Raw genomic sequence first — 229,521 nt, 5'->3', positions numbered from 1 at the left:
AAGCCCTGGCAGCTTGCCGCCATTCGCGGCGTGCTGCCGCAGGCAAGCACCATCTCCTTTCCCTTCACCGTGCGCGAGATCGTCCGCATGGGCCTGACCTCGGGCCTCAACCTCCATCCCGACAAATCAGAGCAGACGGCGGCGGCCGCGTTGGCCTCCGTTGACCTGAATGGCTTCGAAGGCCGTTTCTACCAGGAACTGTCAGGCGGCGAGCAGCAGCGTGTGCAGTTGGCCCGCGTACTCTGCCAGATCGCCGAGCCCGTCGTCGATGGCAAACCCTGCTGGCTGTTGCTCGATGAGCCGGTCTCCAGCCTCGACATCAGCCACCAGCTGACCATCATGACGCTCGCCCGCAACTTCTGCGAACGCGGCGGCGGCGTCATCGCCGTCATGCACGACCTCAACCTGACGGCGCTTTTTGCCGACCGCATCGTGCTGATGAAATCCGGCCGCCTTGCCGCCGCCGGCAGCATCAGGGAGGTGCTGACCGACGAGACCATGCTCTCGGTGTTCGGCTGCGCGCTGCGCATCAACCAGGCGCCGGCCGACGGCACGCCTTTCGTGCTCGCCCACAGCGCCGTTTCCCGGCCCCGACCGCCGCTTTAGAGCCTTTCCGGGTTAGATTGCAGCATTCTGCCGGAGCAGGTTTTCGTCAGGGCAAAGGCGATTGGCGACGGGCATACCCCTTGGTACGTCCGAGCCGATCGCCTTTGATCCTGGCGGAAAGATGCCCGGCCCTTCGGGTTGGCTGAAACGGGCCGGCTGATCGACCGGCCGGCTTGGCCGTAGAGCTGGGCTACGACGCGCGCCGGCCGGTCGACCATCCGACTCCGTTTGAGCCAACAGAATGCTGCAATCTAACCCGGAAAGGCTCTAGCGGAACTTTTGATCGCCCGGCACGTTTTCGGCAGTGATCTGGGTCAATGCCGGGCGGTCTCATGCATGCAACGAACGGTCGTGACCCCCGTAGCGATTAGGCGGGCTTGCGCGCGCCCCAGCCAATGGAGACAGCCATGACCTATTCCATCTTCCCGTCCAGCCGCAGCCGCCGCAACGGCACCTTCCACAATCTCGAATCCGGCATCGAGGAACAGATCGGGGCTCTGCGCGAAGAACTCGCCGAGCTGACGCGCCTCGTCGGCAAGAACTCGCGCCATCAGGGCGATAAGATCCGCAGCCAGGCAAACGCCGGCTACGAGGAATTGCTCGGCCGCAGCGAGGATTTGCTGCGCGAATTGCAGCAAGGCTATGAGCGCAGCGCGACCGAAATGCGCGAGACCGTGCGCAAGCATCCCTTGACGACGATCGGCGCTGCAGCCGCAGTCGGCCTTGCCATCGCCTTCCTCGCCCGCCGCTGAGGAAGGGCGATGCTCCTTTCGATCCTCAGTCTGCTGACAGGCGCAAGCGTGCATCGAACCGTTGTGCGCGTCAAACGCAACGGCATCTTCATCGCGATCGCCGCCCTCTTCCTTCTCACCGCCTATGCACTTGCTGTCACCGCCGGCGCCATCTGGCTCGCCGGCATTTACGGCCCGGTCGGCGCGGCCCTGTTCCTGGCCGCCTGCGCGCTGCTGATCGCAATCATCGCGCTTGTCGTGATGGCAGTCATCAACGCTCGAGAGGCACGCCGCGCCCGCGATCGCCGCGCGGCACTGGAATCTCTTGCGACGGTCGGCCTCGGCCTCGTCCGCGCGCAGCCGCTGCTGACGGCCGGCATATTGGCGGCGATCGTCGCGGCCAATCTGGTGGGGTCGAAGCGTGAGGATTGATGGCTGGGACAAGGTCGCCCACTATCGTGTACTTGTCACAAGAACGGAGAGGGGTGAATATTCCCCTTCACATTACCTGCGGAAGATTTGGCAGGTGCGCTCACCCCACCCACCCTCATTCCTGTGCCTGTCACAGGAATCCAGCCACGGCGCGTCTGCGCCGTGAATGAACCACAATACCTCAAGGGAAAAGTCTTTCGCGCCCAAGGACTTGGGCGCACTGGATTCCTGTGACGAGCACAGGAATGAGGGAGGAGGTGTAGTGCCCTCCTCCCAAATATAACCCTTCTCAGAACGCAAACGCCTTCGATGTCAGCGGCGCCGACGTGGCGTCTGGCCCGAAGTCGGCCTCGCCTGATATCTGCAGCAATTCCTGCAGCCGCTGGCGGGCGCGGTTGACGCGGCTTTTGATGGTGCCGACGGCGCAGCCGCAGATTTCGGCGGCTTCCTCGTAAGAAAAGCCCGAGGCGCCGACGAGGATGATCGCCTCGCGCTGATCCGGCGGCAGTTGGTCGAGCGCCTTCTTGAAATCCTGCAGATCGAGCGCGCCATATTGCGACGGATGCATCGCCATCGATTCCGTGAACAGCCCGTCGCTGTCCTGCACCTCGCGGCCGCTCTTGCGCATCTGGCTGTAAAGCTCGTTGCGCAGGATCGTGAAGAGCCAGGCCTTCATGTTGGTGCCCATCTCGAAATGATCCTGCTTGGCCCAGGCCTTCATGATGGTGTCTTGAACGAGATCGTCGGCGCGGTCGTGGCGGCCGATCAGCGAAATAGCAAAGGCGCGAAGGCTAGGGAGGGCCGCCAGCAATTCCCGCTTGAAGCTGGGTTGCACTTTATCTTCCATCCGACGATCCTATTCGGCCATCTTGGCGGAAGCCATCATCTCGGCATGGTCGAGCTTTTCGAGAAGATCGAGAAAACGATCGGGGATCGCCTCTTCCTGCGCGGCGGCATAAAGCGACCGAAGCCTGACGCCGATTTGGTTGTTCGGGTCAAGAATGTCGCTTGCCCGCAGCTCCAGCTTCCGCTGATCGGCTGCTTCTTTATTGCGTGTAGTCATCAACTCGTCTTCTCACCGTTGTCTGTGCCGGGGACGCGCATGGAATAATCATGGTTTCGGCACCCGCCAATGCCATCGATACTGAGGGTTTTACTATCGATGTCGCTGGCATCTACCGCCGCATGGGTCAAAATGCTACGCCCTCTCTGTGTCGGCTGGTATAATGCGGCGCGACAAAAAAAGTTCCTGCCGTTCCGGAACTTTTTTACCAAGGCGGCGTTAACCGCTCATTGAAGCCAAGACCGGCCTGCATACGGGAGCCATTTATGACACTTTCTACTCGAATCGCGCCGCACCTTCCTTATCTGCGTCGCTATTCCCGCGCTCTGACCGGCACTCAGACATCAGGTGACGCTTATGTCGCCGCTGTTCTTGAAGCCATCATCGCCGATCTGTCGATTTTCCCGGATACGACGAATGACCGGGTTGCACTCTACAAACTGTTTACTCAACTGTTTGGTTCCACCGCCATCCAGATTCCAGAACCGACCTCGCCCTATGCCTGGGAGCAGCGCGCCACGCTCAACCTTTCCAAGGTTTCGCCGGGCGCCCGTCAGGCCTTCCTGCTCGCCGCCGTGGAGAATTTCCGGGTTGCCGAAATTGCGGAAATCCTGGAACTCGACGAACAGGACGTCATGCGCCTGCTCGACAAGGCCTCGCAGGAAATTTCCCGCCAGGTCGCTACCGATATCATGATCATCGAGGACGAACCGCTGATCGCCATGGATATCGAGCAGATGGTGGAAAGCCTCGGCCATCGCGTCACCGGCATTGCGCGCACGCATGCCGAGGCCGTCGCGCTCTACAACAAGACCAAGCCGAGCATGGTGCTGGCCGACATTCAGCTGGCCGACGGCAGCTCCGGTATCGATGCCGTCAACGACATCCTCAAGACATCGAGCGTGCCGGTTATCTTCATCACCGCTTTCCCGGAACGGCTTCTGACCGGCGAGCGCCCCGAACCCACGTTCCTTGTTACCAAACCCTTCAATCCCGACATGGTCAAGGCACTGATCAGTCAGGCACTTTTCTTCAATGAATCGACCAAAGTAGCCGCCTGAAACGCAATTTTCCGGCCTTCGGAACCAAATCGCCAATATAGGCGTTCCGGTGCTACCGGAGCGTTGCGGTGGTTTTAACGGTTTTTGCAGCGCTTTGTTCTAGAGTTGGCAGGCGATTTCCTGAAGGGCTCTCCCTTCAGCGACGTTCGAGATGTCACAAGGAAAGGCGGCCGAGTGAATACGACGGAAGCATTGTCCGGCACGCCTTTCACGTTCGAAGGCAAGACCGCAATGATGGAGCGTGCGCTCGGCAGCGCCGGGATTTCAATCCTCTGCCAGGACGCCCGGCTTTCGATCTTCTACGCCGAAAATCTGCCGCCGTATTTTGCAGCGCTCTTCATGCCTGGCGGCAGCGATGCCGCGCTTTTCGGCGATGCCCACGGCCGATATCTGACGGCGCTGAAACACAAGGTGCTTGAAACCGGCATTCCCAACAATGCCGAGGTCGCCATCGACGTCGACGGCGAAATGCGCACCTATGAGCTGAAGATCCAGCGCACCGGCGAACGCGGCGCACATGGACTTCTGTCCGTCATGGCTGAGGTCACCGAAAGCCGGCATCGCGAAAAAGTGCTGAAATCGCTGCTGCGCGAGCTTTCGCACCGCTCGAAGAACCTTCTCGCCATCATCCAGGGCATCGCCACGCAGACGGCGCGCAACACGCTCTCTCTCGACAGTTTCCTCCTCAAATTCCGCGGACGGCTGCAATCGCTTTCCAACTCGCAGGACCTGATCACGGATTCGAGCTGGCGCGGCGCCTACCTCTTCGAACTCGCCGAAAAGCAGTTCGCCCCCTATTGGCCGGAAACATCGGGCTCCATGCCGATCTACGGCATCAACGCCCATCTGACGCCGAATGCCGCCGTGCATCTCGGCCTCGCCCTCCACGAACTCATCGTCAACTCCGCCTCCTATGGCGCGATATCAGGCGGTGCGACGTCCATCACCCTGAATTGCCGCGAAGCCATGATCGGCGACAGGCGGGCAATCGAGGTCGCCTGGGCGGAAGTGCTGCGCAATCAGTCGGAAATTCACGAATTCAGCGACAACAGCTTCGGCCGCACCGTGCTGGAGCGCGTCGTGCCCTCCTCGGTCAACGGCAAGGCGGAACTCAATCTCGTTCCCGGTCGCATCGAATATCGCCTGACCATCCCGGAAACCGAATTCGAGATTCTCAAGCGGGCGTGAGCCTGGGGAAGCCGAAGCCTTAAAACGGAAAAACAGCCGGTGCGAGGGCGGCGCACCGGCTGTCTTCACTCACCGGGAGGGGACCGTGAGTACGTCCGGATGGTGGGTTGGGGGCGCGCATGTTGGGTCGATGCGATCACCATCCGGATATCGCAATAACGACGGCGCTACACTTTGGTTCCCTCGGATCGAAAATAAATTCGACTTTTTTGAATCTTTTTTCGGATCCCCTTTCCCTGCCCCGCGCCTAGCCATACCACGCTTTCGAACCGGATAAATTCCCTCCGTCAAAACAGACACTTACATGTCAGTTCGCGAGCGGCAATCAGCAAAATTTTACCGTTTGATAAATTTTTAAACCTGAGTTACGCTTTCCCTCACAGGCCGTTTACCAATAATGAGGGAACTTCAATGGAACGACTGGAAACTGGGATTCATGCTGGCCGGCTTTCGCCCGCCGAGTATGAGGCTAATTTTTCCGATCTTCATCCGCGCCTCGATAATCATGAGGCGCTGGTCGCCGCCGATCGCTGTTATTTCTGCCATGACGCGCCGTGCATGACGGCCTGTCCCACCTCGATCGACATTCCGCTCTTCATCCGCCAGATTTCGACCGGCAACCCGATCGGTTCGGCAAAGACGATCTTCGATCAGAACATTCTCGGCGGCATGTGCGCCCGCGTCTGTCCCACCGAAGAACTCTGCGAGCAGGCCTGTGTGCGCAACACGGCCGAAGAGCGCCCTGTCGAGATCGGCCGTCTGCAGCGCTATGCCACAGATGCCGCCATGCAGGCCGGCAAGCAGTTCTATGTCAGGGCCGAAGCGACCGGAAAGAAGATCGCCGTCGTCGGCGCAGGCCCGGCAGGCCTTGCCGCCGCCCATCGCCTGGCGGTGAAGGGCCATTCCGTCACCATCTATGATGCCCGGGAAAAATCCGGTGGCCTCAACGAATATGGCATCGCCACGTATAAGACGGTCGACGATTTCGCACAGGCGGAAGTCGATTACGTCCTCTCGATCGGCGGCATCGAGGTCCGGCACGGCGCCCTTCTCGGCCGCGAGTTTTCGCTTGCCGATCTGCAGGCGCAATATGACGCCGTCTTCCTCGGCATCGGTCTTGCCGGCGTCAACGCGCTACGCATCGAGGGCGAGAACCTTGCAGGCGTCGACGACGCCGTCGATTTCATCGCAGCCCTTCGCCAGGCCGAAGACAAGAGCGGCATCGCCATCGGCCGCCGCGTCGTCGTCCTCGGCGGCGGCATGACGGCGATCGACGCTGCCGTGCAGGCAAAGCTCCTTGGCGCCGAGGAGGTGACGATCTGTTACCGCCGCGGCAAGGAACATATGAACGCCTCCGAATATGAGCAGGATCTGGCAAGCTCCAAGGGCGTCATCATCCGCCACTGGCTGGCGCCGAAATCAATCCTCTCGCAGGACGGCAAGGTGGCCGCGATCGAGGTGGAATATACCAAACTCGTTGAAGGCCGCCTCGTCGGCACCGGCGAAACCGGCGTAATCGCCGCCGACCAGATCTTCAAGGCGATCGGCCAGACTTTCGAAGCCTCCAGCCTCGGCTCGCTGCGCATGGAATCCGGCCGCATCGCCGTCGACACCGAAGGCCACACCTCGCTCGACGGCGTCTGGGCCGGCGGCGACTGCGTCTTCGGCGGCGAGGATCTCACGGTTTCGGCCGTCGCCCATGGTCGCGACGCGGCCGAATCCATTCACCGAACCCTGTCCGCAGCAGCCGCTCCGGCTGTCGCGGTTGCTTGAAGGGGAGAATGAACAATGGCTGATCTCCGCAATAATTTCGTCGGCATCAAATCCCCGAACCCGTTCTGGCTGGCCTCGGCGCCGCCGACCGACAAGGCCTATAACGTCGAGCGCGCCTTCAAAGCCGGCTGGGGTGGCGTGGTCTGGAAGACACTGGGCGAGGAAGGCCCGCCCGTCGTCAACGTTAACGGCCCGCGCTATGGCGCGATCTGGGGCGCGGACCGGCGCCTGCTCGGCCTGAACAATATCGAGCTCATCACTGACCGCGACCTGCAGACCAATCTCAGGGAAATGAAACAGGTCAAGATGAACTGGCCGGACCGGGCGCTCATCGCTTCGATCATGGTGCCCTGCGAGGAACAGGCCTGGAAGGCCATCCTGCCGCTGGTGGAAGAGACCGAAGCAGACGGCATCGAGCTCAATTTCGGCTGTCCGCACGGCATGTCCGAACGCGGCATGGGCTCCGCGGTCGGCCAGGTGCCGGAATATATCGAAATGGTCGTGCGCTGGTGCAAGCATTACACCCGCATGCCCGTCATCACCAAGCTGACGCCCAACATCACCGATATCCGCCGCCCCGCCCGCGCAGCCAAGGCCGGCGGCACCGACGCGGTCTCGCTGATCAATACGATCAACTCGATCGTCTCCGTCGATCTCGACAACTTCGCCCCCAACCCGACGGTCGGCGGCAAGGGCAGCCATGGCGGCTATTGCGGCCCGGCGGTCAAGCCGATCGCGCTCAACATGGTGGCCGAGATCGCCCGCGATCCCGAAACCTACGGCCTGCCGATCTCAGGCATCGGCGGCATCACCACCTGGCGAGATGCGGCCGAATTCCTGGTCCTCGGCGCCGGCAACGTGCAGGTCTGCACCGCAGCCATGACCTACGGCTTCAAGATCGTCCAGGAAATGATCACTGGCCTTTCCGACTGGATGGATGAAAAGGGCCACAAGACCCTCGACGACATCACCGGCCGCGCCGTGCCCAACGTCACCGACTGGCAGTATCTCAACCTCAACTATATTGCCAAGGCGAAGATCGACCAGGACGCCTGCATCAAATGCGGCCGCTGCTACATCGCCTGCGAGGACACCTCGCACCAGGCGATCACCAACTTCGTCGATGGCGTTCGCCATTTCGAGGTGATGGACGAGGAATGCGTCGGCTGCAATCTCTGCGTCAGCGTCTGCCCGGTCGAGAACTGCATCACCATGGAGCAGCTCCCCGCCGGCACCCTCGACAAGCGCACCGGCAAGGTGGTCGACCCGCACTACGCCAACTGGACGACCCACCCGAACAACCCGATGGCCCGCCAGGCTGCGGAGTGACGGCTTTGCAACGCCGCGGAAAAGATCAATCCGCGGCGTTGCGCTGAGCCTACGATGGATTTATGGCGACCCTGCTGCACCATCGCAGCGTGTCCACGAAGAGGAGGCAGCCATGGCTCGCAAACACCTCACCGACCTCAGCTTTTGAGGTCACGTCGAAACGACGCAAATCCTTCCCATCCGAAGCCCGGGTCAAGACCGGTTCGCAAATCGTACATGGCGATGTCGAACTGATTGAAAAACTCGGACGCAACGATCCCTGCCCTTGCGGCTCCGGGAGGCGGTTTCAAGAACTGCTGCCTGCAATCCGGCCGCTATGACGGCATCGAGCGGGATTATTATTTTTAGAGACCGTGAGTGAAGATGACGGCGCCCTTTTTCGAAAGGGTGCCGTCTTCCCCGTTAGCCGCCGAATGACTTCCGATAGGCATTGGGGCTCGTGCCCAACCGCCGGCGGAAATGATGCCGCATCGTCGCCAGCGTGCCGAAGCCGCTGGCGACGGCGATGTCGTCGAGCGAGACCGCAAGTTCCCTTTCCAGCAGATCGCGGGCATGGCGCAGCCGCTCCTTCAGCAGCCATTCGCCGACGCTGAGACCGGTCGTCGCTTCGAACCGGCGCTGAAAGGTGCGCATGCTCATGCCCGCCCTTTTGGCAAGCAGGCTGATCGGCTGCTCCTCGGAAAGGCTTTCACGCATCCATTCGATCAGCGGGCCCAAGCGAATGCCCTCGCGTTCTTCAGGAACCGGCGCGCTGATGAACTGCGCCTGTCCGCCTTCGCGATGCGGCGGCACGACGAGGCGGCGGGCGACGCTGTTTGCGGCCTCCGAGCCGAAATCGCCGCGCACGACATGCAGGCAGAGATCGATGCCGGCGGCACTTCCGGCCGCCGTCAGCAGGCTGCCCTCGTCGATGTAGAGAACGCCGGCATCAAGTGTGATGTTGGGATAGCGCGCCGCGATCGAGGCGACATAGCGCCAATGCGTCGTCGCCCTGCGGTTGGCGAGCAGGCCGGCGCCGGCAAGAACCGCAACGCCGGAGCAGAGCGACATGATGCGCGCGCCGCGCTGATGCGCTGCCCTGAGGGCTGCGGCGAGCGGCTCCGGCACCGGCGCATCGATCGCCCGCCAGCCGGGCACGACGATCAGGTCCGCCTCATCGAGCACCTCCAGCCCCTTGTCGACCGCGACCGTCAATCCGCCAGCGGCGCGAAGCGGGCCGGGCTCGATGCCGCAGACCGAGAAGCGATACCAGCCTTCGCCCATCTCGGGACGCGGCAGGCCAAAGACTTCGTAGGCGATACCAAATTCGAAGGTGCAGAGCCCATCATAGGCAAGCGCCGCGACCAGCGGTCCTCTCGTTTGCTGTAGCGATGCGTTTGGCATGATCTTTACGCTGTCAGTCATGATGGCCAATTTCACAAAGCTCTAGCATCGGCGATACCAGACGGCAATTCCAACCGGAAAGGAAAGACCGATGCCAAGCCCCGTCGCCGAAACCCCAGCCGCCGAGCCCGATATCGCCGCCGCCCATTTTGCCGCCAAGCTCGCCTTCGAGACCGATTGCTCGGATGTCAGCTCCGCCTTTGCCGCCGGCAAAGTTGATTTCGTTCTTCTCGATGTGCGTTCGCCGGCACTGTTTGCGCAATCCCACGTTCCGGGCGCGATCAACCTGCCGCACGGCAAAATGACCGCCCATCGCATGTCGGAATGGGCAAGGGACACGCTCTTCGTCGTCTATTGCGCCGGCCCCCATTGCAACGGCGCCGACAAGGCCGCCTTCCGCCTCGCCAAGCTCGGCCTCAAGGCCAAGCTGATGATTGGCGGCATGACTGGCTGGGCCGACGAAGGCCTTGCCTTCGAACAGGGCGTTCCCGCCGCGGCCTGACCAGCTTTCCCTTCTCCCGGCGGCGTTTATCTGCCCTGGGAGAAGGGAAATCGCGATCGTCAGAACTCGACGACCACCTTGCCGAAAGGCCCGCGATAGAGATGATCGAGCGCCTGCGGGAATTCGTCGAAAGCATAGCGTTTGTCGATGACAGGCTTCAGCCCGATCTGGTCGATGGCTCGCACAAGATCTTCGAGCGCGCGGCGATGGCCGACGGAAATGCCCTGCACGACAGGGGCCTTGAGCAAAAGCGGACCTGCCGGGCCGGAGACTTCGAACCCTTCGAGCACGCCGATGACGGAAATGCGGCCGTTGATCGCGACCGCCCTCAGCGCCTCGCCGAGATGCGGACCGCCGACGATTTCGAGCACGTGGTCGGCGCCGTAGCCGTCGGTCAACTGATAGAGCTGCTCCACCCAGTCGCCCTCATGGCGGTTGATCGCGTGATCGGCGCCGAGGGCAAGAGCACGCTCGAGCTTCTCCCCGCTGCCTGACGTGATGAAGACCTCCGCGCCATGCGCCTTGGCGATCTGCAGGCCAAAGAGCGCCACACCGCCGGTACCCTCCATCACAACCTTGTCGCCGGCCTTCAGGCCGCCGCGTTCGATCAAGGCGAACCAGGCCGTCAGACCGGCGCAGGGCAAGGTGCTCGCCTGCGCCGCATCGAGCGTGTCAGGCGCGCGCGAATACCATTCCTCGGACAGCACGCTATATTGGGAAAGGACGCCCGGATAGAAGCCGCCGCGTGTCTTGTAAGGCGGCGTGCGCGCGTCGCCCAACCCGCGTCCGTCGATCCAGTCAGGCGAAAAGGTCGAGATGACCCGGTCGCCCGGCTTGAAGCGGGTAACCTCGGGACCGACCGCCTCCACGATCCCGGCCATATCGGAAGCCGCCACGAAGGGAAATTGCAGCGGCAGCCCCATGCCGCTCTCCATCACCAGCCGGTCGCGAAAATTGAGCGAGACAGCTTCCGTCCGAACCAGGACCTTGTTTCCCGAAACTGGCTCAAGCCTGCGTTCGCCGATCGTCAGCTCGCGGTCCGGTCCGACCGCGTCGATCTGCCATTCCCGTGTCGTCTCCATTGCCTTGTTCCTTGTCCATTGCAGGGAGCAAGACCATATCGTTGAATATTTCGCACCAGTTGCGATATTAATTCGCCAGAATGGTTCCACAAAGGAAACAAAATGGAACAGCTGAAGGGCATCTCAATCTTTGTCGAAACGGTCGAGGCCGGTGGTTTTTCGGCTGCCGCCGACCGGCTCCATCTCACGCGCTCGGCGGTCGGCAAGACCATCGCCCGTCTGGAACAGCGCCTCGGCGTGCGGCTTTTCAACCGGACGACACGCATGCAGAGCCTCACCGAGGAAGGCCGCTTCTTCTATGAGCGCTGCCTGCGGGCGGTCGAGGAAATTCGCCTCGGAGAAGCCATGCTGGAATCCGGCCGGCGCGACGTGCGTGGCCGATTGCGCATCTCCATGCCCGTGCTTTTCGGCCGCCACTGCATCGCGCCGGTCCTCGCAACCCTGCTCGATGAACATCCGGATCTCGAAATAGACCTCTCCTTCAACGACCGTGTCGTCGATCTGCTTGAGGATGGCTTCGACCTTGCCATCCGCAACGGACCGCTGAAAGACAATCCGGATCTGATGGCTCGGGCGATCGCCCGCCAACGCATGACAGTCTGCGCATCGCCCGCCTATCTGGAAAGACACGGGCCCCCGCAGACGGTTTCCGATATTCCGCGGCATGAAGGCATCGTCTACCGACGGGGCGTTGACGACAAGGGCTGGATCTTTCCCACGGCAGCCGATCCCATGCGCCGGATAGCGCCGAAGGCCCGGCTGCGGCTCGACGATCTGGCTGCGATATCAGACGCGGCCGTCGCCGGGCGCGGCCTTGCCTGGCTGCCTTGCTGGCTCGTACGCGACGAGGTGCTTGCAGGCCGGCTCATCCAGGTGCTGAAACACGAGCCGGCCAATGTCTTCGATGCCCATGCCATCTGGCCACGCTCCCCGGTCATGCTGCCGAAGGTGAGACTTGCGATCGATGCGCTTGCCTCCAGATTGCCGACGGTAATGGGCTGAATCGTTCGACCCAAGGCGATGGCGCTCGCTAGCAGGCTTGGATGGCTATCCAGCCAGTCTCTCTAGTTCATGCACTTGCTCGAGCAGCAGCGTCGGCTTCATCAGCCGAAGCGATTCCGGTGCGGCATATCCCCAGGTGACTGCCGCCGATGACGCACCGACTGCCTTGGCTGCCTCGATGTCGCGCGTCTCGTCGCCGACGCAGATGGTGCGCTCCGGCGCGGTCCCGAGCTGCTTCATCGCACCTCTAAACTTGACGGCCTTGCCGAATATTGAAGACCCGCATCCATAGAAATCGATCAGTTCGGCAAGCCCCGGGCCAAGAACCACTCGTACGTTCTGCTCGGTATTGGAACTGACGATCGCGAGCTTGATGCCGCGCTGGCGCAACATCGTCAATACAGGTGCGACCCCTTCGAATAGCCGTATCGACTCGATGTCCTCTGTCGCTCTTCGCCGCATATATGCGGCGATAGCCGGCATCTTCCACATCGGCACTCGTAGCTTCCGAATGATCTCACGGTTCCCCAAATGCCGGAGCGCCTCCCTCTCTTCGACTGATGTTCGGCGGAAACCGAAACGATCAGCCACGTCGTTGAGCGAGCCGGAGAACCACTCCCCACTATCTGCAAGCGTTCCATCGAAGTCGAAAATGGCTAGATCATGTTTCATCGCTCGAACTTTGCCTTACAGCAGCTAGCCAAGCAACACGTCGCGCGCAAAGGCATTCAATCACCAACTGCTGTTCCGAACGATAAAGAAAGTAATCCGCGCGCCACCTAGCGAATGGCGGCCGAAACGAAGTCGCGCCCATCTTACAGAGACCCTATACGACCGAAGGCATAACGGATCTTCTCGCCCGGCTGCAGCTTCCCAAGAGAGGCTAAGCGGTCACGTTCCCGAAGTATCCGGCCGCAGCCCGCCGATGAAGAGCTGTTCGAGAAACCGCGCCGCATCCTCGAAGCGCCCATCGCCGGCATGCTCCTGCCCCAGCACCGCGCGAACCTGGACGTCGAAATCCGCATAATGCTGCGTCGTCGACCAGATCGAGAAGATCAGGTGGTAGGGATCGCATTTGGCGATCTTGCCTGATTTCGCCCAGGCGCGGATGACCTCCGCCTTCTCGTCCACCAGTTCCTTCAGCGGCCCCTTCAGCTCGTCCTCGATATGGGGCGCGCCCTGCAGCACCTCATTGGCGAAAAGCCGGCTCTCGCGCGGAAAGTCACGCGCCATCTCAAGCTTGCGTCTGATGTAGCTGCGGATTTCCTCCTCCGGATTGCCTTCGGCATCGAAGGCGCGCAACGGCTCCAGCCAGGTGTAGAGCACACGGTCGATCAGCGCCCGGTGCATGGCTTCCTTGGTGCGGAAATAATAGAGCAGGTTGGGTTTCGACATGCCGGCCACTTCGGCGATCTGATCGATGGTCGAGCCGCGAAAGCCGCGTGCCGAAAACACGTCGAGCGCCGCCTCCAGAATCTGCTCTTCCTTCTCCTCCTGGATTCGCGTCCGCCTTAGGGTTTTCGCTGCTCTCGGAATAGCCATCGGCTATTGTTTCCCCTTGAAATTCAACTTCTTCGCTCAAGTTTCGGCCGGTAGCCATCCCCGCCGCTTTCTTGTGCAACTGCCCGCATTTTTATCGGCAATTTTCGTGATTTTCGTCTTGAGCCCGGCGGTGGAAGTTGTAATGTTTACCAATCGGTCAAATATCCGCCAGATGAAAAACAAAGGCAACTGGCGATTTTCCGGCGCTCGACAAAACCAATAAGAGGCGCGGGAAGAGACCACGGGAACAGGCGGGCATGCCCCTTGCATGACTGCCGCAAACAGGTGAGGGCATAAGAATGGTGGCAGCACCAGGCGAGAACATGCGCGTCAATGGCGACCGTCTCTGGGACAGTCTCATGGACATGGCGAAAATCGGCCCCGGCATTGCTGGCGGCAACAACCGCCAGACGCTGACGGATTCGGATGCCGAGGGCCGAAGCCTTTTCAAGACATGGTGCGACGAAGCGGGCCTGACCATGGGCATCGATCGCATGGGCACGATGTTTGCCACTCGCCCCGGCACCGATCCCGATGCCCTGCCTGTCTATGTCGGCTCGCACCTCGACACCCAGCCGACCGGCGGCAAATATGACGGAGTGCTCGGCGTGCTTTCGGCGCTCGAAGTCGTGCGCACGATGAACGACCTCGGCATCAAGACGAAGCACCCGATCGTCGTCACCAACTGGACGAACGAGGAAGGCGCGCGTTTTGCCCCCGCCATGCTGGCATCCGGCGTCTTCGCCGGCGTGCACAGCCTGGACTTTGCCTATAATCGCAGGGATCCAGAGGGCAATCTCTTCGGCGACGAGCTGAAGCGCATCGGCTGGGTCGGCGACGAAGAGGTCGGCGCCCGCAAGATGCACGCCTATTTCGAATATCACATCGAGCAGGGTCCGATCCTCGAAGCCGAAGACAAGCAGATCGGCGTCGTCACCCACTGTCAGGGCCTCTGGTGGCTGGAATTCACGCTGACCGGCAAGGAAGCCCATACCGGCTCGACGCCGATGAACATGCGCGTCAATGCCGGCCTTGCCATGTCGCGCATCCTGGAAATGGTCCAGGGTGTCGCCATGGGCGAACAGCCGGGCGCCGTCGGCGGCGTCGGCCAGGTCTTCTTCTCGCCGAATTCGCGCAACGTCCTGCCGGGCAAGGTGGTCTTCACGGTCGACATCCGCTCGCCCGACAAGGCCAAGCTCGACCGCATGCGGGCAAAGATCGAGGCGCAAGCGCCTGACATCTGCAACGCGCTGGGTGTCGGCTGCTCCATCGAGGCAATCGGCCATTTCGCGCCGGTCACCTTCGACGAAAAGCTCGTCACCTCGGTTCGCTCCGCCGCCGAGCGCCTCGGCTACAGCCACATGAACCTCATCTCCGGCGCCGGCCACGACGCCTGCTGGGCCGCCAAGGTTGCGCCCGCGACGATGGTCATGTGCCCCTGCGTCGGCGGCCTGTCGCACAACGAGGCGGAAGAAATCTCCAAGGAATGGGCGACGGCGGGCGCCGATGTGCTGTTCCATGCGGTTGTGGAGACGGCGGAGATTGTGGTGTGATCACGGATCCGGACGCAGATCTGGACAGCATGAGCCATGCTGATCTGTTGTCGGCGGCACGAGCTATGCGCCACGCGATCCGCGTTCACCGCGATACGTCGGGGCATGAACTCTGTTGGCATCATCCCGATCTGTGGACGCTCCTGCCTGATACGCCGGCCGGCGGTCAGATCGTGCCCGATTGGCCTCAATTTATGCGCGGCTGCATCCGCTACCGCCAGTCATTGGATAACCAGCTTGCGCAGGCACCGCGCAGCGACAGGGAGTTCGGAGAATGAGCACAGTCATCAAGAACGGCACCATCGTCACGGCCGACCTCACCTACAAGGCTGACGTGAAAATCGACGGCGGCAAGATCATCGAGATTGGTCCGAACCTCTCGGGCAAAGAGACGCTCGATGCCTCCGGCTGTTATGTCATGCCGGGTGGTATCGACCCGCACACCCATCTCGAAATGCCTTTCATGGGAACCTATTCCTCCGACGATTTCGAGAGCGGCACGCGCGCGGCGCTTTCCGGCGGCACGACCATGGTCGTCGATTTCGCCCTGCCCGCCCCCGGCCAGTCGCTGCTCGAAGCGCTGACCATGTGGGACAACAAATCCACCCGCGCCAATTGCGACTATTCCTTTCACATGGCGGTCACCTGGTGGAGCGAGCAGGTCTTCAAGGAAATGGAGACCATCGTCCGCGACAAGGGCATCAACACCTTCAAGCACTTCATGGCCTATAAGGGCGCGCTGATGGTCGACGATGACGAGATGTTCGCCTCCTTCCAGCGCTGCGCCGAACTCGGCGCGCTGCCGCTGGTGCATGCCGAAAACGGCGACGTCGTCGCCTCGATGTCGGCAAAGCTGCTCGCAGAGGGCAATAACGGCCCCGAGGCGCATGCCTATTCTCGCCCGGCCGAAGTCGAGGGCGAGGCCACCAACCGCGCCATCATGATCGCCGATATGGCCGGCTGCCCGGTTTACATCGTCCACACCTCCTGCGAACAGGCGCACGAGGCGATCCGCCGCGCCCGCTCCAAGGGCATGCGCGTCTACGGCGAGCCGCTGATCCAGCACCTGACGCTTGATGAAAGCGAATATTCCAATCCCGACTGGGATCACGCCGCCCGCCGCGTGATGTCGCCGCCCTTCCGCAGCAAGCAGCATCAGGATAGCCTCTGGGCGGGGCTTGCCTCCGGCTCGCTGCAGGTGGTCGCAACCGACCATTGCGCCTTCACCACAGCGCAGAAGCGCTTCGGCGTCGGCGATTTCACCAAGATCCCGAACGGTACCGGCGGCCTCGAAGACCGCATGCCGATGCTCTGGACGCACGGCGTCAACACCGGCCGGCTGACGATGAACGAATTCGTCGCCGTCACCTCGACCAACATCGCCAAGATCCTCAACATCTATCCGAAAAAGGGCGCGATCCTCATCGGCGCCGATGCCGATATCGTCGTCTGGGACCCGAAACGCTCCAAGACCATCTCGTCCAAGGCCCAGCAGTCGGCGATCGACTATAACGTCTTCGAGGGGAAGGAAGTCACCGGCCTGCCGCGCTATACGCTGACGCGGGGTGTGGTCGCGATCGAGGAAAGCACCATCAAGACCCAGGAGGGCCACGGCGAGTTCGTCAGGCGCGAGCCGGTCACGGCCGTCAGCAAGGCGCTGTCCACCTGGAAGGAGATCACCTCTCCGCGCAAGGTGGAACGCAGCGGCATTCCGGCAACCGGCGTGTGACGATGGAGCGTAGCGAAACCACCATCAATCGGGGATCGACGCTTCCATGCCGATGACCTCACGCCGGCACCAGCGCGTCCAGCTCCGGCAGAAGCACGACGCTTTCCTGCTCGTTCGGATCGGTGCGGGCGATGATCGCCGTGCATGGCGTGCTGCTGAGGTTTGCCGGCATATGCGGCACACCGGCCGGGATATAGAAGAGTTCGCCAGCATGGACGACGACGTGCTGCTCCAGCCGGTCGCCGTACCAGGTATGGGCCACGCCGGAGAGCATGTAGATCGCCGTCTCGTGCGCCTCATGCAGATGCGCCTTGGCGCGCACGCCGGGCGGGATCGTCAGCAGGTGCATGCAGATGCCCTTGGCGCCGACCGTCTCGGCCGCGATTCCTTCGAAATAGCTCAGCCCCTGCTTTCCGTCATAGGCATGGCTGGGACGAACGATGTGGCAGGTGGGTTTTGATGTCGCGTCCATTTTCTTTCTCCGTGAATTGTGCCGCCGGCAGGGCCTGCGGCGATGGTAACATGCAAACCGCCTTCCAGCGGCGAAAACAAGATCGGTCGCATTGATGCAAGCACCCTCCGTCGTATCCGCCAAGGATCTCTGTCTCACCTACCAGGCGAATGACGGCCCGGTGAACGCGCTGACCGATGTCAATCTCGATGTCCGCAAGGGCGACTTCGTCTCTTTCATCGGCCCGTCGGGCTGCGGCAAGACGACTTTCCTGCGCGTCATCGCCGATCTCGAAAAGAGCACTTCGGGCGAGATCTCGATCAACGGCATGACGCCGGAGGAGGCGCGCAAGGCCCGCGCCTACGGCTATGTCTTCCAGGCGCCGGCGCTCTATCCCTGGCGCACCATCGAAAACAACATCGCCCTGCCCTTGGAAATCATGGGTTATACCGCAGCCGACCGCACCAGGCGCATCGCCGAGGCGCTCGACCTCGTCAGCCTTTCCGGCTTCGAGAAGAAATTTCCCTGGCAGCTTTCCGGCGGCATGCAGCAGCGCGCCTCGATCGCCCGCGCACTCGCCTTCGATGCCGACCTGCTCCTGATGGACGAGCCCTTCGGCGCACTTGATGAAATCGTCCGCGACCATCTGAACGAAGAACTGCTGAAACTCTGGGCCCGCACCAACAAGACGATCTGCTTCGTCACCCATTCCATCCCCGAGGCCGTCTACCTCTCGACCAAGATCGTCGTGATGTCGCCGCGCCCCGGCCGCGTGACCGATGTGATCGACTCGCCCCTACCGGCCGAACGCCCGCTCGACATCCGCGACACCCCCGAATTCCTGGAAATCGCCCATCGCGTCCGCGAGGGGCTGAGAACGGGGCATAGCCATGAGGTTTAGGCGCGTGTTGTGTCAAAAGACCCCTCCCCAACCCCTCCCCACAAGGGGGAGGGACTTTAGCGCCGAAGCCCTCGGCAACGGCAGCGCTCTCCTGCAACGTTTCGTGGAGAACTCGGCGAGCGCCGCATGTTGGCCCCTCCCCCTTGTGGGGAGGGGTTGGGGAGGGGTCTAATGCCACATTCCAACATCACTCCCAAAACCCGCGAAACGGCGAAACGCCTACGCCGTGAATTGACAAAGGCGGAGGCGGCAATGTGGGATATGCTTCGCGATCTCAGGCCCCTTGGAGCGAGGTTCAGACGCGAGACGCCGATCGGCCCGTATATCGCCGATTTCGCCTGGCTTTCAGCGCGACTGATCGTCGAAGTCGATGGTGACAGCCACGAGACCGCCCACGGCCGCCGCCACGACCTTGCCCGCGACGCATTCCTACGCAGCGAGGGTTTCAACGTGCTGCGCTTCGACAACGCACAGGTGCTTGATGGACCTGACTACGTGTTCATCACCATCGAAAAACACGCCGCTCCATTTTTGAAGGAGCGAGCAGCATGAAACCCGACACCTTCAAGAACAAGATCGTCCCCGTCACCACCATCCTGCTCGCCCTCGTCGTCATCTGGTACGTCGCCGCCGTTCTCATGAACGCGCCGTTCCAGCGCGACATGGACAGCCGTGCCGGCGTCACGCCGACGACCTTCGAATTCATCGGCAAGACGCTGGCGCAGCCGAAACCGATCTTGCCGGCGCCGCATCAGGTGGCGCAGAACGTCTACGAGAACACTGTCCTGCGCAGCCTTTCGAGCAATCGCAGCCTCGTCTACCACGGCTGGGTGACGCTCTCCTCCACCCTGCTCGGCTTCGGCTTCGGCATGGTGCTCGGCATCCTTCTGGCCGTACTGATCGTCCACAACCGCGCCATGGACCGCTCGCTGATGCCCTGGCTGGTGGCGAGCCAGACCATACCGATCCTTGCCATCGCGCCGATGATCGTCATCATCTCCTACAACGTACTGACCGGCGACAATGCGCTCGCGCATCTCCTGAACCTCGATTCCGACGCCTCCCGTCTCGTCTCCAAGGCGCTGATCTCCACCTACCTCTCCTTCTTTCCCGTCGCCGTCGGCATGGTGAAAGGGCTGCGTTCGCCCGAAATCATGCATCTCGACCTGATGCGCACCTATTATGCGAGCCCCATGCAGACTTTCTGGAAGCTGCGCGTCCCAGCCTCGATCCCCTTTCTCTTTACCTCGATGAAAGTCGCGATTGCCGCAAGCCTCGTCGGCGCCATCGTCGGCGAATTGCCGACGGGTGCTGTCGCCGGCATCGGCTCGAAGCTGCTCGCCGGCTCCTATTACAGCCAGACCATCGATATCTGGGCCGCCCTCGTCGTCGGCTCGCTGCTTGCGGGCGCCCTGGTCGCGATCGTCGGCCTTGCGGCAAAGATCGTCGACCGGGCCATGGGCGGGAGGCCGGCATGAGACATCTGACCTTCTCCTGGCAGGGCATAGTCGCCCTTCTTCTCTGCATCGCCGCGCTGGCGAGCCTGCCGCTTCTGGCTGAGAGCGCGGCGCGACCCTTGAGTGACGGCACAGTGAGCCTCATCTTCATCATCGTCGCTGCGACCGCTCTTCTGTCTTTTGCGCCGCAGCCGCCGGCCTACCGCGCCACTGTGCTGTTCATCGGCGCCCATGGCGCCGCCTGGATGCTGCTTTCGGCCCTTTCCGGCAACGAGGCTACGGCAACACGGGCTTTCTTCCTGCTGCTCCTTTCCTCCTGGCTGCTTGCCTGGAGATGCGTCACGGAGCTCTCGAAATTGCAGCCCGTCACCGCGGTCGGCAAGTCGGCGCTCGAACTCCTGATCCCGGCGATCTTCGGCGCCTGGATCCTCATTCTGTGGGAAGCGGTGACCCGCGGCGCCGGCGTTCCCTTCATCCTGTTGCCGCCGCCGAGCGCCATCGGCGCGCGCATCATGGCCTCGCTACCGATCCTCGGCGACGATGTCAGGCAGACGATCTTCAAGGCGGTGCTGATCGGTTATATCGTCGGCTGCCTCAGCGGCTTCGTCGTCGCGGTGCTCGCTGACCGCGTCGTCTTCCTGCGCCGCGGCCTCCTGCCGATCGGCAACATGGTTTCGGCGCTGCCGATCATCGGCGTCGCCCCCGTCATGGTAATGTGGTTCGGTTTCGACTGGCCGTCGAAAGCCGCCGTCGTCATCATCATGACCTTCTTCCCGATGCTGGTGAACACGGTCGCTGGCCTTGCCGCCTCCGGCAGCATGGAGCGCGACCTGATGCGCACCTATGCGTCGAGCGACTGGCAGACGCTGCTGAAACTCAAGCTTCCGGCAGCGATGCCCTTCATTTTCAACGCACTGAAGATCAACTCGACGCTGGCGCTGATTGGTGCCATCGTTGCGGAATTCTTCGGGACGCCGATCGTCGGCATGGGCTTCCGCATCTCCACCGAGATCGGCCGCATGAATGTCGACATGGTCTGGGCGGAAATCGCCGTTGCGGCGCTGGCCGGCTCGATCTTCTATGGCGTCATCGCCCTGACGGAACGGGCGGTGACTTTCTGGCATCCGTCTATCCGTGGTGGCTAGGCGCGCCCGGGCTTCGCAAACGGCTCGGGCATAACTTCAGAGGGTAAGGAAAAGAAAATGAAAAAGTTGATGGTTGCAATGATGGCAAGCGCGATGTCGCTTGCAGCAGCCCATGCGATGGCCGCAGACAAGGTGGTCCTGCAGCTGAAATGGGTCACGCAGGGCCAGTTCGGCGGTTACTACGTCGCCAAGGAGAAGGGTTTCTACAAGGAAGAAGGCCTCGACGTCGACATCAAGCCGGGCGGTCCCGATATCGCCCCCGAGCAGGTGATCGCCGGCGGCGGCGCCGACGTCATCGTCGACTGGATGGGCGGCGCGCTGGTTGCCCGCGAAAAGGGCGTTCCGCTCGTCAACATCGCCCAGCCCTACCAGAAATCGGGCCTGGAAATGATCTGCCGCAAGGACGGGCCGGTCAAGACCGAGGCCGATTTCAAGGGCCACACGCTCGGCGTCTGGTTCTTCGGCAACGAGTATCCCTTCTTCGCCTGGATGAACAAGCTGGGTCTGTCCACGGAAGGCGGGCCGAATGGCGTTACCGTGCTGAAGCAGAGCTTCGACGTGCAGCCGCTCGTCCAGAAGCAGGCCGACTGCATCTCCGTCATGACCTATAACGAGTATTGGCAGGCGATCGATGCCGGCTTCAAGCCGGAGGAACTGACGGTCTTCAACTATACCGCGATGGGCAACGACCTCCTGGAAGACGGCCTCTATGCGATGGAAGACAAGCTGAAGGATCCAGCCTTCAAGGAGAAGATGGTCAAGTTCGTCCGCGCCTCGCTGAAGGGCTGGAAATATGCGACCGAGAATCCTGATGAAGCCGCCGAGATCGTCATGGACAATGGCGGCCAGGACGAGAACCACCAGAAGCGCATGATGGGCGAAGTCGCCAAGCTCGTCGGCGACGGCTCCGGCAAGCTGGATGAGGCGCTCTATGCCCGCACGGCAAAGGCGCTGCTCGATCAGAAGATCATCAGCAAGGAGCCCTCGGGCGCCTGGACGCACGACATCACCGACGCTGCTTCCAAGTAATTACGCCGGGATGCGAAGCGAAACGCGCGGAGAGATCTCCGCGCGTTTCGTGTTTTTTCCACCGAGATGAAAAAAATGCCTTGCCACTGTCGCATTTATCCCGTGTCAAACGTCATAGGGGCAGAAGCTTGATCAATCATCGTAATGTTCGCATAACCCTGCAGTGATTGATTCAGGCTCCGATGGTAATTATTATCGGCTCATGGGGAATTGTTTTCCGCTGGGCTTGCATATCGAGCAAATCGATACCAACTAGAAGCCGATTTGCCGGCGAGGGATGAAGACGGCAAATGATGTGTGGATACCCCTGAGAGTGCAGGAAAGGCAGTGGCCTGGTCGCGAGCTGAAATGGCAGACGCGCGAATTCGGCTAACCTTATGACAAGATTGGACCAGGACGCATGGCACTTAAGCCGTTTGGAATTCTAGGAACATCCACGCTTTTTGCAGCGGCTCTCGCTGCATCCACCGCATTTTCGCAGGAAGCGCCGGTTGCAAAGCCGCAACAGAACCTGCCGGCGATCGTCGTCACCACAGCTGTTAATCGCACCCTCGTCGACCGCGTCATCGGTACGGGAACGGTCAAACCCGTCGAGGAAGTCTATATCCAGCCACAGGTCGAAGGCCTCTCGATCCGCACGCTGAAAGCCGATATAGGCGACAAGGTCCAGGCCGAAAGCACGCTGGCGACGCTGAACGATGACGCGCTGGTCCTGACGAAGAGCCAGATGATGGCGACGAAGGCCAAGGGCGAGGCAAGCCTTGCCCAGCTGCGCGCCCAGCTCATCGAGGCACAGGCCAATGCCGAGCAGGCAAGGCAACAGCAGGTCCGCGCCCAGGAAATGGGCAAGAAGGGCACGGTTTCCACCGCCCAGGTCGAGCAGGCCGATGCGACCGCCGCCGCCGCCAATGCCCGTGTCGTCTCCGCCGAACAGGCGATCGAGGTCGCCGAAGCCGATCTTAAGGTCTTCGACAGCCAGATCGCCGATGCCGATCTGAAGCTGGCGCGCACCGACGTGAAGACGCCGGTCGCCGGCACGATCGCGGCAAAGAACGCCAAGGTCGGCGCCATTGCCGCCGGCAACGGAAACCCGCTGTTCACCATCATTCGCGACGGTGATGTCGAGCTGGTCGCCGAAGTCGCCGAAAGCGACATCGTCAGGGTCGTGCCGGGCCAGAAGGCGACGGTATCGCTCTCCGGCAGCCGTGAAAAACTTTCCGGCGCCGTGCGCCTGGTTTCGCCGACCGTCGATCCGGTGACGCGCCTCGGCCTCGTCCATATCTCTATCGACGATGACAGCAAGGCGCGTTCCGGCATGTATGGCAGCGCCGAGATCATCGTGCGCGAGACCGAAGGCGTATCGCTTCCCCTGACCGCGGTTCTCACCGGTAACGAAGGCTCCTCCGCCCGCAAGGTCGAGGCCGGCGTGGTGAAATTCGCAAAGATCGAAACCGGCATTCAGGACGGCCCCTATGTCGAAATCATCAGTGGATTGAAGACCGGCGACGAGGTCGTTGCCAAGGCGGGCGCCTATGTCCGCGACGGCGACCACATCACACCGGTGCACGAGCAGCCCTCGGCTTCCAACTAAAGAGACCATCCGATGAATTTTTCAGCCTGGTCCATTCGAAATCCCATCGCGCCGCTTCTGGCCTTCTGCCTGCTGATCTTCGTCGGCATGCAATCATTCAACAAGCTGCCGATCACGCGCTTCCCGAACATCGACGTGCCGCTCGTTTCGATCAGTGTGACGCAGAGCGGCGCCTCGCCTGCCGAACTCGAAATGCAGGTGACGAAGGAGATCGAAGATGCGGTCGCCTCGATCACCGGCATCGATGAGATCCAGTCGACGGTGACCGACGGCAGCTCGCAGACCAACGTCATGTTCCGCATGGAAGTGCCGACCGAACAGGCCGTGCAGGACACCAAGGACGCGATCGACCGTATCCGCAGCAATCTGCCGGCAAATATCGAAGAACCGATCGTCTCCAAGGTCGATGTCGAAGGCCAGGCGATCCAGACCTTCGCCGTTTCCTCGCCTGACCTGTCGCTGGAGGAACTCTCCTGGTTCGTTGACGACACGATCAAGCGTTCGCTGCAAGGCCAGTCCGGCATCGGCCGCGTCGACCGTTACGGCGGCGCCGAGCGCGAAGTGCGCATCGAACTCACCCCCGACAAGCTCAACGCCCATGGCATCACCGCCGCAAGCGTGAACGAGCAGCTGCGCGGCACCAACGTCGACCTCGGCTCCGGCCGCGGCCAGGTGGCAGGCAGCGAGCAGGCGATCCGCGTTCTCGGCGACGCCCGCAACGTCGCCGAGCTTGCAGACACGACGATTGCGCTGCCGAGCGGCCGTTTCGTCAAGCTATCCGATCTCGGCGTCATCAAGGACACCTACGAGGAGCCGAAATCCTTCTCGCGCTTCAACGATACGCCTGTTGTGACCTTCGGCGTCTTCCGCTCGAAGGGCGCAAGCGAAGTCAGCGTCGCCAAGACCGTAGCGCAGAGCCTCGACAAGGTGCGGAGCGAAAACCCGAATGTGAAGATCGAGATGATCGACGATTCGGTCTATTTCACTCACGGCAACTACGAAGCGGCCATCGATACGTTGCTCGAAGGCGCACTGCTTGCCATCATCGTCGTCCTTCTGTTCCTCAGGAACTGGCGCGCGACCCTGATCTCGGCTATCGCGCTGCCGCTCTCCGCGATCCCGACCTTCTGGGTGATGGACATGATGGGCTTCTCGCTGAACCTCGTCAGCTTCCTCGCCCTGACGCTTGCGACGGGTATTCTCGTCGACGACGCGATCGTGGAAATCGAAAACATTGCCCGCCATATCAAGATGGGCAAGACACCCTATCGGGCGGCGATCGAGGCGGCTGATGAAATCGGCCTTGCCGTCATCGCCACCACCTTCACGATCATCGCCGTCTTCGTGCCGGTTTCCTTCATGCCGGGCATTCCGGGCCAGTACTTCATCCAGTTCGGCCTGACGGTCGCCTTTTCCGTTTTCTTCTCGCTGATGGTGGCGCGCCTCATCACCCCGATGATGGCCGCCTATCTGATGCGTGCCGAAGACGGCATGGAAGACCATCACGACAATGACGGCCTGCTGATGAAGGGCTATACGCGCCTGGTGCGCGGCACGACCGGGCACTGGTACACGCGTTACGCGACCCTGCTTGCTGCGATCGGTTTCCTGGTCGGTTCTGTCTTCTTGCTGATGCAGGTTCCCGGCAGCTTCCTGCCGCCGGAAGACGCCTCGCGCATCGTTCTCTCCGTCGAACTGCCGCCCAATGCGCGGCTCGATGACACCGAGAAGACGACCGATGCGATCTATGACAGGGTCAAGGACATCAACGGCGTCGAAAGTGTCTTCGTTCTCGGCGGCGCATCGCCGAAGGGCGAACTCGAACTGCGCCGCGCGACCATCACACTTGCACTTCACAAGCTCGACCAGTCGCTGGTCAAGAAGGTGGTCAACGACGTGCTCGGCCATATTCCAGTCATCGGTCCGATGCTGCCGAAGGTGGAAGTCCACGGCCGCGAACGTCCGCAATGGAATATCGAAAAGGAAGTCTTCGCCAAGCTGCGCGACATTCCCGACGTCCATATCCTCAAGCTCAACGACCGCGGCGAACGCGACCTGTCCTTCAACTTCCTCTCCAAGAACGAGAAGGACCTGAATGATGCGGTCGGCATTCTGGAATCCAAGCTGCGCGCCGACCCGCTGCTGGCCAATGTCAGCGCCGACGGCGCCCTGCCCCGTCCGGAACTGCAGGTCCGCCCGCGCAAGGACGAAGCCGCCCGCCTCGGCATCACGCCGCAGCAAATCTCCGAGACGATCCGCGTCGCCACCATCGGCGATGTCGATGCGGCCCTTGCCAAGATCTCGCTCGACGATCGCCAGATCCCGATCCGGGTTCAGGCCGCGGTCGACATGCGCCGCGACCTTGCGGCCATCCGGGCGCTGAAGATCCAGACCGCCAGCGGCGGCACCGTTCCGCTCGCAAGCGTCGCCAATATCGACTATTCGGAAGGCGTCAGCTCGATCAAGCGCAACAACCGCTACCGCGTCGTCTCGATCGGCTCCGACCTGCCGCAGGGGGTGGCGCTCGATACGGCTTCGGCCCGCTTCCGCCAGATCGTCAACGATGCCAAGATCCCGGCCAGCGTGCACCTTGCCGAAAGCGGCGATACCAAGGTCCAGACCGAGATGCAGCAGAGCTTCGTCAACGCCATGTTGATGGGCCTCTTGCTGGTGTTGACGGTGCTGATCCTGCTCTTCAAGGATGTTATCCAGCCCTTCACCATCCTGTTCTCGCTGCCGCTCGCCATCGGCGGCGTCGCCGCCGCACTGATCATCACCAGCAACCCGCTGTCGATGCCGGTCATGATCGGTATCCTGATGCTGATGGGTGTCGTCACCAAGAACGCCATCCTGCTCGTCGATTTCGCTATCGAGATGCGCCACCGGGGCATGCCTCGCGTCGAGGCGATGGTGGAAGCCGGCCGCAAGCGCGCCCGGCCGATCATCATGACCTCGATTGCCATGTCGGCGGGCATGCTGCCTTCCGCGCTCGGCGTCGGCGAAGGCGGCTCGTTCCGCGCGCCGATGGCGACCGCGGTGATCGGCGGCATCATCGTCTCGACGGTACTCTCGCTCGTCGTCGTGCCCTCTTTCTTCCTGATCATGGACGATCTGTCCCGCCTGCTCGGCTGGATGTTCGGCCGCTTAGTCGGCAGGAAGGACGAGGAGGACCTGCCGCTGTCGCGCGAGGATCTCACCCGTGTCACCCGCGAGAACCAGAGCGATATCGGCGCGCTGGATGAACGCCTGACCGCGATCGAGAAGCCGGAAAGCAAGCGCAAGGGCGCCAACGACACTAATGTCCTCCGCCTGCCGCCCTTCGCGGCGGAGTGAGCAGCGTCAGCGAAATCAAAACGGGCCGGAAGCGATCTTCCGGCTCGTTTCGTTTTATCGGTCATCTCAGCATTTGAGCGAAATCAATTCCGCCGCTTGGTCGGATTTGTCGCCAGCAGGGGAAACCCGCCGCGGTCAGTCTTCCACCACCTCAATCTCGGGACGGCCGGCGAGGATGAGCCGCAGGCGGCCGCGCTCGGCGCGCTCGAGCATGATCGGGCCCGCCTTTTCCTCCAGTCGCCGGCGCAGCAAGATCAGCCGGGTCTCCAGATTGTCCTTGAAGTCCGGCAGTTGCAGGCGCCGGTCGCGGCGTATCTCGCGGTTCAGAAAGTCCTGCTTGCCGATGCGCACATAGTCTTCAAGGAAGTGCAGGAGCAGCCGCCCCGGCACACCGCGGATGAGATAGTCGTCGTCGACGAACAGCGAGCCGTCCCGTGGATAGAAGCGCACGGCGATGCGCCGACCGGCAGGCACGCTCCCCGCCTCGACGGCTGGCGCCTCCGCCTTCTCGCGCTGGCCCGTCTCCGCCCGCTCGCGTTCCTCGGAATGAAAGGAGAGCGCAGTGGCCAGATGCGCGGCGATCACTATCAGCGCCTCCTCGTCGCGATGGCGGAAGGTAAACCGTTCCGTCGATTCCGAGAACAGCACGCCGACGAGCCTTCCCCGCGCGACAAGCGGCAGCGCGATCTGGCTGAGTGGCTTGTCGAGCGCCGGAAGCGGAATCGGCGTCGTATCCTCGACGCCTGCCATGGTCCGCACCGCCTGGATGTAGCGCTGGCCGCGGCTCAAGTCGGTGATTCGCACATTGCGTTGCCGCTCGGCCGCAATTCCGATAATGCCGCGCCCGGGAGAAACCTCGGCGCCAAAACCGAACTGGTCGTAGCCGCGGCTGGCGATCGTCGTCAGCCCGCCGCGTTCGCCGTCCGGCACCAGCACCATGGAATGGTTGTAGCCGAAGAACTTGCCGAGGCCCTCAAGCGTCACGTCGAGCAGCGTTTCCGGATCGCTGCAGTCTGACATCCGTGCCGTCAGCCTCGCCACCTTGCCCATCAAGTCGGGCAGCACGAGCGGCTCCGGCTCGATCAGCGGATGGGGGGCCGGCACGGCCCGGCAGTCCTCCACGTGATAGATGTCGACGGCGCGCAGCTTCATGATCCCGCTCATCCGGCTTTCCAGGATCGCCAGATGGATCGCCATCCGCTCGAATGTCTCGCCCTCCGTCTCGGAACGCTCGAACACCAGGTCGAGCACGTGCTGCTGGCCGCTGTAGCCATCGACGACCATCACGGTCGCAAGCCCGTTGCGGGCCACATTGGCGGCGGTCTTGGAAAAGAACTGGTCGGAGAGCGCGACATGCGTCTCGTCGACGTAATGCACGTGTGAGAGATAGGAAATATTGGGCATGCCGTCCGCATCGGTCGTGGCGATGACGGAAGGAATGACACCCTCGAAACTGTCCCGCAGCCTTTCGAGCGGAATCATGCGACGGCTTCCGGCGTCAGCCGGCGTCCGGAGCCCGGCCCGGGCGTCTGCTCGAAGATCTCCTGCGGCTCGATCGTTATGCAGACGAGTTCCTGGTCCGAGAGTGTGCTCGAGAGCTGCATCCGGGTGACCCCGAGCGCCAGCATCCGCGCGAGCTGTTCTGAGACATAGGACTGGCCCAGTGCCCGGAAGGCGGCATCCGCCGGCCCCGCCGTGAGGACTCGACCCTTGATCTGGCAGGCCTTGTAGTCGGCCGCCCGCACATAGGTCGTGGCAATCGGCCGGCCGTCCAGCGCCTCGCCCACGGCATCAGGCCATTGGCTGCGGGAGGCGAGGAAGTGCAGATGCCCGCTCTGCCGGTCGACGCGCACGCCGGAGCCGCGGCCAATCATCGGCCGGCCGGTCTCGTCGCGCGTCGCGAACAGGATCATCACGGGACTCTCTATGAATTCCACAAGTTCCGGCCCCAGCAATGCTTGTCCCCCCGATGTCAGGCGATGATAATTAGTTAGGATATTCTTAGCAATCGTTTCAATTGCTTAGGATGGTTTTAGGAAGCGCCTCGCAACGGCCTAGGTTATCTCAGGCCATCAGCCCGGCGCACATAAGGAGGCGCCGGCCAACGAGAGGAAAACCATCGTGAGCCACGAATTCTCGCTTACCAGCATCCCCGATCTCAACGGCCGTTACGACATTTACGGCGCGATACACAAGGGCCTGCGCAAGGCCGGCTGTGACCTGCTCGGACGCCTCGGCACGGCCGATTTCCAGAATGTCGAGGAGACGGTCTTCCTGATCGGCGACCTGCGCCACTACCTGATGCTTGCCGCCTCCCACGTCAGTCACGAGGACGACAACATCCACACGGCGCTTGCCGCCAAAGGCGTCTCGACCGTCACGTTGGACGAGCAGCACGACGACCACCGCACCGCCTTCCGCGAACTGGAGGAACTGATCGTCGCCTGGGAGAACGCCTGGCCGCTGCACAAGTCCGCCTGCGGCCGCAAACTCTATCTCGCCTTTGCCGCCTATATCGCCGACGACTTCGCACATATGCATGAGGAGGAGGCGGTGACCGGCCCTCTGCTGTGGCGCAACTTCACCGACCAGGAAATATTCGGCATCGAAATGCGCATTATCGGCTCCCTGCCGCCGGAGAAGAGCATGGCCTTCATGCGCCTCATGATCCCGGCGATCAATCCGGCCGAGCGTGCGGCACTGCTCGGCGCCATGAAGAAGGATGCGCCGCCGGAAATCTTCCAGGCAGTCATCGACTTTGCCGTCCGTCCGGGGCTTTCGGTCGGCGACTTCGCTATGCTTGCCGACGCGCTGAAGCTGGCCGCCTGAAAAGATTGCTGCGGGCGGAGGATCGAGGCTCCGCCCGTGGCATCGTCGACCATTTCCGGAGAAGAACCATGTGCACACCGAACGGCAAGGCCGGCATTCCGGCCGCGTGTCCACGCGGCGGCGATTGTCGCGGCTGCCCCATGCTGCTTTCCGTCGTTAGGGAAGAACGCCCGTCGCCGGTCGCTCTTCCTGGAGGCGTGCCTCAGACTTGGGAATCCTATGCCGACTCCGAGAAAAATGAGATCGCTCTAGGTCGATTCGGGCTGAAATCGTACGAATCTAGAGCCCGCCCTGCTCCCTGAGGAAGCTGACGATCGAGCTGACCCCGTCGCCGCGTTTCATGTCGGAGAACACGAAGGGGCGGCTCGCGCGCATGCGCGCCGCATCCCGGTCCATCACCTCGAGATCGGCGCCTACATGGGGTGCGAGATCCTTCTTGTTGATGACCAGCAGGTCCGAGCGGGTGATCCCCGGCCCGCCCTTGCGCGGGATTTCCTCGCCCTGGCAGACGGAGATGACGTAGATGGTGATATCGGCAAGATCGGGCGAGAAGGTCGCCGCCAGATTGTCGCCGCCGGATTCGATGAAGACGACATCGAGATCGGGAATCCGCTCGTTGAGGCCGGCGATCGCCTGAAGATTGATCGTCGCATCCTCGCGAATGGCCGTATGCGGGCAACCGCCCGTCTCGACACCGACGATACGGTCCGAAGGCAGCGCCTGCATGCGCACCAGCGCCTCGGCATCTTCGGTCGTATAAATGTCGTTGGTGACGACGGCGACGGAATAGTCGTCGCGCATCGCCTTGCAGAGCTTTTCCGTCAGCGCCGTCTTGCCCGAGCCGACCGGTCCGCCGATGCCGACGCGCAGAGGTCCGTTTCTTGATTTCATGTGTCTTACTCCAATCGAACCCTGATGATAGCGACGCCGCTGGTGCGCGCCACCGTCAAATGACGCAGCTCCCGAAATTTTGGATCGCTGCTATGACCGGAACAGCCGCGTCGCCTGGGTTTCGTGGCGAAGGCTTGCTATATCAGCCTGCACCGTCGCCGAACCCAGATCGTCAAGCGTCGAGGTGGTCGCCTGCCGGGCGATCTCTGCGATGATCGCTTCGAGACCGGCAAGCACGGCAACCCCATCCTTCTGCCCGGCGACGCCAAGACGGATGCCTGCCGAAACCGCTTGTGAGGCATAGGCATGCAGGAAGGCGGCGAGCGCCTTCTCTGGCGCGATAGCATGCGCGCCCGTCACCGCCCCAACCGCAACGGGATAAGCAGCCTTCTGAGGCAACCTTTCGAACACGCTGTCCGGCCAGGCCCGCGCAGCCGCGACGAAAGCCTCGCCGAGCAGCATCGTTTCCTGATGACGCTCGCGCGATCCGGCGAGCGCCTCGGCGAGTGCGGCGATTTCGGCAAGATGCGCGGAGTCGGCATGGCGCTTGTGGCTTTCGGCCAGCAAGACGGCATCGTTCCAGGCTGAACCATGACCGATCAGCGTACCGATCCAGGCCGCCAGCGAGCTCGCATCGGTGACGAGCTCATCGGCCACCGCCCGCTCCAGCCCGCCCGAATAGGCAAAACCGCCGATTGGGAAGGCTGGCGAGAGCCATGCCGTCAGGCGCAGCAATGCCTGCAGCTCGAGATCCCCGGTCATCGAGCCTCAATCGAGCTTGTGGCCGTGATGCCCGTGGTCGTGATCATGGTCATGGTCATGATCGTGATTGCAGTTGTGATCGTGTTTGTGGCCATGGTCGTGCGCGTGGTCGTCGTGATCGTGCCCGTGACTATGTCCATGATCGTGGGCAGCGTGCCCGTGATCATGTGATTGCCCGCCATGGGAATGATAGGCTCCTCGCGCCGGCTGGAAGGGCTCGTCGATCTCCAGGACCGTGGCCCCCAGCCCCTGCAGCATGGCACGAATGACATGATCGCGCAGGATAACGATGCGGTCTTCTTCGATCTGGGCGGCAAGATGGCGGTTGCCGAGATGCCAGGCAAGCTCGACCAGATGCGTGCGGTCGCGTCCGCGAATTTCGAAGAGCTTCTCGTCGGCCGCAAGGATCTCGATCAGTTCGCCGTCATCGCGTACCAGCAGGTCGCCATTGGCGAAAAGCACCGGATCCTTGAGATCGAGCATGACCATCTCGCCATTTTCCAGATGCAGGAGCTTGCGGCGAAGATGGCGCAGGTCATGCGGCAGCTTGACCTGGGCGATCGGATGGGAAGAAGGGGTGCCGGCGGGAAGATAGGAGGTGACGCGCTGCATGATATGTCCGTTTTGATGAGACGACGACCATGCAAAATAGCCTTTCCCGATGCAAGCACCAATAGGCTTTCGCTTGCAGCATTGGGGCAAAAGACTGCAGCGGCCTTGCGATCAGGACATACGAAAAATCAAAGACTTAAAGCATGGGAAGTGAATCTGAAGGATCGCGGCACGCTTTGGGCGCCCGGCTTTTATATTCCGTAAGCCTGCATCACGTTGTCGCTGCCCGTCCCCCTGCCCTCGGCGCCCGGGCCGTTTTCGGCAAGCCCGTGCCAGGCATGCTGCAGGCCTTCCCGCTCGTGCACGACGCGATTGCGCCCGAGCGCCTTGGCGAGATAGAGCGCCCGGTCGGCCGAGGCATAGACCTGCTGCTTGTTGCGCCCGGCGATAAGATCGGCGACGCCCCCCGAAATGGTGATGGCGATATTATGCCCTTCCGCCGCGATCGGCCTGCCGGCGATGCTCGCCCGTACGGCCTGGATCCGCTCCATTCGCGCCTCCAGCGGTTCGCCGGAGACGATGACGCCGAACTCTTCGCCGCCGAGCCGCGCGACGACGGACAAATCGTCGAAGGTGGAAGTCAGCACGGCCGAAACCGCCGTGATGACGGCATCGCCGCAGGCGTGGCCGAAACGATCGTTGATCGCCTTGAAGCGGTCGACGTCGAAAATAACAAGCGAGGCGTCGCCCTCGGTGTTATCAAGCGCCTCCGTGAAAGCACGCCGGTTCAACAGGCCGGAGAGCGTATCCGTGCGGCTGAGCTTTTCGAATTCCGCCCGCGACAGCGTCAGTTCATGCATGGTGAACCCCGCGGCGAGCGACAGCATGCCGGAAACCGTTCCGCCGACGAGCCAGGAAAAAACCGCGCCGAAGCCGATCGCATGCGGCAGCGTCATCGGCAACAGCCCGAGAAAACCGAGCGGCGGTATCGTCAGCGCGATGATGACGCCAGAGAGAATGACGGCGAGAAAGCTCATCTTCAGCGCGAAGACATAGACGTTCCTGCGATATTGAAAATTGCCCAAATCGGCCTGCAGCGACATCCAGTTTTTCATGAGAATCAACCTTCCTGCCCGGCGTTGCAAGGCAATTGATAAGAGCCCAATTGCTGCGGGTGTCTTAATCGACTCGTTAAAATTCGAATGGTTTTGGACGATTCGGTGGACGGATTTTTTCTAGCAGGGGATGTAAACGTTCAATCCCTGAATCGGACACTCCTGAGAGACAGCTAGACAATTGATATAAAAAAGCTTTTTCCCGCTGTTCGGCAGGGCTGTTCCAGAATGGTTTAACCCAGGGGAATACCGATTTTTCCACTGATTTTTACAACCGAATGGAGAGTACCGTTCACAATTTGGTATAACACCGGCCTGGTCGGCAATTGCTTCAATTGTAGACAGCCACAGACAATCGCAAAGATTGTGGAAGCGGGTTCCAGAAGCCGGTCCGAAGCCCGGCCGAGCGCAGGGCAGCAGCAGTCCAGGTATTGCAGCCGAACAGGGCATTGAAATATCCCTTGGCCTCGAAAAACCGGTCGATTTCGCCGTAACCCGCATCGGGGATCGGTACGATCTCGCCGGCGTCGCGGACGAAGCTGTCCACCATGAAATCGCGTAGCCGCGCCAGCTGATCGTCGCTGACATCGAATGCCGTAACAGCCGGCTGCGGCTCGGTGATATGACCGGCGAGGTCTACGTGCAGTACCGAACGATCGATCGTCAGCGCCCGCAGCACCGGCATCGGCTTCAGCTCCGCCCAGGTCGGGGTTTCCAGATAGAAGGCGCGGCCGCCCCAGCCCAGAATAAGCCATTCCGCATTCGGATGGCCGAGCGGAAAATCGGTCCCATCGAGGAAGGAAAAGGCCGCCCGGGTTTCATCATCAAGCCGGATTGCAATATCGGTATGGATCGGCCCCGACAGCAACAGAATCCGGTGCGTCGCCTCGGCAGACGACGCCTTGACGGGCGCGATCAGCGGCCGGGGAATAAAGGTTCCGCCCGCGGCCAGAGCCACGAGCAGGACCATGATCCGCAGAAACCAGCCTATGCCCCTCCGCACAGAATGACCGGTCTAGAACAGGAAATAGCGCTGCGCCATCGGCAGCACCGTCGCCGGTTCGCAGGTTAACAATTCGCCGTTCGCCCTGACTTCGTAGGTCTCCGGATCGACCTCGATCTCCGGCGTCAGGTCGTTATGGATCATCGACGCCTTGGAGATGCCGCCGCGCGTATTCTTCACCGCCAGGAGCTCCTTGGCGACGCCGAGCCTGCCCTTCAGGCCGGCATCGAGCGAAGCTTGGCTGACGAAGGTGACGGAGGAGTTGGTGAGGCTTTTGCCGTAAGAGGCAAACATCGGCCGGTAGTGCACCGGCTGCGGCGTCGGGATCGAGGCGTTCGGATCGCCCATGGGTGCTGCGGCGATCGAGCCGCCGAGCAGCACCATGTCGGGCTTCACGCCGAAGAAGGCTGGATTCCACAGCACGAGGTCGGCGCGCTTGCCGACTTCGACCGAGCCGATCTCGTGGCTGAGGCCGTGGGCGATCGCCGGATTGATCGTGTACTTAGCGATATAGCGGCGGACACGGAAATTGTCGTTGTCGCCCTTTTCCTCCTTCAGCCGGCCGCGCTGACGCTTCATCTTGTCGGCCGTCTGCCAGGTGCGGATCGCAACCTCGCCGACACGGCCCATGGCCTGGCTGTCGGACGAGATGATCGAGAAGGCGCCGATATCGTGGAGGATGTCTTCGGCGGCGATCGTCTCCTTGCGGATCCGGCTTTCGGCAAAGGCGATATCCTCGGGGATCGACGGCGACAGATGATGGCAGACCATCAGCATGTCGAGATGCTCGGCGATGGTATTGACCGTATAGGGCCGGGTTGGATTGGTCGACGAAGGGATGACATTCGGCTGGCCGCAGATCTTGATGATGTCGGGGGCGTGCCCGCCGCCGGCGCCTTCCGTATGGAAGGCATGAATGGTGCGGCCCTTGATGGCGCCGATCGTATCCTCGACGAAGCCGCTTTCGTTCAGCGTATCCGTGTGGATCATCACCTGCACGTCGTATTCGTCGGCGACCGACAGGCAGCAGTCGATGGCGCCCGGCGTCGTGCCCCAATCCTCGTGCAGCTTCAGCGAGGTGGCGCCGGCAAGCACCATTTCAGTAAGCGCGCCCGGTAGCGAGGCATTGCCCTTGCCGGCAAAGGCGAGGTTCATCGGAAAGGCGTCGGCCGCTTCGATCATGCGCGCGATATGCCAGGGCCCCGGCGTGCAGGTGGTGGCAAGCGTGCCGTGCGCCGGCCCGGTGCCGCCGCCGAGCATGCAGGTCATGCCTGACATCAGCGCTTCCTCGATCTGCTGGGGCGCGATGAAGTGGATATGGCTGTCCATGCCGCCGGCCGTCACGATCTTGCCTTCGGCAGCGATCGCCTCCGTGCCCGGACCGACGATGATATTGACACCGGGCTGCATATCAGGATTGCCCGCCTTGCCGATCGCAACGATGCGCCCGCTCTTGAGCCCGATATCGGCCTTGTAGATGCCGGAATGATCGACGATCACGGCATTGGTGATGACGGTATCCACGGCGCCGTCCGCCCGCGTCACCTGGCTCTGGCCCATGCCGTCGCGGATCACCTTGCCGCCGCCGAACTTCACCTCCTCGCCATAGGTGGTGAAATCCTTTTCGATCTCGATGAAGAGCTCCGTATCGGCAAGGCGCACCTTGTCACCGGTGGTCGGTCCGAACATGCCGGCATAAGCGGCGCGGGAGATCTTGTAGGGCATCTGTCAGGTTCCTTCAGAAAGCGGCACGCCGCGGCGTTTAGGCAACGTCAACCATTTCCTCGGCAGGAGACGGCGACGTTAAATCGATGACTTTTACCGGCTCGTCGAATCTTCGAGCTCTTTCAGCTCTTTCGTGCGTTTATCGGTGACATCGGCGAGACATCCGGCGACCAGCATCGGCTCCATCGTGCCGCCCCGGGCCTGAAAACCGAAGGCGTCGCATTCGGCATCGCGATAATCGATCCAGGCGCGCTGCGCCTTGACCAGCGCCTGTTCCGCACCCTTCATGTCGCCATCGAGGTCCTTGTCGATCGCCGCCATGGCGGCGCGGGTCTTTTTGTATTGCGCATTCAGCGCCTTGTCGGCGGTCTCATGGCGCGCCGCTTCGCAGGAGGTCATGTCCGATTGCGTCTGGGGATTCTTGCAGACGATATCCTGGGCAGACGCCGCACCCGAAGCCAGCAAGATCGCCGCCGCGACGAGGCAGATATTCAAACGCATGCATCTCTCCCGCTTATCCTAGAGCTTGCCCATCACCAGCTGACGGAAGCCATAGACCTCCCGCTTGCCGGAAAGCGGGATCAGCGTCACCGAGCGCGTCTGCCCGGGCTCGAAACGCACGGCCGTCCCCGCCGGAATATCCAGCCGCTTGCCATGCGCCGCCGCGCGGTCGAAGGAAAGCCCGGCATTGGTCTCGGCGAAATGATAGTGGCTGCCCACCTGGACCGGCCGATCGCCCGTATTGGAAACTTCGAGCGTCACCGTCGGCGCGCCGGCATTGAGTTCGATGTCGCCGCTTGCGGCTATGATTTCGCCTGGAATCATCTCGTTCTCCTCAAGCCGCCTTGGGCGCGCAGCCCTCGGCCTTCAACACGCGTTTCGTCGATGCCGGATTTTTGGCGAGCATGGCGGCGGGCCGGATGGGTCTGACGACCAGATTACCGCCGCAGTTCGGGCAGAGACCTTTCAGCACGCCGTCTGCGCAATCGGCGCAGAACGTGCACTCATAGGTGCAGATCCGCGCCTCTGCGCTCTCCGGCGGCAAATCCTTGTCGCAGCATTCGCAATTGGGCCTGAGTTCCAGCATGCTACCTCCTCACCTGATCGGTTCGTGCACGGTGACAAGCTTGGTGCCATCGGGGAAGGTCGCCTCCACCTGCACGTCGTGGATCATTTCGGCGATGCCCTCCATGACCTGGTCGCGGCCGATCACATGGGCGCCGGCCTCCATCAGCTCGGCGACCGGGCGCCCGTCACGGGCGCCTTCGACGACGAAATCGCTGATCAGCGCGATTGCTTCGGGATAGTTCAGCTTGACGCCGCGCTCCAGCCGCCGCCGCGCCACCATCGCCGCCATTGAAATCAGCAGCTTGTCTTTTTCTCTCGGAGTGAGGTTCATTGCTTGCCCATCTGCTTCATAGTCAAATTTATAGATTCCAGACTTTCGGCACCGGCGCACCGTTGCGCAAGATGGAAATGACCGGGATCAGGATTTTTCGGAGCGCAAAGCCGTCAGCTGCCGCAAGGCGCACGACGAGCTTGTCGTTCCACGCGCTGGCGCCGCCCATCTGCCCCTCGACGAGCGGCCTGACTTTGCCGAGATAAGCTTCCGCGAGCGGCCCGGCATAGAGCAGCGTTGCAAAGGCCACCTGCCCGCCGAGCACGGCCTGACGGGCCGCTAGAGCCGAGATGCCTTCGGAAAGCTTCAGTTCTTCGGCATGGATCAGCCGACCCGAACGGCGGATGCGCCAGCGATCACGGAAAAGCCCCGTCTCCACCGCCTCGCCCATCGCCTTGCGGCCGAGCAGCACGGCTTCGACGGCCAGAAATTCGCCGCTCTCGTCAAGATCGACATCCAGGCGGCGGAAAAGTGCCGCCCGGTCGAAGAGAATCGTTTCCTGCGGCAGCCAGTCGACGCGGGCGCCGGCTCCGACATTGATGGCGGTCGTCACTTCGGCGGTTCCGGCCGAAGCCTTGTAAATCTTCTCGCAGGCCTGCGTGGTGACGTCGATGCGGGTGCCGGCGCCGGCAACGACGCTCCAGTTCATCCGGTCACCGCCGGTCAACCCGCCTGCCGTGTTGATGATGACGGCTTCCATCGAGGCATCGAACGTATCGGGCAGACGGATCTTCGCCGCGCCACCCTGATAAAGCTCACGGATGCGCGTGCGGCCATCGAACAGCTTTGCCGCCAGATGCCCGCGTCCCTCCGCTCTTTGCGGTCTCGTGCTCACCGCCGCAATCGTCATATCGTCCCTTTCGGTCGCGCCATCGTTTTCCATTCAATCGCGCAGGTGACGGAAAGCAAGCAATTCCCATGCCGCCCGGAGCAGGCCTTTGGCGGCGGCGGAAGGTGTGTCGGGCGCCGCACCTTCTGCCGCAAAATGCAGCATCTGCCCGTCAGACGGTCAAGTGCCGGCGAGCCTCCGGTGTATCCAGTGTTTCGGCAAGCCCTTCATGCACGATCTCGCCGCGATCCATGATGTAGACGTAGTCGGCAAGCTCCCGGCAGAAATCGAGATATTGCTCGACGAGCAGGATCGCCATGCCGGTGGAATCACGAAGGTAGCGGATCGCCCGGCCGATATCCTTGATGATCGACGGCTGGATGCCTTCGGTCGGTTCGTCGAGCACAAGGATCTTCGGCCGCGTCACCATGGCGCGTCCGATCGCCAGCTGCTGCTGCTGCCCGCCGGAAAGATCGCCGCCGCGACGCGACAACATCGACTTCAGCACCGGGAAGAGACTGAAGATATCGTCCGGAATGTTCCGGTCACGGCGGCCAAGGGGCGCGAAGCCGGTCTCGAGATTTTCCTTGACGGTCAGCAGCGGAAAGATCTCCCGCCCCTGCGGCACATAGCCGATGCCCTGCTTGGCGCGGGCAAAAGGCGGCAGGCCATTCAACCTAGTATCGTTGAAGGTGACGGCGCCGGCCGAGAGCGGATGCTGGCCGGTCACGGCGCGCAGAAGCGAACTCTTCCCCACGCCGTTACGCCCCAGCACGCAGGTGATCTTGCCCATCTCCGCTTTGATGGAGATGCCGCGCAGCGCCTGGGCGGCGCCATAATGCAGGTTCGCGTTTTCAACTGTCAGCATGATGTCGTCTCCTGGCGCGTTGCGGATGCAAAAACCCCTCCCCAACCCCTCCCCACAAGGGGGAGGGGCTGACCCGGAGCTGCCGCTTTGCTTCCCATCAAACCGCGGGAAAACCGATAATTGTGGGGGTCAGCGAGCCGCTCAGTTAAGCCCCTCCCCCTTGTGGGGAGGGGTTGGGGAGGGGTCAAACCCGCAGCGATAATAGAGAGTTCAATCATCCCCTCACCGCCCTAGATAGTTCTCGATTACCTTCGGATCGGAACTGACGAAATCGATCGATCCTTCCGCCAGCACCGAGCCTTCGGCAAGGCAGGTCACTTTGACGCCGAGGTCTCGGATGAAGCCCATGTCGTGCTCGACGACGACGACCGAGCGCGTCCTGGCGATATCCCGAAGCAGGATCGCCGTTTCCGCCGTCTCGGCGTCCGTCATGCCGGCCACCGGCTCGTCGACGAGAAGGAGCTTCGGCTCCTGCGCCAGCAGCATGCCGATCTCCAGCCACTGCTTCTGCCCATGCGAAAGGTTGGCGGCCAGTTCGTCGCGCCGATGCGTCAGCCGCACCGTTTCGAGGATCTCCTCGATGCGCGCCTTGTCCTCGCCGGAAAGTCGGTAGAACAGCGTCGAGAACACGCCGCGGCGGCGGTTCAGCGCCAGCTCCAGATTGTCCCAGACCGTATGGCTTTCGAAGACCGTCGGCTTCTGGAATTTGCGCCCAATGCCGAGCTGGGCGATGTCGGCCTCATCCTTCTTGGTGAGATCGATCGTGCCGTTGAAGAACACTTCGCCTTCGTCGGGCCTGGTCTTGCCAGTGATGATATCCATCATCGTCGTCTTGCCGGCGCCGTTCGGGCCGATGATGGCGCGAAGCTCGCCCGGCTCGATGACGATCGAGAGCGAATTCAGCGCCTTGAAGCCGTCGAAGGAAACCGACACGCCGCTGAGATAAAGCACGCTGGTGGGTTTGACATCAGGGATCATGGCGCTCACTCCGCTGCCTGGATTTTCGGCTCGATGCCGTCTTCCTGCGCCGCCGGCGGTGCGGTCTCGGAGGCGACCTTCCGCTTGCCGAGATAGTGCGAAATCGTGCCGACGACGCCTTTCGGCAGGAACAGCGTGACGGCGACGAAGAGGCCGCCGAGCGCAAACAGCCAGAACTCCGGAAAGAGGCCGGTGAAGATCGTCTTGCCGCCGTTGACGAGGATCGCGCCGATGATCGGCCCGATCAGCGTCGCCCGCCCGCCGACCGCCGTCCAGATGACGACTTCGATCGAATTGGCCGGCGCGAATTCGCCGGGATTGATGATGCCAACCTGCGGCACGTAGAGCGCGCCTGCTATGCCCGCCATCATCGCCGAGACGACGAAGGTGAAGAGCTTGAAGTGCTCGACGCGGTAGCCGAGGAAACGGGTGCGGCTTTCGGCATCGCGCACGCCGACCAGCACCTTGCCGAATTTCGAGCGCACGATCGCCGACGCGATCATCAGCGACAGTGCCAGGAAGATCGCCGTCGCGGCAAAGAGGCTGGCGCGCGTGCCGTCGGCTTGGATGTTGAAGCCGAGAATATCCTTGAAGTCGGTCATGCCGTTATTGCCGCCGAAGCCCATGTCGTTGCGGAAGAAGGCAAGCAGCAGCGCGTAGGTCATCGCCTGGGTGATGATCGAGAGATAGACGCCGTTGACGCGCGAGCGGAAGGCGAACCAGCCGAAGACGAAGGCGAGCAGGCCGGGAACGAGAAGCACCATCAGCGCCGCGAACCAGAAGTGGTCGAAGCCGTACCAGAACCACGGCAGTTCCTTCCAATTCAGGAACACCATGAAATCGGGCAGGATCGGATCGCCGTAGACGCCGCGCGAGCCGATCTGACGCATCAGGTACATGCCCATCGCATAGCCGCCGAGCGCGAAGAAAGCGCCGTGGCCGAGCGACAGGATACCGCAGAAGCCCCAGACGAGATCGAGCGCCAGCGCCAGCAGCGCATAGGTCAGGTACTTGCCGAACAGCGCCATGATATAGGTCGGGATGTGCAGCGGATTGGTCGGTCCGGTCGCAAGGTTCAGCACCGGCACGAGAATGGCGACCACCAGCAATAATGCGATGGCGATTGAGATCTTGCGATCGAGAGACCGGAGAAGGAAGGCCGTAATCATGCTTCCACCGCCCTTCCTTTGAGTGCGAACAGTCCGCGCGGACGCTTCTGGATGAAGAGAATGATGAGGACGAGCACCAGGATTTTGCCGAGCACGGCGCCGGCGAAGGGCTCGAGGAACTTGTTGACGACACCGAGCGAGAGCGCGCCGACCAGCGTGCCCCAGAGATTGCCGACGCCGCCGAAGACGACGACCATGAAGCTGTCGATGATGTAGGATTGACCGAGGTTCGGCGAGACGTTGTCGATCTGGCTGAGCGCCACGCCGGCGATGCCCGCAATGCCCGAGCCGAGCGCGAAGGTGAAGGCATCGACCCAGCCAGTGCGGATGCCCATCGATGACGCCATGCGGCGGTTCTGCGTCACGGCCCGCATCTGCAGGCCGAAGGCGGACCGCTTGAGCAGCAAGAGCAGCGCCACAAAGACCACCATCGAAAAGACGATGATCCACAGTCGGTTCCAGGTGATGGAGAGCCCGCCGAGATCGAAGACGCCGGACATCCAGCTCGGATTGCGGACCTCGCGGTTGGTCGGGCCGAAGATGCTGCGCACCGCCTGCTGCAGGATCAGCGATACGCCCCAGGTGGCGAGCAGCGTTTCGAGCGGCCGGCCATAGAGATAGCGGATAACGGCGCGCTCGATTATCAGACCGACGAAGCCGGTAAAGACGAAGGCCGCGGGCACGGCAAAGGCCAGCGAATAATCGGCAAGTTCAGGAAAGGCCGAGCTTATGTATTCCTGCACGACATAGGTCGTGTAGGCGCCGATCATCACCATTTCGCCATGCGCCATGTTGATCACGCCCATGACACCGAAGGTGATGGCAAGGCCGATCGCCGCAAGCAGGAGTACCGAGCCGAGAGACAATCCGTACCAGATGTTCTGAACGATATCCCACAGCGCCAGGCTGCGATTGATGGAGCTGATATCTGCCTGAATCGCCGACTTCAGGTCTTCAGGCGCGGTTTCGAGTGTGGTCGTGAGGATGGTCAGCGCATCGCGATTGCCGCGCGCCGCGATCGTATCGATCGCAGCCTTCTTGTCTTCGACGCTCGCATCCGTCTTGAGCAGCAGCACTGCGCGCGCCGCTTCCATCGTATTCTTGATCTCAGCATCCTTCTCGGCCGCCAGCGCCGAGTTCAGCAGGTCGAGATTGGCGGGATCGGCATCTTTCAGGAGGCCCTGCGCCGCGGCAAGCCGCGCGGAACGGTCCGGGCTCATCAGCGTCAGCTGGCTGGTGGCGGCGCTGATGACGCCGCGAAGCGCGTTGTTGATCTTGACCTTCGTCATCAGATCCGGATCGACATCGGCAGCGGCTTCGCCGGTGATCGGATCTGAATAGGTCGGCTCGTCATCGGTACCGCCCTGGAGGAGAACCGGGCCGCCATCGGAATTGACGTAGAGAAGGCCGTCGCTCAACTGCTGCAGGATCTGGCTGACATGCTGGTCCTTGGAAGCAACCAGCGCTTTGATGGCTGCTTCACGTTCCGGAAAGTCGCCGACGCCGAGCGCGTCGATGAGCACGTGGATATCGTCCTGGGCGTGGACTTCGCTCGAGATTATCACGCCCGAAAATGTCAGGCTCGAACACGTCAGGAAAACCGTGATGAGGAAAATCTTTATGGCGCGATACATCGGCTTTCTCGCCCTTGATAGTGTTGGCCTCGCGGCGCAATCGCTGGGACGGACTTCCGCCCGGGATCAACCCGGACGGAAGCCTTCAGGCAATCATCGGATCCGGATCGTACTCAGGAGCCCTTGCCGCCGCACTTGCCCGTAGCAACGTTGAAGTTGCCGCAGGACATCGGCTTGCGCCAATCGGAGATCAGGTCCTTGGAGTCAGGCAGGTAGTCGGACCATTCGTCGCCGACGACGGCAGGCGTCTGCTGGACGATTTCGAACTGGCCGTTGGCCTGGATTTCACCGATCAGCACCGGCTTGGTGATGTGGTGGTTCGGCATGACTGTGGCATAGCCGCCGGAAAGGTTCGGAACGCTGACGCCGATGATGGTGTCGAGAACCTTGTCGGTATCGGTCGTGCCGGCGGCCTGGACAGCCTTAACCCATGCGTTGAAGCCGATATAGGCAGCTTCCATCGGGTCGTTCGTCACGCGCTTGTCGTTCTTGGTGAAAGCGTGCCAGTCCTTGATGAACTTCTTGTTGGCAGGGCTTTCCACAGACTCGAAGTAGTTCCAGGCAGCGAGATGGCCGACGAGCGGCTTGGTGTCGAGACCGGCAAGCTCTTCTTCGCCAACCGAGAAGGCGACGACGGGAATGTCGGTTGCCTTGATGCCCTTGTTACCCAGTTCCTTGTAGAAGGGAACGTTGGCATCGCCGTTGATCGTCGAGACGACGGCGGTCTTCTTGCCGGCCGAACCGAATTCCTTGATCTTCGCAACTTCGGTCTGCCAGTCGGAGAAGCCGAACGGCGTGTAGTTGGTCAGGATGTCTTCCTTCGGAATACCCTTCGAAATCAGGTATGCCTCAAGAATCTTGTTGGTCGTGCGCGGATAAACGTAGTCCGTACCTTCGAGAACGAAGCGCTTGACGCCTTCTTTTTCCATCAGGTAGTCGACAGCAGGAATGGCCTGCTGGTTCGGAGCAGCACCAGTGTAGAAGATGTTGCGCGAGGACTCTTCGCCTTCATACTGCACCGGGTAGAAGAGCAGCGAATTCAGCTCTTCGAAAACTGGCAGGACGGACTTGCGCGACGAGGACGTCCAGCAACCGAAGACGGCGGCAACCTTGTCCTTCTGGATCAGCTCACGTGCCTTTTCGGCAAACAGCGGCCAGTCGGAAGCCGGGTCGACGACGACGGCCTCGAGCTTCTTGCCGAGAAGGCCGCCCTTCTTGTTCTGCTCATCGATGAGCATCAGCATGGCGTCCTTGAGCGTCGTCTCGGAAATCGCCATGGTACCGGAAAGCGAGTGCAGAATGCCGACCTTGATCGTGTCGTCGGCTGCAACCGCTCCCTGGAAGGCAGCAGATGCCGCCACGACGGCGCCAAGTGCTGCGCCCGTAAAGATGGATTTGAGATTCATTTGGTTGATCCCCTCTCTTGTTCCGCAACAGGCCGGAAACGGAAATTAACTGTTGCCGAGGGGACTATCGGGTGCTGCAGCGCAAAAACACATACGCAAAATGACGTAGGCGCAGGGGGAAAACAAACAAGCCGCAAAAGGCAGGGCATCCCTAGGAAAAGGATGCCCTGCCGGTTCGGTATTATCTGGCGATCGTCAAGATGACCGATGTCGGACCGTAGGAGAGGGTCGCCTGATGGCCGGAGATGGTGAACCTGTCGAAGATGCCGGTCACGGCTCCGGCCTTCAGGATCTCGATCTTGGTTCCTGGCGCCGGGGCAAAGCCATTGGCAAGCGTCACGTCGAGGTCACCGGCAAGCGCCGCCGTGCCTGCGACGACAAGCGTGCCTGTGCCGTCAGGACCGAGCGTCGGCTTCGCCGTCGCTTGCACGAACTGTTGGTAATCGCCGGCTACGCTGAGGGGCTTATCGGCCGCCAGAACGAGGGAGCCGCCGTTCACCGTCAGTCCGCCGGTTCCAAAGGCAGAAGGCGAACCTGCCACCAGCACGCCTTCTTCCAGCACCGTGCCACCGGCATAGCTGTTGGCGCCGGAAAGGCCGAGAATGCCGCCGCCGCGCTTCACCAGCTTGCCCTTGCCGCCGATATCGTTGCGCCAGGTGTCGATGGCGTTGAAGCCGCCCTTTGCAGCATCCATCGTCACCGTCACATCCTGCTCGAAAGCGCCGTAGCCGTCGGCAGCGGCAAACAGGTTGAGGCGGCCGTAGCCTTCCGCATCGTCGATGAGCGGATAGCCCGAGGCGACCTCCGTGGTCTTCAGGACGTCGCGGCGCTGCTCGCCGTCGAGATAGGGCAGACGCGTTTCGAGAAGCGCTTCTGCGCCCTGCGGCACACGGGCCGGCAGGTCGGTCGCATGGATGGTGGGCAGGCCGTAGCTCAGGCGCTGCAGCACGTAAGCGCGGTTGGCGTCATGATCGGCGAAACGGTCCGCGGCGAGCGGGGCTGCATGGGCGGCGACTGCGAGCGCGCCGGCATCCGCAATTCCTGATTTGGCAACGAGCCAGGACTGCGCCTGGGCGTAAGCGTCGCTCTTCAGCGCCGAGTTGTCGGCCTTGTTCAGATTATAGACGACGGTGGCAGTGCCGAGCATCCGGCCTCCCATCACGTCGAGTGGGGAATGCATGCCGGCGAGGATGCGGTCTTCGCCCATTTCGCTGGCGCGGGTGATCATTTCCTGAAAACGCTGCGGCACGAGATAGGCCATGGCGAGTGCATCCCGCCAGGCTTCCGCCGTATGCCCGCTCGGGAAGCCGCCGTCCTCGACCGGCTTGCCGCTCTTGGCCGGCTCCAGCGTCGGGACGACCGAGATGTCCTGGCTCCAGCGATAGGGACGGGCATATTTGAAATAGCGCTTGGCGGGTTCCGTCGAGCCATCACCGCTCGTGGCATTGATGAAGTCGATCGCAAGACCCATGTCCGGGTTGGCATCGGTCTTGTTTTCCGTGTCCGGCTTGCTGCCGGCGCCGCGATTGTTGCCCTTGTCGTCGTATTTGACGGTCGTCGCATCGGCCGCCACTTCGGTAATCGTGGTGGTCTGCTTGGAGCCTGCCTTCCAGGCAGCCGTCAGCGGGCCGAGGCCGTCGACGATGCTGGCATTCTTGCCGCGCCGGTCGTCGAGATAGGCGGCGACCGCCTGCTCGGCCGTCCGCGCCTTCGTCGCCTTGACGACATAGGCGATGTTGGCATCATGGACGAGCTTGTTGACGACCTGACCGTCGGTCTTGCTGGAGGGAATGCCGTCCCAGTCCGTCTTGACCACCGCTGGGCAATTGTCCTTGGCTGGAGCCTCTACGCCGGCATCAACGAAGGGCGTACGCGGCGTCCAGACTTCGAGGAAGCCGGAGAGAAGATGGACCGCAGCATTGGTGTCCACCGTCGAGAAGCAGGCATCGCCACGCTTGTTGGTGTTTCCGGCCTCCGCATAAGGCGCTTTCGCCGCTATTACCTGGTCGGCGGCGGCAAGCGACGGCACGATCGAAAGAAGGCAGACGAGAGCGGTGCTCAGGCGGCAAGGGCTTAAAACAGACATGGGTGCACCCGAAATGATTGAACGAACGGCGGGAGAGTTAGAGCGCTTATGTGACAGACCGGTTTCAAAAATATTGCCGTTCTGTGAATCTCCCGGCGCGCAGCCTCTTGCCTTTCCCGCCCATCCCGCCAAAAGTGCCCAGGAAACGACAAGCTAACCAGAACGCCGGAAAGAGGGCATGACAGCGCGTCAACGCATCATTCCGGTGAGACGCGAATATAATCGCTGGGTCGCCAACCAGACACTGGAAGATTACGCACTGCGCTTCACCGCAAAGAGCGCCCGGCATTTCTCGTCCCAGCGCATCTCGCAGACGGCGATCGGCGCGATCTCCTTCCTGGCGCTGGAGGCGATCGGCGGCGCGATCACGCTATCCTACGGCACCACCAACGCCTTCTATGCCATCATCGTCGCTTCGGTCGCCATGCTGGCGATCGGCCTGCCGATCAGCCGCTACGCCATTCGCCACGGCGTCGACATCGATCTTCTGACGCGCGGCGCGGGCTTCGGCTACATCGGCTCAACCATCACCTCTCTGATCTATGCAAGCTTCACCTTCATGCTGTTTGCGATCGAGGCCTCGATCATGTCCGGCGCGCTGGAGCTCACCCTCGGCATCCCGCTCTGGATCGGCTACATCATCAGCGCCGTGATGGTGATCCCGCTGGTGACGCACGGCGTGCGGCTGATCAGCAAGTTCCAGCTGATGACCCAGCCCTTCTGGATCGTGCTGAATATCCTGCCCTTCATCTTCATCGCCTTCATGGACTGGGGAAAGTTCGATCTCTGGCGCGCCTTTGCCGGCATCCATCATGCTTCGGGTCCGCCCGGCACTGTCGCCGATTTCGATCTGGTCGAGTTCGGCGCGGCCTCTGCCGTCATCCTGGCGCTGATGTCGCAGATCGGCGAACAGGCCGACTTCCTGCGCTTCCTCCCGCCCGACCCGCAGCGCAAGTGGCGTCATCGCCTTGCCATCTTCCTCGCCGGCCCCGGCTGGGTCATCATCGGTGCGCCGAAACTGCTTGCCGGTTCGTTTCTCGTCGTGCTGACCTTCACCTCGGGCGTGCCCCTCGACCGCGCCGCTGATCCGGCGCAGATGTACCTGACGGCCTTCGGCTACATGGTCCCCTGGCACAATGCTGCGCTGCTGTTGATGGCCGCCTTCGTCGTGGTCTCGCAGCTGAAGATCAACGTGATGAACGCCTATGCCGGCTCGCTCGCCTGGTCGAATTTCTTCTCGCGCCTGACCCACAGCCATCCGGGCCGCGTCATCTGGCTGGTCTTCAACGTCGCGATCGCCCTACTGCTGATGGAGCTCGGCATCTACCGGCTGCTGGAGGAAACGCTCGGCATCTTCTCAATCATCGCCATGGCCTGGCTCTGCACGATCTCGGCCGACCTCTTCATCAACAAGCCGCTGGGCCTTGCCCCTCCCGGCATCGAGTTCAAACGCGCCCATCTCTACGACATCAACCCGGTCGGCCTCGGCGCCATGACGCTGTCTGCGACGGTATCGCTGATCGCCCATTTCGGCGCCTTCGGCGAGACCGCCGCCTCGCTTGCCCCTTACATCACCCTCGCGATCGCCCTGGTCGCGACGCCGACGCTCGCCTGGGCGACCAAAGGCAAGTTCTATCTCGCCCGCAAACCGCGCCAGAGCTGGAAGAATCTGACGAGCATCACCTGCTCCGTCTGCGAGCACCCCTTCGAGCCGGAGGACATGGCCTGGTGCCCCGCCTATGCCGCGCCGATCTGCTCGCTCTGCTGCTCGCTCGACAGCCGCTGCCACGACATGTGCAAGCCGGCAGCCCGTTTCAACGCCCAGGTTGGCATCGTCGCCAAGACGCTGCTGCCTGAAACCATTGTCGAGAAACTGACGACGCGCCTCGGCCGCTACGGCATCGCCGTAGCCCTGGCGCTGACCGCGATCGGCGCGATCCTGGCGATGATCGCTCATCAGGTCGCCGCCGCCTCGCCGGAGACGGCCGAGGTCGTCAACCGCACCATCCTGATCGTCTTCTTCGTCTTCTCGGTGATCTCAGGCGTCGTCTGCTGGTTCTATGTGCTCGCCCATGACAGCCGCGTCGTCGCAGAGGAGGAATCCTCGCGCCAGAACACGCTGCTGCTCAAGGAAATCGCCGCCCACAAGAAGACCGACGCTGCCCTGCAGAACGCCAAGGAAACGGCCGAGGCCGCCAACCGCGCCAAGAGCCGCTACGTCGTCGGCCTCAGCCATGAGCTGCGCACGCCTTTGAATGCCGTGCTCGGCTATGCCCAGATCCTTGAACGCGACGAGACGATCCCGCCGCCGCGCCAATCCTCGATCAAGGTCATCCGCCGCAGCGCCGAACATCTCTCCGGGCTGATCGACGGTCTGCTGGATATTTCCAAGATCGAGGCCGGCCGCCTGCAGGTCTATTCAAACGAGATCAACATCCAGGATTTCCTCGATCAGATCGTCGAGATGTTCCGCCCGCAGGCGCAGGCAAAGGGCCTGAGCTTCATCCATGAGCGCTCGCGGACTTTACCGCAATTCGTCCGCACCGACGAAAAGCGCCTGCGCCAGATCCTCGTCAACCTGCTTTCCAACGCCATCAAATTCACCGACGAGGGCAGCGTCACCTTCGATGTCGGCTATCGCAGCCAGGTCGCGACCTTTACCGTCTCCGATACCGGCCGCGGCATCACCGAGAAAGACCTGCCCCGCATCTACGAACCCTTCCAGCGTGGCGAGGCCGAAAGCGTGCGGCCGATGCCGGGCCTCGGGCTCGGCCTCACCATCACCCGGCTTCTCACCAATACGCTCGGCGGCGAGATCGCGGTTTCGAGCGTCAAGGACGAAGGCTCCACCTTCCGCGTGCGGCTGATGCTGTCGGCCGTGATGCGCGCCGCCGCGCCGCCACAGGAAAAGCGCATCGTCGGTTACGACGGCCCGCGCCGCACGCTCGTGGTCGTCGACGACAACGAGGATCACCGCGAGATGATGCGCGAAATCCTGGCGCCGCTCGATTTCATCGTGCTGACGGCAGCGGGCGGCGCCGAATGCCTGACGCTGATCGAGGGCATTCTGCCTGACCTTTTCCTCGTCGATATCCTCATGCCCGGCATGAACGGTTGGCAGCTCGTCTCGCGCCTGCGCGAAGCCGGCCAGACCGCCCCGGTGCTGATGCTGTCGGCCAATATCGGCGATGCGGCGGTTCTCAGCGACAGCGACGACAGCCATAACGACGCGATCGGCAAGCCCGTCGATATCCGCCAGCTGCGCGACAAGCTCGCCCTGCATCTCGGCCTGACATGGGTCTATGCTGACGCAGCGCCCGCCATAACGGAAAAGATCGAAGCGCCGATGCTGAGCCCGGGTGCCGCCCATGTGCAGGAATTGCTGCGGCTCGGCGAGATCGGCTATATCAGGGGCATCGAAGCCAAGCTCTCGGATCTTGCCAAGGTAGAGGAAAATCGGCCATTCACGGAGGCGCTTCGCGCCTATGTCGCCGCCTTCGACCTTGCCGGCTTCATGACCTTCCTGCACGACTTCGACGAAAAGGTAGAACCCATTGGCTGAGCCGGCCCTCCCCCGCGACATCGTTCTGCTCGTCGACGACTCGGCCGAAGCACTCGGCTTCCTCACAGACGCACTCGAACAATCCGGTTTCTCCGTGCTGATCGCCACCTCGGGCACGGCAGCACTTGGCATCGTCGAGCGCATCACGCCCGATCTCATCCTGCTCGACGCCGTCATGCCCGCCATGGACGGTTTCGAGACCTGCCGCAGGCTGAAGGCGAATGCAGCGGTGGCGCAGGTGCCTGTTATCTTCATGACCGGGCTGACGGAGACCGAACATGTCGTGCACGCGTTGGAATCCGGCGGCGTCGATTATCTCACCAAGCCGATCAATATTGATGAATTGCGCGCCCGGATCCGCGTCCATCTGCGCAATGCCCGCTCGACCCAGAGCGCCCGCGTTGCCCTCGACGCCGCCGGCCGCCATTTGCTGGCAGTCAAAGGCGATGGCGCCATCCACTGGTCGACACCGCAGGCGACACGGCTGGTCAATGCCGCCATGGGCAGCGACGACGGCATGGAGATCGTCGTGCGCCATATTTCCGGCTGGATGCGCGACCGCATGGCCGCGGTACGCGACGGCATCATCTCGGTCGCCCATGCCGGCCGGCCGGCCCTGCAGCTTGCCTTCCTCGGCGCGATCGGCCCCGACGAATATCTTTTCCGCCTCACCGCCGCCAGCCAGCGCAGCGACGACGAGGTGCTGCGCCAGCGTTTCTCGCTCACCCAGCGCGAATCCGAAGTGCTGCTCTGGATCGCCAAGGGCAAAGCCAACCGCGATATCGGCGAGATATTGGGCCTGTCGGCGCGCACGGTGAACAAACACCTCGAGCAGATCTATGTGAAACTCGGCGTCGAAAACCGGGCATCCGCCGCGGTGAAGGCGACGCATGTTCTGCATGAAATGTAAGGGACCTTGAGACGGGGTGCCACCCGACACGATGTCGGTGACAAGCTTTCAAACAACCGTCCCACGTCCGTCCCGCAGCAATTGAATGATCTAGAAAAGAAAGAAGCCCGGTCGGAACCGGGCTTCGATGATCATGTTGCCGAGAGGCAAGCCAAGCTTACATGCCCTGCGGGACGTAGGTGTACTTGCCGTCCGCGCCCTTCTTCCATTCGTACATGATGTAACCAGGAATCTTCGGGTCGCCCTTTTCGTCGAACGAGATGTCGCCGAGAACGGTCGGGAACGGGCCCTTTTCCTTCATGGCCGTGGCAACGGCTTCTGCGTCTGTCGAACCGGCAGCCTTGGCGGCACCGACGATCGCCTGCATCGCAGCGTAGGAATAGAGCGTGTAGGCTTCCGGGTTGAAACCGGCGGCCTTGAACTTCGCAACGAGGTCCTTGTTGGCCGGGTTCAGTGTCGGATCGGGACCGAAGGTGTTCAGCGTACCGGCGACGGCGTCACCAGCGATCGAGGCCAGTTCGTTGGAAACGATACCGTCACCCGAAACGAGCGTTGCCTTCAGGCCCTGGTCGGCAGCCTGGCGGATGATGAGACCGGCTTCGGTGTGCAGACCACCCCAATAGATGATCGAGACGCCGGCTTCCTTCATCTTGGCGATGAGGGCCGAGAAGTCCTTGTCGCCGACGTTGATGCCTTCGTACATGACTTCGGTGACGCCAGCGGCATTCATGGCCTTCTTGGTTTCATCGGCAAGGCCCTGACCGTACGGGGTCTTGTCGTGAACGACAGCGATCTTGGCATCCTTGAAGTGATCGGCAAGATACTTGCCGGCGATGGCGCCCTGCTGGTCGTCACGGCCGCAGGTGCGGAACGTGTTCCAGAGACCGCGCTCGGTGAACTTCGGGTTGGTAGCGGCCGGGGTGATTTCGAGAATGCCGTTTTCAGCATAGACTTCAGAAGCCGGGATCGAAACGCCGGAGTTGAAGTGGCCGATGACGAACTTGACGCCGTCGGCAACGAACTTGTTGGCGACCGAAATGCCCTGCTTCGGGTCGGAGACGTCGTCGCCGAGCTCGATCTTGATCTGCTCGCCGTTGATGCCGCCAGCAGCATTGATGTCGGCAGCAGCCTGCTCGGCACCCTTCTGGAGCTGAGCGCCGAATGCGGCGTTCGGGCCGGTCAGCGGACCAGCGACAGCGATGAGAACGTCGGCCCAAGCGTTGCCGCTGAAGGCGACCATCGCCGTCAGAGCCACTGCCGACAGAAGAGACTTCTTCATATTGTTACTCCCAATTTTTGGGCGGGTTCCGGTCCAAAGACCCGGCGCATTACCCACCATTGACTGCGCCAGGAAAGCTGTTCCACTCTGAAGGCAATTCATGCCTAGTTTCAACGGACTGTCAATGTTTGTCCTTCCACGAAAACGCGGAAGTTTTTTCGTACAGCCAGTAATAGTTGTTGACCATCTGATTGGTGCGGCGATAGCGGAAGCCGGCCGTCGAAAAGACCAGCAGCGTCACGAAATCGATACCGTAATAGAGGCTGCTGAGCATCGGGCCGTTGAACAGGGCGTGGTGCAGGAACTGCATCGCCCAGGCAAGCAGGAAGGTATAGACGACGGCCCGCGGATAGTTGTTCCAGCCGTCCGCAACCGCCTTGCCGGCCCGCCAGGCCGTCCAGAAGCCAATCAGCGCCACGAGCGCGCGGATGACCACACGGGCACCATCATCGCTTTCGAAGAAAAGTCCCTGCATCTCAAACTCTCCCTTCGATTAATGTCTTCCGCCTTCGAGATAGGCGGCGCGAACTTCGGGATTGGCGAGCAGTTCCTTGCCGGAGCCGCTCATCGTCACCTTGCCGTTCACCATCACGTAAGCGCGATGCGAAAGCCTCAGCGCAGCGAATGCATTCTGCTCGACGAGGAAAACCGTGAGCCCTTCCTGTTCGTTGAGCTTCCGGATCGCTTCGAAGATGCCCTTGACGATCAGCGGCGCAAGGCCGAGCGAGGGTTCGTCGAGAAGCAGCAGCTTCGGGCGCGCCATCAGCGCGCGGCCGATCGACAGCATCTGCTGCTCGCCGCCGGAAAGCGTTCCACCGCGCTGGGCATGCCGCTCCTTGAGGCGCGGGAAGAGCGTGAAGATCTTCTCGACGTCTTCGGCGAAATATTTGAGATTGTCGAGGCCCGCCCCCATCTGGAGGTTTTCCAGAACCGTCATGCGCGGGAAGATACGGCGGCCCTCCGGCGACTGCGCGATGCGCAGGCGGGCGATTTCATGGGTCGGAAGCTTGGTGATGTCGCGGCCCTCGAAGACGACCGAACCGACACGGGCTTGCGGACTACCGCAGATCGTCATCATCAGCGTCGACTTGCCGGCGCCATTGGCGCCGATCAGGCTGACGATCTCGCCCTTGTTGACGTGGACATCGATGCCGGCGAGCGCACGGATATTGCCATAATAGGTTTCGACGCCTTTCACCTGAAGGAGCGTTTGACCGGTCATTACTTCAGCGCTCATCAGTTTGCGCCTCCTTCGAGCTGCTCGACGGTTGCGATCACCTCTTCCACTTCCTCATCCTCAACGCCGAGATAGGCCGCGATAACCTTAGGATCGTTCTTCACATGATCCGGCGTGCCATCGGAAATCTTCTGGCCGTATTCGAGGACGACGACATGGTCGGAGATTTCCATGACCACCGACATGTCGTGCTCGATGAGAAGGATAGACGTTCCGGTTTCGGCACGGATGCTCTGCAACAGCTCATTGAGCGTCGCCGATTCCCGCGGGTTAAGACCTGCTGCCGGTTCGTCCAGGCAGAGCAGCTCCGGACCGGTGCACATGGCGCGCGCAATCTCGAGACGGCGCTGGGCGCCATAGGGTAGATCGCCCGCCGGATCGTCGGCGCGATCGATCAGGTCGGCCTTCTCGAGCCAATGACGCGCGAGCTCAATCGCTGCGGCGGCTTCACGCTTGTAGGGACCGATGCCGATGAGGCCGAGGATCGTATAACCCGAGGCCTGCATCAGTTTGTTATGCTGGGCGACGAGCAGATTTTCGAGAACGGTCAGGCCGGAAAACAGCCGGATGTTCTGGAAGGTACGCGCGACCTTGGCTTCCTTGGTAATGCGGAAGTCCGGCAGGCGCTCCAGCAGGTATTGCTTGCCGCCCCTCTGGTTGAGCGTGATCATGCCCATCGTCGGCTTGTAGAAGCCGGTAATGCAGTTGAAGACGGTGGTCTTGCCGGCGCCGTTCGGGCCGATCAGCGCGGTGATGTCGCCGCGCTTGGCTTCGAAGGAGAAGTCGTTGATGGCCATCAGGCCGCCGAACTTCATCGACAGGTGCTCGACCTTGAGAAGAATGTCGCTCGACATCGTATTGGTGACCGGGCTCATCAACCGTGTCCCTCCTTGATGAAGCTTCCGGAGATTGCCTTACGCGCCTTGAGGAAGGCTGTCGGCGATCGCGAGCCGACGAAACCACGCGGCTTGAATAGCATCACCACAACCATGGCGAGGCCGAAGATAAGCATGCGGTAAAGTTCCGGCGTGAAGGTCGGACCGAAGATCTCTTTCAAGAAGTCCATACTGCGTAGCGCCTCGGTACCTCCGACCATGACGATCGCAGCAATCGCGATCCCGGTCAGCGAGCCCATGCCGCCGAGCACGACGATGGCGAGGATGACAGCCGACTCCAGGAAGACGAAGGATTCTGGCGAAACGAAGCCCTGGCGTGCTGCAAAGAACGAGCCGGCGAAGCCCGCGAACATCGCACCGGTAGCGAATGCCGTAAGTTTGGTCGTCACCGTGTTGATGCCAAGCGAGCGGCAGGCGATCTCGTCTTCACGCAACGCTTCCCAAGCTCGGCCGATCGGCATGCGGCGTAGCCGGATCGTCACATAGGCGGTCAGCATGCAGAGCGCCAGGATGACGTAGAACAGGAAGATTTTGTAATAGGCCGATGACGAAGGCAGCCCGAAAACCTTGGCGAAATTATTCACCTTGCCGACATCGAAGGTCCAGATACCGAAGACCGAAGCCTTGGCAATGCCCGAGATGCCGAAGGTGCCCTTCGTCAAGTCAGTCCAATTGATGATCACGAGGCGTATGATTTCGCCGAAGGCGAGCGTCACGATGGCAAGGTAGTCGCCGCGTAAGCGCAATACCGGGAAACCGAGGATGACACCCCAGAGTGCGGCGAAGATACCGGAAAGTGGCAGCAGCACCCAGAAAGACAGGCCGAAATAGCTCGACAGCAATGCATAGGAATAGGCGCCGACGGCGTAGAAGGCGACATAACCAAGGTCGAGAAGACCGGCAAGGCCGACAACGATGTTAAGACCCCAGGCGAGCATCACGTAAATCAGGATCTGAATGCCGAAATTGTCGACAAACGTCAACGAACCCTGAGGACCTCTGAGCGCTACAGCCATCACAGGATAGAGCAGCAATGCAACCAGTACGGCCTTCAGAAAATGGGTCTCATACGGGCTTGCTTCCAGGGGCAATCCGAGTCTTTCGGCCTCTACATTGCGTTCCCGACGCCTCTCCTCCGCCGGGAGAAGAACGTATTTGATCAGCACACCCAACAATGCGGCCAGCACAACCAAGACGCCCAGGGTGAGCAGATCGCCCCACAACTGTTCGCGAATGAATACGTACGCAAGGTAGCCTACGATCAGCAAAACCGCGATCGGAACCACCACTCGCATCGTCGTGGCGAACAGGCCGGGTGTTGCCGCAAACATGACCACGGCGAAGCGGCCAACTGCGGCGATTATGACGAAAATCGCAAGCAGTCCCCAGCGCTGAACGATGACCAGCTCGTTGCTGATATTCTGGTCGGTCTTGAGACCGACATAGAGAACGAACATGCCGAACGCCAGCAAGGCGGCGAAAAAGGCTTGGATAAGACCCTTGCGGACAAGTCCGGCGTCGGGCTTGCCTGCGGAATTCTCAATGTTTGCCATGACGTTATACCTTCTCGACTTCCGGCCGCCCGAGTATACCCGTCGGCTTGAAGATCAGCACGAAAGCGAGGATGGCGAAGGTCGCGACATCCTTGTACGCGATGGTGAAATAGGCCGACCACAGCGATTCGATGAGGCCGATCATCAACCCGCCGAGAACGGCGCCCGGCAGCGAGCCGATGCCGCCGAGGACGGCTGCGGTAAATGCCTTCACACCTGGCGTGAAGCCGTCGGCGAACGAAGCGACGCCATAGTACATCAGATACATCGTGCCGGCGACGGCAGCGAGCGCTGCACCCATGACGAAGGTGATCGAGATCGTCTGGTCGACATTGACGCCGAGCAGCGCCGCCATCTTGCGGTCCTGCTCCGTGGCGCGCTGGGCGCGGCCGAGCGCGGTATGGTTGACGATGTACCAGAAGACCGTGAGCAGCACCGCCGTGATGATGATGATGACGATCTGCTTCAACGACACCGAGATGTTGCCGAACTGATAGACCGAGCTCACCAGCGGCGGGATCGGCTTGTTGCGCGGACCCTGCGTCACCTGGATGAAGTTGGACAGCACGATCGACATGCCGATCGCGGTGATCAGCGGCGCCAGGCGGAAGGAACCGCGCAGCGGACGGTATGCGATACGCTCGATCGTCCAATTCCACAAACTCGTCATCAGCATCGCGACGACAAGCATCGCCAGCAGCAGAACTGCCACTGGGAGGCCCGCGAAGATGGATGTGAGGACGAGGAAGACGATAAGAGCGGCGAAACCACCGAGCATGAAGATGTCGCCATGGGCGAAGTTGATCATGCCGATAATGCCATAAACCATCGTATAGCCGATAGCCACGAGGCCATAGATGGATCCGAGCGTCAGCCCGTTGAAGAGCTGCTGGACGAAATACTCCATATGTCGTTTTCCCCTGGATGCGAGCCGAATAAGCTGCATCTCTTTTTGGTTCTTTGGTTCTCCGTTTCAGAGAACCTCATAAGCCGCATGCATAGCGGTTTCGTTGAAAATGTGAAGACAAAAAGGCTTTACTCCGACAGAATCTTGGTGGAACAGGCCTAAATGGCTCGTTTTGAACCAAAATCCACAGAAAAACGGCACGGAAAGACGGATTTTTAGCCAGAAATCGCCATCGGATTAACCATCCGGTGAAATCGCCGCCGATTTCTTGCTCCGTTTGCCGCGTAAGCTATTCCACAGAATTGGAAGATGCCGCAAATTCAGACCCTGGGACGGGCGCTTTTTCGAATGCTATTTCACGAGCAACTGTTCACCAACTCGTCTGACAGGACAGGAAACTTATGGTAGCATCACCGGATTAAGTATGAGGGTGCGAAGCGCGACGGGAAACACCATATAAATTCCGGACGGGTATATGGTGTGACAGGGATGGTTTGCGGACGAGCGACAGCGGGGTGCTCGGCCCGCATGGCAAACGGCAAAAGGACAATGCTGAGGACATTTGAAAAGGCGGCGCTGGAAGCCGGTAAGGCCATCATCACGGTCTTGCGCGAGGGCTTTCCCGTTACCATGAAAGCGGATGCAAGTCCGGTCACGGTCGCCGACGAGGAGGCCGAACGCATCATCCTCGCCCATCTCGCCAGAGATTTTCCCGAAATACCCGTGGTGGCGGAAGAGTCGGTCGCCGCCGGCAAGGTGCCCGACATCAGCGGCCGAGGCTTCTTCCTGGTCGACCCTCTCGACGGCACGCGTGAATTCGTCGAGGGACGGCAGGAATTCACCGTCAACATCGCCTATATCGAAAACGGCGCCCCGATGGCCGGCATCGTCTACGCGCCGGCGCTCGGCCTCGCCTTCTCAGGGGAGCACCGCCACGCCGAAAGGCTCGTTGTCACCGACGATTTCACGGTCGGCGCGCGCAGCACGATCACCGTGCGCGAACAGCCGGATGACAGGCTGGCGCTCGCAAGCCTTCGTCATAACAGTCCGGAGACCGGCAACTTCCTTGCCCACCACGCCATCTCCAAATGCACCAATATCGGCTCCTCGCTGAAATTCTGCCTGCTGGCCGAAGGTAAGGCCGACGTCTATCCACGTTTCACCCGCACGATGGAATGGGATACCGCAGCCGGCGATGCGGTGCTGCGCGCCGCCGGCGGCTCGACGGTGACGCTCGATGGCGCACCGCTGACCTATGGCAAGACGGGAGCGGCGGCCGATTTCGACTTCGCCAACCCGAACTTCATCTCGTGGGGCGGCAGAAAACGCGTCCTCGAACCGGCGTGACCATCCGCAGCAAGCGCTGAATACCGGCGTAGCGCAATCTCCGCGCTATGCAATGCTCCGTTGCCGCCACCGGCCTCGGCATAACGCCGCGCGCGATCTCCTCATATGATTTTGTCGTGATTCAAGCGGCCACCCTCACAATGGCCGTAGGAGCGATTCGCAGAGCCCGGCGCTGGACCAAGTGATTCTCCGGGCGACTCGATTCTATGAATTTTCCGCGCCCGAGGCCGCCGCTCCTGCCTTGATTTTGTCATATTGTGACACAGGTTGACGGCAACGGAGCACCCTCTCTGGTAAAATTTCGAGCCCGATCCGGTTAAAAATATCGGTTAACGTGCATCGGTCGCGTGTCGTAACAGCACGCCGCAGCACCCCTGGAAGCCCTCGCCAAAGGTCTAGAAACCTTGACGAAATTCCAATTCTTAACGGAATATCATGAGGTTGCCTCAACTTAACGCAAGTGCGAAAGATTTGTTGCGATGCGATATTTCTCTGGACAGCATTACACAATTGTCGCATTTTTCCGTTTTAGTAGGGTTACCAAGACCTGAGTGCAGCCCTGGTGACAGGGTTAACCATTGATCGCCTATTGCCGCCGCGCCCCTCGAAGACAACAGAGTACGATCCTTGAGCATCACGGAACTAAACAACAGCATTTCGACTGAGTCCTTCCGGCCGAGCAGCCGCCAGTTGCCGAGCCTGAAGATCCAGACCCCTGTTATCCATAGCGATGCGCCGCAGGCGCCGTGGATGGATCTTGCCCTGAAGCGGGCGTTCGACATCGTTTCGTCGTTGAGCGCCCTCCTCGTCCTCGCGCCTTTCCTCCTGCTCGTCGCCTTGCTGATCAAGCTCGACAGCCCGGGACCGGTGCTTTTCAAGCAGACCCGCTGGGGTAAGAACTGCAAGGCCATCAAGGTCTACAAGTTCCGCTCCATGCGCACCGACCTCTGCGACGCCTCCGGTGTTGCCCAAACGGTGATGAACGATCCGCGCATCACCCGCATCGGCGCCATCCTGCGCCGCACGAATATCGATGAGCTGCCGCAGCTCTTGAATGTGCTGCTGGGTGACATGTCGGTCGTCGGTCCGCGCTGCCATGCAATCGGCATGCGCGCCAGCGACATGCTTTATGAAGAGCTCGTGCCGGAATACCACCAGCGCCACGCCATGCGTCCCGGCATGACGGGTCTTGCTCAGATGCGCGGCCTGCGCGGCCCGACCGATCGTCCGGCCAAGGCGCGCGCGCGTATCGTCAGCGATCTCTATTACGTCCAGAATTTTTCGATCTGGATGGACATGCGCATCATCGCCGGCACCGTCGTGTCCGAACTGACCCGCGGAAAGGGCTTCTAAGTTTTCCGAGAAGGACCGGCTCTCTCAACGCACATCGCCCAAAACCGCGCTGCGGTTTTGGGCGATGTGCGTTGATGCGTGACAAGCGAATCTGAAAAATCGCGACACGCTTTAGAGCAGCCGGTAGCGAAATGCCCTGGCGACCGCCTGCATCCGGTTGACCGAATCAAGCTTGCGCATCGCGCTCTTCAGATACCCCACCACCGTATGCGACGAGAGATCGAGAATGATTGCGATCTCCTCACTGCTCTTGCCGGCGGCCGACCAGCGCAGACATTCGATTTCGCGCCGGGTGAGCGTCTCCGACGGTCCGTCCTCCGGTCTGACGCTGCGCGAGATCTTGTCCAGAAGCTCCATGCAGCCATACAGCAGCGCCATCGCCTGCTCTCGCTCGGGCATGGGAGAGCCGCCTGAGAAGGCGAAAATGTATTGTTTCAGGTCAGCGTCGTGCAGCGTGAAGGCAAAGGTGCTGTTCAGCCCGTGCATCTGGAAGAGCGTGTTCAGACGGCGATTTTCCTGGTTGGCGGCGCTGCCTGCAAACGAGCCCTCCTCGCAGAAGATCGGCGTGATCGTCCGCTTCATCGCGCTCACCAGCCTGCTGCAATAGAAGAGATCGGCGGCCTCGTAGAAGCCGACGAGGCTTTGCGGCCAGTTGCTGATCAATCGGTTTTCGACGAAGGCGGCACGGTCGCCCCGTGGGAAGACCGAGAGCAGATAGAAATCGAAACCCGCAAGCTTCGCCATCTCGCCGAGCCGCTCTTCGCCGTCCTCGAATGCAATACTGGCGGCATCGGCCCGAGCCGGCGAAAATGCAGCATCCTCAGCGCAGTCGTCGACCGCGCGCTCACGTTTTTTCATTTTCGTATCCTCATACGGCGCGTTTCGGCTCGGCCTCGCTGACGGCGACGAGAAATTCGCGCCAAAGCATCAGCAAGGACGGCTTTCGCCCGCATCCCGAGAACACGAAGCGTCGAAGGTACGACCTGGGCCGGTGCAGCGGGAAGAGCGGAGACGAAGTTTTGCGCCCGTTGTATGTTGAAGTGCTTATAAAATTTTCCCGGCAAACCGGCTAATATTTATTCCGCATGGCTCCCATGCAGCCGCCACAAATTGACGTAGCGGCAGGCGTCCTCCCAAATCGGCGGGGGCCGGAGGGCATCTAAAGTTGTTATCAAAGTCTTACGATGGGCTTAGGCAATTTTTAAATGTGGCAGGCTAGAGTGGGGCTCGTGGTCTTGCGTTGTGTAGAGAGTCCAATGACCGAAATGATACGTCCCCGAGTGAAATATGTCATCGGCCCCGATGGCAGCCCCTTGACGATCGCGGATCTTCCGCCGCCCAATACGCGGCGCTGGGTGATCCGCCGGAAGGCAGAGGTTGTCGCGGCTGTTCGCGGTGGCCTGTTGAGCTTGGAAGAGGCCTGTGAGCGTTATACGCTCACAGTCGAAGAGTTCCTGTCCTGGCAGTCGTCGATCAATAGCCACGGCCTCGCCGGCTTGCGCACCACGCGCATCCAGCAGTACCGCCACTGATCACGCGCCATTACCGCCATTTATTTCGGGCCGGACGCATTTCCCACAAGGGAATGAAGAAGGCCCGAAATCATTGACGACGCCGCGTAGCACCAGAGGCCTGGCTGCGTGAAAGCATCCGCCAGCCCGGTCGTCTTCGCCGCCGCAATCACGATCGCCACCAGCAGCACGTCCATCATAGACCACTTGGACAGATGCGGTACGACGTGACGATAGAAGAAACTGCCGGTCCCGCCGCCGGCAGCCATCCCCTCCGCTGCGATCCCGATCATCTTCAGAAATGGAAGCACGATCGACACCAGCGCGACGATCACCGCCAGCAGCCCATCCCCGCCCTGCCAGAGCGAAATCACGATTTCGATGAGCGACGGCGTCTTGTTGAAGAAATACAACGTCTCGAAACGGACCAGCGGCAAGATGAGGCCGAGCGCCAGGAGAAAGGGCGCCGCGACGAGAAGAACGGGGCGGACCAGCGAAAGCGCTCTCATAGCGACGAACCTCGCGTCGATCCCGCATTTTTCATGAACACTCCGTCTCCTCCAGCGGTTGTCTCACCGACTTGGCACGACTGCTCCGCCGTGTCACGCTCCGTGACAACGACATTCGTTCATGAGGAAATACAATGGACATTCGAAACGAGGAAGGCGCCTCCGGCGGCCGCTATGCGGCCGAACTCGAAGGACACGAGGCGGAGATGACTTATTCCAGAACATCACCGAAGCTTATCATCATCGATCACACCGCCGTTCCCGATGCGCTGCGCGGCAAGGGCGTCGGCCAGGCATTGGCGCTCCACGCGGTGGAAGCAGCCCGCACCGGCGGCTGGAAGATCATCCCGCTCTGCCCTTTCTTCAAGGCGCAGGCGCAGCGCCATCCTGAATGGAAGGATGTCGTGAACTGATTGCTGTCGCCTGAACCGGGCCGCAGGTTTTGAGCGGCTGCGGACGTCAAAAAGCGGAAACACCAAAAGCCATGTATGACGGACAGCGCGCCCATCATACATGGCTTCTCTGTGGCGATCCCCGGGGCGCCGAAGCCGGCGCCCGCCGTCTCTCTTACGCCCTTGCGCGGGCGCCGCTGTCACGCTCTTCCAGCGCCGTCGCCCTTGCATATTCCGCCTGCATTTCCTCGAGCGCCAGTTCCAGCGTCTCTTCCTGCATCTTCAGTTCCTTGATCGAAACCTGCAGGTTGTCGGCCCGCTGACGCGCAGCCTTGGCGAAGGTCGGATAAGCAAAGTGATTCGGGTCGGAAATACCGGACTTCTTTTCCTCGACGACGATCTGGCTCTCCAGATCCTTCGTCATCCGTTCGAATTCAGACATCATCATCTGCAATTGCTGCAGTTGACGTCGTTTTTCGTTCACCTGAAACTCTTTCAGGCGAACGAGACTTTCTCGCGACTTCATACGCATTACTCCCGTGATGCGAGACCCCGGCTCAACTTGAAACCGCCCTGCGCGCCGCTTTGACACGGTTTGCTAAAAAATTTCCTGCGATATTAACAAAAACCTACCGCTGGTAACCTTTCGTTTACGGGCATCGTTAATGATAGAGCGGATGATTTAAGGGTCGGTAAATGCCAAGGCATGAAATTCGAACCTTTTCATTGGCGAGTCGGATGAATCACTTAGCGCTGTTTCCTAATGTAAAAGTTGAGGAAAGCCTTTTTGAGATTCCTATTGGAAAACAGAGAAATGGAAAAATTATTTAATAAATTCGATACTCCTTGCCAGAGTGAATTAGAATTTGTTAACCATTTCGTGGCAGCTTCCAAATCACGTAGCTTGTTCGGTATCGTGAGTGGGGGCCAGACCACCTTTCGGCGGCGGTAAAGGGGATAATTATGCGGGTACTTCTCATCGAGGATGACAGCGCTACGGCGCAGAGCATCGAGTTGATGCTTAAATCGGAAAGTTTTAATGTTTATACCACGGATCTCGGTGAAGAAGGCGTCGATCTGGGCAAGCTGTATGATTATGATATCATCCTTCTCGATCTGAACCTCCCCGACATGTCCGGATATGAAGTGCTCCGCACGCTCCGGCTGTCCAAGGTCAAGACACCGATCCTCATTCTGTCGGGCATGGCCGGCATCGAGGACAAGGTTCGCGGTCTCGGCTTCGGCGCCGACGACTACATGACCAAGCCCTTCCACAAGGACGAGCTCGTCGCCCGCATCCACGCCATCGTGCGCCGCTCCAAGGGTCACGCCCAGTCGGTCATCATGACCGGCGAACTGATCGTCAACCTCGATGCCAAGACGGTCGAAGTCGGCGGCCAGCGCGTCCACCTGACGGGCAAGGAATACCAGATGCTGGAGCTGCTTTCGCTCCGCAAGGGCACCACCCTCACCAAGGAAATGTTCCTGAACCACCTTTACGGCGGCATGGACGAGCCGGAACTGAAGATCATCGACGTCTTCATCTGCAAGCTGCGCAAGAAGCTCGCCAACGCCGCAGGCGGCGCCAACTACATCGAGACGGTCTGGGGCCGTGGTTACGTTCTTCGCGAGCCGGATGGCACCGAATACGCCGAAACCGCCTGATTTTCCGATCCCCCTTATCGGATGACGAAGATCCCGCCCTTCCGGCGGGATTTTTCGTTTCTGGCTGCACAGCAAGACGCCGCCGTGACAACCAGGGACTTAAGGCTGGACCGGCCTGAAATCTCTGCATCTCAACCAGGAAATGGGTGGCCGCGCGCGGCCACGCCTGCGCTTTCGGCATCATGCTTCAGAAGATGAGAGCTGCGTTCAGGCAGCGATCGCGCGGTTGCCGAAGACGGCGGTCAGGATCTTGCGGTCGAAGGGCTTCAGCAGGAAGTCGGTGGCGCCGGCCCGTTTGCCTGCCATCAGTTTCTTCAGATCCGCCTCGACGACGCAGTAATAGATATTGACCTCTTTGCCGCCCTCCATGGCGCGGATGGCGGCGATGAGATCGAGCGCGCCTTCCATGCCGGAATCGACGATCAGATATTCCGGCAGCTCCGCCTGGCAGCGCTGCAGCGCCTCGCCGGCATTGGAAGCCTCGCTGACGAGAAAGTCGAGTTCGGAGAGAATGCGCTTGCCGACCTTGCGGACGATGTCCGAATTATCGGTGATCATGAACCTTTGCATGGCCGCTCCTTTGCCCCCGCATTCGTCGCAGCGAGGGGCCTCTTACAACCGGGATGATAGGTCCATCAGGCTAAGGAATCGTTACCGGACGGGCGCAGACACCCGTCCGAGTTCCAAATTCAGGCAGCGGCGACCACGGCCGTGAATACCAATTCCTCGGCGCTGGCGCTATGATCAAGCGTCATTCCGCACTCCTCGGCCAGAAGCACTGTGTAATAGGGCTGGATCGAATGGGCATCGATTGCCTCCTCGATCGTGCCGGTCGATATCTCGACGAATTTCGGCGGCAGGCGCATCAGCTTGCCTTTGGCGGTGAGCCTGAACTTCGCATCGAATTCGGGATTTTCGAGCGTCACCTCGAGCACGCCACCGCGCGGAATGGAGGAATAGGCGACGAGGAAGAGATTGAGCAGCAGCTTGACCCGGTTCTTGGCGACGATGGCTCGTGGTCCGTTCCAGATCACCTCGGTCTTCTTCTCGGCGATGGCAAATTCCTTGGCCGCCCGTTCGGCCTCGCCGGTATCGATCGAGGCGCCGACCGAGCCGGACGCGCCGAAAGCCAGCCGCGCGAATTTCAAGCGGACGGAAGCGTTGAGTGCGCTGGTGCGGATCAGATCCATCGCGTCGGAATCGGCGCCACCTTCATCCAGGAGTTCCAGGCCGTTGTTGATCGCGCCGACCGGCGAGATGACATCGTGGCAAACGCGGCTGCAAAGAAGCGCGGCCAGATCCGGGCCGGACAGGGTAAGATTAGGGTTGTTGGACATCATCGTCTCCTGAGGGGCGGCAATCTCATCGCGCCCGATAGTATGCTTCATCAAAATTGCGCGAAGTTTGCGAACGTATTCGGTGCCATAATGACACCATATTTGGTAAACCGATTGTTAAGATCATCGGCGCAAAATGCACCAATCGCCGCGAGCGGTTGCCCGCTCCCAGCCAAACGACGAACGGATGACACCATGCGCCCTCGATTTCAGCACCGATTCATCGGTTTCTGCAGGCTGCTCTCGGCCATTGTTTTCTCCTCGCTGATGGTTGCCGGGCCTGCCGCCGCCCAGGATAACGGCCAGTATACGATGCAGGAAATCGTCGATGCCGGCCACTCCTTCTTCGGCTCCGCCAGCGGCGGACTTGCCAAGGTGGTCGAAAGTGCCTTTCAGAAATACGGCCTGCCGAACGGCTATATCCTTGGACAGGAAGGCGGTGGCGCTTTCATCGCCGGCCTCACCTATGGCGAAGGCCAGCTGAACACCAAGAACGCCGGCGAACATCCGCTCTACTGGCAAGGGCCCTCCCTCGGCATAGACTACGGCGGTCAGGGTTCGCGCGTGATGATGCTGGTCTACGACCTGCCTTCCATCAACGGCATTTATGCCCGTTTCGGCGGCGTCAGCGGCTCAGCCTATGTCATCGCCGGCTTCGGCATGACGCTGCTGAAGAACAACGACGTGCTCGTTGTGCCGATCCGCACCGGCGTCGGCGCCCGTCTCGGCATCAATGTCGGCTATCTCAAGATCACCAGCGCACCGACCTGGAACCCCTTCTGAGCGACAAAACCGCAGGAATCGGCCGCCGTTCACACCGGCGGCCTTGCCATGCACGCCATGCCTGCTTAATCATCGCGGCTGACCCCTATCAACCTTTCGAATCGATGGCCGCGCCGTGATCGAATATGCTCTCTTGTTCGGATTGGGCTTCCTGACCGCGGCCTTCCTCGTCTTCCTGGTCTCACCCGCCGTTCATCGCCGCATTGTCTGGTATACCGAGAACCGGCTGAAGGCGACGATGCCTCTGAGCCCGCAGGAGGTCCGCGCCCAGAAGGATATGGTGCGCGCGCTCTATGCTGCCGAGAATGCCCGCACCACCCAGGATCTTCTGCGCGAGCGTGAGAAATCCCTGTCGCTCCAACTGCGCCACGATGCAATCGCCGTCGATGCCGGCAGGCTTGCCGCCGAGATCGGCGACTTGCAGGCTCATATCGGCGAAATGCAAGTCGAGGCGGCCGAGCAGCGATCGCGTCTGCGCAAGGACGAGAACTATATCAGCCAGCTGAAGACCAATCTGCATATCGCCGAGCAGTCCGCCGCCGGCAAGGAAAGCGAACTGGCGACGATGCGCACGCGCCTGAGCAAGCTCGGCGAACAGGCCGACGGGTTGAGGATAGACCTGGCCGCCCGCGAGACCGAGGCCGAAAGCCTGAAATTCCGCGCCAACGCGCTTCGCGACGAACGCGACACGCTGCGCCAGGACGTCACCCTGCTACAAAAGCGCGCTAAGGATGCCGAACAGAAACTGACGCAGCAGCAGCATATGGTTATCCGCCTTGAGGACAAGGCCGCGCGAGAGAGCGCTTCCGCCGCCGAGAAGGAAACCGTGCTTGCCCGCCGCCAGCAGGAGATCGCCAAATTGAAGGATCAGTTGAAGGCTGCCAATGCCGAGATCCGCAAGGTCAACCGGGTGCTGCGCGACGCCGGCCTTGCCAAAATGGCAGCGGAAGTGCCGGCGGAAACGACCGCTGACGAGACGGCCGAATCCACGCTCGATACTGCCGTCGTCACCGCTGAGTTGGGCGATAATGTCCGCATGCGCAGCGCCGCCCTTGCCGAGCGTCTGCAGAAGGCAAAGACGGTCACTGGACGCGACGGCGCGATCCGTGAAGAGATCGCCTCGATCGCCGCCAATATGGTGGCGCTGACCGCACTCAACGAAGGCCCGTCCTCGCCGATCCGCACCCTTCTGCCGGAAGCCGCGGAAAAGAACCCGAACGATCGCGTCAGTCTCGCCGACAGGGCGGCCGCGATCATCGCCAATCCGCCGCGTTGACAGGCTCTGCAGATCGAACCTGATTGAAGCGATACGCTTCAGATCCGCTCCATCGCGGAGGCCATGGAAAACAGCGCGATCCCCGTCGCCGTCGCAGCGTTGAGGCTGTCGAGCTCTTCAGACTGCGGGATGCGCGCGCTCTGGAAGCGCGCCAGCAGCGTCTCCGGCAACCCCTCCCCCTCGGTGCCGACGACGAGCGCCATGCGCCCCGAAGGTGGAATGCTGCGGATATCGGTCTTGCCGTGCGGCGAAAGCGTCCAGATGACAAAGCCCCGCTCGGCAAGCGCCAGCAGCGTATCCAGCGCCTTGCCGCCGCGACGATGCGGAACGCTCAGCACCGAACCAACGGAGACGCGCAGCGCCTTGCGATAAAGCGGATCGCAGGAAGTTTCGTCGAGCAGCACCGCATCGGCCCGGAAAGCGGCCGCATTGCGGAACATCGAGCCGGCATTGTCGTGGTTGGAAATGCCGCAGCCGACAAGCACCAGCGCCCGTTCCGGCAGCGCGTCGAGAAGTGCCGCCTCGCCGCGGTCTTCCCGCCGGCCGATGGCGAGAACGCCGCGATGCAGATGAAAACCGACGATGCCGTCGAGAACATTGGCCTCGGCGACATAGACCGGGACATCGGCCGGAAACCGCTCCAGGATAGTCCGCACGCCCTCGACGCGGTTGCGCAGCAGCAGGATCTTCTCGGCTGAGAAGCCGCGGCCTTCCGCATGCGCCTCGGCAAGCATGCGCAGCACGACAGTGCCTTCGGCAATGAAGCGGTTCTCTCGGCCAGTCAGGTCGCGCTCTCTTATGTCGCGGAATTCCGCGATGCGCGGATCGTCGGCGCTGTCGATTGTGATCGGGGCGGCGGCCATGCCGGCCTCAATTGCCGGCGACGGTGACGTCGGCGACGGTACGGCCGGTCCTGAGGTCGAAGACCAGCGCCTTGTTCTTACCCTCGGCGGTTTCCCCGTAGAACAGGATCTGCCCTGCCGAAAACGAGGTCGACTGCACCTTGAAGCCGAGGGGCAGGGAAACGGTCGCCGAAAGCGGCGCATCTGAGGGCACGCCGGAGGCGCTGACGGTGGCGGCCGCCTCCTTGGCGTCGGCGTGCATCGTCTTGTAGACAACCGCGCCGAAGACCGCCATAAGGCTCACGAACATGATGGCCCCGGAAACGATCTGCAGGCGGACCATCTTGCGCCGGACACTTTCCATCGCCGGATCAAGGGGCTTCTCTTCCTGGTCGTCTGGCTCGATCGTCGTCATCTGTGCGTTCCGTTCTAAAAATACTTCGGAGAAGAAGCGTCTTGAGCGACCCCTTTAAACAAGCAGCCGGCATTAGAAAAGTCCTGACCGCCGATGAAACCGCTGAAGGCCGGCTCGATGCCTGGCTGACGGCGCAGCTCGGCGAGGAATTTTCCCGCAGCCGCGTCAAGGTGCTGATCAAGGACGGCCTGGTTTTCATGCGCGGCGAGCCCGTCACCGACCCGCAGCGCAAGGTGCGCGTCGGCGACAGTTTCGAGATCACCCTGCCCGAGCCGGAGGACCCGACGCCGCGGGGCGAAGACATCCCGCTCGATATTCTCCACGAAGACGAAGACCTCATCGTCATATCGAAACCGGCCGGCCTCGTGGTTCATCCCGGCGCCGGTAACTGGACGGGCACGCTGGTCAATGCGCTGATCCACCATTGCGGCGATACGCTCTCCGGCATCGGCGGCGTGCGCCGCCCCGGCATCGTCCATCGTCTCGACAAGGATACGACGGGCGTGATGGTCGTCGCCAAGAACGACATCTCCCATCGCCACCTCTCGCTTCAATTTGCCGATCACGGCCGCACCATGCCGCTGGAGCGTGCCTATCAGGCCGTCGTCTGGGGCCGGCCGCGCTCTTTGTCGGGCACGGTCGACGCGCCGCTCGGCCGCGCCACCGGGGACCGCACACGTCGCGCTGTCAAGCGCCCGGACAGCCATGACGCCGACGAGGCGATCACCCATTACGAGGTGATCGAGCGCTTCCAGGAGAAACCTGACGCCACCGCGCTTGCCTCGCTGGTCGAGTGCCATCTCGAAACCGGCCGCACGCACCAGATCCGTGTCCACATGGCCCATATCGGCCACCCCTTGCTTGGCGACACGGTCTATGGCGCCGGCTTCAAGACCAAGGCCAATATTCTGCCTGACGAGATCCGCAAGGTCGTCAACGGTTTCCGCCGCCAGGCGCTGCACGCCTTCATGCTGCAGTTCGAGCACCCCCGCACCGGCGAAGTCATGCATTTCGAGGTCCCGCTGCCGGATGACATGGTAGAACTGGTCGACGCATTGCGGCGATAAACGCGGCTTCGGACGCCGCCCTGCCGCTCACACCTGCGTGAGCGGCACCTTGAATCGCCGTTTTGCCATACTTATCTGTACATGGACTTAGTGCGGGCTTGGGTAGAGAGCCGCACGTCCCGGTTTGCCTTTTCAACGCGGGGGCGCGTTTCCATCGGGAACCGGAATCCACTTTAGGAGGGTGCACTATGGCCCGAAATACCTTGCCGTCCATTACCGCCGGCGAAGCCGGTCTCAATCGTTATCTCGACGAAATCCGCAAATTTCCGATGCTCGAGCCGCAGCAGGAATACATGCTCGCCAAGCGTTATGCCGAGCATGGCGATCGTGATGCCGCCCACAAGCTCGTCACCAGCCATCTTCGCCTCGTCGCGAAGATCGCCATGGGTTATCGCGGCTACGGCCTGCCGATCGGCGAAGTCGTGTCCGAGGGCAATGTCGGCCTGATGCAGGCCGTCAAGAAGTTCGATGCCGAACGCGGCTTCCGCCTCGCCACCTACGCCATGTGGTGGATCAAGGCCTCGATCCAGGAATATATCCTGCGCTCGTGGTCGCTGGTGAAGATGGGCACGACCGCCAACCAGAAGCGCCTGTTCTTCAACCTGCGCCGGCTGAAAGGCCGCATCCAGGCGATCGACGACGGCGATCTGAAGCCGGAGCATGTCTCGGAAATCGCCACCAAGCTGAACGTCTCGGAGGAGGAGGTCATTTCGATGAACCGCCGCCTCTCCGGCGACGCATCGCTGAACGCGCCGATCAAGGCGGCCGAAGGCGACAGCGGCCAGTGGCAGGATTGGCTGGTGGACGACCATGACAGCCAGGAAGACGTGCTGATCGAACAGGATGAGCTCGACACTCGCCGGCGCATGCTGGCGAAAGCGATGAGCGTGCTGAACGAGCGCGAACGCCGCATCTTCGAGGCTCGCCGCCTCGCCGAGGATCCGGTGACGCTGGAAGACCTTTCGTCTGAATTCGACATCAGCCGCGAACGCGTCCGCCAGATCGAGGTCCGTGCTTTCGAAAAAGTTCAGGATGCCGTTCGCAAGGAAGCCCTGGAACGCGCCAAAGCCGTCCGCGTCGTAGAAGCCACGGCCTGATTGGTCCGAGGTCAAGATTGGGAACGCCACCTCTCCGACGTGGGAGGTGGCGTTTTTATTTGATCAATTGGAGGGCGTGCCGTGCGGCCCCCTCATCCGCCTGCCGGCACCTTCTCCCCGCTGGGGAGAAGAGGAGATGACGCGCCGCCGCGATCCTTCTTCACAGCAAGGCGCAGCCGGCATTCCAACACAAACGGTTTCAGAGGGAGCGAGGCGCTGCGGCAAACCTCTTCTCCCCAGCGGGGAGAAGTGCCGGAGCGATAAGCGAGGCGATGAGGGGGTGAGCGACGCGAGGAGCGAATGCCTTGAACGCATGCGAAAGGCAATGAAGCCCACTCACCCGCCCACAAACACTATCACTGGTTCGTCGAGACATCCCCGAGCGCAGTCCATTCCTTGATCGCGGTGTTGAACGCGTCCGTTCCCGAGCCGCCCTTTTCCATCGTCAGCAGCGCGCGACGGCCATTGCGGTAGGTGATCGGGATATCGATCCAGTTGCGGGTCGACATCAGATCGAGATTGGCCTTGCGCGCATCAGGATAGTCATTGAGCGCGATCATATGGAAATCGTCGGTGATCTTGGCCGGCACCGCAATCAGCGCGTCGCCGCGATCCTGCTCGGTGCGCTTCATCGAGATGCGCTGGACGCTATCGATGCTGCCGCCTTCGAAATTCGGCGGAACCGAAAAGACGATCTCGACGAGATGGCTTGCCGGCAGTGACGGATCGGAATTGCGCTTGAAGGTGACGAGAGCCGAGAGATTGCGCTCGGGAACGGTGACGTTACCTTGCACCGTTGCCTCCTGTCGGCCGCCCTGGCCTGTCTCGTGCTGCACGCTCCAAACGACCGATCCTTCGATCGCCGTCGGCGAGCTCTGGCCGATACGCTCCTCGTAGAGGAACATCTTTTCCGACGAGCCGACCGGTGCGGTCTGCTGCGGCGATGCCGCCGGGCCGTTGGGCGTCAGGGTTTCGGCGGGCGCTACATCGCTCTGCGCGCTGGCGGGCGGCGTATCGGCTGAGGCGACATTCTGTTCGGCGACCGATTTGCCTTCGGCGGTTGGCGTTCCCGGCACGGTCGCCGCCCCACTGTCGACCTCGGTTCCATCGGCGAGCAGCCGCTGCGTAAACTTGGAATTGGCAGCTGTGCCATCATTGTTCAGTGACGCCACTTGCTGGTTCGGCTGCGCTGGCGGCGCCGGAGTATTCTGCGCTCCCGGCTCGGTCGCTGGCTTGGCAGGCGTCGTAGCACTCGGGGTCGGGGCACTTGGCGTAGCAGGCGTCGCGGATCCCGCCGGCGCCGGCGCCGTCGTCGCCTCGTTCCTCGTCGCTTGCGACGGGGCCGAGCTGACGAGCCCGTCGACCATCGCCACCAGCGCCTCCCTGTTCGTCCAGCCGGCATAGGCGCCGCCGCCGATCAGGATGAGTGCAAAGAGAAGCGTGATCACCGTGCCGATGCCGAAGCGGCGGCGCTTCGGCTCCATGCGGAAACTCTTGCCCTGGAGCTTGGAGGCGACCATCTGGTCGATATCCATTCCCGGATTGGTGTCATCGTCGTCGGCGGCAACAGAACCGCGCCGGTCGTAACCGCGCAGCGCCTTTGCCTCGCGCCAGTCCTGGCTCGGTGCGCCGGCCGCAGCCGCCGGCTTGCCGTCATGCACTTCCGCGAAGATATCGACATCGTCGAAATGCGAGGCCACCGGCGTCTTCTTGTTGCTGCCCGCGTCAATCGGCGGCAGATCGTCGAAGGCGGCCGTCTCCCAGGAGAAACTTTCCTTGGCTGTCGGCATGACGGCCGCAGGCGCGGCTTTTTCGAGGCTCGATATCACCTCTTCGAAGGCGCGCGCCGAGACGTCGGCGGTGACCGGCGCCGTTTCCGAATATTGCCGGAGTTCCTCTTCCGCCCATTCGGTCTCGGCATCTTTCGGCGCCGGAGCGGGCGTCTCGGCGACGGGCTCGCTCCAGATGGGATCGAAATGCGCTGCGGCATCGGCCTGCAGCGGCTCCTCGCGGCTGTGCTCGACGAATTCCTGCGGACGATCGAATTCAGCGACCGGCTCCACCAGGCGATGGACAGCATGGTCTAGCCCGCGCGCGACGCGTTGGGACGAGTCGATAGGCTCGTACGCCTTCTCTCCAGCCGGCTCCTCGCTTTCCACCGTCGCCGGTTCGGCCGCGAGTTCTTCGGCCTCTGCGGCATGCTGCTCGTCGGGGTGATATTCGCCGGCTTCTTCGTCGCGATGCTCGGCAGGCGGCTCCCAGCGCTCATCTTCTTCAGGCGCAGCCTCGGCAGCGAGCTCGTGCCTCTCGCCGGCATGCCATTCCTCGGCCGGCGCTTCCTCTTCATGCGAGGGATGCCAGTATGTTTCGGCAGGAACGGCTGTCTCTGCCTCCGCGGGACCGGTGGCCTCGGCCGCAACAGACGTCTCCGGGAGGCTGGCCGCTTCCTCGGCGAGCAGTTCCTCGTCCGCGAGCTCTTCCTGAGGCTCCTGCGGCGCGGCAGCTTCCACGTGATCCGGCTCGTCGACGGGCTCGACCGCCTGCGGTTCCGCAGAGGCTTCGTAAGCAGGCTCTTCGACAACAGGCGCAGGCGTCGGTTCGCTTTCGTCGCGAACCGTCTGTTCCTCCGAGGATTCCAGCGCAGTGACGGCGGCAACCGGCTCGTCGAGCAGCAGCGCCTCGGAATGTTCGCCTTCCACTTCGCGGATGGCGGCCTCGAGCTTTTCAAGCTGGCGTTGCAGCATGGCTTCCGGCGGACGCGGCTTCATGTTCTCGAGCTGCCGCTGCACTGCGCCGCGAGCACGGTCGTAGACTTTCACCCGCATCTCTGGGGTGTTTTCAGCCAGGCCGTCGACGGCCCGCCGAATAACTGCAATAAAATCCGCCATCAGTACTTTCTCAAGAAGTCCGGCATTCTCCCGAACTATCCCCTATAGTGACCCGCGAGCTTAGTCCTCAAACGGATCGGTCACAAGTATCGTGTCATCCCGCTCAGGGCTGGTGGAAAGGAGCGCGACAGGCGCCCCGATCAGTTCTTCGACCTGGCGAACATACTTGATCGCCTGTGCCGGAAGATCCGCCCAGCTGCGGGCGCCCACGGTCGATTCCTTCCATCCCTCCAGCGTGACATAGATCGGTTCGACCCTAGCTTGCGCTCCCTGGCTTGCGGGAAGATGATCAATCTGTTCGCCGTCGAGCATGTAACCGACGCAGATCTTCAGTTCTTCGAGGCCATCGAGCACATCGAGCTTGGTGAGCGCGATGCCGGTGATGCCGTTGGTGGCAACCGACTGGCGCACCAGCGCGGCATCGAACCAGCCGCAGCGACGCTTGCGTCCGGTCACGGTCCCGAATTCATGCCCCTTTTCGCCGAGGAACTGGCCGATCTCATCCGTGAGCTCGGTCGGGAACGGGCCTTCGCCAACACGTGTCGTGTAGGCCTTGGTGATGCCGAGGATATAGCCGAGCGAACCAGGCCCCATGCCCGAACCGGCGGCAGCCTGACCGGCCACTGTGTTCGACGAGGTCACAAAAGGATAGGTGCCATGGTCGATGTCGAGCAAGCTGCCCTGCGCGCCTTCGAACAGGATGCGGGCGCCCTTGCGGCGCTCCTTGTCAAGGAAGAGCCAAACGGTATCACGGAACGGCAGCACCCGATCGGCGATCGAGGTCAGCTCCTCCATGATCGCCTGGTGGCTGACTTCGGCGACACCGAGGCCGCGGCGAAGCGCGTTGTGATGGGTCAGAATACGGTCGACCTTGCCGGAAAGGCTGTCGAGATCGGCGAGATCCATGACGCGGATGGCGCGACGGCCGACCTTGTCTTCATAGGCCGGGCCGATGCCGCGGCGCGTGGTGCCGATCTTGGTGCCACTGTTCGATGCCGCATCCTCGCGCATCGCGTCGAGCTCGCGATGCAGCGACAGGATGAGCGTCGCATTGTCTGCAATGCGCAGATTGTCAGGCGTAACCGTCACGCCCTGCGCCTCCAGTCGGCCGATCTCGGCGATCAGGGCATGCGGATCGACGACGACGCCGTTGCCGATCACCGCCATCTTGCCCGGGCGCACGACGCCGGACGGCAGCAGCGAGAGCTTGTAGCTCGTACCGTCGATGACGAGCGTATGGCCGGCATTGTGTCCGCCCTGATAGCGCACGACGATATCCGCACGTTCGGAAAGCCAGTCGACAATCTTGCCCTTGCCTTCGTCACCCCATTGCGAACCGACCACGACTACGTTCGTCATCCAACTCTTCCTGTTACCGGCGCAAAAATGCGCATCTGCCCAAACCCGCGCATCTATAAAGCTTTGTTTTTGGGAAAGCGACCCTGTTGTCGCAGCCGATTGGGCTTTTTACGTGACAAATCAGCAGCCGGCGGGCTATTGCCGCTTGGAAAGCGCCGCCCGGCGATCGCGGAAAGACGGGAAAGAAACGCTCTTGCAAGCCACGGCCTATATCTGCCTCGTCATTGCCACCCTTTGCTGGGGCGGCAACTCAGTCGCCGGCAAGCTCGCGGTCGGCCATATCAGCCCGATGATGCTGACCTTCCTGCGCTGGTTCCTCGCCGTCTCGCTGATCGCCCTGATCTCAGTGCCGCAGCTGAAGAAAGATTGGCCGCTGGCGCGGAAAAACTTGCCGCTGCTCCTCTGCTACGGCGCCATCGGCTACACCCTCTTCAACGCCATGCTTTACTCGGCGGTGCAATATACGACGGCCATCAACGTCGCCATCGAGCAGGCCGGCATTCCGATGCTGATCTTCCTGCTGAATTTCTTCTTTTTCCGCACCGGCATCTCGCTGGCGCAATGTCTCGGCTTCGGCATGACGCTGGTGGGTGTCGCGCTCACGGCCGCCCATGGCGACCTCGCCACGCTGCTGCAGCTGCAGCTCAACCGCGGCGACGGGCTGATGCTGATCGCCATCGCTGCCTATTCCTTCTACACGATCTTTCTGCGCTGGAAACCGCCGGTCGACTGGCGCACGCTCATGGCTTTCCCGGCCTTCGCCGCCATGCTGACCTCGGTGCCGCTGCTCCTCTGGGAGATTGCCCGGGGTGCGGCGCAGTGGCCGGACCAGGCCGGCTGGAGCATTACCCTCTATACGGCGATCTTCCCCTCGCTGCTGGCGCAGATCCTCTATATCAAGGGCGTCGAGGCACTCGGCGCCAACCGCGCCGGCCTTTTCATCAATCTGGTGCCGGTATTCGGGACGCTGCTTTCCGTCGCCCTGATCGGCGAGCGGCTCCAGTCTTTCCACATGATCGCATTGGTGCTGACCTTGGGCGGTATCGCGATCGCCGAAAGGGGCCGACCGAAGGCTTCCGCGCCAACGGTACCCGCCTCGCCGATCGACTAGCCGAGCTCCAGCGTCGTCACGCCGAAGACGTGTTTCAGCGGAATGGCCGGCGCCGGTCCGCGATACATGCGCGCAGTCTCGAAAACCGGCTGAAGGCCGATGCTTTCGGCAAGCGCTATCGCCTCGCGGTTTTCCGCGGGGATATCGATGAAGATCGCCGCCCCCTTCGCTTCCGGGATTAGTTCGGCAAGAAGTGCGGCGGCGCTGTCGGCGTCATTGGCAAAGAGCGGACCGATCTTGTAGCCTTCATAACAGCGGCGGATCGTGCCGTAACCGCGGATCTTGTGGCTCTTACGCGCCACTGCCGAGCGGCGTCCCTTGCGGGCGGTGCACCAGGCGGCGAGGAAGGCATCCCGCGGCCCGGGAAAGATCGCCGAATCATAACGCTGCAAACCTTCGAGGCGCGTATCCAGCACCGGCTGCGCGGCGAGCGTCGAGACTGGCAGCGAGGTGGCGACGCCGCCGTAGCGGATGGTGGTATAGGCGGGCTCGAAGCCGGCCTTGCGGTAGCTTTCCTGCTGCGCGGCAACGCCGTCGAGGCCGATCGTCCGGCCCTCTGCCGTGGCGACGCCCGCTTCCCAGATCGCCTTGCCGTAACCCTTGCCGCGAAAATCGGGATGAACGATGTAGAGGCCGAGAAAGGCGAAACTGTCGCCATATTTGACGACCGAGATCGAGCCGACGGGAACTTCACCGATGGAGCCGACGAAAAATCCGGATGGATCGGCCTCGAGGAACGCGAGCGAATCATCAAGCCCCGGGTTCCAACCCTCCTGACGCGCCCATTCGAGCACGAGCTCCAGTTCGCCGGGCCGCATTGAACGAACGGCAAATTCCGAATTCATGCGACTTTCCCAGATTGAATGTCCCGCAAGTCCATCCCGGCAACAGCAAAGCAGTTGTCAGGCCCCGCTCTCCGATTGCACCAGCCAATGATGGAGAAACCCGCGCTCATGGTCATGATGACGCGTATAATCATTTTTCGATGCAATACAGAAAACTTCGTTTCCGCATTACCATGAAACAATGCCGTTGCAAGCTCAAGAAAATTACTTGCGCGCCAATTGTCTTCCTGCCGATGCGAAACAAAACGTCGCACCGAAAAGATGCCGCCTTTCCGGTTTGAACGGCGGGAAAGCATTTCAGCCGCCCATCGCGGCCTTCTGCTTTTCGATCCCGCTCGTCAGCGATGAAAAGAGCCGGTCCAGCTCGGCCGCCGGTGCGGGATAACCGAACGCATAACCCTGCAGGCCGTCACAGCCGAGCTGCGCCAGCACGACGGCATGCGCCTCGGTCTCGATACCCTCCGCGATCACCTCGACATCGAGCGCCTTGGCGATTTCCACGATCGAGCCCACCACGCGCCGCTGCTCGGCGGAACTGACGACCTCGGTGACAAGCTGCCGGTCGATCTTCAGCCGTTTCGGCCGCAGCTTGACGAGGCCGATGAGCGAGGCGTGGCCCGATCCGAAATCGTCGATCTCGATGTCGATGCCCATCTGCTTGATGTCGCCGATATGCTCGAGCAGCTTCTCGTCACTGTCGTCGAGGAAAATCGTCTCGATCAGCTCGAAGGCAATTACGCCGGGCGGAATGTCGAGTTTCCTGAGCTTGCCGAGCAGCGCCGGGTCGGCAAGACGCGACGCCGAGATATTGACGGCGATGCGGGGGACCGTAACGCCGCGCAACAGCCACAACAGCCGGTCTTGGAGAACGCTTTTCAGGATCGCCGCGTCGATATCAGCCGAAAGCCCATGCTCGTCGGCGATCTTCAGGAATATGCCGGGAGCGAGCACACCCTTCTCCGGGTGTTTCCAGCGCGCCAGCGCCTCGAAGCCGATGACCTCCCGCGTGCGGGCATCGAGCTGCACCTGATAATAGGGAACGATCTCGCCGCGCTCCAGCCCGAGCTTCAGCTCCTCGGCGAGGCGGCGCTTGGAGCGCAGGTCCTCCTGCAATTGCCGTGTGAAGAATTCGACGCGGTTTCGTCCGAGCTTCTTGGCCTGGTAGAGGGCGAGATCGGATTCGGCAAGCAGGTTGCGCACCCGCCGATCGCCGCTCCAGGAAACGCCGATCGAGGCGCCGGATTGCAGCATCTCGTCGCCAAAGCGGATCTTCTTCCGCAGCCGGCGCTGCAGGTCCTCGGTGATCAGCTTCAATTCGGCGAGATCAGTGAAATTGACCAGCACGATGACGAATTCGTCACCGCCGACGCGGGCGACCATGCCATTGGCAGGAATGGCGGCGGTGATGCGAAGGGCTGCCGCCCTCAGCACCGCGTCGCCGGCCGCATGGCCGTGGCTGTCATTGATCTGCTTGAACTGGTCGAGATCGAGATGCAGCACGCCAAGCGTGGTGATGCTCTTGTCTGACGGCAGCTCCGCCAGTCGCTTGTCGAGAAGGCGCCGGTTCGGCAGGCCGGTGAGATAGTCGTGATCGGCGACATGCTCGATGCGGGCATTGCTTTCTTCGAGCGCCAGCGCTCGCGCTTCGGCCACCACCTTCTGCCGCGCCAGTTCCGCATTCAGCTGGACGTCTGAAGTCACATCCCATTCGGCGCCGATGAAGGAGGGCAGACCCTCCGCATCCACGTAGAAATGCGCGCGCGAGCGCAGATGACGGATTTCGCCGCTCGGCAGCACGATACGGAATTGCGAATTGTAAGCACCCCGCGCCGCGATCGCCTGATCGAAGTCGCGCTCGGCCCGCTCGCGATCGTCGGGATGGATCGCATTCGACCAGAGCCATGACGGCACATTCCGGCATGTCTCGCCAGTCTCGTAGAGCCGATGCATCTGCGCATCCCACAAGATCCCGTCCTTGGCGATGCTGTGCTCCCAGACACCGATCCGGGATGCATCGAGGGCGAGTTCGAGACGGCGCAGAAGATCCTGAAACTCATGTTCGGATCGTGTGGCTTTGTTTTCTGGCAACGCGGTCTCAGCCTTGGCAACTTGCATATTTGCAATATGGTCTCAAGCCGGCATTAATGAAGGCTTGTCCCAATGGCCGAACTAGTTACTAGGTGAACTGTTCGTTACGGCATTCCCCTTTTGGATCAAGGGGGTTGCAGTCTGACCTGTTAAAGCCGCCAATCTCCAAATCAGTGGTTGTGCCGCGGCGGCGTTTTGGCGATCTGTCGGAAATCGGCCGCCCCTTCCAGCACCGCGCCGTCAGACAACTGCGTGACCGAGCGCCGGTATATCCGCTGCCACGGCGTCGCATCCGCCGGCACCGCCGGAATGCCGTCGCCCTTGCGCCGTTCGATCTCAGCGTCCTCGACCAGCATGTCGCAGCGCCCCTCATTGAAGTCGATGCGGATAACGTCGCCGCTACGAAGCCATGCGAGGCCACCGCCGGCGGCACTCTCCGGTGAGGCGTTGAGGATCGAGGGGCTGTCTGCGGTGCCGGACTGGCGGCCGTCACCGATCGTCGGCAGGCTGAGGATGCCCTTCCTGAGAAGATGGTCCGGCGGCTGCATGTTGACGACCTCGGCCGAACCCGGCCAACCGATCGGCCCCGCGCCGCGGATGGCGAGGATGGTGTTCTCGTCGATACCGAGTTCGGGATCGTTGATGCGCTTGTGATAATCCTCCGAACCGTCGAAAACCACCGCCTTGCCTTCGAAGATGCCTTCCCGCCCGGGCTCCTGAAGGTAGCGCCGGCGGAAATCCTCCGAGACGACGCTCATCTTCATGATGGCGAAATCGAAGAGATTGCCCTTGAGGACGAGGAAACCCGCCCGCTCCTTCAGCGGCTCGCCGAACGGCCGGATGACCTCGCGGTCGCTGGCATCGCGCCCTTCTAGATTCTCGGCCATCGTCCTGCCCGTCACCGTGCGACAGTTGCCGTCGAGCTTTCCGGCCTGCAGCAGCTCCCACATGATCGCCGGCGTGCCGCCGGCGCGATGATAGCGCTCGCCGAGATAGGCGCCCGCCGGCTGGACATTGGCAAGCAATGGGATATCGAAGCCGTGCACCTGCCAGTCGTCGGGATGGAGTTCGACGCCGGCGTGTTTCGCCATGGCGGCCAGATGCGGCTGCGCATTGGTCGAGCCACCGATCGCCGAATTGGTGCGGATCGCATTGAGGAAAGCCTCGCGCGTCAGGATGTCCGACGGTTTCAGGTCCTCGAACACGATCTCGACGGCACGCCGTCCGGTGCGATAGGCCATCTGACCGCGCTCGCGATAAGCCGCCGGAATGGCGCCGCACCCGGTCAGCGAAAGGCCGAGCGCTTCGGCCAGCGCATTCATCGTCGAAGCGGTTCCCATCGTGTTGCAGTGGCCGACCGAAGGTGCGGAATCGAGCGCTGCCTGCAGGAATTCCTCCCGATCGATCTCGCCGGCCGCATATTTCCGCCGCATCCGCCAGATCACCGTGCCGGAGCCGGCCAGTTCCCCTTCATGCCAGCCGTCGAGCATCGGCCCACCGGAGAGGACGATGGCAGGAATATCGACCGTCGACGCCGCCATGATCGCAGATGGCGTGGTCTTGTCGCAGCCGGTGGTCAGCACGACGCCGTCGAGCGGATAGCCATAGAGGATTTCGACGAGGCCGAGATAGGCGAGATTGCGGTCGAGAGCGGCCGTCGGACGCTTGCAGTTCTCGAACATCGGATGCGTGGGAAACTCGATCGGAATGCCGCCCGCATCGCGAATGCCATCGCGCACCCGTTTGGCAAGCTCGACATGTACCCTGTTGCAGGGTGTCAGATCGCTGCCGCTCTGGGCGATCCCGATGATCGGCTTGCCGGAGCGCAGCTCTTCCGGCGTAATGCCGTAATTCATGAAACGCTCGAGATAAAGCGCCGCCATGTCGATATGATCTGGATTGTCGAACCAGTCCTGCGATCGCAGGCGCCGTTTCATCGATTGGCTGTCCGTCACTGCTTTCCTCCCGACCGGCCGTTCTTCTCTTCAAGATGGAGAAGCAGGCCGCTGTGATCCTTCTCGCCATTGCCATTGGCAACGAATGCGCCGAATTCGCCATGCACTGCCGCCGTCAGCGGCAGTGTCAGCGATAGGGCTTTTGCCGTTTCCATGGCGGCGTTCAGATCCTTCAACTGGTTGCTGGACGAACCGCCGGGCGCAAAGTGCCGGTCGACCATGCGCTTGCCGTGGAGTTCGAGGATCCGGCTTTCGGCGAAGCCGCCGCGAATAGCGTCCCGAAAGGCCGCCGGCGAGCCGCCACCCGCTTCGATCAGCACCATCGCTTCGGCGACGGCGCCGATCGTCACCGCGACGATCTGCTGGTTGGCGAGCTTGGCAAGCTGTCCCGCCCCGCTCGGGCCGACGCGGGTCACGCGTCCCATCGGCGCAAAGATGTCCTGAAGCCCGTCGATCACGTCCTTATCGCCGCCCGCCATGATCGCGAGCGTACCGGCTTGCGCCCCGACGACGCCGCCTGATACCGGCGCATCGACATGATGGATGCCGCGTTTGGCAAGCCCTGCGGCATGGTCGCGGGCAAAATGCGGGGCGATCGAACTCATGTCGATGACGGTGGCGCCAGGCGCCATCGCATCGGCCGCCCCACGGGCGAACAGCACATTCCCCACCGCCTCGGCATTGGTCAGCATGGTAATGACGACATCGGCGCCCGAGACCGCATCCGCCGGCGTTTCCGCGCAGACCGCGCCGTCCGCCGCCAGCGCCTCGGCCTTGGCTGGGTCGCGGTTCCAGACGGTGGCGGCGAAGCCTGCGCCGATCAGCCGGCGAGCCATCGGCGCGCCCATCAGGCCGGTGCCGAGAAAGGCGATCCGCCTGCCGTCCTGACCTTTACCCGAAGCTGTCATTCAGTCCTCCAACTGTTGCCCGTCTTTGATAGTCCCCTCATCAGGCGTTGCAAACCGTTTTGACGGGCGTGGATGATTTTTGTCCAATGGTTTGAAAACGATACGGGCGAGAACCGAAGTTCCCGCCCGATTTACGCGACAAAGGAAGGTTGAATTCCGTTTATTCCGCCGCGAGCCGGATGACCTCGGCTTCCTCCTCCTTGTGTTCGTCCGGCTTGTGCTGGACGAGCGGACGGTTGCCCGTCAGCCGCCGCAGCAGCACGTAGAACACCGGCGTCATGAAGATGCCGAAGAAGGTCACGCCGATCATGCCCGAAAAGACCGCGACGCCCATGGCCGCGCGCATTTCCGCGCCCGCACCGGTGGAGACGACGAGCGGCACGACGCCCATGATGAAGGCCATGGAGGTCATCAGGATCGGGCGAAGACGCAGGCGGCTGGCCTCGACCGCAGCCTGGCGCGGTGTCCTGCCCTCGAACTCCAGTTCGCGGGCGAACTCGACGATGAGGATCGCGTTCTTCGCCGATAGACCGACAAGGACCACGAGACCGATCTGGGTGAAGATGTTGTTGTCTCCACCGGTGAGCCAGACGCCCGTTAGCGCAGCCAGAACACCCATCGGCACGATCATGATGATTGCAAGCGGCAGGGTCAGGCTTTCATACTGGGCGGCAAGCACCAGGAAGACCAGCAGCAGCGCGAGCGGGAAGACGACGATGCTCGAATTGCCGGCAAGGATCTGCTGATAGGTCAGATCCGTCCATTCGAAGTCGATGCCCGCAGGCAGCGTCTCGTGCAGGATCTTCTCGATGGCCGCCTGTGCCTGGCCGGACGAGAAGCCCGGCGCCGGACCGCCGTTGATGTCGGCGGCCAGGAAGCCATTGTAGCGGTTCGCGCGCTCCGGACCGGTGCTCGGCTCCACCTTCAGCAGGGCCGAAAGCGGGATCATCTGGCCCGATGCCGAACGGACCTTCAACTGGCCGATATCTTCCGGCTGGGCGCGGAATTTCGCATCGGCCTGCACGCGGACGCTGTAGGTGCGGCCGAAGGCGTTGAAGTCGTTCACATAGAGCGAACCCAGATAGATCTGCAGCGTCTGGAAGACGTCGGTGACGGAAACCCCGAGCTGCTCGGCCTTGGCGCGGTCGAGATCGGCATAGAGCTGCGGCACGTTGATCTGGAAGCTGGAGAACAGCCCGGCGAGTTCAGGCGTCTGATAGGCCTTGCCGAGAACGGCTTTGGTCGCCTCGTCGAGCGCCTGATTGCCCAAGCCGGCACGATCCTCGATCTGCAGCTTGAAACCGCCCGTCGTGCCGAGACCGTTGACCGGCGGCGGCGGGAACATGGCGATGAAGGCATCCTGGATAGAACCGAACTTCTGGTTCAGCGCCATGGCGATGGCGCCGCCCGAGAGATCAGGCGTCTTGCGCTCCTCGAAGTCCTTCAGCGTCACGAAGACGATGCCGGCATTGGACGAGTTGGTGAAGCCGTTGATCGACAGGCCCGGGAAGGCGATCGCATTGGCAACGCCGGGCTGGGCGAGCGCAATATCGGTCATGCGCTTGATGACGTCTTCCGTGCGGTCGAGGCTTGCGGCATCCGGCAACTGGGCAAAGCCGATCAGATACTGCTTGTCCTGCGACGGCACGAAGCCGCCGGGGACCGTGCTGAATAGGCTGTAAGTCGCACCGACCAGCGCCAGATAGATCACCATGACGATGCTCTTGCGCGACAGCAAGCCGCCGACACCCTTGCCGTAGGCATTCGAGCCGGCGCCGAAGACGCGGTTGAAGCCGCGGAAGAACCAGCCGAAGATGGCATCCATGAACCGCGTCAGCCAATCCTTCGGCTGATGATGGCCTTTCAGAAGAAGAGCTGCGAGCGCCGGAGACAGCGTCAGCGAGTTGAAGGCCGAGATGACGGTCGAGATTGCGATCGTCAGCGCGAACTGGCGATAGAACTGGCCCGACAGGCCGGAGATGAAGGCGAGCGGCACGAAGACCGCGACGAGAACCAGCGCGATCGCGACGATCGGACCGGAGACTTCCCTCATGGCCTTGTAGGTGGCAGCCCGCGGCGACAGGCCTTGCTCGATATTGCGCTCGACGTTTTCGACCACCACGATCGCGTCGTCGACGACGATACCGATCGCAAGCACCAGGCCGAACAGGCTGAGCGCGTTGATCGAGAAACCGAAGACATACATGACCGCGAAGGTGCCGATGATCGACACCGGAACGGCGATCAGCGGAATGATCGAGGCGCGCCACGTCTGCAGGAACACGATGACGACGAGGACGACGAGCGCGATCGCTTCGAGCAGCGTGTCGATGACCTTCTCGATCGAGGCGCGCACGAACTTCGTCGTATCGTAGACGATCTCGTATTTGACACCCTGCGGCATGGCGAGCTGCAGCTGATCCATGGTGGCGCGCACATTGTCAGCGATCTCGATCGCGTTCGAACCCGGCGCCTGGAGGACAGCCACCGCGACGGCCGGTTTGCCGTCGAGCAGCGAACGCAGCGTATAGTCGGCGGCGCCAAGCTCGATACGGGCGACATCGCGAAGGCGGGTGATCTCGCCATTAGCGCCCGTCTTGACGATGATGCTGCCGAATTCCTCCGGCGTGTGCAGGCGGCCCTGGGCATTCACGTTGAGCTGCAGATCCACACCCGGCTGGCTCGGCGATGCGCCGATAATGCCGGCCGCGGCCTGGACGTTCTGGGAGCTGATCGCGTTGCTGATGTCGCTGGCGGCAAGATTGTGCTCGGCAGCCTTCTGCGGGTCGATCCAGACACGCATGGAATAATCGCCGGCGCCGAAGACCTGCACCTGGCCGACGCCTGCGATGCGGGCGAGCCGGTCCTTGACGTTGAGCGTCGCGTAGTTGCGAAGATAGGTAATGTCGTGATTGTCCCCGTCGGAGACAAGATTGACGACCATGATGAAGTTGGGCGAGCTCTTGACCGTCGTGATGCCGAGGGCACGGACTTCGGCCGGCAGGCGCGGTTCGGCCTGCGAAACGCGGTTCTGGACGAGCTGCTGCGCCTTGTCGGGGTCGGTGCCGAGCGTGAAGGTGACGGTCACGTTGAGTACGCCGTCCGATGTCGCCTGGCTGGACATGTAAAGCATGCCCTCGACGCCATTGATCTGCTCTTCGAGCGGCGTCGCCACCGTTTCGGCGATGACCGACGGGTTGGCGCCGGGATAGGTGGCGCGCACGACGATCGACGGCGGCACGACCTCCGGATATTCGGAGATCGGCAGAGAGCGCAGGCCGATCAGACCGGCGACCACGATGAGGACCGAAAGGACACCGGCAAAGACCGGGCGGTCGACAAAGAATCTGGAGATGTTCATATCAAAGCCCTCTCCGGGGTGAACATGGATGCAACGTCCCTTTCCGGCGGTTTGGCAGCCGCCGGCGGGTCATATCATTTCGGATATCGGTCCTCCCCTGGGGAAGGCGAAGTCTTTACTGCGCGGTCGCGACTTTCTCTTCCATCTGAGGTGCGACGACAGCACCAGGACGGATGCGTTGCAGACCGTTGACGACGATCGTCTCGCCGGCATTCAGGCCGCTTTCGACCACTCGCTGACCTTCAGCCAGCGCGCCGAGTTGGACCTGCCGGTAGGCGACCTTGTTCTCGGCATCGACGACGAAGACGAACCTTTTGTCCTGGTCCGTACCGACGGCGCGGTCGCTGATGACGATCTTGTTCTCAGCCTTAGGCTGGCCCATGCGCACCCGCACGAACTGGCCGGGAATGAGACGCCCGCCGGGATTGTCGAAGACGGCGCGCACGCCGATCGTGCCGCTGGAGGCATCGACCTCGTTGCCGATCAGTTGCAGCTTGCCCTTGATCGGCGTGCCGGTGTCGGCCAGCGTGCCGACCTCGACCGGGATCTGCTCGACCGGAGGCAAGGCGCCGTCCGTCTGCGGCAGCTGGGCAAGAGCGCGCGTCACCATCTCTTCGCTGGCGTTGAAGCTCGCATAGATCGGATCGACCGAAACGAGCGTCGTCAGTTCGGGCGAGGCCGTGCCGTCCGCAACCAGGTTGCCGGCGGTAACCTCGATCTTGCCGATGCGGCCGGAAACCGGAGCCCGCACCTGCGTATAATCAAGGTTGAGCTGGGCCGACTGCAAGGCGGCCTGCGCCGTACGCAGCCCCGCCTGCGCCTCGGCCAGCGTGCTCTGGCGCTGATCGAGATCGCTCTGGGAGATGGTGCGGTTATCGGAAAGCCTGCGGCCGCGGTCGAGTTCGGTCTGCGCCAGGCTGACCTTGGCTTCGGCCGAAGCGACCTGGCCCTGCGCCTGCGCCACGCTCGCCTGGTAGGGAGCGGGGTCGATGGTGAAAAGCAGGTCGCCCTGCTTGACCAGCGCGCCTTCACGGAAAGCCACCGACTGGATGGCGCCGGCGACGCGGGAACGCACCTGCACGCGGTCGACGGCTTCGAGACGGCCGGAGAAACTCTCCCAGGCCGTCACGTCGCGCGCCGCGACGACGGCAACCGTCACCGGCACAGCGCGAGCCTGTGCGGGGGCGGAAGCGGCCGTGGCGGTCGTGCTCATCGGCAATTCGAAAAACAATGCCGCGCCGGAAACGGACGCAACAAGGCCCATGCCGGCGCCCACGAGGGCCCAGCGCTTACTTCTGGACGTCATCAGTACTCTCCTTGCGGCTCCAGGCCGCCGAAATATCAGGTCTTCTTCAATGCAATTGCGGTTGGACGCTTACGTCCTGAAGGAAGCTTCCGAAATGACGGCTGACGTGTTCCTGCCAGTCGGGCGCTTCCCCGGATTTCCCACCATAAATCGAGGGCCAACCTGTCCCGGCGGGAAGGACATGCTGGCGCACGCCGACGCCAGCCTTTTTCAGGCGGGCACCGTAACCAAGTGTCTCGTCGTGCAGAGGATCGTCCTCGGCAGTGAAAATCAGCGCGGGCGCGACGCCCGCAAGACGCGAACAGAGGCAGGGCGCCGCATAAGGATGGCAGCCGCCACCGCTCAAATAATGGCTCCAGCCCTCCGTCCAGCGCTGACGCATGCCGATCGCTTCAGCCTTGCGGATCGAGGACGTGCCCATGAACGGATCGAGCAGCGGCGAAATCAGGACCTGGCCATCGAGCGCATCCGGCATCTGATCGCGCGCCTTCAACGCCACGCCGGCGGCGACATTGCCACCCGCCTCTTCGCCGGCGACGAAGAGCAGCGACTTACGGTCACCGAGACCAGCGGCGCGCTTGTTGGCGAGATAGGTGAAAACGGAGAAGGAGACTTCCAGCGCCTTCGGAAACAGATTGCCGGACAGGCTGCTGTAATCGACGGCAGCGACGATGGCGCCTGATTTGGCGAGACTCATTGCCACCGGCCGATCGACGTTCTTCTCGCTGTCGAGAAATGCGCCGCCATGCAGGTAAAGCACGATCGGCGGACCCTTGCCGTAATCGGCGCCCTGGTAGATGCGTGCGGAAACGGGGCCGATGGCCACCTTGTCCAGCATCATATCTTTCCATTCCACCGTCATGGTTCCGGTCTCTTTTGCGCACCAGCCATAAGCGGATAACGCGCGGCGCTTGCATTTTGTACAAAAAAGATATTGTTATTCAGATCAGGGAATAAGAAGCGATATCGCGATAACACTGTTCCAATTCTCGAATAATAGTGCAATGCAAACTGCGGATTTGAAAACCGATGGATCAGCTTTCGGCAATGCGCGTCTTCATCCGCGTCGTGGAGACAGGCAATTTCACCCGCGCCGCCGACATGCTCGCCATGCCGAAGGCGACGGTAACCAATCTCATCCAGGGCCTGGAGGCGCATCTGCGCACCAAGCTTCTGAACCGTACCACGCGCCGCGTCATGGTGACCACGGACGGCGCGCTCTATTATGAACGCGCCGCCCAGATCATCTCGGAACTGGAAGAACTCGACGGCAGCCTCTCCAATTCGCAGAGCCTGCCGAGCGGGCGGCTGCGCATCGAAATGAGCGGCGCCTTCGCCGATTCGATCATCGTTCCCGCACTTTGCGATTTCTATCTGCGCTATCCCGATATCCGCCTGGATCTCGGTGTCAGCGATCGCACGGTCGATTACCTTGCCGAAAACGTCGATTGCGCGTTGCGCGCCGGCACGCCGACCGACCAGTCGCTGATTGCCCGGCGCGTTTCGGAAATGGAACTGATCACCTGCGCTTCGCCGAGCTATATCCAGAAATTCGGCATGCCCGAGCGGCCGGAGGATCTGGAGGCGACGCATTACTCCGTCAATTATTTCCGCGCCCAGAACAACCGGACGGTGTCCTTCGAATTCCGCCGGAACAATGAAATCATCGACATCAACCCGCGTTGTATCGCCTCCGTCAACGACAGCCGCACCTATCTGACCGCGGTGCTGACAGGTCTCGGCGTGGCGCAGGTGCCGGTCTTCATGGCGCGCGAGCCTATGGCGAGAGGCGAGCTCATTCGCGTGCTGCCGGATTGGCAGCGCGATCCGGTACCGCTTTACGTGGTCTATCCGCCGAACCGCCACCTGAGCAACAAGGTCCGCGTCTTCGTCGACTGGCTGGTGAAGCTCCTGGTCGAGGCGAGACTGAACGACGGTTGAGCGGAGGAAACAGATACGGCCCGGAAGGCAGGGGAAACCTTCGACGGGCCGCAATGACTTTGAACATGGGCCTGTCGCGCCCGGAGTAAGGGCACGGCAGGCTCTGGAGGTTCGGAAGAGAGCGGCAGGGATTCCACTCTCTGGCGATAAACCTGTTATATCTACTCTCCACAAAATTGTAAGAGGGAAACGCTGCAAGCAGCGTTCACATAATTGCGATGACGGCCTGCGCCTGATCTTTCCCAGCCAAGCCGCTCGCCTCCGTCAGATCATGCCGCCATTGGCGCGCAGCGTCTGGCCATTGATCCAGCCGCCGTCCGGACTGGCGAGGAAGGCGACTGCAGACGCGATGTCATCAGGCGCGCCAAGGCGTTCCAGCGGGTTCATCTTCGACATCCGGGCGATGAGTTCCTCCGACTTGCCGTTGAGGAAAAGATCGGTGGCGACAGGCCCGGGCGCGACAGCGTTGACAGTGATATTGCGGCCGCGCATCTCCTTGGCCATGATCGCCGTCAGCGTTTCGACGGCGGCCTTGGTGGCGGCGTAGACGCCGTAGGTTTCGAGCTTCAGCCCGACGACCGAGGTGGAGAAATTGATGATCCGGCCGCCGTCACGCAGGCGCTTGGCCGCTTCCCGGAGCGTATTGAAGGTGCCCTTGAGATTGACGGCGATCTGCCGGTCGAAATTGGCATCGTCAACCTCGGCAAGCGGGGAGAGCATCATGATGCCGGCATTGTTGACGAGCACGTCGATGCCGCCGAAAGCGGTTTCCGCCGCATCGAACATCTGCCGGACAGCTTCAGCATCGCTGACATCGGCCTTTGCCGTCAGCGCTTTGCCGCCGGCCTGCTCGATCTCGCGCGCCAATTCCTCGGCCTGGGCCGCACTGCCGGAATAATTGATGACGACGGTGAAGCCGCCTCCGGCGAGGCGTCGGGCGATAGCCGCGCCGATGCCGCGTGAAGCGCCCGTCACCAAGGCGACCTTGTTTTCGTTACTGGCCATTTCCGCTCTCCTTCAGGCGTGCGCCGTTGCGCGTTTTCGATAAGGAGAGGATGGCGCTTTTCTTCCAGCGGATAATCAGGCATTCTTCGGCATCACTATCCGGGAGATGCGAACAAAGAACATGGACAGAGTCGATGCCATGCGGGTGTTTTGCCGCATCGTGGAACGCCGCAGTTTTACTCTTGCCGCAGAAGACACCGGCTTGCCGCGCTCGACCGTCACCGATGCGGTCAAACAGCTCGAAGCCCGGCTCGGGGTGCGCCTGCTCCAGCGCACGACGCGCCACGTCAGCCCGACGCTCGACGGCGAGGCCTATTACCGGCGCTGCCTGTCGATCCTTGCCGATATAGAGGATGCCGAGGGCGCCTTTGCCGGCGCCAAACCGAAGGGTCTTCTGCGCGTCGATGTGCACGGCACGCTCGCCCGTCATTTCGTGCTGCCGAGCCTGCCGTCCTTTCTGGAGACCTATCCCGAGATCGAATTCTATATGAGCGAGGGCGACCGTCTGGTCGATCTTGTGCGTGAAGGCATCGATTGCGTGCTGCGCGTCGGCGAGCCCGAGGATAGCGACATGATCATCAGGCGCGTTGCCATGCTTGACGAGATCACGCTCGCCTCTCCCGCCTACATCGCCGCCCGTGGCCGGCCGCGGCATCCGGAGCGGCTTGCCGGCCATCGCATGGTCGGCTTTCACTCCAGTGGCACCGGCAGTCTGCTACCGCTCGAATTCATAATCGACGGCGCAGTACGCAACGTCGCCATTCCGGCAACCGTCACCGTCAACGGCGCCGAAAGTTATGTTTCAGCCGCGAGGCTGGGCCTCGGCCTGATCCAGATCCCGCGCTATCACGCCGAAACAGATCTGGCCGCGGGAACGCTGATTCCTGTGCTCAAGGATTTCCCGCCGACCCCGACGCCGGTCTCCCTGCTCTATCCTCGCAACCGCCAGCTTTCGCCGCGCGTGCGCGTTTTCATCGACTGGCTGGTGAAGGTCTTCGCTCGACAAAATTCCGAAAACACGCTTTCCTAATATAGGCGCTTGAAGGGAACGGGCATGGCACTCTACGATATCACCGTCTACCAGACGGAAGACGGCTTCGTCGTCGAATTCGGCTGGGAAGGCGAAGACAGCATCGCCGTGACGCTACGAAGCACGCCTGAGCTGACTTCGGAAAACGCCATCTCGCGGGCCAAGGCCCTGCTTGCCGCGGCAATCGAACCCGTGCATGGCGACGGCGCGCGCAGCAAGGATCCCGCCCTGCTCGAAGAGGAACTGGAAGAGGGTCTCGAAGATTCCTTTCCGGCGAGCGACCCGGTCTCGGTCACATCATCCTCGATCCCGATGCGCGATCCGAATGCCGGCCGCTGATCCCGAAGCGGTTTTGGGGTGACGACGGGCACGGCGAATGTTATCTGCCTCGGCCATGACCGATGGTGGAACGACATCAGGCGCAATCGGCGTTGGCGCGCTAACCGGCGAAAGCCTCAGGGCATTTTTCGAGCGTGATGCGATCAGCGTCTCCCGCGATCTGCTCGGCTGCCATCTCACGGTCGATGGCGTCGGCGGCCGCATCACCGAGACGGAAGCCTATTTCCCCGATGACGAGGCCTCGCACAGTTTTCGCGGGCCCACGAAGCGCAACGGCGCCATGTACGGCAAACCGGGCAATGTCTATATCTACCGCATCTACGGCATGTACTGGTGCCTGAATTTCGTCTGCCATCCGGGCTCGGCCGCGCTCATCCGCGCCCTGGAGCCGGATACGGGAATCCCTCACATGATGGAGCGGCGCGGCACCGATATGCTGACCGCACTCTGCAGCGGCCCCGGCAAGCTTTGCCAGGCGCTCGGCATCGATATCGAGATCAACGACAGGCTGCTCGACCGTCCACCCTATGCGATCGCGCCGTCGGCACCGGTGCCGATCGTCTCGGGAAAACGCATCGGCATCACGAAAAATGCCGAAGCACCATGGCGCTTCGGCATTCAGGGATCGCGATATCTCAGCAAGCCGTTTCGCTAACTACTCCATGACCGCGCTGTGGTCGGCGGCGGGCGCTGCCTTCGGCTTGCGCAAGAGGAGCACAAGCGGAATGACCGCAAGCGACATCAGCATCAGCAGCTTGAAATCGTCCATATAGGCGATGATCGTCGATTGCAGCGTGATGATCTCGTTGAGCGAAGCCCGCCCGGCCGCCGTCACCGGGCTCAGCCCCTGCGCCGCCACCGCGTTGAAGGCGTGGTTGAACGGCGTCACATAGGATGCGATCGATTCATGATTGCTCTGCGTGTTCTCGACGATCAGCGCCGAAACGATCGAGATGCCAACCGCCGAGCCGATGTTTCGCGACAGGTTGTAGAGGCCGGTGCCGTCGCCGCGCATATGGGCGGGCAGCGTGGCGAAAGCGATCGTCGTCAGCGGTACGAACAGAAAACCGAGGCCGGCGCCCTGGATGAAGCCGACCGAGACGATCGTCCATTGCGAAACATCGGGCGTCCAGCCCGTCATGTCGTACATCGCCCAGGCGGTCAGGCCGAGGCCGAGCACCAGCAGCAAGCGCGTATCGACCTTGCCGATCAGCCGGCCGACAATGAACATGCAGAGCATGGTGCCGAGGCCGCGCGGCCCCATGACGATGCCGGCGGTGATGACGGGATAACCCATCAGCGTCTGCAGATAGGGCGTCATCAGCGCCAGCGAGGCGAGGTAGGTGACGCCGACGACGAAGATGAAGATCATGCTGATCGTGAAGTTCTGGTCGAGGAACAGCTTCGGATTGACGAAGGATTTCTCCGCCGTCAGCGTATGGACGATCAGCAGGTAGAAGGCAGAGGCGCAGATCAGCGCCTCGAGCATGATCTCGCCTGAGGAAAACCAGTCGAGCTGCTCACCGCGGTCGAGGAAGAGTTGCAGCGCGGCGATGAACAGGCTCATCATCCCGAAGCCGAACCAGTCCAGTTTGGCGAGCGCATCCCTCTTGGTCTCGGTGACGAAGACGACGATGCCCATGAAGGCGAGCGCACCGATCGGCACGTTGATGTAGAACACCCAGCGCCAGCTGATATTGTCGGTCAGCCAGCCACCGATGACGGGACCGAGGACCGGCCCGACCATAACCGAGACGCCGAAGAGCGCCATGGCCGAACCGCGCTCCTCCACACTATAGATGTCGAGCAGAATGCCCTGGGAAAGCGGCACCAGCGACGCGCCGAACAGGCCCTGCAGCAGGCGGAAGGCGACGATCTGGTTCAGCGATTGCGCAAGGCCGCAGAGGACGGAAGCCGCCACGAAGCCGGCGATAGCGACGAGCAGCACACGCTTGCGGCCGAACTTGGCGGCAAGGAAGCCCGAGGGCGGCGTCATGATCGCCGCCGCGACGATATAGGAGGTCAGAACCCAGTTGATCTGGTCGGCAGATGCCGAAACGCTGCCCTGGATATAGGGCAGCGCCACATTGGCGATCGTCGTGTCCAGCGCCTGCATGATGACGGCGAGAATGACGCAGGCCGTGATCGCGCCGCGATTGGCGACGGGCCTGGCCGCAGATGCGGACGCGTTACTCATGAGCCTTACCCTGAGCCACGCCCAGAAGCTTGTTAGCGAAATCGGGCAGGCCGCGAGCATGGCCGGTCTCGACATCGACCACCGTGCTCATGCCCATGCGAAGCGGCGGCTTGCCTTCGGTGTCCTCGATGCTGACGCGCATCGGAATGCGTTGGACGACTTTCACCCAGTTGCCAGTCGTATTTTGCGCCGGCAGCAGCGAGAAACTGGAGCCGGAGGCCGGGCTGATGCTCTCGACTTTGCCCTTCCACGCCACGCCGGGATAGGTGTCGATGTAGATCTCGGCCGTCTGGCCCGGCTTGACGTAGGTCAGCTCGGTTTCCTTCGGGCTGGCGGCGATCCAAAGATGGTCGGTGGCGACAAGCGAAAAGGCCTGTTGCGAAGCCTGCAAGTAGGACCCCACCTGCAGCGCGTTGACATTGGTGACGATGCCGTCGAATGGCGCCTTGACGACGCTATGGTCGAGTTCACGCTGGGCGTTGTCCACCTGCGATTTGGCCTGCAGGTAGAGCGGGTTTTCCTCGACCGGCTGGTCGGCGCTGCCGCCGAGCTGGGCGAGCGTTGTTGCGGCTTCCGCCTTGGCCACGGCAACCTTCTGCTGAGCGGCCTCGAGATTGTGCTTGGCCTCGTCATAGGCCGACTGCGTCGCGCTGCCATTGTTGACGAGGTTCTGCTGCCGGTCGAACTGATCCTGGTAATAGGGCAGATCGGCCTCAGCCTGCGTGATCTCGGCGAGCGACTGCTGATAGCTGGCCTTGAGGTTCATGATCTGGTTGCGCTGCGCGCCGAGCTGCGCCCTGGCGCCATCGAGCGCGATCTTGAAGGAATCGGCCCTGAGGCTGAAAAGCGCCTGCCCGGCCTTCACCGCCTCGTTCTCATGCACGTCGATCTTGTCGACGATCCCTGAGACATCGGTGGTGAGCCCGACCATATCGGCCTGGATATAGGCATTGTCGGTCGACATCACCTGGCCGCCATTGACGTAATAATAGCCGCCGACGACAAGCGCCACCGGAAGCAGGGCAAACAGGATCGGCCGCGTGAGACTGCGCCGGCGGCGGACCTTGTTGCCGCCAGGCGCAGCCACGGCGGCAGCCGGCGCTGAATTGGATGAAGGCGCTTCGGCTACCGTTTCCTGCTGTTTCGCTTGGCTTTCTTGGATGTGGGACTTGGCATTGGCGTCGGCAACGACGCGGAGGGAGGGTTGATCAGCCATCGCTCATCTCATTCTCTTCGACCGGTGTTCGGCAAGCCTGCACCAGGTTCGTCTTCATTGCGGAGAGGATTTGGTAAAGCTGTTCGCGCTGCTCGGCGGAGACGCCTTCCAGCGCCTCCCCGCGGGTGACATCCCCGAGTTCGCGCATTTCCGCGAGCAGCGGATGCGCCTCCTCGCGCATATAGAGCAGCCAGATGCGCCGGTCCGTCGGGTGCTGGCGGCGCTCGATCAGTCCGCGCTCGGCGAGCTTGTCGAGGATGCGCACCAGCGTGATCGGCTCGACTTCGAGAATTTCCGCAAGGCCGCTCTGGTGGATGCCTTCATTGTTCGAGAGATAGGCAAGCGTCTGCCATTGCGACCGGGTCAGCCCGAGGCACTTCGCGCGTTGCTCGAACCGCTTGCGCAGCAGCCGTGCGACGTCGTGGAGAAGGAAACCGAGGGTGGGTGTAGCGTTCATGGAAACCTGCGCCGGCTATTTATAAGCATACTTATGATATCGGTAGATATATTGAGCATGTGCATCGCACAAGACCGCGAGTGGCAGATTCAGCAGCCGCGGCCAAAATGACGCAGCGGGCTCAGGGCCGCGTTGCAGCCTTCCCATCCGTGGATCGGGCCGAGGCCAGAGAGTAGCCGCGACGCCGCTTTGCCCTAGTTTCCAGTCAGAAAGCGCCTCCCCCGGAGGCGCAGGAGGACTTGATGGCGTTCTTCGAAAGCATGCTGACGCTGCTGCTGGTAGCGATCGTCTTTCTGCAATTTTCCAGGAAATTCCGTATCCCTTATCCCACCATGCTGGCGATCGCCGGTGTCATCGTCGAGAGCTGACGCCGCTCCGTGAAGTTTTCATGGATTCCGGAACCGCCGCCAATTGGCATTTGCTATTTTTCGCCGCTGCCCTCTATAACCAATTTCATAGCGTTACGATTTTTCCGATGTGCATTGCGTGCCGGCCTTCCTTTCCAGAATTGGACGCCGGGAAAGATCACGGGGGCAAAGGCCTTCGTTCAAAGCAGCAAGACAAGAATAGCATCACTTCATCTTAGGGTTCGTCGGCGGTCGATCGGCCGTCGAGATTGGAGGGACCGGTATGACCTACGTGCTTCGACGGATATTGGTGCTTGGCTGTTTCGCTACCTTCATGCCTCTGGCCGCGATGGCGCAGGGCGCACCGTCGGCCCCTCCTCCCGTCACAGTCGCAAAGCCAGTCGTGCGCGATGTCATCGACAATGACGAATTCATCGGTCGCTTCCAGCCCGTCGACGAAGTTTCGGTCCGCTCGCGCGTCGGCGGCTACCTCCAGGAAATCCATTTCGAGGACGGCGCGCTGGTGAAACAGGGCGACCTGCTCTTCGTCATCGATCAGCGGCCGTTCGTTACCGCGCTCAATCAGGCAAAGGCCGCGCTCGAATCGGCGCAATCCACCCTGGTCTTTGCCGATGCGCAGTATAAGCGCACGCAATCGCTCATTTCGAGCGGCAGCCAGTCGGCCCAGACGCTGGACGACCGCCGCCGCGAGTTCGACTCCGCCGAGGCCAATGTCCGCGGCGCGCAGGCCGCAGCCGATCGCGCTGCTCTCGACATGGAATATACCGAGATCAAGGCGCCGCTCAGCGGCCGTATCGACCGCCATCTGCTCTCGACCGGCAACCTCGTGCAGGCCGATCAAACCGTGCTCACCACGATCGTTTCGCTCGACCCGATCGATTTTTATTTCGACGTCGACGAACGCCGCCTGCTGAATTTTGCCGATACCGCCCGCAAGCAGGGCAAGGATCTTCAGCTCGGCGGCGGCGGCGTGGATGTCTCCGTCACGATCTCGGATGCCACCGCCAAGCCCTTCACGGGAAAACTCGATTTCGCCGAGAACCGGGTCGACAATGAGAGCGGCACAATCCGCCTCCGCGCCCGCGTACCAAATCCTGATCTCATCCTTCAGCCGGGCCTCTTCGGCCGCGTCCAGGTGGCGGCCTCCAACACCTACAAGGCCATTCTCGTTCCGGATGAGGCGATCGGCTCGGACCAGAACGAACGTGTCGTCTATGTCGTTAACGCCGAAGGCAAAGTTACGACCAAGCCCGTGCGGCCGGGGCCGCGCCTCTATGGCTATCGCGTCATACGCGAAGGCCTCGACGGCACCGAGACAATCATCGTGAATGGCCTGATACGCGCCCGGCCGGGTTCGAAGATCACGCCGCAGATGAGCGAACTGCCGCAGGAGCGGCAGGACACGCCGCCCGAATCCGCAAACGCGGAGAGCGGACAATGAGATTTGCACATTTCTTCGTCGACCGGCCGATCTTTGCGGCCGTCATCTCGATTCTCTTTCTGGTTGTCGGCGGCATTGCCTATACGCAATTGCCGGTCTCCCAGTATCCGGAGATCGCCCCGCCGACCATCGTCGTGCGCACCTCCTATCCGGGCGCCGACCCGCAGACCATCGCCGACACCGTTTCGACCCCGCTCGAACAGCAGATCAACGGTGTGGAAGACATGCTTTACATGTCTTCCTATTCCAGCGCCGACGGCGCCATGTCGCTGACGATCACCTTCAAGCTCGGCACCGATCTCGACAAGGTCCAGGTGCTCGTTCAGAACCGCGTTTCCATTGCGCTTCCTCGTCTTCCCGAGGAAGTCCAGCGGCTCGGCGTCACCACCGACAAAAGTTCGCCCGATCTGATGATGGTGGTGCACCTGCTCTCGCCGTCGCATCGTTATGACCAGCTTTACGTCTCGAACTATGCCCGCAACCGCATTCGCGACGTGCTCGTGCGCCTCGATGGTGTCGGCGACGTACAGATCTTCGGCGAACGCCAATATTCGATGCGCATCTGGCTGGATCCGGAAAAGCTCTCCGCCTACGGCATGACGTCGGACGACGTCGTCTCAGCCCTGAGGGACCAGAACGTCCAGGTATCGGGCGGCAAGATTGGCGCGCCGCCGGTAACGGGCAAGAACGCGTTCGAATATACGGTGCGAACGGAGGGACGCTTCTCCGACGTCCGCGAATTCCGGTACGTCATCGTCAAATCGACGGGAGCGGGCCGGCTCGTGCAGCTGCAGGATGTCGCCCGCATCGAACTCGGCGCGCAGGATTACGTCACCAATAGTTATCTCAACAACGACCCCGCCGTTGCGCTCGGTATTTTCGCCCGGCCGGGAACCAATGCGCTGGATACGGCTCACCAGGTCCAGACCCTCATGAAGGACGTTTCGCAGAATTTTCCGGAGGGTCTGGAATATCGCATCGTCTACGACACGACCGAATTCATCTCGGATTCGATCAACGAGGTCTATAGAACCATCGCCGAAGCGGCGCTCCTGGTGGCGATCGTCGTTCTCGTCTTCCTGCAATCCTGGCGCACCGCGATCATACCGATCGTCGCCATACCCGTTTCGCTGATCGGTACCTTCGCCATCCTGCTGGCCTTCGGCTTCTCGCTCAACATGCTGACGCTCTTCGGCCTCGTGCTCGCCATCGGCATCGTCGTCGACGACGCGATCGTCGTGGTGGAAAACGTCGAGCGCAATCTGGCGCGCGGCATGACGCCGAAACAGGCTTCCCACGTCACCATGGACGAAGTCGGAACCGCCGTCATCGCCATCTCGCTGGTGCTGATCGCGGTGTTCGTGCCGACGGCCTTCATTCCCGGCATATCAGGTCAGTTCTACAGGCAGTTCGCGGTCACCATCTCGGTCACGACAGCGATATCGGCTTTGAACTCCCTGACCCTTTCGCCGGCGCTCGCAGGCATATTGCTGAAAACCCACGATCACGAAACACGGCGCAAGAGCATCGCGTCACGGCTCGGAACAGGCCTTGCAAACGGCTTCAATCGCGGCTTCGACCGGATGAGCTCCGGCTATTCGTGGATCGTCCGGCATCTGGTCAGCAGCTGGGTAGGTCTGACCTGCTCGATGCTCGCCTTCGCCTGCCTGCTCGGAGCCACCTGGTACATGGGCACCAGAGTTCCCGCGGGCTTCATCCCGACCATGGACCAGGGCTACGCGATCATCGTCGTGCAGCTCCCCGACGGCGCCTCGCTTGCCCGTACCGATGCCGTCGTCAAACAGGTCGGCGACATCGCCCGCACCGTGCCCGGGGTCGGCAACGCCGTGCAATTTGCCGGCTTCAGCGGGGCGACGTTTACCAACGCCTCGAATGCGGGCGTCGTCTTCGTGCCCTTCAAATCCTTCGCCGAACGTGAAGAAGGCGGTGAGAACGCAAACAAGATCATCGGCGAACTCTTCGGCAAGCTGCAGAGCATCCAGGAAGCCTTCATCATTGCCATCCCGCCGCCATCCGTGCGCGGCGTCGGCAATTCCGGCGGCTTCAAGATGCAGATTTCCGACCTTGAAAACGCCGATATGACACGCGTGCTGGGTCTCGCCCGGCAGATGATGGGTGCCGCGGCAACGACCGAAGGGCTCACCGGTGTCTTCACGACGTTTTCGGATGCAAGCCCGCAATACTTCCTTGCGATCGACCGCGACAAGGCGCGTTTCCTGAATGTGCCGATCCCCAACATCTTCAACGCGCTTTCCATCAATCTCGGCGTCTCCTACGTCAACGACTTCAATGCGTTCGGCCGTGTCTATCAGGTTCGCGCCCAGGCCGACCGGCAATACCGCATGGACAGGGAAGATATCCTCGCGCTGAAGGTTCGATCGGCAACCGGCGCGCTGGTCCCTCTCGGAACCCTGATGGACATCCAGGATTCCAGCGGCCCGGCGCTGGTCCAGCGCTACAACATGTACGTCTCGGTGCCGCTCCAGGGCAATCCGACGCCTGGCACCTCAACGGGCGACGCCATCAAGAAGATGGAAGCGCTGGCTGCCAAGATCCTGCCGCAGGGAACGACCTTCGAATGGACGGAACTTGCCTATCAGGAGACTCATACCGGCAACACGGCCATCTACATCTTCGCCCTGTCTGTCATTTTCGTCTTCCTGGCGCTCGCGGCGCAATATGAAAGCTGGGTTCTGCCGCTCGCGATCATTCTCATCGTGCCGCTGGCCGTGCTCGCGGCGCTGATCGGCGTCTCGCTGAGGGGAATGGACAACAACGTCCTGACGCAGATCGGCCTCATCGTACTGATCGGCCTTGCGGCCAAGAACGCCATTCTGATCGTCGAGTTCGCAAGACAAGCGGAAGAGGAAGGCAAGACGCCAGTGGAAGCGGCGATCGAAGCCAGCCATCTTCGCCTGCGCCCGATCCTGATGACGGCATTCGCCTTCATCTTCGGCGTTCTGCCGCTTGCCATCGCCACCGGCCCCGGCGCCGAAATGCGCCAGTCGCTCGGCACCGCGGTTTTCTCCGGCATGCTCGGTGTGACGCTCTTCGGCTTGTTCCTGACGCCGGTCTTCTACGTCGTGCTGCGCGGCTGGCGCCGCAGCCGGCCGGTTGAAAAGCCGGTCGAGACGATCCCGACCGAGAGGGAAACAGTGTAAGGCAGCAAAGTCAGGTGGAGAACAGGTGCACCTGGCCCTGCCAGAAGCGGGCGACGGTGAGTTTGCCGCTGCGATAGGCGCGGGTATCGAGATTGAGCCGCCTCGAACGGATGTCGGGCTCGTCGTTCGGGGTGTGACCGTGGACGACGAGTTTCGGCAAAGGCACCTTGCTTTCGAGAAAACGATGGCGGATGAAAACCAGATCCTCATCCGTCTGCGCGGCGACCGGCAGAGCCGGATCTATGCCGGCATGCACGAATAACACGTTCGGCGTGTCCAGCATGATCGGCATCGCCCGCATGAAATCGAGATGCGTCCGCGGCAGCGACTGGCGGATGAAGGCGTCGAGCTGCACGCCGGAGGGGAAGACCAGCGGCAGATGATCCGGATCGAGACCATAGGATTTGAGCAGCTCCGCCGACCCCATGCGCATCCAGTCGTCATAGGAGACCCAGCCATCGACATAGTCGAGCATGGTGTTTTCGTGATTGCCGGCAAGGCAGATGCGATCGAATCCATCAGGCAGCGACTCCATGAGATGGGCGATCACCTGCGCCGATTCCGGGCCGCGGTCGATATAGTCGCCGAGCATCACGATCAGCTTGCGCCCGGGCAGCTGTGCGCCGTCGCGCAGGATCGCCTTCTCGGCTTTCACAAGCAGGTCGTAACGGCCGTGAATGTCGCCGATCGCATAGGTCGGGATCTCGGCAATATCGAGCGTCAGACGCGGCCTCGGCTGGCGTGCCATTTTCCAAACCTCGCTGTGGCGAGCAAGCGTATCGCTCATCATGTCTCTCGATCGAAGAACCCCAACTAACCGTAAGTAGAGCGCGGGGCAAGGCCATCAAGCTGGTAGGAAAATTCAAGACATGCGCAGTTTGGAGAAAAACCGACCTTATCATTCAAGCGCCGATCCCTCACTCCTGTATGCGTCGAGGAAAGAGTGACCGATGGGAACGGTATCGCAGTTTCATGTCAGCCTGAGGCCTCCCGCGCACCGCATCGAAAGCGAAGAGGAGGCGATATCCACGTCCCGCGACCTCTCCGCCACATTCCGGCGGCAAGCGAGCGAACGCGATATCAACCGTATCCTGCCCCATGCCGAGCTGGACGCACTGTCGGCATCGGGGCTGACGGCAATCTCCATTCCACCGGACTATGAAGGGCTCGACGTGTCGAACGCCCTGCTCGCCGAAATCGTTGCGATCATCGCCGAGGGTGACGCGTCGGTCGGCGAGGCGCTGGAGAACCACTTTTGCGTGCTGGAGACGCTCCGCACGCAAGCCGCCGAGGATCTGAAGGCATCGCTGTTTGCCCGCGTCCTGCAGGGCGACCGATTCGCGGCCGCCACCTTCATCGACGGCACCGATCTGGCCGCCGAAGGTCCGGGCTACCGGCTGAGCGGCCGCACGCGCCAGACGCCCGGCATTCTCTTTGCCGACTGGATCGCCGCTGCCGCCACCGCTCCGCCCAGCCGACCGGTGACGCTCTATATGGCTCGCGGCGACGAAAGCGTGCAGGTGGTCGACGATTGGGACGGTTTCGGCCAGCGGACGAACGGATCGGCGACGGCGATCGTCAGTCAGTTCCATGTCAATGCCGATGCGATTGCGCCGGCCCCCTCCTCCAAATATCCGACCGGCGTCTCGCTCGGCCTGCTGCTCAAGGCTGCCGTCAGCCTTGGCATCGCGCGGGCGGCATGGACCGATCTGATCGCCGCGATCGGCGACCGCACCGCCGTCCTGCCCCGGATCGGCGAACGCGCCGTCCGCATCGAAACGGCGGCGGCAGCCTTGGAACGGGCCGGCCGCAAACTCGACATCGCTCAGGTCAACCCCGCGGCGGCCGCGATGGCGGACGCGCATTTCTCCGCTTCGGCGGCAGCGATCCTTGCCGGGGAAACGGCGCTCGGCACCGCAAATGCGCTGTTTGAGCTTGTTGGGGAAACATCGGCCGGCATCGGGCTCAATCTCGACCGCCATTGGCGCAATGCCCGCATCCACGCGCTGTCGCTGCCGCGGGATCAGCTGATGCATGCTGCTGGCGAATATGTGTCGAAGCCGGGCGCGGCCTGAAGCAACGTCAGCCGCAAGGTGTAGTGGTTTTTCGGCTGGAATGACGTGGAAGCAGGAGAACTCAGCTGGCGGCAGAGATCGGCAATTCTTCCTTCTCGCCGTCGATGGCGCCGCCGTCGGCGACGAACTGCTCGAGGGTCATATTGTCGAGAATGGCGGCGATCGCGTCCCGAACATCGGTCATCGAGCGCCGCACCTGACAGGTTTCCGGATCGGCGCAGTCGTCGCAGGCCTCGTAGGCCGTCCGGCTGGCGCAGCGGATCGGCGCCAGGGGGCCGTCCAGCGTGCGGATGACATGGCCGATGCGGATTTCGGAGGCCGGCCGCGACAGGGAATATCCGCCGCCCGGTCCCTTCTTCGAGCGCAAGATGCCGACGTTGCGCAGTTCGAGCAGGATCGTATCGAGGAACTTCTTCGGGATATTGTTGCGAGCCGCGACGTCATTGATGAAGGCGGTTTCGCCCGGCGCAAGCCGCGCCAGATCGACCAGCGCCTTCAGCCCGTATTTTCCCTTTTTCGTCAGCATCGTCGTCGCCTTGTGGAATCGCAGTATTGATCCTGCCCAATAGCAGGCAAATAGCGTCAAAAGCGTGAACATACAACAAAATAGCTATTATTTATAGCTTATATTGGCAACCAATCCCAGTCAGATCGTTTTCAGCATGCCGCCATCGACGAAATAGGTCGAGCCGATGCAATAACTCGCCCGCTCCGAGCTCAGGAAAACGAAGACGTTCGCCAATTCCTCCGGCGTGCCGAAACGCTTGGAGGCGGCGTGCTCGTTGGCGACGGCTTGCAGATAGCCTTCCCAGTTCCCACCGGTTTCGGCCGTCAGCTGCTTGGCGGTCTTGATCCAGTCGGGCGTCAGGATCAGGCCGGCATTGACGCAGTTGACGCGGATATTGTCCTGGATCAGCTCGGTCGAGAGCGTCTTCGAAAACATCATCAGCGCCGACTTGCTGACATTGTAGATCGGCTCGTACCAGAGCGGCTGGACGGCGCAGATCGAGGCATTGTGCAGGATCACCCCGCCGCCGCGTCTCTTCATCTGCGGCGCAATGCCCCGCGCCAGCCGCACCGCGGCCATCACATGCAGATCCCAATAGGCCTGCCATTTCTCGTCGGGCGCCTCCATGACTGTCTCGTTCGACCCGGTGCCGGCATTGTTGATGAGGATATCGGCGCCGCCTTTTTCGGCTGCCGCCGCAATGATCGCTTCGGTTCCCGCAGCCGTCGCCACGTCGGCAACGACGGCGGCGGCGTTGACGCCGTATTTCTCGGCAATGCGGGCGGCTTCCGCCTCCAGCCGTTCGCCGCCGCGTGCCGCCAGCACCAGATCGGTGCCCTCAGCCGCCAGCCCCTCGGCGATCGCAAGCCCGATGCCGACCGACGCACCTGTTATGACGGCGATCTTTCCCTTCAATCCCAGATCCATATCTTCCTCCTGAAGCAGCCGGTGATCCCGGTCCGATGTGCCGAGTGTTTCGCCAATGAATCCGGGCGTCAAGCATAAGAACGCCTCTTGCGGCAGGCTTCGATCTGTCGCAGCCTGCGCCACCCATGGAGGAGTTTTCATGCGACGTTATTCCGCCTGCATCGAGTGGCTGTTTGCCGAAGAGGGCGACAGCTTTGCCGATCGCATCCGCCGCGCCCATGCCGGCGGCCTGACGGCCATCGAATTCTGGCGCTGGACCGACAAGGATCTGGACGCGATCGAGGCGGCGCTGAAGGAAACCGGCCTTGTTGTCACCAGCCTCGTCGCCGAACCGATGATCGCGCTGACCGGCTCCGCCAACCGGCAGGCCTGGCTTGCAGGCCTTGCCGAATCCGTTGCCGTCGCCAGACGCCTCGGCGCACCCGTGCTGATCGCCCAGGCCGGAGACGATCTCCCGGGCTTGAGCCGCAAAGAGCAGCGCCGGGCGCTCACCGAAACGCTGAAATCGGGCGCCGATATCCTTCAAGGCAGCGGTGTCCGCCTTGGCGTCGAACCGCTCAATACCCGCATCGACCATATCGGCTATTTCCTCGACTCGACCCGCGAAGGCCTCGACATCGTAGACGACGTCGCCCGCCCCGAGATCGGCATCGTCTACGACATCTACCATTCCGCCGTGATGGACGAACGCACCGAGGAGGTGCTGGAACGCCGTCTCGACCGTGTTTTCCACGTCCATGTGGCCGATCACCCCGGTCGCAACGAGCCCGGCTCCGGCGCCATCGACCTTGCCCACCGCCTCAACTGGATCTTCGCCAACGGCTATGACGGCGCCGTCGGCCTCGAATACCGGCCGACTAGGCCCAGTGCCGAGGCCGTCAGGGCCGCGATCGCCTCGCTCGGCGGCTAAACTGAACCGGCGCCTTCGGCAAAGGCTTCAAGCTCGGGGTCGAACTCGACGTCGACGACATTGTTGAAGACGGCGGTCGCCAGCATGATGCCGGCAAAGGCGACGAGATCGACGAGCACCTTGGTCTCGTAGCGCTCTTTCAATCTCGTCCAGAGTTCGCCCGGAACGGCATTGGAATCGGCGACGATCGCTCTGCCGAAGGCCGCAAGCAGCGCTTCCTCCTCGGAAAGCTCCAGCGCGTCGGGATTGAAACCCTTGTTGATCAGCGCCAGGCGAAAGAAGGTGATGGCGATCTTCGATTTCGCCGCCTTCGAGATCGCATGCGAGAAGATCCATATCTCCCGGTCGCTGATCGCAGGGTCGAGTTCAGCCCGCAGCGTAAACCATTCGGCATAGATGCGGTGGGCGACCGGCGAATGTAACAGCGTCCGCTTCATGTTGGTCATGCGTCCGCGCAGCCTGATTTCCTCGTCATGCGCGGCACGAACCTCTTCAGAAGCCGTGTCGTAGTCGATCTGCGGAAGGTGGCTCATCGGTTCTGCTCTTCCTTTTGGCACTGGGGCTATCGGGCGCCGGGATGGTGTGCGGATGCCTAGCGGCAAATCCGCTTGGCCGCCGCGCCGCTCCCGCCTAGACTGACCAAATCCGAGATGGAGGCAAGGCATGAGCGACGACCACGAGCATCATCACGTCGACTGGCGCGAACATGGCGTCAAGGTCATTCCCGGCAATTCGCTCGATCCGAATACCGCGCAGACGCCGGGCATGAACCGCGCCACCGCGATCAACAACGCGCGTGCCGGCGCCGAAAAGATCTGGGCCGGCACGGTAACGATCCATGCCAATGCCAAGACCGGCGCTCATCATCACGGCGATCTCGAAAGCATCATCTACGTGGTCAAGGGCAAGGCCCGCATGCGCTGGGGCGAGCATCTGGAATATACCGCCGAGGCCGGCCCCGGCGATTTCATCTACGTCCCGCCCTTCGTGCCGCACCAAGAGATCAACGCCAGCCGTGACGAGACGCTGGAATGCGTGCTCGTCCGCTCAGGCCAGGAACCCGTCGTCGTCAATCTCGATATCGAGCCGGTCGAAAAGCCGGAAGACGTTCCGTGGATCGATCCGATCCATCGCTGATATCGGGTTCTCACACGGAAACGGCTGCGGTGCTCAAGCGTGAACGGCGCCGACGCCGCTCATGGCGGTGTTCTCGATGATCCGGCCGGTATCGGCGGCATAGAGGTGGATCGCGTGGTGATCGATCGCGATGCCGATCGGATCGCCCGATTTCACCGTCACGGCCTCGGTCAGCGCCACGGCAAAAGGCAGTCCGTCGAAATCGGCGTGAACGACGCGGCTCGCGCCAAGCTCTTCGATGAAATCGGCCGTCGCCACCAAGGCGCCGGGCGCATCCGGCGCCACCAGCCGGGCGGCTTCGGCGCGCATGCCGAGCACGACACGTTTGCCCTTCAGCGGCGCGGCGCGTTCGCGCGGCAGCGGGATCTTACGGCTCTGATCGTAGACGAAGACGCCTTCGTCGTTGATCGTGCCTTCCAGAAGGTTCATTGCCGGCGTGCCGACGAAACCGGCGACGAAGCGCGAGACGGGATGATGATAGACCTCTTCCGGCGTGCCGACCTGCTCGACCCTGCCGCCGTTCATCACCACCAGCCGGTCGGCCAGCGTCATCGCCTCGGTCTGGTCGTGCGTGACGAAGATCGAGGTGGCGCCGAGGCGGCGGTGCAGGCGGCGGATTTCGGCGCGCATGGCGATGCGCAGCTTGGCGTCGAGGTTCGACAGCGGCTCGTCGAAGAGGAACACCTTCGGCTCGCGGATCATCGCGCGGCCCATGGCGACACGCTGGCGCTGACCGCCGGAAAGGGCGGCCGGCCGGCGTTCGAGGAACGGCTCGAGGCTGAGCGCCTTGGCGACCTCGCTGATGCGCCGGGTGCGCTCTGCCTTCGCAACGCCGGCCACCTTCAAGGCGTAGCCGATATTTTCGGCGACCGTCATGTGCGGGTAAAGCGCGTAGTTCTGGAATACCATGGCGCAGCCACGCTCGCGCGGCTCCAGCTGGTTGACGACGCGCCCATCGATGGCGATTTCGCCACCGCTGATTTCCTCGAGGCCAGCGATCATGCGCAGCAGCGTGGACTTGCCGCAGCCGGACGGGCCGAGGATGACGATAAATTCGCCGGACTGGATTTCGAGATCGACGCCGTGAACGACGGGATTCTTGCCGTAGCTCTTTTTCACATCGCGGATTGAGATCGGTGCCAAAGGACTACTCCTTCACTTCTCGGTGGAGATAAGGCCGCGCACGAACCAGCGCTGCATCAGAATGACGAGCACCAGTGGCGGCAACATGATGATGAGGGTTCCGGCCATGGCGACGTTCCAGTCGGGCAGGCCGAATTCGGACGGGATGAGGGTCTTGAGCTGCGTCACCGCAATGCCGAATTTCGGATCGGTGGTGATCAGCAGCGGCCAGAGATACTGGTTCCAGGCCCAGACGAACATGATGGTGAACAGCGCGATCATGTTCGGACGCGAAAGCGGCAGCAGAATGTCCCAGAAGAACCGGACAGCGCCTGACCCGTCCATCTTCGAGGCCTCGGCAAGCTCGTCGGGAACCGTCAGGTAGAACTGCCGGTAAAGGAAGGTGCCGGTGGCGGTGGCGACCAGTGGCAGAACGAGACCGGGATAGGAATTCAAGAGCCCCCATTCGAGCTTGACCTGGATGCCAGTGAGCTGCTGGACGATCCAGCTTATTCCGGTGAAGTCGAGGATCGTCTGGAACGGCTGCAGCGCATTGGCCGCGATCGAGTAGGTCGGCACGATGCGAACCTCCAGCGGCAGCATCAGCGTGATGAAGATGATCCAGAAAATCACATACCGGCCGCGGAAGCGGAAGTAGACGATCGAGAAGGCGGCCATCGAGGAAAGGATGACCTTGCCGGCGCCGACCGCCGTCGCGAAGATGATGCTGTGGAACAGCTTGTTGCCGAGATCGGCGCGAACCCAGGCGGTCTGGATGTTTTCCCAGAAATGCGAGCCTGGGGTGAGCGGCAGCGGCACGCGATTGACCGTCTCGAGATCGAGGGTCGACGCGATGATGACGATGACGAAAGGCAGAAGCGCGATCACCATGCCGAGCGCCAGAAGCGTATAGCAGATGAAGTTGAATATCGGCGTGCGTTCGATCATGTCCGCAACCTCACTTGTAATGCACGCGCCGCTCGATGAAGCGGAACTGGAAGATGGTGAGCAGGATGACGAGCAGCATCAGGATAATGGACTGCGCGGCGGCGCCCGAATAGTCGAGCCCTCTGAAGCCGTCGAAATAGATCTTGTAGACCATGAGTTCCGTGGCGCGGGCCGGACCGCCTTGCGTCATGACGTCGACGATGCCGAAGGAATCCTGGAAGCTTTCTGTGATGTTGATGACGAGCAGGAAAAACAGCGTGGGCGTCAGCAGCGGCAGCTGAATATCCCAGATGCGGCGCATCGGCCCGGAGCCATCCATGGCGGCCGCTTCGATCAGCGAGCGCGGAATGCCCTGCAGAGCCGAGAGGAAAAAGATGAAGTTATAGCCGATATATTTCCAGGAAAAGGCGATGATAACGGCGATCATCGCGTCCTTGCCGTCGAGCGCAGGGTTCCAGAGGCCGGGCCAGGCGTGGTTGATGACCGAGAGAAGGCCGGCCTCCGGCGCCAGGATGAAGCGGAAAGCGAGGCCGAGAGCGGGAGCGGCAATCGCGTAAGGCCAGATGAAGACCGACCGGTAGATTTTATGGCCGCGCAGTTCACGATCCGTCAGAAGCGCCAGGATCAGCGCCAGTCCCATGGCGATGGCCGTCGAACTGAAGCCGAAAATCATGCTGCGGGTGACCGACTCCCAATAGATCGGATCGCCGAGCAGCTGTTTGAAATTGTCGAAACCGACCCAGGCATTCCCGCCACCCCACGGCTGCTCGAGCGTGAATGCCCAATACAGCGCCTGCGCGCTCGGCCAATAGAAGAAGACGAAGATCAGCAGCAGCATCGGAAACGCGAAGAGCAATCCGATCGTCGTCGAGGAGAAAGTGACGCGCTTTTCCATGAGTGGTCGTTTTCGTCCGGATTTCATTTGGGCGCGGTCGGCGAGTTCGCCTCCGCAGCCGGTATGGAGTGTACAAAGAGACACCCGGCTCGCGCAATGCGGGCCGGGTGCGGCTCATGTCAGTCGATCAGGGGAGCTGAACGTTCTTGTAGGTCTGCTGGAAGCGGCGCAACAGCTGGTTGCCGCGTTCGGCAGCGCCATCGAGCGAAGCCTGGACATCAGCGTTGTTGATGAAGATTGCCTGCAGGCTGTTGGCGATTTCGGTGCGGACCTGCAGCAGGCCGCCGAGGCGGATGCCGTGCGGAGCGGTGTCGTCAGCAGGCGAAGCGGTCAGGCTCTGAATGGCAAGTTCGCGGCCGGCATAAGGGGCCTTGTCGTAGAAACCCTGCTTCTTCAGATATTCGAAGCCGGAGTTACGAACCGGGATATAGCCGGTGACGGTCGACCAGGTCAGGGCTTCTTCCGGCTTTGCGACGAAATTGAAGAAGGCAGCCGCAGCCTTGTATTCGGCGTCGGTGTGACCCTTCAGGACCCAGAGCGAAGCGCCGCCGACGAAGGAGCTGTGACGGGTTGCATTGCCGTAGGTCGGGAGCATGGAAACGCCCCAGTTCATGCCCTGCTTGGCGGTACGGCCGATGTTGCCGTGGTCGCCGACCGAGGTCAGGATGACCTGGCAATCGCCGGCAGCGAAAGCTTCGACGAAGGTCTGGCCGACGGCCTTGTTCTTGATGACGGCGAGCTTGTTGTCGTACCAGGACTTGAGGTCCTTGACGTAGCTGACGAGAAGCGGGTTCTTGTTGAACACCAGCTCGGCGTCGAGGCCTTCGAAGCCGTTCTTCTTCGTCGCAATCGCTTCGCCGTTTACGGCTTCAAACTGCTCGATGTACTGCCAGACTTCGTTGTTGGAGATGTCGAAGCCGAGCGGGCAGGCATAACCTGCGTCCTTCAGAGCCTTGAAGTCTTCACCGGCTTCCTGCCAGGTGGTCGGAGCATGGTCCTTGCCGATCTTGGCGAAGGCATCCTTGTTCCAGTAGAAGAGAGCGGTCGACGAGTTGAAGGGGAAGGAATACATCTCGCCCTTGGACGTCGCATAATAGTTTGCGATGCCGGAGAAGTAATCTTTCCAGTCGACGTTATAGCCCGTGTCAGTCATCAGCTTGTTTGCCGGGTAGTAAGCGCCGGAGAGCATGATGTCGAGCGTGCCGGCGTCGGAAACCTGGGCGATGGTCGGCTGCTTGCCGGCGCGGAAGGCTGCAATCGTGTTCTGCAGGGAAGCATCGTAGCTGCCCTGGCTGGTGCAGACGACTTCATAATCCGACTGCGACTGGTTGAAGCGATCGCACTGTTCCTGGACACGCTTTGCAATGTCACCGGAGTTGCCGAACCAGAAGTCAATCTTGGTCTTATCGGCGGCAGCAGCGGGACCGGCAAGAAACGCTGTGGCGAGAAGGGCGCCAACGGCGCCGAGAAGCTTGGCTTGCATGAGAACCTCGAACGTAAAATGGACGCGCACTTTCAGCGCACGCCCTATTAGCTGGTTCAAATTGCCGCGGCCAATGAATATTACATGACATGAAATGTTCGAATGCTAGTCGTCACAAAACTGACATGCAATCGTTATTCCCCGCGCCATGAGAAATATTCGAAGAAGCTTTGCGAGCCCTTCAAATATACTTCCATCCCTATGGACCCCCAGCCAAAGAAACGCAGCTTCAGAAAATACATAATATTTACTTATATTGCAACAGAGTGCCTTTATTGGCGCGCGCATCGCGACGAAACTTGCGAAAACATTCCTATTTTTGCCGTTGCACTGCTGTGCAACGCCCGGTTTCAGCCCAAAATCAGAGGGAATCCTTCAAAATCGCTGCAAACCGCGGGTCGAATGCGCGGCTGATCGGTCCGGCGGCGGCGCCGAGCGCCACCGACCAGGGATCGGCCATGCCGGGCTGCAGGCGCGGCAGCGTCCGGCCGCGCCGTTCGGCGATCGAAGGCAGCAGCGGGCCAATCGCCGCAATCAACCTCTCCACCAGCGCCTCCGGCGCGCTGCCGCAGAGGATCACCGTCTGCGGATCGAAGACCGTTTCGATGAGATGGATGCTCCAGCGCAGGTCCGCCGCCGCCGCCTCGATCCAGGCTTGGATGCCTCGGTCGTTCCTGGAGAGAAGGTCGTCGATGCGGGCATGGAGAGCGGGATCCGCAGGATCGAGCGACAGATGCTGATAGAGCGAAGCGAGCGAGGCGCGATGTTCGAGCGGCGTCGATTTACCGTCGGCAAACAATAGTGCCATGCCGATCTCACCGGCATTGCCGTTGGCGCCGCCGTAGAGTTCTCCGTTCAGAATGAGACCCGCGCCGATGCCATAACCGACGAAAAGACAGACGGCGTGATCGAGACCATGGGCGGCGCCGACCATACGCTCGGCGGTCGCGGCCGCCGCTGCGTCATTCTGCAAGCCGACATCGAGCCCGGTGCCGGCGGCCAGCGTTTCCAATAGTGGAAATTGCTGCCAGGCCGCCATCATCCACGGATCGTCGCCACTGCCATCGACGCCGAAAGGCCCGGGCATGGCGACGCCAAGACCGACGAGCCGTTTTTCCGACTGCCGGACGACCCCGGCAAGCTTAGAACGCACGCCGGCGACGAGATCAAGGATGACCTTCGTCCCAGTCGACGGACCCCCAGGCGGCAGGCCGGCCTCCTCACGCACGAGAACGCTGCCGACGAGGTCGACGGCAACCGCCCTGGTCACATGCCGGTCGATCTGCAAGCCGATCGCAAAGGCGCCTTCGGGCACCAGGCCGTAGGGTGTCGAGGGCTGGCCCCTGCCCTTCCTTACCGCTTCCTGCGGACCGACGAGACCGTCGTGCTCGAGTTCCACGATGATATTCGACACCGTCTGCTTGGTCAGCCACGTCGCTCGCGCCAGATCAGCACGTGAAAGCGCACCGTTGATCCTCAGGGCATCGATCATCACGCGCCGGTTATGCGCGCTGGTGCCTTCATGATTGGTGCCGCTCTTGGCCCGGATCGGGCGACTGTCATTCATATGCAATTGCCTCTTGACTCCATTAAAATGTTGAAGAACTATTAAGTCAATACATTTGACTTAATAAGGGACCGGAGAGTCCCAGGGAACGCAGGAAGCCGGCGAGGCCTCCGACGACGCTCCGAGATGATGGACCGGCACGTTTTCAACGCGTGCCTTCTCGAACACCGATGGCGGCGACGTCCGCCCTCGGCCAGGCGTAAATGTCAAAAACTGGAGGCTGCAATGCTGAAATCTTTTAATAAGACGCTTCTGGGTGCGGCCTTGATCGGCGCATCCCTTGCACCGCATGCTTTCGCCGAAACGACCCTGAACGCGCTTTTCATGGCGCAGGCCGCCTACAGCGAGGCCGATGTGCGCGCCATGACCGACGCCTTCGCCAAGGCGAACCCGGACATCAAGGTCAATCTCGAATTCGTCCCCTATGAGGGCCTGCACGACAAGACCGTGCTGGCGCAAGGTTCCGGCGGCGGATATGACGTCGTCCTCTTCGACGTCATCTGGCCGGCCGAATACGCCACCAACAAGGTGCTGGTCGACGTCTCCTCGCGCGTCACCGACGACATGAAGAAGGGCGTGCTGCCGGGCGCCTGGACCACCGTCCAGTATGACGGCAAATATTACGGCATGCCGTGGATCCTCGACACAAAATACCTGTTCTACAACAAGGAAATCCTCGAAAAGGCCGGCATCAAAACCCCGCCGAAGACCTGGGACGAACTGACCGAACAGGCAAAGGCGATCAAGGACAAAGGCCTGCTCGCCACGCCGATCGCCTGGAGCTGGTCGCAGGCCGAAGCCGCGATCTGCGACTACACCACCCTCGTCAGTGCCTATGGCGGCGATTTCCTCAAGGACGGCAAGCCGGCCTTCCAGGCCGGCGGCGGCCTCGATGCGCTGAAATACATGGTCTCCAGCTATACGTCAGGGCTGACGAACCCGAACTCCAAGGAATTCCTGGAAGAGGACGTCCGCAAGGTCTTCGAAAACGGCGATGCCGCTTTCGCTTTGAATTGGACCTACATGTACAACATGGCCAACGACCCGAAGGACAGCAAGGTCGCCGGCAAGGTTGGCGTCGTGCCGGCACCGGGCGTTGCTGGCAAGAGCCAGGCTTCGGCCGTCAACGGCTCGATGGGCCTCGGCATCACCTCCGCCAGCAAGCATCCCGACGAGGCCTGGAAATACATCGCCTTCATGACCTCGCAGGCGACGCAGAATGCTTACGCCAAGCTCAGCCTGCCGATCTGGGCCTCCTCCTACGAGGACCCTGCCGTCACCAAGGGCCAGGAAGAACTGATCTCGGCCGCCAAGGTCGGCTTGGCCGCCATGTATCCGCGCCCGACGACGCCGAAATATCAGGAGCTTTCGACCGCCCTGCAGCAGGCGATCCAGGAATCGCTGCTCGGCCAGTCCTCTCCCGAGGACGCGCTGAAGTCGGCCGCCGAAAACAGCGGCCTCTGAGCCCGGATTGAAACCCCGGGCGGCCCCTGCCGCCCGGTCCCAAACCCATGAATGAAGAAGGGGCGCCTCGATGTCGGGCACTTGGCTGACAACCCGCGCGTGGCTTTTGATGCTGCCGCTTCTCGTGGTGATGATCTCGGTGATCGGCTGGCCGCTGATCGATACAGTCGGCCTCTCGTTCACCGATGCCAAGCTGGTCGGCACCGAGGGCAATTTCGTCGGCATCGACAATTATGTGAAGATGATCTCCGGCTCGAATTTCCAGCGCACACTCATCACCACCACATGGTTTGCGATCGTCTCGGTCGCCGCCGAAATGGTGATCGGCGTGCTGGCCGCCCTCCTGCTGAACCAGCAATTTCGCGGCCGCACCGCCCTTCGCGCCCTGATGATCCTGCCCTGGGCGCTGCCGACCGTCGTCAACGCCACGCTCTGGCGGCTGATCTACAATCCGGAATACGGCGCATTGAACGCCGCGCTGACGCAGCTCGGCCTGCTCGACGCTTACCGCTCCTGGCTCGGCGAACCGGGCACGGCGCTGGCCGCCCTGATCGTCGCCGACTGCTGGAAGAATTTCCCGCTGGTGGCGCTGATCGCGCTCGCAGCCCTCCAGGCCGTGCCGCGCGACATCACCGCCGCCTCGCTGGTCGACGGTGCAGGCGCTTTCGCCCGCTTCCGCTTCGTCATCCTGCCCTATCTCGCCGGCCCGCTGATGGTGGCGCTGGTGCTGCGCACCATCGAAGCCTTCAAGGTGTTCGACATCATCTGGGTCATGACCCGCGGCGGGCCGGCCAACAGCACCCGTACGCTCTCGATCCTCGTCTATCAGGAAGCCTTCTCCTTTCAGCGAGCGGGCTCGGGCGCATCGCTCGCCTTGATCGTCACGCTGCTGGTGACGCTGCTTGCGGCCGGCTACGCGGCGCTCGTGCGCAAGACCGCCGGGAGTGCCACCTGATGGAACGTCAAAGCCCATTCTTTTCGGTCTTTATCCACCTTTGCGCTTTGTTGCTCGCCGCCGTCATCCTGGCGCCGATCCTGTGGCTGTTCATCATGAGCATTTCGCCAGCCGCGGACCTTGCGGCAAAGCCGTTGCGCTGGTGGCCGCAGGCGGTCGATTTCTCGCGATACCAGGTGCTGCTTTCGACGCTCGAAAACAGCGCCGGCGCCGCCTTCACCTCCTCGTTGCGCAACAGTATCGAAGTGGCGGGCATGGCGACGATCGCCGCCATCGCACTCGCCATTCCGGCCGGCTGGGCCGTGTCGCGCACGCCTTCTGTCGGCTGGTCGCTGTCGATGGTGATCGCAACCTATATGTTGCCGCCAGTGGCGCTCGCCGTGCCGCTCTACATGGGCCTCTCCCATTTCGGCATGCTGAACAACGTCTTCGGCCTTGCCCTCGTCTATCTCACCATTCTCGCGCCCTTCACCACTTGGCTGATGAAGTCGGGCTTCGATTCCATCCCGCGCGAGATCGAATCCGCCGCGATGATCGATGGCGCCGGCCTGTTCCAGACGCTCAGGATCGTCACGCTGCCGCTCGCAGCCCCCGTGGTCGCGACGTCGAGCCTCTTTGCATTCCTGCTTGCCTGGGATGAATTCTTCTATGCGCTTCTCTTCACGTCAGACCAGCGCGCCAAGACGCTGACCGTCGCCATCGCCGATCTCGCTGGCGGCCGCGTCTCCGACTACGGACTGATCGCCACGGCAGGCGTGCTCGCCGCCCTGCCCCCGGTGCTGATCGGTCTCGTCATGCAACGCGCCCTGATTTCGGGGCTCACCAGCGGCGGCGTCAAGGGATGAACATGACCACAGACAGAAACCGGCCCGCCGGACTTGCGGCGATCGACCGCGAAATGGCCCGTCAGCACGCCGATGCGATCGCCTCCTATGAAACGGCCGCGCCGATGGCAGCCAGAGCCGCCGCCTCGCTAGAGAAGACTGGCCGGCTCCTCCTCATCGGTATGGGCGGTTCGCATGCCGTCAACCGTGCCGTCGAACCGCTCTACCGAGCGCTCGGGATCGACGCCATCGCTCTGCCGCTCTCAGAGCAACTCGGCCAGCCGTTGCCGGTGGCAGGCAGAACGATCTTCGTCACCTCGCAATCCGGCGAGAGCGCGGAGGTCCTGCGCTGGTTCAACGAGACCGGCGGCACTGAGGATACCTTCGGCCTGACACTCGAAGCCAGCTCCTTCCTCGCAAGTACTGCTCCATCCTTGGTCGGCGCCGGCGGCACGGAGCTCGCCTTTGCCGCCACCCGCAGCCTGACGGTGACCTTCGCCCTGCATCTGGCAATCCTTTCCGCCCTCGGCGAAGATCCCGCCACCGCACTTACCGTCCTCAAGAACCCCGAGAACCAGGACATCACAGCCGCGCTCACCGCACTGGAAAACGTCGCGACCGTCGTCACCTCTAGCCGCCGCCTGCAGGGTGTCGCCGAGGCATTGGCGCTCGGGTTGACGGAGCTGTCGCGCCGCCCCTGCTTTTCCCTTGAAGGCGGCCAGCTCCGCCACGGTCCGATGGAGATGCTGGGGCCGGAGATCGGCGTCGTGCTGTTCCGCGGCCTCGACGAGACGGCCGGCCTCGTCACCGTTATGGCAACCTCCGCCGTCGAGACCGGCGCTCCCGTCGTCCTGTTCGACGCATCCGGGCAGGCACCGGTCGCCGGCGCGGTGACGATCCCCTTCGCCCCGGCAACGGGGCTTGCAGCAATCTTCGCCATGCTGCCGGTCGCCCAGCGGCTGATGATCGCTTTTGCCGAAACCCGCGTGGAGGATGCCGGGACGCCTGTTCGATCCACCAAGATTACCCGGAGCGAATGAATGCGGCCGCTTGCAGTCATCGGCAACGTCAATGTCGACCTCATCCTCGGACCGGCCGCCCCCTGGCCGAAAGCCGGCACCGAAATCATCGTCGATCATGACGAACTGAGGGTCGGCGGCGCCGCCGGCAACAGCGCGCTCGCCTGGCAGGCACTCGGCGTCGAATTCGAAATCGCCGCCAATATCGGCAGCGACCAGTTCGGCCGCTGGCTGGCCGAAGCCTTCGGCCGCCGCTCCGAGAAATGGCCTGTTCGCCCTGAGAGAACGACACTCTCCGTCGGCATCACCCATCCGGACGGCGAACGCACCTTCTTCACGACGAAAGGCCACCTGCCGCGCTTCAGCCTCGCGGACGTCTTCGCCGTCATCGATGGCGAGAGGCTCCGCGACGGTTACGCGCTTCTCTGCGGCTCCTTCCTGACCGACGATCTGACGCAGGCGTACGACGCTTTCTTCGACTGGGCCGCGCGCCATGACATTACCGTCGCGCTCGACACTGGCTGGCCCCTCGACGGCTGGACGGATGAAAACTGCGCCGCGACACGCACCTGGCTCTCCCGCAGCGGCATCGCGCTGCTGAACGAAGTTGAATCGACGACGCTTGCCGGCATCGCCGATCCGATCGAAGCCGCCCATGAAATCAGGTCGCATATGCCGGAGGGCGCGATCGTCGTCGTCAAGCGCGGCCCGGACGGCGCCGTGGCGATCGGGCCGGACGGCCTGCTGGTTTCTGTGGCTGCACCCGCCGTCAAGGTCGTCGACACGATCGGCGCCGGCGATGTCTTCAACGCCGCCTTCCTTGCCGCACTCGCAGGCGGCGAGCCGCTGGTATCTTGCCTGACATCGGGAACCGAGGTCGCCTCGCGCACCATCTCCACCCTTCCCCGCAGTTACGGCCCGTCATCTCCTGAGGAGACCGTGCGATGAGCGCTCTCGAAATCCAGAACATCCGCAAGACCTATGGCGAGGTCGAGACGTTGAAGGGCATCGACATCTCGCTGGAAAGCGGCGAATTCCTTGTGTTGCTCGGCTCCTCCGGCTGCGGCAAGTCCACGCTGCTAAACATCATCGCCGGCCTTGCCGAGGCAACGAGCGGCGATGTCAGGATCGGCGGACGCTCGGTGCTTGGCGTGCATCCGAAAGACCGTGACATCGCCATGGTCTTTCAATCCTACGCGCTCTATCCCAATCTAACGGTACATCGGAATATCGGCTTCGGCCTGGAAATGCGTAAAGTTCCGGCGCCGGAGCGCGACAAGGCCGTGCGTGACGCCGCCAAACTCCTGCAGATCGAAAACCTCCTCGACCGCAAGCCGAGCCAGCTCTCCGGCGGCCAGCGCCAGCGCGTCGCGATCGGACGCGCGCTGGTGCGCAAGCCCGAGGTGTTCCTCTTCGATGAGCCGCTCTCCAATCTCGACGCCAAGCTGCGCATGGAGATGCGCACCGAGATCAAGCGGCTGCACCAGATGCTGAAGACCACCGTTGTCTACGTCACCCACGACCAGATCGAGGCGATGACGCTCGCAAGCCGCATCGCCGTCATGCGCGACGGCCGCATCGAGCAGCTCGGCACGCCGGAGGAGATCTACAATCATCCGGCAACGCTCTACGTCGCGACCTTCGTCGGCGCGCCGCCGATGAACCTGCTGAAGACGACGGTGCGCGATGGCCGGCTGGCGCTTTCAGGGTCCGACATCAGCCTGCCCCTGCCCCCCCGTTTCCGCGAGGCGGCCGGCAATGGCCGCGACCTCATCCTCGGCATCCGCCCCGAGACGCTTCGCCCAGACGGCAAGGGCGCATCGATCGAGGCAACCCTGGAGGTCGCCGAACTCACAGGCCCGGAACTCGTCGTCACCGCCCTTGCCGGACACCAGCGCCTGATGGCCTGCCTGCCGCCACGCACGCCAATCGGCGACGGTGAGAAACTCACCCTTTTCTTCGACGAGGAGGCGATGCACCTCTTCGACCCGGTGACCGGTCTCAGCTGCTGCCGCTAACGCGACAGGATCGTCACACGATCGAGCGCCGTTGCAAAGCCCTGCAGGGAAATGCTGAAGGTCGCGGGGTTTCCGCCGTCGGCCGCGGTCTTGACCTTGAGGGCGGTGGCCGTACGAAGCGTCCTCACCATGTCCTTGTCGAAGTTGACGGCGACAACGCACCCCGCCGGAAGGCAGGTCCTGAAAGGCAGTGCCAGGCTCGCCGCGCCGCTATCGATCGCAACTGCAACACCCTGATCGAGCGCCAGCCCGAATGGCAACATCAGGATGCCCGAGACCGCATTGCCTGCTGCCGCCTGGAGTTCGATGCCGAGCGCGCGCCGGCCGTTCTGCACCTGGTTCTGCAGAAAGGCACAATGCTTACCCACCCCCTGCTGGACGCAGACCACGCGCCAGTCCTTATAGGTTTCGTCGATCGAGGATGCGCCGCCCGGCAGTGGCGATGGCGGTTGGGCCTCCTGGCCGTTTTGGGCGGCCTCCAGCCGCTGCGGCGCCGGATCGTTGATCCGTGGGCTCTTTTCGGCGCCCCGCTCGGCAGCCGATACGGCGACCGGCTCACCGTAGAATACGCTGCCCGTTGCCGATGCCGCTGCCGTCATCATGGCGAGGCTGATGAAACCAAGTCGTCCGCGCATGCCGCAGCTCCCTTCATTCACTTCTTTAAGACACTCTTTCGAGCTTGTCTCAACGGAACAGGCACAGTTGGGCTCATCCGGAACGAACGGAACGAACCGAAATGCCACTGACATCGGGAGGATCAGTGAATGGTGCCGGATTGCACCGGCTCATTGGCTGCAGCGATCATCACGCCGGAAAGGGCGGCATAGGCGCTGAGCCAGGCCTGGCGGACATCGTCGGTGAAGTCGTCGCCCAATCCCTGCTCCAGCGTCCAGATCAACGTTTCGCCAACGACCGGATAATGCGCCTCGGTGACGCCGTAGCCGGTATGGCGGCGGGCGAGTTCCTTGACGGCGGGCATGACGGCATCGAGCGCATGCAGGCTGCCAACCACGACACCGAGGATGTGGATGAGCTTCTTTGCCTGCGGCGCGATATCTTCGGCAAACATCGGCCGAAGCGATGGATGCGTTTCGAACAGCCTGGTGTAGAAGATCAATCCCACCTTGTCGGCGATCGGCACCAGCTTGCGAAAGCTCGCTTGGATCGTGGCTACGGTTTCCTTTTCCATGTCGGTTTCCTTTAAAATTTCACGCTGAGATTGGCATGGACGGACTGGTCGTTCGCATCGGACGCAAACTGGCCACTATAGGAGAGGCCGAAGGTTGCCGCTGGCGTGACGGTGAAATCGAGGCCCGCCTCGATGACGGCTGCATCCCGCCGGATCGGAACACCGGCAACGGTGAAGATCGAACCGCCGTCGAAGGAGAGATCGGAGGTCGGCGTGGTATCACCAAAAGCGTGCTGCCAGCCGAGCATGCCCCTGGCGCTCAGCACCCCCGAAACCTGTGTCGATGCCCTGACGCCGAGCGTGGTGAAGGTCACGCCGCTATTGTCGTCGCGTCCGGCCAGCGCCGCCGCGCCGCCGCTTTCGTTAAAGCCATCGGTCGCAAGGTTGACATAGGCGAGATTGGCGAAGGGTTCGAAGGCAAGCGCGCCCACCGGCGTGTCGCCGGTCTCGATGCGATAGGCGAATTCACCGAAGGCTTGCGCCGTCTGTGCGCTGTAATCCGCATCCAACCTGTCGGAGAAGCCGGCAAAATCAACCGAGCGGCTCGTCTCCAGCTCATGCCAGGTATAAACCGTGCCCGCTCGGAAGGCGAGGTTGCCCCATTGCGTGCCGCCATAAAGGCCAAGCTGGTAATTGTCGCTGCTGCCCGAGGAGCGCCTGCTGTCACCCAGCTGGAAGGTCGAGCGGCTATAGCCGCCGAGCAGGCCGACGGTGACATCGGTGGAGAATTCATTGTCGGCGCCGACGACGAAGCCGCCGATATCGCGGTCGAACGCTGCGGCATTGCCGTCACCGTCGAACGCGCCCCAGGAACCGAAGCCGTGCATCCAGAGGCCGGTGTCGCCCTGTTTGCCCCGCTCCGCATCGCGCAGCCGGTCGAGTGCGGCCTCCCGAACGAAGCGATCGTCTTCGAGCAGGACGCCCTTGGCCGAGGCGTGGATTTCGCCCGAAAGCGCATCGAAGGCGTCGAGGGCCGAAGCCGTGTCGAACTGGATGATCGCATCAGCGATGGCATTGTCGGTGCTCTCGATGCCGGCGCCGGCAGCCTTCTGGTTGCGCGTGACGCCGACGGAGGCGAAGGTGGCCGCACTGCGGTCGATGTCGAGATAGACATTGTTGAGATCGGTGGACAGGCCAAACCGCAGGAAGGGCAGAGATGTTGCGGCCGAGGCGCCGTCGAAGGCGCCGGTGATGCCGCCCGCAGCCGTCAGGATCGTATAGTGGCTGTTCAGAACGAAACCGCCTGCCGGTTTGACAACCTCGACCGAGCCGCCGCTCAGCGTTGCCGTTCCAGTCGCCGCGATCAGGTCGGACTGGCTCGTGCCTGCCACTTCGACCTGATAGGTGGAGCCCGTCATAAACGTAACGTCGCCGTTGACATTCAGCGTGCCGATGGAATTACCCGGTCCCACTGTGCCGCCGGCATTTGCGACGATACCGCCGACAGTGCCGGTGCCGCCGAGAACGCCGCCGAAAACCGTGACGATCGAGCCCGCCAGCGAACCGTTTACCGCAAGCCGCCCGCCATGCACGTTGGTGGCCCCAACGAAGGTGCCGGAGGTTCCAGTGATATTGGTGTTGCCGGCCAGCTGATTGATCGTGCCGGAACCATCGAAGATCGATCCGAAATCATAGGCCGCTTCCGTGTGATTGAAGTTGACGGTGCCGCCTGCGCCGATGCGGACCAGCGGGGCGTTGACGATGCCCGCTCCGGCTGCAGGGCCTCCGGCCGCGCCGCCGATATTGAGCGTGCCAGTTGAGCCCGCGTTATGGGAAACGACCAAGGTGCTGGCGGAAGCCTCGCCGCCGTTCGAGAGTGTCAGCACACCCGTGCCGTCTTTGCCGACCATCAGATCGCTGCTGCTCGTCCAGGACGAACCGGGGCCATCGACGATACCGGTTCCGGTCACGTCTGCGGCTAAGCCGAGAATACCGAACATATCGGTGACGAGGCCACCATTGGTGATCGTCAGCGTACCGCCGCTTGAGTTGCCGATAGCCGTGGTGCCATCGGTTATCCATGTCGATCCGGCGCCATCGACATTTACCGCGCCGGAGCTGGCGCCTCCGCCGCCAACCGTGCCAGTAGCACCATGCACCAAGCCACCATTGGTGATCGTCAGGCTGCCATTGCCACCGACGCCGACGCCGAGGCCGCCGCCGACCGTCCATGTCGAACCGGTGCCATCGACCCGTATGGTACCGGTTGCACCGGCAAGAAGGCCGAGATCGGCGCCGGCGGTGATCAGCGCTCCGCCGTTGGAAACCTGCAGGTGACCAATGCCGGAAACGCCGACGCCGAAGGACGTCGTAGTTGTCCAGGTGGAACCGGCGCCATCGACGATCGCAGTGCCGATGCCGCTAGGGTCGCCGCCGATCGATGCATTGTCGTCGAAAACCTTGCCGCCGTTGCTGATTATTAGGCTGCCTGCGCCCTCACTGCCGACAGTCAGGTCGCCGCTGTTCGTCCATGTCGAGCCCGCTCCATCGACAATGGCTTTGCCGACCGAGCCGCCGTTGTAGGCTATAAAGCTGTCGACGTCTTTGACCGAGCCACCATTGGTGATCGTCAGCGTTCCCTCTCCATAGACGCCGATCAGGACAGAGGCGGTGCTAGACCAGAGTGAACCGGCCCCTGTCACGACGATTGTGCCCCTGGCTTCCGAGTTGCCGCCAACGAAGCCGTAGCTGTTGTTGACGAAGCCGCCATTCGAAATGGTGAGCTCGGCCTTGCCGGCATGGCCGACCTCCAGGTAGTCCATGCTCGACCATTCCGAGCCGGCGCCATCGACCGTGACGGTTGCGTAGGATTCGGCGCTCCTGGCCATGGTGCTTTTGATAGACTCGACACGACCGCCGTTCACGACGAAAAGGCTGCCATTGCCGGACGCGCCGACTGTGAGATCGCCGCTGTTCGTCCAGGTCGAGCCCGCCCCTCCGACGGTCGCCGTGCCGTTGCCGAGCGCGTCATTACCCACGATGCCGCTGGCGTTACTGACCACACCGCCGCTCGAGATCGTCAGCGCGCCTGTGCCCTTGTCGCCGACGGTGAGATCGCCGCTGTTCGCCCAGGTCGAACCCAGCCCGCCGACGGTCACCGTGCCGTTGGAGCCCGTCTGTGCCCCAATAATTCCGGCTGCGTTAGTGGCCGAACCGGTGCCGTAGATGGTCAACGAGCCGATGCCAAAGTTGCCGATCGTCAGATCCGCACTGTTGGTCCATGTCGCACCCGCGCCGGCGATGCCTGCCATGCCAACGGATCCGACGAGGTTACCCAGGACGGCGTTGTTGCTGCTCAGCGTGCCGGTGTTCTGGATCCACAGCCTACCGGTCGCGCTGTCGCCGACGACGATGGTGTCCGCATGGGCCGAAGCACCATCGATTGTCGCAATCGGCGAGTTCGAATTGACCGTGGCATCATCGCTCGCTGTCGGAACAGCGCCAGTGTTCCAGTTTCCGATCGTGAACCAATCATTGGAGGAGGCTCCCGTCCAATCGGCCGCCGACGCATTTCCCGAAAGCGCGCCTCCGACCAAGGCCGTCGAACTCATTGCCAGCGCCATCAAACGCGCCGTTCCGCGACCCCTGAATTTATTCCCGTGCATCCGAATCCCCAGTATGACAATGGCTTAGTTGACTGTGAGCAGCCATGTCATTGGTTGTGGGGATTGTCTTGGACCAGACCGCACCACAATTGGACTGGATTACACAACGGGAATTTTCCGGGATTTTGTGGTCTTCCGGCCACCGGACACGGCGCCTCCAAACGACCTCATGGTCTTGCAGACCGCTGTTTCGCGCTCTTCGGCGATTGCGGCAAACCCCGGCCGGTCGGCGCGCCGCGCAAGTACGATTTGATGACGATAATCTACGTCCCGCCGGTTGCCGGATGCGACCGACAGGACGTCGGAGGTTACGTGTTCAATTGGCCGCGTCGGCAGGCTTCCGTTTGTAGACGTGAATGTAATCGACGAGCAGAATGGAAGGGTTCGGCGTCTCGTCGATCGGCCAGCCCGAGCCGAGCGCCAGGTTCACCAGCGGATAGAACGGCATGTGGAACTCCTTCGGCGTGTCGAAGCTCCAGATGAACTGACGGTCGAGATAGAAGCTCGTCTTGTCGGGTTGGATATCGACGCCGTAGGTATGATATTCGCTGTTCAAAATTCCGTCCTGAACGGTTTGCCAGTGGCCGCCGGTGGAGTTCTGGCCGCCCTGGGCTTGACGCCAGACATGAAAGCCCATGCTGAACTCGTAGGGCGCGCGTCCATAATATTCGAGGACATCGATCTCGGCGGTATATTTCGACCGGTCGAGCCCGATGAGCCAGAAGGCCGGCCAGACCCCCTTGCCCGGCGGCAGCTTCATCCGCGCTTCGAAATAGCCGAATTGCTGGGAAAAACCTTCGCCCTTCGGGTTCACCGCCGACAACAGGCCCGAGCGCCAGGTTCCATCGGCCTCCTTGCGCGCTTCGATCTTCAGAATTCCCTGATCTGTCGTAAACGGAAAGCCGGGAGCCGGATCCGTAAAGCGGGCATCGCCGAAATCGCCGTTCCAAGGTGTATGGGCGATCCACCGTGAGCTTTTCTCTCCCCAGGCCGAGACGTCCAGACTGTCGAAATTCTCTTCGAACGTCAGCTGATACGCATTCATGTTGATCGGTTCCTGGGCGACGCTGGGCCGGCCGGGCAATGCGCCCAGACCGAGGACGATGAGCAAACCCAAGCCCTTGGAAGATATTCCGTAACGCATTCCACTTCTCCGAAAACGCCAAACCAATCGTTGGACTGCACCTGTCTCGATCATGAGGTGAGGACACCGTTTCGTCGCGGCATGAGCCTTTGGACGACGATGGTCTCGATACCGTCGGGCCTTCCCAGGATCTGCCACATCAGCAGCGCGAAGACCCAGAAGATTGCCGCACCCGTCCCGCCGCAAAGCGCGAGCCCAACGATCAGGTTGAGACCGGTAGGCATGGCGGCCAGCATCGGCTCCGCCCAGAACAGGAAAAGGATCATCGGCAGGCTCGCGACCAGCGGCCGGCAATAGGCATTCAGCTGCGCGGCAAAACTCGCGCCGATCAGCCGCCGCGTGATGACGAGCGATACGGCATAGGCGACGAGCACCGCGATGATCCGCGCGCCGAGCGCCCCCGCCACCTGAAAATAGGCGATGCCGAGGATGGTGACCGGCACTCTGACGGCGAACTCGGCAAACATCCTGAGCGCCAGGGAGCGGGTATTGTCCAGAACCATGGCCAATGCCGGCATGATGTTGGTGGGAAGACCAAGCAGGCTGACGAGGCAGAGCCACTGCAGGATCGGCGCCGCCGACGCCCATTTCTCGCCGACGAGGATACGCACCGTCGGCTCGGCGAGCATGGCGAGCGCGATGAGAATGGGCGCCGCGACGAAGGTGATCGCATTCGTCGCCTTCAGATAGGCAGCGACCAGATTGCGGCGGTCTTCGACGGTGGAGAATGCCGCCATCAGCGGGCGCAGCAACGGTCCGACGAAGGTCTGGTATGGAATGCCGGCAATATTGTCGGCGACGCTATAGGCGCCGAATGTCGAAAGGCCGCTGAACCGCGGCAGCAGCAGCCGGTCCAGTTGCCAGTTGACCGAATTCAGCACCTGCGACACGGTGTTCCAGCTGATCATGTCCTGAAAACGCTTCCACTCGGAAAGGCTGAAGGCCGGCCGCATCGGCGCGAAGACGTAGGAGGTGATCATCGCGGCAGTCGGTCCCGCGACCGCCCCGATCGCCAGCCCCCAATAGCTGCCGGTTGTCGCGGCCACTCCAACCCCAAACAGCAATGTCGATCCCTTGGTGATGAGATCGAGCGCGAATTCGCGTTTGAAATCGAAATGCTGCATGAAGAGGACCATGCGCGGACTGATCATGCTGCGCATGGCGGGCGCGATCGAGAGAACGGCGACAAGGGCAAAAAGCCTGTTATCGTCATAGATTAAGGCCATCGGCCAGGAGATGAAGATCATCAAGAGGCCGATGGCCGCCCCCCGAAGCAGGCTGAGGGTGAAGGCTGTGGCAAACATCTCGTCCGAAGGCGACGGCTGGCGCATCAGCGCCTGCGTCAGCGGCAGGTCCAGGACCGCCTCGACGATGACGAGGACCGAGGTCGCAATGGCGACCAGGCCAAAATCCGCAGGGCTCAGAAGCCTTGCCAGGACAAGAAGGCTGACGAAATCAAGCATCCGCGCCAGGAACTTTCCGCTGATCGTCCAGATGCTCGCCGTCGCCGTCCTCTGAGATACGCTTGACATGATCTGCTATCATTCCTCGTCGGCAGTTTGAGACGGTTTCGGTCGCGGCAGCGGGTGGCTCCGCCCCTGCCCGTCAGCCCGGCCGTCTTCTGAAGACGTCGGCCGACCGGTCGCCATGATGGGACAATTGTTGCTCGATAAGGCCGGCCAGACTGTCGCGGAACACGGCGGAGGAGAATTTCAGCGCGTGCGCGCGGATTGCCTGCGGATCGATATCGTCCTCGACCTCCTCGAATGCCGCCATCGTTTCCAGCAGCGCTTCTGTGGTCTGCTGGGCGAAACGGAAGCCGACATGCGGCGAGGAAACGGTTTCCCTGGCGCCGCCGGCGTCGAAAGCCAGCACCGGCCGCCCTGATGCCATGACTTCCACCGGCAGGATGCCGAAATCCTCGATGCCGGGAAACAGCAGCGCGCGGCACCGCGACAGGTGGTCGCGCAGAACGTTGAAGGGCTGATGGCCGAGAAACTCAACGGTCGGTCCGGCGATCGACTTCAGATAGGGCAACTGTTCTCCCTCGCCGATCACGACCAGCTTCCGGCCGGCCTCGGTGCAGGCCCGAACGGCGATATCAGGCCGCTTGTAGGCGGTCAGTTGCCCCGCATAGAGGTAGAATTCGCCCTTCCCCTTCCCCACCACGAAATCGTCGGTCGCGACGGGCGGATGAATGACGACGGATTCTCGGTCGTAGAAACGGCGGATGCGGCTTGCGACATAGTCGGAATTAGCAACGAACATGTCGACCCGGGAGGCTGTGGTGACGTCCCAGGCACGCAGCATCGGCGCGGTGATCGACATCAGGGCGCGCCCTACCCAGGGAAGGCCATGCCGGTAGACATGGAATTGATCCCAGATGTAGCGCATCGGCGAATGGCAATAGCAGATATGAAGAGCATCGGCGCGCGTGATGATGCCCTTGGCGGGGCCGGATTCGCTCGACAGCACGAGATCGTAATCCTGCAGATCGAACTGCTCGAGCGCGAAGGGCATCAGCGGCAGCATCTTGGTATAGTGGCGCTGCGCACCGGGGATCTTCTGCAGGAAGGAGGTGTGAATGTTGCGCGTCTTCAGGAAATCGCTGATGCGATCCCGGTTGCAGACGAGGGTGAAGATGTCGGCCTGCGGAAACATGCGGCACAACTCTTCAACGACCTTCTCTCCGCCGCGCATCGAAACGAGCCAATAGTGCACGATCGCGACGCGAAGCTGCTTGCTGTCGCTTTGGCTTCCGGCCTCGGCGGCACGTCTTTTCGCCAGGACAGGCGCATCGGCGAGAAAGGCTCTCGCATCGGGAAGAGCGGTTGTTGCTTTAAAGGTCAACTGAATACTCCTTGTCTCGCCACACCATCTGTCAGCTCGGGAAACGCATTCGTCGAAAGCAGGCTGTAATATTCGGCAAGAAGCGCGTCGCGCCATTCCTCGTGTGTCGAGGCGAGATCCGGCGAATTCAGGAAGGCCCGCTCGCTCATGGCGCGGACCTCGTGCGCCGGCATTCGGCTGAATCTCGTCAAAGTATCGGCAAAGGCGCCTTCATCGGCCGTATCGCAGGCAAGCGCCATGCCGGCTCTTTCCATTTCCTCTGCCAGAAACGCGCTGCGCGACATGATGACCGGCAGGCCGCTTCTGGCCGCTTCGATCGCAACGAGACCGAATGGCTCGGGATAGCGCGACGGCATCAGCAGCGCACGCGCCTTGCGGATAATCGGGCCGATCTCGGCATGCGATTGCCAGCCGAGAGCCCTGACGTGATCTCCTGACGCAGCCACCATCGGCATCAGCGGTCCGTCGCCGATCACGCAGAGCCTGACGCCGGCTCTGCGGGTGGCGGCCACGGCGTCCTCCACGCCTTTCTCCTCGTCCAGCCGCCCGATGAAGACGAACTCGTCATTGGCCTCCGCCTCGATGCGCTCTATCGACAGGGGAGCGACGGGATTGCGGATCGTCGTCAGCCGTTCGGGCCTGTAGCCGGAGCCAACGAGGAAGCTTGCCATCTTCTCGTGCAGCAGGATAATCCGTCCGAAATCGGCCCGATCCTTCAGAAGCCTCAGGATATTGGAGCCGCGGGCGGCCCGCCACAATTTGTGCGAATAGCTTCTCTTGTCGCAGGCCGTTGCAATGCAGCTTCCGCCCAGCGGGCGCCGAAGGCAGATTTGCTGCGCCTGATAATCGAAAAAAGCGCCGTTGGGGCAGGCCGTGAAGAAATCATGTGCGTGAACCACGCATCGGCTGGCGACCGGCGCCAGCGCCCTGAAAATCGCAGGAGACAGGATCTGATGCCAGCCGTGCACGTGGTAGACGGTATTGGCCGTATCTTCTGCGGCAATCCAGTTCGCCATCATGCGGATGGCGGCGCCATTGTGGATGCCCGTCACGAAGGCCTTCGCGCGCTCGGCGCTGAGCAGGTCGCGGCTGTTCAGCCCGACCATGGAGACCCCGAGCGCGGCAAGCTCCGCATTGGCCGCGTCATCCCCGCAAATATAGGTCACGGGGATGTCGAGGCCGCGAAACAGCTTGGCCGACAGCACGGCCAGCGCCGTCGCGCCGCCTCTTGCCGTCGAGTAGTCGTCGATGATGACCACGCGATCGATCTTTGTCCCACCGAAGCCAGGAAAGCGGCTGACATTTGCGGCGGATCGGAGGGCCTCGGGCAGCGATGGGGGCATCACTTCACCGAGATCGCGCCGTTGGCGCAAGCCTCCAGCGCCTTGCGGTTGAGAATGCGGATCTTGCCCTGCCCCCCGTCGATGATCTTGCTTTCCCGCAGCCGTCGCAGGCACTGATTGACCTTCTCGCGGGACGCCGGCAGCGTGGCGGCCAGGTCGTTTTGCGAAATGATCAGTTCGTTCCCGTTGTTTGCCGCATCTTTTGCATAGACGGCGGAGAGCCGCAGCAGCGTGCTGGCCAGCCTCGCCTGCAGGGTCGACGCGGCACTGGCAATGATCCGCAGCTCAAGCTCGGAAATGCGCGCCAGCGCCCGCGAGAAGACCTTTTCCCGAAAGGAGGGATCGCTAGCGTACATATCGCGCAGCAGCCGGCCTTCGAAAAAATGCAGCTCACAATTGGAAGCCGCCCGGTATTCGAGGTTCAAGGTCTGCCTGCGCAAGACCTCGAGCTCGCCGATAAGGCCTGATTTCGGAATGATCTCGACGATGAATTCCCGGCCGTCGGGCAGCATCGTGCTTGCGCTGACCAATCCCGAATGCACGCGCGCGAAAGTATCGACGAGGACGCCGGCCCCGGCAATGACCTCGCCGCGGCGGAAACGCCGGACGCTCGAGCGGCAGGAAAGGAATTCGTCGTCGATGACGATGCGGCTGTTGAGATGAATGCCGCCAGCGGAAATTCCCGCTTTGCCGATGCCGGACCTACGATCCGATACGTGTGTTGCCCCATCCATGCGCATGACTCCCAGTACTGGAATGACCATAGGTTATGCTGCACTGCATCATTTATATTGCCTTAATATAGGAGTCAAATAACATCACAGAGAGATAGCGTAAATATCAAGTTTACATTTAGTTGAAGAACAAAAAATACATCATTAGACGAACTCAAAACCTCGGAGAGATCGAACAATGATCGTATCATGCGGGAGAGCTGCTCATTAATAAGTCTTGATGAGCTAAAAAGCAGCAATAATCAAAATGATGACATCAAAATTATAGATGAATTTCCGCGAATTAATCACCTCTAAGTAGGTTAGATCGTTGATTGAAAAGAAAAGAAGGACAGTAGGAGTAATCAGATTTCTCTTGTGCGGCTTAGTATCATAAAGAAATAATTAAGGATTATGACCTTGGTAACAGACAACCAGGGTGCGGCGCAGCAAAGTTTGAACGGTTCTTGACCGATTGTTTTGGAGACCACCGATGACATGGGAAGCACATAGTTTCGAGGGCTGGTCGCGCGTCGGAAGCTCCGCGAAAGGCGGCGATCTCCATTCGTCGCGGCCGCGTGCGGCAGGCAGATCATTCAAACGGGCGATGGACATTTTTGTCGCGATCATCGCCCTGATCCTGCTTGCCCCGCTTCTGCTGCTCGTCGCCTTGATCGTGAAGTTCTCCGATCGCGGCCCGGTCTTCTATTCCCATACCCGCGTCGGCGTCGGCGGCGCACCGTTCGGATGCCTCAAATTCCGTACCATGAAGACCGATGCGAGCGCACAGCTTGCCGAATTGCTGCGAAACAACCCGGCTGCGCGCAGCGAATGGGAAGAAACGCGTAAGTTGAAGGACGATCCGAGGATCACGGCCGTCGGTGATATCCTGAGGCGATCGAGCATCGACGAGCTTCCTCAGCTGATCAATATCGTGCGCGGCGAAATGAGCCTTGTCGGCCCCCGGCCGGTCACCGTCGAGGAATTGCCCCGTTACGGCGAGCATATGTGGGCCTACATGGCCGTCCGCCCGGGCCTGACCGGTCACTGGCAGACCAGCGGACGCAATGACGTCAGCTACGAGTACCGGGTCTCCCTCGACGCTCACTATGTCAGCAACTGGTCGCTCGCTCGGGACTTCGTCATCCTTGCGAAGACCATTCCCGCTCTGTTTTCACAGCGCGGCTCTTACTGAGCCCCAAGGGGAGAGAGCTGCCGATCATGGCTGAAATCGGAAGTTTGGCTACTCCCCCCGTCCCCTCCAAGCTGCCAATGCCTGGTCACTCGACACCGGGTTATTCCGCAATCTCGCCATTTTGGATTAGGACGACATGACCTCAAGCACGATCTTCAGCGGCGTTTCCCCGATATCCCTGCCTCCGGCAACCAACGGCGGAGGCAATTCGCCGCTGACCCTGCGGGATATGCTCTTCTTTCTCAGAATGCGCTGGCTGTGGATCGTGGTGACGACCATGGTCTTCCTCGCAATGGCTGCATGCTACCTGCTGACCGCGGTGCCGACTTTCGTCGCAAGCACACAACTTGTGATTTTTCCCCAGGTGAGTGGTTCTGAAGCGCAGAGGGCCTTCGCGGAAGACGCCTTCATAGAAGGACAGCTTGAGATCGCCAGATCCAGCGACGTCATCGGCCAAACGGTCAGGGTGCTCGATCTCGATAGCGATCCCGAGTTCGTCGATCAGCAGCCTTCGCTGCAGGACAGGGCGAAGAATTGGCTGATGGGGACTTCTTCGCAGGTGGATACGGCCCCGCAGGAGACAACAGGCAAGGGAACGCGCGGCGCGCAGCCGCAGACGGAGGAGGAGCGGCTGCAGGACTGGGCGATCGCCACGCTGCTGAACATGATCGAAATACGCCGGATCGGGAGTTCGACGATCATCGAGATATCGGCCGCGGCATCAACCCCTCAGAGGGCCGTCGACATCGCGGATACGCTCGCCAGGCAATATATCCAGAAGAATATCGCCATGAAGGCCGATGCCTCCCGGCAATACAGCGACTGGCTGGAAAAATTCATCAAGGAACAACAGCGCGGACTGGCCGATTCCGCCAGTGCCTTGAGCACCTTCACCAGCAATCCGCGCGACCAGTTCAAGCTTGCGGAGTTGCAGAGCGCGACGGACGCCCGCCGCACCCTTTATGAAAGCACCTTGACCCAGCTGACGGAAGCCAAGCAGCGCATAACCTATCCCGTGTCCGACGCCACGATCGTCTCGCGGGCGACGCTGCCGCTCTCGAAGGCAAGACCGCGCAGCACGCTCATCATCGCCTTTGCGGGGGCCGTTGGCCTCGGCGTCGGCCTGGGGCTTGCCATCATAAGGCACGCCGGCGACCGCCGGATCATTCGGCCCCATCAGATCGCGGAAACCAATGGACTGCCCTTCGTCACTTTGTTGTCGAGGTCGATGAAAGCCCGGAACGGGCACCCCGCGCGTTTCCTCGCCGCCGGTACAGGCAGCAGCACAGCCGCCTACCCCGTTATTCCCGGCATGGCGGAACTCAGCGCCACGGTCGTCGGCCTGCGGCGCAAACGCCGGGTCGTCATCGGTGTCGTCGCCGTCGATCCCGGCAGCGGAGCATCGTCCATAGCTTGCGAACTCGCGGTTCTCTCGTCGATATCAGGGGCGCACACGCTACTGATTGATGCGGCTGCGCAGAAATCCTCGCTGAGCAAATCGATCGCCCCTAACAGTTCCATGGGCCTCGTCGATGTTCTCGACAATGGCGAGCTGATCCAGACGGCCGCATTGCCGCTCACCCCGACGCTGAAATTCCTCCCGCTCGGCAAGGTCGAAGCGGTGACGCCGGCCATTCGCCTGAGCTCCCGCCGCACGCAGTTGAGCTTCGCCGAACTGAAGAAGGAATTCGACGCCATATTCGTCGACATCTCCGCCTTCTCCACCTCGCCTGATGCCAATGCCATTGCACCGGAGCTGGACGGCGTCCTCGTGGTCACCTCGCATGGGCGCACCTCGATCGACGATACCACCCGCGTCATCGAGACCATGCGTAACGTCGGCGCCGAAATTCTCGGCGCAATCATCAACCATGCACCGAAGAGCATGCAGTCATGACATCACCTTCGGCAGTAGCAACCAGCCAGGGCGGCTCGAGCGGGCCGGCGCCGGTTCCTTGCGGCCCGGAAGCCATAGTGGGGCGCGCAGGCCGCCCGCTGAGAATTGCCGTGGGGATCGCTTCGGCGGGCCGCGCTGGGATACTGCGGGAGACAGTCGATTATCTCGTCGGCCTGCCGGAGCAGCCGGAACGGCTTATCGTCTGCGTGCCCGCGGTCGACGATGCTGCCGGGCTCGCCAATCGCGGCGACGTGGAAATCATCGTCGGCAGCCGCGGCCTGACCTCCCAGCGCAACAGGATCATCCAGGCGGCCGCGGCCGATACGGATATCCTGATCTTCCTGGACGACGATTTCATTCCGGCCGCGACCTTCCTGCCACGGATGGCGAGCGTCTTTGCTGCGAGACCCGAGGTCGTGATCGCCACGGGCGAAGTCCTCGCCGACGGTGTCCTCGACGGCGGCCTCACCATGTCGCAAGCGCTGCAGGTTCTCGAAGCTGCCGGCGAAACGGCCGAGCAGGTGAGCGATGTCTACAACGCTTACGGATGCAACATGGCGGTCCGCCTTTCGCCCGTTGTCGAGCACGCGGTGAGCTTTGACGAACAGCTGCCGCTCTACGGCTGGCTCGAGGATGTCGATTTCAGCCGGGCCATTGCCCGCTACGGCAGGTCCGTGCGCGTTGAAGGCGCCCGCGGCGTGCATCTCGGCGTCAGATCCGGACGCCAGCCCGGCCGAAGGCTCGGCTATTCGCAGGTTGCCAATCCCGCCTACCTGATCCGCAAGGGCACGATGTCGAAGGGCCGCGCAATCGCGCAGATCGGCCGCAACATCCTGGCGAACGCGTCGGGCGTCCTGTCCAACGACAGTATGATCGACCGGTGGGGACGTCTGAACGGCAATTTGCTGGCGCTGTCCGATCTTCTCGTCGGCCGCGCCTCTCCGTCCCGCATTCTCGAATTCGCCAATCCCCTGCCGCGCGAAACGCCTTCGCCATCGATCGCAACGAAACGGAGATAGACCAATGCAGCGCACCTCCTTGTCGGATCGCCTCATCTCAGCGGCACTTGCCGTGCTGGCACTCGCCTGCATGGCCGGCTGGAGCGTCGCCCACGCGCAGACATTCTCGCTGGTTCCGGAAGACAAGGTAAGACTGCGCGTCGTCGAATGGCGGTCATCGGATTCCCGTTATGCCAGCTGGGAAGCTCTCGACGGTGTCTATACTATCGACGACGCCGGCAATCTCTCGATCCCGATCGCCGGCCACGTGCAGGCAACCGGAAAGACGACCGAAGAGCTCGCCGATGCCATCGCCAGCGCGCTGAGCCAGCAGGCGCAGCTTCCGGGCAAGCCGTACATTGCCCTGGAGATCGCCGAACACGCGCCGATCTTCGTGACCGGAACTGTCCAGACGCCGGGACGCTATCCTTTTGAACCCAGCATGACCGTCATGAAAGCAGTCAGTATTGCCGGCGGTTTCCTGCGGGAGCGCGAGGATAACACCTACTTCGAGCGCGACCGGATCCAGGCTGCCGGCGCCTACCGAACGGCCGTTCTCAACCGGCGCGATCTCCTGATGCGCCAGGCGCGCCTGCGCGCCGAGATTGCCGGCGAGCAGAGTTTCGAGATCCCTGCCGAACTCGCCGGCGCACCCGATGTGGACAAGCTGAAGGCGCAGGAATTGAACCTGATGCGGCTGCGGCGCGTCGATATCGACAGCCAGGTCGAAGCGGCGAACGACTTGACCCGTCTCTATGGACAGCAGGTCGAATCGCTCACGGCCAAGATCAGCACGCAAAAGCGGCAAATCGATCTTGCCCAGAAGGAACTGGACAACGTCAACAGCCTGGTGAGCAAGGGCCTGGTCAGCAACTCCCGTCAGGTCTCGGTCGATCGCTGGGTCGCGGATGCTCAAGGTACCCTGATTGATCTCGAAGTAGCCCTGACCACGGCTCGCCAGGGTCTCAGCGAAGCCGATCGCTCCAAGATCAACATCGTCAACAGACAGAACAGCGAAAACCAGGAGCTGCTGAACCAGGTCAATCTCGCAATCGGCAGGGCGGCAATCGATATCCAGGTGGCCCAGCTTCTGGGCGAGCAGGCGGGCTACGACGCTCAACTCGCCGAGATCCATGCGGAGACGCCGGGTGTCGGCAAAGCGCAGAAGAACTACAGGATCGTCCGTCGCAATGATGACGGAACCTCCCGCACCATCGTGGCGGACGAACAAACCGCATTGCTGCCGCATGATCTGGTCGAGGTCGGCTTGGACACCGCCCTTCAGACATCGCCGTCCCAGCCGCAGTTGCCGAGCCCGCAGCAAAAGCAGAGCTCGACAGCCGCTTCGTCTGATGTGGCTGGAGACAACCGGCCGGCTGCCGGCTGGGCACCCCAGACGGGATCGAATTAGGAGCCTGTTGTGATCATCAACGACAGTGGGCGGCTTTCGCCCAGGGCGACGCGTCGAGAGGTGCATGCCGGTCTTCGGCAAAAGCCATGCTTCGGCGGCCCTCTAGGATCGGGATCGGAAGCATGTCGCTAGAACCGATCGGTTTCATCACTTTGCTGCTTGGCGTGCTCTGCATGGTCAACGGCGCCCGCTTCGCCATCGTGGTCCTTTGCCTGTTGACGCTGCTGGGCGCCGCGGCGGCTCTGCAGCTGCCCGCGCTTGGCGGCAGCAGCATCCAGCCGAGCCATCTTCTGGTGCTCTTTCTGGTCGCGGCCGTCTTGTTGCGCCCGGTTCAGACGCAGGCCGCGCTCGCGAGCCTCGCCTATCCGGGTCCCGGTTTCTGGTTTGCCGCCTATATCCTGTTTTCCGTGGTGTCGTCTTTCTTCCTGCCCCGCATCTTTGCAGGCGCGACCCTCGTCTATTCCTCCGCACGAGACCCCTCGGGCATGATGTCGACGGTGGCCGCTCCGCTCGCTCCCGGCTCATCCAATCTCAGCCAGTCCGTCTATCTGCTTGGCGACCTCGCCTGCTTTGCCATCGTCGCCGGGCTTGCGAGACTGGGATACACCCGTTTCATCGCGCAACAGCTGATCATAGCCTCGATCGTATGTTTCGCCTTCGCGCTTGCCGATTGGGGAACGTTCCTGACCGGCCAGTCGCAGCTGCTCGATATCATCAGAAATGCGAACTATACGATGCATACGGCCGAGGCGATCCACGGCTTCAAGCGCATCGTCGGCCCCTTTCCCGAGGCGAGCATGTACGGCGCCGTCGCATTGGCCTATTTCTGCTTCACCCTCATGCTTTGGCTGGAGCGCGTTCACAGCCGCATGGCCGGGCTTGCCACTCTCTTTATCGGCCCGACGATCGTCCTGTGCACATCGACAACTGCCTATGTCGCAGGCGTCTTCGCCGTCTGCATGTTCATGCTGTTCTGCCTGAAACGGCTGATCCGCGGCCCGACCGCCGCCTCGCATGTGACGTTCCTGGTGATCACGCTGTTCCTGATCCCCTGCGCCATCGTCGCCCTCAGCCTTGTCCCCGATGCATGGGATTCCGTCGCCGGTCTCGTCAATACCACCGTATCGGATAAGCTTCAGTCGCAATCCGGCGAAGAGCGCACCGCCTGGAACACGCTGGCATTGATCGCCTTCGTCGATACAGCCACCTTCGGCGCCGGGCTCGGCACGGTCCGGGCCTCAAGTTTCATCGCGGCGTTGCTGTCCAATGTCGGATTGACCGGAACCCTTCTCTTCGCCGCCTTCCTGTATAGCCTTGTGAGAGCATCCGGCCGGCGCATAACCGGCGATCGCCAGAGGCACGCGATCGGAAACGCCGCTGTCATGGCATCCATCGCGCAGATCGGTTCGGCGGCGATCTCGGGAAGCGGTACTGATCTCGGCCTGCTGTTCAGCACCACCGCCGGTCTGGCGGCGGGCTGCCTAGCCGGCCCTTACATCGTGCGGCATCCGGTCACCCGAACGCTCGCGAACAGGCGTCCACCGGAGGCATCGGCATCTCTTGCGAGAACGCCGATGTTTGCAACGCGATGACCGGCGCCCCGAACCTCCGTCTTGGCGAGAGGCCGTGGCAATCCGCCGCCGCGCCTCCACCCGAGACACATCCTTCGATGTCAGCTCTGCTGACGCTCACTCGCGGTAGGGACGTTATCTGTGCCGGAGCTGTTTTCCCGCAGCCTGGCGCTGCGCCGCGCAAATCCCGACAGGAAGACGCCCGCGACATAGCCGATTTCCATGAGCACGAGGATAGCAATGCCGGAAAGCGATGCCGTGATCACGGAAGACCCGTCGACGAAAGCCACGCTGCCGAGGCCGATTGCCACAAGGAATGCGAATATCGCGAAGGCCCATGCCCGGATGGAAGTGCCGGCAGCGATCGAAACCAGTGCGGCTACCAGTGTGATGATCAGCATGACAATCCTCCTTCCCTCTGCATTCCGACCGCGGTCCGCGCAAGGGTCTTCCTGCCGCGGAACAAGAGAGCGAAACACAGCCCCGAGACAGGCAAGGCACTCTTCATGGCGAATATCTCGACAATGATACACCCAAAAGCCGCAGGCAGCCCAACGCTGTTCCATCCAACGGGCAGGCCTGCCACCCTCAATATATACTGGACTGGACCGTCATACGACAGGTCCGCCGGCTCAATCAACAACTGTTCCCTCGACCTGGAAGACAACAACGGTTCAGTCCTGTTGCAGGCAACCGGAAGGGTGATGACATGAACAATCAATGCGTGGTCTACGTCACGGACGTCGAGTATTCGTTTCCGACTATTCTATCGGCGCTTCAGGCTCGCAAATTCGCAAGCCCTGCAACCGATGTCTGCGTCCTCATGTCGGAACGTCTGGACAATTTCGAAGAGCTGAAAGCACTGCTTGCGGCAAGCAGGGTCGATCTGATCGATGCGACCGAAGCGCTGCAGGACTCGCTCGGCAAGCTCGACGGTTCGCATTTTCAAGGCCGCATCAGTGTCAGCACAATGGCCAAGCTGGTCCTCTGCGAAGTTCTGCCTGCCAACTACACCCAGATCATCTACCTCGATGGGGACACTCAGATCGTCAGCGATCTCGGCGCCTTCGAAAGCGCCTGGGTTCCCGAGGGCAGGTTTTTCGCGGCGCGGGATTATACGGCGATCCACGACTTTCTCGACACGGGAAAGGACAGCCACTATTTCAACGCGGGAGTGCTGAAGTTCCATCGCAACGGCTGGATCGGACAGGAGGCGCTTGAGCTTTTTGCCAGAAATCCCGAAGCATGCGAGGGCAAACATGATCAGGGCGCATTGAACTACGTCTGCGGCGCCTCGCTCATCCTCGTTTCGAACCGCTGGAATTTTCCCAAGCAGTTCCTTCACCTCGTGAACATGTCGTCCTTGTCGATCGTCCATTACATGGCGCATCCGAAGCCGTGGCATGGATCTTTCTTTCCGTGGACCGACACGGAAAGCCAGGTCTATGTCGACCTGCGCAAAGCGCACCCGATCTACAACTCGCTGTATCGCGGAATAAGCTTCGATCGTAAGGTGCTGTATAAATACCGGTCGATACGAGCGCGCATCCGCCACGCCATTGAGAATGGCGGACCCAATCCGCGGGTCCAGAGCCTGCTGGTCGGCGACTATGCTGTATGATGATGCATTGTTGGTTCGACCTGAGATGAGCAATAGCGCTTCCGCCGCCAGTATCTCCCATTACGTCAAAGCCCGATTTCGCCGCTCCCTCAAGGCCCGGCAGCTTCGCTATGACCTGTTGCGCAGCGGGCTCAAGCAGGCCCGTCACGTCCTCATTTGCGTGATCCGCGACGAAGGGCACCGGCTGGCATTTTTCCTGCAATATTATCGTGATCTCGGCTTCGAGCACTTCATCTGCATCGACAACGGCTCGACGGACGGCACCATAGAATTGCTGTCGGGTTTTGACGACGTCTCCCTGGTTTCGGCTCATGGATCCTACAAGGCGGCGAGATTTGGAAACGACTGGATCAACGAGGTCATCAACCGCCACTGCCGGGAAAAATGGGTCCTCTATGTCGATGCGGACGAGTTCCTGGTCTATCCGCACTGCGACATCAGGCCGATCGATCAACTGACCGCCTACATCGAATCCATGGGCGGCCACTCCCTCCGCTCGGTCATGATCGACATGTACAGCCCGCACCCCGTTCTCGAAAACATATGTGAACCCGGTCGCAATCCGCTCGAGGTCTGCAATCTCTTCGACCGATCCGGTTATGTCGCGCATTTCGACAAACGCAATTGGACGATATGGATCAAGGGCGGTGTTCGCGGGCGCGTCTATTTCCGCGACCGGCTCTGGGACGGTCCGGCGCTCAACAAGATACCGCTGGTCTACGTGTCCGGCGAACGTCTGTTTCTCAAGTCGTCGCACCAGGTCTGGCCGCTTTCCCTGAATTTGGGCGAGATGCGCGGAGCGCCCGGCGTATCCGGCGCCCTCCTGCATTTCAAGTTCCTATCGACCTTCGTTCACAAGGTCGCTGATGCAGCGCACCGGGCCCAACATACCGAGGAATATACCGTTTATTCCTCGAGTAAAGACATCGATCACTTCGTCTATGACGATACCGGCACCTACAGAAGCTGGAAGGACCTGTCCGATCACGGACTGATCCAGGGTGAAGGATGGAAATATTGGAAGAATGCCTCGGAGAGCGAAGTCTAAGGCATGCAGCCCCGAAGCCGGCACCCGTTGGCGATATCTTAGAGCGCCGGTTTGAGTTCCAATCCGTTTCCTCGCGCATTCGACTTTGTCGCCATTAAACACGAAACCCGCCATGCGGCGGGCTTCGGAAAAAATTCCCTATTCCATTTTGCCTTTATCGGGGCGGTGCCTCAAGCCTCGCCCTCGGCATAAGCTTCCAGCGCCTTGCGATTGAGAATGCGGATCTTGCCCTGCGCCCCGTCGACCACCTTGTCCTCGCGCAAGCGCCGCAAGCACTGGTTCACCTTTTCACGCGATGCCGGCAGTGTCGCGGCAAGGTCATGTTGGGAGATGGTGAGCTCGTCGCCGCTATTCTGCGCATCCATCCTGTACACGGCGGAAAGGCGCAGCAGCGTCCGGGCCAATCTCTGCCTCAAATTCGACCCCGCGTTGGAAATCAGACGCAGTTCGAGTTCGGAAACACGCGCCAGCGCCTTCGACAGGATTTTCACCTGAAATTGCGGATTGTTTGCACATAACTCCCGCAGCGAGCGACCGTCGAAGAAATGCAGTTCGCAGTCCGACGAGGCCCGATATTCGAGGCTGAGAGACTGCTTGCGCAGCACCTCCAGCTCTCCGATCAAGCCGCCCTTCGGAATGATTTCGACGATGAACTCACGGCCATCGGGCAAGGGCGTGCTCGCAGTCACCATTCCGCGCTGCACGCGGGCGAACATGTCGATGAGGACACCGGCACCGGCAATGACTTCACCACGGCGAAACTTCCGAACACTCGATCGGGAAAACGGGAACTCGTGATCCAAATCCGCTCTGCCACCGTATTGAACAGCAGATCCGCAAGTAACCCCGTCGCCTATTCGCGCGGTGTTTCTTCCAGTCCTGTTGTCCCTGATGCTAATTACCCCGTCCATACGCGAAACTCCACGCAGACTAATTGGCTGATTGCGGTCGGCAGCATTCGTAATATGTTAATTTAGAAAGTCAAATAGTAATAAAATAAAAATTTCGTGTTTAAACTATACCTAATTATGACGATTGCTCATATTTATATATAATGGAAATCATATTGAATTCTACGAATCAAAGCCATTTTTGGGGTAATCGACGATACCTATACAAAAACATGAGCTTAGTCGCTCAAAACATAAATTATTAAGGACAAGAAAAACACAAAACAACAAAATGTATACAAGTATTATTTAATACATTTTCCGACAATCAAACGCATCATTTCAAATATACACAAATTTACTTCACCTCACAAAGAATTTATCCTCCAATATGACCGTGGTCACAGACATTAGACCTGCATTAAAACAAGCTTTAGCTGTGATTTCTGCGATTGGTTGACGGAGACGCGGGTGGCGGGAGAAAATCAGAGTATGAACGTTAGCAAACCTTGGCAGGATCTCGCCAAGGCCCGACAGGAAAGGCGTCCGTTCAATTCGTCGCAATCCCACGCGATCAGCAGAATGCTAAAGCGCGCATTGGACATTATCGTTGCTGCAGGCCTTTTATGCCTGCTGTCCCCGTTCCTTCTGACGGTGGCAGCCATCATCACGCTATGTGATCGGGGACCCCTTTTCAATTTCCATATTCGGGTCGGTTATAAGGGAAAAGAGTTTGGTTGCCTCAGGTTCCGCACGGTAAATGCCGATGCAACGCCCAACCCGCATGTGACTGTCATCGGCGATATTCTGGGACGATCGGGCCTCGACAAGCTTCCGCAATTGATCAACGTGCTGCTCGGTCAAATGAGCCTCGTCGGACCACGCGCCATTACGAAGGAAGAATTGCCGCGTTACGGCGAGCATGCCCATGCCTACATGACCGTCCGTCCCGGCCTTACGGGCCATTGGCGGACCGGTGGGCGCAATGACGCCAGCTATCAGAACAGACTTGCCCTCGACGCCGAGTACCTATCCAACTGGACGCTCGCATGGGACTTCCAGATCATGGCGAAAACACTCTCCGCCCTGCTTTCCCGGCAGGCGCTGTTGCCCAGGCTGGACTCCTAGGCACCTCTCACAGCACAACACCTTTTTGGCAGGGATGCCAATCACGGTCTGCCGCATATCCGCGCTGCCCTAGAGCAACTCCAGCAAAAGTGCGCAGCGGTTTTGCGTCCGGAATTGCGTAAAAACAAAGAGATAGAGCATGTCCGTGATTCGAAGAACAACGGACATGCTCTAGTGATCATCTCATCCGTGAGGACGCTTGCCGCTCACTTGCGAACGGTCGTCGACTCGACCACATTCCTTTTCCGGCGCTTTTGAATGTGACCCCACAAGGAAAAGGCAAACAGGCCGGCCAGATAACATATTTCCATCAGGACAAGCACTTCGAGGCAGGAAGCGAGCGTTTCTTTCAGCGAAGAGCCATTCAGCAGGATCACGATGCCCAAGGCCGTGACCACCAGAAATGCAAAGACCGCAAAGGCCCAGGCGCGAATGGTCGCTCCGGCGGCGATGGAGACGGCAACCACGACGAGCACGCTCTTGAGCATTACGACCCCTCTCTTCACACCTCGTTCAAGCTGCCGCAGTCTCGACGACACGACAAAACCCGAAGTCGAAACGAAGTTCGATCGAAGTATTTTATCCGTTATTGTTAAAATATCGCTAATACCCCGCAAACAAGTCGACCGAAGCACGCCTGGGAATATTCGACTATTCATCGGGTGAAGGAGCGCGATCGTCGAAAATGAGGAAATACAGGGAAGCCGCGGCCGGAAGATTTATCTGTTGCAGGCTTATACAGGAGCCGAAGATGCGGCCACGGCGGTCTCCCGCCGAGCCGGACTTTCGTTTGTTGCTCCTGAAAAAGATAAGCATGAGCATAGGCTTACGCGATCAGCGTACAGACGCTCTCCGGACCGCATCGCAGGCTCGGCATCGGTCTCACGTACGGAGCAACCGGCATGCATCAACGAAACAGGGCTCGCCACGACGGCGAGCCCTGCGGATCTCTTTATCGGTTAAGCACCTGCGATTGAGTTGCGACCCTCGCCCACAGGGACAGTACCGGCCACGCACGACCGGAATCACCGGCCGCGTCAGAAAGCCTATTTCGAGACCGCGCCGGCCAATTCCCTTTTTGCCCCGCGCTGAAGGCTGAGATTTTCGAGCCAGGTGACTTGCTTGCGCAGTTTCAACGCCGGCTTTTCGATGAATCTCCAGGAAAAGGCGGCAAAGCAGGCAGCGATGATGCTGCAGATGATGCCGTTCAACCACCAATTATGCGCCCAAGGCCCGAGTGCCACGAACGCCTGCTGGATCGGATAGCCATAAAGGAAGACGCCATAGGAATAGTCGGCGCCGCGCAGGATGCTGAGCTTCGGCGGTGAGGTCAGACCGAGGAAGACCGTGACATACCCTATTGCAGGAATGGCAATGAAATCCCCGAAGGACGTGAACCAATAGGCGCCCAGGATAACTGCCACGGAGGCGAGGAAAATTCTGAGGTCCCACAGAACCTTGTCCTTGTAGAGATAGAAGGTCACCCCCGCCAGGAAAGCGCAAATGAGAAGATTGCCCGATGCGGTCGTCGGCATGACGCCCCAATCACTTTCGTGCTTCCAATATCGTGCAATGGCAAAGCCTATGATCAATGTCGGCGTTGCGATGAGGGCGATGACGCGCCGCCTGACCACGCCGAGCATGAAGAGAGCGGCGATCACCATGTAGCATTCGAGCTCGAAGGGCACCGTCCAGAGCTGCCCGTTCACCATCGCCGCGTCGGGATTGTCCATGAAGACGCCCGGGAGATTATAATGAATGTGCCCGCTGACATTCATCAGATATGAAAAGAACTGCGGGTCGGTGAAGTAGTCACGCAGGTCATACTCTGTATAGATCGCTCCGAGTATAAAGGCAGCCAGCAATACCTCGACGGTAAGTGCAGGATAGATCCGGATAAATCGGTTACCCAGGAAAGAGATCAATGTCTTCGATCGCTCGAGACTGCCGGCCACCAGGAACCCGCTCAGGACAAAGAACATGGGCAGGACGGACTTCAGCAAAGGACGAAGGGGCGACTCCCAGAGAAACAGATCATCGCCGTAGGTGACGCGGGCCGTATGTATCCAAAGCACTGAAAAGGCTAACAATAATCGCATATAATCGAAACCTGTCGGCCGCCCGTTCGCTAGATCAAGCTTTTCCCCGAGAACCATCTGTGCCCCTTTCAGAAATATTGACGCGATATGGAATGGCAGACTGCCGCCGCAGAGCGGCCGTCGCACCATTGCCGCATCGGGGACGCGTGTCAGTGACCAGAGGTACATCAGTTAAAAATTGAACGAGAGCGCCTCTCCCGAAGATGATGGTCGGGATGAGATCGAGGCGATCGAGCATCATATTGGATGAGGACACTCATGAAATTTCTGGCCTTGCTTTTCTGTATCGTTCTCGCCTTCATCGGCTTGGGGTTGGCGGGTGCCGGCGCCTGGCTGCTCAGCCTCGGCGGCTCGCCCTATTACGCGATCGTCGGGCTTGCCTATCTGGTTGCCGCGCTGCTGCTGTGGCGCCGGAAGGCATCAGGCGGCCTCATCGTTCTGCTTGTCGCCATTTTCACGCTTCCCTGGGCGCTATGGGAGTCGGGGTTCAATTTCTGGGCGCTCTTCGCGCGCCTGATGTCCCCGCTAGCGCTGGCGGGCTTTGCGCTTCTCTTTGCCCCGTCGTTATCCCCGGCGGCCGGCCGGAAGCTTTTCTATGGCGGCGCTCTGCTCACGGCGATTCTGTTTGCCGCCGGTTTCGGCCTCAGCTTCATTCCACATGGCGTCATCCGCCCCTCCGCAGATATCACCGCTTATAAATCCGCAAAGGGCGACAATTCTCCGGCAGACTGGACATCCTACGGCCGTACCACGGCGGGAGGCCGCTATTCCCCCTTCGATCAGATCAACCGCGGCAATGTTTCCAAGCTGGATCTCGCCTGGACATATCGCACCGGAAAGAGCGAAGGCGCCGATCAGAACACGCCGCTGCAGATCGGCGATACGCTCTACACCTGCACGCCGACGGACGTGATTGCAGCGCTGGACGCAGACACGGGCAAGCCCCGCTGGACCTTCGATCCCAAGGCGACGGCGCCGTATTGGCAACGTTGCCGCGGCCTCGGCTATTACAAGATGCCGAAAGAGACCCAGTCTGCCGACGGCCTTTGCAACGAGCGTCTGGTGCAGACGACGATCGATGCCCGCCTTCTGGAGATCGACAGCCGGACCGGCGCGCCCTGCACCGGTTTCGGGGACAATGGCACCGTGCAGCTGTCCCAGGGCATGGGCGAGGTCAAGACAGGCTATTATTTCCAGACGTCAGCGCCGCTGATTGCCCGCAATCTGATCGTCGTCGGCGGCTGGGTTACCGACAATCAGGAAACAGGCGAGCCCTCGGGCGTCATCCGCGCCTTCAACGTCGTCACCGGCGAGCTGGAATGGGCATGGGATCTCGGCAATCCTGAGATCACCAAGCTTCCGCCGGAGGGCCAGACCTATACGCGGGCGACGCCCAACATGTGGACGACGGCCGCATTCGACGACAAGCTCGGCCTCATCTATGCGCCGCTCGGCAACACCACACCCGACTATTACGGCGCCAACCGTCCCGCCTTCGCCGATCAATACAATGCGACATTGGTGGCGCTCGATGTGACGACCGGCCGGGAAAAATGGAAGTTCCAGACCGTGCATCACGATATCTGGGACTATGACCTGCCGGCCCAACCGGCGTTGATCGACCTGCCTGACGGCAATGGCGCCATGGTGCCCGCTCTTCTGCAAACCACCAAGCGCGGGCAACTTTTCCTGCTCAACCGTCTGACCGGCCTGCCGCTTGCCGAGGTTCAGGAGAAGCCGGTGCCGCAGCAGGGGGGCGCGCCGGAAGAGAAATTGTCTCCGACCCAGCCCTATTCCGTCGGCATGCCGACGATCGGCGCGGAGCGCGTGAGCGAGCAGACGGCCTGGGGCCTGACGATGTTCGATCAGTTGGCCTGCCGCATCGCCTTTCGAAAAATGCGCTACGATGGCGATTTCACCCCGATCGGGACGCAGCCTGCGATCCAGCAGCCCGGAAATCTCGGCGGCCTCAACTGGGGAAGCTTTTCCGTCGACCTGCCTAACAACCGGGTCTTCATGAACGATATCCGCGTGCCCAGCATATTTGCCCTCGTTCCTCGCAATGAATATGTCGATTTTGCCCTGACGACGACCGCGCATGGTCCCTCCGCCCCGCAGCGGGGCACGCCCTATGGCATGACCACCGAGATGTGGACATCGAGGCTCCGCGTCCCCTGCACACAGCCGCCGTTCGGAACGGTCACGGCTGTCGATCTGAACACCCGCAAGATTGCCTGGCAGGTGCCGGCCGGAACCGCCGAAGAGCTCGGACCGTTCAAGATCAAGACCAAACTTCCGATGCCCATGGGCCTGCCAAGTTATGCCGGCACCTCGGCGACAGCCGGCGGCGTCGTCTTCTTTGCCGGCTTCCAGGACTATTACATTCGCGCCTATGATGCCGAGAACGGCACTGAACTCTGGAAATATCCCCTGCCCGTCGGCGCGAGCGCCACACCGATGACCTACATCTCGCCGAAGACAGGCAAGCAATATGTCCTGATATCGGTCGGCGGAGCGCCATATTCGAAGGACATCGGCGACTACGTGCTCGCCTTTTCTCTAAAGGACGGGGATTAACCGCTCAAATCCTGGAAATCGCGTCACATCCAGACTCGGGAATCGGCGACGTCAACGGCCACTCTGTGCTATTTTGTCCGACGAGGAACAAGGCTATGAGCGTGTCGCGAAAACTTGCGGCGATCCTGGTCGCGGATGTGGTCGGCTACAGTCGTCTCGCCGGTGCGGACGAGGATCGCATCCTGGCGCGGCTGCGAACACTGCGCAGTGATGTGATCGATCCCACAATCGCCGTGCACAATGGCCGCATCGTCAAGCGTACCGGAGACGGAAGCCTCATCGAGTTCCGCAGCGTTGTGGACGCCGTGCGTTGCGCGGTCGAAGTCCAGACTGCCATGGTCGAGCGCAACACTGGTGTGCAGCCTGAGCATCGGATCGAATTTCGGGTCGGGATTCATCTCGGTGATGTCGTGGAGGAGAGCGATGGCGATCTGATGGGGGACGGCGTCAATATCGCCGCGCGGTTAGAGAGCGTCGCCAAGCCTGGCGCCATCTGCCTCTCCGAGGACGCCTATCGCCAAGTCAGAGCGCGGCTTGATCTTGCGGTGACCGATCTCGGCCAGATCCATCTTAAGAATATCGCCGAACCCATGCGGGTTTATTCCCTTCAGGTCGGAACCGTCCTGCCGCCGGCGCGACAAGCACAGCCGCCCGCAATGAAAATACCTTCGGTTAAAGCCGTTCCCGATAAACCCTCCATCGCCGTGCTGGCCTTCAACAACATGAGCGGTGACGCCGAACAGGAGTATTTCTCCGACGGCATCAGCGAGGACATCATCACCGACCTCTCGAAGCTGTCCGAGTTGCACGTGATCGCCCGCAACTCGTCCTTCGTCTACAAGAACGTCACAGCGTCCGTGCCTGACATGGCCAGGGCGCTTGGCGTCCGCTATGTTCTTGAGGGCAGCGTGCGCAAAGCTGGCAACCGGGTGCGTGTCACGGCCCAATTGATCGACGCCAGCAATGGCGGACATATCTGGGCCAGCCGGTTCGATCGCGATCTCACCGACATTTTTGCGGTTCAGGATGAACTCACGCAGGAAATCGTGGCGGCGCTCAGGCTGAACCTGCCGCACGGCGATCAAGATCGGTTGGCGCAAGGGCGCCCGGTTGATGTCGGCGCTTATGAGCTCTTATTGCGTGGCCGCGAGCAGGCATCGACCCATACCCGAACCGGAAATATGGCGGCCCGCAGCCTGGCGGCGGATTCTCTGGCGATCGATCCAGAATATGCAGCGGCCCGGGCACTCCTGTCCTTTACCCATGTGCTCGACTACGTCAACGCCTGGAGCAAGGATCCTGAAGCCTCGCTTCGCATGGGCATGGATCTCGCGCAGCAGGCAGTGGAAATGGCCGAGGAACAGCCAAACTGCCACTTCGCGCTGGGCGTGGCCTGCATGTGGAACCGAGAATTGGATCGGGCGCGGGCGGAGGTGTTGCGAGGCCTCGAGCTTTCGCCCAACTCTGCCGAACTCCTGATGCTGATGGCCCATATTCAGATATTCTCCGGCGATCCCGCGGCCGCCCTTGAGACACTTGACGCATCGATGCGGCTTGACCCGCACCATCCGGAAATTCTTCTCCAATTTCTCGCCGATGCGCGATTTTCTCTCGGCGAGTATGAGCAAGCCATTGTTGCGATCGAGCGACGGCTCCAACAAAACGCCCAATCGGAGACGGCCTATGCCCTGCTTGCCTCATGCTACGGCCACCTCGGTCGGTTCGAGGAGAGTCGAGAGGCCTGGGAGAAGGCGCTTCAGATAAACCCTGATTTCTCCATCGAACGCCGCCGCCGCGTCCTCCCATTCCAAAATCCCGAGGACTTTAACCGCCGCGTTGACGGACTCCGCAAGGCAGGACTGACGCTTCAGAATGATGGTCGATGCTGAGAGAACCTGGTGCGGGCCCATACCGGTAACCGGCGGGGAAATCATGATCTTTCAAGGAGAGGCGGGCGGCAGTAGAAACAGCGTAAGGCCGAAGATAGCGTAGACCGCAAGTGCTAGAACTCCGATATACCACACACCTCGACCACCGTTCGACAAGAGCGATGCAGCCATTGTCGCAATAAGCACCATCGTCACCGCACCCGGCCAGATTTCCAGCGACATCGGCTCCGGACCGAGGAAGTAGCTTGTGATGACAAGCACAGGAGCGACGAAGAGAGCAATCTGGGATGCGCTTCCAAGTGCGATCCCAATACTCAAGTCCAAGCGATTTGCGCGCGCCGCGGAAAAGGCTGTGGTCATTTCGGCAGCACCGCCGACGAGTGCTACGACGATGAAGCCCACAAAGGCGGGCGTCATTCCTATATTCTGGGCGGCGACTTGAACGGAGCCAACGAAGATTTCGCTGATAAACGCGACCAGCAGCGTGACAATGACGAGGACCGTTACGGCGATCTGAATCGGCCAAGCATGATGCTCTTCCTCCGCCTGCGCCGCGCTCGCAAAGAGTTCTCGATGCGTCTTCAGAGAAAAGAGCATTCCCAATGCGTAGACCGCAATGAGGATGATGGCCAGCCCAAGACTGAGTTTTTGGGACAGCGCTGACGTGTGATCCACGCTGGAGATCACGGATGGAACCAGCACGGCAACCGTTGCAAGGAACAACAGGCTGGCCTGGAAGCGAGCGCTGATACGGTTGAACTCCTGGACATGGTGTTTTAGCCCGCCCAAGAGAAAGGCGCCTCCCAGCATAAAGAGAGTGTTGGTGACGATCGCCCCTGCAATCGACGCCTTCACCAGGAGATACTGACCGGCCTGCAGGGCAGCGAGCGAGATCACAAGTTCTGTGAGATTGCCGAGCGTAGCGTTCAGCAAACCTCCGATCGCATCTCCCGTCCGAGAAGAAACCGCTTCCGTTGCGCGACTGAGAAGTGCGGCCAGCGGTATGATCGCGAGGATCGACAGAGCGAAAAGTAAAGTATGGGCTTCTGGCAAAGCCATATCGGTCAAGATGACCACCGGGACAAAGATCAGCAATACGAGGAGCGGCGCGGCGCGCACTTCATCAATCGCAGCATTCTTCGCCGCCATCAGGCGCGAGCTTCCCGAAAAATTTGTCTGCCGAAGGTTGTTCAAGGCACCCTCCAGTCGGATGGATCATCACCAAGCATATCCCCATCAAGAGCAGGTGCATTGATTACGCTCAATGCAGAAGGCGAGCGGGCTGGTATGTTCGATTGGCTGAGCTCGCCCCACGCCTATCCGCAATGTCTTGCGACGATGTGACGATCATCTATCCGTTTGACAGGGATGATGCTGAATTGGAGGCACCGTGTTCGTTAGACTTCTTCTGGTGACCGCCCTGATAGCAGCCACGGTGGCAACACAAGCCGCCGCTATGGCGGGCGGACTTCGGGTCTTCGGTCGCTTGGAGCCGCAATTTCTCAATCGCTATCCCACCGCAGTTACCGTCGTCTGGGTCAGCTATCTCCTTGTGCCCATAATGATCGACGTCTGCCTCTGGGCTGCGTTCTACTACTTATCCGGCGCGCTCCCGACCTTCGATGACGCGACCTACTTCTCGATCGTCACGTTTACGACGGTCGGCTACGGAGATATCGTACTGGCAAAGGACTGGCGTCATGTCGCGGCATTTGAAGCGATCAACGGCTGGATTATATTTGGATGGGCCACTGCCCTGATAATGTCCGTGATTCAGCGGCTGTACTTCCGTCCAGAGGTAGAAACGGGGAAGCGCTAAATACCGTCTTCCAGCACCAGCCTGAAACGGCTCGACGCCACATAGCATACCGACATTTCGACAAAAGCTCCGTCCGGCTCACCGATCTCGGGTCTTCAACAGTCGATCACAGCGGATTGCGCAATCAGTTTTTCGACGCCTCGCTGTTCTGCACAGGCAGGCCGGCCGCTTCCAGTCCGGCAAAAAAACGCTTCTGGTCCTCGGTTCGCGCTAGCCGCCTGGCAACCTCGCGCCTGACATTTGGAATGAGCGCCGGAGATCGGGCCTCGATCCAGTCGAGTTGCTCCTTTGCGTCAGCCGCTTTTCCAAGGCTACCGAGGATGGAAAGCAGGACCAGGCGATGCATGGGATTGTAATTCAAGTCCGACATGCGAGACCATAGTTCCGCTGCCTGGTTGTCGCCCCGCATGAAGGCGCAGAGCGCCATTCCCACTTCGTAATATCCGCGCGGCCCGGCATTCTTGCCGACCGCTTCCGAAATCAGTTCGCAGCCCCTGTCCCAATTTCCAGACATCGACAAGCGCAGACCATATTCGCCCGCGACTTCAGTGTCGTTCGGATTGCTGGCATAGGCGGCCTCGCCGGCCCGCAGGGCTCCGGTCGGATCATTGCCGAAGAAGTCTGCGAGCATCAGCGCCTGCAAAGCGCGCGCATTCTTCGGATCAAGCCGCACGGCGCGTTCGGCAAGATCCTTGGCGATATCAAGCGTCGCGACGGTCGGTTTCGTGTCGAGCTGGTACGGAAAGCGGAACTCGTCCAGATAGGTCAGCGACAGAAAAGCCGCGACGCTGGAATCGGCAGACCGGTTTTCCAAAGCCCGCTGCAGGCAGGATTTTGCCACCTCATGTGCCTCAACGGTCATTTCGCTGCGGTAGCTGTAGTAGGACAGAATGCAGGAGAAGGCATCCGTGCTTCCGGCAATATTGACGGTATCGGTCTGGAACATGACGCCGAACGGACGCGCGACTGCGGTTGCGATATCGTCGGCGAGGCTTGCCTGCGTTTTCAGGATGCCCTGCACTTTCATATCGGCATCGTAATTGTTCGCCCAAATGACGGCGCTATCCGCCCGCCGCACGAGCCTTGCCGTCGAACGCAGGGTGGTGTTTTCCAAACGTACACTTCCCTGGAGGGCATAGCCTGGATCGGACAAGGCCTGGCCGTCTCTACTCCGTGGCAGGGCGGCGGCGACGACGATGTCGTTAAAGGGGACGAGCTTTTTGATGATCTCGTCGGTAATGCCCTGGGAAATGTCCGATGCGAGGGGTCCGTCAGAGGCACTTTCGAAGCGTTCGACAATGATGGTTGGACGATTGCCGGCTGTCGAAAATGGATCATTTCCGGCATTGAACGATCTCGCATACTGAAACACTGCGGCTGCGCAAACGACGATGACAATCGTAATTCCTGCATAGAACCATTTTCGGGATTGCCGGTTGACCGGCACTCCAGGCAAATTGGCCTGCTGCCCGCTATCCGCAGTAACCGGCGCCTGACGTGAATGCCCCGGTTTCAGCATCTCCGCAGGCTCGACGTCTTGCCTCACGTCGAAGACCGGAACGTAACCGCCTCTGGGAATTGTGATGACGACCCGATCGGCAGTGCCGTCGGTCAAGTAATAATGCTCCAGTTCCCTTCTGAGCCGCCCCGCCTCGATGCGGACACAGGGATCCTGCTGGGCATCGAAATTCGCGTCTCGGCCGAAGACCGCCTGCGCGATCGTGAAAGCCTTCAGATAATCGCGACGACCTGAAAGCGTTTCAGTCACCACAAATTCGAGGAACCGTCGCGCACGCTCGGGAAGACGAAACTCCGGGCTGGACAGGATGGACTCAAGTTGATGCTCCACCTCTTCCTGCGAAGGGATGCTGCCCGCAGCTTTTTCAACGCCTGCATTTGTCATCGGCTCCCCCAAGATCCCGATTGCAAACAGCCCCTGCAGTATACTGATATTAATGATAGACCTTGGTGGTTGCCACGGCAACGTCATCCAGCCGAAAGTGTAGGATACCGTATCCTACCGGAGCGGACGCGTATTTTACTGCCTTCGTCTGCTTTCGCGCTCTATCATCACCCTCGCATTTTTGCATTTGCAGGAGGCGGCGATGACATCACCTGAGACGTCCAAACCCCAACCCATGAGCAGCGCAGAGGATTTGCGAAAGCGTGCTCTGGAACTCCAGCTTCTGGAAATGGAGCGCAACGAGAAGATCAAGGCCCGTGAAGCAAAGAAACACGCTGAATTCGTCGAGGATTTTTTCCGGAAACAAATCGGCGAGAACGAACGCGCCGTCATCAAGCGGCTGGTGATGAAGGCGGCGGCAGATGGCAAATATGAGGCGCTGATCTATAGTTTTCCGTCGACATTCTGCTCGGATAGCGGCAGAGCCATCAACAACAACCTGCCCGGATGGCAGAAGACCCTGCAGGGAAAGGCAAAGGAACTTCTCGAACTGTTCGAGGAGATCGCCAAGCCGCAGGGCTATGGGCTCAAGGCGATGATCATCAACTTCCCCGACGGCATGCCCGGAGACGTTGGCTTCTTCCTCACGTGGGAACCGCCTGTCGACTGAGCGGAGCAAAGAAAAATCATATGAAAAGAATGGGAGCGCCGGCCGTCCGCGAGGACGGCCGGCGCTTTAAGAATCCTATTCCCTTACAACAGTCCAGTTCGCATCCGGATTGAAATCCTTGATCGCCGCAGCGCGCTCTTGCGTCGCCGGCCCCAGATCCCGCTGGTAGATGACGCTCATTCCATTGACCATGAATGTCTGCACGCCGGTCACCCTGTATTTGACCGGCCAGGCGATCAACGCAAAACCGCCGGTCATATAGCCGTTGACGACATAGCTTTGCTTGCCCCCGACGACGTTATCCCCCTGGGCGGTCAGAATACGATAGCGATAGCCGAAATAGCCCTCCCCGCGCTTGGCGGCGCCGAAGGCGGCCGTTTCGACGAGCGCGCTCGCCGGGCTCTCCTCGGGATAGACGCTCGGATCCCAGTACAAGCCGTCGAGCTTGCCTGGACTGCTGATCAGTTTCTGTGCGAACTCGTAAATCCCGTTGCCGTCGCGATCTTCGGATGCAAATTGATACTGGGCCGCGACATATTCGTGCATGGTGTCGATGGTGGCGAGTTCGTTTTCACCGACGCGGCGATTGACGATCTCATCCAAGCCGCGCTCCGTATTGAAGGACCATTTGCCGTCCTTGCCCTCCGTCAGCGGAAACGGCAGGGGCCAGAGCCGATCGCCGATTGTGACGATCTTCATGCCGTTGAAATCCCGCAAAGCCGCCTGCCGCTCAGCGCCTTCGCGGATCAATCCGTAGGCGATCATCGCCCCATTGTTGGAACGCAGCTTGTCCGCCTTTAGGCCGAGCAGGCCAGCGAGATCCTCGATATTGTTGGAGGCGAGCACCGATTTCAGGCGGTCGAGGGCAAGTGAGGGACTGTCGAATTCCGGCGGGGGCGTTGCCGCCTTGTATTCGGTCAGATCCGTCTGCGCCTGCGCAAGCGCCGGCGTTGCCGACATTGCGCCAAGCGCTGCTGCGAACATGAGCGGAATTACGGTCGATTGGCGTCTCATAACATCACTCCCTGAGCTGAAAAGAGATCTCACCGCCGTCCGCCGCCGCCACGACCGCCACCGCCGCCGCGACCACCACCACCGCCGCCACGCTGCGGCGGCCGATGCTGAGGCGGACGGGCCGCCTGGCGGTGGGCGCCCATGCTCTGTGCGCCCCGGTTCGAGGAGACGGCCTCCCGGCGACCGGACTGAGGATTGCCGAGCGCGCTCGGCTGGCGTCCGCGATTGTCGGGTCTGTTGGCCATTTGCGGCTTGTTGGGCCTGTTGACGGATTTCTGCGCGGGCTTGTTCGGGCGATTGGCGGCGTTCTGCGGACGCGCCTCGGGCCGCGATGCGTTCGGCCGATTGGCCGCTCCCGGCGTCTTTGCCTGCGGCTTGTTCTTCAGGCCCTGAACCGTTCCTTTGCGGATGTCTTCGGCGCGCGCTGCCGTTCCACGATTGCCAGGCCTCTGGGTCGCCTGGATATCTGCTGCTCTGTTGCGCAACTGGTTGCGATTGTCGGCCTGGAGACCTGATTTGATCGCCGACCGGTCAATCTTCGAGAGCTGATCCTTGCCGATGCTGAGCTTGCTGCGATCGACATTGTTCCAATCGACGTCGTTCCACTTCATCTTTCCGTTGAAATTGCGGTCGTTCAGACAATTGTTGCAATCGATGTCGATATCGCCACCCCAGCGGCCGCCCCACACGCCCCAGTCGTCCCAGTTTACGATGGCGCCCCAAGTCAACCCGGTGACCGCGGCGGCAAAGAACCCCGCGCCGGGATAATAGTAGTTGTCGTAAGAGTCGGGGTAGTAGGAGATCGGTTCCGACGCATAGCCCGGTTCATAGAGCATTTCCGGCGGATATTGCGGGATATAGATCTTTTCGGGGTCGGTCGGCCGGATGATGATATTCTCGTTTTCGGTGACGACGGTCACCTTGTCGTCCGTCTTGATGATGTTCTTTGCCACCGCCTCGTCGCGAAGCTGCTGAATGGCAATCAGGACATCCTTCTGCTGATTGGCGAGCGCATCGGCAAGCGATTGGGTCCAATCGAGATCCTCGCTCATCATCTTCACGATATCAGGATAGTTGAGCAGGGAAACGACGCTGCCGTCCCAATCGCTCTTCGGCTTGAGGTCGGAATTCTTCTTTTTCGCCTCCAGAAAGCGCTGCGCCTCGATAATCTGGACGGGAAAGAGCGAGGCAGCCGAAATTGCCGCGACCAGCTCGTCCGGATAGAGGGCGATGCGCGCCACAAGCACCTCCAGTTCATCGTCTGAGAGGAGTGTGGTGGCAGGTTGCTCGACACTCGTCTGCGCGGGTGCGGCTGCCGGCGCAGGAGTCTGCGCTCGCACCGGGAAGGCTGTCTGCAACGCGATGATTGCCAGAGCCGACAATCCACCGATTAGTCGGCCACCAAGCAGCTTGCTGGAAATTGCTTTCATCGCGTGAACCTCCCTTGGATCATTTGAATGACAGATATGCGCTCACGGAGACTTCGGGCCGGTCGGCGGCGACCGCCTGAGCATGACTACTTTGGACTGGGCGATCGCCTCCCCCATCTCTTTCTGCAGGGCTTCGACGAGCCCTGCATATTCCTGCCGCCGCGCCTCCCGAACCGTCTCGGGCAGCCGCTCGACATGCGCCAGAGCCTGCGCGGCGGCAGCGAGATCCTCGCACATGCTGTGAAAAGCCTCGCTTACATAGAAGAGCCGCTGCACCAGCCGCTTCTGCTCGGGAAAATAAGTCTCGGCCGTCTCGAGGGCGGACAAATATGTCGAACCGTTTTCTCCCGACCCCATCTCCGCCCCCGCCGCCGAACTGCGCTCAGCAGATGGAAAACTATATAACAGCCAGGTCGGCGGTAGGCGTAAAATACGCGATCCTACGCCAGCCGGCCTCGAGGCACAGGGCTCGAACGGCATCCGCCTCGCCGATCACCCTTCGCGCCTTTATGCGCAGACGATCTCCGCTGATTGGTCCGGCTTCCGACATCTCGATAGAGGTTACGCGATGCTACGGGCCTCTACGCCGAAACGGGCCTAATATTCCCTGTCGATAGCGATCAAACGGCTCGGCCATGCCAGCCGGAAGGGAGCGGCCGTGTTTCTGGACTATTTTGCCTTGGGCGTGCTGGTCTTTGTCGTCGTCACCCTGTTTTACGCGGTGATTGCGATCCACGACATCCCGCATCTCATAGCCAAGGCGCGAAATCACCCCCATCAGGACGCCATACATGTTGCCGGATGGGTCAGCCTCTTCACGCTTCATGCGATCTGGCCGTTCCTGTTCATCTGGGCGACGCTCTATCGCGAGGATCGTGGCTGGGGCATCCGCCGCGACGGCAAGCTGTCGCCGGAAGCTGAAGCGAACGCGGAAATTGCCCGTCTTCATGCGCGGATCGCCGAACTCGAGGCGCAAACGGCTGAGCCGGAGAAGGAGAACGCCTGATGGAACTACTCCTCATGCTGACTTATGCCGCGATCTGCTGGACGATCTTCAAGTTATTCAGGATCCCGGTAAACCAGTGGTCACTCGCAACTGCCGTCCTTGGCGGGATATTCATCATCTCGGGCCTCGTGCTTCTGATGAGCTACAATCATCCCTATTCAAGCGATGGGCGCATCTATTTCACGTCGGCTCCGGTCATCCCCGTGGTGGGAGGCCAGGTCGTCGAAGTTCCCGTCACGCCGAACGTGCCGTTGAAGAAGGGCGATGTTCTCTTTCGCATCGATCCCCGGCCTTACCAGTTTGCGGTAGACCAGAAGAAAGCCGCGCTTGCGGAAGCCGAGCAATCCGTCCTGCAGCTGAAAGCCGCTCTCGATGGCGCCAATTCGGCGGTCACGGGCGCCGAGGCCTCGCGGGACAGGTCCTTGCAGGCTTTCGAAAAGTTCCAGGCGTCGAACGAGAATGCAAAGTCGAGCGGCAAGGGCGCCGTCTATTCCGAACTCGAAGTCGAGAACCGGCGCGGCATCTACCTGACCTCGGAGGCTGCGGTCGAAACCGCGCGCGCGCAGGCCGCGCAGGCAAGGCTTGCCTATGAATCCGAGATCAACGGCACGAACCCGACGGTAGCGAGGCTGCAGGCCGAGCTGAACAATGCCGCATACGAACTCGACCAGACGGTCGTGCGGGCCCCGACCGACGGTTATGTCACGCAGGTCTTCCTTCGGCCCGGAATGATGGCCAATCCCCTTCCCCTCAGACCGGTCATGGTCTTCATCGACAGCCAGGACCGCATGCTGGCGGCAGCCTTCATCCAGAATTCGCTCCAGCGCGTCCGCGTCGGCGATGAGGCGGAAGTCTCCTTCAAGGCGGTACCGGGAAAGATATTCAAGGCGCGTGTTCAGGAAGTCATCGATGTGATGGCCCAGGGCCAGCTACAGCCGAGCGGTGCGTTGATCGACCCGCAAGCGCCCGAACGTCTACCGCCCGGACAGACGCTGGCTCGCATCGAACTGCTCGAAAGTACAGCTGATTATCAGCTGCCCGGCGGCGTTGTCGCGGAGGTCGCGGTCTATACGCATCACTGGCATCACGTCGCCCTCCTCCGCAAGGTGCTGCTGCGGATGAGCGCCTGGACGAACTACGTCTTCCTTGAACATTGAAGCAAAGCTTGGCACCTCCCGGCGATGCGAGCGGAGCACGAGACGGCAGGGGAGAGGTTGAGAGCATAAGGAGCCAGCGGTGATAGGTAGTCTTCCGATGTTGCGAGGCTTGACCGGCTTCAGCAGGGATTGGCTCCGCAGCGATATCCCGGCCGGGCTGTCGATCGCCGCCGTCGGCTTGCCGAGCGCCATCGCTTATCCGGCGATCGCCGGTCTGCCGCCGGAAACCGGCATTTATGCCAGCATCGTCGCGCCAATCGCCTACGCGATCTTCGGCCCCTCCCGGCTGCTCATCGTCGGGCCCGATGCCGCGACGATGACGGTGCTTGCGGCAGCGATGGGTACCATCATTGCCGCCGAGCCGGCCGGCAGCAGCGTCGATCGGGTTGCCATCGCTTCGGCGCTTGCCCTCGGGGTCGGCATCTTCTGCATCGCGGCCAAACTGCTGAGGCTCGGTGTTCTCGCGAGCTTCCTCTCCCGTCCCATTCTGGTCGGCTTCTTCGCCGGGGTGTCGCTCTCGATCCTCGTCGGACAGATCGGCCGTTTCACCGGCGTAAAAATCGAATCCGAAGGATTGATCGCTCCGCTTGTCGAAATGCTCGCCAAGAGCGGCCTGATCCATTGGCCTTCCCTCATTCTCGGCCTTGCCATGTTCGCCCTGCTGTGGATCGTCAAGGCTCTTCACCTCAAAGTTCCTGGCCCCGTCCTGGTGGTCGTCATCTCGGTCGTTCTGTCGGCGATCTTCGACTTCCGCAGTTGGGGCATCGCCGTCGTCGGCGATCTGCCGAGCGGGCTGCCGAGCTTTACCCTGCCCGCCTTCCATCAGATGCCGCTCGACAAGATCGTGCTTGGTTCGGCCGCGATCTTCCTCGTCAGCTTCGGCGCCGGCATCGTGGCGGCGCGCAGCTTCGGGTCGCGAACCGGCGAGGAAGTCGATGCCAATCAGGAGCTGGTCGGACTTGGCGCCGCCAATATCGCACCTGGTCTTTTCGGTTCGTTTCCGATCAGCGTGTCGGATTCCCGTACCGCCATAAACCTGTCGACTGGCGGTGTCTCTCAGCTTGCCGGACTGGTTTCGGCTGCCACGCTGATTGCGGCGCTGGTCTTCCTGCATAGCGCGCTGCGCATCCTTCCGATCCCCGCGCTCGCCGCAATCCTCGCGACGGCGGCCATCAGCCTGATCGATGTTCACGAACTCAGGAAAATCTGGCGCATCAGCCGGATGGAATTCATCTTCGCGCTGATCGCCATGTGGGGCGCAATCAGCTTCGGCGTCCTCAACGGCGTCGTTGTCGCGGTGGCGGCCACCTTCGCCTATCTCCTGCGACAGACGATGTTTCCGCGCGACGGCCTTCTCGGCCGCATCGAGGGACGGCACGGCTTTTTCGATCTTCAACGCTTCCCGGAAGCTCGCCCCGTCCAAGGTGCAGCCGTTTTCGCGATCCAGGGCAGCATTTTGTTTTACAATGCCGACTACGTGCGCACGCGGCTGATCTCGGTGGCAAAAGAGCTTCCCGGCGACACCAAATGCCTGGTGCTCGATGCCAGCGCCATCACCCATATCGACAGCACCGGCGCGACCGCGCTGGAGGCCGTGGCCGAGATCCTCGTAGGACGAAACGTCATCTTCGCCATCACCGATCTCACTGACGACAGCCGCACCATTCTCGAGCGTGCCGGGGTGATCAAAACGATCGGCGCTCAAAATCTTTTCAACGGCAGGGAAGAAGCCCTGCGGACGCTGATCGGCGATATCGACCAGACCGGCAATGCCGCCACGGCGGGCAATGCATTCTGAACACAGAAGGAGGGAGAACCATGGACGAGAATTATGAGCCGCCACAGGCCGATGCAGATGCACCCCGCGGCGCCAAAGAAAAAAAGAAAAAGAAGTCATGGGATTATGAGAAGGAGATCGGCCGGCTGCAGGTGGAGCTGGCGCACCTGCAGGCCTGGGTGAAGAAGTCAGGCGCAAGGATCGTCATCATCTTTGAGGGACGCGACGCCGCCGGCAAAGGCGGCATGATCAAGCGGATCACGGAAAGGGTCAGTCCCCGCGTTTTCCGCGTCGTGGCGCTGCCCGCCCCCACCGACCGCGAGAAATCACAGATCTATATGCAGCGTTACATCGCTTATCTGCCGGCGGCCGGTGAAATCGTGATTTTCGACCGCAGTTGGTATAACCGTGGCGGCGTCGACCGCGTGATGGGCTTCTGCAGCGAAAAGAAGGCGCTGCGTTTTCTCGAACTCGCGCCCCGGTTCGAGGCGGCAATCGTCGAAAGCGGCGTCATTCTGCTCAAATATTTCCTGACGGTCACCGAAGAAGAGCAGGAGCGCCGCTTCAGGCGTCGGATCGACGATCCGCTACGGCAGTGGAAACTCAGTCCCATGGATGTCGAATCCTACCAGCGCTGGTGGGATTATACGCGCGTCTATGACGAAATGCTGCGGATGACCGACAGCAATCACGCGCCATGGTGGCTTGTGCCTTCGGACGACAAGAAGCGTGCGCGGATCAACTGCATCTCGCACATCCTGAAGTCCATTCCCTATGAACGGCTGAAGTTTGACGAGCCCGACCTGGGGAAGCGCCAGAAACGGCCGGCCGACTTCATCGAGGATCGCAGCATCCGCCACGTCGTACCTGATATGACGTCATAAGCGGTGCCGACCGGAAACTTGGCGGACGCAGCGATGGAGCAGACGGCCGATACGCCAGCGCCGAAGACCGACGCCGGCCAGATTTCGATAGAGGCAAGGGTAAGCGATCTCGTCCGATTGGGCATCATCGGACTTTTCGCCTACTGGACGATGGTTCTCATCGCGCCCTTCGCATTGATCGTCATCTGGTCGGCGATTCTTGCCGTGGCGCTTTTCCCGATATTTGCGGCGCTCTCGCGGCTGCTCGGAAACAGGCCGGTGATTGCGGCCATCATCATCGTCGTCAGCTGTCTGGTCCTGATCATCGCTCCGCTTGCCTTGGTGGCGGTCAGCTTCGCTGACGCCGTGCAGGCGCTGATCGGCAACCTGCGGACGGGAGAGTTTACGCTGCCCTCAGCACCGGCCGCCATCAAAGAATGGCCTGTCGTCGGCGAGCGCCTCCACGACATCTGGAACCAGGTCGCCGGCGATCTCGCCTCGGCCATGATCAAGTTTCAGGCGCCCATCCGTGAGGTCATGGGCGTAGTCGTGACGAAACTTGCCTCGATCGGCGGTGGCGTGTTGAGCTTCGTCATCTCGATCATGCTTTCCGGCCTGTTTCTCACACAGGCCACGCGCCTGGCATCGGCGATACAGGTGCTGGCGAGCCGGATCGCAGGCGAAAAGGGCGTCGGATTTGCCAGGCTGGCTGGAACCACCGTGCGCAACGTGTCTCGGGGTGTCATCGGCGTTGCCTTTCTGCAGACCCTGCTCTGCGGATTGTGCTTTGCTTTTTTTGACGTCCCGGCGCGCGGAGCCCTCACCTTCGCGGTCTTCATGCTCTGCCTCATGCAACTCGGACCCGCGCTGGTGCTGCTGCCGGTCATCATCTGGGCGTGGTTTTCCTGGTCGTCAACAACCGCCTTTGTCTTTACCTGCCTTGCGGTGCCGATCATGGTCGTCGACAATATCCTGAAGCCCGTTCTGATGGCGCGGGGCCTATCGACTCCGATGCTTGTCATCCTGATCGGCGTCATCGGCGGCACGCTTTCCCATGGTCTTCTGGGGCTTTTCCTCGGGCCAGTGGTGCTCAGCGTCTTTTACGAGCTGCTCAAAGCCTGGGCCTGGCCGCCGGCAGCGGCGACCGTTTCTGAAAACAGCCCCGCCGCGGATTTCACGGCCGAGTCCGAGCGCTTCAGTTAGGCCGCATCGGCAGGTTCACCGCCTGGTACAATAGACGACGACCTCCTGCTCTATTTCGTAGCAGAGCTGCTCATATTCCCTGACCAGCTTGTCCTCACTCTGTATTCGGAATCGTTCCAGCGCATCGACGGCAAGATCGTAGGTCTCGAACATCTCCCCGAGCGTCTCATTGGTCATGGTCGCCAGAAGATGACGGATATCAGGAAGGCGCAACATTAGTTTTCTGCGGCCGCATTCTCGGCTCATGAATCAGCCTCCGCATTCAAAGCACGTTTGCATTTGATACGAAGTCGCAGAGGGGCCGGATCGTTCCCGGCTCACAGACAAAATGTTTCGCGTTGAGAGAAAAATCCCTCTTGGATTGATATTTTATAGGGAAAAAGCCGTGAAGCGCCTCGGCGGGCAGCAAAACCGGAAGTGGCGAGCCGCTTCCGCCAAATTGACCCTCTGCATGTAGAGCCAGCGTCCACCTACTCCGGCAAGGCCGTCTGCTGGAAGAATGTCACGGTCGCTTCGTCGGGCGGTCCGAACCATGTCGTGAAGAAGGCCCGGAAATCCGGCGACGCGTAGGTCTGGCTCAATGCGCGATCGACGGCCAGGCGAAAATCCTCGTCCCCGCGCGCCAGTTCGAGGCCAAGCGGTTCGTAGGTGAAATAACGCTGCAGGACGATAAGATTGCCGGAGCTGTCGCTCCGTGCCGCTGCGTCCATCAGCAGTGGCATGTCGCCGAACAGCACCGCCGAGCTACCGTCCAGGACACGCTCGATCCCCTGCCGGTAGTCGCTGACCGGCGTCGCCGTCGCGGCGAGCTGGAAGGTCTTGATCCTGTCTGACAGCCACCCTTCGCTCGTCGTGCCGGCGATCGAGGAGAATGTCTTGTGTTCGAGGATCGTGCGGGCGGGGGAGCCCCGCCAGACGGGACGACTCGACGGTTCGCCATATTGCAGGACTTCCCGCAGCGCCAGCGGAGCGCTGGCGCTCAGCAGCGCGCCGGTGCCGCTCGGAAAAATCGGGATGGAGAACGAGACCTTCTGCCGGCGCGTCAGCGTCACCGGCTCGGCACCGCAGACAAGATCCGCCGCGCCGCTCTCAATCGCCTGTGTCTTGGAATCACCCGAAAGGGAGACCCATTCCACATCGAGCTTCGACAGGTTCAGCTGTGCCCTGAGACTATCGGCAATCTTGTTGCAGAGGGCGACGGCATAGCCGTCAGGCTTGCCCTGTTCGGCATTGAAGGAAAATGGCCGCGCGTCCGGATCGTAGCCGAATTTCAGCGCGCTGCTTGTCCTGACGCGGTCGAGCGTCTGCGCCTGTACGGGCGTGTTGAGGGCCGTCGCGGCGGCGACAGAGACGGCGATAATCGCCCAGTGACCATTTCTTCTCGACATGTCTGGTCCTCCCTCTTTTAGGCAACTGGCGCCCGGTTCGCGCCATCGACAAAACGCGGTGCAATCAGGCCGTAGATGATGAAGCCGATCCCCGTCACGATCATGCCGCCGAGCACCGCATCCTTGCCGGAGGCGTAGATGGCAAAGACGCTGTAGGCCATGCCGACAAGGGCGATGGTGGCGTTCAGGCGGTATTTCGCCTGTGGTACGCGGGCCGCCTTCATCATGACGAACAGCGCCGAAAGCGCGATGATGTAGGGAAGCACATTCGTCACCACGGCGAGATTGACGAGAGCCGAGAACTGTTCGCTGAGCGTCGGCGATATGGTCATCAGCGCGAGGCAGGTCTGTACGATGCCGAGAATGATCATGCCGCTGACCGGCGCCCCCATCTCGTTCACCCGGGAAAATATCGATGGAAACATCCTCTCTTCCGCGGCGGTCTTCGCCGTCTGGGCGATGGTGAATTGCCATCCAAGCAGGGAGCCAAGGCAGGCAAGCACCGCAAGCGCCATGATGATCGAACCAATGGTCGGATTGAACATCGTGGCATAGGCGAGCGCGAACGGCCCCGTGGAGGTGGCGAGATCCGCATTCGGCACGATGCCCTGAATGACCGTCGTCGACAGGATGTAGATGACGGCGGCGCCGAGCGTGCCGAACATGCAGGCGAGCGGTACGTCACGCTTGGGATTCTCGACGGCATCGGAATTCTGCGCGGCGGACTCCATGCCGAGGAAGGCCCAGAGTGTCAGCGAAATGCTCGATCCCATACCTTGCGCGAGCGTCAGGCCCTTCGGGTTCCAGGCTGCACCAAAGGTGCTGGAGCTGAACCAGAGCCAGCCGATGATCGACAGCAGCCCGACGGGAAGGATGACGCCCCAGACCGTGATCGATCCGATGCGGCCGGTGATGCGCGGACCGCCGAAATTGGCGGCCGTCGTCAGCCACAAAAGCACGATCAGCGCCAGGCAGGTCATGATCGGCGTGGAAGTCAGCACCGGAAAGAACCCGGCGAGATAACCGACGGCCGAAATGCCGATCGCAACATTGCCGATGGCAAGCGACAGGAAATACAGGAAGAACACCATGAAATAGCCGTCCTTCCCATAGGCATCCTCCGCATAGGCGGACATACCGCCGGGACGCTGGTTGAACAGCCCGGCCTGAGCAAAGCCATAGGCGATCGCCATTGAGCCGACGGCGGTCACGAGCCAGGAAAGGAGCGAGATCGCACCAACCTGCGCCATATTGGCGGGCAGCATGATGATGCCCGACCCCATCATGTTGACGGCGACGATGAAGGTGAGTTGCACCAGATTCATTTTTTTCTTTGCCGTGGCCTCGGCCGCGAGATGCATCGTGTTGTCGGTCATGATGAAATCCTCCCTGCCCCCTATTCGCGCACGACATATGTGTGGAATTTGATCCGCCCATCGATCCGCTCCTGGAACACGCCCTGGACCTCGTAGTTGAAGCCCGGAAACCGGTTGAAGGATTCTTCGAAGGCGAGGAAATAGTCCCGCATGGGTCGCGCCCGGTCGTCCCAGCGTTCTCCCGGCACGATCACGCCAATACCGGGCGGGTAGATCAGCGCCAGGGTCGCCGAAATGCGGCCGGCGGCTTCCGTCAACGACACATAGTCGACATTGTTGGCGACCAGCGCTTCATAGGCCTGTTTGGGTGCAATTGCCGGTTCCGGGAAGCTGTCGGAGCGGAAGCAGAGGCGTTGCAGCTCCTTGACGCCTGCCTCGCGATAGAAGGAATGCATTTCGCCGCAAACCTGGCGGACGGTATAGCCGGCATAACGGTCGCGATTGGCCGCAAAGACGGTCGGCAGCACCTCCTGCAGCGGTGCGTCGCGATCCCAGAGGTTCTTGAACTTGACGAGCTTGGCAACGAGCGTGTTCAGCTTGCTCTCGTCTTCGGCTGGAGTGAGCAGGAAAAGCAGGCTGTTGAGATCGCACTTTTCGGCGACGACCCGCTGCTCGCGCAGATAATTGGCAACGACGGTCGCCGGAATTCCGAATTCGCGATACTCGCCGGTCTTCCGGTCGATGCCGGGTGTCAGGATTGCAAGCTTGTTGGGGTCGACCATGGTGTAGCCGGGCGCATAGCCGGCATAACCATGCCATTTTGCCTGCGGATCGAACCGCCAGCATTGCTGCTCGCGCTTCAGCACATCGGTCGGTATATCTTCCCATCTGGTATCGGCGAGATCGCCGGTATGCTTCGAGCCCGAGACCGAAACCTTGTCCGGTACAAAGGGATCGAAGAACCATTGCTCTTCTGCACTCGCAGCCTTGGTCTCGTAGTGCTCCACAAAGCCGCGCAGCTTCTTGCGCACCTCGATCCCGAGCTCGATGCAGCGGTCCCAGAATATCTCACCGGCCTTGCCCTCATGCACCTTGGCATTGACATCGAGCGAGGCGAAAAGCGGATAGAAGGGAGAGGTCGAGACATGCATCAGCAGCGATTCATTGAAGCGCTTGTGTTCGACGAACCTGCGCTGGCCCTTGATATGTTCGTCCCGCTTATGGATCTGCGAAGCCTGGGAGAAACCAGCCCCCTGCTTGTGCACCGACTGGGTGGAAAACAAACCCGGCATATCGGCCGACAAGTCCTTCAGCCGCATTGGGCTATGGCCCTCGAAGAGCGGGTGGAAGGCATTGTAGCCGATCCAGGCCTCGTCCCAGAGCACGTAGTCGCAGAGATGGCCGATCTTCTCCATCACCTGGCTGACATTGTAGATCGTGCCGTCATAGGTCGCGAGCTGGATGCAGGCCAGGCGGAAAGGCCGATCCGCCTGCGCACGGTTCTTGTCGGTGACGAGCGGATGTTCCTCGATCTTTTGTCGCAGCCAGCTCTCGTCCCAGGCATCCCAGTCGACCGCGCCGATCATGCCGAAGGAATTGCGCGCGGTCGGCAGATAGATCGGGATAGCGCCTGCCTGAACCAGCGCCCCCTGATGCAGGGATTTGTGATTGTTGCGGTCGAAGAGCACGAGATCCCCGCTGTGCAGCACCGCATTGGCCACCACCTTGTTGGACGTGCTCGTTCCATTGAGGATGAAATAGGTGCGATCCGCGCCGAAGATGCGCGCCGCCTGCTTCTGGGCCTCCACGGCCGGTCCTTCATGGATCAGGAGATCGCCGAGATCGACATCTGCGTTGCAGAGGTCATTGCGGAAAATGCTCTCGCCGAAATATTTGAAGAAGAGCTGCCCGGCCGGTGACTTTCGATAGAACTGGCCGCCCTGATGCCCCGGGCAATCGAAGGCGATATTGGCCTCGCCGTCATAGGCCATCATGCCGCCGAAAAACGGCGGCAACAGCGACTTGCCGTAATTGACCGCGCTCGAAACGATCTGCTTGGCATAGAAGGTCGGCGTCTGCTGGCCGAGATAGACAAAACCGTCAACTTCGCCGGCCATCTCGACAACATCCAAATCCGCAATCGTCAGCGTATCGGCCATCACCCAGATCGGCGTGCGAAAGCCTATATCCCTGACCGAGCGAAGGAAGCCGCGCGCCGCCGGCAGCCGCCCGCCTTCGACCGAGCCAATATAGGCACCGACGTCGGCATCCTCCGATACGTCGGCGCAATAGTCGTCGCGCACTTCCACTTCGAAACCCTGGGCAGTGATTTGTGCCACCAGCGCCTGAGCCTGAGAATTATCGCGGTCGATGACGGCGACGATCTTCAGCATCTTGTGAAACGGAATGGCGACCGTCGGAGATTTCACATCACGCGGGATCATTCCTGCCCCTCCCCTGCAATGCAATCGACAAGGTAACGGCGTCCGCCGTCACCGGGCGCGAAGCGAAGGCCGTGGATATCGGTTTCGAAGCCAGGGAATTTGCGATCGAAGTCGCGGGCGTAGAGCAGGTAGTCCTGGATGGATTTCGTCGATTGGGTAATCCGCTCGCCCGGCATGATCAGCGGGATTCCAGGCGGATAGGGAACGATCATCACGGCGAGGATGCGGTTCATGAGATTGTCGATCTCGACGCTCTCGATCTTGCCCTTGACCAGCCGGTCGTAGGCATCGGCGGGACGCAGCGCCATGTCCGGCAGGACCGTGTACATCTCGCGCTGCGCCTTCGGCACATCGTCCTTGCGATAGATTGCATGGATCTGTTCGCAGAGGTCTCTCAGCCCCATGCCACCATAGGCTTCCGGATGCGCCGCGGCGAGTGCGGGCAGCGCCCGCGTCAACGGCGCGTTTGCGTCGTAGAGATCCTTGAAATTGAGGAGTTCGGTGACGAGCGTGCTCCACTTGCCGCGGGTGATACCCATCGAGAAAAGCACAAGGAAGGAATAGAGGCCGGTTTTTTCGATCTCGATACGCCTCGACGACAGGAACTTGGTGATGACGGCCGCCGGGATCCCGTGCTCGTCCATCACGCCGCTTGCCGAGAGGCCCGGCGACAGGATCGTGACCTTGATTGGATCGACCATGACGTGGTTTTCGGCAAGGCCGGCAAAACCATGCCAGGCATCGTCCGGCTTCAGGACCCAGTCTGCATGCGTGTCGCTCGGCGTCTGCTCGGCGACCGTCGGCTCCCAGACGTCAAACCACCAACTGCCTTCGGTCTGTTTCCTCACCGCATTCATCGCGCGGCGGAAGCTGATCGCCTCGTCGATCGTCTCCTGCACCAGCGCGCGCCCGGCCGGCTGCTCCATCATGGCGGCCGCGACATCGCAGGAGGCGATGATGCCATATTGCGGCGAGGTCGAGGTGTGCATCATGAAGGCTTCGTTGAAGCGGGTGACGTCGAGACGCTTGTTCTCGGCATGCTGGATGTGGATCATCGATGCCTGTGACAGGGCGGCCAGCAGCTTGTGCGTCGAGTGCGTGGCAAAAGTGATGGCGTTCTGCGATCGGGCGGGCTGGTTCGACGAGATCCCATGAAAGCCATCGTAGAATTCATGGAAGTTGGCATAGGCATACCAGGCTTCGTCGAAATGCAGCACCTCGACCGCATCACCGAGCGATGCCTTGATCGCATCGACATTGTAGCAAAGCCCGTCATAGGTCGAATTGGTGATGACCATGAGCCGGACCTTGCCGCTCGTCTGCCCTGCAAATGGGCTGGCGGCGATCTTGCCGGCGATCGCCTCAGGCGTGAACTGATCCTTCGAAATCGGGCCGATGATTCCGAGCCCGTTGCGCGACGGCGTCAGATAGATCGGCGTCGCACCCGTCATGATAAGAGAATGCAGGATGGACTTGTGGCAGTTGCGATCACAGAGCACGAGATCGCCGCGCCCGACCGTGCCATGCCAGACGATCTTGTTTGCGGTCGATGTGCCGCCGACGACGAACAGGGTCTCGTCCGTACCGAAGATGCGCGCCGCATTGCGTTCGCCCTCGGCGATAGGCCCGACATGATCGAGAAGCGAGCCGACGCTGCCGACAGATACTGATATATCGGAGCGCAGCGTGTTTTCGCCGAAGAACGTATAGAAGAGCTGGCCGACCGGGCTTTTGCGAAAGGCGACACCGCCGCCGTGGCCGGGTGTGTGCCAGGAATAGGCGCCCTCCAGCGTATAGTCCATCAGCGCCTTGAACATCGGCGGCGGCAGCCTGTCGAGATAGTTGCGGGCGGCCTGCGCGATGGCGCGCGCCATGAATTCCGCCGAATCCTCGAATAACCGGAAAAAGGCATTGGCGTGGCGCAGCACTGCAGCCGGCACGTCTTCAGCGGTCGTGTCATCGCCGAAGAGGAAGATCGGCAGACGGTCGTTTCTTTGCCGTTTTGCGGCCAGCACCTCTCCCAGCACCTGCCAGCGCGTGGCCTTGTCCTCGGTTCCATCGACGGAGACCAGCCAGCAGGATTCAGTGTTGAAGACATGGACCAGACGACGCGCGTCCGCGTAGGAAACGCCGGAAACGATCCGGAATCCTTCCTTTTCGATGGCTGAGGCCAGATCGCGCATGCCACGGCCGGCAGCGCTCTTGCCGTCAAAATCCTCGTCAATCACGGCGATCGGAAATGCTGTCTGGAATTCCATGAGTTCCTCCAGAAACCGAGGGGCAAGGGTTGCGGCTGCCATGCAGTCGCATGCATCTCAGGTTGGAGGGATGGTACATGACGGGTCGTGCAGCGTCGTTGATTGCAATCAACGTGACACAAAGCATTTCGCTTCCGTTCGGTGGGCGTCGATGCGCGTCCCCGCTATTCCGCCCATTCCCGATCGGCGGTAAAGGCAATCGTCAGCCAGCGATTGGCGCTCTCGTCTCCGATCGCATTGCCGATCTCGTCGCGCAGCGCGTCCCACTCTTCCACGGTCTTTGCAGGAAGCCCCTCGGGCACGATGAAATAGAGTTCGATCTGCTTTGCACGACCGACCTGTGCGACATAGGCACGGTGCGAGACGAAGCCGAGGCGGCAAACCGTGTCCGAGGCAATGCGATCGACATGTTCCTGGAGATCGACGGGGGCAATCAGCAGGATTTCGCTGAGCGCCTTCCAGACGGTGCCGACCGGTAGCGGGATCATCACAAGGCAGACGAGGGCCAGCACCGCCGGGTCCATATAGCTCGCAAGCCAAGCGGCTGATGTTTCCTGCACGGCCATGCCGATCAGAAACGCGACGAGCAGTGCAAATGCAATCGCGCCGGACATGATCCAGGCCTTGATATCAAGCGAGATGAAATCGGATCTGATACGGCGGTTCAGCCTGATACCGATGAGGGCCATGACAGCGCATACGAACATGGTCGCCGCGGAATAGGCGATCGCCACGCCGAATTGCAGTTCATAGCCGCCGTTCAGGATGCTGATGATTGCACCGATCAAGGCATAGACACCGACCATCATCAGCAGACAGCCATTGAGCAGGAGGACGATCGGCTCCAGGTGCCAGAAGCCCATGGTAAAACGGTTTCGGATTCTGCCCGACTGTGCGTCGCTCCGCGTCGATTGTATGATCAGGCTGGAAACCCAGAGCGCAAGCCCGGTCATCGCCGCATCGGCCAGCGAATAAACGCCGTCGAATGCGATGGAGAACGATCCGGAAAGAATACCGAAAACCACGCCGAGTGTAGCAACCATAACGGTCGCCGCGATCGAGATCCTGAGAAATCCCTGCTCGCCTAACATCATTGCCCCGCCTCCAACACCCTTCGTTCCAATCGTTTTATGCTGATCGTGAAGGTGAGACGAGGTGTGAAACGGGGCGGATCTGCTTTTCTATTGACGGCCGCAGTCGCGCGGCCGTCATCCGGCAGACGAGCAGGGGAAGGCCGCGCGGCTGCCTCACCCTGAAATTACACGACACAGATGCCGCTCATTTTGTGTAGAAGGTCATATTGCCGTTGCGTGCCCGCGAGACCCATTCGATGTCGTTTGCGGTAAGCTTCTTGGTCTTGAGCTGGGCTGTAAGCCATTTGTTCGCACGAATTGCGTCTCTGATGGCTTTGACATGTTCTTCACTCCCCTGCTTAGGGTGTGAGCCGGTCTCCGAAAATTCTGCCATCCTGTAGCTAACGATCGTGAACCGTCGGTCGTGATAAGTTCGCACCGCCTCGGGCAGATTCTCGCTCCAGTTCATTCTCCGATATTCGCGTCTGGTCTGCTGGGCCTCGACCGGGGCAATTCCGGCGGCGGCAGTGAACACGGCAAGTCCAATGATCATGGCCATCTTCATCGCTCTAACTCCCGAGAACTAAATGATGTTCGGTTGCGGAAGATAGCTCATGCGCCGGAGCCAGGCATTGAGTACGATCAATGGTGCTCAAACAGGATAGCAACCAGATTTTCCGAAAGCGCGACCCTGCAGGTCAACGCAACCGTTCAAGGCGGTCGCCCCACTACGCATTGAACCGGATTGCGGCGCCCATTCATTGAGTGGAAGATTGTCACCGAGAACCGATGTCCGAGGCGACATCGGTACCGGAAAGGGCGTCTCTCGGGAGGGGACCATGACAACCTCACCAAATGGCAAGAGCCTGGGACTTGCTGCCTGCACCGCCATCGTGGTGGGAAATATGGTGGGCTCGGGTTTCTATCTTTCCCCGGCCGCGGTCGCGCCCTACGGAAACCTGGCGATCATCGTCTGGATTATCATGGGCGCCGGCGCGATCTGCCTCGGCCTAACCTTCGCGCGGCTGGCGAGCCTGGTGCCTGCGGTCGGCGGTCCCTATGCCTATACGAGGCTCGCCTATGGTGATTTTGCCGGCTTTCTGATCGCCTGGGGATATTGGATTTCTATCTGGACATCGCTGCCGGTCATTGCGATCGCCTTCACCGGCGTGATGATCGACCTCTTCCCTGCCCTTGGCAATCGCCTCGCTGCGACCGTGGTGACACTTGGTGTGATCTGGGCGATCGTGCTCGTCAATCTTCGCGGCGTTCACGCGGCCGGCCTGTTCGCGCAGGTGACGACATACGCCAAGCTCCTCCCCTTCGGCGCTGTCGCGATTATCGGCCTCCTCTACATCGACACATCGCATTTCTCCGAATTCAATCCGAGTGGCCAGCCATTATTGCAGTCATTTGCAACGCTGGCGCCGCTGACGATGTTCGCCTATCTGGGATTGGAATCGGCGACCGTTCCTGCAGGCGATGTCGAAAATGCGGAACGAACCATTCCGCGATCGACCGTTCTCGGGATTTCGATCGCCGCCACGCTGTATGTGCTCGGCACCATCGTGGTGATGGGCCTCGTGCCCCGCGAAGAGCTCATTCACTCGGTCGCGCCTTTCTCTCAGGCCGCTGGGGTCATGTGGGGACGGTTCGGTGAATTGGTGATCTCGATCGCCGTGCTGGTCTCCTCGATCGGCGCACTGAACGGCTGGACCCTACTGATGGGACAGGTTCCAATGGCGGCTGCCCGCGACGGACTGTTTCCGCCGCTGTTTGCCCGGCTCTCCCAGCGTGGCGTGCCGGCATGGGGGATGGTCATCTCGGCCTCGTTTGCAACGATCCTGGTGCTCGTCCAGGCGTTTGGTTCAGAAGGTTTCGCCGCAGTCTATCGTCTGATGGTCGGGTTGAGCACGATGGCCGCCGTCGTTCCCTATGCCTTCTGTTCGCTTGCCAGAACTCTTGTTGCAGGCGCGAGGCTTGGGCGGATGCCAAGGGTCAGCGTGATCGAAGCCATCGCCTTCATCTTCGCAATCTTCACCCTTTACGGCTCCGGCGCCGAACCGGTGCTCTACGGTCTGGTACTCTTGATGCTCGGAATCCCCGTCTATGTCTGGCAAAAGCGAAACGCTACTGAAGCGACAGACAAAGCGTCAGCATCGGGTGCAGCAACGCGCCCGGCCGTGTCAGGATAGGGTGTCTTGAAGGATCAGTGCCAGCTCAGACCGTCGAAGCCGCCATCGATGATGGTACCGCGCTCGCCGCGCACCATTCCGGCAATATCGGCAAGCGAACCTATCGCCGCCGCCTTGCCGGTGGCACGGGCGAAATGGCAGGCTGCGTCCACCTTCGGCCCCATCGAGCCGGCCGGGAAGGAGAACGCCTTGAGATCATCGGGGCGGGCGCGATGGATCGCCTTCTGGGATGGCTTGCTCCAGTCGGTGTAGACGGCCTCGGCATCCGTCGCCATGATCAGCAGGTCGGCGTTGAGCTCGCGTGCCAGAAGCTCCGAGCAGAGATCCTTGTCGATCACGGCTTCGACGCCGATCAGCTTCCGATCGGCACCCTTTTCATACATGGTCGGTATGCCGCCACCGCCGGCACAGACGACGATCGTACGCTGTTCCAGGAGCCAGCGGACCGGACGGATCTCGAAGATGCGTTTCGGTGCCGGCGAGGCGACGACGCGACGCCATTTTTCGCCATCTTGCTTGAAGACCCAACCCTTTTCCGTGCGTATCCGGTCCGCCTCGGACTTGTCGTAGACCGGACCGACGAATTTGGTCGGGTTCTGAAAGCCGGGATCGTCGGCATCGACTTCGACCATGGTGAGGAGCGTCGCCAATGGCTGCTCGAACGGCAGGAGATTGCCGAGCTCCTGCTCCAGCATGTAGCCGATCATGCCTTCGGTCTCGGCGCCGAGAACATCGAGCGGATAGGCTTCCTCCGGTTTGTAGGCCGCCCCCTGAAGCGCGAGCAGCCCGACCTGCGGCCCGTTGCCGTGTGTTATGACAAGCTCGTGTTCCGCCGCCAGGGGCGCGATCGCCTGGGCCGCGGTGCGCGCATTTCGCCTCTGGGTATCGGCAGTCATGGGTTCCCCGCGCCGCAGAAGCGCATTGCCGCCCAGCGCAATGACTACACGCATGTCAGTCTCCCAAGGTAGCGACAAGCAGGGCCTTGATCGTGTGCAGGCGATTTTCCGCCTGCTCGAAGGCGACATTGGCCTCGGACTCGAAGACATCATTGGTAACTTCGAGACCGTTCTTCATGCCGTAGTCTTCGGCGATCTGCTTGCCGAGCGTGGTTTCGGTATCGTGGAATGCCGGCAGGCAATGCATGAATTTGGTCTGCGGATTGCCGGTCGCCTTCATCAGATCCTGATTGACCTGATAGGGGGTCAGCAGCTTGATGCGTTCGCGCCAGACATCCTTCGGCTCGCCCATCGAAACCCAGACATCCGTGTGGATGAAATCCACGTCCTTGACCGCTTCCCTCGGATCTTCGGTGACCAGAAGGCGCGCGCCGGACGCCTGCTGAAGATCTCTGGCGATCTTCATATATTCTTCCGATGGCCACAGCGATTTCGGACCGCAGATGCGCACATCCATGCCGAGCAGGCAGCCGACGATCAGCAGCGAATGCCCCATATTCGAACGCGTGTCGCCGACATAAGCATATTTGATCTGGGCGATCGGCTTGTCGCTATGTTCACGCATGGTCATCACGTCGGCAATCATCTGTGTCGGATGATATTCATCCGTCAGCCCGTTATAGACCGGCACCCCGGCATATCGCGCCAGCGTCTCGACACCATGTTGCGCAGAACCGCGATATTCGATCGCGTCATACATGCGGCCGAGTACCCGTGCCGTGTCCTTGAAGGATTCCTTGTGTCCGATCTGCGAGCCGGACGGATCGAGATAGGTCACGTTGGCGCCCTGGTCCGAGCATGCGACTTCGAACGCGCATCTCGTCCTCGTCGAGGTTTTCTCGAAGATCAGGCAGATCTCCTTGCCTTTCAGATGCTCCTGCTCGGTGCGCGCATATTTGGCCCGCTTGAGATCGCGGGCGAGATCAAGGAGATAGCGAAATTCTCGCGGGGTGTAATCCTGCACGGTCAGCAGCGAGCGATTGCGCAGATTGAAGCTCATGGTCTTGCTCCGTCGGTCTGTTTCGTGGGTGGAAACCTCAGTAAGCCGGGTCGCGCCAGATGGGACATGTCATGCAGTGCCCGCCACCACGCCCGCGGCCGAGTTCGGAGCCGCGAATGGTGATGACCTCGACGCCCGCCTTGCGCAGCAGTGTGTTTGTGTAGGTGTTGCGGTCGTAGGCAACGACGACGCCGGGCTCGAGCGCCACGACATTGTTGCCGTCGTCCCATTGTTCGCGTTCGGCCTGATAGGAGTTGCCGCCGGTCTCGACCGTGCGCAGCTTCGGCAGACCGAGCGCTTCGGCGACGACATCGAGCATCGGCGTATTTTCGGGATGGATCTCGAATGTGCCGTCATCGTCCTTGGGATGCATGCTGTAGCAGCGGATCTGGTCGACCACCTCGGCAAACAGCGTGACGACGTCGCGATCGCAGAAGCTGAAAACGGTATCGAGGTGCATGGCCGCACGGCTCTTCGGCATCAGGCAGCCGATCACCCGCTTTGCCGCCTTGCTTCTGAACAAGGCCTGCGCCACCTGGCCGACGGCCTGGTAGGTAGTGCGCTCGCCCATACCGATCAGCACCGTGCCGTTGCCGATCGGCATGACATCACCGCCCTCCATCGAGGCGTTGGCAAATTGGTTGTCGGAATCACCCCACCAGATCTGGAAATCGCCGCCTTGGAAGACCGGATGAAACTTGTAGATGGCGCGTTGGATCAGCGTCTCTGCCCGCCTCGCCGGCCAGAACATGGGATTGCAGGTCACGCCGTTATAAATCCAGCACGAGGGGTCGCGCTGAAACAGGGTGTTGGGGATCGGCGGGATGACGAAATCGCTTTCCGGCAAGGCGCTCAGCATCAACGCCTTCGCACTGACATCGGGCAGGTCGGAAATCGCGATGCCGCCGATCATGAAGGCGGCGAGTTGGGTGGCCGGCATTTCATCGAGCCACGGCCGCATCGCTTCGGCGATCTGCGAGCCGAGCACATTAGGCGTGATGCGCCGGTCGAGGATGAAATCACGCGCCTGTGTGTTGGAGAGCGCCTCGCCTAGCAGGTCGTGGAGTTCGAGAACCTCGACCCCTCTTTCCTGCATCTTCAGGACAAAATCGTAGTGATCCTTCTGGGCCTCATGCACCCAGAGGACATCGTCGAAAAGCAGGTCATGGCAGTTGGCAGGGGTCAGACGCTGATGAGCCAGGGAGGGTCGGCAGACCATGACGGTTCTCAGCTTGCCCACTTCGGAATGAACGCCGAAACCACGCATGCGGTCCTCCTTCCAATCCTCAGGACAGCGGTCGTACCGCCGGTCTCTGAACACGTTCAGCCTGTCTGGTAGCCTATTTGGACCGAGCCGCTGGTGTCATTGATTGCAGACAAGGTGCACCGCAGCATTTGCGGTTTTCCGGCTTTTCAGAAATCAGACATACGGTTCGCTCAATGAAGGTCGCACGCATCGCATCGCTGCATTTTCCAAGCACGCCAATGGGTTGGGTGAACCTCCAGCATCTCGCCGGTCAGCGCGTTGGCCCATCCGCCGGACAAGCGTTGGCAGGGAAAGATCAGGGCATGGATGCCTTCGTCGTCAATGACGGCGAGTTCGATATCCTCTTCGAACGGAGCTTCGACGACCAACCGCCACACCACCGAACCCTCCCCGACGATGCACGAGCATCGACCGGACAAGAGGCCCTTTTCGGCATGCCGGTCGCTCGGCCGGCTCGTTTCTGCTGCCGGCGTTCTGCGGATGTTGCATTCCGCTATGCCTGCCTTGACGCCGGCAATCGCGGGCTCCCTTTGCAGTAAACCCGTCGTATCCGGCATTTAATCATCCAATCTAGAAGGTCAGGTTGCCGTTTCGGGCACGCGTTAACCATTCGATCTGGTTGGGCGTCAATTTCCTAGCCTTCAATTGCTGAACAAGCCACGCATTGGAACGGATGGCCTTGCGGGTTTCCTAGGCACCAGCGATAGACGCAGCGGTCGCAATAGCGATAGCAAGGACAAACCTTCTCATCTTCCAGCTTCCTCAATAACGATACCCATTTCATCTGAGAGTAACGGAACCACGAGCCAAAGGCATTGAGCCGGATCAACGGAGATGAGGGCCAGCCAAAACGCCGGCTCGACGGCACCCACATCCGGTTGAGTAGAAAGAGCAATAGAGTCTACGCGATACTACACGGACCACTGCTGCAAAGGTGGTAAACTCGCTTCATTGTTGAGAGAGACAAGGCAGTCCAGGCACGAACAACTTCTCAAGGGGTGGAGGAGACAATCATGTCTACCAATACAGGGGCTCCACATGTTACCGAATACAGTTCGGCTGCCTTGAGCCTGACAGGACGTACCGCGGTCGCCGGGTCGCGGGTGGCGCGCCGTAAACCCTCGCCCGCTTCGCAAGATGAAGAGCACGGACCACCGACGGATTGGTTCCGGCAGCTCTATGAACACATGCCCGACGCCGTGTTTTTCATGGCCGACGACAACAGGATTTTTGCCTGCAACAGGGCTGCGGTCACCTTGTTCGGTTATCAAGAAGACGAGCTGCTCGGTCGCAAGATCGATTTTGTCTGGTCCGCAACGCCGGATGCGCAGCTCAATGGACGCTGGGCAGATCAGGGCGCCGTTCGTGCCGGCCTGGCAACGACGAGGAGTGGCGCCCAGTTTCCAACTGCGCTGACCATCATCCGGGAAGAGCGTGGGAAAAAGACCTTCACTGCGGCGATCTTCGAGGACTTCCGAAGCGAACGTCAGACGTTGTTGCAGGTTGAAGAGCTTCAATGTGAGCTCGCTCGCCTCGCAAGAATAGTGGCGCTCGGCGAAATGACCGCAACGCTGGCTCACGAGCTTTCCCAACCGCTAGCCTCGATCGCCGCCTATTCGGAGGGGTGCGGGCGCCTTATATCGAACGATCGTCAATGGCCCCGTGAGGCGCTTCGCGAAGCTCTGTCGGAAATTACCCAGCACGCCTCGTGGGCAGGCGTGATCGTCCAGAATATCCGGGAGTTTGCAAAGCGCGGCGCCGGCGAGAAAAGACCGGAATCGATGCACGCCTTGATTCAGGAAGCAGCGACACTCGCCTTCGCCGGATCGCAGAGGAAAGGCCATCATGCGGATCTGCGGCTTGAAGCGAAGCGGGACATTGTGGTCGCAGACCGCGTCCAGATCGTCCAGGTGCTGACAAACCTTCTTCGCAACGCCATCGAGGCGACCGACGCTATTGAACAGCCGGTTATCGCGATCGACACCGAAACTGATGATTTCGCCCATCTTGTTGTTGAGGTGTCCGACAATGGCTGCGGCATCGCGGTCGACATCGAAGAGGCGCTGTTTCGTCCCTTCGTGACGAGTAAACCACGCGGTCTCGGCATGGGCCTGGCCCTGTCCAAGCGTATCATTGAAGCCCATGGCGGCCGCATTAGCGCGCGCAAGGGAATACGGGACGGTTCGATCCTCTCGTTTTCGCTTCCGCTGGTGGAGAGCACAATCAATGGCAAACGACCTTACGATCCATCTCGTCGATGACGAGGAGTCGCTCAGGAGATCTCTGACATTCCTGCTGGTATCTGCAGGCTTTGCTGTTCGTGCGCACAGCTCGGCGAAGGCCTTTCTGGAACTGCTGCCCCTTTCAGGGCAAAGTTGCCTTGTCACGGACCTGAGCATGGCCGATATTGACGGCATCGAGTTGCTTCAGCGCTTGCACCGTTTCAGCATGGATGTGCCGGCGATTGTCATTACCGGCCAGGGCGATGTCGCAACTGCGGTTCGGCGATGAAGGCGGGGGCGTTCGACTTTCTCGAAAAACCGCTGAGGGAAGAGGCGCTCGTCGCAGCCATCAACGCTGCGACACGACAAGGGCGTGCCGGCAGAGTGATTGCCGACTACGAAACCGTTGCGGCGCGATTGCGCCAGCTCACCGATCGCGAGCATCAGGTGCTTTCCGGTGTACTCGATGGCTTTCAGAACAAGATGATCGCCTTTGATCTCGGCATCAGCGCCCGCACGGTGGAGGTTCACCGCGCCAATGTGATGGCAAAGATGGGTGCGCGCAATCTTGCGGAACTCATGCGGATGGCCATTACCATCGATGCTGCAACGCAATCGCGTGAAACCGCAAGAGCCGCATCAGTCGGAGGCACGTCAACCTATATTCGATGATTCCGAACCAAGTCTTGCAACCAAAGGATTGTTGGATATTATAAGTTAGACAAAGCTTAAATAATTGCGTGACCCGTCGTAGGGGCGATCATGAGGAGCGCAAAAATCCAAGCCTTCACTAACCTTGAGCCGACGGCTGACGAAATCTGCCGGCAGGTGGATCGTATTCTCACGAGCGTGGAATTTCATGCGCCAAAACGCGGACGGAATTTCCTGGAATTCGTGGTCAAGGAGACACTCGCCGGTCGATCGGATTTCCTGAAGGCATTTACAATAGCAAATGTGGTTTTTGGCCGGGAAGCATCGTTCGATCCGCAGAACGATCCGGTGGTACGGATCGAAGCTGGCCGAGTAAGAAAGGCGCTCGAGCGCTATTATCTCGTCGCAGGCCAGGCGGACGAGGTTGTTATAACAGTGCCCAAAGGCGGTTACGTCCCGCATTTTGAATATGCCCAGTATACATCAGCCCCGGCCGCACCCATGGCAGGCTCGCAAAAATCGCAGCCCGCAAACCCCGAAGAGCATCTGCATCATGAAACACGCGATGAACCCCGGCAGCCTGTTCCGAGCCTTCGGATTGCCATGGCAGCCGCTCTTGCTCTCCTCGGCGTTATCATAGCCTTTGCACTGTCTGCTCAATGGATTTCACCGCCGCCAGTAATCTCCAAGCCAAAGGTGATCGTTGAATTCTTTGCCGAGAACGGGTCAGCCGACGCTAATTCGGACATTGCTCGTGGCCTGAGGGATGAGGTTATCGGTCAGCTTGCCCTATTCGATGACATCATCGTCGTGGCTGACCCAACGCGAAGCGATCGTGCAGCCAATGCCACCTATGCGCTCCAGAGCAGTGTCCAGCTCGACAGAAGCAGGCTGCGCACGGCTGCCAGATTGGTGCGCCAATCAGATGGCACCGTTATCTGGGCCGATAATTTCGACGCGGACCTTCAAGCGCAGAATAAGCTTGCCATACAAGGCAGTATCGCCCGGCAAATCACCAATGCGATCGCACAGCCCAACGGCGCCATCTTTCAACCAGACACGGAGACGACCGCTCGGCTGAGACGCCAAGACAACACCTGCACGCTCGCATATTACAGCTATCGACAGAACATGACTGTTCAAACTCAAAGTGCGGCACGCCGATGCCTAGAGCAGGCGACTGAGAATTTTCCCGACAACGCCGAATCCTGGGCCCTGTTGTCCCTCGTCTACCTTGATGAAATGCGCTTTCGCTACAAGCTCGGCACGTCATCTCCCGCGCAATCGCTCGACCAGGCAACCGCCGCGATCGAGCGGGCGACGTCACTTGCGCCCGGCAATCCCCATGTTCTGCAGGCCCTCATGATGGTGAGCTTCTATCGGGGCGATATCGATGGGGCTCTGAAGGCGGGAACGGCAGCCTATGCTGCAAATCCCAATGATGTGGAAGTAGCAGGCGAATATGGCCTCCGGCTGGCAATGTCGGGGAAATGGCAATCCGGCTGCGAGCTTTTGTCGATTGCCATCAGTAAAGGCGTTGGCCCCAAAGGTTACTACGAAATCGGCATGGCGCTTTGTGCATTCATGAAGGGGGATGTCGAAGAGGCAGAACAGTGGGCGCGAAGGTCCGATCTCGACTCCAACCCCATGCATCATCTCGTATTGATGTCCATTCTCGGCGCGGCTGGAAAGCTGGATGAAGCCGGCCTGGAGGAGGCCTGGCTGAATATTCACGCGCCGTCGGTGATGGCCAATGTTCGCGAGGAACTGGCGCTCCGACTGCAACGGCCCGAAGATCAGGAACGGTTCCTGAGCGGGCTGCATGCTGCGGGACTGCCCCTCGAACGCCTATCGGCAAGATAGGGAGTTTATGGATCGGAGCCCGGATCAGCCAGCCTGGGGCTGTTTGAAATTTCCATCGCGATTTGCGCGGCAATCTCGTCCTCAAGGTCGAGCACGGCATGACCGCGCAGATCACGGTCATATTGATTTGCCCAGATGACCGTCCCGTCAGCGCCGTTTATCAGCCGGACATGCAAATGCAGACCCGTGCCCTCGACAAGCGCGCTTCCCTGCAGGTTGAACGACGGACCGCTCGTCTCCACGCTGATCCGGTCCGGTGCAAGCACGACGAAATTCTTCACCTTCATGAGCTTCGCAATCAACTGATCGGCCAGCCCCCTGGCAAAATCCATCTCCGATGGAGCACTGCCGAGAGCCGCGAAGGGTTCCACAACGATCCTGATCTCGCTGTTCAGCGATGATACGGCGGGCGAACGCTCCGCTGGTGGTGAAAGATAGGCTTCAAGCGGCCGAATGAGAGCCAGAATTGCCATCACGCCAAACAACGCGGGCACGCCGATCGGCACCAGAAGATCCCGCCAGGTTACTGGCTGCACCGGGTTACCCGGCTTATTTCCGCGCGTGCGCGAACCGGTCGTCTCCCCGGCTCCCGAGATATCGACAGCACTTGAAAATAGCGGCGCATAGCCTCCCTTGGGAACGGCAATCCGGATCGGGTCACCTCTTCCACTAACAAGATAATAACGTTCGAGTGCGCGGCGGATACGCCCCGCCTCGATACGGACGACCGGATCATTCTGGGCGTCGAATGAGGCATCACGCCCGAAAACCGCCTGTGCAATCGTATAGGCCTTGAGCTGTTCGCCGCGCCCTTCCAACGCTTCCTCGACGATATATTGCAGGAAGCGGCGGCCACGCTCGGGAACGTGGAACTCTGCACTGGCAAGTATACGGTCAAGCTGCGCACGCACGCCGTCAGTGTCTTGAGGTGCGCGGCTGTCCCCTCCCTCATCCCGTGCCATCGAGACCTCCCGCGATATCTGCATATCGCTCTCAAAAGGAGCAATAGCCTTATACACCTGTCGACCGTCTTAGGCTTCCGTAGCAATACGTAAGGGGTATCTCGAATACCGAGGCCCGCGGGGAGCGTCTATGCTGCGAGGCGGATGGGGGCAACGCATATGCTTCAAGACAACGCGATCGTTAAGCACATGGCCGTTCCTGGCCAACACTATGGAGCGGCGGAATCGGCCAAGGACCATACAATCCGACTCAAGGCCGACGAGACGATTTATAGTGAAGGTGAATATGCATTTGCGATCTATCAGGTCGAAGCGGGCGCGGTGCGGATCTACCGGCTGACGCCAAGCGGGCAGCGATATATCCTGTCCTTTTGCGGCAAGGGCGAGTGGTTCGGCCTGGAAACGGGCAATGTGCGAACTGATTTCGCAGAGGCCGTCTGCGACGCCCGCATCACCCCCTTTCGTGCCAATCGGAACGCAGTCGTTCCTGTAGACCTTCTCAACATTGCCCTGACGAACCTCGCGAAGGCACAGCACAAACAACTCGTTATCACCGAGCAGAGCGCTCTGAAGCGGGTTGCGGCTTTTGTCCATGAAATGGCCGATGGGCATCCGGGGGATTGTGAATTCGACATGATGATGTCGCGTAGCGATATCGCGGACTATCTCGGAATAACGGTCGAGACTGTTGCCCGCTGCTTCACGAAACTCCGCGAAAAACGCATCCTTTGTCTGAAGGGCAGACTGCAACGCGTCGTTCGCCTCCTTGACCGCGATGCACTCATCAGCCTGACGATCTAGCGGGAGAGCATTCAGGAGGATCAATCTTTCAAAAGGGACTGAACAATGACGCACGCATCTCCCCGAAAACTAGACGCATTGGGCAAAATGCTTTCCGCAAGCCTGATATCGTTGGCAGCCTTCTCGGTCACGGCCGTTCAGGCGCAAGACAATCCGTTCGATCAGTTTCCTTTGATTATCCAATGCAAGTACCGCGAAACCTATCACGCTTTTTACCTATCGCGTGTGTCCATGGATGGCGTGGCCACCTATACGGCTTCTGACCGGATCGCCGGCACCATCACGATTGACGGTAGGGCAAAGGCAACGGGCGTTGAAGGCGGAGGGAGTTGCGTCGGCAAAACCTTGGTAGAGCTTCGCGCGGCGCACCAAGCCTACGATTTGAAACGCTAGAGCATTGGATTGAAAGCAGAATTGAGAGATTCCGTTTTTCTAACTTCTATGATTCATCCTACGAGGCGGTGGATCAATCGCCGGCCTCGCCCGGATTGGCGATTGTCCGGATGCCGAAAGCCGTATCTCCAAACGCAAAAAACCCTCCTTGGTTGGAGGGCTTTTTCGTATTGTTTTGCTTTTGGCTTTGTCTTGGGAATGTTGGTTGCGGGGGCCTGATGGCATGGAGACTTGTGAATTTCAGAGCTTCGCCGGCTGAGGGGAATGATTTCTGCTTTGAGCCGGTAGCACCTTTTCCTTTTGGAAGGTTTGTTTGGAGCCGAGAGCGGACGTAATTTACCTCTCTGATCCGCACTCGATCTGGCGGAAGGCTGACGATTGCGCCACCGATTGTTTCACCGAACTGCTCGCTCCCCCGCGTAGGCCATGGAAAGTCACCGATGACCTATCTCGGAATTGGTCACTCTCTCCGCCTTCCTCCCTGTGTCTTTCGGCCGCTGCGCCCATCAGCTTCGCAAATGACGCTATTCAAGACCCTCGTCCCGATGACGATCCCGCTGGGTCTCTGATTGCCGTTCGTCCGCGATCACTTTCGCAAGGCGCTTCCTTTCCTCCACAATAAACCCGATGGCTGCTTGGTCGTCCCCAAGATCCAGCTCCTCTATCATGCGCGCACGAGGAGCATCTCATGGCCATACGGGCTTTCATTGCCTGAAGTGGACGGCAAGCTCGGTCTCACAAATCGACATCAGAACTCCCGGAATGGCTTATGGCTCATCATCGACGTCGATCGTATCCCGATACGCACGTTTGCAGACGCCCGAAATTTGTTCGCTGCAAGGCACCGACGGCTGCGGAGCATAAGCCGCCTATCCAAGACCGAATAACGATTGTCGCTGAGCCGTGCACCACCGCCGCGCCGGAACAATGCCGCTATCCTCCCGGTGCTGACCTCGGCAATGCCGTGGATACCCTGTTGGGCACCTAATGCGATAGCTTTGATACCTGCGCAGCGACCTCCGCCCGGTTGGAGCACTCAAGTTTGGCAAGGCAACTTCCCACATGCGTCCTCACGGTGGCGAAGCCGATGCCGAGGACACGGGCGATATCTTTGTCTGAACAGCCCCGCGCGACCAGAAGCGCCACATCTCTTTCCCGGTCGGTGAGCATGTCGAGACTGACAGCCGGAACCAGCGATAATGCCCGGCGGATGAATGGCGCGAGAATGGTCAAAAGGTCAATTTCGCGGTCACTGAAATCGGGCCGGCTGCCGTATCGCCACACCCTGAGATCGGCCAACTCGCGGCCATTGGCCTGCATGAACAAGTTGACGCCATGCTGCATGCCATCACGGGCAAGGAAGTCATTATAGAATTCAGTCTTGCTCAGATCCCGCCTGGAAATGACTTCCTCGACATGGGCCGCCCTTCTCAGGCCCCGGAGCTTGTCCGTCATCGGATCGCGATACTGGAACCACTTGCGGTATCGGGCCACGTTTTCCGGGTCCTGGTTGATGATGAACGCGTTGCCGTAGGAGTTCGAACGCCCGTTCCATTCGAAGGAAGCCAGGACATCGGCCCTGAGCAGCTTCAAAATGTCGGGGAATACCTCTTCACGCACGTCGAAGTTAAGATTGCCGCTGGAAAGCGCGCCGATAACGTTGGCGAATATTCGCGTCTCCTGCCCTGACATGTCGTAGATATGACCCGTCATTCCAGCTCTCTTGTTCAGTATTGAGGCCCCTGGCAGTTAACCAAATAATGGGCCAGCGCGCAAGGACGCGCTGGCTCCCCTCCCCTCCACGGCCCGTAAACTCATCGGTCAAAGATGAGAAATCCAGACGTCCAGCACCGCGCAACGCTTCTGCGTCCGCACAACGTCCAGCGCCTCTCTGATTGCTTCGCGAACCTCCGAGGGATTTCGAATTTGCTTGGCATGCGCGCCGCCTGCGGCCGCGGCGATGCCCGCATAATCCGGTGGAGGATCGAACGACACGTCGATCGAATTGGCCTTTGCGGCGAAGCCGTCAGGATGAACCGCCAAGGTCGAAAGCTTTGGCGACTTCCAGCCCCGGTTGTTGAAGACGATCTGGAGAAACGGTGTTTGATAACGCGCCGCCATCCAGTGCACCGATGACGGGACGCTGAACATATAGGAGCCATCCCCGCATAGGGCGACGACAGTTTTCTCAGGGCTGGCGAGCTTCACGCCGATCGCAGCACCGCCGTTGTAACCGAGCGATCCGCCGCCGCTCGTGAAGACTGTAAGCGGATCGCTCCGCCTCAGGTGGTTGAAGACCGTGTGATAGTTGGAAATGCCCTCGTTGACGAAAAGCGCGTCGTCACCGATTTCTTCGCGCAGGCAGGCCACCGCGAATTCCGAGGTGATCACGCCGTCCTCAGGCTCCTTTTCCAATGTGGCCAGTTCTCCGGCGCGCGCGTCATGAAGTATGCGCCAGTGGTCCACCCGTCCGGCGAGATCATCCGGCTCTATCGGATTATCCGCGAGCCATTCGTTGAGTTCCGACAGGGCGGTGGCGGCATCCGCCTGCCAGGATGCCGTTGCATCGATGTGCCATAGCGGCATCTGCGTCTTCAGCGGATCGACATCGATGTGGAAAATAGGAACATCAGGAGCGGGCCTGTTGTGTACCGGAATCCAAGGCACGTCGCTGTCGATCACGAGGACGAGGTCGGCGGAGGCCAGCGCCTTGTTCTGCCAGGGATGATTCCAGTGGTTGCCCTGATACATCGGGTTTGAATGCGGGAAGTTCAGCCAGGTCGGAACGGATTCTAGAACGCCGGCTCCCGCCCTGCGGCTGAATTCCACCAAGGCGTTGAACGCCGCTTCGTTGCGGCCGAGATAGGTCGTCACGACAAGCGGCCGGCGCGCCTTCCGCAAAGCCTCCCCGAGCATGGCCACAGACTGTTTCGTCAGCCCCGCAGCCTGGACAGGCTGCCACATCGGAACCGAAGGTTTGGGAGGAACTTCCTGCTCCATCACCTCGCGCGCGCCCATCAAGTAGACCGGACCTTTCGGGTCCGAGTATGCGAACTGGAGCGCGCGGTTGACGATATCCTTGACGTTGAGACCCGTCCGCAGCTCGTTATCGTATTTCGTATATCCCCGAACGATGCCGCGCTGATCATGGACATCTTGAATCCATTGAATGAATTCATTGCGCGACCCCTTCAGTTCCCCGTCCTGGGTGAACGGAGATGCACCGGCGAAGATCATCATGGGCGCGCGCCCCTTGGCAGCGTTGTGGACCGCGCCGGCAAGCGCCTGGGTTCCGCATTCCACATGAACCACCACCGCCTGCGCCACGCCGCTCGCCTGCCAGAACCCGTGTGCGGCGCTCATGCCCACCATTTCATTCGGGCAGGTAATGACCTCGGGTATCGGCCTGCCGTTTGCCCGAGCCTCGGCGATTGCCTCGACAAGCGCGGGGTGATCGCTCCCGAAATTCGCAAAGATGTAAGACACTTTCGCGTCGGTCAGTGCGTCCAACAGGGCGCTGCTCGCCGTGTACATCGACGGTTCCTTCCTTAGAGATATCGGGATTTCAGTGCTGGAAATTGCTCTTCCAGGCAGATGGCCACATCGAGGAGCAGCCGATCTGCACCCGCGGCGGCATCGAAGGCCAGGCCGACGGGAAGGTTCGTGTCCGTCAATCCGACAGGTATCGTGATTCCGGGAATACCCGCGTTGCTTCCGACGTCGGTATTGTGAATGGTCGTCGGAAAAAGGGGCTGCTCTTGCCCGTTCAAGACGACCGTCGCGTCGTCCCCGATCAGGGGAGGCGCAATCAGCGCAGTCGGAAAGGCGAGCACATCAAGCGAGTTATCGCGGAATATACGGCGGTACTCCTCCTGCAATGCTGGGCGGTGGATATTGACGGCCTCTGCGTATCGCTCCCGTCCTACCGCGGTTTCGCTTTTCAGTTGATCCAGCAGGATCGACCTTACATCAGCCGCCGCCACCGACTGAGCGACGGTCTCATAAGAGTTCCCAACCCCATGGGCCTCGAGAAATCCTTCCAGGGTGACCTTGCCTTCGAAGAACGCAATGATCGTCGTCGAGGCCATGTGATGATCGAGCAGCCGCCGCGCATCGATCTTTTCCAGAATGGCGCCCATCGACTTCAGGCGGTCGAGCGCATCGCTGCATACCCTGAAGACGCTCGGATCCGCCAGGTCCCAGAAGAAGTCGTCCGGAACTCCTATTCTCAATCCCTGGATCATCGAAGACTTCGACACTTCGGAATGTCCGACGATGACGCTGTCCAGCAGCGCAAGGTCGGATGGCGTACGGGCGATCGGGCCGGGTGTGTCGCGGGTACTCGATATCGGAACTATTCCTGCCTTCGGCCAGCGGCCGGGGCTTGGCCTGTAGCTCCAGAGACCGCAGAACGCGGCGGGGATACGGACGGAGCCGCCCGTGTCCGTGCCAATGCTTGCAGGGACCATCCGATGAGCGACAGCGCATGCGCTGCCGCCGCTCGAGCCCCCGCAGACGTGGTCGGGGTTGAATGGATTTCTGGAAGGACCGAAGAGAGCGTTATTGGTCGTGGCCCCATATGCAAGTTCGTGCATATTGTTCTTGCCGAAGGCTATGGCTCCTGCCTGCCTCAATTTCGCCGCCACGGGAGCATCGTCCTGCGGTCGGAAATGCCGCATTCCCGCCGTGCCCGCGGTCGTCGCGTAGCCTTTCACGTTGATATTGTCTTTGAACGCGATCGGAACTCCATGGAGCGGGCCTTTGGAACGGCCGGCTGCCAAGTCCCGATCTGCTTGTTCTGCATCCGCCCGCACAGAAGACGCATCGAAGCCTGTGAATGCGTTGGCATCGGAGAGTTTGTCCACCTGGTCGATGAGAGCATCGGCGATCTCGACCGCATGCAGCGTTCGGGAAGAAACAAGGGAGGCCAACTCGGAGCAACTCAATTCGGATATGTTCATCTTCGTCCTCTCGGTCGCGACTATTCTGGAAGGGGCCTGTCATCAAACTTGAGGCGGTGACTGGACATGCCGGACAAGCTTCAAAACCACGGATGTGACCGGCGTTTCGATCCCTGCGGCGACCGCCTTGCGGGCCACCGCACCGTTGATCGTTTCGATTTCGGTCATGCGTCCGGCGAGAAGGTCCTGGAGCATCGACGGCTTGTGGTGCGTGTGGTGGGATAGAGCATGTTCGACCATTCCTTCGACATGGCCGGTGTCCACGTCTATCCCGCTCGCGATCGCCGTTCTGCAAACTTCGCCGACGATCGAGAAAACGAGAGAGCGAGTCCCTTCGTCGGCACCGACCTGTCCCACGGTCGATCGCGTAATGGCGCAGACGCTGTTCAATGCGGCGTTGAAAGCCACTTTCTCCCAGATCGCCGCTTCGACGTCGGGGTCGTAAACCAAACGGAGTCCGGACGGTTCGAACGCCCCGATAAGAGCAGACGCGATCGGGGGCTCGCCGGATGCGGCGGCGGCGAAGCGTGCTACGCCTTCTCCGTGCGACTCGACGTGTCCCGGTCCCTTGATATCGGCCGGATAGGTCGTCACGCCGATCAACACCCGATCCGGCGCTGCGAATTCAAGGAGGGTCTCCTTGTTCTCAAGACCGTTCTGAAGGCTGAAGAGATACGTTTCCGGACCGATCGCTCCTGCGATGCCCGTGAGCGCCGACCGCGTGTGCAGCGTCTTGGTGAACACGAGCACAAGATCGAATGTCCCTTTGACTGCTTCCGGCGTCACCGTGGGAATATGGATCCGCCGGTCGCCGCGATCGTCGACGATCCTGAGGCCGTGTTCCCGGATGGCGTCGATATGCGCGGGGTTGACGTCGATGAGCGTGACATCAGCGCCACCCCCTTCGAAAAGGCAGCCTCCGAAGAGGGAGCCCATGGCGCCCGCGCCGACCACGCCGATCCTGAGAAGGCTTTTGGAAGTTCTATCGGCCATTGAATGCCGCTCCCGCCTATTCTTCTTCCTGGAAAAGTCGGACCACGGGCGGCGTGTCGGCGCGATTGATCTCCGACATTACCCGTCGCTTCTCCTTGTTGACCACGAGGCGGACGGCATCCGCCCTTGCGTAGTGGCCACGCGGGTCAGCGGCGACCTTGGCGAGATCGATCATGTTTGGGTCCAGATCAGCGTAGAGAATACCCTCTTCGTCATCGGCCAGAGGCTCGCACATCTCCCTGCCATCTGGGGCGTAGATCATAGTGAACCCCCCGCCGGGCTTACTCGTGCGGGGATTGAGCAGGTGAGCCTTCTCCGGCGTCTGCGCCATCAGGTCGAACATTTCCTGGCTGACCGTGGCGCATGCGGCGAGAACGTAGCAGCTTCCCTCGACGGCATATGTCCTCGAGAACGCGTTGTTCACTTCGGGGCCCAAAGCGTGTGCGATGTCGCGGTAGAGGCAGAAGCTCGGCCAGGCAGCCACATGTATGTCTTCGCCCTGGGCATGCATGGCCATTCTCACCAGTGGCTGTGCGTGCTCCCAACAGTTGAGCGCGCCAACGCGACCGATCGAGGTGTCAACGACCTCGAGGTCGGAGCCATCGCCTTCGCCGAAGACCATCCGTTCAGCAAAAGTCGGCTTCAGTTTCCGGCGCACCTGAAGCAGGTCGCCTGTGTCGGAGATGGTCGCCTGGGACATATATCTGGACCCGCCTTCCCGTTCGGAAAAGCCCATGACGATAAAAATCTCATGCCTCCTCGCTATGGTCTGGAGACGGCGCATTTCCGGGGAGTCCACCGCCATGCTGTTCTGGTGGTAGGCACCGTAAAACTGCATGGATTCTGCGGGTGAGGATAACCACACGAACCAGGGATAGCCGGGCAGCCAGGTTTCCGGGAAGGCGATCAGCTTGGCGCCGTTGCGAGCCGCTTCGGCAACGAGGGTCTCGGCCTTGTCGATCGAACGGTTGAGGTCCATGAAGGCAGGGGCGGCCTGAACCGCAGCGACTTTGATCGGTTTCATGACAGGATCTCCTGAGGTTGCAGATTGGAAGACGGCAGTGCCGAGGGCTCGGCCGACGGTTTGTGGGCGACCGGAAGAAGGTCGATCCGTATGACTCTCCTGACAAGACCCCATACGCCTTCAGGCAGGAAGATGGTGACGAGGATCGCCAGCAGGCCGCTTATGACAAAGTATCCGGGTCCGAGACCCGACAGTGTCTCCCTCAGCAGGAAATAGACGATCGCTCCGAAGATCGGGCCTTCGACCGAGCCGATGCCCCCGAGGATGACGATGAAGATCGTCATTGCGATCCAGTTCTGGGAGAAGGCGCTGTTCGGCGTGATCTGAATGCTGGTGATATAGTAGCACGCCCCTGCGGCACCCGAGAGGCCTGCCGCCAGAACCAAAGTGTAGAGCCTCACGCGGCTTGTCCGAACCCCCATCGCTTCCGCCGCGGCGTCGCTGTCCCGCATCGCGCGCAGACCGAGACCGAACCTGCTTTTCAAAAGCACGACGATCGCCACGAGCGTAACGAAGAGCACCAGTGCTGCAGATGCGAAATTCAGTGGAAGGCGCCAGTTCCTCGTGACCAACTTCATGACCTCGAGGTTCAATCCGCCGCCGGCTCCGGTGGCAGGCGTAACGAGGCAAAGGAGGCGGGCGATTTCGGCCATTACCCATGAACCGATGGCCAACTGGGCGCCTTGAAGCCGGAACAGCAGAGGCGAAAGGACGTAGGCGAGAATGGCCGCCACGACGCCGCAAATGACGATGACAGGATAGGGGGAGATCGCGAGAAAGTTGGCGACGATGTAAAGCGTGTATCCCCCGATGCCGATGAAGAGCGGCATCCCGATCAGCACGATGCCCGAAAAACCGCCCAGAAGATTCCAGGCCAGCGCGATGGTAAGCACGACACAGAACTCGGTTGCGAGGGCAAGCCCGGCTTTCGGCAAAACGATCGGCATAAGGCAGAGCGCCAGCGCGATGACGAACAATGTGATGTAGGCGTTGTCGATCTTCTTCGTCATCTGGATGCACCTCTGGCGAACATGCCTTCAGGCCGGAGGATGAGCACGGCCAGAAAAACCAGGTGCCCGGCGAGGGGTCCGAATGTCGGCGCTATCGCGATCCCGACGGCTTGAGCCAGGCCGAGCGCGAGACCGCCAAAGAAGGTGCCCCAGATCGATCCCAGACCGCCGAGGATAACCGCCTCGAATGCGAACAGCATCCGCTCCACCCCTGCGGCGGGAGCAAAGGTCGACCGCATTCCGAGAAAGATCGCCGCGATGGCGGAGACGGACAGCGAAAGCGCGAGCGCCAGCGAGAAGATGTGCCCGGTCTCTATGCCCATGAGCTTTGCCGTACGGTGGTCATCGGATGTCGCCCTTACCGCCCGGCCAAAACCGGTCTTGGAGAATACGAGCCACGTGGAGGCGAAAGCCAGGCAGGCGAACAGGAAGAAGAAAAGCGGCATCACCCCGATCGAGAAAGAACCTAGTGGGAGCGATGCGGAGCCGATGCTGCCCGGCTGCAGGCTGCGGGTATCGGCGCTGAATCCCATCTGCATCAGGTTCTGCAAAACGATCGAGAGACCGAACGTTACAAGGAGCGACGGCATCGGCCCTCGGCCGATCGTCCTGTTGAGCACAGCACGCTGGAGAACATACCCGAGTACGAACATCAGGAGGGCGACGATGGGAAGGGCCGCCAGCGGATGAAGGCCGAAGGCCTGACCAGCAAACCATGCCAGATAGGCCGAGAAGATGATCATGTCGCCATGGGCAAGGTTGATCTGTTGCATCAGACCGAAGGTGACTGCCAATCCAAGCCCGAACAGCGCGTAGAGCGCTCCGACGAACAGGCCATTCAGAAATAGCTCAATCATGCGAGCCTCCGAAATACGCGTTTGAAATTTCGGTGCGGTCGGCGTTCAAGGACTTGCCTTGCAGAACGATGCGGCCATGCCGCATACATGCAAACCGATCGCTTTCCTTGAGTGCCCGGGCGATGTCCTGTTCGACGAGTACCAACGACACCTTTGTCTCCTTGACCTTCTGGAGCCCCGCGTAGACCACGTCGACCGCCGAGGGTGAAAGTCCGAGCGACAGCTCGTCGCAGAGCAGGATTTTCGGGTTCGCCATCAAGGCGCGACCGACCGCGACGAGCTGCTGCTGGCCGCCGGACAAAGCTTGGGAGGGTCTCCGGCGCAAGTCTTTCAGAACAGGAAACGTATCCAGCACCCGGTCGAGCGACCATTCGCCCGGCCTCTTGCGATAGGCGCCCAGAAGCAAATTCTCCTCGACAGACAGGCTCGGGAAAAGTTTCCGACCTTCCGGCACTATGACTATTCCGTGATCGACGATCGCGGACGTGGACTTTCCGATCATGGCGAGCCCGTCCAGCTCGATCGCTCCGGCCGTCGGTCTCAACAGGCCCGTGATCGCGCTGAACAGCGTCGATTTGCCGGAGCCGTTCGAGCCGATCAGAGAGAGCGTCTCACCGGCCGCGACGTCGAGGCCTACACCGAATAATACGGACATCGAGCCATAGCTCGCTTCCAGATCACGAATGCTCAGCATCTAGATCGGGCTCCATCCCAAGGTATATTTTCCGCACCGCCGGTTCTACCATCGTCGCGTGCGGTTCCCCGTCCGCGATGATCTTGCCTTCGCCAAGGACGACGATGCGCGAGACGGCGGAGGTGAGGATATGAACGAGGTGTTCGATCCAGATCACCGCGATCCCCTGGCGGTTGACCTCCTTCACAAGTTCGGCAATCTCTGCAGCCTCATTGTCCGTTAGTCCTCCGGCGATCTCATCGAGGAGAAGAAGCGAAGGGTTCGTCGCCAATGCCCGCGCCAGCTCAAGCCGCTTCCTGTCAAGCAGCGGCAGGTCTCCTGCGCGCAGATGGCCGCGTCCATGAAAACCCGTTCGTTCCATGATGCCGTGGACCGCGAGCGTCGCCGCCTCGTGGCTCAGGTCGCCAGCAAATCGTGCGCCGACGAGAAGATTCTCGAATACGGACATATTCGAGAAGGACTGCGGAACCTGGAAAGTGCGCCCGATGCCGTTACGCGCCCTTTCGGACGCGGAAAGCCCGGTAACGTCTCTGCCGTTGACGAGTACTTTGCCGGAATTGGGCGACAGCTGTCCGGCGATAACGCCGAACAGGGTCGTCTTGCCCGAGCCATTAGGTCCGATGACACCCAACAATTCGCCGGGAAGGACTTCCAGTGTCAAATCCTTGAGCACCGGAAGTCCGCCGCCGTACGACTTGCTGATGTTTTCGACGGCGAGAGACCTGTTCGGCGAGGGCATCATGCTCTCACGCGCGTTACTCATGCGCCGATCTTCATCTGGAAGGGCGCCGTGACGGGCACCTGCGGCATGCCCTGGTTGTTGACCACCGCGAGGTTGAAATCGCCGTTCGGATCGACGTGCCATTGTCCGCCCGCGATTGCCATCTTGGCCACACTCTTGATCGGACTGTTGGCCCAATCGAGCGTGCCGACGACGGTGTCGAGCTTCATCTTCTTGATCGCATCGGCCACGGAGTCGGGATCGGTGGGATCGTCAGCCGTTCTGAGCGCGTTGATCCCGGCTTCCAGCAGCGAGTGAACCACGCCGATGGGCTGCGTCCAACGTTTTCCGGTTTCGGTCTCGTAGGACTTGGCGAGCTCGCCGCACGACTGGCCCGTGATCGACGACTTGAATGGATAGTCCGGAGTCCACCAGACTTCCGTGGACATGCCGTTCGCGGCAGCACCGAGGGACTGCACGCCTGCGGGAAAAAGAAGAGCTTTGGCAATAGTGACGACTTTGGGCTTGAAGCCCGCCTGCATCGCCTGCCGCCAGAAGACGACCCAGTCCGGCGGGTCGAACAGACCGCTCATGATATCGCAACCCGCATCGCGGAACGCGGCGATCTGACGCGAGTAGTCGTTCGAGCCCGGTTCGTACAGGCCGACATCGACCATTTCGAATCCGGCCTTCCTCAGCGCTGGCGGGAAGCCGATCTCGCTGCTGGAGAATGTCTGTCCCGGAGGATCGTTCGAGAAGCAGGAGCCGATCTTCTTGTTTGTGTCGAGCGCCGACCACATGCTGACATAAGTCGAGATGATGTCCTCGATGCCCCAGAAGAAATGGTTCGCATATTTGAACCCGGTGTCGGGCTTGCCGCCCTGCGGGAACAGCCAGCCTTGCCATGGGTCCATTGTCGTGATCGAAGGAACGCCCGCCAGTTCACACTGGGCGCTGACGTTCTTGATGCCCAAGGCGCCCTGGGCGAGAACGAGGTTCACCTCGTCGGAGTTGATAAGCTGCTGGGTCGCGCTTGTCGAGCGATCCGGATTGGTCTGGTCGTCGATATCGATGATCTCGACTTCATAGGTCTTGCCATTGTTGACGAGACCGCCTTTCAAAGCCTCCCTTACCTGCTTGAGCAGGAACGGATCCGCTTCGGCAAAGGTGGCGTAAATTCCGGTGACCGGGCTGACATATCCGACCTTCAGTTTGGCTGCCTGAGCCAATGCGGGCGTGGGAAAGATGTTCGAAGCAGCCATTCCCGCAGCTCCGGCGGCGGCAGATCCTAGAAGTGTGCGGCGCGTGATGAGCGCAGAATTTCGCGTAGTGATGCTCATTAGAGTTCCCCTTATTTTCGCGGGGAGTACGATCCTTCCGATCGACGGTCTGCACCATCCACAAGAATGTGGATGCTGCTTGAGAGCCTGAACCGATAGTTTTCTTGTCCTGAGCGTAACCTGAGACGGATCGAACTCTGCGTTCGGAGAGGCGACGCGGCAAGAAACATGCGGGAGGAAAGACATGTTGGAAATAAAGCAGATTATCGGGGGCAACTCGGTCGCCGCCGTCTCCGGAAAGACCTTCGACAGGATTGATCCACTCACAGGCAAGGTTGCGACCCGCGCCCCGGCATCCGGTATCGAGGATGTCCAGAAGGCAGTTGCGGCGGCGCATTCCGCCTTCCCCGCCTGGTCGAAGACGGGTCCAGGTGAGCGCAGGGCGTTGCTGATGAAGGCGGCCGATCGCCTTGCGTCGAAGGTCGAAGAATTCACCAGGATCATGATCGAGGAGACAGGCGGCACCGCGCCTTGGGCCGGCTTCAACACCATGCTTGCAGCCGGGATATTGCGAGAGGCTGCGGCGATGACCACGCAGGTTGTCGGCGAAGTCATTCCGTCGGACAAGCCCGGCACCTTGTCCATGGGCGTACGTCAAGCCGCAGGCGTTTGCCTGGGGATAGCGCCGTGGAACGCGCCTATCATCCTCGGTACGCGGGCAATCGCGATGGCGCTTGCCTGCGGCAACACCGTTATCCTCAAGGCATCGGAGTCCTGCCCGGGATTGCACATGCTGATCGGCCAGGCGCTGAACGAAGCGGGATTCCCTGCCGGGGTGGTCAACGTCATCTCGAACGCGCCGGAGGATGCTGCCGCCGTCGTCGAAGCCCTGATCGCGGCTCCGGAGGTCAGGCGTGTGAATTTCACCGGATCGACTCATGTCGGGCGCCGTATCGGCGAGCTTTGCGGAAGGCATCTCAAGCCCGCTCTCCTGGAGCTGGGCGGCAAGGCGCCAATGGTGGTTCTGGACGATGCCGATGTTGATGCCGCGGTCAACGGGGCGATCTTCGGGGCCTTTGCGAATATGGGTCAGATTTGCATGTCGACCGAGCGGATCATTGTTCACCAGAACATCGCCGACGAATTCGTCGCCAAGCTTGCCGACCGCGCCTCGAAACTACCTGCCGGCGACCCCCGCGGTCATGTGGTTCTCGGGTCTCTGGTGACGAAGGAAGCGGCGGTGAAAATGGAAGAATTCATTTCCGATGCGGTCTCCAAGGGGGCGAAGCTCGTAGCCGGCGGAAAGCGGACCGGCTCCGTGGTCGAGGCGACGCTGCTCGACGACGTCAAGATCGGCATGCGCAGCTACGGCGAAGAGAGCTTCGGCCCGGTCAAACCGATCATCCGGGTGGCCGATGACGACGAAGCGGTCCGTATCGCCAACGATACCGAATACGGCCTCTCGGCTTCCGTGTTCAGTCGCGATGTACAGCGGGCGATGGCGGTCGCAGCTCGGATCGAAAGCGGCATCTGTCACATCAACGGACCGACCGTCCATGACGAAGCTCAGATGCCCTTCGGCGGCGTCAAGGGCTCCGGATACGGCCAATTCGGAGGCAAGGCGGCGATCAACGAGTTCACCGACTTGCGCTGGATCACGATCGAAGATCCGCACCAGCATTACCCCTTCTGAAGCAGCCCATGCGGCCAGTTTCCGACCTGAAAGCATAGGCTTGAGGACTTGAAGCGTGGAGAGATCCGATGGAGTGATCGCGAAAACGGCCGGGTAGTCTTTCTCCCCGCGGCGGCGTTCAAGAACGCAAGCTCATCCTTCTTTCCGGTGTTGATTTCCGCGGATACTGCGATGCCATCCAGGTGCTGTTGCTCAGGGCCATCATAGTTTTTGATGGCCCTCCCATCCACACCCGGCTCACTCGGCGAGGTCAGCATTTATGCCGATGCCGCTCTAGCACATCCTCGTGGAAGCAATGGCGTCGGAGGAGTGCAAAGCGGAGTATACGACTTATTTTGGCGTACGCATTTTCACGTGCGGGCAAAACCCTCGAACAGGAGCAGACCAATTGAAGGATGCGTTCAGTGTTGAAGATTTTCGGAAGAGGGCGAAAAATTTCCTTCCCAAGATGGTCTTCGATTATTTGGAGGGTGGATCAGAAGGCGAAGCTGGCCTCTCTCGAAATGTGAACGCTTTTGGAAAATGGAACTTCGTCCCCAGGCGCCTTACCGACGTTAGCGAATGCTCGCTGGAAACCACGTTGCTTGGGAAGGGATACAGCCTCCCCTTCTATCTTTCTCCGACCGGACTGAACGGCCTCATCCGCCCTGACGGAGACCGACTCCTTGCCCAGGCGGCGGCCAAGGCGGGCATTCCTTTTGTTCTCTCTACTGCTTCGAACTTGTCGATTGAGGACATCGCTGCATCGGGGGATGGTGAACGTTGGTTCCAGCTGTACGTACTGCATCGAGATATTGCCAAGACGATGTGCCAAAGGGCTCTGACCGCTGGTTACGAAGCGCTGATCTTGACTGTTGATGTCCCAGTAAACGGATACCGAGAGCGGGACATGCGCAACAGGTTCGCACTACCGGCAACATATGGTTTGCGAACGCTGGCAGACGGGTTCATGCATCCACGATGGTCCATCAATTTCCTGAGAAGCGGAACGCCTAAACTCCGAAATTTCGAAACTCTGGAAGCCCCGAGCCCGGAAGCGCAGGCCGCATTGATGAAAAGACAGATGGACGCGAGCTTCGATTGGGACGCGTTGCGGCGGCTGCGTGAATGGTGGCCCAAGAAGTTGATGGTAAAGGGCGTGCTCCGGGCCGAAGACGCGGTCCAATGCGCTGCGTGTGGCGTGGATGCGTTGATAGTCTCAAATCACGGCGCCCGACAACTGGACGGAACTATCTCTCCTTTAGAAGTGCTTGCGGAGATTGCCTCCAGTGTCCAGATCCCAATTCTGTTGGACAGTGGCATCAGGCGTGGGGCGGATGCGCTTACCAGCCTCTGCTTGGGCGCCACAACTGTAGGTCTGGGGCGAGCGACACTTTATGCGTTGGCCTCCGACGGCCAGCGGGGTGTCGAACGATGCCTTGAAATCCTGACCGATGAATTGAAGCGCGGCATGGCCCTGCTAGGGGCATCAAACATAACCCAGCTCGACCACACCCTTGTCAGGCGGTCGAATTGGGCTTGATTGAGGTGCTCAACTGCGGGCTGTTGGCGGGCTAGCCGCGCTAAATCGGGCTAACGTTGCTGACACCCGGCTGCAGGTTGATCTTCTTGAAATCTGCCAACCGCCGAATCCGGCGCTCTTCTCCCGGCAATTGTCCAGGAAAAATCGGCTAGCTTCTCTGCTTCTCCGATCCTGCCAATTTCCCTCCACAAACGCCGCTGCGTCAGTGCGCTTTTGTAAACAATCCGGACAGCGAGGGCATGGCCCAGGACGCATAAAGGCCATGGGTTCATACTCGACCCCATGGCCTTTAATTTATCTCAACAACGGCCCTTACGTCAGATCAGGCAATCTGCGGCAGGAGCTCGCCCAAGCTCTTCTTGGCGTCGCCGTAGAACATCCGGGTGTTCTCTTTGTAGAATAGCGGGTTTTCAATGCCGGAATAGCCAGTGCCCTGGCCACGCTTGGATACGAACACCTGCTTGGCCTTCCAGACCTCGAGAACCGGCATGCCCGCGATCGGTGAGTTCGGATCTTCCTGAGCGGCTGGGTTGACGATGTCGTTGGAGCCGATGACGATGACGACGTCGGTCTCGTGGAAGTCGTCGTTGATCTCGTCCATCTCGAGCACGATGTCATAAGGGACCTTGGCTTCGGCGAGCAGCACGTTCATGTGGCCTGGGAGGCGGCCGGCCACCGGGTGGATGGCGAAGCGGACCTTCTTGCCGGCGGCCCGCAGCTTGCGCGTGAGTTCCGAGACCGACTGCTGTGCCTGTGCCACCGCCATGCCGTAGCCAGGAACGATGATCACCGACTCCGCATCGTTGAGCGCCGCTGCCACACCGTCCGCATCAATGGCGATCTGCTCGCCGATGATCTCCATCGCCGGCCCTATCGACGCGCCGAAGCCACCGAGGATGACCGAGATGAAGGAGCGGTTCATCGCCTTGCACATGATGTAGGAGAGGATCGCACCAGAGGAGCCGACCAGCGCGCCGGTGACGATGAGAAGGTCGTTGCCGAGCGTGAAGCCGATGGCGGCTGCGGCCCAACCGGAATAGCTGTTCAGCATCGACACCACCACCGGCATGTCGGCGCCGCCGATACCCATGATCAGGTGGTAGCCGATGAAGAAGGCGAGAGCCGTCATCAGGATCAGCGGCCAGATGCCTGCGCCGTTGAAATACGTCAGCAGCAGGATGACCGACACGATCGCCGCACCTGCGTTGAGAAAGTGACCGCCCGGCAGCTTGCTTGCCTTGCCGTCGACCTTGCCGGCCAACTTGCCGAAGGCGATGACCGAGCCGGTGAAGGTGACCGCGCCGATGAACACGCCAAGGAACACTTCGATCTTCATGATGGCGAGTTCGACCGGCTCCTTATGCGCGAGGATCGCTGCAAAGCCGGCGAGTGCGGCTCTGCCCGCATCATCGAGAGAAGCGACATGGGCGGCCTCGATATGGGCGTTGAAGCCGATGAACACGGCTGCCAGGCCGACAAAGGAATGAAGCGCCGCCACGAGTTGCGGCATCTCGGTCATCTGTACGCGCGAGGCGACGTAGTAGCCGAGCACGGAGCCGCCGGCGATCATCAAGAGGATGATGAACCAGTTGCCGACGTCGGGGCCAAAGACGGTGGCGACCACCGCGAGGCCCATGCCTGTCATGCCGTACCAGACGGCGCGCTTGGCGTTTTCTTGGCCGGACAGGCCGCCAAGCGATAGGATGAAGAGAACTGCGGCTGCAATGTAGGCAGCCGATACGATGCCAATAGTCATGTCCAATACCCCTACCCGATCACGACTTCTGGAACATGGCGAGCATGCGCCGCGTCACCAGGAACCCTCCGACGATATTGACGGTCGCGATCAGCACCGACAGCGCCGCCAAAGTGACCACCAGCCAGTTGCCCGAGCCGATCTGCAAGAGCGCGCCGAGGATGACGATGCCCGATACCGCGTTGGTCACCGCCATCAGCGGCGTGTGGAGCGAATGCGAGACGTTCCAGATGATCTGGAAGCCGACGAAGCAGGCCAGCACGAAGACCACGAAGTGGCTCATGAAGCTGGCCGGGGCGACGGCGCCGACCAGAAGCAGCAGCGCCGTGCCGATGACCAGCATCAAGCCTTGGCTCCTGGTCTGGGCCGCGAAGGCGGCCGCCTCTGAGGCGCGCTTTTCCTCCGGTGTCAGCTCCTTGATCTTTTCCTTTGGCTTTTGCGCCGCGATCGCCCGCACCTTCGGCGGCGGCGGCGGAAAGGTGATCTCGCTCTCAAAGGCAACCGTCGCGCCGCGGATGACGTCGTCTTCCATATTATGGACGATCTTGCCATCCTTGGCCGGCGTCAGGTCGGTCATCATGTGGCGTATGTTGGTGGAATAGAGCATCGAAGCCTGTGCGGCCATGCGGCTCGGGAAATCGGTATAGCCGATGACGATAACGCCGTTGGCGGAGACGACCTTCTGGTCTGCGATGGTCAGGTCGCAGTTACCGCCACGTTCGGCGGCAAGGTCGACAATGACCGAGCCCGGCTTCATCATCGCCACCATGTCGGCGAGCCAGAGCTTCGGCGCATCGCGGCCGGGGATCAGCGCGGTGGTGATGACGATGTCAATCTGCGGCGCGAGCTCTCGAAACTTCTCAAGTTGCTTCTCGCGGAACTCGGGCGACGATGGGGCTGCATAGCCGCCGGTCGCCGCACCGTCCTCCTGCTGGTCCTTGAAATCGAGATAGACGAACTCGGCCCCCATGCTCTCGATCTGTTCGGCCACTTCCGGGCGGACGTCGAAGGCATAGGTGATGGCGCCGAGCGACGTCGCGGTTCCGATCGCGGCAAGACCGGCGACGCCGGCGCCGATGACCAGCACCTTGGCAGGCGGCACCTTGCCGGCGGCCGTCACCTGGCCGGTGAAGAAGCGGCCGAAGTTGTTGCCGGCCTCAATCACCGCGCGATAGCCGGCGATATTGGCCATCGACGACAGCGCGTCCATCTTCTGCGCGCGAGAGATGCGCGGCACCATGTCCATGGCGATGACGTTGGCGCCCCTGCCCTTCGCCTGCTCAAGCAGGTCATTGTTCTGGGCGGGGTAGAAGAAGGAGAGCAGCGTCTGGCCAGGCCGCAGATGCTCCACCTCGCTCGCTTCCGGTGGTCGCACCTTCGCCACGACATCGGCCCGTGCATAAAGCGCCGCGGCATCCTCGACCACCGCCACACCGGCGGACCGATAGGCATCGTCGGTAAAGCCGGCAGCCTTCCCCGCCCCTGCCTCGACAACACACTCGTAGCCGAGCTTTTGCAATTGCAGCGCCGAGTCCGGCGTCATCGCAACACGCGATTCTCCTGTGTAGAGCTCCCTAGGAGTTCCAATCCTCATTCCCATTTTTTGACTCACCCTCTCCTCGCCAGCCTGAAAAAATCAAGACAACTCGCGCAATCCCTACACGCGCTCCAATGCAACCGCGATGCCTTGTCCCACGCCAATGCACATTGTTGCCAGCGCGTACCGACCCCGACGTAGCGACAGTTCCAGCGCGGCTGTCCCAGCGATGCGCGCGCCCGACATTCCGAGCGGATGGCCAAGCGCGATCGCACCGCCATTGACATTGACACGAGCATCATCATCGGAGATGCCAAGATCGCGCAGCGTCGCGAGACCCTGCGAGGCGAAGGCCTCGTTGAGTTCGATCACGTCGAACTTGTCAGCTGTCAGACCGAGCATCGCCATCAGCTTTTTTGAGGCGGGTGCAGGGCCGAAACCCATCACACGAGGCGGAACCCCGGCAGCAGCGCCGCCCATCACGCGGGCGATGGGCGTCAGTCCGTATTTCTTCGCAGCCGCTTCCGAGGCGATGACAAGGGCGGCCGCACCGTCGTTGACGCCGGACGCATTTCCCGCCGTCACCGTGCCGCCCTCGATCTTGTTGACCGGCTTCAGCTTGGCAAGCGCCTCCAGGCTGGTCGCACGCGGATGCTCGTCCCTGTCGACGATGAGTGGATCACCCTTGCGCTGCGGCACGCTGACGGGCGTAATTTCCTTGGCGAGACGACCGTTTTCCTGCGCGGCGGCAGCCTTGGCCTGGCTGCGAACGGCGAAGGCGTCCTGGTCCTCGCGCGACACCTTATAATCGATTGCGACGTTGTCACCCGTCTCCGGCATGGAATCGACGCCATACAGCTTCTTCATGAGAGGATTGACGAAGCGCCAGCCGATCGTCGTATCGTAGATCTCGGCATTGCGTGAGAACGCGGTCTCGGCCTTCGGCATGACAAATGGCGCACGGCTCATGCTTTCGACGCCGCCGGCAATCATCAGTTCCGCTTCGCCGGCCTTGATGGCGCGGGCGGCAGTGATGACGGCGTCCATGCCGGAGCCGCATAGCCGGTTGATCGTCGTGCCCGGCGTCGAAACCGGCAGGCCCGCCAGCAGCAATGACATGCGGGCAACGTTGCGGTTGTCCTCCCCGGCCTGATTGGCGCAGCCATAGATCACGTCACCGACCGCTTCCCAATCGACGGACGGATTGCGTTCCATAAGGGATTTCAAGGGAATAGCGCCGAGGTCGTCGGCTCTGACAGAGGAAAGCGAGCCGCCGAAGCGGCCGATGGGCGTGCGGATGTAATCGCAGATGAAGGCGTCGGCCATTTCGTTCTCCCTTAGAGTGCCGGTACGACGAGATCGGCCACCGGGCCGTCAATGTGAAGCTTGGCACCGGTCATTGCCTGCAGCTGATCTAGCGTGATCGAACCGAGCTTCTCACGCAGGACGAAACGCCCGTCCTTGATGTCGATGACGGCGTGGCTCGTGTAGACGCGGGTGATGCAAGCAACGCCGGTCAGGGGGAAGGTGCATTTTTCGACCAGCTTCGGCTCACCGTTTTTGGTGACATGTTCGGTGATCACCGATACCTGCTTAGCGCCGTGGACGAGATCCATGGCGCCACCGACGGCCGGCACGCCTTTCGAACCGACCCTCCAATTGGCGAGGTCACCGTTCTGAGCGACTTGCAGCGCTCCGAGAATGGCGACATCTAAGTGACCGCCGCGTACCATTGCAAAGCTGTCTGCATGGTGAAAAAAGGCGGCTCCGGTCTTCAGCGTCACGGCTCTCTTTCCGGCATTGATCAGATCCCAGTCCTCCTCTCCCGCCGCCGGCGCTTCGCCGAAGTTGAGAATGCCGTTTTCGGTGTGGAAGATCGCCTCACGGCCGGGCGGCTGATAGCGGGCGACCATTTCCGGAAAGCCGATGCCTAGATTGACATAGGCGCCGTCGGCGATGTCCTGGGCTGCGCGCCAGGCAATCTGAGCATTGGAAAGCTTGATATCTTCTCTGGTGTCGACGGTCATGCGTAGGCCACTCCGGCTCGAATGAGCTCTTCTTCCTGTTGGGGATTGGAAACTTGGACGATGCGGTCGACAAAGATACCGGGCGTAATGACATGTTCCGGATCGATCTCACCCGCCTGCACGATCTTCGAAACCTGCACGATCGTCTTCGTCGCAGCCATGCACATCAGCGGATTGAAGTTGCGGGCAGCCTTGTTGTAAGTCAGGTTGCCATGGGTATCGCCGAGATGCGCCTTGACGATCGCGAAATCAGCTTTCAGCCAACGCTCCTGCACGTAGTGGCGGCCATCGAATTCCGCGATTGGCTTGCCTTCCGCCAGCTCGGTGCCGTAGGCGGTCGGAGTATAGAAGGCGGGAATACCCGCTCCTCCTGCGCGGATGCGTTCCGCGAGCGTGCCCTGCGGCACCAACTCCAGTTCGATCTCGCCGGCAAGATACCTGTCCGTAAAGGCGCGCGGATCTGACGATTTCGGAAACGAGCAGATCATTTTCTTGACCATGCCCGCATCGATCATTGCGGCGATGCCGATACGCCCGTTTCCGGCATTGTTGTTGATTACGGTCAGGTCCTTCGGGCCTCTATCGATGAGCGCATGGATAAGCTCGATCGGAGCGCCAGAGCCTCCAAATCCGCCGATCATGACGGTTGCGCCGTCTCCAATTTCCGCGACCGCGGCCTCGAGCTTCTCAATAGTTTTGTCCATCGGGTTCGTCCTCATGAAAGGCGGATAATCTGTAAGACGCGATGAACGAATAACCGCGAACGGCTGGACATTAAAGAGGGTTTGTGCGTTATCTCATCTTTGTTCGATATTCGCACAATTTGAGGGCGCTATCATGGAAAGCCGCGACATAATGGGAGGCCTTGCGAAAGGCTTGCGCGTGATCGAAGCATTTACTGCCGAGGCGCCTCGCCTGAGCATCTCCGATGCTGCCAAAGTAACCGGATATGATCGCGCAACCACGCGGCGGTGCTTGCTGACCCTCTATGAGCTCGGCTACTGCGCATATGATGGGAAATATTTCACCGTCACGCCCCGCGTGCTGCGGCTGGGCACCGGTTGTCTCGCAACAATGCCGCTGCCACGGCTCGTGCAGCCTTGGCTAGATCAACTCTCTGACGAAATTGGCCAGAGCACATCGGTATCGATCCTTGATCATGCCGAAATAGTATATGTCGCGCGGGCCGCTCAACGGCGAGTGATGTCTATCACCCTCATGCCCGGTTCGCGGCTTCCCGCCTATTGCACTTCGATGGGACGCGTCTTGCTTGCAACGTTGACGGAGGCCGAGGTGCGGGCGGCATTGGAAATGTCACCCCGAGATGCGCGCACCCCCAAGACCGTGACGGATCTGGATAGCCTGCTCGAGGAAGTGGATAAAGTTCGCAAAGCGGGCTTTGCCAGCATCGATCAGGAGGTTGAGATGGGGCTTAGATCCGTTGCTGTCCCATTGCTCAATGCTCATGGCAAGGTGATAGCCGCGTTGAATGTCGGCTTTGCTGCTACCGAAGAGGATATTTCGGTAGCCGTAGATCGCTACCTGCCAGCGCTGAAGCGCGTTCAAAACGACGTGCGACGAACGATCGCCTGAGGCCCGTATAAGCCGCTTTTGTCCAGCCCGGTGGCTACCTGGCGCCTGACAAAATGGGCACGGCAGGTGACGGGAGTTTCATTCGAAAAAGCCCGCGTCCTCTTCCCCAAGATATTTCCTGGCCCCTTCAGCGTCGATATCGAGGCCCAGCCCCGGCGCTTCCAGCAGGTCCACCATGCTGTCCTTGACGATCTGCGGCGGCAAGCCGATTACCAGGTCTTCCCACCAGGGGTCGGAGGCGCTCGGATATTCGAAGGCGACGTAATTTGCCGGCAAGGTGGCGCAGACATGTTGATCACATTGCTGAAAGCGTCGACAAAAATGCCGGTATAGGCGCCGTCCTTGTCGCGGAAGTCTTTGTAGATCTTGTCCCAGCCAGCAGCCTTGTAGTTCATCAGCACGCCTTCCGTCTTCCAGCGCGGGAAGTCCTGCAGCGTCTGGAGCTGGACGACATCGGGGACGAGAGTTCCCGTCGCGACCTGGTTGTCGATGCGGGCGTCGTGGAATTTCGAATAGTCGACGACGATATCGAGCGTCATGCCTGGAAAGCGCTCTTCGAAAGTCTTCTTCATGCCGTCCTGCTGGCCGGCAGTGTCACCGCCGGCACAAACGATCAGTCGACCGCCTTTCCTGAGTTAAATCATTGAAAGTACATGACTATCTGGCTTGTGCGCAGTTTGCAGCACAAGCATATTTATGGAACTTGATCGGGCGCGGCGGACGATGGCTTCGATATCGAGCGGCGAGGTCCGACGCTAACTTAATTCTCTCCTGGCGGCACCTGCACCTTGGGCTCAAGATGGCGACGGCGCCAGGCCGCAGGGGCTTCTCCCATGCGCTTGCGGAAGAATCGGGAAAAATAGGCCGGGTCTTCGAAACCGATCTCGCGGCCGATATCCTCGATCGGGCGGATGGTAAACATCAGCAGGCGCTTCGCCTCCAGAAGCCGCCGCTGCAGCAGCATGTCCTTGACCGTGGATCCGAAGACCTCTTGCGCCGCCTTGTCCAGAAGGTGGGGCGTGGTGGCGAGCAGATCGACATAATGTGCGACGGGCCAGTCCTGTTTGTAGTGACGGTCGATGGCACGGCGTAGCGAAAGAGCGAGAGCCACCGCCGGTGAAGTCGACGGCGCTGCCCCGCCGCCAAGCCGCCCCATGAGGGAGAGCACGACGCCGACGAGGCCGACCATCACCTTCTCGCTTTCGGCGCCGCGCTCGCGATAGTCCGCCGCCACCATGCCGAGGAGCGCGCCGATCCTTTGCCAGGCGGGATCCCCCGTCTGGCCGGTCAGGAAGGTCGGAATGTCGATCGCCAGATCCACCTGCGCGGTCATAGCCTTCAGCATGTCGTCGGAAATGGAAACGACGATCGCATCCGATTGATCGTCGACCTCGAAGCCATGCACGACGTTGCTCGGAACGAAGCTGATGGTTGGAGCTGAAAAATTCCAAGTCTGGTCTTCAATCCGATATGTCCCGCCCCCTTGAAACCAATAGGTGATCTGGCCCATCAGTGGGTGCTTGTGCGGCGCGACATGGCCGAAATGCACGGTTTTTCGATCCATGACAGTCTCGACATGCATGAAGCCGACATCCAGCGAGCGGCTCGGCTCGCCGTAAACAAAGAAGTTCGGGACCTCATTTTTTTTCGCCATGCCGGAAAAAGTACCAGCAATTTGCCGGCTTTGTCCATGGCTGCGGCCGCCTTTCAGGCTTAGCTTTCTGTCACGATCTATGGGAGGAACACATGCTACGAGCTGAAGATCACCGCAGCGACAAGACCAGACCCTTTACCGGTGCCGAATATCTCGCGAGCCTTCGCGACGGGCGTGAAGTCTACATCAACGGCGAACGCATCGCCGACGTCACCACCCATCCCTCGATGCGCAATTCCGCCCGTTCGATCGCGCGGATGTACGATGCGCTGCATGACGAGAAGACCAAGGAACGGCTGACCTCGCCGACTGATACCGGCTCCAACGGCTATACCCACAAATACTTCCGGGTGGCGAAATCATCGTCAGACCTCGTCGCCCAGCAGGGTGCGATCGCCGACTGGGCGCGCATGTCCTACGGCTGGATGGGCCGCACCGCCGACTACAAGGCGGCGCTGATGAATACGCTCGGGGCGAATGCCGACTGGTACGGCCCCTTCAAGGAAAATGCACTCGCCTGGCACAAGAGAGCGCAGGAATCGGTTCTCTTCATGAACCATGCGATCGTCAATCCGCCGATCGACCGTCACAAACCGGCCGATGCGGTGAAGGATGTGTTCGTCCACATCACCAAGGAAACTGACGCCGGCATCTATGTCTCGGGTGCGAAGGTGGTTGCGACATCGTCCGCGCTGACCCATTACAACTTCCTCGCCCAGAGTTCGGCGACGGTCACGGAAGATCCCTCGCTCTCGGTCATGTTCATCGTTCCGATGAATGCGCCTGGTATCAAGATGTTCTGCCGCGTCTCCTATGAGCAGACGGCGAATTCGGCGGGCCACCCTTATGACTATCCGCTGTCCTCGCGCTTCGACGAGAACGACGCGATCCTGGTCCTCGACAACGTCTTCGTGCCCTGGGAAGACGTGCTGGTTTTGCGCGATGCCGCCAAGATCCTCTCCTTCCACCCCGCCTCGGGTTTCATGCACGGCTATTGCTTCCAGGGCTGCACCCGGCTTGCGGTGAAGATGGATTTCCTGGCTGGCCTGCTTGCCAAGGCCCTGCGTGCCACCGGCGGCGATGCCTTCCGCGGCAATCAGGCGATGCTCGGCGAGCTGATCGCCATCCGTCATCAGTTCTGGACCTTCTCCAATGCCATGGCGCACAATCCAATTCCCTGGGCCAATGGCGCGATGCTGCCGAACCTGGAGGCTGCCCTCTGCTACCGCACCTTCATGTCGGAAGCCTATCCGAAGGTGATTGACATCGTCCGCCGCACGGTCGCCTCCGGCCTTATTTATTTGCCGTCGTCCGCCAAGGATTTCACCAATCCGGACATCAACCGCTATCTCGCCCAATATGTGCGCGGATCGGACGACATGGGCCATATCGAGCGCATCAAGATCATGAAGCTTCTGTGGGACGCAACCGGCACCGAGTTTGGCGGCCGCCACGCGCTCTATGAGTTGAATTATGCCGGAGCACCGGAAGAAGTCCGCCTGCAGGTGCTGAAAGGCGCCGAGCGTGGCGGGCGGCTCAAGGAAATGGAAGCGCTGGTCGATCAGTGCATGGCCGATTATGACGAGAACGGCTGGACGGGTGATACCTGGCTGCCGCCGCTCGACAGTGCCGATCCGATCCGCAGCGCGGCCGAGTAAGGGAGAGCGCCATGGAGGAGGCTGTCTCGAAAACCGAGTTCCGCAACGCGATGGCGCGGGTTTGCGCGCCCGTCAACGTGATCACCACCAACGGACCCGCCGGGCGCGGCGGGTTCACCGCCACCGCCATGTGCAGCGTTACCGACGAACCGCCGACCCTCCTGGTCTGCATGAACAGTCGCTCCGCCCAAACAGGTCTTTTCGTCGAGAACCGCCGCTTTTGCGTCAATGTTCTCACGCCCGAGCACAAGGACCTTGCCGGGTCCTTCGCCGGCCAGCAATCCGACATGGAAGCGCGTTACGCCGCGGCCGACTGGGTCAGCCTGCCATCCGGCAACCAGGCGCTCACCGATGCGATCGTCTCCTTCGACTGCCGCCTCGTCGAGGCACGGCTGGTCGGCACGCACAATATCTTTGTCGGCGAGGTGGTGAACATTCGCTCCCGCAAGGACGGTCATGCGTTGCTGTATTTCGACCGCAACTATGTGCACGTGCCGACGCAGACCGGCAGTTTCGGCGGCTGAATTTGCGACCACGTCACGCCGACAAGATTCGCGTTGACAAAGCTCCGAAACGGGGATTGCTTAACACGAGAACTATCTTGTCTTAAAGACGGAAGAGCTAGACGGTCTTTGGGAGGGGACTGCCATGCAGCATCATGCGGAATTTGGGGCGTTGGTCCCAGCGCGATGGCCTGCCCATGCCCTTGATGAATGGACCGCGCAACTGCAATCCATCTGTGGAAACTTCAACCCGTGCCGAGCTGAACGCGCCTCTGTGACAGGGGGCGCGCGCACTATGGACGCCGGTGGGCTGGAACTGGCTCAGGTCGCCAATGATGTAGATGTCATCCGCCGCGACATCGGGGATATCCGTACCGACTACGGTGAAAATCTTTTCCTGCTGCTGCAACTCGAGGGGACATGTGGAATCGAACAGCGTGGACGGCAGTCGATCATTGTGCCGGGGGATTGCATTCTGGTCGATAGCTCCAGTCCGTCGATCTTTCACTTCGGGGGCCGTTTTTCCAATCACTTGTCGGTCCATTTGCCCCGTCAGCTGATCTTCGCGGACAAATCCGTACGGGTGGAGGTTTCACGCAGGATCGAAGCGGAAGACCCGATGTCGGCGATGCTCCGGGCAGTGGTGGCCAAGCTCCTAAAAACACATGCGGGCGACAGGCAGGCTCGGCATCTGCGCGAACTGCTTTTCAGCGCCACGCGTCAGGCCTTTGCCGTTGAGGGAGAACTCGACGAGCCGGTTCCTCTCGACAGTGCCGGCGGCCGGCTGGAGATAGTCCATATCTTGATCGACCGGCATCTGACGGATGAAAACCTGACGCCACAATGGCTTGCCGACAAGGTTGGAATTTCCCTGCGCACCCTGCAGGAAGATTTTTCAGCGGCCGGCACCACGGTGACATCCCTGATCCGTATGCGGCGCCTTCATCTCGTCCACGAACAACTGACGCAGATGAAGAACACTGCCAATGCGATCACCATCGCCGAGGTCGCCTATTCCGCCGGCTTCAACGATATTTCCTATTTCAACCGGTGCTTCCGCAGAGCGTTCGACTGTTCCCCGAAGGACATTCTGCAGCAGTGAATTGTCTGCGCTTTTGTCCTATTCGGGCCGCGCCCAAATCCAAGACAGAAAATGCCACTTCGATTTGAATGCTCCTCAGAAATTGCTTGGGAGGAGTTCGCATATGAAGCGCTACACGCTGTTCATTGGCGGCAGGCCGGTGGAAACCGCACATCACGCCGATATTCTCAACCCTTCGACCGGGGATGTCGTCGGCGGCATGCCTCTGGCCACCGTCCAGGATCTCGATGCAGCCGTTGCCGCGGCGACGGCCGCATTTGAAGGCTGGCGGGCGAAATCGAGCGCGGAGCGCGCCGATGCCTGCCGCGCCATTGCGGCAAAGATCGAGGAAAACTCGGAAGAGCTTGCACGGCTGCTGACACTCGAACAGGGCAAGCCGCTCAATGGACTTGGCTCCCGCTTCGAAATCGGTGGCGCCGTTGCCTGGACCCGCCACACGGCGGAAATCGAGCTGCCGGTGGAAGTCCTGCAGGACACGCCGGAAGGCCGCGTCGAGCTGCATCGGAAGCCTGTGGGTGTCGTCGGCTCGATTACACCTTGGAATTATCCGGTGATGATCGCCTGCTGGCATGTCATCCCCGCCATCCGGACCGGCAACACGGTCGTCATCAAACCGTCACCCATGACACCGCTCTCGACCATCCGTCTAGTGGAATTGATGAATGAGGTCTTGCCGCCCGGCGTCATCAATATCGTGACCGGCGAAAACGATATCGGTGCGGCGATATCCACGCATGCCGGCATTGCCAAACTGACCTTCACCGGCTCGACTGCCACGGGCAAGAAGGTGATGGCGAGCGCCATAGACACGCTGAAGCGGCTGACCCTGGAACTCGGCGGCAACGATGCCGGCATCGTCCTTCCCGATGCCGATCCGAAGGAGATCGCCGAAGGCCTGTTTTGGGGCGCCTTCATCAACAACGGTCAGACCTGCGCCTGCCTGAAGCGTCTTTATGTCCATGACAGCATCTATGACGCCGTCTGCGAGCACCTGGCCGCCTATGCCGCCGGTATCGTCGTCGGTGATGGTCTGTCGGAACAGTCGATCCTTGGCCCTGTGCAGAACAGGATGCAGTTCGACATCGTCTCCTCCTACGTGGAGGATGCCCGTGCCAAGGGTGGCCGCATTCTGACCGGCGGCACGGCATACGCCGGGGCGGGCTATTTCTACCCGGTCACGCTGGTGGCCGATGTCGACCATGGATGCAAGCTCGTCGATCACGAGCAGTTCGGACCTGCCCTGCCGATCATCCGCTACACCGATCTTGCCGACGTGATCGCCAAGGCGAACGACAATCCGGCTGGGCTCGGCGGCTCCGTCTGGGGGCGCGACATCGCCAAGGCCAAGCAAGTGGCAAGTCAGCTCGAATGCGGCTCGGTCTGGATCAACAAGCATGGCGCCATCCAGCCCAACGCACCCTTCGGTGGGGTGAAACAGTCCGGTATCGGGGTCGAGTTCGGCGCCGAGGGGCTGAAGGAATTCACCACCATTCAAACTGTTTTCTGCTGACATAGAGCCTTTTTGGGCGGAACGGCCTTCGATGGCGCGCCTCCCTCCCCTTATGTCGCTTCGATGCTTTACAGCTGAATCCATGCCGTCTTGAGGTTGTGGTACTTGTCCATTGCGTGCAGCGACTTGTCGTAACCGTTGCCGGATTGGCGGACACCGCCGAGCGGAACGGTATTGTCGGCGCCGCCATAGGTGTTGACGTGCACGACGCCAGCTTTGATATCGCGCACTAAGCGATGGGCGCGTGAAAGGTTTGCGGTCCATACCGCGGAAGCCAGGCCGTAAGGCGTTGCATTGGCAATGCGCAGGGCTTCCACTTCGTCGTCGAACGGAATGATGGAGAGGATCGGCCCGAACACCTCTTCCTTGGCAAGCGTCATCTCCGGTGTCACGTCGAAGACGGTCGGCCGCATGTAGAAGCCGCCAGTTTCTTCCAGGATGCGCTCTCCACCGGTTCTCAGACGCGCACCTTGGGCCAGCGCTTCGTCTGCGAAGCCGAGATCCTTCTTGAGCTGGATTTCGCTTGAGATCGCGCCGGATTCGGTGGTCAGCAGAAGCGGATCGCCGACTTTGATCTTCGCGGCGATCGCTGAAACTCGTTCGGAAAATTCCTCGTGGATGGACCGCTCGACTAGAAGCCGCGAGCCTGCGACGCAGACCTGCCCCGAATTGCGGAAGATGCCATAGGCGGAAACCTTGGCGGCCTGTTCGAGGTCCGGCGCATCGGCAAAGACGATGTTGGGCGACTTGCCGCCGAGTTCGAGGTAGACGCGCTTGAGGTTGGAGCGGGCCGAATATTCAAGCAGCCACCGGCCGACCAGGCCGGATCCGGTGAAGGCGAGAACATCGATGTCGCCATGCAGGCCGATCGCTTCGCCCGTGACCGTACCGCGGCCGGTGACGACGTTGAGCACGCCCTCCGGCAGGCCGGCTTCCGCGCAGAGTGCTGCCAGTTTCAGCAGGCTGAGCGATGCGCCTTCGGCTGGCTTCAGCACGATGGAGTTGCCGGCAGCCAGTGCCGGCGCGATCTTCCAGGCCCCGATCATCATCGGGAAATTCCATGGTACGATCGCCGCGACGACGCCGACGGGCTCGCGGTGGATGAGGCCGAGAACGCTTTCGGGCGTGGGCGCGATCTCGCCATAGACCTTGTCGAGGGCTTCGGCATAATAACGGAAGGTGGCGGCCGCGCTGCCGGGCTCGGCCTTCAGCGCCATGCTGATTTCGGTACCGTTGTCGCGCACGCCGAGCACGGCCAGTTCCAGCGCATCGCGCTCGATCAGTTCGGCGATCCGGAAAAGGATCCTCTTGCGCTCGGCGGGTGCGGCCTTCGACCACGTGCCTTTCTCGAAAGCGGCGCGTGCGGCCCTGACGGCGAGGTCGACATCGGCGGCCCCGGCATCGCCGATGGTCGTCAATTTTGTTCCGTCGATCGGTGAGATGACATCCATGGTCGCGCCGCTCGAAGGTGCGCGCCACTCGCCGCCGATGAACAGCGATTGCGGGGAGACGGCGCCGGAGCGGAGTTGATCGATCTTGTCCTGCATCTCAATATCCTCACGAAAGAAAATGGCGGGCCGGGCGCCCGCCATCATGGCTGTGACGGGTCAGGCCTCCTGGCCGGCGCCGAGCCGGGCAAAGCCGGCGGCATCGGCCGACTTCAGACGGGCGGCCGCTATGAAGCCGACGATGGCGGCAATCAGCACCAGGCCCGGCAAAAGCACGCCGAGCACGCCGCTTGCACCGGCGATCGCGCCGAAATTCACCGCGATATAGTAGACCAGCCCCAGAAGGATGGCGCCGGTAACGATCGGCAGCACCTTCGTCACCAGCACGTTGTTTTCCAGGCCCGGATTGCGGCTGAAGAAGGCAACGATGGCGAATGCGGTGAACGCCATCAGCAGGATGATCGCCAGCGTGGCGACATTGGTGAGCCACGAAAACAGTGCGAGCACCGGATCCTGGCCAGTGAAGGCAAAGAGCGCTACGACGAGAGCCGCGATGATCGTCTGGATCACCGAGCCGACATGCGGGCTCTGGAATACCGGGTGGGTAACGCCGACGGACTGCGGCAGCAAGCCCTCGCGGCCGGCAACATACATGTAGCGGGCGACGCCATTGTGGAAGGCGAGCACGCCTGCAAACAGGCTGGTGATGAACAACACATTCATGACCGGGATGATCCAGTGACCGACATAACGTTCGGCAAGGCCGAAGAGGAACGTCGTCGGATCGGCAAGCCCCTGCAACTCGGGAACGAGTTTGTCGACGCCGGCGCCATTGACCATCAGCCATGAGGTCAGCATGTAGAAGAGGCCGATAATAAGCACCGATATATAGGTGGCGCGCGGCACGGTCTTATGCGGCTCGCGCGCTTCCTCGCTGTAAATCGTGGTGGCCTCGAAGCCGATAAAGGCGGCGAAGCAGAACAGAATGCCGATTGCCGGCGTTCCGACCATGAAGGCTGAGGGCGTGAAGGGTGCGGCCGAGATGCCGCTGTCGCCGCCCTTGAACAGGATGGCGGCGTCGATGACCAGCACGACGAGATATTCAAGGATGACGAGAACCGTCAGCACCTTGGCCGAAAGATCGACGCGGCGATAGCCGAAGATGGCGACGATTGCGATACCGACATAGGTCCAGACCCACCAGGGCAGTTCGAGCCCGAGGCCCGCGAAGAAGCCCGATGTTGCTGCGCCGAAGAGCCCGAAAACGCCGATCTGCATGGCATTATAGGCAAGGATGGCGATGAGGGCGGCGGCACCTCCCATCATCCCGCCGAGCCCCTGGGCCGTATAGGCATAAAAGGCGCCGGCATTGCGGATGTGACGCGCCATGGCGACGTAGCCGGCGGCAAACAGAACCAGGATCAGCGTGACCAGCAGGAAGGTCAGCGGGATACCCGGCCCGTTGCCGAGCAGCATGGAAAGCGGAACGCCCCCCGCCACCGCCGTCAAGGGTGCTGCTGCCGAGACCACCAGGAATGTCACGGCGCCGACGCCGAGACTGTTCTTGCGCAGTTGGTTTCCCCCTGCGCTGGTTGAGAGTTGATTGTCCATGTCGCTAACGTTCCCCTGTTGCGATTATTCGATTGCGCCGCGGGCAACATGCGTTCCCCGAAAGCGACCTCCACGTCTCACACCGGACTGACGACACACATTTTGGCTTTTGTTCTTGGTCGTGGGTCCGTCAGCGCTTATGGTTCATATATTGAACCTGTGCTTCAAATATAGACTTGCAAAGAATGGCGTCACCTGTCAAGTTAATTCGCATGTTAAGTAATTTGACCGCGAGTTGGGAAGGCGCGGTTCTGGCCTGACAGGTGCATGACAACGATCAATCCGGCAGCGCCAAAGCAGCAGGCCGGCAAAAGAGGAAAGCCGCATGAGCACCGTCGGAAAAGCCCTGTCCCTGCTGGACAAACTGTCCCAACTGAATGCCGAACCCGGATTGACCGATGTCGCCCGTCTTTGCGGTCTCGACAAGGCAACCGCCCGGCGCCTGCTTGTCGAACTGGAAAAACACGGTTTCGTCGAACAGGATCCGGAGACGCGCAAATATCGGATCGGATCGGCTCCGGTTCGCCTGGCCCGGGTTCGGGAAGCCCGCTATCCGTTCCTGCGGATCGCCGTTCCTTTCGTGAGAGAGCTCGCCGAAACATCTGAGGAAACCGTACATCTCGCCGAATTCAGCGGCGGCGCGCTTTCGACGATCCATGTCGAAGACTCGCCGCGTGCTCACCGTGTTATCGTCGAGATCGGCACGCACCTGCCTTTTCACGCCACGGCATCAGGTCTCGCCTATCTGGCTTTCTCGGGCAAAAAACAAATCGAATTGGCGCTCTCGCAGCCGCTGGAATCCTTCACCGAGCACACTGTCACCGATCCGGCCGTGGTGCGGAAAATGATCGATGAAACGATCGCGCGCGGATTCTCGATCAGCAGTCAGGGTCTCGAAGTCGGCGTCGTCAGCACCGGTGCTCCCATTCTTTCGCCCACCGGTCAGCCGATTGGCTCCATCACCATTGCCGCACCCCTCGTGCGGGCGAATGCCGCCACTCTCAACGGCTTCGGCGCGATCGTATCGGCGGCGGCCAAACGCATCTCTGAAAAATACTACGGGTCGGAAAGACCGATGGGAACCGCAACACAAGCAAGGGGGACAGGTTGATGAGCCTCGCAGCGTCTTCAACACATCTCAGCGAACCGAATATCCTGGTCGTCGGAACGGGGGATACCAAATCCGACGAACTGCAATTCATGGCGGGCATCATCCGCGATGCGGGCGCAAGGCCCGTCATGATCGATGTCAGCGTGCTTTCCGATCCACCGTACAAGCCGGATTATTCGCGGCATGATATTGCCCGGTCGGCAGGAACCTCGATCGAGGCGATCATCGACAGCGGCGACGAAAATTCGGCAATGGCGCTGATGTCGGACGGTGCTGCAGCTCTGGTCGGCATGCTGCACGCGAGCGGAAAGGCCGATGGCGTCATCATTCTTGGCGGCTCCATGGGTACGGACCTCGCACTCGACGTGGCGGCAGCGCTGCCGCTCGGCGTTCCCAAGTTCGTGGTCTCGACGATTGCCTATTCGCATCTCGTGCCGCCGGAGCGCATCGCGCCAGATCTGATGATGATCCTGTGGGCCGGCGGGCTCTACGGGCTGAACGGCATCTGCCGGGCGGTGCTCTCGCAGGCTTGCGGCGCCGTCGTCGGCGCGGCGCGCGCCAGCGTCAAACCGGCGGCCGACCGGCCGCTGATCGGCATGACCTCGCTCGGCTCGTCCTGCCTGAAGTACATGAAGCATCTGAAGCCCGAACTTGAAAAGCGCGGCTACGATGTCGCGGTCTTCCATTCCACCGGCATGGGCGGGCGGGCTTTCGAGGCGATTGCCGCCCAGAAGGGCTTCGCCGCCGTTTTCGACTTCTGCATGCAGGAAGTCGTCAATTATCAGAACGGCACCGTGGTCACTTCAGGCCCGGACCGGATGGAAAATGCCGGTCGCCTCGGCATCCCGCAAATCGTGGCGCCCGGTGCGACCGATATGGTCGATCTTCCTGCCTGGCAGCCCCTGCCCGCGGCTCTGTCCGACAGACCCTATCATGCCCATAACCGGCTGATCGGCTCCGTCACCACGTCGCCAGCTGGACGCCGGGCAACGGCCGCCCTCATCGGCGAAAAGCTCGGGCGCACGCAGGCGCCGGTCGCCCTCCTGCTGCCGCTCAAGGGCGTGCAGGAATGGGACCAGCCGGGCGAGCCGCTGCACGATCCCGAGGGGCTCGAGGCCTTTACGCAGGCCATGCGTCTGGCGGTGCCCGCATCCGTCGCCCTTCACGAGGTCGATGCCCACATCAATTCAACCGAGTTTTCCACCAAGGCCCTCGCCGTGTTCGACACGTGGGTTTCACAGGGCATCATTCCGGAAGGCAGGCCATGACAGGCGATCGCGCGCTCATTCTCGATTTCGGCGGCGTTATCACCCGCACGCTGTTCGAAACCCATGACATCACCGAACGGGCGCTTGGTCTTCCCACAGGCACCCTGACCTGGCGCGGTCCGTTCGATACGGCAAGCGATCCCCTGTGGGTATCGATGCAGAACCGCGAGATCACCGAGCGGGACTACTGGATGGCCCGGACGGCGGAAGTGGGCCGGCTCGTCGGAGAAGATTGGGCCGACATGAAGACCTTCGTTCAGCGGGCGCGCGGCGCCGAAGCCGAGTTGGTGCTGCGTCCCGAAGCACGCGACGCCATCGCGCGCGCCAAGGCGGCCGGCCTGCGGCTTGCCATCCTGTCGAACGAACTCGATCTTTTCTATGGTGTGGAGTTCCGCAAACGCTTTCCGCTCATCGACCTGTTCGATGTGATCGTCGATGCCACCTACACCAAGATCCTGAAGCCGGATCCGCGTGCCTATGAACAGGTCATTGCCGCGGTCGGCGTGCCGCGCGATGCCTGCGTCTTCGTCGACGATCAGTTGAAGAACATCGAGGGCGCCGAAGCCGTGGGGCTTCCCCATGTCCATTTCGACGTTACCCGCCCCGCGGACGGCTATGCCCGCGCCCTTTCCATGCTTGGACTTTGAACCGAAAGGACTGCGCAATGCGCGAAACCAATTTCCTGACCGAAAACAACGCCCGTCATATCTGGCACCCGATGGCGCATCCGGCCGAGATGCTGGCCAACCCGCCCCGCATCGTCAAATCAGCCTCCGGCGTTGACATCACCGATATCCACGGCAAGACGGTGCTCGACGGCGTCGGCGGCCTCTGGAACGTCAATCTCGGCTATTCCTGCGAGCCGATCAAAAAGGCGATCCGCGATCAGCTCGACGAGCTTCCCTACTATTCCGCCTTCCGCGGCACCACCAATCCGCCGCTGATCGAACTGTCCTACGAGCTTGCGGCGTGGTTCAAGGAAGACGGCCTCAGCCGTGCCTTCTTTACCTCGGGCGGCTCAGATTCCGTGGAGACCTGCCTTCGCCTCGCCCGGCAATATCACAAGGTCAACGGCCAGCCGGAACGCACCAAATTCGTCGCGCTGAAGAAGGGCTATCACGGCACCCATTTCGGTGGCGCCTCGGTCAACGGCAATGCCAATTTCCGCCGCAACTATGAACCGCTGATGCCTGGTGTCTTTCACCTCGCCGCTCCCTATCCCTATCGCAACCCCTTCGGCACCGAAGATCCGGCAGAGATCGCGGCCGCCATTGCCCGGCAGTTCGAGGATGAAATCGCCTTTCAGGGTGCAGACACCATCGCCGCCTTCATCATGGAGCCGGTTCTTGGCGCCGGCGGCATCATGGTGCCGCACGAGACCTTCATGCCGCTGATGCGCGCCATCTGCGACAAGCATGGCATCCTGCTGATTGCCGACGAGGTGATTACCGCCTTCGGCCGCACCGGCGCCTGGAGCGGTTCGCGCCTCTGGGGCGTGAAGCCGGACCTGATGTCCACTGCCAAGGCGATCACCAATGGCTATTATCCGTTCGGCGCGGTGATGATCGCGGACAAGATCGCCGACGCCTTCGAAAGCAACAAGAACGCCACCGGCTCCATCGGCCATGGCTACACCTATTCCGGCCATCCGGTCGGCGCCGCAGCAGCGCTCGCCACGCTGAAGGAAATGAAACGTCTTGATGTGGCAGCCAATGCCGGCGCACGCGGCGAGGAACTTCTGGCGGGCCTTCAGGCGCTGAGGAAAAGGCATGAGCTGATCGGCGACGTGCGCGGCAAAGGATTGATGTGCGCCCTCGAGCTGGTCACCGATCGCGTGACGAAAGCCGCTGCCCCGAAAGATGCGGTCCAGCGCCTGCAGGATGCGGCCTATGAAGCGGGCGTCATGGTGCGCACCTCAGGCTCCAACATCATCATTTCGCCGCCGCTTGTTATCACCGCCACCGATGTGAACCGGATCGTCGCCGCACTCGATGCCGGCCTGACGGCTGCCGCCGGAGGAAAATGATATGGCGGACAATGCGACACTTCTGGCTCGCCGCGAGCGGCTTCTCGGCCGAAACATGTCGACCTTCTACAACGATCCCGTCCAGCTGGTACGCGGCGAAGGCGTCTGGCTATGGGATGCGGATGGCCGCAAATATCTCGATTGCTACAACAATGTGCCGCATGTCGGCCATTGCCACCCACGGGTCGTGGACGCGATCACCCGGCAGGCCTCGACGCTGAATACCCACACACGCTACCTGCATGAGGGCATCCTCGATTATGTCGAGCGGCTGACGGCAACCTTCGACGCGAGCCTCGATACGGCGATCATGACCTGCACCGGCAGCGAGGCCAACGACATCGCGTTGCGCATGGCCCAGGCGGTCACGGGAAAGACCGGCGTCATCGCCACCGACCACACCTATCACGGCAATACCGCGGCTGTGTCGCAGCTTTCCACCCGCATGCCGCCGGTCGGCGGCTTCGGCGGCCATGTGCGCCATGTGCCGGCACCAGACAGCTACCGGCCGCTGGGTGGCGCGCCGGGAGAAGACTTTGCCGAGGCTTTCGCGGCGGAGGTGGAAAAGGCAATCGTCTCGCTGCAGGACAGCCCGCATGGATTTTCGGCGCTGATCATTTGCCCGTATTTTGCCAATGAAGGATTTCCGGATCTGCCGTCGGGTTTCCTCGACAAGGCGATTGCTGCGGTGCGCAAGGCCGGCGGGTTGGTGATTGCCGACGAGGTTCAGCCGGGCTTCGGGCGCACCGGTGGCCACATGTGGGGCCACCAGCGCGCCGGCTTCGTCCCGGATGTCGTGACACTCGGCAAGCCGATGGCCAACGGCCATCCGGTTGGCGGCGTGGTGGCCAATGCCGACACGCTGAACGCCTTCCGCAAGTCCTTCCGCTACTTCAATACATTCGGCGGCAATCCGGTTTCCTGCGCTGCGGCGCTCGCTGTCCTCGACGTGATCGAAGACGAGGGCCTGATGGAGAACGCCCGCACCGTCGGCGCCTATGCGCAGGACGGCCTCAAGCGCCTGTCCGAGAAACATGGCATCATCGGCGACGTGCGCGGCAGCGGTCTGTTCTTCGGGGCGGAACTCGTTCTCGACCGTGAGCAAAAGACGCCGGCGCCGGACCTCGCCACGAAAGTCATCAACGACATGCGGGCGCGCGGCGTTTTGATGGGCAAGATCGGCATTCATCAATGCGCGACCAAGATCCGGCCGCCCATGCCCTTTTCCAAGGACAATGCCGATTTGATGCTGTCGACCCTCGACGATGTCCTGTCCGGATTGTGAAGACGGCCATGTCTGACGATCGACCCCTCCCCTTGATGCACGCGCTCAACGCCCGGGCATCCCAGGCGCTCGCCAATTGGGATCTCGGTGCGCAGACACCCGAGCTGCTGAAATACCGGGAGAATGCGGTGTTCCGGGTAACGCTCGAAAGCGGTGAACCAGCAGCGCTGCGGCTGCACCGGCCCGGTTACCACGACAAAGAGGCACTGGTCTCGGAACTCTCCTGGATGGCCGCCTTGCGCGAAGCGGGTTTGCGCGTTCCGGCGCCCGTTCCCACACCGGATAGACGCCAGACCGTTGCGCTTGCGGCGAATGCTGAGTTCGGTGAGCAATACGCAGACATCGTCAGTTGGATGACCGGCATTCCGCTCGGCCAATCGGGTGTCCCTCTCGCATATTCGAAAGACCGGCTTGCCGACATTTTCCGCACCCTCGGGGAAACGATGGCGCGGATGCACGCCGCCTCCGACGCCTGGAGCCCGCCGCCCTCCTTCTCTCGCCCGGCCTGGAACGGCGATGGCTTGCTCGGAGAAACACCGCTCTGGGGCCGCTTTTGGGATTGTCCCGGTTTGCTGCCGGATGAAGCAGTACGCCTTTCCGGACTGCGTCTCTTTCTGAGAGAACGGCTTGGCGCTTTGTCGAGTCTCGATCTCGACTACGGTCTCATCCACGCAGATCTCGTTCGGGAAAACGTCCTCATTGACGGCGATCATGTCGAATTGATCGATTTTGACGACGGGGGTTACGGCTGGCGGATGTTCGACATCGCTACCGCCTTGTTCAAGAACCGTGGCGAGCCGCACTACGAACGCATCCAGGCGGCGTTGATCGAGGGATATCGCGTTGTGCGATCCCTGCCGGACAGCGCCCTTGAGACCCTGCCGCTCTTCATGGTTCTGCGCAGCATCACCTATATCGGCTGGATCGGCGAGCGAATTCAGACGCCGGATGCGGCGACGCGGCTTCGGCGCTATGTGGCCGATGCTCTGGCGCTGGCGGATAATCTCAAAACAGGTGACGGCAAATAGGAGCGCAGGCGATGCTATTTGTTCAGCGTTGCCAGTTCGTCGAGCATGTCGAGCAGCGTTTCGATCCGTTCCCGGCCGAAACGCTGCTCGAGCGCGGTATAGATTGTCCGACTGTCCGGGCTGACCTCATTGATGATCTTCAGCCCCGCCGGCGTGATTTGCAGCAGGATGCGCCGCCCGTCCTGAGCGTCCTTGGTCTTGGTGATGAAACCGCGCTCCTCGAGCGACCGGATGATACGCGTCAGGCTCGGCGCCAGAATGAAGGCCCGATCCGCCATCTCGGACGCATCCAGTGTTCCGGCTTCAGCGAGAATGCGAATGACACGCCATTGCTGCTCCGTCACGTCGTGCAGCGCGAGCATCGGCCGGAAATGCCCCATCACCGCTTCACGCGCCCGAAGCAGGGCAATCGGCAGCGAGCGGCGCGTATCGCGAGGCAGCAAGGCGTCCTGGGTAATGCCGGTGGTTTCAGGAGAAGGTCGTGTCATGACGGTTGTATGGAGCAATTTTTTGCGATGCGCAACGATGCCGACCTCACCGCGGTCTTGACAAGAACATCGATATCATTAACATGTTAAGTATATTGAGACCTCGTGGAGCGGGAGGAACGATGCCGCATTTCACCATGGACTATTCGGCCAATCTCGATGGAAAAGTGGATTTCGACGCGCTTTGCCGCGTCGTTCACGCGGAAATCCTGAAAACGGGCCTGTTTGAGACTGGCGCCGTGCGCGTCCGCGCCATCCGCAGCGACGCTTACGCTATCGCCGACCTCCTCCAGGAGAATGCTTTCATCGACATGTCTTTTCGTGTCGGCGAGGGCCGCAGCGAAGAGGACAAGCGACGGACCGGCGAGGCCATTTTCAAATCGGTGACCGAGCATCTAAGCGCGCTTTTCCAGACGCCGCATTTCGCGCTCTCCCTCGAAATTCGTGAAATCGATCCGGCGCTCAGCTGGAAGAAAAACGCCATTCACCCGCGCCTTCGCAAGGCAGGCAGCTGACCGCGCCTAGCCGGGCCGCAATAATTCATCGGAGAAAATCATGTCGATATTGGAAGACAACATTGCAAAGGCGGAAGGCTACCTGGCCCGTTTTCGCAAAGACGGCGTCATGAACCGCATCAACGGCGAGGACGTCTGGGCCGCAGAGGGTGCGACCTATGAGACGATCTCTCCGGTCGACCTGAAGCCTCTGGCGACCGTGGCGCTCGGCAAGGCTGCCGATATCGACCGGGCGGCCAAGGCCGCAAAGGCTGCTTTTCCCGCCTGGGCCGCCATGGACGGTGCGGCACGCAGGAAGCTTCTTCACAAGATCGCCGACGCGATCGTGGCACGCGCCGAGGAAATCGCCTTCACCGAATGCCTGGACACCGGACAATCGCTGAAGTTCATGGCCAAGGCGGCCCTGCGCGGCGCCGAGAATTTCCGCTTCTTCGCCGATCGCGCGCCGGAAGCGCGCGACGGCAAGACGCTACGCGGTCCTGGCCAGGTGAATATGACGACCCGTGTGCCAATCGGCCCGGTCGGCATCATCACGCCCTGGAACACACCTTTCATGCTGTCGACCTGGAAGATCGCCCCCGCACTGGCTGCAGGCTGCACGATCGTCCACAAACCCGCCGAATTCTCACCGCTGACGGCGCGGCTGCTCGTCGAGATCGCGGAAGAAGCAGGCCTTCCCAAGGGCGTCTGGAACCTCGTCAACGGCTTCGGTGAGGACGCCGGCAAGGCGCTGACCGAACACCCCGATATCAAGGCAATCGGTTTCGTCGGCGAAAGCCGCACCGGCTCGATGATCATGAAGCAGGGCGCCGACACCCTGAAGCGCGTGCATTTCGAACTCGGCGGCAAGAACCCTGTCGTCGTCTTCGCCGATGCCGATCTCGAGCGCGCCGCCGATGCTGCCGTCTTCATGATCTATTCGCTGAACGGCGAGCGCTGCACCTCGTCCTCGCGCCTGCTGGTCGAGGAAAGCATCTATGACAGGTTCACGGCCATGGTCGCCGAGAAAGCCAGGCGCATCAAGGTCGGCCACCCCCTCGATCCGGAAACCGTGATCGGCCCGCTGATCCACCCGGTGCACGAGAAGAAGGTCCTGGAATATATCGCGATCGGCAGAGAGGACGGCGCGACCGTTGCCGCCGGCGGTGCGAAATTCGACGGACCGGGCGGCGGGTGCTACGTCTCCCCCACCCTCTTCACCGGCGCCAACAACCGGATGCGCATTGCCCAGGAAGAGATCTTCGGGCCGGTTCTGACGGCGATCCCGTTCAAGGACGAGAGCGAAGCGCTGGCACTTGCCAACGATGTTCAATACGGCCTGACCGGCTATCTCTGGACCAATGACGTCACCCGTGCCTTCCGCTTCACCGATGCGCTGGAGGCCGGAATGATCTGGGTCAATTCCGAGAACGTCCGCCACCTGCCGACGCCCTTCGGCGGCGTCAAGAATTCCGGCATCGGCCGTGATGGCGGCGACTGGTCCTTCGACTTCTACATGGAAACCAAAAACGTCGCCTTCGCCACCACCGCGCACGCGATCCAGAAACTTGGCGGCTGAACGCCCGACAACGCCGCACAAACTTTGGAGGAGACTTTCATGCCCTTGCCCACACCCAATCTCTACCCGCCGTTCAACATCGTGCGCCTCAGCCATGTTGAACTTGCCGTCACCGACCTTGCGAAGTCACGCGCCTTCTACGTCGATACGCTCGGCCTGCAGGTGACCGACGAGACGGCGGACACGATCTATCTGCGTGCATTGGAAGAACGCGGCCATCACTGCATCGTGCTTCGCAAGTCCGAGAAGGCCGAAGCCCGTGACCTTGGCTTCAAGGTCTTCTCCGACGAAGACCTCGACAAGGCCGAGCATTTCTTCAAGAGCAAAGGCCTGCCGGTCGAGTGGGTCGAGCGTCCCTACCAGTCCCGCACTTTCCGAACCCGCGACCCGCATGGCATTCCGCTCGAATTCTATTCGAAGATGGACCGCCTGCCGCCGATCCACCAGAAATACGCCCTCTACAAGGGCGTAAAACCGCTCCGCATAGATCACTTCAACTGCTTCTCGCCAAATGTCGACGAGAGCGTCGCCTTCTACAATGAGATCGGCTTCCGTGTGACCGAATACACCGCCGATGAGGAAACCGGGAAACTCTGGGCCGCCTGGACCCATCGCAAGGGCGGCGTCCACGACATCGCGTTTACCAACGGTCGCGGCCCCCGCCTGCATCACACCGCCTTCTGGGTGCCGACGCCGCTCAACATCATCGACCTGCTGGACCTGATGTCGACGACCGGCTGGCTGGCGAATATCGAGCGCGGCCCGGGCCGCCACGGCATCTCGAATGCCTTCTTCCTCTACATTCGCGATCCTGATGGCCATCGCACCGAGATCTATTGCTCGGACTATCAGACGGTCGATCCCGATCTCGAGCCGATCAAGTGGGACCTCAAGGATCCGCAGCGCCAGACGCTCTGGGGTGCTCCCGCGCCAAAATCATGGTTCGAGGAGGGCAGCACATTTGCCGGCACCGAGCTTCGTGATTCCGTGCTGAAGGCCCAGCCGATCGTCGCACCTTAAGTTTCTCCGCCGGGCGGGCGCCAGGCGCCCGCTATTAAACGTTCGACGAGGAGGCTCTCTTGAAATTGCAAGACCCCGAATTGTTCCGCCAGGCGGCTCTGGTCGGCGGAAACTGGATCGAAGCCGATCCGAAGAACGCGATCGAGGTGAACAATCCCGCCACCGGCGAGATCATCGGCCTTGTGCCGAAGCTGGGGGCGGCGGAGACAAAGGCCGCGATCGAGGCGGCAAGGATCGCCCAGAAGGGCTGGGCTGCCCGGACCGCCAAGGAGCGTTGTGCCGTTCTGCGCAAATGGTACGAGCTGATGATCGACAACAAGGACGATCTCGGCCGCATCCTGACATCAGAACAGGGCAAGCCGCTGGCGGAAGCCACCGGTGAGATCGTCTATGGCGCAAGCTTCATCGAGTGGTTTGCCGAGGAAGGCCGCCGCATCTATGGCGACCTGATCCCCGGCCACCAGAAGGACAAGCGCATCATGGTGATGAAGCAGCCGATCGGCGTCGTTGCCGCCATCACGCCGTGGAACTTCCCGAATGCGATGATCACCCGCAAGGCGGGACCGGCCTTTGCCGCCGGCTGCGCGATGGTGTTGAAGCCGGCCTCGCAGACGCCGTTCTCGGCAATTGCCATTGCCATCCTCGCCGAGCGCGCCGGCCTGCCGAAGGGCCTGTTCAGCGTCATCACCGGCTCGGCTGCGGCGATCGGCGGCGAAATGACGTCGAACCCGGTGGTGCGCAAGCTGACCTTCACCGGTTCGACCGAAATCGGCACCGAGCTCTACAAGCAGAGCGCCCCGACGATCAAGAAGCTGGGTCTGGAACTCGGCGGCAATGCGCCCTTCATCGTCTTTGACGATGCCGATCTCGACACCGCCGTCGAAGGCGCGCTGATCGCCAAGTACCGCAACAACGGCCAGACCTGCGTCTGCGCCAACCGCATCTATGTGCAGGACGCCGTCTATGACGCCTTTGCGCAAAAGCTGGCGACCGCAGTCGGCAAGCTGAAGACCGGCAACGGCTTCGACGAAGGCGTCATTCTCGGACCGCTGATCGACAAGGCAGCCCTCGCCAAGGTCGAGGAGCATATTGCCGATGCAACGGCCAAGGGCGCTCGGATCCTGCAGGGTGGCAAGAAACATGCGCTCGGCGGCACTTTCTTCGAGGCGACGATCCTCGCCGACGTCACCCGGAACATGGCGGTAGCGCGCGAGGAAACCTTTGGGCCTCTAGCGCCGCTGTTCCGCTTCAAGGACGAAGCCGATGTCATCGAGCAGGCCAACGATACCGAGTTTGGCCTGGCTTCCTATTTCTACGCCAAGGATCTCGCCCGTGTCTTCCGGGTCGCCGAAGCGCTGGAATACGGCATGGTCGGCGTCAATACCGGCCTGATCTCGACGGCCGAGGCACCGTTCGGCGGCGTCAAGCTCTCCGGCCTCGGCCGCGAAGGCTCGAAATACGGCATCGAGGAATTCACCGAAATCAAATATGTCTGCCTTGGCGGCATCGCTTGAGGCAAAGAGGATAGCCATGCCCCATCCAAGATTCCTGTCTTTTTCCAGAAACGGCCGCCACGGCTACGGGCTTGCTGTCGAGGGCGGTGTCGTCGACCTCTCAGCCCGCCATGGCGCGGCATGGCCGACATTGCGCGAAGTCATCCAGGCCGACCGCCTCGTTCAATTCGCCGAGGAAGCCAAGTCATTGAAGCCGGATTTCACGCTGGACGAAATCCGCTTCGAAATCCCCATCCCGACGCCGGAAAAGCTCATCTGCGTCGGGGTGAATTTTCCCGATCGCAACGAGGAATACAAGGATGGACAGGCAGCGCCCGCCAACCCCTCGCTGTTCATCCGCTTCCCCCGCTCCTTCACCGGCCACGGCGAGCCCCTGATCCGCCCGCCGGAAAGCCCGCAGCTCGACTATGAGGGCGAGATCGTCATCGTCATCGGCAAGGGCGGCAGGCGCATTCCCGAGGCCGGTGCGCTCGACCATATCGCCGCGCTTTCGCTCTGCAACGAAGGCACGATCCGCGATTGGGTCCGGCATGCCAAATTCAACGTCACTCAAGGCAAGAATTTCGACCGCACCGGCTCGATCGGTCCGTGGGTGATCCCGTTCACGGACGAGGCACAGATCGCCGACATCAAGCTCGAAACCCGGGTCAACGGCGAGATCCGCCAGAGCGATCGCACCAGCCGGATGATCTTTTCCTTCCGCCGGATCATCAACTACATCTCCACCTTCACCACGCTGGTGCCGGGCGACGTGATCGTGACCGGTACGCCGACGGGCGCCGGCGCGCGGTTCGATCCGCCGATCTGGCTGAAACCGGGCGATATCGTCGAGGTCGAGGCGGATGGCATCGGAACCTTGCGCAACACGATAGCGGACGAGATCTGAACCATGCTAACGGACAACGAGATCGCACAGGCTGCCGAAAGCCTCGATACGGCTGAAAAGACAAGGGCACAGACCGGCCTTCTGTCGCTCAAGCATCCCGACATGACGATGGACGACGCCTATGCCGTTCAAGCGGCATGGGTGCGCAGCAAGATCGAGGCCGGGCGCAGGGTCATCGGCTGGAAGATCGGGCTGACGTCCAAGGCCATGCAGTATGCGCTCAATATAGACACACCGGATTCCGGCGTGCTGTTTGACGACATGCTGTTCGAGGACGGTGCGACCATTCCTGCGGATCGCTTCATCCAGCCGCGCATCGAGGCGGAAATCGCCTTCGTCATGAAGGCACCGCTGCGCGGGCCAGGCGTGACCACCTTCGATGTCCTGAATGCCACGGACTACATCACGCCGGCGCTGGAAATTCTCGATACGCGTATCCTGCGGGTCGATCCCGAAACGAAGAAGGCCCGCACCATCGTCGATACGATCTCCGACAATGCGGCCAATGCCGGCATCGTCCTCGGTGGCCGGACGATGCGGCCGGATGCCGTCGACATGCGCTGGATGGGCGCCATCGTTTCGCGCAATGCCGAGGTCGAGGAAACCGGCCTCGGCGCCGGCGTGCTCAATCAGCCGGCTCGCGGCGTCGCCTGGCTTGCCAACAGGCTTGCTGCCTATGGCGACGGCATCGAGGCTGGCCAGATCGTGCTTGCCGGCTCGTTCATCCGCCCCGTCGAGGCACGTCACGGTGATACTATCGTCGCCGATTTCGGACCCTACGGCACCGTCAGCAGCTTCTTCGCGTAGAAGGATTAAACAATGCCCGCGCCGAGGAATATGTTCAAAGCAGCTCTTCTGGAGAGACGCCGGCAGATCGGCCTATGGCTGGCGCTTGCCAACGCCTATACGGCGGAAATTCTGGGTGGTGCCGGCTATGACTGGCTGCTGATCGACGGCGAACACGCGCCGAACGACATCCCGCTGATGATGGCGCAGCTGCAGGCTCTCAAAGGCTCGCCGAGCCATCCCGTTATCCGAGCGCCGATCGGCGAGGCCTGGCTTCTGAAGCAGATCCTCGATATCGGCGCGCAGACGGTGCTGGTGCCGATGATCGAAAGCGGCGACCAGGCAAAGGCCTTGGCGCGCGCCGTGCGCTATCCCCCGCACGGCATGCGCGGCGTCGGCGCAGCACTTGCCCGTGCGTCATCGTTCAACCGCATTCCCGATTACCTTCAAACCGCCAACGAGGAGGTGTGCCTGCTGCTGCAGATCGAAAGCCGTGCCGGGTTGGCCGCACTCGACGACATCGCCACCACGGGCGGTGTCGATGGTATCTTCATCGGACCGGCCGATCTGGCCGCCGACATGGGCCATCTCGGTCGGCCCGGCGATGCGGAGGTGCAACAGGCCGTGGAAGCGGCACTGATCCGCATCCAGTCGCATGGCAAGGCGGCAGGCATCCTGACTGCCGATCAGGCGCTGGCCAAGCGCTACCTCGAGCTCGGCGCCACTTTCGTTGCCATCGGAAACGATGTCGGCCTACTGGCAAACGGCGCTTCGCGCCTGCTTTCCGATTTTCAGAATACAGCCGCCGCAAGCTTCGGGGGTTCCAAAACTGCGAAGGTTTATTGAGGCAAGGTAGCGTTTCTACGAAGCGTTCGTCGACCAAGCTCGCATCTTTTCCTCCCCTCGGGGAGGACGCCTTGATGAGGTCCGGACCCTACACCTTGTCATCAGGAGCGGCGACCGCTTGGCGACTGGCCGAAGCTTTCCCTATAGCGTCGGGCGAAATGTGAGCGTGAGGCATAGCCGGCGGCCTCGGCAGCGGCAACACTCGATGCGCCTGCGGCGAGCGCGGTTTGGCCGGTCCGCAGGCGCTCTGTTCGAAGGAGGCTGCGGAAGGTTGTGCCCTTCGCCGCAAGCCGACGGCGCAACGTCGATGCTCCGAGGCCGAGACGGTCGGCGACCCGCTCGACCGTCCAGGCCTCCGACGGCGCGCTTCCGATTAGCCAGGCCACCTCCTCGGGCAGGCTGGCCTCGAACAACGGACGGGCGGCAGGGATCGGCCGCAGAAGCGTCAGGACCTCCATCAGCCGCACGGCCTTGACCGCTTCGCCCAGCGCTTCGCTGGCGATCGCCGTCGCGGCATGAATAAGCGTATGCACGAGATCTGGATCGAGCGGCACGCTTAACTGCCTGTCGCCATCGCGAATGCTCGTCTTCTCGCCTCTCGTCAGCGGCGCCATGCCGGCTGGAAACGCCGGCACCTCCAGCAACAGCGATTCATAGGAGGAGGTGGGCCCGGCAGGAATATTGACGACATCCATCGGCACGCGCGCGGGAAGGACGAAGACAGTGCCCGGTTCAAAGAAATGCGTCGTATCGCCGAGCCAGACTTCCTTGCGACCTCTCAGCATGATGCCGATGAGGGGCCACGGAAGCTCGATCGCCTTCAGACGCTCTCTGTCGAGAGAACAGTAGGAGAAGAGCTGGTGGCCGTGCGCATATCGCCCGGCCGTACCGTCCGGCGCCATCATCGGCCGCAGGTTCTCCACGAGCGTGGATCGAAGATGGGCGTCGTCGCTGCTTTTGGAATGAATGTTCATGTCGTAACGATAACGCAGGACGTTCCAATAAAAAACCGCACAGGTGAGCGTTTCGGGCTCGAAATCGATCGAACCGGACCCTCCTCGGCCAACGGAATGCGTCAAAAGCGGTCTCCATGTCCGAGGAGACTGACATGAGCCCGATTGCAACAATCCTCTTTTCCGCCGCCGCCCTGACGGCATCCACGGCGCATTCCGCCGCAGTCGAACTCTGGCGGCTCGACTGCGGCGAGATCGAAGTCCGCGACCTCTCACTGTTTTCCGATACGTACAATCACGTCGGCGAAAAGCGGACGCTGACCGATAGCTGCTACGTGATCCGACATGACCGCGACTACATGCTCTGGGACGCCGGATTGCCGGTTGGTCTTCTCGGGGCAAAGCTCGATCCAAAAGCGACCCTTGCTCCAACGCTTGCAAAGGACATTCCGAGCCAGCTCGCAGAAATCGACGTTAAGCCCGAGCAGATCAGCCGCCTCGGCATCAGTCACAATCATTTCGACCATGTCGGGCAGGCCGCGACATTTCCGCAGGCAAAATTGATGATCGGCGCTGCTGACTTTGCCCAGTTCAAGGCCGATCCCCTGCCTTTCGCCGTCGATCCGGCCTTCATCAAGCCGTGGCTCGACGGCGGCTCGAAGGTTGACACCATCTCGGGCGACCGCGACGTTTTCGGCGATGGCACGGTTACCATCCTTTCGACACCCGGCCACACGCCGGGCGAAACAAGTCTGTTGGTCCGCCTCGTCGAAACCGGAGCGGTCCTGCTGTCCGGCGACGTTGCACATTTCGAGGAGCAGTTCGAGAGCCGGGGTGTGCCGGGGTTTAACTTCGACCGCGCTGAGACGCTGGCGTCGATGGAGCGGCTAACGGGAATCGCCAAGGCGCTTGATGCTACCCTTGTCGTGCAGCATGACGCCAAGGATATCGCCAAGCTTCCCGCCTTTCCGAAAAGTGCGAGGTAGCGACGTCCTGCAACCCGGCCGTCCGATTTTTCGGCCGGGGGTGCACCTGTGACCGCGGCCGCATCATCAGTCTGAATCCCTTGCCCGCCCTCGCCGGAATCCGTCCGCCACGGTCCAACTCCGCCAAGAGATACATCCCGGGCTCCCTGGGGAAGGAACTGGCTGCCACAGCAGCAAGTTGGCTATGCTCGAAGTCTCGACAACCCCCACAACCGCATCAGCTCAACTGGGGCTGCGATTTCCGCTTGAACTACGAAAGGGTCTAGGGATCGTCCCGATATCGAGCTAGGGGGCTTCTTAACTGGCACTCCGTGGCCCATGTTGCTGACTGAATAAAGCGCCACGTTCAGCTCGCCCTTCACCTTCCAGGACTGCAACCTGCCCCAAGGTTTGTCCTCCACACGTCCCCTGCTTTCATCAATGCCTCTGACTTCGAGCCACTGAGCAACACATGCCAGCGCATTTACCGGGTTGACAATCCTGTCGTCCATTCCCTGCCAAACAGTTATCGCGGGCCACGACTTGGCTTCTGGAGAGCGTTCGGCGACGGGTCGTCCCCATCCACCGGGCGGCGGCAATGCACCCGTCTTCATCGCCCGCAGGGCGGACATCCCATCGCGGGCGGATCCGAATGGCATTCCGGCTATGATCGCGGCGCCTGCGAACAGATTTGGATAGTTCGCTACGAGCGCGCCCGTCATCGCCCCGCCGGCCGACAGGCCTGCGACGAAGACCCTCGAGCGGTCAACCCGATGATGCTCGCATGCGTGCTCGATCATCTGCTTAATGGAGAACACCTCTCCCCGGTCCCGGGCAACGGCGCTCGGCCGGAACCAGTTGAAGCATCCTTGCGAATTGTTGGATCTCCTCTGCTCTGGATAAAGGAGAACAAAGCCTCGCTCCTTCGCCAGCGTGGAGAAGCCGGTTGCGACGTCCAGGCTATCGGCAGCCTGATGGCAGCCATGAAGCAACACGACAAGGGCGGGCTTCTTCGGCAGCCGAGTCGGGACGAAGGATTTCATGATGAGCCGGCCGGGATTGCTTCCGAACACGGCCGTCTCGACCAGAACCGGTTTCCCAGGACGGGGTGTTGAGCTCGTACGTTTCGGTTTGCTTCGCGGCGCTTTGAGAGCCTGCTCGATCAGCTTGCCGATTTTCTTTTGGGCCCTGAAAGCCCTTGATAGCGATCTGCCAAAGCTGAACTTCATACGTCCATGGTCTCAAACCGAGGCAGGAGCGTTCGCGGCCCCGGTTGCGCGGCATCACGAACAGCGTCCTTCAGCAGGAACCACTGCGTCTTGCGGATGCCTTTCTCCGGAAACTTGCTGGCAACCTTCGACACCTTCAGGAGATGAACCGCGACTGAGTAGCGGTTCGTGCTGGTGTCCTTCTGATAGGTGAAACTGCCAAACGGCGTATTGTCGATGGCGCCCATGATCCCGGCTTCCTCGAATGCCTCCCTCAAAGCTGCCGTGCTGCTCGGTTCGAGGCTCTCGATATGCCCTTTCGGGACGCCCCATCGGCCGTTGCGGCGGCTGCCTACGAGGAGGACTTCAAGGCATCCCTTCCGGTCCCGCCGGTAGCAAATGGCGCCGGCCTGTGCGACGTCGAGACCTACGACTTCGTTGGAAACTTCGTTCTGTGCAGCGTCGTGAAGCATAGCTGGCCTCCGATTTTGAGCGTCGCAAAGTAGAGCGGCGGCACGGGCGAGTCCAGTCTAGCCGTCTCAGCAACTTCGTGGGTTGAGAGCGACGAGTGGAGAACTACGTTTACGCTATAGCCCACACGTGCACCCCAAATAGAGCTGCTATAAAAAGACTCAAGCTGGTCGAAACCGGACAGTCGACTTTGCGCGCAACATTTCGAAAAGCTGACACAAGTCTTCGCATGATCCGTGGGGCATTTTGACGGCATCCCGGTCAGTCCGCCGCCCGCACTTCCCCTCAGAAAAGCGATGGTTCGACTGTTGGCCAAAATTGAATCGGATGGAGCACTTTGTATGCACCATGCTGAATGCCGTGTCTCCAAACGCACGAAAGCCCTCCATGGTTGGAGGGCTTTTTCGTATTGTTTTGCTTTTGGCTTTGTCTTGGGAATTTGGTTTCGTTGGCAGGATTTGAACCTGCGGCCTTCAGGTTATGAGCCTGACGAGGCGATGCGGGAGAGCAATCGATCCAGTGAATCGATTGCGCGCCGAGCGGGCTGCTCCACGATGAGCGCTCGGCGATATACGTCATGCTGATCTTTGAAGAGTCTGGTTGCGGGGGCAGGATTTGAACCTGCGGCCTTCAGGTTATGAGCCTGACGAGCTACCGGGCTGCTCCACCCCGCGATATTATTTTACAGCAGAAAGGGCCGCGAGCGCGACCCTTTTGTGACGGC

General features: G+C 61.1%; 205 protein-coding genes, 1 tRNA gene and 4 pseudogenes (1 of these 210 only partly in view). 95 read left to right on the top strand and 115 right to left on the bottom strand.

The genetic code is table 11. From position 1 onward, the window contains the following. The 3 genes from EFQ99_RS23960 to EFQ99_RS23940 all read left to right on the top strand — a co-directional run. A protein-coding gene (locus tag EFQ99_RS23960; RefSeq protein ID WP_126923695.1) for a heme ABC transporter ATP-binding protein crosses the window boundary here: on the top strand, positions 1–606 show its 3' portion. It extends 201 nt beyond the left edge of the window; only the last 606 of its 807 coding nucleotides appear in the window; its start codon lies off the left edge, out of view; the stop codon is at positions 604–606. A gap of 407 nt (positions 607–1,013) precedes the next feature. Then, a complete protein-coding gene (locus EFQ99_RS23945) occupies positions 1,014–1,358 on the top strand; it encodes a glycine zipper domain-containing protein (RefSeq protein ID WP_126923694.1) in 345 nt (114 codons plus the stop codon). Between the two features lie 9 nt (positions 1,359–1,367). Continuing rightward, complete coding sequence (locus tag EFQ99_RS23940) at positions 1,368–1,769, top strand: hypothetical protein (protein WP_126923693.1); 402 nt, start codon at positions 1,368–1,370, stop codon at positions 1,767–1,769. A gap of 289 nt (positions 1,770–2,058) precedes the next feature. Here EFQ99_RS23940 and EFQ99_RS23930 read toward each other — a convergent pair whose 3' ends face one another. Further along, positions 2,059–2,616, bottom strand: coding sequence for an RNA polymerase sigma factor (locus EFQ99_RS23930; RefSeq protein WP_004677121.1), 558 nt, complete (start codon positions 2,614–2,616; stop codon positions 2,059–2,061). Positions 2,617–2,625: 9 nt separating this feature from the next. Then, entirely contained in the window at positions 2,626–2,832 is a 207-nt protein-coding gene (locus tag EFQ99_RS23925; RefSeq protein WP_008534490.1) for a NepR family anti-sigma factor, read from the bottom strand. Positions 2,833–3,098: 266 nt separating this feature from the next. On the opposite strand from EFQ99_RS23925, the gene EFQ99_RS23920 reads away from it, so the two are divergent. The 5 genes from EFQ99_RS23920 (at position 3,099) to EFQ99_RS23900 (ending at position 8,503) form a co-directional block, all read left to right on the top strand. After that, the gene (locus EFQ99_RS23920) at positions 3,099–3,893 is read left to right on the top strand and encodes a response regulator (RefSeq protein ID WP_126923692.1); all 795 of its coding nucleotides are present in this window, start codon (positions 3,099–3,101) and stop codon (positions 3,891–3,893) included. Positions 3,894–4,085: 192 nt separating this feature from the next. Next, positions 4,086–5,081 carry a sensor histidine kinase gene (locus EFQ99_RS23915; RefSeq protein WP_208722813.1) on the top strand — a complete coding sequence of 332 codons (996 nt, stop codon included), beginning with the start codon at positions 4,086–4,088 and terminating at the stop codon, positions 5,079–5,081. 411 nt (positions 5,082–5,492) lie between these two features. Then, positions 5,493–6,854: an NAD(P)-dependent oxidoreductase gene (locus EFQ99_RS23910; RefSeq protein WP_126923691.1), complete on the top strand. Its 1,362-nt coding sequence runs from the start codon at positions 5,493–5,495 to the stop codon at positions 6,852–6,854. A 15-nt stretch (positions 6,855–6,869) separates the two neighbouring features. Further along, the gene (gene preA / locus EFQ99_RS23905; RefSeq protein WP_126923690.1) at positions 6,870–8,183 is read left to right on the top strand and encodes an NAD-dependent dihydropyrimidine dehydrogenase subunit PreA; all 1,314 of its coding nucleotides are present in this window, start codon (positions 6,870–6,872) and stop codon (positions 8,181–8,183) included. A 62-nt stretch (positions 8,184–8,245) separates the two neighbouring features. Then, positions 8,246–8,503 carry an SEC-C metal-binding domain-containing protein gene (locus EFQ99_RS23900; protein ID WP_126923689.1) on the top strand — a complete coding sequence of 86 codons (258 nt, stop codon included), beginning with the start codon at positions 8,246–8,248 and terminating at the stop codon, positions 8,501–8,503. Positions 8,504–8,585: 82 nt separating this feature from the next. Here the strand turns inward: EFQ99_RS23900 and ftrA are convergent, their stop codons facing one another. After that, a complete protein-coding gene (ftrA, locus tag EFQ99_RS23895; protein ID WP_126923688.1) occupies positions 8,586–9,587 on the bottom strand; it encodes a transcriptional regulator FtrA in 1,002 nt (333 codons plus the stop codon). 70 nt (positions 9,588–9,657) lie between these two features. Between ftrA and EFQ99_RS23890 the strand changes: the two genes are divergently transcribed. Then, on the top strand, positions 9,658–10,068 hold the full coding sequence (locus EFQ99_RS23890; RefSeq protein WP_126923687.1) for a rhodanese-like domain-containing protein: 411 nt from the start codon (positions 9,658–9,660) through the stop codon (positions 10,066–10,068). A 59-nt stretch (positions 10,069–10,127) separates the two neighbouring features. Here the strand turns inward: EFQ99_RS23890 and EFQ99_RS23885 are convergent, their stop codons facing one another. Continuing rightward, positions 10,128–11,150, bottom strand: a complete 1,023-nt coding sequence (locus EFQ99_RS23885) for a zinc-dependent alcohol dehydrogenase family protein (RefSeq protein WP_126923686.1) — start codon at positions 11,148–11,150, stop codon at positions 10,128–10,130. A gap of 102 nt (positions 11,151–11,252) precedes the next feature. On the opposite strand from EFQ99_RS23885, the gene EFQ99_RS23880 reads away from it, so the two are divergent. Continuing rightward, on the top strand, positions 11,253–12,152 hold the full coding sequence (locus EFQ99_RS23880) for a LysR family transcriptional regulator (RefSeq protein ID WP_126923685.1): 900 nt from the start codon (positions 11,253–11,255) through the stop codon (positions 12,150–12,152). A gap of 45 nt (positions 12,153–12,197) precedes the next feature. On the opposite strand, the gene EFQ99_RS23875 is transcribed toward EFQ99_RS23880, so the two are convergent. Next, positions 12,198–12,824, bottom strand: coding sequence for an HAD hydrolase-like protein (locus EFQ99_RS23875; RefSeq protein ID WP_126923684.1), 627 nt, complete (start codon positions 12,822–12,824; stop codon positions 12,198–12,200). A 219-nt stretch (positions 12,825–13,043) separates the two neighbouring features. After that, entirely contained in the window at positions 13,044–13,694 is a 651-nt protein-coding gene (locus EFQ99_RS23870) for a TetR family transcriptional regulator C-terminal domain-containing protein (protein WP_126923683.1), read from the bottom strand. 16 nt (positions 13,695–13,710) lie between these two features. Between EFQ99_RS23870 and EFQ99_RS23865 the strand changes: the two genes are divergently transcribed. From EFQ99_RS23865 to hydA, 4 genes are all read left to right on the top strand, one after another. Further along, the gene (locus EFQ99_RS23865) at positions 13,711–13,917 is read left to right on the top strand and encodes a hypothetical protein (RefSeq protein WP_126923682.1); all 207 of its coding nucleotides are present in this window, start codon (positions 13,711–13,713) and stop codon (positions 13,915–13,917) included. Between the two features lie 76 nt (positions 13,918–13,993). Next, positions 13,994–15,247, top strand: a complete 1,254-nt coding sequence (locus EFQ99_RS23860) for a Zn-dependent hydrolase (protein ID WP_126923681.1) — start codon at positions 13,994–13,996, stop codon at positions 15,245–15,247. Then, positions 15,244–15,525: a hypothetical protein gene (locus EFQ99_RS23855; protein ID WP_126923680.1), complete on the top strand. Its 282-nt coding sequence runs from the start codon at positions 15,244–15,246 to the stop codon at positions 15,523–15,525. Before EFQ99_RS23860 ends, EFQ99_RS23855 begins: the two co-directional genes overlap by 4 nt. Beyond that, positions 15,522–16,976 (top strand): dihydropyrimidinase, encoded by a 1,455-nt coding sequence (gene hydA, locus EFQ99_RS23850; RefSeq protein ID WP_126923679.1) that lies wholly within the window; start codon positions 15,522–15,524, stop codon positions 16,974–16,976. Before EFQ99_RS23855 ends, hydA begins: the two co-directional genes overlap by 4 nt. Positions 16,977–17,034: 58 nt before the next feature. Here the strand turns inward: hydA and EFQ99_RS23845 are convergent, their stop codons facing one another. After that, positions 17,035–17,448 carry a cupin domain-containing protein gene (locus EFQ99_RS23845; protein WP_126923678.1) on the bottom strand — a complete coding sequence of 138 codons (414 nt, stop codon included), beginning with the start codon at positions 17,446–17,448 and terminating at the stop codon, positions 17,035–17,037. 94 nt (positions 17,449–17,542) lie between these two features. On the opposite strand from EFQ99_RS23845, the gene EFQ99_RS23840 reads away from it, so the two are divergent. The 7 genes from EFQ99_RS23840 (at position 17,543) to EFQ99_RS23805 (ending at position 26,883) form a co-directional block, all read left to right on the top strand. After that, on the top strand, positions 17,543–18,328 hold the full coding sequence (locus tag EFQ99_RS23840) for an ABC transporter ATP-binding protein (protein ID WP_126923677.1): 786 nt from the start codon (positions 17,543–17,545) through the stop codon (positions 18,326–18,328). 126 nt (positions 18,329–18,454) lie between these two features. Continuing rightward, positions 18,455–18,880: an endonuclease domain-containing protein gene (locus EFQ99_RS23830; RefSeq protein WP_342635422.1), complete on the top strand. Its 426-nt coding sequence runs from the start codon at positions 18,455–18,457 to the stop codon at positions 18,878–18,880. Further along, positions 18,877–19,806: an ABC transporter permease gene (locus tag EFQ99_RS23825; protein ID WP_126923674.1), complete on the top strand. Its 930-nt coding sequence runs from the start codon at positions 18,877–18,879 to the stop codon at positions 19,804–19,806. The genes EFQ99_RS23830 and EFQ99_RS23825 overlap by 4 nt, the downstream gene beginning before the upstream one ends. Next, positions 19,803–20,930: an ABC transporter permease gene (locus EFQ99_RS23820; protein WP_126923673.1), complete on the top strand. Its 1,128-nt coding sequence runs from the start codon at positions 19,803–19,805 to the stop codon at positions 20,928–20,930. The genes EFQ99_RS23825 and EFQ99_RS23820 overlap by 4 nt, the downstream gene beginning before the upstream one ends. 57 nt (positions 20,931–20,987) lie before the next feature. Further along, complete coding sequence (locus tag EFQ99_RS23815) at positions 20,988–21,959, top strand: ABC transporter substrate-binding protein (protein ID WP_126923672.1); 972 nt, start codon at positions 20,988–20,990, stop codon at positions 21,957–21,959. A 400-nt stretch (positions 21,960–22,359) separates the two neighbouring features. Then, positions 22,360–23,550: an efflux RND transporter periplasmic adaptor subunit gene (locus EFQ99_RS23810; RefSeq protein WP_126923671.1), complete on the top strand. Its 1,191-nt coding sequence runs from the start codon at positions 22,360–22,362 to the stop codon at positions 23,548–23,550. 12 nt (positions 23,551–23,562) lie between these two features. After that, the gene (locus tag EFQ99_RS23805) at positions 23,563–26,883 is read left to right on the top strand and encodes an efflux RND transporter permease subunit (protein ID WP_126923670.1); all 3,321 of its coding nucleotides are present in this window, start codon (positions 23,563–23,565) and stop codon (positions 26,881–26,883) included. Positions 26,884–27,018: 135 nt separating this feature from the next. On the opposite strand, the gene EFQ99_RS23800 is transcribed toward EFQ99_RS23805, so the two are convergent. Together EFQ99_RS23800 and EFQ99_RS23795 are read right to left on the bottom strand one after the other, a co-directional pair. Beyond that, positions 27,019–28,365, bottom strand: coding sequence for a GAF domain-containing protein (locus tag EFQ99_RS23800; RefSeq protein WP_126923669.1), 1,347 nt, complete (start codon positions 28,363–28,365; stop codon positions 27,019–27,021). Next, complete coding sequence (locus EFQ99_RS23795) at positions 28,362–28,820, bottom strand: hypothetical protein (RefSeq protein ID WP_245441567.1); 459 nt, start codon at positions 28,818–28,820, stop codon at positions 28,362–28,364. Before EFQ99_RS23795 ends, EFQ99_RS23800 begins: the two co-directional genes overlap by 4 nt. Before the next feature lie 184 nt (positions 28,821–29,004). Here EFQ99_RS23795 and EFQ99_RS23790 point away from each other — a divergent pair, with 184 nt between their 5' ends. Further along, complete coding sequence (locus tag EFQ99_RS23790; RefSeq protein WP_126923667.1) at positions 29,005–29,712, top strand: hemerythrin domain-containing protein; 708 nt, start codon at positions 29,005–29,007, stop codon at positions 29,710–29,712. Positions 29,713–29,991: 279 nt separating this feature from the next. On the opposite strand, the gene ureG is transcribed toward EFQ99_RS23790, so the two are convergent. The 17 genes from ureG to EFQ99_RS23705 form a co-directional block, all read right to left on the bottom strand. Further along, a complete protein-coding gene (gene ureG, locus EFQ99_RS23785; RefSeq protein WP_126923666.1) occupies positions 29,992–30,603 on the bottom strand; it encodes an urease accessory protein UreG in 612 nt (203 codons plus the stop codon). Between the two features lie 90 nt (positions 30,604–30,693). Next, positions 30,694–31,365 carry an urease accessory protein UreF gene (locus EFQ99_RS23780; RefSeq protein WP_126923665.1) on the bottom strand — a complete coding sequence of 224 codons (672 nt, stop codon included), beginning with the start codon at positions 31,363–31,365 and terminating at the stop codon, positions 30,694–30,696. A 6-nt stretch (positions 31,366–31,371) separates the two neighbouring features. Then, positions 31,372–31,977, bottom strand: a complete 606-nt coding sequence (locus EFQ99_RS23775; protein ID WP_126923664.1) for an urease accessory protein UreE — start codon at positions 31,975–31,977, stop codon at positions 31,372–31,374. Between the two features lie 191 nt (positions 31,978–32,168). Beyond that, positions 32,169–33,032 (bottom strand): GGDEF domain-containing protein, encoded by an 864-nt coding sequence (locus EFQ99_RS23770; RefSeq protein WP_126923663.1) that lies wholly within the window; start codon positions 33,030–33,032, stop codon positions 32,169–32,171. A 331-nt stretch (positions 33,033–33,363) separates the two neighbouring features. Beyond that, the gene (locus tag EFQ99_RS23765) at positions 33,364–34,035 is read right to left on the bottom strand and encodes a TIGR02117 family protein (protein ID WP_126923662.1); all 672 of its coding nucleotides are present in this window, start codon (positions 34,033–34,035) and stop codon (positions 33,364–33,366) included. A gap of 12 nt (positions 34,036–34,047) precedes the next feature. After that, positions 34,048–35,760, bottom strand: coding sequence for an urease subunit alpha (ureC, locus tag EFQ99_RS23760; RefSeq protein WP_126923661.1), 1,713 nt, complete (start codon positions 35,758–35,760; stop codon positions 34,048–34,050). Between the two features lie 93 nt (positions 35,761–35,853). Then, positions 35,854–36,261: a lysozyme inhibitor LprI family protein gene (locus tag EFQ99_RS23755; RefSeq protein ID WP_126923660.1), complete on the bottom strand. Its 408-nt coding sequence runs from the start codon at positions 36,259–36,261 to the stop codon at positions 35,854–35,856. Positions 36,262–36,279: 18 nt separating this feature from the next. Beyond that, entirely contained in the window at positions 36,280–36,585 is a 306-nt protein-coding gene (locus EFQ99_RS23750) for an urease subunit beta (protein ID WP_003542314.1), read from the bottom strand. 10 nt (positions 36,586–36,595) lie between these two features. Further along, positions 36,596–36,847, bottom strand: a complete 252-nt coding sequence (locus tag EFQ99_RS23745) for a DUF1272 domain-containing protein (RefSeq protein ID WP_126923659.1) — start codon at positions 36,845–36,847, stop codon at positions 36,596–36,598. A gap of 9 nt (positions 36,848–36,856) precedes the next feature. Beyond that, on the bottom strand, positions 36,857–37,159 hold the full coding sequence (locus EFQ99_RS23740; RefSeq protein WP_003561955.1) for an urease subunit gamma: 303 nt from the start codon (positions 37,157–37,159) through the stop codon (positions 36,857–36,859). A gap of 28 nt (positions 37,160–37,187) precedes the next feature. Continuing rightward, positions 37,188–38,009, bottom strand: coding sequence for an urease accessory protein UreD (locus EFQ99_RS23735; protein WP_126923809.1), 822 nt, complete (start codon positions 38,007–38,009; stop codon positions 37,188–37,190). Between the two features lie 151 nt (positions 38,010–38,160). Next, entirely contained in the window at positions 38,161–38,856 is a 696-nt protein-coding gene (gene urtE, locus EFQ99_RS23730; protein ID WP_126923658.1) for an urea ABC transporter ATP-binding subunit UrtE, read from the bottom strand. A gap of 222 nt (positions 38,857–39,078) precedes the next feature. Further along, a complete protein-coding gene (gene urtD, locus EFQ99_RS23725; protein WP_126923657.1) occupies positions 39,079–39,834 on the bottom strand; it encodes an urea ABC transporter ATP-binding protein UrtD in 756 nt (251 codons plus the stop codon). Between the two features lie 5 nt (positions 39,835–39,839). Further along, complete coding sequence (gene urtC / locus EFQ99_RS23720) at positions 39,840–41,003, bottom strand: urea ABC transporter permease subunit UrtC (RefSeq protein ID WP_126923656.1); 1,164 nt, start codon at positions 41,001–41,003, stop codon at positions 39,840–39,842. After that, on the bottom strand, positions 41,000–42,637 hold the full coding sequence (gene urtB / locus EFQ99_RS23715; RefSeq protein ID WP_126923655.1) for an urea ABC transporter permease subunit UrtB: 1,638 nt from the start codon (positions 42,635–42,637) through the stop codon (positions 41,000–41,002). Before urtB ends, urtC begins: the two co-directional genes overlap by 4 nt. 113 nt (positions 42,638–42,750) lie before the next feature. Next, on the bottom strand, positions 42,751–44,043 hold the full coding sequence (gene urtA, locus EFQ99_RS23710; protein ID WP_126923654.1) for an urea ABC transporter substrate-binding protein: 1,293 nt from the start codon (positions 44,041–44,043) through the stop codon (positions 42,751–42,753). A gap of 181 nt (positions 44,044–44,224) precedes the next feature. Then, positions 44,225–46,129: an acid phosphatase gene (locus EFQ99_RS23705; protein ID WP_126923653.1), complete on the bottom strand. Its 1,905-nt coding sequence runs from the start codon at positions 46,127–46,129 to the stop codon at positions 44,225–44,227. 178 nt (positions 46,130–46,307) lie between these two features. Between EFQ99_RS23705 and EFQ99_RS23700 the strand changes: the two genes are divergently transcribed. Together EFQ99_RS23700 and EFQ99_RS23695 are read left to right on the top strand one after the other, a co-directional pair. After that, positions 46,308–49,691 carry a hybrid sensor histidine kinase/response regulator gene (locus EFQ99_RS23700; RefSeq protein WP_126923652.1) on the top strand — a complete coding sequence of 1,128 codons (3,384 nt, stop codon included), beginning with the start codon at positions 46,308–46,310 and terminating at the stop codon, positions 49,689–49,691. Beyond that, positions 49,684–50,601, top strand: a complete 918-nt coding sequence (locus EFQ99_RS23695; protein ID WP_126923651.1) for a response regulator transcription factor — start codon at positions 49,684–49,686, stop codon at positions 50,599–50,601. Before EFQ99_RS23700 ends, EFQ99_RS23695 begins: the two co-directional genes overlap by 8 nt. Before the next feature lie 157 nt (positions 50,602–50,758). Here EFQ99_RS23695 and EFQ99_RS23690 read toward each other — a convergent pair whose 3' ends face one another. The 6 genes and pseudogenes from EFQ99_RS23690 to EFQ99_RS23665 form a co-directional block, all read right to left on the bottom strand. Next, the gene (locus EFQ99_RS23690; RefSeq protein ID WP_126923650.1) at positions 50,759–51,880 is read right to left on the bottom strand and encodes a branched-chain amino acid ABC transporter substrate-binding protein; all 1,122 of its coding nucleotides are present in this window, start codon (positions 51,878–51,880) and stop codon (positions 50,759–50,761) included. A 121-nt stretch (positions 51,881–52,001) separates the two neighbouring features. Continuing rightward, positions 52,002–52,355, bottom strand: coding sequence for a DUF6867 family protein (locus tag EFQ99_RS23685; protein WP_126923649.1), 354 nt, complete (start codon positions 52,353–52,355; stop codon positions 52,002–52,004). A gap of 18 nt (positions 52,356–52,373) precedes the next feature. After that, positions 52,374–53,117 (bottom strand): ABC transporter ATP-binding protein, encoded by a 744-nt coding sequence (locus EFQ99_RS23680; protein ID WP_183604908.1) that lies wholly within the window; start codon positions 53,115–53,117, stop codon positions 52,374–52,376. Beyond that, positions 53,117–53,992 (bottom strand): ABC transporter ATP-binding protein, encoded by an 876-nt coding sequence (locus EFQ99_RS23675; protein ID WP_126923648.1) that lies wholly within the window; start codon positions 53,990–53,992, stop codon positions 53,117–53,119. The genes EFQ99_RS23680 and EFQ99_RS23675 overlap by 1 nt, the downstream gene beginning before the upstream one ends. Then, positions 53,992–55,473: pseudogene (gene livM, locus EFQ99_RS23670) on the bottom strand (high-affinity branched-chain amino acid ABC transporter permease LivM); the annotation flags it as partial. The gene EFQ99_RS23675 and the pseudogene livM, both read right to left, overlap by 1 nt. Positions 55,474–55,570: 97 nt before the next feature. Beyond that, a complete protein-coding gene (locus tag EFQ99_RS23665; protein WP_126829271.1) occupies positions 55,571–56,473 on the bottom strand; it encodes a branched-chain amino acid ABC transporter permease in 903 nt (300 codons plus the stop codon). A 549-nt stretch (positions 56,474–57,022) separates the two neighbouring features. Here EFQ99_RS23665 and cysQ point away from each other — a divergent pair. Both cysQ and EFQ99_RS23650 read left to right on the top strand, forming a co-directional pair. Further along, the gene (gene cysQ / locus EFQ99_RS23655) at positions 57,023–57,820 is read left to right on the top strand and encodes a 3'(2'),5'-bisphosphate nucleotidase CysQ (protein WP_126923646.1); all 798 of its coding nucleotides are present in this window, start codon (positions 57,023–57,025) and stop codon (positions 57,818–57,820) included. Positions 57,821–58,447: 627 nt separating this feature from the next. Then, positions 58,448–59,173, top strand: a complete 726-nt coding sequence (locus tag EFQ99_RS23650; protein ID WP_126923645.1) for a sugar transferase — start codon at positions 58,448–58,450, stop codon at positions 59,171–59,173. A gap of 111 nt (positions 59,174–59,284) precedes the next feature. Here the strand turns inward: EFQ99_RS23650 and EFQ99_RS23645 are convergent, their stop codons facing one another. Continuing rightward, complete coding sequence (locus EFQ99_RS23645) at positions 59,285–60,031, bottom strand: helix-turn-helix transcriptional regulator (protein ID WP_126923644.1); 747 nt, start codon at positions 60,029–60,031, stop codon at positions 59,285–59,287. Positions 60,032–60,429: 398 nt separating this feature from the next. On the opposite strand from EFQ99_RS23645, the gene sciP reads away from it, so the two are divergent. Continuing rightward, entirely contained in the window at positions 60,430–60,705 is a 276-nt protein-coding gene (gene sciP, locus EFQ99_RS23640; protein WP_007533628.1) for a CtrA inhibitor SciP, read from the top strand. Positions 60,706–60,725: 20 nt separating this feature from the next. Here sciP and EFQ99_RS23635 read toward each other — a convergent pair whose 3' ends face one another. After that, on the bottom strand, positions 60,726–61,193 hold the full coding sequence (locus tag EFQ99_RS23635; RefSeq protein WP_126923643.1) for a paraquat-inducible protein A: 468 nt from the start codon (positions 61,191–61,193) through the stop codon (positions 60,726–60,728). Positions 61,194–61,327: 134 nt separating this feature from the next. Here EFQ99_RS23635 and EFQ99_RS23630 point away from each other — a divergent pair, with 134 nt between their 5' ends. Further along, positions 61,328–61,606 (top strand): GNAT family N-acetyltransferase, encoded by a 279-nt coding sequence (locus tag EFQ99_RS23630; protein WP_126923642.1) that lies wholly within the window; start codon positions 61,328–61,330, stop codon positions 61,604–61,606. A 154-nt stretch (positions 61,607–61,760) separates the two neighbouring features. On the opposite strand, the gene EFQ99_RS23625 is transcribed toward EFQ99_RS23630, so the two are convergent. Then, complete coding sequence (locus tag EFQ99_RS23625; RefSeq protein ID WP_126923641.1) at positions 61,761–62,111, bottom strand: flagellar export protein FliJ; 351 nt, start codon at positions 62,109–62,111, stop codon at positions 61,761–61,763. A gap of 437 nt (positions 62,112–62,548) precedes the next feature. Between EFQ99_RS23625 and ctrA the strand changes: the two genes are divergently transcribed. Next, the gene (ctrA, locus tag EFQ99_RS23620; protein WP_007533606.1) at positions 62,549–63,250 is read left to right on the top strand and encodes a response regulator transcription factor CtrA; all 702 of its coding nucleotides are present in this window, start codon (positions 62,549–62,551) and stop codon (positions 63,248–63,250) included. Positions 63,251–63,457: 207 nt separating this feature from the next. Here ctrA and EFQ99_RS23615 read toward each other — a convergent pair whose 3' ends face one another. Next, entirely contained in the window at positions 63,458–63,820 is a 363-nt protein-coding gene (locus EFQ99_RS23615) for a response regulator (protein WP_126923640.1), read from the bottom strand. Positions 63,821–63,939: 119 nt separating this feature from the next. Then, on the bottom strand, positions 63,940–64,587 hold the full coding sequence (chpT, locus tag EFQ99_RS23610; protein WP_126923808.1) for a histidine phosphotransferase ChpT: 648 nt from the start codon (positions 64,585–64,587) through the stop codon (positions 63,940–63,942). Positions 64,588–64,782: 195 nt separating this feature from the next. Here chpT and EFQ99_RS23605 point away from each other — a divergent pair, with 195 nt between their 5' ends. Both EFQ99_RS23605 and EFQ99_RS23600 read left to right on the top strand, forming a co-directional pair. Then, positions 64,783–65,370 (top strand): DUF1134 domain-containing protein, encoded by a 588-nt coding sequence (locus tag EFQ99_RS23605; RefSeq protein ID WP_126923639.1) that lies wholly within the window; start codon positions 64,783–64,785, stop codon positions 65,368–65,370. 115 nt (positions 65,371–65,485) lie between these two features. Further along, complete coding sequence (locus tag EFQ99_RS23600) at positions 65,486–66,646, top strand: coiled-coil domain-containing protein (protein ID WP_126923638.1); 1,161 nt, start codon at positions 65,486–65,488, stop codon at positions 66,644–66,646. Positions 66,647–66,684: 38 nt separating this feature from the next. Here EFQ99_RS23600 and EFQ99_RS23595 read toward each other — a convergent pair whose 3' ends face one another. Both EFQ99_RS23595 and EFQ99_RS23590 read right to left on the bottom strand, forming a co-directional pair. Beyond that, the gene (locus EFQ99_RS23595; RefSeq protein WP_126923637.1) at positions 66,685–67,509 is read right to left on the bottom strand and encodes a TrmH family RNA methyltransferase; all 825 of its coding nucleotides are present in this window, start codon (positions 67,507–67,509) and stop codon (positions 66,685–66,687) included. Between the two features lie 7 nt (positions 67,510–67,516). Next, positions 67,517–67,903 carry a hypothetical protein gene (locus EFQ99_RS23590; protein WP_126923636.1) on the bottom strand — a complete coding sequence of 129 codons (387 nt, stop codon included), beginning with the start codon at positions 67,901–67,903 and terminating at the stop codon, positions 67,517–67,519. 41 nt (positions 67,904–67,944) lie between these two features. Between EFQ99_RS23590 and EFQ99_RS23585 the strand changes: the two genes are divergently transcribed. Together EFQ99_RS23585 and rpoH are read left to right on the top strand one after the other, a co-directional pair. After that, positions 67,945–68,970, top strand: a complete 1,026-nt coding sequence (locus EFQ99_RS23585; RefSeq protein WP_126923635.1) for an RluA family pseudouridine synthase — start codon at positions 67,945–67,947, stop codon at positions 68,968–68,970. Between the two features lie 188 nt (positions 68,971–69,158). Further along, complete coding sequence (rpoH, locus tag EFQ99_RS23580; RefSeq protein ID WP_126923634.1) at positions 69,159–70,067, top strand: RNA polymerase sigma factor RpoH; 909 nt, start codon at positions 69,159–69,161, stop codon at positions 70,065–70,067. A 356-nt stretch (positions 70,068–70,423) separates the two neighbouring features. Here the strand turns inward: rpoH and EFQ99_RS23575 are convergent, their stop codons facing one another. Continuing rightward, positions 70,424–72,955: a hypothetical protein gene (locus tag EFQ99_RS23575; protein WP_126923633.1), complete on the bottom strand. Its 2,532-nt coding sequence runs from the start codon at positions 72,953–72,955 to the stop codon at positions 70,424–70,426. A gap of 60 nt (positions 72,956–73,015) precedes the next feature. Further along, positions 73,016–74,314 carry an adenylosuccinate synthase gene (locus EFQ99_RS23570; RefSeq protein ID WP_064706018.1) on the bottom strand — a complete coding sequence of 433 codons (1,299 nt, stop codon included), beginning with the start codon at positions 74,312–74,314 and terminating at the stop codon, positions 73,016–73,018. Between the two features lie 193 nt (positions 74,315–74,507). Here EFQ99_RS23570 and EFQ99_RS23565 point away from each other — a divergent pair, with 193 nt between their 5' ends. Further along, complete coding sequence (locus EFQ99_RS23565; RefSeq protein WP_126923632.1) at positions 74,508–75,425, top strand: DMT family transporter; 918 nt, start codon at positions 74,508–74,510, stop codon at positions 75,423–75,425. Here EFQ99_RS23565 and EFQ99_RS23560 read toward each other — a convergent pair. The 8 genes from EFQ99_RS23560 to EFQ99_RS23525 form a co-directional block, all read right to left on the bottom strand. Further along, positions 75,422–76,270 (bottom strand): GNAT family N-acetyltransferase, encoded by an 849-nt coding sequence (locus EFQ99_RS23560; protein WP_126923631.1) that lies wholly within the window; start codon positions 76,268–76,270, stop codon positions 75,422–75,424. The two genes, EFQ99_RS23565 and EFQ99_RS23560, sit on opposite strands and share 4 nt — an antisense overlap. Beyond that, positions 76,267–76,566, bottom strand: a complete 300-nt coding sequence (locus tag EFQ99_RS23555; RefSeq protein WP_126923630.1) for a hypothetical protein — start codon at positions 76,564–76,566, stop codon at positions 76,267–76,269. The genes EFQ99_RS23560 and EFQ99_RS23555 overlap by 4 nt, the downstream gene beginning before the upstream one ends. A 1-nt stretch (position 76,567) precedes the next feature. Continuing rightward, positions 76,568–78,385: a putative bifunctional diguanylate cyclase/phosphodiesterase gene (locus tag EFQ99_RS23550; RefSeq protein WP_126923629.1), complete on the bottom strand. Its 1,818-nt coding sequence runs from the start codon at positions 78,383–78,385 to the stop codon at positions 76,568–76,570. Positions 78,386–78,528: 143 nt separating this feature from the next. Continuing rightward, positions 78,529–80,295 carry an IlvD/Edd family dehydratase gene (locus EFQ99_RS23545; RefSeq protein ID WP_126923807.1) on the bottom strand — a complete coding sequence of 589 codons (1,767 nt, stop codon included), beginning with the start codon at positions 80,293–80,295 and terminating at the stop codon, positions 78,529–78,531. A gap of 14 nt (positions 80,296–80,309) precedes the next feature. Continuing rightward, on the bottom strand, positions 80,310–81,221 hold the full coding sequence (locus tag EFQ99_RS23540) for an NAD(P)-dependent oxidoreductase (protein ID WP_126923628.1): 912 nt from the start codon (positions 81,219–81,221) through the stop codon (positions 80,310–80,312). Positions 81,222–81,381: 160 nt separating this feature from the next. Beyond that, the gene (locus EFQ99_RS23535; RefSeq protein WP_126923627.1) at positions 81,382–84,582 is read right to left on the bottom strand and encodes an efflux RND transporter permease subunit; all 3,201 of its coding nucleotides are present in this window, start codon (positions 84,580–84,582) and stop codon (positions 81,382–81,384) included. Between the two features lie 115 nt (positions 84,583–84,697). After that, positions 84,698–85,888, bottom strand: coding sequence for an efflux RND transporter periplasmic adaptor subunit (locus tag EFQ99_RS23530; RefSeq protein ID WP_126923626.1), 1,191 nt, complete (start codon positions 85,886–85,888; stop codon positions 84,698–84,700). A gap of 46 nt (positions 85,889–85,934) precedes the next feature. Then, positions 85,935–86,750, bottom strand: coding sequence for an alpha/beta hydrolase fold domain-containing protein (locus tag EFQ99_RS23525; RefSeq protein WP_126923625.1), 816 nt, complete (start codon positions 86,748–86,750; stop codon positions 85,935–85,937). A gap of 167 nt (positions 86,751–86,917) precedes the next feature. Here EFQ99_RS23525 and EFQ99_RS23520 point away from each other — a divergent pair, with 167 nt between their 5' ends. Continuing rightward, entirely contained in the window at positions 86,918–87,829 is a 912-nt protein-coding gene (locus tag EFQ99_RS23520; RefSeq protein WP_126923624.1) for a LysR family transcriptional regulator, read from the top strand. 264 nt (positions 87,830–88,093) lie between these two features. Here the strand turns inward: EFQ99_RS23520 and EFQ99_RS23515 are convergent, their stop codons facing one another. After that, positions 88,094–88,834 (bottom strand): SDR family oxidoreductase, encoded by a 741-nt coding sequence (locus tag EFQ99_RS23515; RefSeq protein WP_126923623.1) that lies wholly within the window; start codon positions 88,832–88,834, stop codon positions 88,094–88,096. 121 nt (positions 88,835–88,955) lie between these two features. Here EFQ99_RS23515 and EFQ99_RS23510 point away from each other — a divergent pair, with 121 nt between their 5' ends. From EFQ99_RS23510 to EFQ99_RS23500, 3 genes are read left to right on the top strand one after another with little or no spacing between them, the layout of a single operon-like run. After that, the gene (locus EFQ99_RS23510; protein ID WP_126923622.1) at positions 88,956–89,864 is read left to right on the top strand and encodes a LysR family transcriptional regulator; all 909 of its coding nucleotides are present in this window, start codon (positions 88,956–88,958) and stop codon (positions 89,862–89,864) included. 24 nt (positions 89,865–89,888) lie between these two features. After that, on the top strand, positions 89,889–90,203 hold the full coding sequence (locus tag EFQ99_RS23505; protein WP_126923621.1) for a hypothetical protein: 315 nt from the start codon (positions 89,889–89,891) through the stop codon (positions 90,201–90,203). A 37-nt stretch (positions 90,204–90,240) separates the two neighbouring features. Continuing rightward, the gene (locus EFQ99_RS23500; protein WP_126923620.1) at positions 90,241–90,858 is read left to right on the top strand and encodes a DNA-3-methyladenine glycosylase; all 618 of its coding nucleotides are present in this window, start codon (positions 90,241–90,243) and stop codon (positions 90,856–90,858) included. Here the strand turns inward: EFQ99_RS23500 and EFQ99_RS23495 are convergent, their stop codons facing one another. From EFQ99_RS23495 to EFQ99_RS23485, 3 genes are read right to left on the bottom strand one after another with little or no spacing between them, the layout of a single operon-like run. Further along, positions 90,859–92,400, bottom strand: coding sequence for a DHA2 family efflux MFS transporter permease subunit (locus EFQ99_RS23495; protein ID WP_126923619.1), 1,542 nt, complete (start codon positions 92,398–92,400; stop codon positions 90,859–90,861). After that, positions 92,393–93,616 (bottom strand): HlyD family secretion protein, encoded by a 1,224-nt coding sequence (locus tag EFQ99_RS23490; RefSeq protein WP_126923618.1) that lies wholly within the window; start codon positions 93,614–93,616, stop codon positions 92,393–92,395. The genes EFQ99_RS23495 and EFQ99_RS23490 overlap by 8 nt, the downstream gene beginning before the upstream one ends. Next, positions 93,609–94,073 carry a MarR family winged helix-turn-helix transcriptional regulator gene (locus EFQ99_RS23485; RefSeq protein WP_126923617.1) on the bottom strand — a complete coding sequence of 155 codons (465 nt, stop codon included), beginning with the start codon at positions 94,071–94,073 and terminating at the stop codon, positions 93,609–93,611. The genes EFQ99_RS23490 and EFQ99_RS23485 overlap by 8 nt, the downstream gene beginning before the upstream one ends. Positions 94,074–94,315: 242 nt before the next feature. Between EFQ99_RS23485 and EFQ99_RS36015 the strand changes: the two genes are divergently transcribed. The 3 genes from EFQ99_RS36015 (at position 94,316) to EFQ99_RS23475 (ending at position 99,064) form a co-directional block, all read left to right on the top strand. Next, entirely contained in the window at positions 94,316–94,441 is a 126-nt protein-coding gene (locus EFQ99_RS36015) for a hypothetical protein (RefSeq protein WP_281024288.1), read from the top strand. Between the two features lie 262 nt (positions 94,442–94,703). After that, complete coding sequence (locus tag EFQ99_RS23480; protein ID WP_126923616.1) at positions 94,704–95,882, top strand: efflux RND transporter periplasmic adaptor subunit; 1,179 nt, start codon at positions 94,704–94,706, stop codon at positions 95,880–95,882. Continuing rightward, entirely contained in the window at positions 95,879–99,064 is a 3,186-nt protein-coding gene (locus EFQ99_RS23475; RefSeq protein WP_126923615.1) for an efflux RND transporter permease subunit, read from the top strand. The genes EFQ99_RS23480 and EFQ99_RS23475 overlap by 4 nt, the downstream gene beginning before the upstream one ends. Before the next feature lie 10 nt (positions 99,065–99,074). Here the strand turns inward: EFQ99_RS23475 and EFQ99_RS23470 are convergent, their stop codons facing one another. Beyond that, the gene (locus EFQ99_RS23470; protein ID WP_208722810.1) at positions 99,075–99,851 is read right to left on the bottom strand and encodes a metallophosphoesterase family protein; all 777 of its coding nucleotides are present in this window, start codon (positions 99,849–99,851) and stop codon (positions 99,075–99,077) included. Positions 99,852–100,014: 163 nt separating this feature from the next. On the opposite strand from EFQ99_RS23470, the gene EFQ99_RS23465 reads away from it, so the two are divergent. Further along, on the top strand, positions 100,015–101,139 hold the full coding sequence (locus EFQ99_RS23465) for an acyl-CoA dehydrogenase family protein (protein ID WP_126923613.1): 1,125 nt from the start codon (positions 100,015–100,017) through the stop codon (positions 101,137–101,139). A gap of 61 nt (positions 101,140–101,200) precedes the next feature. Here the strand turns inward: EFQ99_RS23465 and EFQ99_RS23460 are convergent, their stop codons facing one another. Further along, positions 101,201–101,665, bottom strand: a complete 465-nt coding sequence (locus EFQ99_RS23460) for an RrF2 family transcriptional regulator (protein ID WP_126923612.1) — start codon at positions 101,663–101,665, stop codon at positions 101,201–101,203. Positions 101,666–101,785: 120 nt separating this feature from the next. Then, on the bottom strand, positions 101,786–102,574 hold the full coding sequence (locus EFQ99_RS23455) for an SDR family NAD(P)-dependent oxidoreductase (protein ID WP_126923611.1): 789 nt from the start codon (positions 102,572–102,574) through the stop codon (positions 101,786–101,788). 139 nt (positions 102,575–102,713) lie between these two features. On the opposite strand from EFQ99_RS23455, the gene EFQ99_RS23450 reads away from it, so the two are divergent. Then, complete coding sequence (locus EFQ99_RS23450; protein ID WP_126923610.1) at positions 102,714–103,484, top strand: TIM barrel protein; 771 nt, start codon at positions 102,714–102,716, stop codon at positions 103,482–103,484. On the opposite strand, the gene EFQ99_RS23445 is transcribed toward EFQ99_RS23450, so the two are convergent. Then, positions 103,481–104,017 (bottom strand): carboxymuconolactone decarboxylase family protein, encoded by a 537-nt coding sequence (locus EFQ99_RS23445; RefSeq protein WP_126923609.1) that lies wholly within the window; start codon positions 104,015–104,017, stop codon positions 103,481–103,483. The genes EFQ99_RS23450 and EFQ99_RS23445 overlap by 4 nt on opposite strands. 130 nt (positions 104,018–104,147) lie before the next feature. Here EFQ99_RS23445 and EFQ99_RS23440 point away from each other — a divergent pair, with 130 nt between their 5' ends. Continuing rightward, positions 104,148–104,621 carry a cupin domain-containing protein gene (locus EFQ99_RS23440; protein ID WP_125845168.1) on the top strand — a complete coding sequence of 158 codons (474 nt, stop codon included), beginning with the start codon at positions 104,148–104,150 and terminating at the stop codon, positions 104,619–104,621. Positions 104,622–104,654: 33 nt separating this feature from the next. On the opposite strand, the gene EFQ99_RS23435 is transcribed toward EFQ99_RS23440, so the two are convergent. From EFQ99_RS23435 to EFQ99_RS23415, 5 genes are all read right to left on the bottom strand, one after another. Then, positions 104,655–105,764, bottom strand: a complete 1,110-nt coding sequence (locus EFQ99_RS23435; protein ID WP_126923608.1) for a sn-glycerol-3-phosphate import ATP-binding protein UgpC — start codon at positions 105,762–105,764, stop codon at positions 104,655–104,657. Positions 105,765–105,776: 12 nt separating this feature from the next. Continuing rightward, complete coding sequence (locus tag EFQ99_RS23430) at positions 105,777–106,691, bottom strand: ABC transporter permease subunit (protein ID WP_126923607.1); 915 nt, start codon at positions 106,689–106,691, stop codon at positions 105,777–105,779. A gap of 10 nt (positions 106,692–106,701) precedes the next feature. Further along, positions 106,702–107,586, bottom strand: coding sequence for a carbohydrate ABC transporter permease (locus tag EFQ99_RS23425; protein WP_126923606.1), 885 nt, complete (start codon positions 107,584–107,586; stop codon positions 106,702–106,704). A 127-nt stretch (positions 107,587–107,713) separates the two neighbouring features. Further along, positions 107,714–109,069 carry an extracellular solute-binding protein gene (locus EFQ99_RS23420; RefSeq protein WP_126923605.1) on the bottom strand — a complete coding sequence of 452 codons (1,356 nt, stop codon included), beginning with the start codon at positions 109,067–109,069 and terminating at the stop codon, positions 107,714–107,716. Between the two features lie 361 nt (positions 109,070–109,430). After that, positions 109,431–110,636: an ROK family transcriptional regulator gene (locus tag EFQ99_RS23415; RefSeq protein ID WP_126923604.1), complete on the bottom strand. Its 1,206-nt coding sequence runs from the start codon at positions 110,634–110,636 to the stop codon at positions 109,431–109,433. Between the two features lie 225 nt (positions 110,637–110,861). On the opposite strand from EFQ99_RS23415, the gene EFQ99_RS23410 reads away from it, so the two are divergent. The 6 genes from EFQ99_RS23410 to EFQ99_RS23385 all read left to right on the top strand — a co-directional run bounded on the left by EFQ99_RS23410 (position 110,862) and on the right by EFQ99_RS23385 (position 116,916). Next, complete coding sequence (locus EFQ99_RS23410; protein ID WP_126923603.1) at positions 110,862–112,100, top strand: extracellular solute-binding protein; 1,239 nt, start codon at positions 110,862–110,864, stop codon at positions 112,098–112,100. A gap of 70 nt (positions 112,101–112,170) precedes the next feature. Then, entirely contained in the window at positions 112,171–113,055 is an 885-nt protein-coding gene (locus EFQ99_RS23405) for a carbohydrate ABC transporter permease (protein WP_126923602.1), read from the top strand. Beyond that, positions 113,055–113,900 (top strand): carbohydrate ABC transporter permease, encoded by an 846-nt coding sequence (locus EFQ99_RS23400; protein WP_126923601.1) that lies wholly within the window; start codon positions 113,055–113,057, stop codon positions 113,898–113,900. The genes EFQ99_RS23405 and EFQ99_RS23400 overlap by 1 nt, the downstream gene beginning before the upstream one ends. Further along, positions 113,897–114,919: an SIS domain-containing protein gene (locus EFQ99_RS23395; protein WP_126923600.1), complete on the top strand. Its 1,023-nt coding sequence runs from the start codon at positions 113,897–113,899 to the stop codon at positions 114,917–114,919. The genes EFQ99_RS23400 and EFQ99_RS23395 overlap by 4 nt, the downstream gene beginning before the upstream one ends. Further along, complete coding sequence (locus EFQ99_RS23390) at positions 114,920–115,846, top strand: PfkB family carbohydrate kinase (protein ID WP_126923599.1); 927 nt, start codon at positions 114,920–114,922, stop codon at positions 115,844–115,846. Further along, the gene (locus EFQ99_RS23385) at positions 115,843–116,916 is read left to right on the top strand and encodes an ABC transporter ATP-binding protein (protein ID WP_126923598.1); all 1,074 of its coding nucleotides are present in this window, start codon (positions 115,843–115,845) and stop codon (positions 116,914–116,916) included. Before EFQ99_RS23390 ends, EFQ99_RS23385 begins: the two co-directional genes overlap by 4 nt. On the opposite strand, the gene EFQ99_RS23380 is transcribed toward EFQ99_RS23385, so the two are convergent. The 8 genes from EFQ99_RS23380 to EFQ99_RS23345 all read right to left on the bottom strand — a co-directional run bounded on the left by EFQ99_RS23380 (position 116,913) and on the right by EFQ99_RS23345 (position 127,781). Next, entirely contained in the window at positions 116,913–117,551 is a 639-nt protein-coding gene (locus EFQ99_RS23380; RefSeq protein ID WP_164736429.1) for an invasion associated locus B family protein, read from the bottom strand. The genes EFQ99_RS23385 and EFQ99_RS23380 overlap by 4 nt on opposite strands. Positions 117,552–117,673: 122 nt before the next feature. Continuing rightward, complete coding sequence (locus EFQ99_RS23375; RefSeq protein WP_126923596.1) at positions 117,674–118,105, bottom strand: globin family protein; 432 nt, start codon at positions 118,103–118,105, stop codon at positions 117,674–117,676. A gap of 11 nt (positions 118,106–118,116) precedes the next feature. Further along, positions 118,117–121,656, bottom strand: coding sequence for an autotransporter domain-containing protein (locus EFQ99_RS23370; protein ID WP_245441566.1), 3,540 nt, complete (start codon positions 121,654–121,656; stop codon positions 118,117–118,119). Positions 121,657–122,026: 370 nt separating this feature from the next. Beyond that, on the bottom strand, positions 122,027–122,854 hold the full coding sequence (locus EFQ99_RS23365; protein WP_126923594.1) for a glycoside hydrolase family 16 protein: 828 nt from the start codon (positions 122,852–122,854) through the stop codon (positions 122,027–122,029). Positions 122,855–122,904: 50 nt separating this feature from the next. Then, positions 122,905–124,386: a lipopolysaccharide biosynthesis protein gene (locus EFQ99_RS23360; RefSeq protein WP_126923593.1), complete on the bottom strand. Its 1,482-nt coding sequence runs from the start codon at positions 124,384–124,386 to the stop codon at positions 122,905–122,907. 73 nt (positions 124,387–124,459) lie between these two features. Beyond that, positions 124,460–125,704, bottom strand: coding sequence for a glycosyltransferase family 4 protein (locus EFQ99_RS23355; RefSeq protein WP_126923592.1), 1,245 nt, complete (start codon positions 125,702–125,704; stop codon positions 124,460–124,462). Then, complete coding sequence (locus EFQ99_RS23350; RefSeq protein WP_126923591.1) at positions 125,701–127,047, bottom strand: glycosyltransferase family 4 protein; 1,347 nt, start codon at positions 127,045–127,047, stop codon at positions 125,701–125,703. Before EFQ99_RS23350 ends, EFQ99_RS23355 begins: the two co-directional genes overlap by 4 nt. Further along, positions 127,047–127,781, bottom strand: coding sequence for a Crp/Fnr family transcriptional regulator (locus EFQ99_RS23345; protein ID WP_126923590.1), 735 nt, complete (start codon positions 127,779–127,781; stop codon positions 127,047–127,049). Before EFQ99_RS23345 ends, EFQ99_RS23350 begins: the two co-directional genes overlap by 1 nt. A 472-nt stretch (positions 127,782–128,253) precedes the next feature. Between EFQ99_RS23345 and EFQ99_RS23340 the strand changes: the two genes are divergently transcribed. The 5 genes from EFQ99_RS23340 (at position 128,254) to EFQ99_RS23320 (ending at position 134,853) form a co-directional block, all read left to right on the top strand. Then, positions 128,254–128,955 carry a sugar transferase gene (locus EFQ99_RS23340; RefSeq protein WP_126923589.1) on the top strand — a complete coding sequence of 234 codons (702 nt, stop codon included), beginning with the start codon at positions 128,254–128,256 and terminating at the stop codon, positions 128,953–128,955. Positions 128,956–129,091: 136 nt separating this feature from the next. Further along, positions 129,092–130,852: a GNVR domain-containing protein gene (locus EFQ99_RS23335; RefSeq protein ID WP_126923588.1), complete on the top strand. Its 1,761-nt coding sequence runs from the start codon at positions 129,092–129,094 to the stop codon at positions 130,850–130,852. Beyond that, positions 130,849–131,871, top strand: coding sequence for a glycosyltransferase family 2 protein (locus EFQ99_RS23330; RefSeq protein WP_126923587.1), 1,023 nt, complete (start codon positions 130,849–130,851; stop codon positions 131,869–131,871). Before EFQ99_RS23335 ends, EFQ99_RS23330 begins: the two co-directional genes overlap by 4 nt. Positions 131,872–131,875: 4 nt before the next feature. Next, positions 131,876–133,261 carry a polysaccharide biosynthesis/export family protein gene (locus tag EFQ99_RS23325; RefSeq protein WP_126923586.1) on the top strand — a complete coding sequence of 462 codons (1,386 nt, stop codon included), beginning with the start codon at positions 131,876–131,878 and terminating at the stop codon, positions 133,259–133,261. Between the two features lie 122 nt (positions 133,262–133,383). Continuing rightward, positions 133,384–134,853: a hypothetical protein gene (locus EFQ99_RS23320; protein ID WP_126923585.1), complete on the top strand. Its 1,470-nt coding sequence runs from the start codon at positions 133,384–133,386 to the stop codon at positions 134,851–134,853. An 80-nt stretch (positions 134,854–134,933) separates the two neighbouring features. Here the strand turns inward: EFQ99_RS23320 and EFQ99_RS23315 are convergent, their stop codons facing one another. Beyond that, the gene (locus tag EFQ99_RS23315) at positions 134,934–135,233 is read right to left on the bottom strand and encodes a hypothetical protein (protein WP_126923584.1); all 300 of its coding nucleotides are present in this window, start codon (positions 135,231–135,233) and stop codon (positions 134,934–134,936) included. Positions 135,234–135,541: 308 nt separating this feature from the next. Here EFQ99_RS23315 and EFQ99_RS23305 point away from each other — a divergent pair, with 308 nt between their 5' ends. Together EFQ99_RS23305 and EFQ99_RS23300 are read left to right on the top strand one after the other, a co-directional pair. Next, positions 135,542–136,453, top strand: coding sequence for a glycosyltransferase family 8 protein (locus EFQ99_RS23305; protein WP_126923582.1), 912 nt, complete (start codon positions 135,542–135,544; stop codon positions 136,451–136,453). Between the two features lie 25 nt (positions 136,454–136,478). Next, the gene (locus EFQ99_RS23300) at positions 136,479–137,501 is read left to right on the top strand and encodes a glycosyltransferase family 2 protein (RefSeq protein ID WP_126923581.1); all 1,023 of its coding nucleotides are present in this window, start codon (positions 136,479–136,481) and stop codon (positions 137,499–137,501) included. Positions 137,502–137,671: 170 nt separating this feature from the next. Here the strand turns inward: EFQ99_RS23300 and EFQ99_RS23295 are convergent, their stop codons facing one another. Then, positions 137,672–138,412: a Crp/Fnr family transcriptional regulator gene (locus EFQ99_RS23295; RefSeq protein WP_126923580.1), complete on the bottom strand. Its 741-nt coding sequence runs from the start codon at positions 138,410–138,412 to the stop codon at positions 137,672–137,674. 450 nt (positions 138,413–138,862) lie between these two features. Between EFQ99_RS23295 and EFQ99_RS23290 the strand changes: the two genes are divergently transcribed. After that, on the top strand, positions 138,863–139,519 hold the full coding sequence (locus EFQ99_RS23290; RefSeq protein ID WP_126923579.1) for a sugar transferase: 657 nt from the start codon (positions 138,863–138,865) through the stop codon (positions 139,517–139,519). A 183-nt stretch (positions 139,520–139,702) separates the two neighbouring features. On the opposite strand, the pseudogene EFQ99_RS23285 reads toward EFQ99_RS23290, so the two are convergent. Further along, positions 139,703–140,007, bottom strand: a pseudogene (locus EFQ99_RS23285) (hypothetical protein). A 558-nt stretch (positions 140,008–140,565) separates the two neighbouring features. Further along, a complete protein-coding gene (locus tag EFQ99_RS23280; protein WP_126923578.1) occupies positions 140,566–141,675 on the bottom strand; it encodes an acyltransferase family protein in 1,110 nt (369 codons plus the stop codon). A gap of 201 nt (positions 141,676–141,876) precedes the next feature. Between EFQ99_RS23280 and EFQ99_RS23275 the strand changes: the two genes are divergently transcribed. Further along, entirely contained in the window at positions 141,877–144,195 is a 2,319-nt protein-coding gene (locus tag EFQ99_RS23275) for a membrane-bound PQQ-dependent dehydrogenase, glucose/quinate/shikimate family (protein WP_126923577.1), read from the top strand. Between the two features lie 101 nt (positions 144,196–144,296). Then, entirely contained in the window at positions 144,297–146,084 is a 1,788-nt protein-coding gene (locus EFQ99_RS23270; RefSeq protein WP_126923806.1) for an adenylate/guanylate cyclase domain-containing protein, read from the top strand. A gap of 51 nt (positions 146,085–146,135) precedes the next feature. Here EFQ99_RS23270 and cax read toward each other — a convergent pair whose 3' ends face one another. After that, positions 146,136–147,233, bottom strand: a complete 1,098-nt coding sequence (gene cax, locus EFQ99_RS23265; RefSeq protein WP_126923805.1) for a calcium/proton exchanger — start codon at positions 147,231–147,233, stop codon at positions 146,136–146,138. A gap of 241 nt (positions 147,234–147,474) precedes the next feature. Here cax and EFQ99_RS23260 point away from each other — a divergent pair, with 241 nt between their 5' ends. Then, positions 147,475–147,903 carry a potassium channel family protein gene (locus EFQ99_RS23260; RefSeq protein WP_245441565.1) on the top strand — a complete coding sequence of 143 codons (429 nt, stop codon included), beginning with the start codon at positions 147,475–147,477 and terminating at the stop codon, positions 147,901–147,903. A gap of 124 nt (positions 147,904–148,027) precedes the next feature. On the opposite strand, the gene EFQ99_RS23255 is transcribed toward EFQ99_RS23260, so the two are convergent. After that, positions 148,028–149,806, bottom strand: coding sequence for a hypothetical protein (locus EFQ99_RS23255; RefSeq protein WP_126923576.1), 1,779 nt, complete (start codon positions 149,804–149,806; stop codon positions 148,028–148,030). 202 nt (positions 149,807–150,008) lie between these two features. Between EFQ99_RS23255 and EFQ99_RS23250 the strand changes: the two genes are divergently transcribed. Beyond that, positions 150,009–150,476 carry a hypothetical protein gene (locus EFQ99_RS23250; protein ID WP_126923575.1) on the top strand — a complete coding sequence of 156 codons (468 nt, stop codon included), beginning with the start codon at positions 150,009–150,011 and terminating at the stop codon, positions 150,474–150,476. A 75-nt stretch (positions 150,477–150,551) separates the two neighbouring features. Here the strand turns inward: EFQ99_RS23250 and EFQ99_RS23245 are convergent, their stop codons facing one another. Genes EFQ99_RS23245 through EFQ99_RS23235 form a run of 3 tightly spaced genes read right to left on the bottom strand, consistent with a single transcriptional unit; the run spans position 150,552 to position 153,277 of the window. Beyond that, positions 150,552–151,490, bottom strand: coding sequence for a DUF2950 family protein (locus EFQ99_RS23245; protein WP_126923574.1), 939 nt, complete (start codon positions 151,488–151,490; stop codon positions 150,552–150,554). Positions 151,491–151,519: 29 nt separating this feature from the next. Then, the gene (locus tag EFQ99_RS23240) at positions 151,520–152,920 is read right to left on the bottom strand and encodes a DUF3300 domain-containing protein (RefSeq protein WP_126923573.1); all 1,401 of its coding nucleotides are present in this window, start codon (positions 152,918–152,920) and stop codon (positions 151,520–151,522) included. Between the two features lie 42 nt (positions 152,921–152,962). Then, positions 152,963–153,277, bottom strand: coding sequence for a hypothetical protein (locus EFQ99_RS23235; protein WP_126923572.1), 315 nt, complete (start codon positions 153,275–153,277; stop codon positions 152,963–152,965). 301 nt (positions 153,278–153,578) lie between these two features. Between EFQ99_RS23235 and EFQ99_RS23230 the strand changes: the two genes are divergently transcribed. The 5 genes from EFQ99_RS23230 (at position 153,579) to EFQ99_RS23210 (ending at position 158,926) form a co-directional block, all read left to right on the top strand. Next, positions 153,579–153,926 carry a DUF3302 domain-containing protein gene (locus EFQ99_RS23230; protein WP_126923571.1) on the top strand — a complete coding sequence of 116 codons (348 nt, stop codon included), beginning with the start codon at positions 153,579–153,581 and terminating at the stop codon, positions 153,924–153,926. Continuing rightward, positions 153,926–155,083 (top strand): HlyD family secretion protein, encoded by a 1,158-nt coding sequence (locus EFQ99_RS23225; RefSeq protein ID WP_126923570.1) that lies wholly within the window; start codon positions 153,926–153,928, stop codon positions 155,081–155,083. Before EFQ99_RS23230 ends, EFQ99_RS23225 begins: the two co-directional genes overlap by 1 nt. 79 nt (positions 155,084–155,162) lie before the next feature. Next, positions 155,163–156,881, top strand: a complete 1,719-nt coding sequence (locus EFQ99_RS23220) for a SulP family inorganic anion transporter (protein ID WP_126923569.1) — start codon at positions 155,163–155,165, stop codon at positions 156,879–156,881. A 20-nt stretch (positions 156,882–156,901) separates the two neighbouring features. Continuing rightward, positions 156,902–157,744: a polyphosphate kinase 2 gene (gene ppk2, locus EFQ99_RS23215; protein WP_126923568.1), complete on the top strand. Its 843-nt coding sequence runs from the start codon at positions 156,902–156,904 to the stop codon at positions 157,742–157,744. Positions 157,745–157,777: 33 nt separating this feature from the next. Continuing rightward, positions 157,778–158,926: an AI-2E family transporter gene (locus tag EFQ99_RS23210; protein ID WP_126923567.1), complete on the top strand. Its 1,149-nt coding sequence runs from the start codon at positions 157,778–157,780 to the stop codon at positions 158,924–158,926. Between the two features lie 15 nt (positions 158,927–158,941). On the opposite strand, the gene EFQ99_RS23205 is transcribed toward EFQ99_RS23210, so the two are convergent. From EFQ99_RS23205 to EFQ99_RS23175, 7 genes are all read right to left on the bottom strand, one after another. Beyond that, positions 158,942–159,172 carry a hypothetical protein gene (locus EFQ99_RS23205; RefSeq protein ID WP_126923566.1) on the bottom strand — a complete coding sequence of 77 codons (231 nt, stop codon included), beginning with the start codon at positions 159,170–159,172 and terminating at the stop codon, positions 158,942–158,944. A 224-nt stretch (positions 159,173–159,396) separates the two neighbouring features. Then, positions 159,397–160,314: an amino acid ABC transporter substrate-binding protein gene (locus tag EFQ99_RS23200; RefSeq protein WP_126923565.1), complete on the bottom strand. Its 918-nt coding sequence runs from the start codon at positions 160,312–160,314 to the stop codon at positions 159,397–159,399. A gap of 17 nt (positions 160,315–160,331) precedes the next feature. After that, entirely contained in the window at positions 160,332–161,690 is a 1,359-nt protein-coding gene (gene potE, locus EFQ99_RS23195) for a putrescine-ornithine antiporter (RefSeq protein ID WP_126923564.1), read from the bottom strand. Positions 161,691–161,710: 20 nt separating this feature from the next. Continuing rightward, positions 161,711–164,074: an ornithine decarboxylase gene (gene speC, locus EFQ99_RS23190; RefSeq protein ID WP_126923563.1), complete on the bottom strand. Its 2,364-nt coding sequence runs from the start codon at positions 164,072–164,074 to the stop codon at positions 161,711–161,713. Then, positions 164,071–166,332: an arginine/lysine/ornithine decarboxylase gene (locus EFQ99_RS23185; RefSeq protein ID WP_126923562.1), complete on the bottom strand. Its 2,262-nt coding sequence runs from the start codon at positions 166,330–166,332 to the stop codon at positions 164,071–164,073. Before EFQ99_RS23185 ends, speC begins: the two co-directional genes overlap by 4 nt. A 164-nt stretch (positions 166,333–166,496) precedes the next feature. Then, positions 166,497–167,423: a cation diffusion facilitator family transporter gene (locus tag EFQ99_RS23180; protein ID WP_126923803.1), complete on the bottom strand. Its 927-nt coding sequence runs from the start codon at positions 167,421–167,423 to the stop codon at positions 166,497–166,499. A 187-nt stretch (positions 167,424–167,610) separates the two neighbouring features. Continuing rightward, a complete protein-coding gene (locus EFQ99_RS23175; protein ID WP_245441564.1) occupies positions 167,611–167,970 on the bottom strand; it encodes a hypothetical protein in 360 nt (119 codons plus the stop codon). A gap of 274 nt (positions 167,971–168,244) precedes the next feature. Between EFQ99_RS23175 and EFQ99_RS23170 the strand changes: the two genes are divergently transcribed. Continuing rightward, on the top strand, positions 168,245–169,600 hold the full coding sequence (locus tag EFQ99_RS23170) for an amino acid permease (protein ID WP_126923561.1): 1,356 nt from the start codon (positions 168,245–168,247) through the stop codon (positions 169,598–169,600). A 14-nt stretch (positions 169,601–169,614) separates the two neighbouring features. Here EFQ99_RS23170 and arcC read toward each other — a convergent pair whose 3' ends face one another. From arcC to arcA, 3 genes are read right to left on the bottom strand one after another with little or no spacing between them, the layout of a single operon-like run. Then, the gene (arcC, locus tag EFQ99_RS23165) at positions 169,615–170,550 is read right to left on the bottom strand and encodes a carbamate kinase (RefSeq protein ID WP_126923560.1); all 936 of its coding nucleotides are present in this window, start codon (positions 170,548–170,550) and stop codon (positions 169,615–169,617) included. A gap of 1 nt (position 170,551) precedes the next feature. Then, positions 170,552–171,556 carry an ornithine carbamoyltransferase gene (locus tag EFQ99_RS23160; RefSeq protein ID WP_126923559.1) on the bottom strand — a complete coding sequence of 335 codons (1,005 nt, stop codon included), beginning with the start codon at positions 171,554–171,556 and terminating at the stop codon, positions 170,552–170,554. 37 nt (positions 171,557–171,593) lie between these two features. Next, positions 171,594–172,823 carry an arginine deiminase gene (gene arcA / locus EFQ99_RS23155; RefSeq protein ID WP_126923558.1) on the bottom strand — a complete coding sequence of 410 codons (1,230 nt, stop codon included), beginning with the start codon at positions 172,821–172,823 and terminating at the stop codon, positions 171,594–171,596. A gap of 173 nt (positions 172,824–172,996) precedes the next feature. Here arcA and EFQ99_RS36165 point away from each other — a divergent pair, with 173 nt between their 5' ends. From EFQ99_RS36165 to EFQ99_RS23130, 4 genes and pseudogenes are all read left to right on the top strand, one after another. After that, positions 172,997–173,362 carry a hypothetical protein gene (locus EFQ99_RS36165; protein ID WP_164736428.1) on the top strand — a complete coding sequence of 122 codons (366 nt, stop codon included), beginning with the start codon at positions 172,997–172,999 and terminating at the stop codon, positions 173,360–173,362. A gap of 525 nt (positions 173,363–173,887) precedes the next feature. Beyond that, positions 173,888–175,084: a sensor histidine kinase gene (locus tag EFQ99_RS23140; protein WP_245441563.1), complete on the top strand. Its 1,197-nt coding sequence runs from the start codon at positions 173,888–173,890 to the stop codon at positions 175,082–175,084. After that, positions 175,050–175,717 (top strand): annotated as a pseudogene (locus EFQ99_RS23135) (response regulator transcription factor). Before EFQ99_RS23140 ends, EFQ99_RS23135 begins: the two are co-directional and overlap by 35 nt. Positions 175,718–175,807: 90 nt before the next feature. Beyond that, positions 175,808–177,559 carry a hypothetical protein gene (locus tag EFQ99_RS23130; RefSeq protein WP_126923557.1) on the top strand — a complete coding sequence of 584 codons (1,752 nt, stop codon included), beginning with the start codon at positions 175,808–175,810 and terminating at the stop codon, positions 177,557–177,559. 5 nt (positions 177,560–177,564) lie between these two features. Here EFQ99_RS23130 and EFQ99_RS23125 read toward each other — a convergent pair whose 3' ends face one another. Next, positions 177,565–178,521, bottom strand: coding sequence for a hypothetical protein (locus EFQ99_RS23125; protein WP_126923556.1), 957 nt, complete (start codon positions 178,519–178,521; stop codon positions 177,565–177,567). A 159-nt stretch (positions 178,522–178,680) separates the two neighbouring features. Here EFQ99_RS23125 and EFQ99_RS23120 point away from each other — a divergent pair, with 159 nt between their 5' ends. After that, positions 178,681–179,322 carry a helix-turn-helix domain-containing protein gene (locus EFQ99_RS23120; RefSeq protein WP_208722808.1) on the top strand — a complete coding sequence of 214 codons (642 nt, stop codon included), beginning with the start codon at positions 178,681–178,683 and terminating at the stop codon, positions 179,320–179,322. Between the two features lie 45 nt (positions 179,323–179,367). Then, the gene (locus EFQ99_RS23115; protein WP_164736427.1) at positions 179,368–179,715 is read left to right on the top strand and encodes a hypothetical protein; all 348 of its coding nucleotides are present in this window, start codon (positions 179,368–179,370) and stop codon (positions 179,713–179,715) included. 984 nt (positions 179,716–180,699) lie between these two features. Here the strand turns inward: EFQ99_RS23115 and EFQ99_RS23110 are convergent. The 10 genes from EFQ99_RS23110 to EFQ99_RS23065 form a co-directional block, all read right to left on the bottom strand. After that, on the bottom strand, positions 180,700–181,428 hold the full coding sequence (locus EFQ99_RS23110; RefSeq protein WP_126923554.1) for a response regulator transcription factor: 729 nt from the start codon (positions 181,426–181,428) through the stop codon (positions 180,700–180,702). Between the two features lie 108 nt (positions 181,429–181,536). After that, on the bottom strand, positions 181,537–183,249 hold the full coding sequence (locus tag EFQ99_RS23105) for a thiamine pyrophosphate-requiring protein (protein ID WP_126923553.1): 1,713 nt from the start codon (positions 183,247–183,249) through the stop codon (positions 181,537–181,539). A gap of 14 nt (positions 183,250–183,263) precedes the next feature. Continuing rightward, entirely contained in the window at positions 183,264–184,676 is a 1,413-nt protein-coding gene (gene iaaH / locus EFQ99_RS23100) for an indoleacetamide hydrolase (RefSeq protein ID WP_126923552.1), read from the bottom strand. Positions 184,677–184,718: 42 nt separating this feature from the next. After that, positions 184,719–185,630, bottom strand: coding sequence for a ketopantoate reductase family protein (locus EFQ99_RS23095; RefSeq protein WP_208722807.1), 912 nt, complete (start codon positions 185,628–185,630; stop codon positions 184,719–184,721). A gap of 55 nt (positions 185,631–185,685) precedes the next feature. Then, positions 185,686–186,693 (bottom strand): carbon-nitrogen hydrolase family protein, encoded by a 1,008-nt coding sequence (locus tag EFQ99_RS23090; RefSeq protein ID WP_126923550.1) that lies wholly within the window; start codon positions 186,691–186,693, stop codon positions 185,686–185,688. Continuing rightward, positions 186,690–187,703, bottom strand: a complete 1,014-nt coding sequence (locus tag EFQ99_RS23085; protein WP_126923549.1) for a branched-chain amino acid ABC transporter permease — start codon at positions 187,701–187,703, stop codon at positions 186,690–186,692. Before EFQ99_RS23085 ends, EFQ99_RS23090 begins: the two co-directional genes overlap by 4 nt. After that, entirely contained in the window at positions 187,700–188,560 is an 861-nt protein-coding gene (locus EFQ99_RS23080; RefSeq protein WP_126923548.1) for a branched-chain amino acid ABC transporter permease, read from the bottom strand. Before EFQ99_RS23080 ends, EFQ99_RS23085 begins: the two co-directional genes overlap by 4 nt. After that, on the bottom strand, positions 188,553–189,254 hold the full coding sequence (locus tag EFQ99_RS23075) for an ABC transporter ATP-binding protein (RefSeq protein ID WP_126923547.1): 702 nt from the start codon (positions 189,252–189,254) through the stop codon (positions 188,553–188,555). Before EFQ99_RS23075 ends, EFQ99_RS23080 begins: the two co-directional genes overlap by 8 nt. Then, a complete protein-coding gene (locus tag EFQ99_RS23070; protein ID WP_245441562.1) occupies positions 189,238–190,017 on the bottom strand; it encodes an ABC transporter ATP-binding protein in 780 nt (259 codons plus the stop codon). Before EFQ99_RS23070 ends, EFQ99_RS23075 begins: the two co-directional genes overlap by 17 nt. After that, positions 190,014–191,237 (bottom strand): ABC transporter substrate-binding protein, encoded by a 1,224-nt coding sequence (locus tag EFQ99_RS23065; protein WP_126923546.1) that lies wholly within the window; start codon positions 191,235–191,237, stop codon positions 190,014–190,016. Before EFQ99_RS23065 ends, EFQ99_RS23070 begins: the two co-directional genes overlap by 4 nt. Before the next feature lie 262 nt (positions 191,238–191,499). Here EFQ99_RS23065 and EFQ99_RS23060 point away from each other — a divergent pair, with 262 nt between their 5' ends. Both EFQ99_RS23060 and EFQ99_RS23055 read left to right on the top strand, forming a co-directional pair. Further along, positions 191,500–192,948 carry an aldehyde dehydrogenase gene (locus tag EFQ99_RS23060; RefSeq protein ID WP_126923545.1) on the top strand — a complete coding sequence of 483 codons (1,449 nt, stop codon included), beginning with the start codon at positions 191,500–191,502 and terminating at the stop codon, positions 192,946–192,948. Positions 192,949–193,336: 388 nt separating this feature from the next. Then, on the top strand, positions 193,337–194,470 hold the full coding sequence (locus EFQ99_RS23055; RefSeq protein WP_245441561.1) for an alpha-hydroxy-acid oxidizing protein: 1,134 nt from the start codon (positions 193,337–193,339) through the stop codon (positions 194,468–194,470). A 322-nt stretch (positions 194,471–194,792) separates the two neighbouring features. Here EFQ99_RS23055 and EFQ99_RS23050 read toward each other — a convergent pair whose 3' ends face one another. The 5 genes from EFQ99_RS23050 to EFQ99_RS23030 form a co-directional block, all read right to left on the bottom strand. Continuing rightward, positions 194,793–196,226: an NAD(P)(+) transhydrogenase (Re/Si-specific) subunit beta gene (locus tag EFQ99_RS23050; RefSeq protein ID WP_126923543.1), complete on the bottom strand. Its 1,434-nt coding sequence runs from the start codon at positions 196,224–196,226 to the stop codon at positions 194,793–194,795. A 19-nt stretch (positions 196,227–196,245) separates the two neighbouring features. Next, positions 196,246–197,820: a Re/Si-specific NAD(P)(+) transhydrogenase subunit alpha gene (locus EFQ99_RS23045; protein WP_126923542.1), complete on the bottom strand. Its 1,575-nt coding sequence runs from the start codon at positions 197,818–197,820 to the stop codon at positions 196,246–196,248. Positions 197,821–197,883: 63 nt separating this feature from the next. Continuing rightward, positions 197,884–199,089 (bottom strand): 3-oxoadipyl-CoA thiolase, encoded by a 1,206-nt coding sequence (gene pcaF, locus EFQ99_RS23040; protein WP_126923541.1) that lies wholly within the window; start codon positions 199,087–199,089, stop codon positions 197,884–197,886. An 11-nt stretch (positions 199,090–199,100) separates the two neighbouring features. Further along, positions 199,101–199,790, bottom strand: coding sequence for a 3-oxoacid CoA-transferase subunit B (locus EFQ99_RS23035; protein WP_126923540.1), 690 nt, complete (start codon positions 199,788–199,790; stop codon positions 199,101–199,103). Continuing rightward, on the bottom strand, positions 199,787–200,494 hold the full coding sequence (locus EFQ99_RS23030) for a 3-oxoacid CoA-transferase subunit A (protein ID WP_126923539.1): 708 nt from the start codon (positions 200,492–200,494) through the stop codon (positions 199,787–199,789). Before EFQ99_RS23030 ends, EFQ99_RS23035 begins: the two co-directional genes overlap by 4 nt. 133 nt (positions 200,495–200,627) lie before the next feature. Here EFQ99_RS23030 and EFQ99_RS23025 point away from each other — a divergent pair, with 133 nt between their 5' ends. Then, a complete protein-coding gene (locus EFQ99_RS23025) occupies positions 200,628–201,383 on the top strand; it encodes an IclR family transcriptional regulator domain-containing protein (RefSeq protein ID WP_208722806.1) in 756 nt (251 codons plus the stop codon). Between the two features lie 78 nt (positions 201,384–201,461). Here EFQ99_RS23025 and EFQ99_RS23020 read toward each other — a convergent pair. From EFQ99_RS23020 to EFQ99_RS23010, 3 genes and pseudogenes are all read right to left on the bottom strand, one after another. After that, positions 201,462–201,674 (bottom strand): annotated as a pseudogene (locus EFQ99_RS23020) (mandelate racemase/muconate lactonizing enzyme family protein); the annotation flags it as partial. After that, complete coding sequence (locus EFQ99_RS23015; RefSeq protein ID WP_245441560.1) at positions 201,593–201,955, bottom strand: type 2 periplasmic-binding domain-containing protein; 363 nt, start codon at positions 201,953–201,955, stop codon at positions 201,593–201,595. The pseudogene EFQ99_RS23020 and the gene EFQ99_RS23015, both read right to left, overlap by 82 nt. Positions 201,956–202,143: 188 nt before the next feature. Continuing rightward, positions 202,144–203,037, bottom strand: a complete 894-nt coding sequence (locus EFQ99_RS23010) for a helix-turn-helix domain-containing protein (protein ID WP_126923538.1) — start codon at positions 203,035–203,037, stop codon at positions 202,144–202,146. Between the two features lie 92 nt (positions 203,038–203,129). Between EFQ99_RS23010 and EFQ99_RS23005 the strand changes: the two genes are divergently transcribed. From EFQ99_RS23005 to EFQ99_RS22990, 4 genes are all read left to right on the top strand, one after another. Further along, positions 203,130–204,695, top strand: a complete 1,566-nt coding sequence (locus tag EFQ99_RS23005; protein WP_126923537.1) for a 4-hydroxyphenylacetate 3-hydroxylase N-terminal domain-containing protein — start codon at positions 203,130–203,132, stop codon at positions 204,693–204,695. Positions 204,696–204,706: 11 nt separating this feature from the next. Then, positions 204,707–205,219, top strand: a complete 513-nt coding sequence (locus EFQ99_RS23000) for a flavin reductase (protein ID WP_126923536.1) — start codon at positions 204,707–204,709, stop codon at positions 205,217–205,219. A gap of 124 nt (positions 205,220–205,343) precedes the next feature. Next, positions 205,344–206,300, top strand: coding sequence for a helix-turn-helix domain-containing protein (locus tag EFQ99_RS22995; RefSeq protein ID WP_126923535.1), 957 nt, complete (start codon positions 205,344–205,346; stop codon positions 206,298–206,300). A gap of 103 nt (positions 206,301–206,403) precedes the next feature. After that, positions 206,404–207,810, top strand: coding sequence for an aldehyde dehydrogenase family protein (locus tag EFQ99_RS22990; protein WP_126923534.1), 1,407 nt, complete (start codon positions 206,404–206,406; stop codon positions 207,808–207,810). 68 nt (positions 207,811–207,878) lie between these two features. Here EFQ99_RS22990 and EFQ99_RS22985 read toward each other — a convergent pair whose 3' ends face one another. Together EFQ99_RS22985 and EFQ99_RS22980 are read right to left on the bottom strand one after the other, a co-directional pair. Further along, on the bottom strand, positions 207,879–209,357 hold the full coding sequence (locus EFQ99_RS22985) for an aldehyde dehydrogenase (protein ID WP_126923533.1): 1,479 nt from the start codon (positions 209,355–209,357) through the stop codon (positions 207,879–207,881). A gap of 60 nt (positions 209,358–209,417) precedes the next feature. Further along, positions 209,418–210,869: an APC family permease gene (locus tag EFQ99_RS22980; protein ID WP_126923532.1), complete on the bottom strand. Its 1,452-nt coding sequence runs from the start codon at positions 210,867–210,869 to the stop codon at positions 209,418–209,420. A gap of 325 nt (positions 210,870–211,194) precedes the next feature. On the opposite strand from EFQ99_RS22980, the gene EFQ99_RS22975 reads away from it, so the two are divergent. The 6 genes from EFQ99_RS22975 to EFQ99_RS22950 are packed head-to-tail and all read left to right on the top strand — an operon-like array spanning position 211,195 to position 217,587. Continuing rightward, positions 211,195–211,980, top strand: coding sequence for an IclR family transcriptional regulator (locus tag EFQ99_RS22975; RefSeq protein ID WP_126923531.1), 786 nt, complete (start codon positions 211,195–211,197; stop codon positions 211,978–211,980). Further along, positions 211,980–213,248, top strand: a complete 1,269-nt coding sequence (locus EFQ99_RS22970) for a Tm-1-like ATP-binding domain-containing protein (RefSeq protein WP_126923530.1) — start codon at positions 211,980–211,982, stop codon at positions 213,246–213,248. Before EFQ99_RS22975 ends, EFQ99_RS22970 begins: the two co-directional genes overlap by 1 nt. Next, positions 213,245–213,895, top strand: a complete 651-nt coding sequence (locus EFQ99_RS22965) for an HAD family hydrolase (RefSeq protein WP_126923529.1) — start codon at positions 213,245–213,247, stop codon at positions 213,893–213,895. The genes EFQ99_RS22970 and EFQ99_RS22965 overlap by 4 nt, the downstream gene beginning before the upstream one ends. A 17-nt stretch (positions 213,896–213,912) precedes the next feature. Further along, positions 213,913–215,274 carry an aspartate aminotransferase family protein gene (locus EFQ99_RS22960; protein WP_126923528.1) on the top strand — a complete coding sequence of 454 codons (1,362 nt, stop codon included), beginning with the start codon at positions 213,913–213,915 and terminating at the stop codon, positions 215,272–215,274. A gap of 1 nt (position 215,275) precedes the next feature. Then, positions 215,276–216,559, top strand: a complete 1,284-nt coding sequence (locus tag EFQ99_RS22955) for an aspartate aminotransferase family protein (protein ID WP_126923527.1) — start codon at positions 215,276–215,278, stop codon at positions 216,557–216,559. An 8-nt stretch (positions 216,560–216,567) separates the two neighbouring features. Continuing rightward, positions 216,568–217,587, top strand: a complete 1,020-nt coding sequence (locus EFQ99_RS22950; RefSeq protein WP_126923526.1) for a phosphotransferase enzyme family protein — start codon at positions 216,568–216,570, stop codon at positions 217,585–217,587. A gap of 14 nt (positions 217,588–217,601) precedes the next feature. Here the strand turns inward: EFQ99_RS22950 and hpaR are convergent, their stop codons facing one another. Continuing rightward, the gene (hpaR, locus tag EFQ99_RS22945; RefSeq protein ID WP_126923525.1) at positions 217,602–218,075 is read right to left on the bottom strand and encodes a homoprotocatechuate degradation operon regulator HpaR; all 474 of its coding nucleotides are present in this window, start codon (positions 218,073–218,075) and stop codon (positions 217,602–217,604) included. Between the two features lie 122 nt (positions 218,076–218,197). On the opposite strand from hpaR, the gene EFQ99_RS22940 reads away from it, so the two are divergent. From EFQ99_RS22940 to hpaI, 7 genes are read left to right on the top strand one after another with little or no spacing between them, the layout of a single operon-like run. Next, complete coding sequence (locus tag EFQ99_RS22940; RefSeq protein ID WP_126923524.1) at positions 218,198–218,590, top strand: 5-carboxymethyl-2-hydroxymuconate Delta-isomerase; 393 nt, start codon at positions 218,198–218,200, stop codon at positions 218,588–218,590. A gap of 40 nt (positions 218,591–218,630) precedes the next feature. Continuing rightward, positions 218,631–220,148, top strand: coding sequence for a 5-carboxymethyl-2-hydroxymuconate semialdehyde dehydrogenase (hpaE, locus tag EFQ99_RS22935; protein WP_126923523.1), 1,518 nt, complete (start codon positions 218,631–218,633; stop codon positions 220,146–220,148). Between the two features lie 39 nt (positions 220,149–220,187). After that, positions 220,188–221,168 (top strand): 3,4-dihydroxyphenylacetate 2,3-dioxygenase, encoded by a 981-nt coding sequence (gene hpaD, locus EFQ99_RS22930; RefSeq protein ID WP_126923522.1) that lies wholly within the window; start codon positions 220,188–220,190, stop codon positions 221,166–221,168. Positions 221,169–221,227: 59 nt separating this feature from the next. After that, a complete protein-coding gene (gene gabD / locus EFQ99_RS22925) occupies positions 221,228–222,682 on the top strand; it encodes an NADP-dependent succinate-semialdehyde dehydrogenase (RefSeq protein WP_126923521.1) in 1,455 nt (484 codons plus the stop codon). A gap of 16 nt (positions 222,683–222,698) precedes the next feature. Continuing rightward, a complete protein-coding gene (locus tag EFQ99_RS22920) occupies positions 222,699–223,568 on the top strand; it encodes a fumarylacetoacetate hydrolase family protein (RefSeq protein WP_126923520.1) in 870 nt (289 codons plus the stop codon). Between the two features lie 3 nt (positions 223,569–223,571). Further along, positions 223,572–224,375: a 2-oxo-hept-4-ene-1,7-dioate hydratase gene (gene hpaH / locus EFQ99_RS22915; protein ID WP_126923519.1), complete on the top strand. Its 804-nt coding sequence runs from the start codon at positions 223,572–223,574 to the stop codon at positions 224,373–224,375. 12 nt (positions 224,376–224,387) lie between these two features. After that, positions 224,388–225,200, top strand: coding sequence for a 4-hydroxy-2-oxoheptanedioate aldolase (gene hpaI, locus EFQ99_RS22910; RefSeq protein ID WP_126923518.1), 813 nt, complete (start codon positions 224,388–224,390; stop codon positions 225,198–225,200). A gap of 101 nt (positions 225,201–225,301) precedes the next feature. Here the strand turns inward: hpaI and EFQ99_RS22905 are convergent, their stop codons facing one another. Further along, the gene (locus tag EFQ99_RS22905) at positions 225,302–226,279 is read right to left on the bottom strand and encodes a helix-turn-helix domain-containing protein (RefSeq protein WP_245441559.1); all 978 of its coding nucleotides are present in this window, start codon (positions 226,277–226,279) and stop codon (positions 225,302–225,304) included. A 29-nt stretch (positions 226,280–226,308) separates the two neighbouring features. On the opposite strand from EFQ99_RS22905, the gene EFQ99_RS22900 reads away from it, so the two are divergent. Continuing rightward, on the top strand, positions 226,309–227,139 hold the full coding sequence (locus EFQ99_RS22900; protein WP_126923517.1) for an N-acyl homoserine lactonase family protein: 831 nt from the start codon (positions 226,309–226,311) through the stop codon (positions 227,137–227,139). A gap of 182 nt (positions 227,140–227,321) precedes the next feature. On the opposite strand, the gene EFQ99_RS22895 is transcribed toward EFQ99_RS22900, so the two are convergent. From EFQ99_RS22895 to EFQ99_RS22885, 3 genes are all read right to left on the bottom strand, one after another. Then, on the bottom strand, positions 227,322–228,347 hold the full coding sequence (locus EFQ99_RS22895) for an extracellular catalytic domain type 1 short-chain-length polyhydroxyalkanoate depolymerase (RefSeq protein WP_126923516.1): 1,026 nt from the start codon (positions 228,345–228,347) through the stop codon (positions 227,322–227,324). Next, entirely contained in the window at positions 228,344–228,799 is a 456-nt protein-coding gene (locus EFQ99_RS22890) for an NUDIX hydrolase (RefSeq protein WP_126923515.1), read from the bottom strand. Before EFQ99_RS22890 ends, EFQ99_RS22895 begins: the two co-directional genes overlap by 4 nt. Positions 228,800–229,394: 595 nt before the next feature. Continuing rightward, a tRNA-Met gene (locus EFQ99_RS22885) sits at positions 229,395–229,471 on the bottom strand. Positions 229,472–229,521 lie beyond the last annotated feature (50 nt).

Origin of the sequence: Rhizobium vallis (assembly GCF_003985155.1) — a bacterium.
Classification (GTDB): domain Bacteria; phylum Pseudomonadota; class Alphaproteobacteria; order Rhizobiales; family Rhizobiaceae; genus Rhizobium; species Rhizobium vallis.
This window is presented reverse-complemented; position numbering and strand designations above follow the sequence as displayed.

Excerpts from the sequence above, each read along its gene's own strand:
- EFQ99_RS23945 (WP_126923694.1), top strand. The coding sequence starts at position 1,014 with ATGACCTATTCCATCTTCCCGTCCAGCCGCAGCCGCCGCAACGGCACC.
- EFQ99_RS23940 (WP_126923693.1), top strand. The coding sequence starts at position 1,368 with ATGCTCCTTTCGATCCTCAGTCTGCTGACAGGCGCAAGCGTGCATCGA.
- EFQ99_RS23930 (WP_004677121.1), bottom strand. The coding sequence starts at position 2,616 with ATGGAAGATAAAGTGCAACCCAGCTTCAAGCGGGAATTGCTGGCGGCC.
- EFQ99_RS23925 (WP_008534490.1), bottom strand. The coding sequence starts at position 2,832 with ATGACTACACGCAATAAAGAAGCAGCCGATCAGCGGAAGCTGGAGCTG.
- EFQ99_RS23920 (WP_126923692.1), top strand. The coding sequence starts at position 3,099 with ATGACACTTTCTACTCGAATCGCGCCGCACCTTCCTTATCTGCGTCGC.
- EFQ99_RS23910 (WP_126923691.1), top strand. The coding sequence starts at position 5,493 with ATGGAACGACTGGAAACTGGGATTCATGCTGGCCGGCTTTCGCCCGCC.
- preA (WP_126923690.1), top strand. The coding sequence starts at position 6,870 with ATGGCTGATCTCCGCAATAATTTCGTCGGCATCAAATCCCCGAACCCG.
- EFQ99_RS23900 (WP_126923689.1), top strand. The coding sequence starts at position 8,246 with ATGGCGACCCTGCTGCACCATCGCAGCGTGTCCACGAAGAGGAGGCAG.
- ftrA (WP_126923688.1), bottom strand. The coding sequence starts at position 9,587 with ATGACTGACAGCGTAAAGATCATGCCAAACGCATCGCTACAGCAAACG.
- EFQ99_RS23890 (WP_126923687.1), top strand. The coding sequence starts at position 9,658 with ATGCCAAGCCCCGTCGCCGAAACCCCAGCCGCCGAGCCCGATATCGCC.
- EFQ99_RS23885 (WP_126923686.1), bottom strand. The coding sequence starts at position 11,150 with ATGGAGACGACACGGGAATGGCAGATCGACGCGGTCGGACCGGACCGC.
- EFQ99_RS23880 (WP_126923685.1), top strand. The coding sequence starts at position 11,253 with ATGGAACAGCTGAAGGGCATCTCAATCTTTGTCGAAACGGTCGAGGCC.
- EFQ99_RS23875 (WP_126923684.1), bottom strand. The coding sequence starts at position 12,824 with ATGAAACATGATCTAGCCATTTTCGACTTCGATGGAACGCTTGCAGAT.
- EFQ99_RS23870 (WP_126923683.1), bottom strand. The coding sequence starts at position 13,694 with ATGGCTATTCCGAGAGCAGCGAAAACCCTAAGGCGGACGCGAATCCAG.
- EFQ99_RS23860 (WP_126923681.1), top strand. The coding sequence starts at position 13,994 with ATGGTGGCAGCACCAGGCGAGAACATGCGCGTCAATGGCGACCGTCTC.
- hydA (WP_126923679.1), top strand. The coding sequence starts at position 15,522 with ATGAGCACAGTCATCAAGAACGGCACCATCGTCACGGCCGACCTCACC.
- EFQ99_RS23845 (WP_126923678.1), bottom strand. The coding sequence starts at position 17,448 with ATGGACGCGACATCAAAACCCACCTGCCACATCGTTCGTCCCAGCCAT.
- EFQ99_RS23840 (WP_126923677.1), top strand. The coding sequence starts at position 17,543 with ATGCAAGCACCCTCCGTCGTATCCGCCAAGGATCTCTGTCTCACCTAC.
- EFQ99_RS23830 (WP_342635422.1), top strand. The coding sequence starts at position 18,455 with ATGTTGGCCCCTCCCCCTTGTGGGGAGGGGTTGGGGAGGGGTCTAATG.
- EFQ99_RS23825 (WP_126923674.1), top strand. The coding sequence starts at position 18,877 with ATGAAACCCGACACCTTCAAGAACAAGATCGTCCCCGTCACCACCATC.
- EFQ99_RS23820 (WP_126923673.1), top strand. The coding sequence starts at position 19,803 with ATGAGACATCTGACCTTCTCCTGGCAGGGCATAGTCGCCCTTCTTCTC.
- EFQ99_RS23815 (WP_126923672.1), top strand. The coding sequence starts at position 20,988 with ATGAAAAAGTTGATGGTTGCAATGATGGCAAGCGCGATGTCGCTTGCA.
- EFQ99_RS23810 (WP_126923671.1), top strand. The coding sequence starts at position 22,360 with ATGGCACTTAAGCCGTTTGGAATTCTAGGAACATCCACGCTTTTTGCA.
- EFQ99_RS23805 (WP_126923670.1), top strand. The coding sequence starts at position 23,563 with ATGAATTTTTCAGCCTGGTCCATTCGAAATCCCATCGCGCCGCTTCTG.
- EFQ99_RS23800 (WP_126923669.1), bottom strand. The coding sequence starts at position 28,365 with ATGATTCCGCTCGAAAGGCTGCGGGACAGTTTCGAGGGTGTCATTCCT.
- ureG (WP_126923666.1), bottom strand. The coding sequence starts at position 30,603 with ATGAAATCAAGAAACGGACCTCTGCGCGTCGGCATCGGCGGACCGGTC.
- EFQ99_RS23780 (WP_126923665.1), bottom strand. The coding sequence starts at position 31,365 with ATGACCGGGGATCTCGAGCTGCAGGCATTGCTGCGCCTGACGGCATGG.
- EFQ99_RS23775 (WP_126923664.1), bottom strand. The coding sequence starts at position 31,977 with ATGCAGCGCGTCACCTCCTATCTTCCCGCCGGCACCCCTTCTTCCCAT.
- EFQ99_RS23770 (WP_126923663.1), bottom strand. The coding sequence starts at position 33,032 with ATGAAAAACTGGATGTCGCTGCAGGCCGATTTGGGCAATTTTCAATAT.
- ureC (WP_126923661.1), bottom strand. The coding sequence starts at position 35,760 with ATGCCCTACAAGATCTCCCGCGCCGCTTATGCCGGCATGTTCGGACCG.
- EFQ99_RS23755 (WP_126923660.1), bottom strand. The coding sequence starts at position 36,261 with ATGCGTTTGAATATCTGCCTCGTCGCGGCGGCGATCTTGCTGGCTTCG.
- EFQ99_RS23750 (WP_003542314.1), bottom strand. The coding sequence starts at position 36,585 with ATGATTCCAGGCGAAATCATAGCCGCAAGCGGCGACATCGAACTCAAT.
- EFQ99_RS23745 (WP_126923659.1), bottom strand. The coding sequence starts at position 36,847 with ATGCTGGAACTCAGGCCCAATTGCGAATGCTGCGACAAGGATTTGCCG.
- EFQ99_RS23740 (WP_003561955.1), bottom strand. The coding sequence starts at position 37,159 with ATGAACCTCACTCCGAGAGAAAAAGACAAGCTGCTGATTTCAATGGCG.
- EFQ99_RS23735 (WP_126923809.1), bottom strand. The coding sequence starts at position 38,009 with ATGACGATTGCGGCGGTGAGCACGAGACCGCAAAGAGCGGAGGGACGC.
- urtE (WP_126923658.1), bottom strand. The coding sequence starts at position 38,856 with ATGCTGACAGTTGAAAACGCGAACCTGCATTATGGCGCCGCCCAGGCG.
- urtD (WP_126923657.1), bottom strand. The coding sequence starts at position 39,834 with ATGATCCCTGATGTCAAACCCACCAGCGTGCTTTATCTCAGCGGCGTG.
- urtC (WP_126923656.1), bottom strand. The coding sequence starts at position 41,003 with ATGATTACGGCCTTCCTTCTCCGGTCTCTCGATCGCAAGATCTCAATC.
- urtB (WP_126923655.1), bottom strand. The coding sequence starts at position 42,637 with ATGTATCGCGCCATAAAGATTTTCCTCATCACGGTTTTCCTGACGTGT.
- urtA (WP_126923654.1), bottom strand. The coding sequence starts at position 44,043 with ATGAATCTCAAATCCATCTTTACGGGCGCAGCACTTGGCGCCGTCGTG.
- EFQ99_RS23705 (WP_126923653.1), bottom strand. The coding sequence starts at position 46,129 with ATGTCTGTTTTAAGCCCTTGCCGCCTGAGCACCGCTCTCGTCTGCCTT.
- EFQ99_RS23700 (WP_126923652.1), top strand. The coding sequence starts at position 46,308 with ATGACAGCGCGTCAACGCATCATTCCGGTGAGACGCGAATATAATCGC.
- EFQ99_RS23690 (WP_126923650.1), bottom strand. The coding sequence starts at position 51,880 with ATGAAGAAGTCTCTTCTGTCGGCAGTGGCTCTGACGGCGATGGTCGCC.
- EFQ99_RS23685 (WP_126923649.1), bottom strand. The coding sequence starts at position 52,355 with ATGCAGGGACTTTTCTTCGAAAGCGATGATGGTGCCCGTGTGGTCATC.
- EFQ99_RS23680 (WP_183604908.1), bottom strand. The coding sequence starts at position 53,117 with ATGAGCGCTGAAGTAATGACCGGTCAAACGCTCCTTCAGGTGAAAGGC.
- EFQ99_RS23675 (WP_126923648.1), bottom strand. The coding sequence starts at position 53,992 with ATGAGCCCGGTCACCAATACGATGTCGAGCGACATTCTTCTCAAGGTC.
- EFQ99_RS23665 (WP_126829271.1), bottom strand. The coding sequence starts at position 56,473 with ATGGAGTATTTCGTCCAGCAGCTCTTCAACGGGCTGACGCTCGGATCC.
- cysQ (WP_126923646.1), top strand. The coding sequence starts at position 57,023 with ATGCTGAGGACATTTGAAAAGGCGGCGCTGGAAGCCGGTAAGGCCATC.
- EFQ99_RS23645 (WP_126923644.1), bottom strand. The coding sequence starts at position 60,031 with ATGAAAAAACGTGAGCGCGCGGTCGACGACTGCGCTGAGGATGCTGCA.
- sciP (WP_007533628.1), top strand. The coding sequence starts at position 60,430 with ATGACCGAAATGATACGTCCCCGAGTGAAATATGTCATCGGCCCCGAT.
- EFQ99_RS23635 (WP_126923643.1), bottom strand. The coding sequence starts at position 61,193 with ATGAGAGCGCTTTCGCTGGTCCGCCCCGTTCTTCTCGTCGCGGCGCCC.
- EFQ99_RS23630 (WP_126923642.1), top strand. The coding sequence starts at position 61,328 with ATGGACATTCGAAACGAGGAAGGCGCCTCCGGCGGCCGCTATGCGGCC.
- EFQ99_RS23625 (WP_126923641.1), bottom strand. The coding sequence starts at position 62,111 with ATGAAGTCGCGAGAAAGTCTCGTTCGCCTGAAAGAGTTTCAGGTGAAC.
- ctrA (WP_007533606.1), top strand. The coding sequence starts at position 62,549 with ATGCGGGTACTTCTCATCGAGGATGACAGCGCTACGGCGCAGAGCATC.
- EFQ99_RS23615 (WP_126923640.1), bottom strand. The coding sequence starts at position 63,820 with ATGCAAAGGTTCATGATCACCGATAATTCGGACATCGTCCGCAAGGTC.
- chpT (WP_126923808.1), bottom strand. The coding sequence starts at position 64,587 with ATGTCCAACAACCCTAATCTTACCCTGTCCGGCCCGGATCTGGCCGCG.
- EFQ99_RS23605 (WP_126923639.1), top strand. The coding sequence starts at position 64,783 with ATGCGCCCTCGATTTCAGCACCGATTCATCGGTTTCTGCAGGCTGCTC.
- EFQ99_RS23595 (WP_126923637.1), bottom strand. The coding sequence starts at position 67,509 with ATGGCCGCCGCCCCGATCACAATCGACAGCGCCGACGATCCGCGCATC.
- EFQ99_RS23590 (WP_126923636.1), bottom strand. The coding sequence starts at position 67,903 with ATGACGACGATCGAGCCAGACGACCAGGAAGAGAAGCCCCTTGATCCG.
- rpoH (WP_126923634.1), top strand. The coding sequence starts at position 69,159 with ATGGCCCGAAATACCTTGCCGTCCATTACCGCCGGCGAAGCCGGTCTC.
- EFQ99_RS23575 (WP_126923633.1), bottom strand. The coding sequence starts at position 72,955 with ATGGCGGATTTTATTGCAGTTATTCGGCGGGCCGTCGACGGCCTGGCT.
- EFQ99_RS23570 (WP_064706018.1), bottom strand. The coding sequence starts at position 74,314 with ATGACGAACGTAGTCGTGGTCGGTTCGCAATGGGGTGACGAAGGCAAG.
- EFQ99_RS23560 (WP_126923631.1), bottom strand. The coding sequence starts at position 76,270 with ATGAATTCGGAATTTGCCGTTCGTTCAATGCGGCCCGGCGAACTGGAG.
- EFQ99_RS23555 (WP_126923630.1), bottom strand. The coding sequence starts at position 76,566 with ATGCTTTCCCGCCGTTCAAACCGGAAAGGCGGCATCTTTTCGGTGCGA.
- EFQ99_RS23550 (WP_126923629.1), bottom strand. The coding sequence starts at position 78,385 with ATGCAAGTTGCCAAGGCTGAGACCGCGTTGCCAGAAAACAAAGCCACA.
- EFQ99_RS23545 (WP_126923807.1), bottom strand. The coding sequence starts at position 80,295 with ATGAAACGGCGCCTGCGATCGCAGGACTGGTTCGACAATCCAGATCAT.
- EFQ99_RS23540 (WP_126923628.1), bottom strand. The coding sequence starts at position 81,221 with ATGACAGCTTCGGGTAAAGGTCAGGACGGCAGGCGGATCGCCTTTCTC.
- EFQ99_RS23535 (WP_126923627.1), bottom strand. The coding sequence starts at position 84,582 with ATGAACATCTCCAGATTCTTTGTCGACCGCCCGGTCTTTGCCGGTGTC.
- EFQ99_RS23530 (WP_126923626.1), bottom strand. The coding sequence starts at position 85,888 with ATGACGTCCAGAAGTAAGCGCTGGGCCCTCGTGGGCGCCGGCATGGGC.
- EFQ99_RS23525 (WP_126923625.1), bottom strand. The coding sequence starts at position 86,750 with ATGACGGTGGAATGGAAAGATATGATGCTGGACAAGGTGGCCATCGGC.
- EFQ99_RS23520 (WP_126923624.1), top strand. The coding sequence starts at position 86,918 with ATGGATCAGCTTTCGGCAATGCGCGTCTTCATCCGCGTCGTGGAGACA.
- EFQ99_RS23515 (WP_126923623.1), bottom strand. The coding sequence starts at position 88,834 with ATGGCCAGTAACGAAAACAAGGTCGCCTTGGTGACGGGCGCTTCACGC.
- EFQ99_RS23510 (WP_126923622.1), top strand. The coding sequence starts at position 88,956 with ATGGACAGAGTCGATGCCATGCGGGTGTTTTGCCGCATCGTGGAACGC.
- EFQ99_RS23505 (WP_126923621.1), top strand. The coding sequence starts at position 89,889 with ATGGCACTCTACGATATCACCGTCTACCAGACGGAAGACGGCTTCGTC.
- EFQ99_RS23500 (WP_126923620.1), top strand. The coding sequence starts at position 90,241 with ATGTTATCTGCCTCGGCCATGACCGATGGTGGAACGACATCAGGCGCA.
- EFQ99_RS23495 (WP_126923619.1), bottom strand. The coding sequence starts at position 92,400 with ATGAGTAACGCGTCCGCATCTGCGGCCAGGCCCGTCGCCAATCGCGGC.
- EFQ99_RS23490 (WP_126923618.1), bottom strand. The coding sequence starts at position 93,616 with ATGGCTGATCAACCCTCCCTCCGCGTCGTTGCCGACGCCAATGCCAAG.
- EFQ99_RS23485 (WP_126923617.1), bottom strand. The coding sequence starts at position 94,073 with ATGAACGCTACACCCACCCTCGGTTTCCTTCTCCACGACGTCGCACGG.
- EFQ99_RS36015 (WP_281024288.1), top strand. The coding sequence starts at position 94,316 with ATGGCGTTCTTCGAAAGCATGCTGACGCTGCTGCTGGTAGCGATCGTC.
- EFQ99_RS23480 (WP_126923616.1), top strand. The coding sequence starts at position 94,704 with ATGACCTACGTGCTTCGACGGATATTGGTGCTTGGCTGTTTCGCTACC.
- EFQ99_RS23475 (WP_126923615.1), top strand. The coding sequence starts at position 95,879 with ATGAGATTTGCACATTTCTTCGTCGACCGGCCGATCTTTGCGGCCGTC.
- EFQ99_RS23470 (WP_208722810.1), bottom strand. The coding sequence starts at position 99,851 with ATGAGCGATACGCTTGCTCGCCACAGCGAGGTTTGGAAAATGGCACGC.
- EFQ99_RS23465 (WP_126923613.1), top strand. The coding sequence starts at position 100,015 with ATGGGAACGGTATCGCAGTTTCATGTCAGCCTGAGGCCTCCCGCGCAC.
- EFQ99_RS23460 (WP_126923612.1), bottom strand. The coding sequence starts at position 101,665 with ATGCTGACGAAAAAGGGAAAATACGGGCTGAAGGCGCTGGTCGATCTG.
- EFQ99_RS23455 (WP_126923611.1), bottom strand. The coding sequence starts at position 102,574 with ATGGATCTGGGATTGAAGGGAAAGATCGCCGTCATAACAGGTGCGTCG.
- EFQ99_RS23450 (WP_126923610.1), top strand. The coding sequence starts at position 102,714 with ATGCGACGTTATTCCGCCTGCATCGAGTGGCTGTTTGCCGAAGAGGGC.
- EFQ99_RS23445 (WP_126923609.1), bottom strand. The coding sequence starts at position 104,017 with ATGAGCCACCTTCCGCAGATCGACTACGACACGGCTTCTGAAGAGGTT.
- EFQ99_RS23440 (WP_125845168.1), top strand. The coding sequence starts at position 104,148 with ATGAGCGACGACCACGAGCATCATCACGTCGACTGGCGCGAACATGGC.
- EFQ99_RS23430 (WP_126923607.1), bottom strand. The coding sequence starts at position 106,691 with ATGATCGAACGCACGCCGATATTCAACTTCATCTGCTATACGCTTCTG.
- EFQ99_RS23425 (WP_126923606.1), bottom strand. The coding sequence starts at position 107,586 with ATGGAAAAGCGCGTCACTTTCTCCTCGACGACGATCGGATTGCTCTTC.
- EFQ99_RS23420 (WP_126923605.1), bottom strand. The coding sequence starts at position 109,069 with ATGCAAGCCAAGCTTCTCGGCGCCGTTGGCGCCCTTCTCGCCACAGCG.
- EFQ99_RS23415 (WP_126923604.1), bottom strand. The coding sequence starts at position 110,636 with ATGAATGACAGTCGCCCGATCCGGGCCAAGAGCGGCACCAATCATGAA.
- EFQ99_RS23410 (WP_126923603.1), top strand. The coding sequence starts at position 110,862 with ATGCTGAAATCTTTTAATAAGACGCTTCTGGGTGCGGCCTTGATCGGC.
- EFQ99_RS23405 (WP_126923602.1), top strand. The coding sequence starts at position 112,171 with ATGTCGGGCACTTGGCTGACAACCCGCGCGTGGCTTTTGATGCTGCCG.
- EFQ99_RS23400 (WP_126923601.1), top strand. The coding sequence starts at position 113,055 with ATGGAACGTCAAAGCCCATTCTTTTCGGTCTTTATCCACCTTTGCGCT.
- EFQ99_RS23395 (WP_126923600.1), top strand. The coding sequence starts at position 113,897 with ATGAACATGACCACAGACAGAAACCGGCCCGCCGGACTTGCGGCGATC.
- EFQ99_RS23390 (WP_126923599.1), top strand. The coding sequence starts at position 114,920 with ATGCGGCCGCTTGCAGTCATCGGCAACGTCAATGTCGACCTCATCCTC.
- EFQ99_RS23385 (WP_126923598.1), top strand. The coding sequence starts at position 115,843 with ATGAGCGCTCTCGAAATCCAGAACATCCGCAAGACCTATGGCGAGGTC.
- EFQ99_RS23380 (WP_164736429.1), bottom strand. The coding sequence starts at position 117,551 with ATGCGCGGACGACTTGGTTTCATCAGCCTCGCCATGATGACGGCAGCG.
- EFQ99_RS23375 (WP_126923596.1), bottom strand. The coding sequence starts at position 118,105 with ATGGAAAAGGAAACCGTAGCCACGATCCAAGCGAGCTTTCGCAAGCTG.
- EFQ99_RS23370 (WP_245441566.1), bottom strand. The coding sequence starts at position 121,656 with ATGAGTTCGACGGCCTTGGTCGGAGGCGCGCTTTCGGGAAATGCGTCG.
- EFQ99_RS23365 (WP_126923594.1), bottom strand. The coding sequence starts at position 122,854 with ATGCGTTACGGAATATCTTCCAAGGGCTTGGGTTTGCTCATCGTCCTC.
- EFQ99_RS23360 (WP_126923593.1), bottom strand. The coding sequence starts at position 124,386 with ATGTCAAGCGTATCTCAGAGGACGGCGACGGCGAGCATCTGGACGATC.
- EFQ99_RS23350 (WP_126923591.1), bottom strand. The coding sequence starts at position 127,047 with ATGCCCCCATCGCTGCCCGAGGCCCTCCGATCCGCCGCAAATGTCAGC.
- EFQ99_RS23345 (WP_126923590.1), bottom strand. The coding sequence starts at position 127,781 with ATGGATGGGGCAACACACGTATCGGATCGTAGGTCCGGCATCGGCAAA.
- EFQ99_RS23340 (WP_126923589.1), top strand. The coding sequence starts at position 128,254 with ATGACATGGGAAGCACATAGTTTCGAGGGCTGGTCGCGCGTCGGAAGC.
- EFQ99_RS23335 (WP_126923588.1), top strand. The coding sequence starts at position 129,092 with ATGACCTCAAGCACGATCTTCAGCGGCGTTTCCCCGATATCCCTGCCT.
- EFQ99_RS23330 (WP_126923587.1), top strand. The coding sequence starts at position 130,849 with ATGACATCACCTTCGGCAGTAGCAACCAGCCAGGGCGGCTCGAGCGGG.
- EFQ99_RS23325 (WP_126923586.1), top strand. The coding sequence starts at position 131,876 with ATGCAGCGCACCTCCTTGTCGGATCGCCTCATCTCAGCGGCACTTGCC.
- EFQ99_RS23320 (WP_126923585.1), top strand. The coding sequence starts at position 133,384 with ATGTCGCTAGAACCGATCGGTTTCATCACTTTGCTGCTTGGCGTGCTC.
- EFQ99_RS23315 (WP_126923584.1), bottom strand. The coding sequence starts at position 135,233 with ATGCTGATCATCACACTGGTAGCCGCACTGGTTTCGATCGCTGCCGGC.
- EFQ99_RS23305 (WP_126923582.1), top strand. The coding sequence starts at position 135,542 with ATGAACAATCAATGCGTGGTCTACGTCACGGACGTCGAGTATTCGTTT.
- EFQ99_RS23300 (WP_126923581.1), top strand. The coding sequence starts at position 136,479 with ATGAGCAATAGCGCTTCCGCCGCCAGTATCTCCCATTACGTCAAAGCC.
- EFQ99_RS23295 (WP_126923580.1), bottom strand. The coding sequence starts at position 138,412 with ATGGACGGGGTAATTAGCATCAGGGACAACAGGACTGGAAGAAACACC.
- EFQ99_RS23280 (WP_126923578.1), bottom strand. The coding sequence starts at position 141,675 with ATGGTTCTCGGGGAAAAGCTTGATCTAGCGAACGGGCGGCCGACAGGT.
- EFQ99_RS23275 (WP_126923577.1), top strand. The coding sequence starts at position 141,877 with ATGAAATTTCTGGCCTTGCTTTTCTGTATCGTTCTCGCCTTCATCGGC.
- cax (WP_126923805.1), bottom strand. The coding sequence starts at position 147,233 with ATGGCGGCGAAGAATGCTGCGATTGATGAAGTGCGCGCCGCGCCGCTC.
- EFQ99_RS23255 (WP_126923576.1), bottom strand. The coding sequence starts at position 149,806 with ATGACAAATGCAGGCGTTGAAAAAGCTGCGGGCAGCATCCCTTCGCAG.
- EFQ99_RS23250 (WP_126923575.1), top strand. The coding sequence starts at position 150,009 with ATGACATCACCTGAGACGTCCAAACCCCAACCCATGAGCAGCGCAGAG.
- EFQ99_RS23245 (WP_126923574.1), bottom strand. The coding sequence starts at position 151,490 with ATGAGACGCCAATCGACCGTAATTCCGCTCATGTTCGCAGCAGCGCTT.
- EFQ99_RS23240 (WP_126923573.1), bottom strand. The coding sequence starts at position 152,920 with ATGAAAGCAATTTCCAGCAAGCTGCTTGGTGGCCGACTAATCGGTGGA.
- EFQ99_RS23235 (WP_126923572.1), bottom strand. The coding sequence starts at position 153,277 with ATGGGGTCGGGAGAAAACGGTTCGACATATTTGTCCGCCCTCGAGACG.
- EFQ99_RS23225 (WP_126923570.1), top strand. The coding sequence starts at position 153,926 with ATGGAACTACTCCTCATGCTGACTTATGCCGCGATCTGCTGGACGATC.
- ppk2 (WP_126923568.1), top strand. The coding sequence starts at position 156,902 with ATGGACGAGAATTATGAGCCGCCACAGGCCGATGCAGATGCACCCCGC.
- EFQ99_RS23210 (WP_126923567.1), top strand. The coding sequence starts at position 157,778 with ATGGAGCAGACGGCCGATACGCCAGCGCCGAAGACCGACGCCGGCCAG.
- EFQ99_RS23205 (WP_126923566.1), bottom strand. The coding sequence starts at position 159,172 with ATGAGCCGAGAATGCGGCCGCAGAAAACTAATGTTGCGCCTTCCTGAT.
- EFQ99_RS23200 (WP_126923565.1), bottom strand. The coding sequence starts at position 160,314 with ATGTCGAGAAGAAATGGTCACTGGGCGATTATCGCCGTCTCTGTCGCC.
- potE (WP_126923564.1), bottom strand. The coding sequence starts at position 161,690 with ATGACCGACAACACGATGCATCTCGCGGCCGAGGCCACGGCAAAGAAA.
- speC (WP_126923563.1), bottom strand. The coding sequence starts at position 164,074 with ATGATCCCGCGTGATGTGAAATCTCCGACGGTCGCCATTCCGTTTCAC.
- EFQ99_RS23185 (WP_126923562.1), bottom strand. The coding sequence starts at position 166,332 with ATGGAATTCCAGACAGCATTTCCGATCGCCGTGATTGACGAGGATTTT.
- EFQ99_RS23180 (WP_126923803.1), bottom strand. The coding sequence starts at position 167,423 with ATGTTAGGCGAGCAGGGATTTCTCAGGATCTCGATCGCGGCGACCGTT.
- EFQ99_RS23175 (WP_245441564.1), bottom strand. The coding sequence starts at position 167,970 with ATGAAGATGGCCATGATCATTGGACTTGCCGTGTTCACTGCCGCCGCC.
- EFQ99_RS23170 (WP_126923561.1), top strand. The coding sequence starts at position 168,245 with ATGACAACCTCACCAAATGGCAAGAGCCTGGGACTTGCTGCCTGCACC.
- arcC (WP_126923560.1), bottom strand. The coding sequence starts at position 170,550 with ATGCGTGTAGTCATTGCGCTGGGCGGCAATGCGCTTCTGCGGCGCGGG.
- EFQ99_RS23160 (WP_126923559.1), bottom strand. The coding sequence starts at position 171,556 with ATGAGCTTCAATCTGCGCAATCGCTCGCTGCTGACCGTGCAGGATTAC.
- arcA (WP_126923558.1), bottom strand. The coding sequence starts at position 172,823 with ATGCGTGGTTTCGGCGTTCATTCCGAAGTGGGCAAGCTGAGAACCGTC.
- EFQ99_RS36165 (WP_164736428.1), top strand. The coding sequence starts at position 172,997 with ATGAAGGTCGCACGCATCGCATCGCTGCATTTTCCAAGCACGCCAATG.
- EFQ99_RS23130 (WP_126923557.1), top strand. The coding sequence starts at position 175,808 with ATGAGGAGCGCAAAAATCCAAGCCTTCACTAACCTTGAGCCGACGGCT.
- EFQ99_RS23125 (WP_126923556.1), bottom strand. The coding sequence starts at position 178,521 with ATGGCACGGGATGAGGGAGGGGACAGCCGCGCACCTCAAGACACTGAC.
- EFQ99_RS23120 (WP_208722808.1), top strand. The coding sequence starts at position 178,681 with ATGCTTCAAGACAACGCGATCGTTAAGCACATGGCCGTTCCTGGCCAA.
- EFQ99_RS23115 (WP_164736427.1), top strand. The coding sequence starts at position 179,368 with ATGACGCACGCATCTCCCCGAAAACTAGACGCATTGGGCAAAATGCTT.
- EFQ99_RS23110 (WP_126923554.1), bottom strand. The coding sequence starts at position 181,428 with ATGACGGGTCATATCTACGACATGTCAGGGCAGGAGACGCGAATATTC.
- EFQ99_RS23105 (WP_126923553.1), bottom strand. The coding sequence starts at position 183,249 with ATGTACACGGCGAGCAGCGCCCTGTTGGACGCACTGACCGACGCGAAA.
- iaaH (WP_126923552.1), bottom strand. The coding sequence starts at position 184,676 with ATGAACATATCCGAATTGAGTTGCTCCGAGTTGGCCTCCCTTGTTTCT.
- EFQ99_RS23090 (WP_126923550.1), bottom strand. The coding sequence starts at position 186,693 with ATGAAACCGATCAAAGTCGCTGCGGTTCAGGCCGCCCCTGCCTTCATG.
- EFQ99_RS23085 (WP_126923549.1), bottom strand. The coding sequence starts at position 187,703 with ATGACGAAGAAGATCGACAACGCCTACATCACATTGTTCGTCATCGCG.
- EFQ99_RS23080 (WP_126923548.1), bottom strand. The coding sequence starts at position 188,560 with ATGATTGAGCTATTTCTGAATGGCCTGTTCGTCGGAGCGCTCTACGCG.
- EFQ99_RS23075 (WP_126923547.1), bottom strand. The coding sequence starts at position 189,254 with ATGCTGAGCATTCGTGATCTGGAAGCGAGCTATGGCTCGATGTCCGTA.
- EFQ99_RS23070 (WP_245441562.1), bottom strand. The coding sequence starts at position 190,017 with ATGAGTAACGCGCGTGAGAGCATGATGCCCTCGCCGAACAGGTCTCTC.
- EFQ99_RS23065 (WP_126923546.1), bottom strand. The coding sequence starts at position 191,237 with ATGGCTGCTTCGAACATCTTTCCCACGCCCGCATTGGCTCAGGCAGCC.
- EFQ99_RS23060 (WP_126923545.1), top strand. The coding sequence starts at position 191,500 with ATGTTGGAAATAAAGCAGATTATCGGGGGCAACTCGGTCGCCGCCGTC.
- EFQ99_RS23050 (WP_126923543.1), bottom strand. The coding sequence starts at position 196,226 with ATGACTATTGGCATCGTATCGGCTGCCTACATTGCAGCCGCAGTTCTC.
- EFQ99_RS23045 (WP_126923542.1), bottom strand. The coding sequence starts at position 197,820 with ATGAGGATTGGAACTCCTAGGGAGCTCTACACAGGAGAATCGCGTGTT.
- pcaF (WP_126923541.1), bottom strand. The coding sequence starts at position 199,089 with ATGGCCGACGCCTTCATCTGCGATTACATCCGCACGCCCATCGGCCGC.
- EFQ99_RS23035 (WP_126923540.1), bottom strand. The coding sequence starts at position 199,790 with ATGACCGTCGACACCAGAGAAGATATCAAGCTTTCCAATGCTCAGATT.
- EFQ99_RS23030 (WP_126923539.1), bottom strand. The coding sequence starts at position 200,494 with ATGGACAAAACTATTGAGAAGCTCGAGGCCGCGGTCGCGGAAATTGGA.
- EFQ99_RS23025 (WP_208722806.1), top strand. The coding sequence starts at position 200,628 with ATGGAAAGCCGCGACATAATGGGAGGCCTTGCGAAAGGCTTGCGCGTG.
- EFQ99_RS23015 (WP_245441560.1), bottom strand. The coding sequence starts at position 201,955 with ATGAAGAAGACTTTCGAAGAGCGCTTTCCAGGCATGACGCTCGATATC.
- EFQ99_RS23010 (WP_126923538.1), bottom strand. The coding sequence starts at position 203,037 with ATGGCGAAAAAAAATGAGGTCCCGAACTTCTTTGTTTACGGCGAGCCG.
- EFQ99_RS23005 (WP_126923537.1), top strand. The coding sequence starts at position 203,130 with ATGCTACGAGCTGAAGATCACCGCAGCGACAAGACCAGACCCTTTACC.
- EFQ99_RS23000 (WP_126923536.1), top strand. The coding sequence starts at position 204,707 with ATGGAGGAGGCTGTCTCGAAAACCGAGTTCCGCAACGCGATGGCGCGG.
- EFQ99_RS22995 (WP_126923535.1), top strand. The coding sequence starts at position 205,344 with ATGCAGCATCATGCGGAATTTGGGGCGTTGGTCCCAGCGCGATGGCCT.
- EFQ99_RS22990 (WP_126923534.1), top strand. The coding sequence starts at position 206,404 with ATGAAGCGCTACACGCTGTTCATTGGCGGCAGGCCGGTGGAAACCGCA.
- EFQ99_RS22985 (WP_126923533.1), bottom strand. The coding sequence starts at position 209,357 with ATGCAGGACAAGATCGATCAACTCCGCTCCGGCGCCGTCTCCCCGCAA.
- EFQ99_RS22980 (WP_126923532.1), bottom strand. The coding sequence starts at position 210,869 with ATGGACAATCAACTCTCAACCAGCGCAGGGGGAAACCAACTGCGCAAG.
- EFQ99_RS22975 (WP_126923531.1), top strand. The coding sequence starts at position 211,195 with ATGAGCACCGTCGGAAAAGCCCTGTCCCTGCTGGACAAACTGTCCCAA.
- EFQ99_RS22970 (WP_126923530.1), top strand. The coding sequence starts at position 211,980 with ATGAGCCTCGCAGCGTCTTCAACACATCTCAGCGAACCGAATATCCTG.
- EFQ99_RS22965 (WP_126923529.1), top strand. The coding sequence starts at position 213,245 with ATGACAGGCGATCGCGCGCTCATTCTCGATTTCGGCGGCGTTATCACC.
- EFQ99_RS22960 (WP_126923528.1), top strand. The coding sequence starts at position 213,913 with ATGCGCGAAACCAATTTCCTGACCGAAAACAACGCCCGTCATATCTGG.
- EFQ99_RS22955 (WP_126923527.1), top strand. The coding sequence starts at position 215,276 with ATGGCGGACAATGCGACACTTCTGGCTCGCCGCGAGCGGCTTCTCGGC.
- EFQ99_RS22950 (WP_126923526.1), top strand. The coding sequence starts at position 216,568 with ATGTCTGACGATCGACCCCTCCCCTTGATGCACGCGCTCAACGCCCGG.
- hpaR (WP_126923525.1), bottom strand. The coding sequence starts at position 218,075 with ATGACACGACCTTCTCCTGAAACCACCGGCATTACCCAGGACGCCTTG.
- EFQ99_RS22940 (WP_126923524.1), top strand. The coding sequence starts at position 218,198 with ATGCCGCATTTCACCATGGACTATTCGGCCAATCTCGATGGAAAAGTG.
- hpaE (WP_126923523.1), top strand. The coding sequence starts at position 218,631 with ATGTCGATATTGGAAGACAACATTGCAAAGGCGGAAGGCTACCTGGCC.
- hpaD (WP_126923522.1), top strand. The coding sequence starts at position 220,188 with ATGCCCTTGCCCACACCCAATCTCTACCCGCCGTTCAACATCGTGCGC.
- EFQ99_RS22920 (WP_126923520.1), top strand. The coding sequence starts at position 222,699 with ATGCCCCATCCAAGATTCCTGTCTTTTTCCAGAAACGGCCGCCACGGC.
- hpaH (WP_126923519.1), top strand. The coding sequence starts at position 223,572 with ATGCTAACGGACAACGAGATCGCACAGGCTGCCGAAAGCCTCGATACG.
- hpaI (WP_126923518.1), top strand. The coding sequence starts at position 224,388 with ATGCCCGCGCCGAGGAATATGTTCAAAGCAGCTCTTCTGGAGAGACGC.
- EFQ99_RS22900 (WP_126923517.1), top strand. The coding sequence starts at position 226,309 with ATGAGCCCGATTGCAACAATCCTCTTTTCCGCCGCCGCCCTGACGGCA.
- EFQ99_RS22895 (WP_126923516.1), bottom strand. The coding sequence starts at position 228,347 with ATGAAGTTCAGCTTTGGCAGATCGCTATCAAGGGCTTTCAGGGCCCAA.
- EFQ99_RS22890 (WP_126923515.1), bottom strand. The coding sequence starts at position 228,799 with ATGCTTCACGACGCTGCACAGAACGAAGTTTCCAACGAAGTCGTAGGT.